Source organism: Ruminococcus flavefaciens, from assembly GCF_900116855.1.
GTDB classification, from domain to species: domain Bacteria; phylum Bacillota; class Clostridia; order Oscillospirales; family Ruminococcaceae; genus Ruminococcus; species Ruminococcus flavefaciens_R.
The window spans coordinates 1-230,686 of the sequence record NZ_UETD01000003.1 but is presented as its reverse complement, the minus strand read 5'-3'; the positions used below and the strand labels follow the sequence as shown (position 1 = coordinate 230,686).

Here is a 230,686-nt window from a genome sequence, read left to right as displayed (position 1 = left end):
CGTTGAATACGATATTGCTTACAGCAGGGCTTCTTCCGATCACTTCCGTTATATTCAGTGCCTGATCTACAATAGTAATACTTGTGACTCCCGGATTGACCCCAAGAATGGTTCTTTCAAATACAGACCATACGCCGTTTGGATTGAGATCTGCGCCAAGTATTGAATAAACATCTCCTGACGAACGCATTGCAAAAGACGACGACGAGCTGTTCCACGCAAGTATGGATGCAGGGTCGTTCGAATTCCATTTCGGCATCGTTATACCGCTTCTTTCAAGAACAGTTTCCATAGTCGTTCTGGTAGTACCTGTCATGTTGCCAAGATTCTCTGCACCCGCCGCAGCCTTATCAGCTCCACCTGTACCGAGTCCAGACCAGAAAGTTGACGTTCCGGGCTCAACAAGCAATGCATAATCATCAACATTACTGATGGCAGTTCTGAAACCGCTGTTTGTAAGCCACGTCTTGCCGTAATTAAATAGCTGCTGATTGGTTATTCCCTTTAATCCGCTGTATATGGAGCCTGCACCATAAAACAAGTTAGAAACAGTGCTTATCACATTAAGAACTTTCTGAGCTTTTTTCCAGTTTCCGCTGAGAGGTGACCATGTATCAGCAATATTAAACGCACCTGAAGCAACAGCAGATACTATAGCTATAGCTGCAACTGTCATGCTTGCAACTGTCGCTATGGTTGCTGCCGTGCCTGCCGAAACTCCCAGCCATGTCAGGGCTGCCGTGAGCATAGGCACAAGAGCTGCTCCGCCTGTAAAGACAACAGCAAGGACTGCAAGGACAACTCCGACCACGATAACCACCGTGATCACGATCTGCTGCCAGTGGTCTGCACACCATTCGCCTATGGTAGCGAGAGCATCTGTAAAAGCATCCCACGCAAAAGCCAGTACTTCAAACCCGAACTCCAGTACGCCTGCGATGGTTCCTACGACATCGCCCACCACATCAAGTATCGCATCACCAAGTGATTCTTCGGGGCGGAGATATGAGTATGTATCGTAAAAATCCTCCTGCTGAGTTGTAATAGCCTCCGCAGCATCCTCATCTATGGAAATGACGGTATCTATGAACTCCTCGGTATCATCGGCGATATCCTCGAAGGTATCCGCTTTCATCTCCTGAGTGTCCGAGGAAGCTCTGAGAGAGCTGATGATGTCGTCAAGGTTGCAGATACTGCTGTCGATAGCAACAACGCTGATCCTGAGGGTATCCACATTTTCCCTGAAAGCGTCCACAGCGGTCCTGACGCTGCGAAGCCCGGCCGGCATCTGGTTTATCCTGTCTGCATACAATGTGATCGTAGCCATGCTTTATCACTCCTTACATAGTTTATGATAAGTTGCGCCAATAGTCTACTTGTTCATCATCTCACTGACACCTGTTATACGGTAGTCTCTGAGATCGATCCCGTTTATATCATCGGCTGCCGAAACAGCCATGAGTTTCTTGTCGTCATCATATTTCAGTGCCAGCACATAGTCGGTATGTGAAAAGCTCACATAGGCATATGCGATATATCTGTCACTGCTGTTATCCACCCACATTTTGTTGAAGGACCTGTTATGAGTGTCGTCTACAAAATCCGTAAGGCACTTCAGCTGGTACTCGTCCGCTTCTTCAAGCAATTCAGCGGAGAAAATATCGGTGGTATCGTCTTTAACGCCTTTGTAATAGAAAAGCGTCTGTAAGGTATCGTCAAGGAATTCTCTGTCGGGATAGGCAACACCTGCTATATTATAGAAGTTGGTGTCGTCAGCCTCGTTCATATCGAAAAACTCAAGGCTGTATACTCCCTCCATGGACGGGTCAGCCTCATTTTTCAGACATTGCGTCCATTTCACAAGATAGGAGTTGTCCCCCGATTCAAATTTACAGTGTGCATTGATGGTGTGAAAGGACTCGCCCTTCTTGAACTGGGTATAGCTTGATATATTGTCGTCTGTTCTGGTCGCCCTGCCGTCTTTGTAGGCACTCAGAACATACTCTATACCCTTATCTATATCGGCAGCGTCCTTCAGAGCCGCTTCCGAAAAGCAGCTTTTCAGAAGCTCGCCATCCTTTTTCTCGATAGCTTCAAAGAATTTGTTCTCAAAATCCCTTGCAGCATCTTTTTCCATTTTTACACTGTTGTTAAGTATCGACAGCTTTGAACATGAGAATGTGCTGAGCATAACTGCCGACAAGCATATAAGGAAAAATCTTTTCATTTATATCAGTAAACAAGATTAGCTGTCTGAGTTTCGGTATTTATAGTCCATGTAGCGGTTGTGCTCTCATTATTGAGAGGGTTAATGTAAGTATCAACCACCACTACATTATTACCGCCCGAGTATACGACATTTCCGTGGGTGCTCAGGTCATCATAGAAGCTGTCAAACATTGCATCGCCGTTATACATAGTTGAAAAATTGATAGTTGTTGAAGAAGTCAGATTTACCGCCTGAACATTCTGAGTATTGCTGTCAAATCCGTCCACCCACCACTGAGCGCCGTTTTCCCATAAAGCAGAGTCACCATAGGGAGAATAATCAAAAAGGTTCTTGCCGTTATAATCAAGAGACAAGCTCATATCGCAGGCATAGTCGGTAGCGGAGGTATAATGGAAACCGTCACCCGTAGCCTGATAGATACCCGTCTCGGTACCGGCGCCAAGGTTCATGTAATCGCCCTTCCACGACCATACTGTAAAGGTCTCTCCGTTTTCCAGAGTAAACTCCATTCTATAAACGCCGATACTGTTTCCGTTGGCATTTATAGCGCTGTAAAATACATTATCGTAGCCGACATTATATCCCATAGGTCCCCACGACTGCCACCAATCCTGTCTGATGTGGTAGATGCCGTCGCCGTCGGGATCGACAGCTCCGATAAGACCAACGATAAATTCAGCTCCGGGCAGCTTCTCTGTCGTCCATATCTTTCCTATCTCCAGAGCAGGACCGAGCAGCGTTATGACCTTATCAACGACCCATCCGAACTCCTCGGTAGCTATAAGCTGTCCCAGCTTGCTGATGAAGCGTGTTGCAAAGTCCTCGAACCGGTCATAGAGATAATCGCCCAGATAATGCAGGGGCGTATTATTGTATATGTATGAAGCCAGATCTCCGAGAGGAGAAAGCACATTGTCATAAATAAATCCTGCGGCATCTCCGAGGAAAGAGAAGAATTCGCCTATCCACGGGTGATCGTTGAGAAAATCCTCTGCATAGCCTATGATCTGCTCACCGTAGTCCACAAGCTCATGCAGGAAATCTGCTACCTCTTCCCTATGAGCCCTGATCCACTCGGTCGCGGACATACAGAGCCCCGCAATATAATCCCATGCATCGGAAAGCAGATCGGTAAAGAAGTCACCGATAGCATCCAGCCATGATTCGTCCTCGGGTCTGAGGTAGTCATACAGCGAATAGAAGTCCTCCTCAGCCGTAGCGATCAGCTCAGAGACCTCTTCGTCTATCTCAGCGACCTCATCAATAAACTCCTCGGCAGCATCCTGAATATCGTCCAGAAACTCCTCGATCGCCTCCTGAGTATCCGAAGAAGACCTGAGACTGCTGATGATATCCTCCAGATCGCATATGCTGCTGTCAATGCCGAGTGCTCCCTGCCTTAACAGATCGATACCTCCGTTAAAGGAACTGACAGTATTTCTCAGCGTGCCGAACACAGAAGGGATAAGATTAACTCGTGATGCATACAGTGTTATCGTTGCCATGGGATGCCTCCTTTAAGCAGTTCTTAGTCTTCTGCGTCCATCCTGCGTCTGTAATACTCCATATCCATAGAGGCACTGCTTTTTGTGCTGCGCCATGCGTCAGCATTTGCACGGGTTATGCGGATAGCCTGCTCAATGTCGGAAATACGGGTCTCAGTAGCCCTTATTTCAGCCTCGAGCTCAGTGATCCTCGTGTCAACAGCAGACTTTTTTGTCCTGAATGTTGACATAGCTTCAGTTAGGGTATTCCGAGTAGTAGTCATCTCATCGCTGAAAACATCATTGATGTTTACAGAAGACGAATCAGGAGCGTCTGCCATCTGCGTAAAGCTTGTTGAAGCCTCATCCATGTTCGTTGAAACGGAGTTGAGGCTGCTGGTAAGATCTGTCTCCTGAGCAATAACATTTGCAAGGTCTTCGGAAGCGTCCCTGTGTCTGACAAGATCGGCGTTCAGGCTGTTAAGGTAATCAATAGCCTCATTCTTTTCACCGATGAGTTCATTGACACGATTCTCGCAGTTGTTTATCTCCGAGCAAGCATTGTTATAGCGGCTCCTCGCCTGGTTGTAATAGTATTCATTGTCCATGCCCTTACCTCCCTATAATGGTATATATTCAGCGTATGTCCGCGTCGGGACTCCGCTTACGATCATATCTGCGCGTTTTCTGCCGATACAAGGTGAGATCCGCAGCCTTTTCCGCACATTATATTATTATACATGGTATATTTTACCATAAATATTGCTATTAGTCAAGACAAAAATTATAAATTCTCCAGTCATTTATTGCTCATTTTTGTTTTAAATCTACTATTTCCCAAAACAGCGTATTAAACTTCAAAAATATTTTTTGTTAACTAATTATAACATAATAAATAAAAGGAAGAAAGCATGTCGCAGACAAACAGGAAATATCGCTGCTGTAACAAATATCGACACTGTTTGCAGTTGACAAACGTCTGCAAACAGTGTATAATATTATTCGGAGCATTTCGGCTCCCCACCTCACTCCCTCATTGTATGGGGGCGTAAAGGTTTCGACGGGGGTCTCGAAGTGTGATAAGCGAGCGGAGAATGGCGTGATCTCCATAACCTGCGCCACGTTTAAATATAAACGCAAGAAATAACATTACAGTTTCTAGAAATAGCGAACTGGTAGCTGCTTAAGTCAGCTTCTGTCCACCGAGGGAGTACCGCGGCTCTCGCTTGGGCATCGATTAGCGGTGAACGACTGACGGAAGTGTCCGTGTCCGCCGGTTGTATACGGACTACCTGCACCCGCAGCCCGTTTATCGGCGGCTCGTACAGGGAATCATAATAGGTAAAATACGCTCGTAGAAAGTTGCATGAACGGACTTTCGGACAGGGGTTCAATTCCCCTCGCCTCCACCAGAATCAAGGCTCGCAAAAGGCTTAGAATAGCCATTTTGTGAGCTCGTTCTTTTTAAAAAGTGCTCTCAACCACTTATTGACCACTTATTTTTTTATTTAACAATATCAGGCGCTCCGCAGAGTTTTGACTCTGCGGAGTATTTTTATGCCATAGTCTGCTCCATATTTTCTTCTTCAAGCTCGTCCTCATCTTCCTCAATGTCGGGTTCAGCCTCCTTTGCGGACTTAGGTTCAGCGTTATTCCCCTCTCGGGTAAATCTCAGTGCATTGGTTATGGCATCGCAGTTTCTCGCTCTCGCCTCCTGGAACATATGGGAGTACAGGTTCAAGGTCGTTCCTACGATGCTGTGTCCCATATCTGCCGACACGGCTACTACGTCTATGCCCTCGTAGATGAGGAGCGATGCGTGAAGGTGACGCAGTGAATGTATGCCACGGAAGGGTATGTCAATCTTCTCGCAGTAGCTTTTCAGATACTTGTACGGCATTTCGGGATACATCGGTGACCCGTTCCACTTGGTGAACAGCCTGTCGTTATCCTCCCACTTCGTTCCAAGCCGACGAGCTTCTTTTCTCTGCTCCTTGCGGTATTTCTTCAGCATATCCATTACGTCCTCGGGAAACTTTGCCACTCGCTGAGACTTCTTCGTTTTCGTAGTATCGGTGTAGATACCCTTCGCAGGTGTGTAATGAGAAGTTCTGCGGACTCTTATGGTGTTGTAGTCAAAGTCGATGTCCTTCCACTCCAGTCCCAGCATTTCGCTTCTTCGGAAGCCGCTGTATATCGCCAGCGTTATGTAGACCTGAAACCACATTGGCTCATATGCCAGATCTTCAAACAGCTTCTTCACTTCGTCAAGGGTGTATATCTCCTTTTCCTTCTGCTCCAGTTTGGGTATCACAACTCTGCTGCACGGATTGTCCGTCAGCATTCCCATACGGATAGCGTAGCTGAATATGTCGCTGATGAAGCTCAGGTGATGTATAGCCGTCTTTCGTGACAGCGGCTTGCCTGTGACCATGTGCCTGCCGTTCACGATAAGGTCGGTGATGAACATTTGTATGTCTCTGGACGTTATCTTGTCCATACGCTTGTGTCCGATGGCAGCGTAGATACGCTTGGTGACCTGCCGCATTTTTGAAAATGTGGTCGGTCTCAGGTTGACCTTTGCGTACTCATCGAACCACTGCTCGGCGAAGGTCTCGAACTTGACCGCCGATGTTATCTGACCTTTCTTGCACTCCTCCTCGAACAGCACCGCCTGTTTGTTGACCTCTTTGTCAATCTGACGAGGTGTCATGCCGGGTTCAGGATAGTAGCTTTTGTATTGATTATGCTGCCTTCCGTAAATATCATAGCCGCATGATACTTTTATCTCGAATGAACCATTCGGTCTTTTTCTTATAGTCGCCATATAATTTCCCTCCTTCATAAATATTGCGCGTTTTTGCCAACGACATCATACCACAACTCGGTGCGGAAGTCCAGAAAAAACGCGCCATTTCCACTATTTTTTTACGCAGTCTCCCCGCGCAGATATTTCAGGAATAATTCCTTGTTGATAAGATATTTATTGCCAGCCATGATGTGCGGCACCTGACCGCACAGGCACATCTGGCGGACTCTGTATTCGGTCAGCCCCTCTACAAGAGCTGCCGCCTGCTTTATTGTAAGCATTACGATTTTAGTCTCTGTTTTGTTTTCAGCCATTCGATCATACTCCTTCTCATTGTCTTTATCTCGTTTCCTATGTGATTTGAATTGTTCACTTTTATCATTCCTTTACTTAGATTTAAAGGGTACGGCTCTGTCCGTACCCTTTCCGTTTAATTGTTATGTTGTTATTTCAGGTTCTCGCTCCTGCCGAACATCACATCAATAATCAATTCGGCGCAGTCACGGAAACCTTGTATGTAGCTTTCCGCTGCCATTGTTTCGGACAGCATTCCCTGCATATCCGTTATGTCGTTCAGCAGCTTTTTATCGTCAGCCGACAGCCTTTTCTCCAGTGTGTCGCACATTTCAAGCAGCTCCAGACTTCGCTTTGCATAGTCGGAGTTCTTCCTCACATCATGCTGACACGGTATGACGTTCCCGTAGTATAAATCTTGCAACTTCATCGCCGCGGTCACCTCCTGACCAACAATCATACCACAGCTTGCTGTCGAAATCCATTCACCAGACTGGACGAATGTTGGCTGTTGATACCGAGCAGAAGCACTACAAAACAATCAGCTTTTATTCTTCCTCACTGCGCTGATATCTGACAGCACTCTCAAAGTTTATGATACCGTTGATGCGGCGCACCTCGTCTGTGACCATTTCACGGAGCTTGAAAAGTGTGCTTTCTTCGATATCATTTATCGCCGCAAGTATATGCGACTGCGCACCGACTTCAACTGCAAGCTTGAATATCGCACGAGACAACCTCTGCTCAGTCCCCATGATATATCCCTCAACGATATGCGCTATCTGCGGCGCAAGGTACTCGATGAGCTCAGGCTTGTTCTGCATAAGGTGAGCGCAGTAGAAGCGGATAGCTTTCTCCATGAACTCAGTTTTTGTGCTGCAATTATCCGACTTATATATGCTCTCCACCGTTTTCATAGTCTCGGGATAAATGTACAGCGGAAAGCGTATTTTCGGAGCGTAGACTCCATCATAATTTGCCGAAACATCGGCACTTTTCTTACTTTTTTCATTTTTTGACATCAGCATTTTCCTCCCTTTTTGATTTTGACTCCAATTCGGTAAACTCACAACCTGCGGAATATCGGCGGGCACTGCCCGTCCGATGTGGAACGGCGGGCGCTTTGACGCCAGCCTTTATCCTGCAACCCAAAAATCTCAGCGATTTCAGCTGTTTTTGGATTCTTCCATATCAGGAAACATCTTCGACTTATCCAGCACCGCAACGCTCATCTGACGGTCATTGGTGACACGGACAGTTGTTGTGTTGCGCTTACCTTTCACGACCATTATACCGTCATCGACCAGCTGCTGTATCAAACTGTTTTTGCCAATGGAGAAGCTCTCGCCCATTTCCTTCGACAGCTTCACCACTTCCGACAGCGCCGCATTCATGATGAGGTAGTAGAAGTTGTCATCATCGAAGCCGATGAAGCCCTTGCGGTTCATATCGCAGTCGTTTCCGATGAAATTGACACTGCACCTGCCGCTGTCGAGCAGACTTTTCAGCTTGTCGCAGAACTGATACGAATAGTTTTCGTTCTCGACTATGCTGTTGTTTCGCACAGAGCTTGTAACTATTATGTTCCGGAAAGAGCTCTTGTAGTTCTCCATGTCCTGCACACCTATTTCTTCTTTTGAATTCAGGAACGCAAGCAGAAAGTCGAAGCCTATCATCAGATGCGCGAGAGTATCGGGAACTCTTGTATGGAAGTTTTCACACCTTGCAGACAACTCCGCTGTTACTTTGGCGCGGTATTTTTTGAATGTATCTGACAAGCCCTGCACGAAAGTATTTTCATCGCAGAGATATGTTTCGCGCAGCCAGTCAACGTAGTTGTGCATTATCGACGCAAGCACTCCGTCCGCTGCAAGCTGCTGATACTCAGTCATCAATGCAAGATCTATGTCGTCAGATTTCATTTCGACAATGAAGTAGCGCGCGAGACCGCTCTGCGATATCTCGGGAACGTACTCCGCAGTGACAAGACACATACCCGTCGGCGGACGCGACGGCTGCAATTCTATTTTACTGTTGAGACGCGCACGACCAATGCGGTCACCGTAGAAACGCGCAAGATTTTGTGCAGTGCTTTTCATTTCCGAGTCGCCGTACACACCATTTGGGTGCAGGTCGTCGACGCAGGTGAGAACGTCCTTCAGCGAATTGATGTTGCTGAGAATACTGTTCGCCGTATCATGAAACGACATCGGCAGAGTGCTGGCTGTGAAGCTGCCAAAGAACGAACACATCAGCGCCGCAGTCGTTGATTTGCGCGTACCTGTTTTGCCGACCAGTGCAGTTATGAACTTCGGTTCGCAGCTCGCCGCTTTCAGGAAGTGTTCCAGCGGAGACAGAAACGTTACCGCCAACAGCGGAAGCATAACTCTCTGCGGCAGCAGACCGTTTTCAAGCAGAGCTGTGAGATAGAACAGCTTGTCCAAACTGGCAGGTGTACTCCAATGATAAGCGTTCAGCTTGCCTTGCAGCTCCACTGTGAACTGACTATCCGCAGACGGCATCAGGAACTCATACCTCTCATTGATTCGCCGCCAGCCGGTCTGACTGTACACAGTCCTGAACTCAACAGCTGTTTTCGTACTCATAATTGCATGACGTATCTTGCCGAGCGTATTGTTTGCAGGCGAATATGAACCCAGCGAGCCCCATTTCTCGATGAGCCATTTCATGCTGCTCATCTCGTCTGCGGCGACAGTTACCGTCGGCATTGTCGTTCCGTTGGAATGTACTGCTCCGACCTCGAACGCTTTGCGGCACTCACTTCCGTCATCGAAAGTTATCTCCGATTTCAGCACAGGAACGTAGTCGCACAGTCTGACTATCGTGACCTTTCCCTTCCGCTCGACCGTTTCGTAAAGGCAGCCGTCCTTAACGCAGTACGGCTCGTTGTAAATGTTGTTGTCGTAGTTTTCGGTCATCCTATCATCCTTTCTTTTCAAACTCACTTTATTTGCCCTCAATTTCGCTCCGAGAGCTCGTGTGGTGTAGTTATCCCTCCTTTCTCCGCAGGGCGGCACAAACCGCGCACAAATGCGCGACACGCCGACCTGCCACTCTGATTTTACTAACAAACTACCAAACACTGCCAAAGCACCTGATACAGAGCTTTTCCGGCGTTAGCAATTTACTATCGCAGAACTAACAACTACCGATTTTGCTATCGGCAGAAGTAAAGATATATCGGCATTTAGACGCTCTTGGTAGCAAGTTAGCAATTTGTTTGAATGAGCCATTGCATGATATTTAGTTGTCAAGGTACTAAATCGAAACATAAAACGCCGCAGATGAATAAATAACTGCGGCGTTCATAAAAAAGCCTCCATATATATACCGATGGGAAACGAAAAAAACGAAGATTGCAACGATCGGGAAGCAAATATTTGTATAGTTGCACAAGCGATGAAAGAAGAAACGTACATTCGATTAGTAATTTTTACCAGTAAAGAAAAATCCCCACAGCAATACTGTGGGGAGATGTTTACGCCGCCGGATCTTTATTGGAAGAACCATTTGGGATAGCGGCCTCAGGCGATTCTTTTTGCATAAAGATGATCTTACACTGTTCAAACAATGCCAATATCCGTTTATAGTTGTAGCTGACTAATCCCGGATAACCGAAAGCTTTAGCTTCTTCATAGAGCGAGATATATTCATCACGAAGCTTGTCCAATGCTCGTCGGCGCAGATCCTGCACTGCTCTCACAGTTGTACCCATTCTTTCTGCGATTTCATATGTATCAAGTCTACTCTTGAAGGAGCAGTAGAGAGCGCTGTACTGCTTCTCTGTTAGAACTTCCATCGCTTCCCTGAGAACTGGATCGTCAAATAGATCATCAAATCCGTTTGTGACTTTCCTTTCAGCGCTGAGTACAACAGAAGGTGTGTCCTGGAAGCGTTGCTTTCTCGCTTCCGCACTTTCCCACTCGTTGTATTCTTCAAGACTGCAAGCCTTTCTGTTCTCATAATATCGCCTGTCAGAATTCAGTTGGTCTCGCTCGACCTTCTTCCATTCCTCAGACTCATAAAACGATGTCGCCTGTTCGTATGCTTCCTGACCATATGCCTCCTTATAGTTCTGTATCGGCGTATCCAACTCAAGAACGCTCGTATCGTTTTGCCTATGATGTCCATTCACTCTCTTCATGCGTTTCCCTTTCTGGCGGAAGGCTTACTACGTATGTATAGAATGAACGTTCTTGTTTGGTTAATGATATTTTAGCACACATTTGTTCGATTGTCAATATAAAATCGAAAATTTGTTCTTTTAGTAGAAATAATAAATGCCTCAAACAAATTCTGATGAATCACTATCTGTTTGTATTGCTCTCGGAAGCCGCTACATAAAAAGGTTATCATATTGTTATTTCAGATTTGTGATCTCATGCGCAATAATTGGTGAGTATCCTAAAATTTAGGACTATGCAGTCACATGATAAAAATTGATTTTACCATGAATTTTCGGCTATAGTTAGCTAAATATAATTGGTTTAGATATTTTAACAACAAATCCAGTTTTGCAATAGGAATAATATATGATTATATAAATCTTGTCTAAAAATTAATTGCTAAAAAGAATTTATGATTTACTTATTGTAATAATTAAACTCCGTAATACAAAACAGATAATTGCACAAATAATAATATATAAATCAGGAAGAAAAATAAGCTTTCATTTGTCAATAGCAAACAATATTGACTTCCATATATTGACATAAATAATAAAAATATGATATAATTTTACATATTAAAAAACATAATCTGTTTGTTACACCCAGTTGACTTTCGGACAGAGAACAATGCGCAAAAAATGCCTTGTCTTCTGTGTATAGAAAAATGCGAAAGCGGCTGCTGTAGTTGATTCGGAGACAATAAAACAATCAGCTAAAATCGAACTTATTTATGGAGTTCCGATCCGTGGGTATGGGGCTACCAACGGGATAAAATCGGTATCTCGAACGCATAAACAGGTTCGGTCAATGTTTTTTAAGGGGTGTTTATATGAGTACTATGCTTATTTCAGGAACAAGACAGTATAGAATGGCTTTATCTGAAAATATAGTAAAAGGCTTTGGATATAGGGGTAACTGCGCTTATACGGGCAAGTTCTATTCTTAAGCCGGAATAGTGATTATATGCAGGCTTTTTTGTGCCTGCTTTTGCTTTTTACACGATATAGTCGTTTCATACAATATTGAAATATTTGGCTGGTTGATATAAACTGCTACATTTATGGCAGCTGATATGAGCTTGCTAAATCCACAGTGTGTAGGGGGCATACTGTGGATTATAAAAACCTAATTAAAAAGAATTTCATTGACCAAAAGAATTTTTGGTCTTTATTAGTCTTATTATTAATCCGCTTTTACATTTATTAATCTTTTTAGGGGGAGTGTTTATGAAGAACTTGCTTATCATCGGTGCCGGACAGTATGGTATGGTCGCCAGAGAAATTGCTGAATCCATGAAGTGCTTTGAGCGTATTGATTTTGTCGATGATGTATATCCGTCTGCTGTTGGAAAGATTTGTGATATTGATAAGTTGATTCATGAATACGATTCTGCGGCTGTTGCGATTGGTAATTCAGATCTTCGGCTAACGCTTATAAAAAGATTATGTGAGATTGGCTATGAGGTACCGACTCTCATCCATGAAAAAGCATATGTCAGCCCTTCAGCAAAGATTGGTATAGGTTGCTTCATAGAGCCTATGACTGTGGTTCACACGAATGTAACTGTTGAGACTGGATGCATTCTGTCAGCAGGTGTTATTCTTAATCACAATAGTGTTGTTCATGAAGGCTGTCATATCAATTGCGGTTCGGTTGTCAAGGCAAGAGCCGAGATTAAGGCAGGAACACGTACAGGCTACAATGAAGTATGTGATACTGAGAAGGTGGAACATGTTAAACAGCATGATAAATTGCCTGTTGCTGTGTGAATAGACAAGGCTGTAAAAGGATTTGCGTAGAACATGGTATTGATATAGCAAGGTTATTGAATCAAAAATACTTAGGGTGAGGTAAGAAATCGTGAAAGAGCAGACTAAGAAAAATATTAAAACAGCATCTACATTAACAGGTTTGGCTTTAGGCGCTACATATCTTGTTATGCGCCATATTGCCAAGAAACAGTATCCTAAATCTGTTTATGCTGATAAGCCAGAAGAGCAGAATCCTGTTGAAGGCAAAAAAGTTGTGTTCGTCGAGGATATAAATGATCCTGTGAACGCAGATGGAAAGCAGGGACATCTTGAAGCTGTGGAGAACAGCACACATATCCCGACTTTCTATGAGAGTTATATCAAGCGAGGAATTGATATCGCCCTTTCGTTCTGCGGACTTGTAGTCCTGTCACCCGTGTATGCAGCTACCGCCCTGGCTATCAAAAAAGACGATCCGGGTCCGGTATTCTTTAAGCAAAAGCGAGTAGCTCAGAACAAAGGCTATTTTGAACTTGTGAAATTCAGGAGCATGAGCGTGAATACACCGAAAGATGTACCGACGCATATGCTTCAGAACGGTGGTATCACAAAGGTAGGAGCATTTATCAGAAAGACCAGCATCGATGAGCTTCCTCAGCTCTGGAACATATTCCGCGGAAATATGAGCATTATCGGTCCAAGACCTGCTCTATGGAATCAGGACTACCTGACAGCTGAGAGAGACAAGTACGGTGCTAACGATGTTAAGCCCGGTCTTACAGGACTGGCTCAGATCAGCGGACGTGATGAGCTGGAGATACCTGAAAAAGCTAAGCTTGATGGTGTGTATGCAAAGGAACTTAGTAAAAGCAGTTTTGCAGGATTCCGTATGGACATGAAAATGTTCTTTGGTTCTATATTCTCTGTTCTTAAGCATGAGGGTATTGTAGAAGGCGGAACTGGAGCAATGGCAAAGGAGTTTGCAAAGGCTAAAAGCTTAGTTGCATCAGAATCTAATACATTAACACCATTAGATGGAACATCTGTGTTAATGTCTGTATATTATAAAGAGAATCCTGAATTCTTGGATTTGGCCTTAAAAAGTATTCTTGTAGAGCAGAGTGTTAAACCAGATGAATTTGTTCTTGTTTGCGATGGCCCATTGACTGATGAATTAGATGAAGTTATAGCAAAATATGAAGATGAGTTTAAAGACATTCTTATGATTTATCGCACTGAGGAAAATCAGGGGCTTGGTAAAGCCTTAAACTACGGTCTTAGCAAATGTTCACATGAGGTTATAATTCGAGCTGATAGTGATGATATTTGTACTCCTGATAGGATTAAGCAACAGTTTGAATATTTGAATGAACACTCTGAAATCGCGATTGTTAGTTCATACATTGATGAATTTGATGTGGATTGGAATAATCCCAAGAACAAAAAGGAATTGCCGCTTGTTCATGAAGAACTATCACAGATGGCAAAATTCAGAAATCCTATCAACCACATGGCTGTTGCGTTTAGAAAAAGTGTAATTGAGAATATTGGTTCATATCGACATATTCCGTATATTGAGGATTATGAATTGTGGGTTAGAGCAATTATTAATGGCTACAAGCTAGCAAATATAGATAAGGTTCTAGTTCATGCAAGAGTTGGAAATGGAATGGTTAAACGAAGAGGAAATCGTCAATATATCCAAAGTTGGAAAGAGCTAAGTAAATATATGCTTGCTAACAAGATGATAAATCATTTTGAGTATTTAAGAAATATGAGCGCTATAAGAGCTTTTGTTTATACCCCTGGGAACATAAAAGAATTACTTTATAAGTTGATTTTAAGGAGATAGTATAATGGATAAAATCAAAAGATTCATTGAATGTCTTTTACCCATCACAGCATGTAATCTAAAATGTAGCTATTGTTATGTAATTCAAAGAGATAACAGAACGAATAAAATGGCAGAGATGAAATATACCCCTGAACAGATTGGCTTGGCAACAAAAAAAGATCGTTGGGGTGGCTGTTGCTACTTTAGTATATGTGGCGCAGGCGAAACCACTATACAAAAGAATATTGATGAGATAGCTTATAATATTCTTAAGAATGGGCACTATGTAAATATTACGACTAATGGAACGGTAACTAAGCAGCTTGAAAAGATTTTATCAACTTGTAAAGAATATGTTACCCATTTGCATTTTTGTTTTTCATTCCACTATATTGAACTTATGAATCATAATCTTGTTGATGTTTTTTTCAAGAATTTTAGACTCATTAAAAATTCTGGTGCTTCCATAATGATTCAATTTAATATGTGTGATGAGTATTTGCCATATTTAAATGAGATGAAAGATTTATGCATAAGAGAAACTGGGGCTGCGCCTCAGATAGCTGCAACAAGAGAAGAAGAAAAGAACCTTGAAAAGATCAAATTGTTAACTAACTATACAAAAGAAGAGTATATCGGTTTTGGTAAGCCTTTTGATTCTCCTTTATTTTATTATACAATGAAAAATTTTAATGTTAAGCGGAAAGAGTTCTGTTATGCAGGCGATTGGGCGATGAATCTAAATCTAGGAACTGGCGTAATGAGAAGATGTTACTGTTCATATATACGTCAGGATGTGTTTAAGAAGCCAAGCGAGAAAATAAGATTTCTAGCAATTGGTCATGCATGTGGATCACCATTCTGCATGAATTCAAGCCACTTTATGTCTTTAGGTGTGATACCTGAGGTAGAATCTCCATCTTATGCAGCATTAAGAAATCGAAATGAGGGAGAGTGGTATTCTGATGAAATGAATGAGTTTTTGTCGTCAAAATTATACGACTCAAATGAAGAATACAGTTTCCCAAAAAAGATTCTTTGCGATTGTGTCGGAATTGCCGACACTTTCGTTAGAAAGACGTATTCTATATATAGAAAGATAAAGGGATAAAATGTTTAACATACGTGATTTAAAGAAGTGCCTTTCAATTAACATGTATGGAGTATTAAGAGATCTAAATAAATATATTCATCAAAAGCCGTGGCCAGGTGGTATATCATCAAAAAAACACTTTTGGTTTATAGATGCACCAGAATATGGTAATCTTGGTGATCAAGCAATTGCATATGCTACAACATGTTTTTTGACTGAGAATTTTGCAGACTTTGATGTTATAGAGATTCAACAATCAAGAACAGCTCAATACATTAATTGGCTTAAAAAGAATATTAAGCCGGATGATATCATAGTACTTCAAGGTGGAGGAAACTTTGGAAATCTATATCCACCATATGAGGCAGTTAGAAGAAAAATCATCAAAACATTTAGCGGAAATAAAATCATTATTTTCCCTCAATCTATATACTATACGAATGATAGAAAAGGAAAGCGCGAATTAAGAATTGCTCAGAAGATTTATGCTAGTGATAATTTAATCATTTTTGCGAGAGATAAAAAGTCTTATTCAGATTTCAGTGTTCTTTTCCCCAAAGCGCAAATTGGAATATGTCCAGATATAGTTTTTTATTTATATGGAAGAATACTGAATGATAAAAAAAATGGACTTGGACTATGTTTCAGAAATGATAGCGAAAAAACTATATTTACTGAGAGCGAAAGCGGATTTATAGAAGAAAGTAAAAAGAAATATGATAAAATTCGTTTGCTTGACACAATATGTAAGGATAACTTCATTGTTGGTGATAAAAGAGAACAGTTGGTTTGTAGTAAAATACGTGAATTTGCAGAAAATGAATTGGTCTTAACTGATCGACTACATGGGATGATTTTCTCTTTTATTTCTAAAACATCTTGTGTATATTTCCCTAGTAAAACGGGAAAAACCGAATTCTTATATGACAGTTGGCTTTCTGAAAGTCGTATGATTGCAGATCACGAAAACTATAATCATGAATTCGAAATTGAAGAGTATAAATTTGATTTCTCTGAACTAATTAAAGCAATTATGGGGGATTAAACATTTATGAAAATTGCAATTCTTTTACTTTGTCATAAAAATCCAGATCAAATCAATTTGTTCATAAAGCAAATGAGAAATAAATCAATTGACATTTTCGTACATGTTGACAAGAAGTCAAATATCGTTGAAAACATAGTGAAAGCAGATAATGTCTACATATTACCAGAAGAAAAGAGAGTAGATGTTGCTTGGGCTTCTATATCCCAAATAGAGGCAACACATAATCTAATTATATCAGCTAGAAGCATAAACAATTATGACTATTACTGGTTATGCAGTGGACAAGATTTTCCATTAAAGAGTTGCCAAGATATCCTTGCTTTCTTATCTACAAACAAGAATTTGAATTATTTGAATTTCTTTACATCAAGACAAAATGGTCTTGATAAAGATAATAATTATGATAAAAGAAATTCTATATTCTACTTTGATTTTTTGATGGGTAGGGAAAAATGGAAGAGAATCTTCAGAAGGTGCTATGTTGCTTTAACTGGAGGGTACAACTACACCTTTCCTTGGTTGAAAAGAAAATATAAGGGGTTTAAATTCTATTTTGGGTCTCAATGGTGGTGTATCAATAAGGATACTATGAATTGGATTATTGAATATGAAAAGAATAATAATGATTATTTTACTTACTATTCCCATTGTTCAACACCAGATGAGTCTTACTATCACACGCTTGTTATGAATTCACCTTACGCCAAGGACTGCACTGATTATTTACATTGTATAGTATGGCCTGAAGGAAGCCCAAGCCCTAAGATTCTTACAATAGATGACAAGGCTCTTCTGTTCAACACCTCATATCTTATGGCACGAAAATTTGATATTAATATTGATTCAGAGATTGTAAGAGTTCTTTCAGATAGAATTAAGGAATGTTGAGATATGTATTATAAGTATAAAGTTTTTTGTCCGTATTTCGGAAGGTTACCCTCAAATTTTAATTTGTGGCTTGCATCATGTAGTTATAATAGTAATTTTCAATTTATTGTTATTACAGACGATGATTATAAAAAATATAGTATCCCTAATAATGTTTTGATGATAAAAATGGACTTTGTTTCTTTCAAGAAAACTGTTCAACAAAAATTTGATTTCAAAATCTCTTTAGAAACACCTTATAAACTATGCGACTTTAAACCAACGTATGGATATGTATTTGAATCTTATTTGGATGATTGTATCTATTGGGGGTATTGCGACATGGATTTGGTATTTGGAGATTTAGAAAAATTTATGCCTCAAACTACCTATGATAAAATCTCTCATCTTGGACATTTATGTTTATACAGAAATAATTCTGCCATGCGTGAGTGTTTCAAATTGAATAGCAATTCAAAAGTTAGTTATGTAGATATTCTTTCGAATCCAATGCATTTTGGTTTTGATGAGATAGGAGATTACGGTATAAATAATGTCCTCATTAAAAACGAATATAAAATATATGACTATGAATTATATGTTGCTGACATAAGCTGTGCAAGAGATGGCATGGTACTTGCTGTATATAGAGATGATAGTTTTTCTCCCTTATGGGGGACTAGAATCTTTGCATTTGAGAATGGAAAAGTCTATTCTTATGATTTAGATAATAAGATAACTAAGAAAGAATACGCATATGTTCATCTCCAAAAAAGGAAGATGTCTAATAATGTTATAAATGTGGGAGATAAGTTCCTGATATTACCTTGCCAATACTGCGAATATCAGGATGTGACCAAAGAACTTATAATTAACAGTCAGGACAAACATCTTATACCACTAAAAATGTTTCGTGTTAAATTTACAGCCCTTATTAAAAGGTATAAAAGAAAGCAGGTTCTTTTGGCATTGACTAGGAAAAGGAACAAAAGAAATGAGAGATAAGGCTATTTACGCTAAGTATTCTATAATTTTCACCTTGTGGTTTCTTGCGAATACAGTGTCTTCACCAATAGGATGGATCGCTTTAGTCCTGTCTGCTACATTTATCATTTTTGAAAAAGATTTTGGTATTGTAAGATGGATATTCTTTGTTCTGCCTAATATTAGAATTTTAGATGTGATAGGTTTTACCTCAGGAATTAATCTGTTACTAATTGTTTGTTCTCTCAAACTAATATTTACATATACTACGCCAGCTGGGCATACTACAATTAAAACAGACTTCGAAAAAAAAAATCTAACATCTGCCATTTTAGTATTTGTAATTGAACTGTCGCATTCATTTCTTCCAACTACAACAGTGTTCGGAACAGTGTTTAATTCAACTAATATAGTTTTAGATATTCTTGCAGGTTTTTCTATACTGAGTCTTAATTGGGATCTTGATAAATTTAGAAAGATAATTACTTCGTTTTATCTTGGCGTTTTTTCATCTGTAATCATTTTTTTGATTGCAAATCCAAATGCTGTTCGTTCAATTATGATTTCCGCCTATCGTTTAGGGGCATATGGAACAGATCCTAACTATTTAAGTGTTTATGTAATCCTATCTATGGCTGGCATTCTATTCATATCGATTTATGATAAAATAAGGATATATGAGCTTATTAGTTTGGTGTTATTGTTTGTAGTTGGTTTGTTAACTGCAAGCAAAATGTGCATGATTTGTATGGTTTCAGTTATGACTATTTATGTTGTAATCTCTATTTTAAATGGGAACTGGAAACAATTTGGAAGAGTCGTCCTTGGACTTATTCCAGTTGTAATAATTGGATTAGTTTCTTTTAAGGATTCTCTCTTAATTATCTGGAATAAAATAGCTGATAGATTTGATAATACTTCATTGACTTCGGGACGAAATACTCTATTTGATTTCTATTTAGAGCATATTGGAGATAACCTTACCTCATTATTATTTGGAAGAGGCATTGGGTATTTTTCATATTATCAACCCTTGGGTGCTGAATACATAGCACACAACACATATTTAGACTTTTTGCTTAGTTGGGGTATTGTGGGGTGCTTTGTTTTTGTTATTGCGATGTTGGGGATCTATAAAGAAAAAATAGATGTTAGGAGTAGAAATCCGATAGACTTTTTACCGATTTTGATATTATCTGTAATGCTTTTATCATTAAGCTGTATGTCATCGGATATGTTTTGGTTTATTTTGCCGTATTGTTTTATTCCAATGACATTGCAGCATGAATCTACTACCTTAAGAAATGGAGGTACAACTTTTGAAAACAAAAGTAGATAAAAAACGAAGTATTGTTTTTTCTTCACTTATAGTTACAATTGCAACCTTTTCTATTAAGGCGTTAGGTCTTATCAAGCAATCCGTGCTTGCCTCTATATGTGGGGCAAGCACTCAAACAGATGCTTTTTTTGTGGCAACTGGCATTATTGGGCAATTAGCCGTTGTATTATTCTCAGCTATTTCAATTACTTTGTTATCGATGTATTCGAGAGAAAGGGTAAAAAATGGCGATATTCAAGCAAATTGTTTGCTCACAAGTACAATAGCGGTTTTTCTTCCGATTTCTTTTTTGCTAACTTTTTTGTTCTTTGTTTTTGCAAGACCTATTGCAATAATTATGGCACCGTCGTATAGTGAAAACCAATTATCTTGCTTGATTCATTATCTCAGAATAATGTCTATCGCATATGTTCCTTGGTGTATTTACTTAACATTAAATGTGTCATTAGAGGCAAATAATAGCTTTCTACCAGGCAAAGGTCAGGGTTTGTTTCAAAATGTATTCCTAATTGTTGGTGCTATTTTATTGTATCATAAATATGGGATGGATGTTCTGGTATATGCATTTCTTTTATCGGGAGTTGCACAGTGTGTACTAGTGGCAATCTGTGGAAAAAAATATTTCAAACCACATATTAGTAAAGAAAAAATTCAAGTTGTCATAAAGGAATTGCTACCATTAGCAATTCCTTTGATGTTGGGAAATGCAATTTATGAGGTTAATGATATCGTAGACAAGCAAATTTCACTGGCGCTAGGATCGGGGATGGCCTCTTTATTAACATATGGTTCAACATTAAATGAAATTGTTACTGGTGTCATTGTTGCCTCAGTAGCTACAGTATTATTTGCTAATTATGCTAATTGGGCTGCAAATAATGAAATTGATAAAATTATTACTAATCTGAAATCTTCTATAAATAATCTACTTCTACTGATTACTCCAATTATGATAATGTGTATCGTTGCTGGGGATCAGATTGTAGGGATATTATATGGTAGAGGAAATTTTGGAGAATATGAAATCAAGGTTACATACTATGTAGTTATAGGATACGCCTTAGGCTTTATATTTCAGTCAATTCGTGCTATTTTAGTAAAAGTCTATTATGCTTTTCAAGATACTAGGACTCCAATGATAAATGGAATGATAGCTGTATTTGTCAATATTGTGTTAAGTATCATACTCTCCAAATATATTGGTGTTATGGGAATTGCTTTAGCTACAAGTATTGGAATGTTTATTGTGACTATTGCTTTAGCGATTGGAATAAAAAAACATCTGTCAAATTTTTATTTCCATGAATGTTTATCGGAGTGTTTTAAGGATTTGTTCTCTGGTGTAGTTGCGGCAATATTGCTTTATTTCATAAAAAACTTTATTAATATCAATACTGTGATAGATTTTATAATCGAAGGAAGCGCCTGTATTGTTATTTATATTAGCATATTGATATTACTCAAGTCTAAGAGTTTAAAAAGTGCTAGCCAACTACTAAAAAGAGGAAAATGAATATTGTTTTAAGCATTAAAGCGATGATATTTGATTAAATGATTCTAAAATAAAAAAGGAGGCGTGACAGTGAGAATATTATTTACGGTTGGTACGTTTTACCCTAGAAAAGACGGTGTTCAAGCTGTTACTGAATATTTAACCACTGGGTTAGTTGAAAAGGGCCATGAGGTAATAGTAGTTACTTCATCCGTGGAAAATGAACCGAATGAAGAAATCTACAAAGGTATAAAAATTATTCGAGTAAATATTCATACCAAATTTGCATTATACTTCGGAAACAAGAAAAAATATCAAAACCAGATTTTGAATATTGTAAATGATTGTGATGCAATGGTAAATGTTTGTACTCAAAACGCACTAACTGATTATCTATATCCAATTTTGAATAAGATTAAATGCCGCAAGATACTTCATATGCATGGAATCTATGACTTTAAGTGGCATAAAACTGACTTTTCTTCTATTAAAGCATTTGCTTACAAAGTTTGGAGAAACATACGATGGAAGTGGCTCTATGCTTCAAGAAACTTTAGTAAATATGACAGGATACTCCAACTTCATAGATTTGATAATGGATTTAGTTTCTTTTCTAAAAAGTATCATATCACTAGTTGCATTTTGGAGAATGCAGCAGAAGAACAGTTTGGGTTAAATAACCCAAGAAAGAACAGTGAAAAGTATTGCATCTGTGTGGCTAATTATACAGATCGAAAAAATCAAGAATTTGTTTTGAGAGCATATTATAAAGCCAATGTTTCCAATCTAGGAATGGTATTTATAGGCAGTAGAGAAAATGAATATCTTAATTATCTTAAAGAAATATGCAAAAAGCTCGAACAAAAACACGGCCACAAAGATGTTGAATTTTTAACCGGTGTGCCACGAGAAGAAGTAATAGCTTATGTTAGGGATTCATATATATATCTTTTAGGCAGTACCTGGGAAGCGTTTTCGATATCATTGATTGAATCTATGGCCTCTAGTGTACCATTTATATCGACTGATGTTGGAATAGCAAAGTATTTACCAGGTGGAGTAGTTGTAAAAACGATCGAAGAAATGACCTACTGGATAGAAACCCTTGGAAATTCGAGTGAATTAAATTGTTTGCTTGGAAATATGGGACATCAATATTACATTGATAATTTAAGAATAAAGGATAAAGTTGATCAGCTAGAAGCTGTAATAATGGAGAAAAATGAATAAAAAAGAACTTAAAGAAATGCTTCGCAAAGACAAATGGAATAATATAGGGAATCGAAAACTATATCATTTGTTTTTTATTATCGCTACAAGACATGCTTCGTGGTTAAGATGGAAGTATATCAAATATATGAGGCTGTCATGTTATTACGAAGAGAAGTTTAGAAATAAGAAATTGATATATGCTTTTCCTATGTATATAAATATGCTGAAAATGAATAATTTAGGATATAAACTAAATTTTGAAATTGGTGGAAAGCATATTGGCGAGGGCTTGTCCTTATGTCATAACGGCCCTATTGTCATACATGGAGCTTCTATAATTGGAAAGAATTGTGTTTTACATGGAGATAATTGCATCGGTAACGATGGAATTTCGAATGATTGCCCTGTTTTAGGCGATAATGTTGATGTTGGTGTAGGTGCAAAGATAATTGGTAATGTAACAATAGCAAATGGAGTTAGAATTGGTGCTGGCGCAGTTGTTGTTAAAGATTTTACCGAAGAAAACATAACTATAGGCGGAATTCCAGCAAAAAGAATCAAATAGCTATCACATTTTATATGGAATCTTTTGAAAAAAGGTAGTTATATATTTGCAGAATTATTTCAATATAAAGTAATTACTTATCTCATCACAGCACAACTCTGAGCCGAATCCATACGAAACAGTGGGCGAAAAACACGCACCGGAGCTGCATATTAAATGACAATTCGTATATTGAATTCGCTTTTAATGCAATATATACAAAGGATACTCCGTCGGGACCCTACCACTTATTCGGTACTAACTTATTTGTCTTTTTACGTAGAATAGAGCTATTCCAACCACTTGTTTACCACTTATTTGTACCAAAAGCTGCCAAAAATCACTTGAAGCTGCTAAAAGCGGAATCGTAAAATACCGCGAAATACAGCCATTTTCGCAACTTAGCAAAAACCACTAAAAGTGCTTCTACTTTTTCAATTCCCCTCGTCTCAAAATCAGGGCTAACAAATGGCTTAAAATAGGCATTTGTGGGCTCGCTTTTTTGACAAAAAACTGTCAACCACTTATTTTTTTATTTAACAATTAAATTGCTCCGCAGAGTTTGTTTCTCTGCGGTGATTTTTTTGCCATTTTTAGCTCTGCACTTTCTTCTTTCATCACCTCTTTATCTTGTCAAGGAGCTATATTTATTGCATACCCCACACAAGACCAGTGCGCTATCCCCCGCCGCAGAATTACATTTCACGCAAAAAAATGTCATTTCACGCAAATACGTTGATTTCAGCCTGTGAGATATGATAAAATATATATGCTGCAATGCAGCGTATACGCAATACCTCTACTTATTCACAGTAACATCTTCACTTTATTCTTTCTACTGTTTTTAGCATTCATTCCGCTCTTTCATCTTCACGGTATTGTCTATTTTTTTATCCGAAAGGCGGCAGACTTAAACTACCATTCTTTGCTGCAAAAAACATAATAAAAAGATATCCGTATTTTACGCAGCATAAAACAGCATGATATCGGGAAATCGGAGAAAAAATGTTTAAGAAACTATTATCAGCAGTACTTTCAGCAGCAACCGCAGTAAGCTTTATCCCGCAGATACCTGCAAAGGCAGAGGAAGCAGTTCACTATCCTTATGTTATGTTTGCAGGCTCAGCTGAGGATGGAGCTATTACCATCAACTCAAACAATGTCTGCATCAACGGCAGTATCGCTACAAACGGAACTATATCCACAACGGCTCAGAACTTTAACGTAAACGGTTCAAGAACCGAAAATGCTCAGGAAACTATGAAGTTCTTCTTCGATAAGATCGACAGCAGATACTTTACTTCTCATGTTGACACCTATTTTGAGGACTTTTTTCTTGAGGACACAAACATCAATGTAAACATACCTATAGAGGCAGAAGGTGATATAGGTCTTACAGGAAATATCAATATCACCAGCGGCATTAAGGCACTTAATGATGTTGTTCTCAGCGGAAACGTAGAGGACTCTCAGGACTCTGTTATTTGTGCTGAAACAGGTGATATTATAATAGATACGGACAACGTCAATCTTAACGGACTTGTCTATGCACCAAACGGCTGTGTAAATATCACTGCACATAATCTGAATATCAACAGTGTTATTATCATTGCCGATACTATAACTATAACCTGTCCCAATCTCAATGCAAATTATAACTCTCAGATGGCAGAGTTCATCGGCAATGGATCTGAGCCGATAAACAACGATGATATTGAGATAGCGGCTTACGGTGAGTACGACGAGGAAACAGAAGCTTTCAATGTATACTGGAACACAACAGTGCCAGACGGGAGCTTTGATATACAGGCGTCAGACGACGGCGAGAACTACACTTCAATAGGAACTGTAAATAACACTGACTCCTTTGAAATTTCATTCACTGAGCCCTTTGAAAAGAAGTACATAAAAGTCATTGAAACTGCAAACAGCGGCGAGATCGCAGAGTCGGTTCCCTTTGTTGTTATAAGCACTGAGGACGGCTATGATATTGAAGTTCTTGACAGTGATGAAGACGGACTTCCCGACATATATGAACTGAAGATAGGTACCGATCCCTACGATCAGGATACAGACGACGACGGTCTGACTGATTATCAGGAATATGTCTACACTCAGACTGATCCTCTTGTTTATGATTCAGTAACAGAGGGAGTTTCCGACGCTGACATTGATACCGACGAGGACGGCCTCAGCAATATAGATGAGTTCACAAGGGAAACCTATCCGTGGACTCCCGATACAGATCAGGACGGTCTCAGCGACTATGACGAGATCTATGTATACGGAACAGATCCGCTTGTAGCTGATAGTGACGAGGACGGTGTTGATGACGGTTCAGAGGTAAAGTTGGGACTTGACCCCAATGATCCTGCAACAAACGGTGTGCCCGACGGAGAATACATTATCCCTCAGACCATAGCTGCCGATAGCAGTATCCTTTCAACTGTCAATACAGCTGAAAGTCCTTATGAACTCTCAATCGACATAAAGACCAACGGAGACGCAGAAAAGGAACTCACTGTTGACGAAAGCGGCTATTCCGCTGCTATAGAGAATGACGCTATGTTAGGAGCAAGTTTCGATGTGGAGATAACAGATACTTGCAATCCTGAGGAAATAGTGTTAAAATATGACATAAAGGAAGGAAATACCGAAAACACTCTGGATAAGTTCTCAAGCCTTGAGGAGTTTCAGGGCATAAAGCGTCTCAACGTGTTCAGATTTGATGAAGATGAGAGAATGCTTCTTCCCGTCGAGACCAAATTCGATGTTGAGAACAGCAAGCTCTGTGCAGCAGTAAATGAAACAGGCACATACTGCCTCATGGATATGGAGATATGGCTTGATAACCTTGATGTGGAAATACCTGATGAGAATATATCTTCAAGTGTTCCGTCGCCAAAAGCCGCTCCAAAAGCGCTTACAGCTGCTACAACAAAATGGGAACCGGAATATGTAAATGCGCCAATAGACCTTGTATTTATCTTGCAAACTGCAGGTTATAATGAATATGGATTCAATCAGGAAAAATCCTTGATATCCATGTTAAGCATGTATGTCTTTAATAACTACAAAAATGTTAATGCATATATAATAACCTATGACAAATCAGCGAGTGATACAAGATACTCTGACATCAATGGAAGAAAGCTTAACAACTTTTATAAGGTTGATCAAGCATTAGATCATATCAAATATAATGATGGTGTTACTGATTACTGTGACAGAAGTGTTGCATTCAGATGCTTAGCCAACGATATCCCCATTAGAGCCAATTCTGACGTTTACATTTATCAGTTTGTAAACGGATCGACTGATGGTAAATCTTCTTATGATAACTTAGATATTATCCAAAAGGTAAAAGCCGGTAAATACAAGGCATATTCAGAGATCTTTACAAATGGGTGGCATTATGAATATAGTGATCGTCAAGCTAATGTAAAAAACGGGATAAACAATAATAATGATCTGTTTATTGAGCTAAGAGATGCAACATTACCTGTACTAAAAGATCATTTTGGCAGTAAACTCTCCGCACCGCGTCCTGTATATGATATTATCGTTCCGACAAAATGGAAGAAAATATCGCTTACAGGCGAGCTTATTCCTAATGGTACAACAAACTCTGATACTGATTCTTTTACTGACTGGGAGGAAGTCGATACTTCAAAAATAAAGGTTGATCCTGACGGCAGTATAGAACTTCCTGTCTTCAATCTGGAAGATATATTGTATTATTCCAATAGATATAATGATAAGGTTTATCAGTTTTTACTTAATTACCTATATCCAAAGTATTATCTTCCTATACTATCTGATCCAACTGATGAGGATACGGATGATGACGGGCTGAATGATGATGTTGACCCTGAGCCGCTAAAAAAAGCATATTTAAAATCATTTGGTACTGAAGAATACAAAAAGGAGATTGAGGAAAAGGCTGCAAAAGGAAAATTTGTTCAGGATTGGTATATGACAGCAAATGATCTTATGGCGAGAAATTATTACAATTTCTTTAACGATAAAAATGAAGAAATAGTACCTGCACATATTGTTGCTAAGACCGCATTAGATATAATGATGAAGGATGTAAATGATTGCGAGAAGTATCTTTTCTTAGTTTCAGACGAGAATTGGCTGAGATTTTGCGAGTTTTTCAATGAATGTGTTCAAACATATGGAAGTGTTGACGAAGAACTGCACTATTTCAGGCTAAAGCTTAATCGTGCTCCCGAAACTTTAGAAGAAATGATAAAGCTTATAAATTCTACATCAAACATTGACGATAAGTGGATAATGTGTAGTCCTTTCAAAGGACGTTTTCATATGTTTGGTGAGACCGGTGCATATAACATAAAATTCATATCATCAAATAATACAGATAACATATATGAAGCGGTTTATGATAAGGATGGAAATATTATAACTGAAATCAATGATTACGGTAAAAATATGGGCACATACAACTATGCTAGTTCATCAAAACACCCTAAAAAGCATACTGATTATGATGTTAAAACATACGAAAGAATGATGAACACGTTTAATGATTTAAAGAATAATACTCAAGGAAATGCCAATGATAACGTCACATCAAGCAAAGATCCAGCTATGAAAAATGATAAAAATCAGATTGATTTTGATGCTAAAAAACACTACGAAGATATATGTAAAGCAATAGATATTGATTATTCAAGTTTAATAAAGTATAATTATTCTGATAAATGTTATTAATGAGGTAAAATATGAAGAAAAATAAAAAAACGCTCATGCTTAATGTAAGTATAATTATTTTTACAATCATCTATGTTATTGGAAATATTGAAACAATTCTGATATACTCATATTGGAACAATAAAGACAATGCTAATCATCTGTGGTTGAAATATCGAGAATTACTATCTTCAATGTTCGGCAGAGAAAAAGGGATAGATGTTTTTTACGCTATAAACGGTGTATCATGGTGGTTTGTTGAAAATCATAAAAATGTTATATTCTTTATAATTATCACTATTATGATGACCATTTCAATCATCATAGAAAAGAAAGAAAAAAGGTTGAGAAAAATCCTTTTAGTTTATTTTATTATAAGCTTTTTTATAATGGCTTTTATCGCTTTTCTTGCATCGCCAAGGTTCGCCGATTACTATTTTTAAAAAATCTTGATAGGGGCAGTCTCAAAACTGCCCTTATATTGTAGCTAAGGACTATCAAAATATAATTCAGAACGGCGATTATAACTTCCTTGTAAACGATTTTGCTCCAAGATACTATTTGCCTATACTCTCCGATCCTACAATGGATAACTCTGACGGAGATGCATTAGATGATAGCTGGGATCCAGAACCGTTATACCATGCTCCTGATCCATTAAGTTACTCTAATATATTGTCAGTAGAAATCAAATATATTCCTCTACAAGAAGTTAAATCATTCACTGGAAAAATCGGACGAAAACTTGCAAAAAAATGGGATTGCGATGTTTATGTAAGTATTTTAAAATCTTGTGACTGTGATGATGATATTTTTCTCTTGACTAACGAAAATAAAAGTTTAAACGAAGTTTTTGCTATATCTGATGAACTAAAAAAGAAACTAAATAATGGTGAAAAAGAATACTCAAATTCATTTGGACACGTTCCAAATGAAGAAGCTGCTCATACTGGCAAATTAGAAACAGATCAACTTGTTCCTGAGTTCTTCGAAAAAGATAGTAGTTATTATTATGGTTGCTGGTATCATAATTATTGTCAGGAAATGGCAATGTATAATGATTATGTACAACAAATCGGTACTAATTGGAGCAGAGTAATGCAAGCTATCATTATCTATAATATTGCAACTTCTGCTTTACAAAATGCAGTTCTTTCATCAGCCAATAATACATATACCGTATCAAAAGCAGATTACGCTAATGGTGCTAAAGCAGCTAAGACACAATTATCATATAGTCGTGTAAGTAAACAGGCTGCTGAACATTCGTCTTTAGGAGAATTTACATATAATCCTAAAACGGGAGCGGTTTCCAGAATGAAAGGTGGAGGACATGGACAAGCAAATATTGACTTTTTAGAAAAAAATGGATTTGATTATAATATAGAAAAAACATATTCAAATGGAGTAAGGGTTGGCAATGTTCCGGCACATAAAATTGTAGCAAAAAGAACAGGAACCAATCAATCATGGTTTCCTGAAACTTGGACAGAGCAAGATATTATAAATGCGGGAGAATATGTTGGTAATTTAAGCGGTAATACCAATGTTGCAGATGGCGTAATAGTATATGGTGAATATAATGGCGTAAGAGTTGGTGTTATACGTACAGGTGGTAGTATAAGTACAGTTTTCCCAGATTCTGTTAGACAACCATAAATCTAAATGTATGAATAGGAGAAGTAGAATGATATCATCATTAAAAAAAGATATGGATTCAGTTATAAAAATAAGAGAAAGCAAAGATATTAATGACTTTTATGGAATTAATGAATGTTGGAATGAAATGATAGAGTTGCTTTCTGATAATATAAATGAAACCATAGCCTATTTAAACAATTGCTCTGAAAAAGAAATATATTACATCAGTGAAGTTTTTGAGGATATTGCTGAAAGAACTAATAGTAAGGAGTATATTAAATGTTTAAGAGCAATTGATAGTAAATATCCAAGATTAAATTTAAAACAAGATATAGATGTTGCTGAAGAATATATCATTGATTAAATTTATAGCATTAACTAAGTATCATTAATAAGGGCAGTCTCAAAACTGCCCTTATAATGTAGACAGTGCAGGAATACGGCGCAGTTGACGAAGAATTGCACTATTTCAGACTAAAGCTTAATCGCACGCCTTCAAGTTTTGCAGAGCTTGTTAAAAATAAAGATAATTGGTATTTATATGATAAAAAACATACTCAATATCATATGAACAACAGCAATAATGATATAAATAATGTTTCTATATACATTAGTAAAAATGATTATTATCCGAGTTATTCCACATATTGGAATGAATATAATATGAAATTTGTTGACAAGTATGGAATGAACGAAGTTGTGGTTACGCCAAACAAAGATCTCAGCGGAATGAGCAATGATGAAATTTATGATTATCTAACAGATGCAACTCATTGGCAAATATTAACAGATGATTATAAAAAAGCACAAAACGATCAAAATTTTAAGTATGATCCAGTTAACGTAGGAACATATAATTACTCTGCATATGATTTTGATTATATAAACCTTGATGGAACTCCAAAGAAAACATCATCTTTAAGTCACGACAAATATGATGTACAGCCTTATTTAAAGGATGGAGAAAACTATGGTAATGTACCAGGTTTGATTTATGGAAATTCTAAAAAGCAACGCGATAAAAACGAAGACTATTACTATGATAACGCTAATAAAGCAGTTTTCTCGGATTATTGGAATATAGGAGATAAATTCAGATGAAAAAAAGTAATAAAAAGCTTATATTTGTGGTTATATCAGTTCTTTACTTTATTTTTATATTATTGTGCTTCCCTACATATTCGCAAACTAAATTCATGTCGTTGGATGGGAATAAAAATGATTTTTGGATAAATATGCGAGAAAGAGTAATATCTCATGACTTGCTTTTTAATCTGCATAAAGCTTTAAGACATAAAATACCGGAATGGACAATGCCGATAGCAGTAATAGTAAACGGAATCAATATGTTTTTCGGATTTAAACAGTTCAAAAAGAAATGGTGGTATTACGTAATACTGCTGATAAGTATTCTTATATCAGTAATGCTTATCGACTGCTGGTGGATGTTGTATACTGCGGAATAAGCTATTATTATATTGAGTTTTCTTTTAATGCAAAATAAACAAAAGAAGCTCCATCGGGATCTGACCACTTATTTTGAGCGGCTGTATTCAGTTTTTTACGTAGGATAGAGCCATTCCAACCACTTGTTCACCACTTATTTGTACCAAAAGCTGCCAAAAAACACTTGAAGCTGTTAAAAGCAAAATCGTAAAATACCGCGAAATACAGCCATTTTCGCGTTTTAGCAAAAATCACTAAAAGTGCTTCTGCTTTTTCAATTCCCCTCGTCTCAGAATCAGGGCTCACAAATGGCTTATAATAGGCGTTTGTGGGCTCGCTTTTTTGACATAGAACTGTCAGCCACTTATTTTTTTAACAATAAAATCGTTCCGCAGAGTTTGTTTCTCTGCGGTGATTTTTTTGCCATTTTTAGCTCTGCACTTTCTTCTTTCGTCACCTCTTTAGCAAGGCTCTTGCATTTCTCATTGACAACAACACCATCGACTAGTTTGTCTTCGCCATACTCAAAGTTGTATTTGTCTCTAAGGGCCATGAGAATATCGTAGAACGCTTTTTCTTCAATTGTCAGCCCCATCTTACGGAAGCTATCACGGTCAGCCTGCATTTCCTTTAGTATTCTGAGAGCCTGCTCCGTAGCATTTCTGATAATCTCATCAGATGCATCTTCCTGCGTTGCACCTGCTTCTTCAGCGGTAAGATGCTTTCTGCGCTCGTGATAGATACGGATAGTCTCTTCCAATAGTTCCTGGTATTATTTTGCAGCGACCTGATTGGTTTTCATGTACTCCGTAATTTGTTTGCGAAGCATTTTTATCAAGAGTTCAAGTTTAGATGCAGGCATCTTAACATCAGAAAGCTTCTCAAAATATTCAAGGCTGAAGATATCTTCCTCCTCTCCCTCTTCAAGAATGCTCTCTACTTGATTATATCTTAGGGCTTCCTCTACCATTTGAGCAACTTTGCGATTCATTGTTTCGGTATCAACTTCGCTTGTTCCACTCATTTTGCGAACAAATCCTGCAATTGCCATGAAGCACTGTGCAAGCGCCGATTCTTCTTCGGTTAGATTTCCTGATGGCTGACAGATATCGTATGCATTTCGCATACGCTTCACAGTTTTAAGTAAATATGTCTTAAAGGAAACCTTGTTTGTTTTCCTTTTGCCCTCAATGTTCAGTTCCTGAGTAGAACGGAAAACATACTCAGCTGCTTTTGCAAGCAAAAGGTAGCGTTCAAACGGATTAGCTTCCGGATTCATAAACGGAGCTAGATCGTAGTTTTTGAAAAGGTCACGCAATACCGCTAGATGCTCATGGAAGATAGAAGTAGCCTGCTCAATATCATCGACATTAGGAGCGACAGAGGTATTTCCGCCGTATACTTTCAAAGCCTGGCGCATATTATCTCTGATACCAATATAATCGATAATCAAGCCGAAATCTTTTCCGGCATACCTTCTGTTCACTCTGCTACCGAAATAACTGTCCTCTGACAAAGTTGTGACCCTTGATAAGGTCTGAGAAGATTTGCTTTATACTATCAATAAACATAATGCCCACTTACTACGGATTCAAATGGCATAGATATTTTGCCGATTGAAAGTATAGTTTGTGGGCATCGTTTTTGTAATGCTAATCGTGAAAAAATATGTAGATGCTTAGACTACGGATAGGATACAAACAAATAAAAGGTCAACCACCGGAAAAATGCGCAGAATTGCGACATTTTCGGCAGTTGACCTTATTTTTTGTTATGGGTGGAGCGAGATCGACCGTTAAGCTATCGGACGCCCACGCTGCTTGAGTTGTTGCACTTTCAAATAATAGCAGAGCTTTTATTTGTATCGTGCAACCGTCTTTTATTTGATAGTGCTGAAAGTGCAGAAAGCGCCGTAGATACGATGAAAAGTACAGATTAGTTTCGCCACGGGAATGGGCGGATTTTGAACACTTTCAAATGATTGCTGGGGCTTTCGTTTTGTGGGTGCAACCCCTGTATGAGCATTTTATTCTGTTGTGTTACCAGAATCATCTGTGTCCGCTATCAGTGAACGAATCATCTCACTCACTGTACTGAAGCCCCGTTCTTCCGCTTTCTTCTCAAAAAGCTCCCGCTCCTCAGCGGTCACTCTTGCACGGATGACAAGATCCTTGTTCACCTTCTTTTTCTTAGTATTGGCAGTGTGATTGGTTTGATTACCATTCTTGGCCAAGATGATCGACCTCCTTTCTGGCTTGAGACAGTATTTCATACCCGTTATATGCTGTACTTTTCAAACATGGAATCCGAGACAGCAATGTCGGGGCCTTTTACCTTCTTTTGCAGCAGATCCCAGTTTGGCTTGCGTGATGATGTATTATGTGCATCAGATCCAAACGCAAAATGTGTATGCTCTGCCATGACCTTTTTGGCGAATCTCTTTTCCTTCCAGCTTGCAAAAGCTTCATTGTTGATCTGATAGATCGCATTGCAGTGCAGGACGGTTTCCAGCTCTTCCTTGCTGTAATACGGAAGGTAGCGGTGAACGTGTGCCAGCATGACTTTCAGCTTGAATTCTGCTGCGATATTGTAGATCTCCTCACTCATCCATTTTTCGTATGGACGGTACGGAAGTTCTAACAGGATGATCCTTGTCCCCTGTATTGCCAATTTTTCAATGTCCGGTAATTCGGAAATGCCGTGTTCAATGGCGATCTCTGCGCCAAGATGAATGTCGGTGACAGCCGTCTGTCCCTGTATCTGCTCAAATGCAGCCTGCCGCTTTTTCAGATACTCAGTGACAGACTTCTCCCTGTGTGCATAGAAATGCGGTGTGGCGCAGATTCGCTGCACGCCCTGTTTTTTCATCGTCTCCGCCATTTGCAGAGAGGTCTTTACGCTGTCCGAGCCGTCATCGATTCCGGGTAGTATGTGACAGTGATATTCTGTTAATAAAGACATATCTGTCAGTCCTTACCTTGCGTTTCTGCCTTCGCTTCTACTGTATCCAGTTCAGGCTTTGCACCGTAATATCCGTAGTACTTTCCTTTGCCATATTTTGAGTAATAGCCTGCATGCTTCGACTTCACGCCGTTCAGGATAAAGCCGAGCAGATTCATATTAGCCAATTCCACTCGTTTGAATACGTTGTCAACGTCCTCATCCGTTGTTCTGCCATATCGCACGACCAGAACAATTCCGGAAACACTCTTTGCAAGCTCCATCGCATCCGTCACGACATTGACCGGCGGGGTGTCGATCAGAATTGCGTCGTATTTCTCGCTCAGTTCATTCAGCATCTGCTCCATCATCTCAGATGCAAGCAGTTCAGAAGGATTCGGCGGGATCGGTCCTGCGGTCATAACATCAAGGTTTTCCATAACATTTTTCTGGATACACTCGTCAGGTGTGTGCATTTTTGATACCGCAGTAGAAAGACCTTTCTTGTTTACCAGCTCAAAAATTTTGTGCTGTACAGATTTACGCATATCTGCATCGATCAGCAGAACATGACTGCCGCTCTGTGCGATCGCAATGGCGATATTTGCAGAAGTCGTGGATTTTCCCTCTCCGGGATTCGCAGAGGATACCACAAAGGTCTTTTTTTCAACTGTAGACAGTGCAAATGACAGATTTGTTCTGATAGATTTATAGCTTTCTATGATATAGAAGGGCGCATCCTTGTCAGTTAGCTTTAGATGCACATCATCAGCATCCCTTTTCTTTTTACTGTCGCCGAAAGCCTGAATATCTCCAATGATCGCCTTGTTGTACTTCTTGCCAAGGGCATCCGTATCCTTGATCGTGTTGTCGAAGAAGTCGATCAGGAATATGATAAGTACGATCAGCATAAAACCGGCAACTGCGCCGATCATTGTGTTTTTCATAATGTTCGGTGCAACAGGGGTGTTGTAGACCTTTGCGGTGTCTATCGTATTGATCGAGCCGACACCAACTGCCTCCTCCACATATTGTGGTGCGACCTGTGTCAGATCGTTGCAGATCGCAGCAGCGACCTCAGCATTCTTTGCCGTAGCATTCACTTTGACAGCAGAGGTATCGGTCACAGACGAGATCGCAAGACAGGAACGTATCGAAGCCGGTGTGATCTTCCCACTGTCATTGATGGTGAAATTTTGCGAAAGCACGTTTTCCTCAAACTGCTTTGACAGCTTTTCTGCAACAGCGTTCATGACAGCATCGTCCTTCAGCACTTCCATATAGGTATTCACAAGCTGCTTGGAATTGCTGATGTTATTCGCACTGTTTGCATTCTCAGTGATGCCGGTATAGCTCTGCACATACATGGTGATATGCGATGAATACTGCAGCGGCAGTAAAAACTTGGAAATACCGAATGCTGCACCGGCACCCAAAACTGTGATGACAATGATCAGCCAGATATGAGATAAGAGCAGCCTGATGATATCTTTTATGGAGTAACTTTGATTCATGCTTCTTTATTCCTTTCATAGTATATCAATAATACAAATTGATCTTACACCGTGCCGATGAAGATCAGCTCGTTTTTCGTTTTCTGCAAGCCTTCTTCATTCATCAGCAGTTCTTCTTTGATCTTCTGATTGTTGTAATTTGTACCGATACGAGGATCCAGACCCCCCCTCAATGATCTTAGCAGTATCAAGCCCTTTCATTTCTGCATAAGTATCCAGTTCATTGAAATATACCACTCGTAAGGCAAGGTATGTATTAGCAAACAGTTTAACTGCTTCTGCCTCTGTAGATCCCATAAATAGGGTTGGAATGTTCTCCTTGATCGCACCTTGCTGCAGCAGTTCTGCAAAGGTATGTGCGGCATTTACAAGTCGCTCGTCTTCCATAACTGTTCCAACAATGATACGGCTCGGATAGAGATTGTCATAAAGTGCCTTGCTTTCACGGAGAAATTCTGGGCTGAACATGATGTTCCTGCTGCCGGTCTTTGTTCTAATTGACTCTGTATACCCCACCGGAATAGTGGATTTGATAACCATGATAGCGTTCGGATTACACTTCATAACAAGGTCGATCACGGCTTCAACTGCACTTGTGTCAAAAAAGTTTTTCTTGCTGTCATAGTTGGTCGGTGCTGCTATCACAACAAACTCTGCATCTGTGTATGCCGCCTCAGCATCAAGTGTAGCTGTCAAATCAAGCTCTTTTTCAGCAAGGTTTTTTTCTATGTAATCGTCCTGAATCGGAGATTTTCTGTTGTTGATAAGATCAACCTTTTCTGGAATGATATCAACGGCTATAACGGTGTTTTACTGTGCAAGTAATACAGCAAGTGACAAGCCGACACAGCCGGTTCCTGCTACTGCTATTTTCATTTTGTGTCTTCTCCGTAATATTCTTTATACCGCTCGGCACATTTCTTTAGCTACATAAGTGTATAATAATTAATAGTGCGATTTCCTTCACAACAGTGTCATCGCATCTATGTGCATAATTATAGCACTTTTTATACAATATGTCAAGATGTAGCCACGATTCGTCGGTGGAATATAACAAAATCAGCAGTTTGACGAACGAGTGCAAGTTATATCATATTGATTTGGAGGAATTGTAAACATGATTACAAATGTTTATCAAAGGAAAGATGGCCGTTTTGAAGGGCGGATCACTGTTTGCAGAATTGGCGGTAAAAGGCAGTATAAAGCTTTCTTTGGCAGAACTCCTGACGATGTCATCACAAAAATGACTGATTACAGGGAAAGAATAGTAGAAACGGCAGCCGTATGCAAGACATTTTCAGAGGTTTTTGATGAATGGTTTCAGTCCATCTCGATCCGAGTCAAGGACTCAACACTGGCAAATTATGTCCTCAAAGCGGAGAAACATATACTTCCTGTATTCGCAAACGATGATATTACAGGCATTAAACAAAGCAATATATATCAATTTATCAGAAAGAAGCAGGACAGCGGCTTATCAAACCGCTATATTTCGGATATTCTGGTGCTTATGAAATCGGTATTCAAGTATGCCGTTCGCACTTACCGCATTTTTAATCCGATGGAGGGGCTTGTGATGCCGAAAAAGGAGAAAACAGAGATTCGGCTGCTCACAGAAGCAGAGGAAAAACGGCTGATGCAGATCGTAATGACGGATCAGAACCTTACAACACTCGGAATCGCACTTGCAAAGATGACTGGACTTCGTATCGGTGAGCTTTGTGCCCTGAAGTGGGCTGACATTGATCTCGAAAAACGGATTCTGACCGTCAGCAAAACGCTTCAACGAATCCAGATCAAGGGAGGCAGTACCAAGACAAAGCTCATACTCACAGAACCAAAAAGCGAAACCTCCAAGCGTAGTATATTATAGCTATGAAGAACTGAAATCTGCAATAGAACGATACATAAAGTATTACAATGAGCACAGAATCAAAGAGAAACTATGATGAATGAGTCCCGTACAATACAGGCTCAGTCTCTTGCATGCATAAAAAACAGCGTAGCAGCTAATTAACTGCTACGCTTACATAGTCTAACTTTTTGGGGTCACATCATATTTTTGACGGTCTCCTTTTTGCTTTATTCCATTTTCATTCCGTAGCTCTCAGCTACATCTTCTTCAACATCACCCTCGGTGGAGGAGATGTCATAGCTTTGTGTATGGCTCATCGCCATGCTTTCAACAGCTTCTATCCTGTTTCTGACCTCGGCAGCTATAGTCTTCGCACGTTCGGTATCAATATACTGAGCCGCCTTATCATCGCTGAACACTTCAAGTATCTCATCTTCGATGCCGTCAAGCTTTGAAGCCTCGAACCATTCAAGGGAGGATACAAGTTTTAACTGTTCGCCGTGTGTTTTTTTGAACGGCTTACAATTAACGCCATTGATTGGTATTCGTGAAGTTAACCTATCATACCAGAGTGACGTTCCGCTGTCGAATATGGGAGCAGCACCAATCCATTCAAGAGTGTTAGCATCTCGCAGAAGTCCGAAGTTATTGAAGTGCCTGTCCTCGTTTGCTATGATATAGTCGAGAACTATCATCTTGTCAAGGGAAGAAACTATATCTATCCCGAGTTCCCGACAGATATTAACGTAGTGAAGGTATTCACTTTCATGATTTGCTTTTGTTCTCAATTGGAGGACTCTCCATGCACTGATGAGTTCAGTATCCTTCGTTACAAAATCCTCGCACACACTGTACGGCTCATCGTTTATCCACGTTATCGAATATGGCACATGATCTATCCCGAGTCTTTCCATTATCTTTGAAGCAATTACTTCATTGAAGGTCTGCTGACTATATGGATTTGAGCCTGATTTCAAAAGACAACGTTTGCCGTCAATGATCTTCCAGCGTTTTTTCAGATTACCGTCTGACGTATTATCCGGTGAACATAAATCGAAACCTGAGTTTTTACCGTTTGTACCAAACAAAAGGTCGCCGATATCCTCTGAAAAATCGTTATCAAAGAAGTTTACGTCTTCCCACAACATATTGCTTTCATACGGCCTTATCCAGTAATGATCCGATAAGCTGAGTCCGAGACATTTGGTGAGGAGCAGATTAGAGCTTGCGATACCAAGTGTATCAAGCAAATCTGATAGTCCCATTCTGCTCGCCGGTATAGAACGTCCAGTCCACCACTGATTGAATGCAAACCTGTCAATAGTCTCATTTTGGCGCTGCATACGAACAACTCCCACAGGAAGATGCTCTTCAGATATGATACCCCTGATTTTGGATATTCCACCAAGAGTTTCATCGATATCAATGTCAGCAACCGCTATATTCTTATGCATAAGAGTATATCTCAACGTTCTCACCTCGCTCGCTTTTTCAATTATACCATACATCCGATACAAAATCAAGCATTATCTTCCGCCGGCTGAACCAAGCATCATAGCCTTATATTTCGGTGATTTCGCCATATGAAGCAGTGAAAAAAACGCACCAGAGCTACACTACAAATTACAGTTCGTATATTGAGTTTTGCTTTTAATGCAAAATATACAAAAGGAGCTCCGTCGGGATATGACCACTTTTTTTGAGCGACTGTATTCAGTTTTTTTCGTAAGAGCGTAGAGGAAGTCGCTGATGAAATAGCGAACACCTACGCCGAGGAAGTGCAGGCGGTTATGATTACAAAAATATATGAAATATCAGTAATAAATACTCATTCTGCATTATCTTCAATATACTTTACAGCCCAATCAAGTTCATAATCCTGCTTGTCGCGGAATATCTTCATAGCCGCGTCATGGTCGAATGGGATATGTACTTCAACAGGGTTGCGGCTTTCACGGTCTGATCCGGTGTCGATGTTAGGCTCGCCGTTTTCGTTCAGGACCAGACCTGTTGGATAATAAACTGTCACAATGCCGCCTGACAAAGTACTTATACCTCCCGTTTCCTGATTGCAGCCGCACGGATCGGTAATACCTGCGACTGTAACATTCGGCAGCTTTGAAAGATACAGCGACAAGCCGTCACCTGCACTGCAGCATTCATAATTGGTCAGTGCAACTACTTTAAGGTCTGCAAATTCGCCCGTTCCGTGTATTTTATGATCGGATACGCAGATGTACTTTCCATCTTTTCGTATTCCCAGTCCCTGACCGTACCAGTCCTTGTCCGTCAGCAGATCACACAGCGCTATGGCTATTTCGTCGAAGCCGCCCTCATTGTTACGCAGGTCAATAACAAGATATTCCATTCCCTGTGTTCTCAGATCATTCAGCTTTTCACGGAACATATCCCTTGCATACTTCTGATCACCTGTCAGATAGCCGACATAGTCCTGAAATGATGACCCCATTGTTTCCGCTGTCACTTTGAGATAACCACACTTATCATCGAGCATTTTGGTGCTGAAGTTTTCCTCTAACAGTTTATCATAATCGATCGGCAGTTCAAGACCTCTGAAAGCAGCCATTGCCTCCATCTTTGTTTTCACGCCGCCCTTGTCATGCACAGTGACCGTCTGCTCATTGCCGTTTTCGTCTATGAAAGACACTTCAAGCGTATCGCCGCCCGCAAGGTCAAGGTTCATCACATCAAGCATTTCTTCATTCGCTTTGACGGGTGTACCGAGGTCGGGAACATCTTCCTCGGCTGCCTGCAAAACGGGCTTGCCGTTCCATTTTGTGATAACAGTTCCGTCCTCTATGCCGAGGGCGTTTGCTGTTTCATCGGTGCATACGGCTATGACCTCGCCGCTGTCCAGCTTAACTGTAGCAAAGCCGTAATCGTGAGGAGTAATGACCGACTTGTAATCCTCGTCATCAAAATCGGCTTCGGCCCCGATATGTCCGTCATGCATTTCAGTGCAGAACATCATTACTGCATCAGCAAACTTGCCGGGACTTTTTTCCTTTTCGGCTTCCTCGACCATCGGCATATACTTTGCTTCAAGCGTCGAAAAATCAACTTCCTTCCACTCTTTAAGGACATAGTGTTCGTCCATATCCATCACAAGTGAATGAAAAGACTCGGTATAGCTTTCCCTTGAATGATTGAAAATATTGGGCGAGATCGCACAGAAATAAAAACCGCAAAGGCAGGACAAAATGCCCGTCAGCACAGCGGTTATACGGTAGCCTATCCTGCGCTTTGCAAACAGCATGGGTATCAGGGCAAGCACTGCGATGATATACATCACAAAGAACCCGCCGAGAAATATTATCGGTGCGCCGACAACATATATGAAAGCATGAACACCGCAAATCACCAGCGGCACAAGACAAAACAGCCGCCATAATTGCAGCTTCTTCAAGTCATCCTTCCATATGTGATGAAGTACCGCAAGGATCAGCATAGTGAGCAGTACAGCCGCACACCATACGATATGGGTTACATTAACCGTGGCAAGAATATGGCGGAGTGTATCAAAAACATTTTTCATAAGATACTGCCTCAGATGTTTTTTATTTTAGCAGGCAAATCAGGTTTCTGCCCACCACTATCAGTAATTATACATTATCACCGCCAATAAGTCAATCACATATCAACAGAAAGAAAAATATTTTTACATCAGAAAGGATACAATAATATGAGCAAAATATGTTATATCCGTGTTTCTACGGAACATCAGGAAACAGCTCCGGGAGCGCAAAACTCTCAGAGCTGTTTTATTACATATATATCCGAAACAATACAGCCGTACTTAACGGTACGTTTCTGACGTCTTTATTTTTCGTATGCCGAAGCAAAGTCAAAATGAACAGAGCTCCAGTCAAACTCCTCGAAGGAATCGACCTTCTTGTAGTATGCAGAGGTAATTGTTCCGTCTTCTTCCGCAGACTGAACAAGTATCCTTCCATCATCTGTCATTTGCAGCAGCATTTGCTTTGGAGGAGGCCCCTGCACTGCGGCGGCTTCACTTGCGCCGCCGGCTGCCTGCACACTCTTGGGAGGTCCCACAGGAATAGTCACAGCGGCGTTCAGGGCACCGTTTTCAAAGGTATATGTCATAGGAAGCTCAGTCTCATCAGCCCGGGAACCGCTCTGACCTGCTGCGTCCGCAGCCTGTGGAGCACCGCCCTGAGGTCCATCGCTTATGACAATGGGGTCAATGTTTACGAAGTTTCCGCTGCCTTCCTCAGCTATCACAAGATGACCTGTCGCAGACACAGGAACACCGCAGATGCTGTCATAGGCGATGTTGTCCTTTGCCATGACATCGGCTTGCCATAATCCAATGAAGTCCGCTTCAGCTGCGGCTGTGGGTGTGCATTCGGGCATATCCACATAATGAAGGTATTTGGATTCATCATATTCAGCGTCAAGATCGAATTCCACCTCCGGCGGGCCTTCCTGCGGAGGGACGTTGTTTTCCGTAGTGATTTCGGCAGCCTCGGTCACAGCAGGTATATCTTTAGTTGGAACGCTATTCTTTTTGGAGTCCGAGCAGCCGTATGCGCTGATCGCTATCATTAATGCCGCAACGCCGATACTTATTTTTTTATTCATTGTTCTTACCTCCTTATTCAGCATCCGGATTTATTGCTTGCTGAGCATCAGCCGCTGTTTCGGGAACTGCCTCAGCCGGAGGTCCGCCCTGTACACCGGCAGGAGGTCCGCCCTGTACAGTAAACATACTTGCAGTTCCGTATTTGCGGTGCATGATCTTCACCGCATCTTTACGGCAGGAGGGATACTGTATCAGAATCGGCACCTTGTCGAACATTGAAACAGGGTTTCTGAAATAGGTAAGGATAAGCTTGGCAAAATGCCCGGCGCTCCTGTCGGGGTCTTTGCCGAGATAGGCTTTTATCAGGGGATTCAGCACCTGTGATTGAGGACAGCCTATGATATTGGTCGCGGAAGCCATTTTGTAAAGCTCAAGTCCCTCGGGCTCTATGAGCGTATCAGGATGTTCCTTCTGTCCCTCCCATGTAGAGGGAGTTTCACCGCTTACCTGTTTCCTGTATGACTCAAAACGATACTTCATATACAGATCCATGTTTTTCATGGCATCATCAAACTGCTCCTCGGTATAGAATGTCAGCCCCTTCTTCACATAAGGAGTTATAATGCTCTCCGCCTGAGAGGTCAGTTCCTTATACTGCTCCTCAAGGTCTGTAAGCTCCCCGCATATCTCATGATACTGCTCCAGATATTCCTCGCTGCTTATCCATTTGTGCAGCATAGGCAGCAGCTCGGTTCCTCCGACACGGTTCGGATTATCGATAGGCATATTGATAAGGTCTTTTTCAGCGGGCATGACATTGTCAAGACCGGTAGTCGATGTGTCGAGAGCAATATCTCCGAAAACGTCCCTTATGACCACTCTTGTGTCCATTCCGCCGAAGGATTCATTGTAATCCCACGGTATATAGGAAAGAACACCGTTGTTCTCACAAAGATAGAAGTTCCAGGCGCGTGCCTTGCCCACGATGCTGTCATAGTTGTTCATAAAGCTGTGAACAGCCCAGTACCTCATGAGCTGATCAGTGTCAAGAACTGATAGACTTTCCTTCTCTGTACCGTTGTTCAGCTTGTCAAGACAGTCTATCATGACCGCCTTGTCCTCATCTGTGCATTCCAGTTCATCGGAATCCCATATATTCTGATAGGAAGCAGGCTTGTCGTCTATCCAGCGGCAGCAGGCTGCGTCCTTCAGCTCCTCGGGATGCATCTTTGCAGAGATCTCGTTCCAGGGCTCTACACGGTCGGTCTTGTCGAGATCGGCATATTTGTTGCCAGAAAACACCTGCAGCACTGCTTCAAAGTCAGACTGCTTTGTCGCTGCTTCTGATTCAGGCTTGTAAAGGTCAACCTCTGCGTCACCGTAATTTCTGAACGCAAAGCTCTTGTCAACGTCCTCCACCGCCAGGTACAGTGCAAAATCCTCACCGTTTTTCTGCACGACGGTATAGCTGGAAAGCGGTGATTTAACGCCCATATCGTTCATCATCTTATATGCGATATAGTCCTTCATGCAGGTAACATCTGCCGCAAAATTGTTGAGCGACAGCTTATCAAGTCCGTGATAGGTTGTATTCTCGTCATTCTTGCTGAAGTTTATGCGCAGGCCGACACGTCCGCTGGTACGGTCTTTTCTGCCCCTTGCAAAGCTAAGTGAAGAGTGTCCCTTGGCTTTCAGCGCAACGTTTTTGAAAAGCTCTCCGTCGATCTCAACATCACATTCCGCATATTCCTTGCTCTCGGAGTTGGCTTCGTCGATCTTCTTCCACTCCTCGTCCGTAATTATGATATTGACAGTATGTACTCTGGTATCATCAAACAACGGAGCATTCACATAATCGCCGGATATGGCTGGTTCATACTCAGCAGCCGCAGTGATAAGAGAACTGCCTGATTCCTGCGTTCCCGCGTACAAACTGCCTCCTGTACCGAAGCAGGTAATTATAGCTGTCGTAAAAGCAGCGACCTTTTTCCTCATAAACCTTGTCCTTTCTCAAATTGAAAATACGACCTCAAAATCTCTGTCCTGGCGCGTTCCACCGCATTTGACAGCAAAAAGGATAAACTCCCCGGGCTGTGATATATCGCCGCCGGAGTATCATTGCCGGATTTTCCGGAGGGGGCACATCTTCGATTTGATTAGATGTTTTTTATTTTGATATAATGGTATTATATCACAAAGGAAAATAAAATGCAATAGTGTACGTTCAGTAATAAAGAAAACATCGATATAAAAAAGAAATGGTGGTATTACGTAATACTGCTTGTAAGTATTTTGATGTCATTAATGCTTATTGATTGCTGGCGAATGTTGTATACTTCGGAATAAGCTATTATTATATCGAGTTAGCTATTAATGCAAAATCAACAAAGGAAGCTCCGTCGGGATATGGCCACTTATTTTGAGCAGTTTTATTCAGTTTTTGACGTAGAATAGAGCTATTCCAACCACTTGTTTACCACTTATTTGTACCAAACGCTGCCAAAAACCACTTGGAGCTGCTAAAAGCAAAATCGTAAAATACCGCGAAATACAGCCATTTTCGCATCTTAGCAAAAATAACTGAAAGTGCTTCTACTTTTTCAATCCCCCTCGTCCCCACCAATCAAAAATGCGTAACCGCAAAGGTTGCGAAAATCCCTAAATACCATGTAATAACGGTATTTAGGGATTTTGTTTTATATTGGTATCTTGAAAAAGTTTGCGGGATCAACGTGCAAATGAACGTGACCTACCTTAAATGATACCTATTCTCAGGAGCAAACTTTCTCTTGAAATTGATGGCGAAATGGCGGAGACGGGTTATGGTGTCGGCGAGGGGATTTGAAAAACCCCTGACCCCCACACTGCCAGAATAGAATGATTTAATTTCATTATGTTGCTCACAGTTCACAAGTCCCGATATTTAGCCATTTTCAAATAGTAGTCGTTCCATGGTTTGTTTCAAATACATATCAAATTTTAATGCAATAACGGAAATATAACGGAAACGTTTTACTCAAACAAAACACCTAAATTTGCATATTCTTTCAATACTATAGCACATATCAAAAACTATTTCAAGACATTAATCTTAACCGCCCGTGAAGGGCGATCATCATATTACGACATTTTCTTAATTCTTTTTCATATATTCTACCATTGACAGGATATCTTCTTTTGTAGTTGATACATACGCATAGTACGCAAGTATATTGGATGCATCAACTGCGTTTATTTTTCCATCATGATCAACATCCGTAGCAAGCTTCTGCTCCTCAGTATATCCACCTTCCTGATTTGTAGATATGCGGGCATAATATGCAAGAACACTTGAAGCGTCGATCGCATTGATCTTTCCGTCATTATTCACATCTCCAAGTGTATAGGTTACAGGTTTTACTGGAGCTGTTGTCGTTGTTGTGGACAGAGTTGTATCAGTGTTCGTATTCATAACAGTTGATGTCGTAGTCGTAGTTGTAGTTGATGTCGAAGTAGTGGTCGTGGTTGATGTTGTAGTAGTCGTTGTTACAGTAGTATTAGGTTTTGGCGCTTTCGGATTTTTAGTAAAATATCCTGGTTTACCATTTCTGTCTACGCAGGCATATTCTGAATAGTATATTCTGTCATTATATTTGGTTCCATTGCCACCTACAATACTTTTTGAATCGATGAACATATATATGTCATCCTCGTTGTATTCAAAATCATTATTTGCATAGATAGTCGTTAATACGGGACAGGATCTGAACATACTGAACGCAGTGCAGTCTGCTGATTTCACGAAATTTGAGATATCTACTGTCTTTAATGATTTACATTCTCTGCACATATCCTGCATAAGCTTAACTTTTGATGTATCGAAGCGTGAAAGGTCAAGAGTTGTCAGTGATGAACACTGATAAAACATTGCTGTCATTGTCTTAACATTTGATGTGATAAAATTTGAAAGGTCGACAGATGTCAAAGCGATACAGTTATTAAACATATTTCCCAGGGATGTGACTTTTGAAGTGTCAAAACTTGAAACATTCACTGATCTCAACGCTGTACAGCCAAGAAACATTTCAGACATATCTGTTACATTTGAAGTATTAAAGCCCGAAAGATCAATAGTAGTAAGAGAAGAGCAATTTCTGAACATTGCGTTCATTTGTTTTGCATTGTCAGTATTGAAGTTTGAAAGATCGAGTTCCTTCAATGATTTACATCCCATGAACATTCTTCCAAAGTCCTCAACTCGTGAAGTATCAAAGCCTGAAAGATCAATATCTGTCAGTGCAGGACAATTTGCGAACATTTGTCCCATATCTTCTATATTTGACGTATCGCAGCCTGTCATGTCAATTTTTTTCAGAGCATCGCAGCCGTAAAACATACCTCCTGCAGAACGAACATTTGAAGTATCGATACCTGATAAGTCAATATCAACCAATGAACTGCAGCTGCCGAACATTCCTCCTATATCCGTTACATTAGACGTATCAAAGTTTTTAATATCTATTGACCTGAGTGCCGAACAGGATGAAAACATTCCGTCCATATTTGTGGTTTTTGATGTATTGAACTTTGATACATCAATAGATGTTAAAGTTTTACACCCGGCGAACATATTATTCATTTTAATAACATTTGATGTATCTAATCCTGTTACATCAAGAGATTCCAGAGCAGAGCACCATGCAAATGTTTTATACATACTGGTGACGTTTGATGTATTAAAGTTGGAAATATCGAGCTTTTTCAGAGATGGGCAGTTAAAAAACATAGAGTCCATATTAGTTACCTGGCTGCTGTCAGCATTTTTCAGGTTTATTTCAGTTGCTTTGAATTCACTGAATAATCCGCTGCAGTATGCAGGGAGAATTGTTCCCTCTTTTGCTATTACGGTCTTGACTTGTTCGTTTCCTTTGTATTTCTGCACTTCATTAAGTTTAACATTACCTGATAAATAAAGAGTACCGGTTACCGCATCAAAAGAAACTGTTGCTTCAGATTGATTGTCTTCTGCAACAACATTAAATGGTTTGATAGAATGATTTAATGCCGGTATAGCACTGCATGGCAGAGTAACAGCTATGAGATATGAAATTATCTTTTTAAAATCCATAATATATTTTCTCCTATTCGATATCTAAGAATTTCTCTATAACGACCATTATCTTCTCAAGGCGTTTACCGCCTATACCTTTGATCTTAACTAAGCTCTGCCTTAAGAGCAGAAAAATCAATGGTTTTTCCCTGTTCTCCGAGCAGCTCATCCCCGTACTGGAGAATGAACTTTGTAAGCTCCTCGCGGTTCATTTTCTTGATTTTTCGGTAAGTGTCTCTATCAATAATCTCTTTCTGTCCCGTATATAACTCTTTTTTCGTTTCTTGTAACCTATTATACCATATCGCCTCTACAAAGTAAATACGTGAAAAAGAAATGCTCAATTAGCAATACTCCCTATATGTATCCTTGACTTTGGGCGATAGTGCAGTGTATAATATGGATAATAAGCAGGTTAATATGATAAACACGGGATTTATCAGCTCTCTGCTAAAGAAAGGATGCGGTAGTGACTATGATCGAGATTTCCTATCTACAGATGTTTATTTTTATAACTCTCATTTGGATACTTGTGCGATTCATAATTGCGATCAGATTCAAGAAGTTTTCGGTAAAACGCGAACTTCAGATGCTTCTTGTATACATATGCCTTGTAGTTATTGCAAGATTTGTATACTTCCCGTTACATTTTGTTGACGGGAAAATAGGTACTCTAACGATTGGATTTTCAACTACATTGTCTGACATGATAAGTTTAATCCCGTTCTTTTTTCTCTTTGACAGATATGATGGATGGCTTATCAATATTATCGGGAACATAGCAATGTTTATACCTGTAGGAATAGTATGGCCTATCTGTTTTAGAAAGCTTGATAATATCAAAAAAACTGTGTTTGCCGGTATTTGTTTTATTATCTTTATTGAGCTTTCCCAGTTGTTATGTACAGAAAGGCATACAGATATTGATGACGTGATACTAAATACAAGCGGTGTTTTGATCGGAGCGTGTATTTTATTTGCTATACGAAAAAGTCGTAATGATGTGTCTTAGTGTAAAATATCTGAATGCCGCCCTGATGGGCGGTCTTAATGGATATATCATTGATTATTTTAAGGATTACATTTTTGACAGGGAGTATAGCCTGCATTTATTAATTCATTCCGTGAGCCATTAAAATACCATTTATTACTTTCGCTCATTCTCTTTACTGATGCACAGGAAGCATAATGGAAGACATGAGAATTTGTATTAGCAACGTATTGTGTAGCAGGCTGGATATAAGCGGTAGTAACTACAGTTTTTGTTGTTGTAGTTTTGGTTGTAGTTTTTATGGCAGTAGTAATATGACATATATAATTATATGAAAAATGATACGGATAGTCCCCGTGAGGGGACTTCTTCGTTCATATTTGTATTCTTGACTTTGGGCGACAGTGCAGTGTATAATATGGATAGGGCAGGCGTGACAACCTGCTCCTTTTTTATAGGCTCTCAGAACGTCCACAATGCATTTTATGAGCCTTTAGCAGTCAGAGTGTAATTATGCCCCATACCCTTAAAATGAATTGTAGGGACTCTCAGCAAGTAATATAAAGGCGTTAACAGATGCTGGAGTTAATTCATTAGCACACTTTGATAAAAGAAAAGAGCCTGCAGTTATAGCAAACTCTTTTTGGCTTTATAATTCACTTACTTTTTCCTTATCCGTCGAATACTTTATCTTGATATATGTTTTCCAAGTATAAGGAAGGTTATTAGGAGTATAACCGATATTTATTCTCCAGAATTTGCCTTTATATCTATACCAAAGCGTTTTACCGCATCTTACGCATTTAATGGGCATTTTGTAAATATCACACTGATTTTCTGTATGTTCATATTTCCATTTGGGCTTATATCTGTCATTTGAGAGTGCTGAACTATCTACTACGTGATTACAAGCTGCATGAGCTGACAAAGTTGTCACTGACTTTGGATTTACAGTTTTTGCAATAGCTGTTCCAAAACCGAGAATTGTGAATGCCATAGCAACTGCTGCGATCTTTTTGATTGTGTTCTTTTTTTATCAATTCCTTTACCAAAAATTTAAGGCGAATATCGCCCTATGCGTACATGATAACAGAATTTACATTATTTGTCAAGCATTTATACCATCAGGAGTATGCTCGCTTCCTTTTATCATACTCCTGATTTCTTTACTGCTTTCCCTTAGCTTAATGACATTACCCGAAACGGGAGAGTCTTTTTATAGCAATAAATGGTCAGAATCCGCTACTTTAAGGGCTTTGGCAGTCCAAAGCATTTTTGCATTTATGCACTGTATAACGCTTAATCGTACAAATTATGAATTGAATAAAATATATAGCAATAAATGAATAGACGCAGACAGTTTGTGGTAGTATAATTTAACCATAAGATTACGCAGATAATCTTAAATTACAAAAAAGGATTTGAAAAAAAATGAAAAACACAGTAAAAAAGATTGCAGGCTTTGCTATGGCATTTACTCTCCTCGGAACCGGAACAGTCGTAACAAAAAAAATCTCACCTGAATCAGATAACACTATCGTTGCAAGTGCAATAACCTCGATCGGAACAGGCAGTCAGATCGGACAGATAAGCAATAAAAACGGTGGCATTCAGGGCATGGGTATGTACAATAACGTATTCTATTTTGTTACCCAAAAGAATAACAGCAATTGCAAGCTGTACAGAATGAATATGAATGGAAATACAAGTGAAATCAGCTTGTCAAAGTCAGACAGTCAGCTGATCGGACACGGAAATGATCTTTGCGTTGCAAAATGCAATGGCAAATTATGTTTATTTGTTGTTGATGGACAGAATAATAAAAACATACTTCTGAAGTATGAGTTGAACAGCGCTCAGACCAAAGCTACACTTGCTGCAAAATATCAGCTTGATAAGAATGTTTCTGCGGTTACTCTGGTAAATCCTGATGGAAATAACAATTTAAAGTTTATTTTCAGAAATGAAAGAAACATTTTTACTGCTGAGATCGGCAGAAATGAATCGTCCGGTAAGAAAAAAACTACCAATTCCGGTAATATACAGCTTGAAAGGGGCGCTGCAGTTTCTCAGGGAATATGCTATTATAAAGACCTTCTTATAGTTCTGTATACAGATAGCAATTATAAATATAATTACATACAGGTATACCGTATGAATAGTAACCTTAAGATCGACGGTTATCTGCTGGACTCATTCAAGATAGGTAAGAACTCTAAATTTGAAATAGAAAGCATTGATTATTCAAACGGCAATAACTGGTATTACAACACAAATGAAAACGGTTATTGCAGGTTATATCTCAATACCTCCTTGGGTAATGCAATCAATAGGATTGTCGAGGCAAGGTATTATGAGATGAGCAGGCGCTGATTATCTTACAGTAAAAAGAAAACACGGCTGTATTATCCGATACTGCCGCAGGTATAACGGTTTTTTATGTGTTCAACTTCTATGAAGACGAAAGAGTGAATATAATTCAGTGACTTGAGATCGCAGAAGCGGAAGGAGTTACTGTTATGAAAAGAGTTCACAGAAATATCGTCAGCGGAGCATTACTGTGCGGCTGTGCGCTGTTTACACTGTACGGAGCGTCCCGTGTGGCAGAAAAAAGCGAAAAGGGAGCCCTGCCCGTATCACTTTCGGGAGAGGGTGATGAGCTGCCCGTCATCGTCCTCGATGCAGGTCACGGCGGATCAACTTAAACTTAGTTCATATAAATGACATCGCTCCCCGGGTAGGGGAGCGATATTGTGCTTATATTTATCAGTCTGCGAGTATTTTCATGCGGAACTCTATAACATCAAAAACATCAGCGTTTCCGTCACCGTTAAGGTCAGCGGACTTGAACTGCTTTTCATTGAATGTATAAGTACCGAGGATATATCTGTTCATGAGAACGAGATCACCTACATTGAACTGTCCATCACCGTTGAGGTCACCGTTTTTATACATCTCAGCATCGTCTATGACCTCGAACTTCAAGCCGTACATCTGAGCATAAGCCTCAGCTGTAGAGCCCTTGTAGCCATGGATAACAGTATCTTTCAGTATTCTGCCATTATACTCTTCAAGCTCTTTTGCATACGTTCTTGCATCCGAATACTGTTTGTGATAGCTTACCTCCTGAAGTCCTACAAGACCACTGCTCCATTCATAATGCTTTGCACGAATAGTCTGATCGCCTGCGCATATCTCACATTCAGGATCATAGATATAGATATCTTTAAGGTAGACTGCGTTCTTAAAAGCATCATAGTCAAGTACATGAGAGTAAACGTCAGCTCTTAAAAGATTTGTGCTGTAATCAGCGATCATTTCCCAGCTCATTTTTGTTACACTGTTCGGAATTGTCACATTGCCTGTTGCACCAAAGCTTGCAACGCCGACAGTGCCTTCCTTTATTGCGATATCTCCTTTATAATAGGCAGTTGAGCTTTTTTCAGTACCAACGAACCAGCCGTCCAGATATCCCAGACCATTTTCATATTTAACTATAGAAGTTCCTGTGAACGCATCACAGCCCACATATTTAACGCTTTCAGGGATAGTTACATTTTTAAGAGCAGTACATTCAGAGAATGCGTTATCGCTTAAAATATCAAGATTTTCGGAAAGATTTACTGTTTCCAGTTTTCTTGATGCACTGAAAGCACATCTGCCGATGACCTCAACACTGTCGGGAAGCTCGATACTCTCAACATTATCAAGGCTGAAAAATGCAAAATTGTCGATGGTCTTCACACCGTCGGGAACAACGATCTTCTTGCCTGCATATCTTGACGGAACCCTTATAAGCTTCGTCATATCCTTGCTGTATATAATGCCGTCAACTGATGTAAGATAAGGGTTATCCTTGTCCACATCATAATAAGCCGCACCGTCCTCAGCGGAGTCTACATAGATTATGTAGTCCTCGACAGTTGCAGGGATATGTATTATATCAGATTTGCTCTGAACCACACCTAAAGACTTTACAGGAACATTATTAACAGACTCGGGTATGGTGATCTCTTTCGGCACTGCATTTTTGTCTGCAACTCTGTTTGCGGATATCCTTGCTTTAGCAAATTCACTGTTGTATATCCAGTAAACAATGCCGTTTTCCATATCCTCAACTATCTCAGGACCTACACCTGTAACAGGATGTGGGATAGCTTCAAAGCATCTTCTGTACTTGAGCGCATACTCCTCAGCTGTTGAGCCTGCCTGACCCACGATAAGGGTATCATATTTTGCAGGGTTGCCTATTTTTATAGGTGCGCTGTATCTTACGGAAATTTCTTCGGTTTTTTCATTTATAGCATCTATGCTGTTTTTAATTCTTTCCTTTTCTTCTTCGCTGAGATTGTCAACATCTTCCTGTGTTGTATGTCCTTCTACAGGAAGGATATTGCCTTCTTCATCTATCTCAAACAGCTTTGTATTTATTACCTTTGTACTGGTGTGAGAACCTGTACTTGAAGAAGTCACTTTTGAGTGCTTTAAGACATATTCTGTCTCTTTTACCGCTTCAGGCTCTGATTCTTTTACCTCTTTCCAGTATGATGGGATAGATGTTGCACTGTCTGCTATCCTGCAATCAGGGTCGATTATATTTACTTCCTTTAAACCAAAGCATACAAGACATCTGTCAGGTATTGCGTCATTACAGAAAGTTATACTCTCAAGCGGAACATTGATACCGAAAACAAGGTATGAGCTAAGATGCTTTACAGTGCTTGGCACAGTCACTACTTTGAGCTTTGTCGTTGAAGTGAAAAGTCCCATTATAGTACCAACTGTACCATAACGGATATCACCGCGCTCAATATCCTTATCTGAGCCTACTGCCCAGTTATCAACATAATATATGCCGTCCTCGGTCTTGATACAGCCTGCATCATTGAAAGCACCATCATTCATACTCTCAACAGACTCAGGTATATCAATATCGCTCAGTGAAGTACAGCCTGCAAAGGTCTGTGCTTTTATCTCTTTTATACCATTCGGAAGTGCGATATCACTAAGAGCGCTGCAGCCCCAGAATGCAAATGCGCCTATTTCCTTTATATTATCATTAAGAACGACCTTTTTAAGGTTTTTACAGCATACAAACGCGCAATCGCCTATTTTTTCTGCTTCATCTGCTATCTTTACTTCTGTTGCACTGTTTGATGGTGGAAAAGCAACAACTGTTTTCATATCCTTGCTGTAAAGTATACCGTCAACGACAGTAAACGACTTGTTATCCTCTGTAACAGCTATTTCCTCGATAGTCTGCTCTGCCGCATCATACCAGTCAATAACGCTTACATTCTTGCCGAGACTCAGCTTTTTGATATTTTTGCAGTCTCTGAATGCACCCCATTCTATACCTACAACAGGAGTATTTTGGATAGTATCGGGAACTGTGAATTCTTCGATGTCATGATTATCGACATAATGAACAGCTGCATATCCGCCTTTAAAGATATTATAGGTAACGCCGTCTTCCGTCTCGCTGTACATAGCACTGTTGAAATTGTATTCCACAGCAGCTTCTGTCTCTGAAACTGTTTCAGCAGCCGCATTGAACGGCACAGCTAAAACAGAACTTGTGATGACAGTAAGCGCAGCAAGAATTGAAATAACCCTCTTGATTTTCATGATTATTTACCTCCTATATCAAAAATATATACAGTATATATACTAAAATATATTATATCAGTTGTGTTCTTGTATGTCAATATTTTGCGCTTTGAAATCTGCATAAAGTTTCACAGCAATAAACACGGTTAGGTGTGGGTAACAAACAAACGCCCGGCTTATGCCGGGCGTTTGTTTATTTGAGTTTCTTCATATATTCTTCCATCGACATAGGAGTTTCTTTTGTAGTCGATACATATGCGTAGTACGAAAGAATATTGGAAGCATCTACTGCATTAATTAATCCATCATGATTTACATCTGCCGCAATCTTCTGTTCCTCATCGTATCCGCCATCCTGATTTGTTGAGATCATAGCATAATATGCAAGAACTGATGAAGCGTCAACAGCATTAATATACTCATCAGAGTTAACGTCTCCAAGCTGAGCTAATGTTTTGAATGTATAGTTATACTTCTGAGCATATTTCTCAGCCGTAGAACCTTTATATCCCTTAATTACTCCACTGAACTTATCGTTTTCATTGGTAAAGGTATTGGCTCTGTCATATATTTTAGCGTCAGGATTTAGGATAAACACCTCAGAAAGAGCAGTACACTTGATAAAAGCCTGCATACCGATACTCTCCACGGAGCTTGGTATAGTTACAGATTTCAATTGCTCACACCCATTGAATGCATTATGACCTATCTCGGTCACGGTTTCGGGAATGGTCAGCGAGGTTATCTCTGAACAGCCCCATGCTGCCTGATCGCATATTTTATTCACGGTCGATGGGATAACAACGTCTCCCGAAAGCTTATAGAACACATTAATGAGCAAACCGTTTATTATTACGAACGGAGTATCAATGCTTCTCTGAGCTTCAAACCATGGCGTCCCAGAAAACGCTAGCGCACTTATATTCGTCACGGATGCGGGTATAGTAACATTGCTAAGCTTTTTACAGCTCGAAAAAGCACTCGTACCAATATTGGTTACTCCGTTCGGAATGACTACTGATTCAAGTGATTTGCAGCTCGAAAACGAATATGCGCTAATAGTCTTCAGCGTATCCGGAAGCGATAATGAGGTAAGGTTATTGCAGTTATCAAACATACCCATACCTATACTTGTAACTCCAGTACCGATAATAACATTCTTTATCTCGTCACTGTATTCCTTCCATGGGCACGGATTTGAATCTAAATCTTCATTCATATCTCCTGTACCACTTACGGTCAGAGTACCGCTGCTGTCAAGCTTCCATGTTAAATTCTTTCCGCAAGTTCCGCTGTTAACTTCTGATGCTGCCTCTGCTGATAAGACAGTAGATGTACCAACCGGACTAATGGCTATTCCAAATGGAATCACAGCACATAGCAGAGTTGCTATTATTCTTTTACATTGCATGATATACCCCCTATTCAACATCTAAGAATTTCTCTATAACATTATCCATAATTCTGTCAACCATTACATATGATTCACCGGATTCTGTATCAACTATCATTATATCAAGTAATCCGGCAGCAGCTTTTACTTTACCCTTATTATATTTGGACGTGTTATACTTGACACTTACGTTTTTTGATAGCATATGTATGCGGTTGACGCTTACTTTTCTCAATAACAAAGTGCTCTCCGTAATATATACAGAGAGTACTTATCAGTGTTATGAAATCAGTGCATTCTTAAATAATCTCTTTCAAAGCGGCGTGCTTGATCGGATCTTTATCAGCAGTATGTCACGCGGCCAAATATATCAACCAGCTTATATCCGTAAACCTGTCCGCAAACAGAGCATTTTCTGTCATATCTTATCCAAAACAAGGAACAGCCGGTAAACTCATAAATCATATGTTCCCCGCAATGATGGGGCGAATAGCCCGGATTCTGGTTGATCGTTGCTGCTGAAGCAATCAAAGTGGTGGTTTTGTCTTTTGCTGAACCCAATGCAAAAACGTTTCCTGTGATGACGAGTGTGAGTGCTATTGTAATGGCAGAAAGCTTTTTAACGAACTTTTTCATAAATCCACCTCTAATACTTTATTTTTGTCAGCCTATTCAACATCATTTTATGTTGAATTGTTCTTATTATACCATTTGATTCACGATATGTCAATATATTTATATATCATTTGTTGACAAACGGCAATCGCACAATCAGGCAGGACGGAAATCAGTGCGCTGTGCACGGTTTCTGTGCTGCTTTCAACTAATCAGATGCAGCGTAACCAACCTCTGAACGGCAGCGGATGACGATTCGGAGATATGCCCTGGGCAATCCGTTCTGAAACGGCAGTTTCTGACACAGTAACCCCAATGTTAACATCAAGGATCGCTGGGCAGAGTTCGGCGATCCTTCTTGTATTAAAACCGTATTATATTTGACGCTTACGTTTTTCGGGGCATAATGCCCCGATTCGCTTCTTTTTATTTATAAAAAAACTGACTGATGTCAGCTGTTTAAGCCTTCATCAGTCAGTTAGCAGGTTATTTCTTTTTCATATATTCTTCCATTGACATTGGAGTTTCTTTTGTAGTAGATATATACGCATAGTACGCAAGAATGTTTGATGCATCTACAGCATTTATCGATCCGTCATGAGTTACATCAGCTGCAAGCTTCTGCTCCTCGGTATATCCGCCTTCCTGATTAGTGGATATGCGGGCATAATATGCAAGAACATCTGAAGCGTCGACCGCATTGATCTTTCCGTCATTATTCACATCTCCGAGAGTATAATCTGGTTGAGTTACTGGCGATGTAGTTGTTGAAGTAGTTTCATTTATGTCTGTAACAGTTGTTGTGGTGGTTTTGTCATTGGAAGTAGTCGTTGTAGTGGTAGTTGATGATGTTGTAGTGGTAGTCGTTGATGTTGTCGCTGGCTTGTTTGTAGTTGTAGTTGTGGTTGTTGTAGTTGAAGTTGTCGATGTTGTGGTAGTCTTGTTTGTAGTGGTAGTTGTTGTAGTTGAAGTGGTCGATGTTGTAGTCGGTTTGTTTGTAGTGGTCGTTGTCGTAGTTGAAGTGGTTGACGTTGTAGTTGACTTATTTGTCGTGGTCGTTGTTGTAGTTGAAGTTGTCGATGTTGTGGTAGTCTTGTTTGTAGTGGTAGTTGTTGTAGTTGAAGTTGTCGATGTTGTAGTCGGTTTGTTTGTAGTGGTTGTTGTCGTAGTTGAAGTGGTCGATGTGGTAGTCTTGTTTGTAGTGGTAGTCGTCGTAGTTGAAGTGGTCGATGTTGTAGTCGGTTTGTTTGTAGTGGTCGTTGTCGTAGTTGAAGTGGTCGATGTTGTAGTCGGCTTGTTTGTAGTGGTAGTCGTCGTAGTTGAAGTGGTCGACGTTGTCGTTGGCTTGTTTGTAGTTGTCGTAGTTGAAGTGGTCGATGTTGTGGTAGTCTTGTTTGTAGTGATCGTTGTGGTAGTTGAAGTCGTTGATGTTGTAGTCGCAATATGCTCGGCAATTGTGATCTTACCTGACTTGACAGTCGCCGGTACAGATGCCTCTGCAAAGTTTTCTACCTGCAGGTTGCCAAGCATGATCTCATATACTCCTGCTGCAGCACTTTCATTCACCGTAAATACCAGTGTGAACATGTCGCCGGTCTCAGCATAATTCTTCGCTGCGGTAAAATTTCCGAATGCAATACGATACCAGCCGCTGTTATTGATCGCCGCAGAACCGGCATTTGGTACTTTGTCGGCATACACGATCTTCGAGAGCGTCAGTACTTCGGGATCCCATGTCAGATCAGCAAAGCCAACGATATACCCCGGATTCTGAACCGCCTTGACAGGTACACTGACTTCAGTATCCTCGCCGAGTGCTGCTTCTGCGCTGCCGATTTCCATAGTCAGTGCTGCAGGATTTACCGCGTCGCCGGTGAGTGAGACAACACCTGCTGTCTGAGTTACATCGATACGCTTGATGTCCTTATCGATAACATCTGCCTGATCGAGGAAGATCATATAATCACCTGCGCCTGCGCTTGCAGCGACTTCAAAAGTCAGCGTGAAGAAAGTACCGGTGCCGATGAAATTCTCCGTCGCGTAGTCATCGCCGAAGGACAGGCAATAACTGCCGTCGCTGACGATCTCCGCAGAGCCGTTGTCGGGAGCGCGTTCAGCACTGAACTCCACATTTGTGAGCGTCAGCGCATCACTGTCCCAGTTTACATTGATGACACCCGAGCCGTAGCCGGGATTTGTTTTAGCGGTGACAGGCACCTTGACCGTTTCACCGGCTTTTGCTTCGGCGGTGGCGCGCCCGATCTCAAAATCGAGCGCCGCTGCCGCGTGGACCCGCTGCGGCAGGCAGCAGAACACAAGTGCTGCTGCCGTGAAAAGGGCTGTAATTCTTTGTATTCTCATAGTTCGCCTCACTTATAAATGACTTTAATACCCGATGAAGCAAGTGCGGTATTCAGCGCGTCGGTCAGACTGATAGCCTGCGCTTTTGTGAGCCCTTCCTTGATGACTGACGGAGCGGAATTGAGCATCGTCTTCGCTTCTGCGAGAGAGGGCACGGGTTCGCCGCAATCCTCCAATGCCGTCCTCAGCGCCTTGACGGAATCAAGCTCACGCTCGGTGTCATAGCTTTCGAGGATCACCGTCCATGTCTTTACTTTCTCAGCGCCGTCTAATGACACATCGACCTCAAGGCCGAGCTTTTTCAGCTTTTCGGCGGCGATGAGTGCGCTGTATGAATCCATGCCGGTTCTGAGCTTATAGGGCAGCGCTTTTTTGGCGTCTTCAAGGGAGAAATCGTCCAGATCGAGGATCTGTGCGATCGGGTCCGCGCCATCGGAAGCGCTGGCTTTGTAGGTACCCATGCCGTTCAGCGTGACCGTACAGCCGATGTCGAGCGGCGTGCTGTGGTAATACTCCTTTTTGCCGTCCGCATATTCGCGTACGCAGTAAATATGACCTCCGGTTCTTGAGAATAGCCTATCAAACAAGCCGTCCCAATTATAACAGCGCGTCCATTCGCAGACATCACCGCCTTCGAGTTTGATAGGCAGCATTGCATGAATCTCTTCTGCGGAGAGATCCTTGAATAAACCACGATTTTTGTTGTAGGTCACAATGTTGTTCGGGTCGCCGTTCTCAGCCTGTTCGAGGTCTATATCGTCAATAATGACCATGAAGCTTTCGGGGTTTCTGACCGTGACCGGGTGATCCGCATAGGCATAGAGGTAACGCACCTTTTCGGTATACCACGGCTCATATAATGGCTCACAGAATTCACCCCACCAATAGGGACGAGCGCCATAATACAGATATGAGGTGCTTTGCCCACCTTCTTTCGCACCTCGGTATGCAAGACCACCCTCTGATCCAAACCAATTACGCTTATCGTGCGGCAACTGACAGGAGGGCTCGTGCATATTGTACAGATAGAGATTCAGGGACACTGCGGGCAGATAAGTTCCGTCCTTTTGGCAGATTTCATAGGGGTCGCTGCCGGCGTAGTCGCGTGGATACATACTGCAGTTGGTTGCGGTGCCGTCTGCATCTTCCAGCTCCTTCCAACGGTATCCGGGGTATTGTTGATAGGCACGTGTATTGTTGTATTCTTCAACAGACGGAGCAGTATAGGGCAAGATCGTCTTGACTTCAGCAAATCCGGACGGTTTGCTCTCCGCATCAAGCTTCAGATAGCCGCACTCCCACATTATATCTCTGTCGCCAACGATCTCCCCCGTATAATTTGCATCGACGACCGGAGCAGTCGGAACATCTGCGAGCGGATTCAGCGGCAGTTCGGCACCGCTGACCGGTTCTTCCGGCAGCTCCTTAAAAGTCGGTGCTTTGCAGCCCCAGAGCGCCAGTTCCTTCGCACCATCGCGATACCAGTAATACGCATAGTTTGTGATACCGCCCACTTTACCTCTAGATACATGTCCGCCAGCCGGTCCACCGCCGCCGATTGTTAATCTCGATTCCGACATAAACATTTCATGACTGAAATCCCAAGGGTTGCCAAAGACAGCAGTTTTTGAATTTCCGTTCCGGTCGGTGACGATACAGCGCACATAACCGTAGCAGTGGACAATATCCTCATTCTCCTTCATCGGGAAGCGGAGATGCTCCGTACCGAGACCGAGAGCGCCGGATTTCTCCGAAATCGACACAAAGCCCTTGCCGGCAAGTGCCTGATCGAAGGTCGGAGAAAGCTGCCAGTCAAAGAACAGCGGTCCTTCACCGGTTGCATCCACATAGAGGTCAAGGTAGTCGCCGTAAAGTCCGCTTGCAGCATAGGGCGCGCAGACAGGCGTATTGTAATCATAATACGAAATCATATAGACATCACCCGGAATCTGAACGCCTGCCTCAAGTTCTTCCTGTGTATAACGAACAAAGTTTATCGGGACTATTATGCCTTGATCTGCCCAGTCTGTATAGTAACCGACAGGATATCGCATATGTTCCACTTTATGGTGAGTAAAGTCGATCGTCAGTCCGTAGTTTGCGTCCTCGTCCGGGTCAAGGTAAATATCGCTGACCGTCAGCTCACCCTTGCCGTACCAGCGCACCACATTGGAGGTCAGCTCATAGCCGTCAAAATCGGTAATGACACAGCGGTACTTTCCGACGCTCGTTGCGCCGTAGCCCGCACCGTAGCTCTCGCGCTGAACGCGCCATTCGCCAAGCACTTCTTTCTCCCAGTGATAAGTGAGATTTGTACCGCCCGCTACTTCCACATGGAAGGTGTCGGCGCCGTCGACCGGCTGCGTCTTGATGATCGGGTGGATCGAGCATTTTGCCGTTTGTGAGTTGATGACAGCACCGTCATCATCGGTGATAATACAGCGGTAGTTGCCGCCCTTTTCGGGGACATATTCCGCCTTTGTCGCCCCTGAGATGTCCTCACCGTTGTACGACCACTGGTAGGTGTAGGGAGCTGTGCCGCCTGCCGCCTTGACGGAAAGCTTTGCGTCCTCGCCGTAGTCGATCGAAAACGGCTCCGGTTGTGCGTCAATGCGCAGAGGGTCCTCCTCGGCAAGGGATATGGGCTTGATGTACTTGTCGTAGCCGTCCCAGCCTACGAGATAGCGCAAGAGGATCGTGACGTCCTCTTTTTTGATCTCGCCGTCCTGATTGAGGTCGGCAGCGTCCTTGTCGATCGTGATACCGTCCCATTTAGCGACATAGCGAGAGAGCGCCACACCGTCCGATATATTCACGGTACCGTCGGCGTTGACGTCTCCCAGCGTCTTGACCTTTGCTGCTGATGCCGGCATTGAGAATTGCAGCATCGCAGGAAGCATCAACACGGCTGAGAGAATTGCAGATAGTCGTTTGTGTTTCATATACAGCACCTCCTGAATTTTATGTAAATATTTTGATCTTAATCTTTTCCTTGACCGTATATTTTACCATTTTAATTATACCAGTTAAGCGCTGTTTTGTCAATGATGATGGTTAGGATCCGTCATCTTGTTAAGGATGAATACTATGTAGTACACTTGACTGCATATGATGTGTCCGGAACAACAATGGGAATTTACACGAAACAGCATGAGATCTATGGAGCATAAAATAGAGCTTACATATTTAATGCAGGTGGGAATATAAGTACTCCACTGCCTTCTCGAATACCATATTAGTCAGTGCTTTCTCAGCTATGGAACCGGGATCTCCGTCGGGACGTATCCATCCCTTTACGTCTTCCTTTTTTCTTTTTGTGAGGAACGCGGTCAGCATTTCGTCGCGTATATGTGCATTTCGTCGCGTATATGTGCATTTCGTCCTGAAAAAACGACCTTCTGTCGAAAAGTGTTGATTTCAGATTTTCAATGTGCTAATATAAAGTTGCACTGAAAAAGTACAACGTCGACGTTACAAACGAGCAAACAAACTATCAATAAAACTGAAAAAAAACATGGAGGGAATCACTATGAAAAAAATTACAAAAGCTATCGCAGCTTTATCAGCTGCCGCAATGATACCGTTATCTTCAGGCATGACCGCATTTGCTTATAAAGTCGATGAAACAAATTACAGCGACTACTATAAGAATGACAATACCTATCATTTCGATTATGACACCAGAAAAGATACACCAAACGGTCCATCAAACGGTTCATCGGGATATGCGTGGAAAGAGGGATATTATCAGGAGAAAATGCCTGTACTTACAAAGGATTTCTTTGACACACAAACGACTATCCCGCTGTCTCTGCCGAATGTGGACGGTTATGCCAACACCGGTGCCAACCATGTTCTCGGTCTTCTTTCAAAGAGTGCAGCAATATCCCCTGCAATAGCAGATACAAAGAAATATGTGGATAAGTTATATTTCAAAAAGGCTAAGTGCGGAATAATGCTTGAATATCATAACAACTCATGGGATGATATTTTTGTGGAAGATGAAGAAACTGATCCTTACCTTTCATGGGATGATATTATTGAGGAAGATGAAAATGAAAAAGATGGATTTGATCCTTTATATGACTATTGTCTCAAAATGATCAATGAGCAATCTATAAAAGACAATGTGCTTAAAAATTTCTCTATGGGTACCTATAAGCTTGACAGCACAAAGATGTACATCACAGGCGATATATACCTGAAGAATTACTACATAGCAGGTATGTACCTCAGTAGTAACGACGGCTCAGCTTCCTTTGATACTCCTGTCCTTGAAAGAAATCCCGATGGCATCGGTTTCCGTACAAGGATAAGATTCCGTGCTGAAAATCCTTACTATGACAGGTATGTTTCATTCGGATACGCGCCGGGAAAGAGAAGCTTCAACATTTTAAACAATGTAAATATCAACTACGTCTGCGGCGGGATCAAAACACTGGAGACTAAAATGTTTGCAAGAAGCGTGACTTTGGATCTGGACAAGACTGTTGATCACAGAAACTTCTACACCTGCATTATCACTGGCTCTTCTCCATATCATATAACCCTTCTGGAGGGAAATACAAAGAAGGATTTCCTGAATAATAAATTCTTTGCTGCTAAGTTAGACGGAAATGTACTCAACATCTGCCTCGGAAATAAAAACACAGGTATTTCTGCACCGGGCTGGACTTCCAGCAGCAAAAACCAGCAGCTTGATGCAATGCTGAAGTGCGGTTATGGATATACACTGAAAAGAAGTACATGGGTATCAGATCAGCTTGATCAGGTTGTAAAGGTACGCTTCTACCGTGATGCCAATACATCATCTATGGGTACATTATTAGCTGAGTACAGTCCCGATCAGGTAAAAGAGCTGCTCAAATCGGGAAAGTATTGATTCTCTGAGCTTTGAGAATGTGTTTTCATATTGATTTATAATCGTCATAGCCCCCGCATTTGCGTAATGTCATTAAGCTAAGAAAAAGTAAAATAGTCACAGGAATCAGAAACGAACCTGTGACTATTTTATGTATATAAGGCAAATATCCAAAAAGTATTGATAAAAAGCCAAAAATCTGCGACTACGCCAATTTGATTTATCCTAACTATAATCCATGCAATTGTATTGATCGTGATATTACTGGACATGACGGGGGGGCTTTATATCTCCCCAGAATATTGATGAATATTTGCAAAGATTCTCCCCTATTCAATTAAGAGATACTGCTAAAACTATAGACCTCAAAATGTCTTGCATCAACAGTGATCATTCCGTTACATTCAGCAAGGACTTTTTGTCCTTATAAGGGCAAAATAAGGACACTTTTCTGTTTGGTTACATAAACAAGCGTTCCTCTTTGTTAGAGAAACGCCTATTTATAGCGATTTGTTAAGGGAGACGAATGAATATCGTGATTTCCTTTGCGTTAATCCGGTAGGTGCGTTAATAACGCCGGACAGTATAACACATTACTTCATAAAACTCCTCGACGAAAACGAGCTTCCGCACATAAGATTCCACGAACTCAGGCACTCCTGTATCAGTCTCCTCGCCAATAATACCGCGTTCTCGGTAAAGCAGGTACAGGACTACGCGGGTCACAGCGACTTCCTCACGACAAGTAAGATATATATTCACGCTATCCAGTCCGCGGACGAGATCGCATCAAACGCCCTTGAGGATAAACTCAAGCTAGAAAAGCGCAAGGATAATGCAGACTAATGAATTGAGGCTCTCCGTCACGGAGAGCCTTATTTTTTATTATGTGATTGCTTCAGCATTTGCCGTTACAATATGCGTTTCTTGATACACGTAACGGAAATCTTAACGGAAATATTGTGTTTTCTGCCGCTTGCAGCATAATGATCTAAAAATAAAGCCTATGTTTTTGGCTAAACATAGGCTTTTTTCGTTGGTGGAGCATAGGAGATTCGAAAAAATCCCGAGCCTTTCAGCAACTTTTAGTAAAATGCGGAAATGGCTGTAAATCGTGGATTTTTGAAGCTTCATTTATAGTAACTTCAAGCAATTTCAGGCGATTTTTAGTACAAATAAGTGCCAAACAAGTGCCGAAAGTGGCGCATTTTCCTTCAAAAAAAACTAAACATAATAAAGGCAGATATAATGATTTATTCCATTTATACGCCTTTATAAATGAAGAAGCTTGATGAATAAATGAATCATTAATACCATGGAACCCATTTTCCATTTTTAGTTTCTCCATTTACTCTCTCCTCTTGAACGCTTTTATTCACTGGTTTTATGGCATGATAATTTGTAGGAGGATAACAATATTCTGATGAGAAAGATTTAAACTCTAAACTTGTATCATCTACACTACTACCAATATAATCAGTAGTTAATGGACTCAATGGAATACTACTCCAAACATAAATCACATTCGAAATTAATATATCACTTATCTTCTCACATAATTGATCTAATCCATCAGCAGTGATATCCTTTCGCTCACAAACTGAATATAAACTAGGCAAAGATGTTAATCCGTTGGAATTAATCGTTGTAGCTCCTAACATAGCCAAGGCTTCACTTGTTTTTATCATTCCATTTGAATCAGGATAAGGAACTTTAGAAAAATCATATGATTTTGGAAGACTTCTAATAAAATCATAATAGTTAATTTTATCTTTTTCCGCTGCTGGAATCATTGAGCCGGAATAACTTATTCTTTGACTACCCAGGAAATCGTTGTATATTTTTTCACATGCACAACTTATAAACAACTTAGAAGAAGTTCTTGAATAGACATTAAAATCAAATTTCTTACAAGCAGTTTTCAAATTATCAACAGCTGTTTTATATTTGAAGTTTTCTCTTGAAAGAATAATACTTAAATCAATATTCTCATCTTTTAATTCTTCTAAATTCTCAACTGTAGGCTTTGGAATAGCAACTTTATACTGTATTCTATCTGTTAAAGAATAATCAGAATTTGAAATAACAAATGCATATCTATGAGGAGTATTATCATTAAAAATATGTTCGTTTACGATTCGATTATAAATAACATCAATACCGCCGTCAATAGGATTCATAGATTTTGCATTAGGAATTTCAAGATTAGCTAATGCAGTATAAACTTGTTCTATATCCCGCATTGCTGATGTTCCTATCCTCTGGGCTCTTGGAACATCATTTGTATCCCAATAATAGCCATAAATGTATACAGATGTTTGTTTTGTAATGGAAAATAATATATCACATATTGAAATAATACTATAACACGTTTCGTCTAAAGAAGATATTGAACTTGATGATAAATCCACTGCAAAAATCACCTGACAGTCTGCTGATTTGTCAGACTTAACAACATTGCTTTCGTTCATTCTTTTTATATATTTGTTTATGTCACATACACAATATGTTCCTAATTCGTTATCTTTGGTATATATTGTTTTGCCGTTATAATACGTTTTTAAAGGAAGAAGATACTGCTCATCAGAATAATACTTAAAAAGCATATAATCTTCGATATTATTATTCCCAAGCAAATTGTCATTAAGCGTATAATTAATGGTAGCAGAATTAACCCTTAAATTTTTATTATAAGAAATGTCAATAGGTTCACACGCAAGAAAACTGTTATCTATAACATCACAATAAGAACTATCATCAACTATTACGTTATTCTCCGCATATCCTGCAGCTTCAACAGTTACGCTAATATCATATGAAGCTTCTTTTTTATTAAAATCGGTTAAAGCTGAACTATCTGCTGAAACTTCCTGTTCTTTTATAATATCTCCATCTTTTGTCTGTCCATCAGAAGAAATTTTTAATGGATCCAGTTTAAGCAATACTTCATCACCATCTGAAATCGTATCTGAATCAGAGTCATAATTTATAGGGTCAGTATTATATGTAATTACTTCATCTATATCTGATATACCGTCATAATCGGTATCTTCGTTTAATGGATCAGTTTTCAGCTTTTCTTCTTCAGTATTGGAAAGGCCATCACCGTCAGAATCAAATTCACCGTCTGAAGTATTTGTTCCATTTGAGTATTTATCAAATGGTGAAGTTTTAGTTTTATTTAATTCTTGATAGTCTGATAAACCGTCATTATCGGTGTCAGTAGAATCAGGATCTGTACCAATTTCGATTATTTCAGAAAAATCACTGAGTCCATCTCCGTCTGTATCCTCATTATAATATGCATCAAATACAGTTCTGTCACCAAGTATATATCTTTTGAGCAACGTTGCATCATCAGCATTTATTTTTTCGTCACAATTAAGATCACATATTTTAGTATAATTACCATTGATGATTTTTTTATTAAGTGCAATTAAGTCGTATGAGTCAATTACTTTATCGCCGTTAACATCGCCGTATATAGTATAGTCTGTCCTATATGTATAGGCTTTTGTTTTAGATGGCTGAACAAACGGAACAGATGTAATTAATAATGCTGCAGCGATAGATGCATAACCTATTTTTAGAGCTTTTGTTTTCATTAAATACAACCTCTTTTTTCAAATATATATAAATAATATCATAATTTTAGCGATTTTGTCAATTGTTATAGCCTACATATTTAAACGTTATATATTATAGTCTAATTGCTGCTCTATACAAATAATGATAAAAATATGATATATTCCAAATCGTTTATTGACAAGTTTAATCGCATATATTATAATATAAATTGTATATGTGTAATCTTTTAAAATTATATATTATAAAGGAGAAAGCAATGAAAACAATATTTAAAGCTTCATTACTGGCAGTAGCAACTTCATTAATGCTAACAGCAAATTATACATCTGCATTTGCTGCTCATAGTTCAAATTCAAGCGCTTATTATGACGTAAAAAAAGCAGGTGACTATGTTCTTGCTTTTTGTGGAGCAAACGAAGCTGGGTATACTATGCCCAAAACAAGAGATTGTAAAATCAATGAAGTTTTTTGTAAAATGGGGGCCGATTGTACAAATTATGTATCTCAAGCTTTGTATTATGGTGGATATAAAATGGAAGGATCACCAAGTATTACTTTTAGGATCAAAAATCGTATTTGGGGGAGTAATTGCGGTTATTATGATGATGATGAGTGGTTTTATTATAAATTAAAGGATAATTTTGATGTTTCACACGATACTTGGTCATCGACTTGGTCAAGAGTTGAAGGAAAAAAAGAAGCCGGTTTGTATAATTATTTAACACGAAAAAGCTGGTTTAACGACCCATTATGTTCCTGTGATTCAAATTTAGAATATTGCGATGATTTTGCAAAAAAATATAACGTTAAGCGTGGCGATATAATACAAATTGACTTCTCAAGTGATGGTTCATATGATCATTCAACATTTGTATGGTGTACTGAGCCTGAAATCAGATTATGTTATCATTCTAATTATGTTTGGGCAAAAAAGCTAAGTGAAATAGAAAAAAGTTTAAACAATGGTGCTCAAAAGCCTAGTTATCGTGTAATACATACAACAGATCATGCTAAAACAACTTCAAGAATATGGTGAGATATGGAATTGTTTAAAAAAATCACAAGATATTTCCTTATAGCTTTAATTGTAGTAGGTATTATCTATTACGGATTTAGATTATATCAATCAAAGAATCATCCGTTTACGGCAAAACTGAACTGCTGTTCAACAACAACTCATTCTGGTCCGATACCATGGGAAGAATATTTCAAAGATACAATTAAAATTGTTCAAAGCCAAGGAACTGGCTATCAAATTATAGGAGATATTCAAAATTTACCGTCAGATAATGCTGATGATTATATAAGTGTGGCATTTCTTTGTGATATACATAATAATACATTTGACAACGATGCAACAGTAATGGAAACAATGGTGGATTCAGTTCCAGACAACAGTTTATTTTTATTTGCCAATTCTTTGGATCCGGTTTTAATTGAATCAAAGGGAAATCAGCAACATTCATGTGTTATTTATATCTACAAGAAAAGCTATACCGAAGAAGAAATAGCGGAAATGCTGCGTAATGTCTCAATTAGCGTGATATGTAATGCAAATGGCAAACAATATAGAGTGAATGTCGAAGGCATGGAAATAATAAAAAATAGTGATGTAAAATTTTAACATTGTGTCTCTACGAGGTAAAAAATGATTACGGCAAAGAATATAACAAAAATCTACGGTGCAGGCAAAACAGCCTGCACCGCTCTTAATGATGTTAGCCTGACGATAGGTAATACTGATATTATTGCGATAACAGGTCAGTCGGGCTCGGGAAAAAGCACACTCATTAATGTACTTTCAACACTTGATACTCCTACTGATGGAACAGTTATATACAACAAAAAAGATATAACCAGGCTTTCAGAAAATCAGAGAGCTGAATTCAGACTTAAGAATTTCAGCTTTGTTTTTCAGGATTTCTATCTTGTTTCTACTCTGAATGTTCATGAGAATATAATACTTCCGGTTCAGTATAAGGAAAAGGGCTATGATAAAGAGCTTTTTGAAAAGATAGTTACAGAATGCGGAATCAAGGATAAGCTTCTGAATTATCCTCACGAGCTTTCGGGCGGCGAGCAGCAGCGAGTAGCAATCTGTCGTGCGTTGCTTATTAAGCCGAAGGTGATTTTTGCAGACGAGCCTACAGGGAATCTCGACTCATTCAACTCGGGCAAGGTGTTTGAATTGCTAATTTCATATGCAAAAAGCAATTCATGCTGCCTGATTTATGTCACACATGAGGAAAAATATGCGCTTCTTGCTGATCGCCGTATAATAGTATCCGACGGGAAATGCGAAGAAATAACGGTGAACGAAAAATGAGTGATAAACTGCTTGTTAACAGCTTGAAAAAGCCAAAAAAATATTATTTTATCCTATATTTACTTGTAGTTGTTTCCGTTTTCTTTTTTTGTTCAGTAACTTTGTTTTATGAGACAATGCTGGATATGAAATACGGCGATAATAAGTACGGATTTCAGCATTGTACAATATATGATACATCGGAGGAGATAATTAGTAAGCTCTCTACTGAGATTGGAGTAACCAAAACAATAGAATTTGAAAGAAATACTGTAGAACTTCCAGGGGATAGACCATGCTATATTGATGCTGTTCCGCAGGAGTACTTCAGCTTCACGGAATATAACTTATTAAGTGGTACTTTCCCTAAGAATGCTGATGAGATATGCTGTGAATCATCGTTTCTGTTTGAACTTGGCATTCCTTTTGATGAGTTTATTGGCAGCAAAATAGAACTTGGCGAAAAGGAATATACAGTAACAGGCACATTTACCGCAAACAGACTCTGGTCAACATTCGGTTTTAATGAAATACATTGTTTTACGGCTCAGCCAAAAGAGATAAACTCAATAGCATTCTCGACGACCAATATAAAAAGATGTCAGAGTTTAATGAACGTGTATGAAAACAAATGCAGAAACGTTCAGTATAATATGAACAAATGGGCAATATCCATGAATAAGAGCGAAATGCGAATGATGTACAGACCTATTATGCTTCTTATGCTTGCAATGATAATTGCCGCTTTTTCACATTTCATTTCTGTAATTATAATGCATCACAAGCGCAATATCGGGATTGAAAGGTTAATGGGAATATCTCTGAAAGCGATAAGGAATAGTTTGTTTATATGTGTTTTGAGGGTAATAGCTCTTGCTGTTATTTCGGGAGCGGTTCTGACTCTGTCGTTTATGCCCGTAATAAATAGACTTTATGAGTATACCTACAATACTGATGTCAACGATTTTATGAAGAGCAATGGCATACTTATAATATTATGTCTTGCGCTTGCTATAGCCATTATATATGATGCTGTAACTTTAACAGTTTTAATGATACGGATAAAAAGATCCGATATTAATACAGTTAAGAATGTTCACGCCATAAAAGTTAGAAAGCGTGAAACAAAAGAGAAAATATCGAATTATTATATCGTAAAGCGTCACATTAAAGCCTCATGGATATCAAATATTCTCACCTTTATCGTTATCTGTTTTCTGGTTTGTTCTTTTCCTGTCATGACACTGTACTTCAAGTCTGTTACAAAGGATATGGACAATTTTGAGGGCTTTGATTACGTTGCCGATATTGATACGAGTCTCACATTTGGAAGTATCTACAACGATGCCGAAGACTATATGCAGACTATATCTGATCCGAAGATAGAAGGCTGTACGGCTGTCCCTTTTTACAGCGCACAGTGCAGATTTGCCGTTCCGAAGGAGCTTATTACAAAGGACTATATCGATCTTTTATCGAAAAATTCAGATTTGCAATACGATCTTAACAACAATTTCAAAGATAGTGTTGAGATTCCATTTATTATAGTTGGCATAAATGAAAAACAGCAGAAGCAAATGGGAATTGAACTCGAAAATGCGCAGGCTATCGCTTACAGAAATATAATCAATTACAACAATAAGCATACGGTAGGAATTAAAATGGAGTATTTCTCAAAGATACAGATAGATGAAGAGTATACTTTGGAGATAATAGGTGTCCAAAATAATTATAATGGACTTATTCCAACCTCCGCGACGGCTACAGTGTTGCTGGTAAATTTTGAGACATATGAAGAACTATTCGGTAGCGGCTATGCTCCTTCAAGAATATTCTACAATGTCACAAAGGAGGCTGAGGACAAACTTACAAGCTTGTTTACGGGAAAAAGCTACATAAACCTCATCAATGTAAATGAAGCCTACAGAAACAACAGGCAGATAAAAGTAATGAACATTATTTATTGCTTTATTCTTATTTTTACTTTTATTTTTGTGGTCATGAACTGTTTTGTTATAGCGTATTTGAATGTGCATAACAATACAAAGGAGTACGCTATAATGTCAGCTCTAGGAATAAGCAGAAGGAATATTTCTGTAATGATAGCTTATCAGCTTTGCACCGTAATCTTGATTTCACTTGTTGTTTCGGATATAATAGCATTGATTTGTTCTGATCATTACATGAACAGCTTGAATACATATTCAAAAACAATCCTGACAATGCCGTTTGTAGAAATTATGCTGACCAATGTTGTTATCGTTTTTGTCTGTGTGGTTGCATTTTTTTTATTTATTAAGAAGTTTTGGAAATTCGTTGCTAAAGAACGTATGAGTGAAATAAATAAAGTTTAATGGAATAAAGTTGGACGTTGTTTTCAAGTGGCGTCCTCACTTTATAATTTATCAAGACTTGACAAGCACAAAACAATATGTTAGAATAAAATCAGTAAGTAATATAAACATATATCAATACAATTACGAGAGGGTCGTATGGAACAATTATTAGTAAGCCACTGGCATAAGAATACAAGATACGAGATACAGAGCATAGACGGCACAGAGTACATTGTTCCATGCGAGTACGGTTCGGTGTACGATCCGATAAACAGCGAAAATGAAATGATGACCGACGCACTAAATCTTGGCAAGTACCTGACTGAGAACGACCTCGTTCAGAACGAAATGGTGCTGGACTTCGTTCACAAATACGGTTTGCTCGGTATTATGCCTGATATTGCAGGCTCGGATATAGGTAAAAGCGAGCGTGTCATCGTTCGTGACAATATCTTCACTGACAGCGGTATCGTTGATGTGAACGAGTTCGCAAAGGTCTTCTTCCCTTGTGATAACATCGACATAATGGCTAAATCAAACCAAAAGGGCAAGCTGAGACTGTATTATCGCAGTCCGATATACTCGACAATGTTCCTACGGAAGTATAAGTACTGCGAGCCGCTTGAGTGGGTGAAGAAGTACTTCAAGTATCTGTACAGCTTCACGATAGGCAAAGAATCAAAACTGACGAAGTTCATGCCTCCTCGCCTAACATACAAGATAGATGACAGGAACGGTCTGAACCTACTGTGCGAGTATGATTCGCTCAAAGCGATGATAGACCTCGCATTCGCAAAAGCAGTGACAGACGATAAGAAGCCGCTCCGTACCTGCAAACACTGCGGAAAGCTGTTCTATGCCACCGACATACGCAGCGAGTTCTGTTCTGCAAGATGCCGAAATCAATACAACGTATACAAATCAAGAGCAAAGCATTGACGCTTTGCTCTTTTTGTTTCAAAATAAAAATGGAGGCCTTGACAAATAAAAATAGTGTGTTATAATATAAACGAGAAAGAGTAATAGCATATATCCGATATGCAATTACAAATAAACATGATGATGAGCAGAGCTTGATTATCAGCGCTGCTCATTCTTCTGAAAGCTGTGTAATATGATATTAGATGTAATATATTACACAATCAATTATACGGAGAGGTGACCTAAAATGAACAATTAAAAACTAAACAGCAACTTGAAAATTGAATATGGGATCAGGAGTTACGTTGTTTCCGATGGTGGGGCGGTGAGCCGTACCAGCCCAGAGATGCGCGATGACGCAAAAGCCGAGCGATAACATCTCTGGTTTCACATAGCGCAGATGTGAAGTAAGCGATGAAAGTCGGGAACGGATACTTACACTCAGCCACAGTCCGAGCGTGATAAAACCGTCGCAGGCAATGGGAGTGTGCCAGGGCAGCCGAGCATTTAGGTTGTCTATGAGTCCGATGTGCAGTCGGGCGGCTCCTGATTCGTCAGGCATAGTGCGGCGGATACTGCTGTTCAAAACAGTGTGTCTGCTATGCTGGGACGTACTATGTCCTGATGCGTTCGTGATCTGCAGCCTTAAATAATAGTCAAAAACATACCAAAATGCAATAAGAATACTGCTCCCACATTTTTACTTGTGGAGAGTAAAAATCCGCGCGACACAGCCCACACAAATAGTTCGCGCGAGCAGTTGCCCGTAACGAAAAAAGCTGTTGGCTGTGTTCGGGAATCTTATGGGAAAGGAGGAATGCTATGAGTAATATGTTACAAACGAAAACTGCAGAAGAAATACTGACAACAGTATTCAAGCCGAAGGAGTTCATCATTGACGGACTGCTTACACAGGGACTGTATGTCCTTGCAGGTGCACAGAAGGTAGGCAAGTCATGGCTGGCAATGGATATCTGTCTCAGCATTGCAACAGGAGTTTCTGTACTCGGACGTGGTACTATTCAAGGAACTGCTTTGTATCTTTGTCTCGAGGATAACTATCAGCGACTACAGCGCAGATTGTTTAAGATGAATGCCGAACCGATTGAGAATCTGCACTTTGCACTTGCTGCTGACAAAATCGGTGCAGGTCTCGAAGAACAGATAGAAGCATTCAAGAAAGATCACGATGACTTAAAGATAGTTGTGATTGACGTTATGCAAATGGTGCGCAGCAATGTTGAGTCGAGTTATGGTTCTGATTATGCAGAACTGATCGCACTCAAACAAGTCACATACCGCTTAGGTATATGCATACTGATGATACATCATATGCGAAAAGCTAAGGACGATAATCCGTTCAATATGATGACAGGCAGTACAGGTATTGGCGGTGCAACTGACGGCAACTTTGCGCTCAAGGAAACAAAGTGCGGCTCAGGAAAAGCTATTATGTATTGTCAAGGCCGTGACATTGAATACACTGAACTGCGAATGCATTTCGATACCGATGTCATGCGCTGGATAGTTGAGAACGAGCCTGCGACACAGAAGAGCCGCGACAATATTGTTCTCTCTGCTGTTTATCTTTTCATTAAGGAGCGAATCCACTTTGAAGGTACTGCAACTGAGTTAGTTGCTGAACTCAAATCAGTTACCGATGAAGTTATTTATCCGAACAGAGTAACGCGCGACTTGGTTCAAAATGGTTATGAACTCAGCAAGTACGGAATTGATTTCAGGTACGAAAGAGTTCACAAAGGTCGTGTAATCATTCTTCACTACAACGGCGAGCGTGACAGTAGTGACGGTAGAAATGTTACCGTCACGCAGGCACTGCCTGACAGCTCACAAAGCTCTATATAGCTTCATCTGCGGAACGTGTCAGTAGGTTTTCGTGTCGGTAGTTTTACTGTCACGGCAGAGTTACTGTCACGCACAAGAACACCCGTTTTTGCCGCAGCAGTCCAAATCGGGTAGTTATCCCACCTGCCGCCATAGAAGCGATTGTGGCGCAACATGAAGCGAGTGTGGCGGAATTGGCATAAGGAGAAAACTACCGCTGACGGAGCAGTACAGGCGACGGAGGTATGAAATGCCAGCATCGCATTCGGCAGTCCGCCGAACGCTTGCTGGTCGGGGCGAACCCCGAACCCCCTGCGGCGAGGTGCCGCGCCCAATTGCGCCTCCGCATAGTCCAAACGGTCAGGAAGCACCAATGTCGGCGCGACGAAACACAACACAAAACGGAAGCAAAGGAGGTCGAAATATGCGAAAAAGGAACAGAACAATCACTATCCGCTGTACCGATGACGAGTATGAGCGGATACACAGTAAGGCTCAGCGGCACAAGCTGTCTCTCAGCGACTTCGTTCTTAGGTCGGCAATGGACAAGAAGATTATCGTAGCTGACGGACTGGACGAGGTTGCAAAACAGCAGAAAGCAATCGGACGGAACCTTAATCAGATAGCAATGCTGGCACATGAAGGGCGGCTCCACTCTGTCAGACTGGACGAGCTTGTGGAGCAGCACAGGGCAGTGACAGCGGCAGTCTGTGAGATAGCAAAGGTGGTGAAGTGATGCCCATAATCCATTTTATCAACAACAAAACTCAGACCGCTGGCGGAATGAGGAACGTCCTCAACTACGTCAGCAGAAAGGAAAAGACGGTCTCAGAGGACAAACGTTTTGTGACTGGAGTCAACTGCTCGCCCGAGACTGCTCTCGAAGAAATGACTGCAACCAAGAACCTGTATCACAAGCCTAACGGACGGCTGTACTATCATCTGGTGCAGAGCTTCCCCAGCGGCTACAAAATTGAGCCTGAGCTTGCTCACAAGATTGTGGTGGAGCTTGCAGAGAAAGCCTTCGGGAAGTATGAGTGTGTAGTTGCAACTCACATTGACAGAGAGCATATCCACTCACACTTCGTGTTCAACTCGGTCAGCTTTGGGGACGGAAAGAAGTATCATTCCAACAAGGAGAGCATTGAGCAGCTGATGAATCTCAGCGATGAGATCTGTCAGAGGTACGGAGTTCATGTGCTTGATACTCCCAAGAAGAAAATGAACAGGGACTACCTCTCCGACAGCGAGTACAGGTCAGCCAAGCGTGGCGAGAGCTTCAAGTGGGAGCTGATGAATGTCATAAACCAAGTGATGAAACAGGCGAAGTCAAAGAAGCAATTCTGTTTCATGATGAAACAGCAGGGCTACGGTGTCAGGTGGGAGGACAACCGCAAATACATCACCTACACTTGCCCCAATGGCAGAAAGTGCCGTGACAACAAGCTTCATGGCGACAAGTATAGAAAGGAGAATATGGAGTATGAATTCAAAGCAAGAAGAATTACAGCAGATGTACGACAAGGAATTGTCGGCAGCGGCGGACACTCAGCCGACAGTGGTAGTGCTCGATTCCAACTGGAGAGCGCTGATAGAATTGAACAAGCTGATGTCGCAGGAGCAGCTGGAAATACTCACCAGACTCTCGGTACTGGCGACGAAAGCGGATACAGAACAGGTGCTGAAAACAGTACGCTCCGAGCAGAGAGATACCATAGCGACCTGTCGGGAGCTGCTGAATCAGGCAGCGGAACTGTCAGAAACAGCAACGGCTCAACTGGAGAAAGCGACAGCGAATCTGTCCTCACAGGCTGGGAAGCTGAACGTGGAATATGGCTTGAAACTGAAAGAGCTCGACGAATACAAGCACAGGCTCAGATTGAAAGCAGCCAAGTGGATAGTGATTTCGCAGTCAGTATTGATAGCGTTGTCGGCGGCGTTACAGCTGTGGCTTCGATAATTGAGGACGAACCTGTCGATGATACTGAGTACGCTCGGGAACACATTGACAGCAAAGCTCTCGCCGAGGAGCGAGAGTGCAAGGAAGCTCTTGGAATACACATGGGATAGTCCTGTGAGGTGTGCTTTGTTTCAACAGCCGGTTTTCGTCAGGTCTGGTGAATGGATTTCGGCTGGAAGCTGTGGTATGATAGTTGGTCAGGAGGTGACCGCGGCGATGAAGTTGCAGGATCTATACTACGGAAACGTCATACCGTGTCAGCACGACGTGAGGCAGGAATCAGACTACACAAAACGAAGTCTGGAGCTCCTCGAGATGTGCAACACACTGGAGAAAAGACTGTCGGCTGACGATAAGAAGCTGCTGAACGAGATAACGGATATGCAGGGAATGCTGTCCGAGACAATGGTAGCGGAGAGCTACATACATGGCTTCCGTGACTGTGCAGAACTGATAATTGATGTGCTGTTCGGCGGAAGCGAGAACCTGAAATAAAATCATAACAATCAAAATGGAAAGGGTACGGACAGAGCCGTACCCTTAGATTTTTAGTAAAGGAAAGATGAAAATGAACATTTTAATTCACACAGGAAACAGAAATAAGACAAATAGAAGGAGTATGATCGAATGGCTGAAAACAAAACAGAAACCAAAATCGTAATGCTTACCATAAAGGAGGCGGCAGCTCTTGTAGAAGGGCTGACCGAATACAGAGTCCGTCAGATGTGCATCAATGACCAAGTACCGCACATCATGGCAGGGAAAAAGTATCTCATCAACAAGGAGCTTTTTCTGAGATACCTCCGTGGAGAAACAGCGTGAGCGATTTTATCAGTAAAGGAGATTTTTAACACGAACGGCGCATTTCTGATAGACATTTCCGCAGACCTGTGGTATAATGTCGGTGGAGGAAATGCGCCATAGTTTTGAAACGGAGGTTTTTAAATATATGGCGACAATCAGAAAGCGTTCCGAGGGAACGTACCAGATAAGAGTGTCATGCGGCTATGGTGTAGACGGCAAGCAGCGAAATCAGTTCAAGAGCTACAAGCCTGAGCCGGGTATGACACCGAAGCAAATTGAAAAGGAACTCACTCGTCAGGCTGTCCTGTTCGAGGAAGAGTGCAAGAGGGGACAGATAACATCGGCTGTCAAGTTCGAGAGATTCGCAGAGCAGTGGTTTGAGGAATATGCTAAAGTCAACCTCAGACCGACCTCATACGCACGAATGAAACAGCTCACCAAGCGTGTCTATCCTGCCATAGGGCACAAGCGACTCGACAAGATAACGGCACGTGATATTCAGAAGTTCGTGACCGATATGCTTGTCAACGGCAAGAATATGAACACAGGTAAGCCGCTGTCGAGGAAAACGGCAGTGCATCACCTGAGCTTTATCAGTGACGTATTCAGCTATGCTATACGCATGGGAATGCTGACGGACAACCCTTGCAGACGAGTATATGTGCCGAAACAGGAACAGGACGAGAAACAGATCTACACCATAGATGAGGTTAAAAAGCTGTTCCGCAATCTGCCGGATGAGCCTTTAAACTATCAGGTGTATCTTACGCTTGCAATTTATAGCGGATTCCGAAGAAGCGAAATGCTTGGTCTGTAATGGAAGGATATTGACTTCGACTACAACACCATTAAAATAAGACGCACCTCGCAGTACACAGCTGAAAAGGGGATCTATACCGATACTACCAAGACAAAAAAGTCTCAGCGCATTTCCAAATTTCCGGAAACTGTAATGGAGCTGCTGAAAAGATTTCAACAGGAGCAGTCAAAAGAAGCGGAGAGACTTGGTAGCAAGTGGGAGGATCACGACAGGCTGTTCACCAAATGGAACGGAGCTCCGATGCATCCGCAAACGCCTTATAAGTGGCTGAGAGATTATTGCGAGAAGATCAATATTCCCTTCCGAGGGCTACACACTCTGCGACACTTACACGCTTCGCTGCTTATCTATGAGGGAATGGACGTAGTGGCAGTATCAGCTGACATGGGACACAGCGTCGTAGGAACGACTTTGAACCTGTATTCCCATATGTTTCAGGAAGCAAGAGCACGCAACTGCGAGGCGATCACAAACGCCCTGCGCTTCACAAACGAAGCTTCGACAGAAGAAAACAAAAGCACAGAAGCTGAAGCGACGTGCTCAGATGAAGATGAGGACGAGCAGGAGGAAGAAAACTTAGGACTGACAATTGGCTAAAAATAGGTCCGCAGGGCGAACGCTCTGCGGACAGAATAGAAATGGTTAAATTGAAAAACAAGTGGTTGATAAGTGGTTACGAACATTTTTAAAAAAAACGAAGCTCAGAAACGACCGAATATAGCCGTTTCCGAGCCTTAAAAATGGTGGAGCATAGGGGATTCGAACCCCTGACCCCCACACTGCCAGACTTTTTCAATGACGTCCCACAAACAGCGCAGCGCCCGAGAAAACCTCAATAGATAGTCGTTTGCCGCTTTCGCTGCACCTGAGATAGTTCAAGAAAAACTGTCTTAAATGTCGTAATAGTGTCGTAGTAATTACTTGATTGCATCTCGGATTTTATCAATGTCGGGGTGCGCATATCTCTTACGGAGCATCTTAAGGTCCGCCCAGCCCATGACCGAAGCAACAGCAAACAGATTGACATCTGAGTTTACCCAGAGCGACGTCCGAGTGTGCCTCAGCTCATGAGGATTAAGCGCAGGAATGTCAATGCCATAGCTTGCGTAGTAGCTTCTCATGTCCTGCATAAAAGTCTTATAGTGCCTCTCGTGCCATGTACTCGGTATGCACACTCTCCCCTTCTGACTACAGATAACATACTCAGCTTTCGGAAAACTTACCCGCTGCTGCTCAAGTAGTTTGATGGTAGCATCTGAGATTGGGATAACCCTCTGCCGGAACTCGTTCTTAGGAGCACCAATGACGAGCTCCGTCTTCCCCGTGTCAGGATCCTTGGCCTCTACGACACCCTGATTGATTTCAAGCACTGCTTTCTCCACGTCCACATCTGCCCAGCGCAAACCGAGAAGCTCGCTGCGTGATATGCCATAGGCGAGCATGAGATGCACCGCAAGGCCGTACCGGTGGTATGGACAGTATTCCAGTACAAGCCAGGTCTCCTCATCACTGTATGTCCTCTTAGGAGACTTCTGCGAGCTCTGCAGCTTAATACCCACGCAAGGGTTACGGCTTATAAATCCATTCTGGTACGCATTGTTAAAGATCTGATTGAGGCAGATGTAATGCTTTCTCACTGTCTCATCGGAGAAGCTATGCTCCTGCTTCACCTTTTTAAGGTAAAGCTCGATATCGTTCTTGCGGATATCTGATATACGCTTGCTGCCGAAGTAAGGTATGATGTATTTAGTCGCAGGCGTATAGTATGTAAAGTTGTAGGTACTGTTTTTAATAGTCCCCTTCTTGAGCTCCAGGAACTCATTTGCTATCTTAGTAAAAAAGGGAGCTGCGTTATAGGTCTCCCCCGTCACCTCCTGTAGAGCCTGGTTGATTTTGTACTGCTCTGCCTTAGCTCTCGCGTCGGCCTTACTCACGGTACTATAGAAGCTCTTACGAATGAGCTTGCCGCTAAAGTCCTTACCGATCGTGACCTTAACCTCATACAATCCGTCAGCTCTGTTCGGAGCGTCTTTTTTCGGTCTGCCCATGTAATCGCCCCTCTCATCGGCCTCTGCCTTTACGGCAGGGGCTTATTTTTTATACCTTTCGATCTCTGCGAGCTCCTCTATGCGCTCAACTGCTTTTCTTTTCCCTATATCATTAAGTTTACAATATGCAGTATATATCTTTGCAAAATCCCTACTTGTGCTATCAATTTTAGTTTTTCCTATTCCAGGACTTCCAAAATAATGATAAAAGATATGTTCATCGTCTTTGGTAGAGTCATAATATTTTTTCATTACATCAGAACTGCCAGACATCTCTGTATAGGTATTTTTCAAAAAAGGAACGTCAAAAGAAGATTTGTAGCTTTCAAGAATGGTGCTCCACCCATTTTGTACATCGCCTTGCTTTTCGGCTACGGGAGGCGCGATAGTTCTTACTGATGAGGTTCCCTCGTTATCAGCATCTACCGCTTTAACCGCATTGTAAATCTTTTTTGCATCGCCACCAAAATGTTCTATGATATCGAGTGGCGCATTTTTTACCTCGTCTGAGTTTTCATAATCTATCGGATCATCTGTCCACCCCATTAAGAACGCAGGTGTTGTGTGAAAGAACTCCGATATTTCAGTTAAATATTTATTGTATGATTTGCTTTTTCCATTTTTCCACGTTGAGTAAACGCTTTTTTCAATTCCGAGATAGTCAGTTAGCTCTTTTTGTGTGCGATCCTGCGCCATAAGTAAGTACTGTATTCTGTCAAATGTGCCCATAAAACTCACCGCCTTTTTGTAATCTCTGACAAAAGTTTATGTTTTGCCAATTTTTGTATTGACAGTTGAGGAAATGAGAACTATAATAGATACAGAAGTTGTCAAAACCACAACTAATTGTCAAAAGCTAAACCGTATTTCCCTAAAGGTTTGGCTTTTATAAACTTGCTCACTATTATAGTATCAGTTTTGTCAACTCTTGTCAATGGTATTTTCAATTTTTTGTGGGAGGTGAATGTTTTTGTTCGATAATTTTAGGCACATTGCTAAGGTAATGGCTAAAGAGAAAAACCTAACTTACGCACAGATTGCCAGTATGTCCGGGCTCGAGGAAAGCACTATAAAGTGCTTTATGTGCGGAGCCAATGATAGCCGCCGCGTTGCCGAGAAGATTGCTGACGCCCTTGGTGTGTCGCTGATTTACAGCAATGGCCGCTATGAACTCACTAATAAGGAAGACACAAGTGCATAAAGAAAACAAAAAAGTGTGAAAGGAGCAATCGCTATGACAGGAACGGATAAGATCAAAGAGTTTATCGCACAGGATACTGAAAAGCTTGCCGAGATTGTCGAGGCTCACCCCTTCCAGATACCCGTCAAGGTACTGGCGGAGTGGTGGCACTGCTCCGAGGACAGCGTCCGTAATGCGATCACGCAGCACGGCTACCTGGGCATCGCTCAGAGGCAGCCGGGTAAGGTCAACGCAGGCTTTGTAATACCGACAGGGCACTTTGTCCGTTGGTGGTGCTGCCAGTTCGGCGTGCAGTAAGGAGGCAAATCATGGACAAGATAAATCTATTCGGGGGGATACTTCTCATTATCCTCTCTTGCGTTGAGCTGTACTGCCTGCACAGACTTCGCGTTGAGCTGCGGAGAAAGTCTCAGGAGAAATCGGAGGCAAGGAGAGAGGCACTTAGGCCACCGGCATACAAAAAGGTTCGGGATAGCTGGGCTATCTACCGCAACCGCCGCAGCCTGTGGGCATCAATAAAAAAGTAAAGGAGTACATGAGCATGGGCAAGCATAAAGCAATTTCTGAAAACGAGCAGTCTATCATCGTCAAGAACATACTTGGCGCCAAGGACAAGCGCAAGCAGGTGGAGATAGAAGCCGATCTGCATGAGTCGTCCATAGGCATCATCAAGGATATCCTCAAGGAGCACGGCGTCAATCTGAGGATCCTCAACGGTGGCAGCCACAAGAAGAAGCGCCTTGAGGATGAGCTGATAGACGAAGCTCCAAAGGAGCAGGCTATAATCAACGAAGCCGTTGAGGCCGTCAAGGACTTCGATGCCGCTCTCAGCAAAGGAGAACAAATCGAGGAGCAGGAGCACAGCAAAACAGCAAACATCTCACAGGAGGAGAAGCAGCAGATATTTGAGGCTTCCTTAGCCGCGCAGAGAGAAAAGAAGCAGAACGAGCCTGAGCCGATCATAATAGGCAGCGCACCTAAACAGATCTGCTCTGAAGATGATGTCCTCGACGGCATTCGCAAAAAGGTCGCAAGGCTGATAAAGCAGCGCCGTGAGCTCAAGGCTCAGCTCGATGCTAAAGACCAGGAGCTTGCAAAGTATGTCGAGTTCTTTAGCGCAGAGATGCTGCAGATAGATGCTTTAAGAAAGGACGGTGGCATAAGTGGATAAAGTACATGAGCAGAAGTTTAACTTCGTCCGCCATGAGCTGCTTCAGCTCCTCAGGGCGATCGACAGAGATATCTTAAAGGCTGAGTATGAGATACTCGATGACGAGATCGAGATTGTAACAGTATACTGGTTGACCTCAGAAGGTTACTCGTCTGACCGCAAGATCAATGTCACAGGCGACAGCTTGTCTGCCCTGGCGCGCGACGTGCTGAAAAGAATTTGAGGAGGTGATTGAGTTGAAAGCGATACGGGTAGACAGATCGGGCCTCAGCGAAATCGACATTGCAAATACACTTGATGCGCTGCAGGCGGCCGTTCTCGGATACATAGAAGTAGTTACATTGGTACCGGGGCAGGCAGCTATGGTCGTTAACGAGGAAGGCAGGCTGCATCAGATGCCGCCGAACATCTTAGCCTCTGCGATCGCAGGCGTTAAGATCATGGGGCCTGCAATAGTCGTCGGCGTGGACGATGACGAGTTCACCGACGTGCCCGCGGAAGTAGCACGGCACATCATGGCAAGGTTCGGAGGTTAAAAATGAAAAGAGGTATAACAGTAGAGTTTGACTACAATGACGACGGGTATTGGGTAGAGAAAAAGCGTGGCACCCTTACAATTGAGGAGATAGCACAGGCAATAAATGAGTATCATGGCGAGGACAGATACTTTTTTATGATTGATACTAATGCTCCCGAAGGTTGGTATGATAATTATAATCTCAATGGTGATTACGAGCCAAAAGGCGACTGCGTAAAGGTGTACAGCTTCGACGCTATAAAGAGGTTGACAGGTGCTACAAAATAAAGAAAAAAAGCTCCCCTAAGGGAGCATGAATAAGATACAAATATGTATAACGACATCTATATTATACATCATGAAAGGAAAAATGTCAAATGTTAGAGATAAAGGTAAAAGAAAAAACGGCTGAGGTAAGTGCCTCAGGCCCCCCCCTTGAGCTATCCGCAGAGGCGATGCTTGCCATTGACTCTCTTATAAACATTGTCGGCCGCTGCCTGTGTGTCCCCTATCAGGTGGCGCGTGATATGACGATCAGGGTATGTGATGCAAGACACAGTAAGAAGGAGGATCCAGAATGATAACATTAACTGACATCGACGGCGTAAACTTCGAGCTCGACATCGACATAATAAAGGAGATGCACGACAGAGGAAGTTACCGTGAAATAACCTGCCACATTGTCGGCTTACTCCGTGTAAAGGATACGATCCCGGAGATCATGGCCAAGATACGTAGGGTGAAGCTAAATGGGCGCTCATCCTAAGCACTGCCCTTACTGCGGCAGCATTGAAATCATAGGTGACACCTGCAAATGGTGTACAAATATAATCAATACGGAGGTAAATAATTATGAACGAGAAGACATTCGAGATGACTATCCAGGTAACAACAGAGTCGGCGAAAAAGGTGATCGCTCTCTTATCCAACGAGTACCCTTATAAGGTAGAGGCACCTGCTCCTGCGGCTATGCCCGCCGTGCAGACCGCTGTGCAGCAGTTCGGTGGATCTCCTTACAACAACGCACCTGCTCCTGTTCCTGCTGCTCCTCAGGCTCCTGTGTATACCGGAGCACCTGCGTATACAGCGCAGCCCATGCCGCAGCAGCCTCCTCAGGTGCAGCCTCAGACACAGGCTCCGCCCCAGGTAACAGGAGCTCCGACATCGGCTCCGATGTATTCTATAGCTCAGCTGCAGGCCGCTTGCGGTCCGCTCGCTGACTCTGGCAAGCTCGCAGATCTCCAGAAGCTCATTGCTTCCTTCGGTGTCAGCTCACTTGCAGAGCTCCCCCAGGCAAGATACGGTGAGTTCGCTAACGGTCTGCGCTCTCTCGGAGGTGTACTGTAATGCCAGGAACGCACGCGCTCCTTTCTGCAAGCTCTTCGGCAAGGTGGCTTAACTGTCCACCTTCCGCTAAGCTCAATGCAGGAGCAGATGACAAGGAGAGCAGCTATGCAGCTGAGGGCACACTCGCCCATGCAATGTGTGAGATCAAGCTCAGAGGCTACATATCTGCCATACCTAAGCGGTCTATCACCGCTAAGCTCAAGAAGCTCAAGAGTGATCCGCTGTATCAGCCCGAAATGGACGGATACACCGAGGAGTATCTCGACTACATAAAGAAGATCGCTACAAGTTTCAACGGGCCGCCTACAATCAGAGCCGAGGAGCAGGTCGACTATAGCACATTCGCCCCTGAGGGCTCCGGCACGGCCGACTGTCTGATACTATTCGGCGATGAGCTTCATGTAATCGACTTTAAGTACGGCAAGGGCGTACTTGTCTCACCTGAGGACAACCCTCAGCTCAAACTTTACGCCCTCGGAGCTATCAGCAAGTTCGGCCTCATATACAGCTTCAATAAGGTAACGCTGCATATCGTACAGCCGAGACTTAGCAATATTGACGACTGGTCGATAAGCACCGCCGATCTCCTCGCATGGGGCTTCTCTATACAGCCCACAGCTCAGCTCGCGTTCAACGGCCAGGGAGAGTTCAAGAGCGGTGAGCACTGCAGGTTCTGCAAGGTCGCAGCGACTTGCAAGAAGCGTGCTGCGGACAACCTTGCGCTTGCACAGTATGAGTTCAGAAAGCCCGACAACGATCCGACCGCTACGGATCCTATGCTTAACGATACAGAGCTCGCGGAAGCTCTCACAAAGGGAGCGCAGCTCGTAGCATGGTACGAGGACCTCAAGGAGTATGCACTCGCCAAGATCCTCGACGGCGGTGAGCTCAGCGGTTGGAAGGCAGTCGAGGGCAGAGGCACAAGAGCCTTTATCAATCCTGACGACGTGCCGAAGCGTCTTGAGTCTATCGGACAGAGCAGCGACCTCGCCTATGAGCGTAAGGTTCTCTCGCCTGCAGCACTTGAGAAGTTGCTCGGCAAGAAGGTATTCACGGACAGCTTCTCGGATCTCGTCGAGAAGTCCAAGGGCAAGCCTGCGCTTGCGCCGATCTCAGACAAAAGAGCTACATACGTCCAGGGGACGTCCGCAGCGGAAGACTTTAAGTAATCAAGGAGGACTATCAATATGTCAAACACTATCGTAACAGGAGAAGTACGCCTCTCCTATGTAAACGTATTCGAGCCCAGAGCTAACCAGAACGGTGGGGATCCTAAGTATCAGGTAACTGTTCTGCTTCCTAAGAGTGACACTGTAACAAAGGCAAACATCGACAGAGAGATCCAGGCAGAGCTTCAGAACGGCGTAGCAACAAAGTTCGGCGGTCAGATGCCTGCAATGCCTGCTATCCCTATCCACGACGGTGACGGCAGACGCCCTAACGGTGAGCCGTTTGGCGAAGAATGCCGCGGCTGCTGGGTATTCACAGCAAGCTCTAAGCAGCGCCCGGAAGTCGTTGATGAAAACTGCCAGCCTATTCTTTCGGCGACCTCTGTCTACAGCGGCTGCTATGGCAGAGTATCAATAAGGTTCTTCGCCTATAATCAGGCCGGCAAAAAGGGCATCGGCTGCGGTCTTGGGAACGTGCAGAAGCTGCGCGACGGCGAGCCTCTCGGCGGCGGTTCTACAGCGGCACAGGACTTCGGCAACGCCTCTGCCCCTGCTTTTACACCTATACAGCCTGCTAATTATCAGCAGCCTCAGCAGTACGGAGCACCTGCTCAGCAGCCTGTATATGCGCAGCAGCCTTACTCAGCACCTGTGCAGCAGCCTGCTCCCTATCAGCAGCAGCCGCAGCAGTCACAGCAGCTTTACGGAGCTGCTACATGGGAGCCTCAGTCTCAGCCTGCCCCGGCTCAGGGCTTCCCTGGCGGACCGCTTCCGTTCTGATGACTAATCTATCTATCGACATCGAGACTTATTCTGACGTCGACCTGAAGAAATCGGGACTGTACAAATATGTGCAGTCCCCTCAGTTTCAAATACTGCTTTTTGCCTATCGTGTTGATGACGAGCCCGTACAGATAGTTGACCTTACAGCCAGTGAGCGCATCCCTTTTGATATAGAGATTGCCATGCTTGACCCTAATGTTACGAAACGGGCATACAACGCAGCGTTTGAGTGGTACTGTCTGTCGAAGCACCTCAAGCTGCCTCAGGAGACTCAGAATGAATGGTTGCAGCAGTGGCGTTGCACAATGCTTCATGGCCTCTACCTCGGTTATCCCAGTGGGCTTGCCGCTATAGGTGAGGCATTGAAGCTTCCGCAGGATAAAAAGAAAATGGGCGTGGGGCAATCGCTCATCCGCTACTTCTGCAAGCCTTGTAAACCTACTAAGGCCAACGGCGGCCGCACTCGTAACCTGCCGCAGCATGAGCCCGAGAAGTGGAAGATCTTCAAGGACTACTGTATGCAGGACGTCTATTCAGAAAACAGTATATGGCGTATACTGTCAGCCTTCCCCGTCAGTGATGATGTACAGAGGCAATGGGAACTTGATATGAGGATCAACGCTTACGGCGTTAATCTTGACAGGGATCTCATCGAGGGCGCTCTCCACTGCAACGCTTGTATTACTGATGAGCTTATGGCCGAAGCTACAAAGCTTACGGGTCTCAGAAATCCAAAGTCGGTATCTCAGCTTAAGAAGTGGCTTACTAAGGAGCTGTCTGAGGACATCGACACACTTAGTAAAGCTAAAGTCGCAGAATTACTTGACCGTGACTTACCAAGCTCTGACGTGAACCGAGTGCTTGAGATCAGACGCGAGCTCGGTAAGTCTTCAGTAAGTAAATATGAGGCTATGGAAACGTGCATTTGCAGTGACGGAAGGGCGCGGGGTCTCCTCCAGTTCTACGGTGGTAATCGCACCGGGCGCTGGGCAGGGCGGCTCATACAGGTTCAGAACCTTCCTCGAAACTATATGGATACCTTAGATACGGCCAGGGACCTTGTAAAAAATAAGAATACGGCCGCAATAAAGCTCATTTATGGTAATGTGCCTGATACACTGTCACAGCTGATCAGAACAGCATTCATCCCGTCTGAGGGCAACAAATTCGTTGTGGCGGACTTCTCAGCCATTGAGGCAAGAGTTATAGCATGGCTCGCAGGAGAGCAATGGAGACTTGAGGTATTTAACACTCACGGTAAGATCTATGAGGCTTCTGCATCAAGTATGTTCGGCGTCCCTATCGAGAAGATCAAGAAGGGCAACCCTGAGTATTCGCTCCGCGCTAAGGGTAAAGTCGCCGAGCTCGCTCTCGGCTACCAGGGCAGCGCGGGTGCTCTTATTAACATGGGCGCACTTGATATGGGGCTCTCTGAGGACGAGCTTCCCGATATCGTACAGCGTTGGCGTAAGGCTAATCCGAGAATAAGAGATCTCTGGTACACCTGCGAGAATGCTGCGCTTGAGGTAATGGCAACAGGTCAGAGAGTCGGCATTAATCAGAACATCATATTTGCAAGAGAATATGACTGCGGTGCAGGGCTTGACTTTTTTACAGTGCAGCTCCCGAGTGGCCGCAAGCTCTTTTATCCTCACCCTTTCCTTGCTGAGAATGACCTCGGTAAACAGGCGCTGCACTACTACGGCGTCAATCAGAAAACGGGCAAATGGGGCGTCATTGCTACCTACGGCGGTAAACTCACAGAGAATATAGTGCAGGCGGTAGCCCGAGACTGTCTTGCTGTAACTCTTGAAAGGCTCGATGCAGCAGGATTGCAAGTAGTTATGCACATACACGACGAGGCGGTCATAGACTGCGGCCGAGACCAGGTAAGCGTCGACGCTGCGTGTGACCTTATGGGCACCCCGATACCGTGGGCACCGGGGCTCCCACTCAAGGCAGCAGGCTTTGAGAGCAACTACTACATGAAAGACTAACCTCTAAGGGAGGCAGAAAAATGCAATACGATAGAAAAATAGTAATAACAACGGGCGTGAGCCGTAAGGCGTCAACGTGGAAGGCACAGGCGCTTTTATGGTCCGAGCTGGTAACAAAGCTCGCGTCGCCCGTTAGAGGCACGGAAACGCTAAAACATTACCTGCAGCTCCCGAAGGCAAAGCAGGACGAGCTTAAGGACGTCGGCGGCTTTGTGGGCGGTACATTCAACGGTGAGAAAAGAAAAGCGGACAAAGTGACAGGCCGCGATCTGATTACACTTGATATGGACAGTATACCCGCGGAACAGACTAACACTGTTCTGCAGAGGATCTCATCGCTAAACTGTGGATACTGTGTGTACTCTACGCGAAAGCATGAGCCCGCACGTCCGAGGCTCAGAGGCGTTTTCCCTCTTGACAGGAGCTGCACCCCAGATGAGTATGAGCCGATCGCAAGGAAGCTCGCTGAGCTGATAGGCATTGATCTCTGCGATCCGACCACCTTCCAGGCTTCACGCCTGATGTACTGGCCGTCAGCTTCGTCCGATAGCCAGTATGTATACGCATGGGAGGATAAGCCGTTTCTGTCAGTTGATGGTATGTTGGCACTCTATGGAGACTGGCATGATATAGCACAGTGGCCTGATGTGCCTAACGCGCCTCAGCTGCGTAAGAAGCTCGCAGCGAAGCAGGGAGATCCTACTGAGAAAGCGGGTATCGTCGGAGCGTTCTGCCGCATCTATGACATATATGCAGCTATGGACAAGTTCCTTCCCGGGGTCTATACAGAAACCGCTCAGAGCGACCGATACACCTATGCAGGCGGCTCTACCACAGGCGGTGCGGTTATTTACGACGACGGCAAGTTCTTATACAGTAATCACGCTACGGATCCCGCAGGTGGAAAACTCTGCAATGCGTTCGACCTCGTAAGGCTTCATAAGTTTTCCGACACGGATGCGGAGGCGAAGGAAGGCACTCCAACAGTTAAGCTGCCGAGCTACGCTGCTATGTGCGAGCTCGCGGCATCCGACAACGCAGTAACAACCCTTCTGACAAAGGAGCGCAGGGGCAAGGCAGCAGCTGAGTTCTCTATGCCCCTGCCTGAGACCGCAGCTCAGACTGCGGCCGACACTAATGTCGATGACAACTGGGAGTCAAAGCTCGTAGTTACATCAACGGGCTTGCTGCAGAAGACTATTGATAACGTACTCATTATACTTGAAAATGATCCACTTCTGAAGAATAAGTTTGCGTTCGATGATTTTTCTAACCGCGTGCTTATCAAGGACGCCGTACCGTGGGATCTCAGACAGAAGCAGCGTGACTGGTCAGACAACGACGATGCCGGCATAAGACACTATCTCGAAAGAGCTTACGGTATAACAGGTATCAACAAAATAACAGATGCCTGCACTCTCTGCTTCCGCAGACATAGCTTCAATGCTGTGCAGGACTGGCTCAGATCTCTCCCACCGTGGGACAGCATACCAAGGCTCGATACCATTTTTATTGATTACCTGGGCGCCGCGGATACTCCGTACACCAGGGCTGTAGCAAGGAAGTCCTTTACTGCTGCCGTGGCCAGAGCTATGATCCCCGGCGTAAAGTATGACACCATGCCTATCCTATCAGGACCTCAGGGCATAGGTAAATCGACACTGCTCAAGATAATGGCGGGCAACTGGTTCAACGACAGCCTCGACAGCTTCGACGGTAAGGAAGCCTGCGAGATGATACAGGGCAGCTGGATCATAGAGCTCGGTGAGCTCAACGGCCTCAGTAAGTCCGAGAGCGGCCAGGTCAAGCAGTTCTTAAGCAAGGCAGATGATATTTATAGAGAACCATACGGCAGGCGCACAGGACGTTATCCGAGGCGCTGTGTGTTCTTCGGCACCTCTAATGAGAAAGAGTACCTCAAGGACAGCACCGGCGGTCGTCGCTTCTGGCCGATAGATTGCATGGCCAAAGCTCCTACGAAATCTGTGTTCACAGAGCTTGAGCTCGAAGCACCTCAGATCTGGGCGGAAGCCTATGTCAGATGGCAGGTCGGGGAAAAGCTTTACCTTGAGGGCGCAGCTGCGGCCGCTGCCTTAGTGGAGCAGGAGTCCCACAGAGAAGCAAATGCAAAGGAAGGTATCGTCCGCGAATTCATTGAAAGGAAGATACCGGCAGACTGGAGTAAACGCAGTATATCAGAACGTAAAGTATACTGGTCAAATGAGTTTGGCCGCAAAGATGACAAAAACCTTATCGAGCGTACAAGAGTATGCGCGCTTGAAATATGGGTTGAGTGCTTCGGCGGCGACGTAAAGTACATGAAGAAATCAGACGCCCGTGAGCTAAACGACATACTATCAAGAATGGAAGGCTGGAAGAGAGCTGAGAAGACACAATGGTTTAGTGGCTATGGGGCTCAGAGAGGTTACGAAAAGGCCTAACATTCTACTCTAACATTCTCAAAAAAGCCGCGGAGAATGTTAGGTTTTTACTAAAAATGCTAACATTCGGAATGTTAGGAATGTTAGGTTTTTGTTAGGGCGCAAAGTTAAGAATATCGAGTTAAACGGCATAATCTAACATTCTAACATTCTTATATATATAAGTATTAAAAGATAGAGTATATAGGGGTATAGTAACCCTATAAACCCTATAATACGATATACTGTATTACGCGTTATAAGGAGGCTAAAAAAATGGAGAAAATGAGCTGCACAAAGTGGTTGTGCGATTTTCTCGAAAAGACAGGAAGATTGCAACCAAGAAGGACGATAAGAGCTGAAGCCTTAAAAGCAGGCTTCGGACAAAACGAGTTAAAGGCTGCGAGAAAAAACCTCGGCATCATACTGGAGCCAAAATTTATGGTAAACGAGGCAACAGGAGAACTTGAAGATTACTGGAGGGCGCCATAATGGAAAGCGAAAAAGTCACTGAGGCTTACCTCAGGGATGAAATAAAGAAGCTGGGGGGAAAGGCGTATAAGTTTGTCTCGCCCGGCGAGACAGGAGTGCCGGACAGGCTTTGCATTCTCCCAGGAGGGAAAGTATTCTTTGTAGAGACGAAATCCGAAGGAAAGAAAAGCACGCCGAAGCAGCGGCAGCAGCAGAAACGAATGAGAGACCTTGGCTGCCGTGTCTACTCTGACGTGGACACAAAAGCAAAGGTCAGGGAGGTGATAAGAGATGCAATTCACGCCACATAACTATCAGACCTACTGCATCAACAGGATCATCACAGATCCTGCGGTGGGGCTGCTGCTGGATATGGGCTTGGGCAAGACTGTAATAACACTAACGGCCATTAACGACCTGAAGTATAATCGCTTCATGATAAACCGGGCTTTAGTCATCGCGCCTAAGAAGGTCGCAGAAGCAACATGGAGCAGCGAAGCTCAGAAGTGGGATCACCTCAAGCACCTGAGGATCTCAAAGGTTCTCGGTACAGCTGCGCAGAGGATCAGAGCTGTGAACACGCCTGCGGACATCTATGTTATCAACCGTGAGAATGTGCAATGGCTTGTAGATCACTACAGAAATGACTGGAAGTTCGACATGGTTGTCGCCGATGAGCTGAGCAGTTTCAAGAACCCGCAGGCTAAAAGGTTCAAGTGTCTCACCTGGGTAAGACCTCACATCAGCAAGTTTGTCGGGCTCACCGGCACGCCTGCTCCTAACGGCCTTATGGATCTCTGGGCGCAGATCTATCTGCTTGACAGCGGAGAACGTCTCGGCAAGAGTATCACGGCATACCGCAGAGCTTACTTCAACGAGAATACCCACGGCGGCAACTTCTCCACCTTCGATGAGCGCCCGGGAGCTGAGCAGCTGATAAAGCAGAAGATCTCAGATATATGCGTGAGCATGAAGGCCGAGGACTATATCGAGCTTCCTGAGAGACAGGACATCATCGTCCCAGTAGAGTTGGATCCGAAGGCGAGGAAGCTGTACGACCAGTTCGAGCATGATATGTTCCTTGAAGTCGACGAGGAGACTCTTGACGCAGGCACTGCAGCAGTCCTGACGAATAAGCTGCTGCAAATGGCAGGCGGAGCTGCGTACCCCCCTGCCGGTACGCCGGTGGAAGTACACAGCTGCAAGACCGAAGCATTCATGGAGCTCATCGAAGCAGCCCAGGGGCAGCCCGTACTGGTATTCTACAACTTCAGACATGAGCTGCAGCGTATATCGCAGCTGCTGCAGAAGGCAAAAGTAAACTTCGGCGAGCTTAAGACGCCCGAGGACATAGACCGTTGGAACCGACGCGAGCTGAGTGTGCTGCTTGCGCACCCTGCATCGGCTGCATACGGACTTAACCTTCAGGCAGGCGGCAGCCACATCATCTGGTTCGGTCTTAACTGGTCCCTGGAGCTTTACCAGCAGGCAAATGCGAGACTGTACAGGCAAGGACAACGGGACAGGGTCATCATACATCACCTTATCGTCAAGGACAGTGCAGACGAGATGGTAATGGCTTCCCTGCAAGACAAGGACGCGACGCAGGAAAGTCTGCTGGCGGCGCTTAAGGCAAGGATCAAGGGAGTGAAGGGAAAATGATTGTAGAAATGATTATGGGCGAGGATAGGAGCCTGACTATGGATACAGACAAGTTCCTCAATAAAGCCCGTATCACAGTTCGTGAGGTAAGGATCCTCGCAAAACTTGCCACTGCGTCAGATCTGATCTACGGCACCAATGCCGTGGAAGTGTGGAAGTCCGCAATCGGTGAGCGCGTCGAGCTATGTGTCTACGGAATGAAGCAGCAGGATGCACTCAGGCACACAGCGCTTGAGCGCGGAGATCAGAAGGCGCATAAAGCCGCTATCGGCAAAATGAAAAAGGTCGACAGTAAACGGCGTAAATACATGGAGTTTATTACGATTTTTGAGGAGGGCAAATAATGAGCGATACTGACGTGCTGCACATGGCGGCAATGGAAAAAGAGAACATGGAGCTGTGGAAGCTCCTACAGGAGACGCGTCCTGTTCTGAGGGCGGCGTTCTTCGCGAACTATAAGGATCAGAACAAGGCAAACGAGCTGTACGACAAGATCGTAAAGAAGGTCGGAAAGGAGTAGAAGATGAATACGGATGATCTTATTAAGGCTCTCAGTCCAATAACATTTTGCCCGCCTACGTTCTTTTATTGCCCTGTATGCGGTAAAATAGTAGCTTGTAAAATGGAAATTATAGCATTTGATATGATACTGCGAGGTGAGTATTGATGATCTTAGTTATAGCATCGGCCGCGGCGGCCCTGGCAATCTACCTTATGGGAATGCACATCGGCAGAAAGCAGGCGGAGCAGCACTTCCTGGAGATGAGAGGCGAAATGGGGCTTACCCGGGAGGACAATGAGGATGTTTATTAAGGGAAGATGGTTTACAGAGCCGGAGATAATTGCTTATGTCAATGAGCTTGAAGCAAGCAGAGCTGAGTCGATAAAGCTTCTTGGAAGTGCAATGAATGACGTGCAGCGCCTCGGGTATGGAGACTGTGTGAGCTGCAGATATGCAGGCCAGTGCAGTGAGGGCGAGTGCAGATATGAATGGCGCCATCAGGCAGAGGCTGAGAAACTTATCGGCAAGGAGGCGAAAGTATGCCGGGGATAATAGTCCCGATAATCATAACATTAGTGTCGGCGGCAGTTATCGTACACTGCGCTGGCAACAAGGGGTACGTCTCAGACGAGGAATGGAGGAAAGATGAGATGACAGATAAACAAAGAGTTACCGCAAAATGGCTGAACAGAGCTTTTGAAGCAAACATAAAACTGAAAGCATTAAGAGCGTACAGGCATTCCATAGCAGGATCCGTAGGGCTTAAAGGCGTAAAATACGGCGGCAGCACCGGCGGCGAAAGTAATGAAAATGCAATGGAGCTCGCACTTGCCGAATACTGCGATGAGCTTGCTGATATAGACAAGGAGATCAATGCGCAGGTACTTAGGGTCCGCGAGCTTGACGAAGAAATAAGGGGTGGTATTAGGAGACTTCATGACAGCAGGCTTGAGTCAATATTGATCTATCGTCACCTCGCCTGTATTGAACCGGGCAAAGCAGCGAAGGCGATCGGGTACTCATCAAGGCACGAAAGACGACTTTACAGTGAGGCACTCGAAAAGATGTCCGCCTATGTCCGCTGATGTCCGCTTTTTCCTATTGACGTCCGCTGTCAAGTATGCTATACTGTATTCGTAGAAGTTTGCAAAAAGGCGATCACTGTACGCATTTTTCATGTCTTGTCTTTCAATGGTTCCGTGATCGCGGGGCCCCTTCTATAGGAAATGGCTTTATGTTTTCCAAATCGTCCCGAATGCTGTTGTCTCCGGCATTCGGGCGCCCCTTCTCTGATACGACGGCAAAGTTAATGTCGTCAGGGTCAACAGCAGGTTCGAGTCCTGCATCAGAGGCCAAGACCTCTTTGGTCGAACAAACCACCGTTCAAAGAACAAAAATACCGTCTCAACTGAGGCGGTATTTTTGTTATACAGAAGGGAGGCGATGAGATGAAACTCACAGAAAAACAGAAGAGGTTCTGCGAGGAGTACCTCGTCGACCTCAACGCAACGCAGGCGGCAGCAAGAGCCGGATACAAAGACCCGAACATAGGCCGCCAGCTTATTACGAAAAATAACGTTTCGCAATATATCGAGAAATTACGCAAAGAGCAGGCAAAACGCACGGGAATATCTGCGGACAAAGTTATTAATGAACTGGCCGCAATAGCGTTCTCAGATCGCACGGAGCTCGCGAAAGTGGACGACTACGGCGTCGTTAGGCTTACTCCCACTGATAGGCTCAGCACCGAAGCAAAAAAGACTATATCGGGTATTAAAGAGGGCAAATACGGTACCGAGGTCAGCTCCTACGATAAGCTCAGAGCACTTGAATTGCTTGGTAAGCATTTCGGGCTGTTCACCGAGCAGATGACAGCTGCAGGTGAGCAGGAGCTTCCTAAGCTATTCAAGGCTCTTGAGGAAGGCGACGACGAAAGCATAGAGCCTGAGCCAGAGGAGAGCAGCGAATGACATTTGAGAAGCTTTCTAAGAAGCAGCGTAAAATATTCAAATGGCCGTATAAGTCAGACAGCTATGCTTTAATCTGCGACGGATCCGTCCGTTCCGGAAAGACTGCTGCGATGACGTGCAGCTTCGTCCACTGGGCGATGAAATGCTTCACCGATATGAATTTCGGCATCTGTGGAAATACTGTACAGGCGGCAGAGAGGAATATTGTCAATACTATTCAGCAAATGACTGACGTTACATATTACTACCACGTTAAGTACAATAGCAGCAAGCACATTCTTGTTGTATCAGGCGGCGGCCATGCTAACTATTTCTACATATTCGGAGGAAAGGACGAGGGCAGCTACAAGCTGATCCAGGGTCTCACTCTCGCAGGCGTATTATTTGATGAAGTAGCTCTGCAACCTGAGAGCTTTGTTGATCAGGCTATCGCAAGAACATTGTCGGTAAGCGATGCAAGAATCTGGTTCAACTGCAATCCCGACGGTCCTGAGCACTGGTTTAATACGCAGTGGATACGTAAGGCTGCTGAAAAGCACGCCGAACGCGTCCACTTTACCATGGAAGATAACCCTATTATGTCGCCAGAGAAGATAGAACGCACGAAGTCTCTTTTCTCCGGCGTTTTTTATGACCGATATGTTCTCGGCAAATGGGCTGTTGCAGAAGGACTCATTTACCCTATGTTTGACCGCAGTAAGCACCTCGGTGCCCTACCAGAAGATGCCGAAGGCGATTACTATATAAGCATCGACTACGGTACGGTCAATCCTACGTCAATGGGCTTGTGGCATCTCGGCTATAACAATCACGCTTACCGTGTCAAAGAGTATTACTACGACGCGCGCAAGGTCGGCGTGTCCAGGACAGACGAGGAGCACTATGCTGAGCTTGAAAAGCTCGCTGGGGATCTCGATATCGTTTATGTCATTGTGGATCCTTCGGCTGCGAGCTTTATTGAGTGCATACGGCGGCATGGTAAGTTTAGAGTGCGCAAGGCAGACAACTCTGTTCTTGATGGCATTCGCGACACTTCGACGCTACTGCAGTTGGGGTACCTGCATTTTTCACCTGACTGCGCCGACACCATAAGAGAGTTTAGTCTCTATTGTTGGGACACTCAGGGAGCGGCAAAAAAGGGACCTGACGCCCCGGTTAAGCAATTCGACCACGCCATGGATGACATGAGATACTTTGTCGAAACAAGCATGAAACGAGCTCTTAGGGAGCTCAGAAGTGAGGGATAATATGATAGACGCTACGCAAATTGCTGCTGCGATAGGCGCTCCCTGCATCATAAGCGCCAAAATGGCGGAGGCAATGACGTCCTGGGAGAACCTTTTCAAAAACACGGCTTCGTGGCAGAAAATTCGTGTGAAACCGCTTAGACTTCCGTCTATAGTCTCCAAGGAGATTAAGCGACTGACACTTAAGGAGTTTGCCTCAGAGGTAAACGACCCTGAGCTGAACGCTGCATGGCAGAGGATGCTGCCGTCTCTGCGGCGAAAGCTTGATTATGGCCTCGCAGTCGGCGGCCTGCTCCTAAAGCCATACTGGACAGGAGCTCCAAAGGTAGATATAGTCCTCCAGAACCAGTACCTTCCGATATCATTCTCAGATGATGTATGCACCTCTGTTGCCTGCCCTGAGACCGTGGTAATCGGCAAGATAAGTTATACACGAGTAGAGGTGCATGAGTATAATGCCGGGGCGCAGCAGCATTCGATTAGAAATTTATGCTTCCGCTCAGATAACCCTGCGTTTCTTGGACGCGAGTGTAAGCTCTCTGAGGTCCCCGCATGGACTGACATCCTCCCGCGCAAGGTGTTCGACGGCGTTACGCAGCCGCTGTTCTCTATCTTCCAGGTGCCGGACGCCAATAACGTGGATCCTGACTCCGCACTTGGTATATCAGTATACGCGGATGCTGTAGACCTCATACGCGATGCAGATGAGCACTGGGAACGTATTCTTTGGGAGCTGGAGTCCTCTGAGCGCGCGATCGACGCCTCTCTTGATTTCTTCCGTATGAGAGACGGCAAGCCTATTCTTCCGCGTGGCCGTGAGCGTATGTTCCATACATACGAGAACACGGGCAATGGCAAAGACCTTTTCAATACATTCTCTCCGGAAATACGCGATACCTCTTACTTTCATGCATTCAATCAGATCCTTCGCCGCATTGAAAATAACTGCGGACTGGCTTATGGCACGTTATCAGAAGTAGAGGACGTCGAGAAGACCGCAGAGGAGATAAAGGCGTCAAAGCAGCGCAGTTATGACCGAGTTCACGATATACAGGAGGGCCTGCGGCCTGCTCTTGGCGGAGCTGCCTATGGGCTGTCATACCTGCGGAACTACTACGAGAACCGCGGCGCGTCTGATGTCGAGGTTACAAGCACATTCGGCGATGGCGTCCTTGAAGATGTCGATAAGGAGTTCGCTCGTAGGATGCAAATGGTATCGGCAGGTATGCTGACAAAGGAGCAGTTCGTCATGTGGTACTTCTCCTGTGATGAGGAGGCTGCCGCGGAGCTCATGCCTAAAGCGGAGGCGCTTTTCGGTAACACCTCGCCAACAATAGGAGGCGGAAATGCTAACCCCCTCGGAGTATGACCACCTTTGCGATCAGCTAATGGTGATCTACAATGACCTTGAGAACTCGATCATAAATGATATGGTGCGGCGCATAATCCGATTGGGCCGCGTAAGCGAAGCTACCGCTTGGCAGGCAAAGCAGCTCCAAGAGTCAGGAATGTTATTTGATGATATACTCGCCGAGATAGCAAAGCGCTCAGACGCAACCGAAAACCAGGTCAGAGCACTTTTCCAGGATGCGGGTATTCAGTCTATACAGAATGACAATTTCTTTTACGAGCAAGCAGGCCTCGGAAGTATTACCAAGCTCTCCCCTGCTGCTGCACAGGTCCTCGAAGCGGGCTATGCAAAGTGCGCAGGCGAGCTGAAGAACCTCACACTTACAACAGCGATAGCGACGCAGCAGCTGTACGTCACGGCCTGTGACAGCGCCTATATGCAAGTGAGCTCAGGGGCTATGGACTACGGCACTGCTATCCGTCGTGCTGTTCAAGCTGCTGCCGACGGCGGTGCTTATGTTTGGTATCCTTCGGGGCATAAGGACAAGCTTGATGTGGCCATACGGCGCTCTGTTCTCACGGGCGTCGGCCAGACAGTGCGGCAACTCTCAGTTACTAATGCCTCTGATATGGGCGCAGATCTTATGGAGATAACAGCTCATGCAGGAGCACGCCCAAAGCACGCAGAGTGGCAGGGCAAACTTGTCAGTCTGTCCGGAAAGAATGCAGGCAGGTATATTGACGGTGCAAAAGTTTACTCGCTTAAGGAGATTGGCTACGGATCCGGCGACGGCTTCGGTGGCTGGAACTGCAGGCATGACTGGTTTCCGTTCTTTGAAGGCATAAGTACAAGGGCCTACTCCGATGAACGGCTTAGTGAGCTCAACGCTAAGAATATCGAGTACGATGGGCAGATGTACACTGAATACGAGATGGACCAGATGCAGCGCGCTCTTGAGCGTGATATAAGAGACAAGAAGCGAAGCGTCTCTGCTGCTAATGCAGGGCTGGCTTCAGCTACGAACGAGGATGTAAAAAAGCAAATGCAGGGTATGTTCGACACTGAGTCTGTAAAGCTAAAGGAAGCAGAAAAGTGCCTCAAGAACTTCCTTGAGGAGACAGGACAGCTTCCCGACGGTACCCGGGTATGGGTGAACGGCTTTGACAAGAGCCTGAGCCAAAAAGCAGTATGGGCAAACAAAAACCTCTTGAAAAAATTAGACAAAAATGATATAATAAATATAGGCAATATACAGCGTAAGTACAATGAATACATACAAAAATATCCCGACAGCGATTTCAATTATTTCATGGTTACATATAAGCTCAAGGAAGCAGGCTTTAAAAAAACTGGTATAGCTTTGCCCGCTAAACCTAAAAACGCCCTCCTTGAGAACGACCCCACGCCTGGTAATATCGAGCCGGGTCATATCTTCAAGCGTATGAAAGAACGCAATATAACAGAGGCCGACTTAAAGTCTTTTATGGATGAGGCCAACGTTATGTTCGTTCAGTGGAATGGTCAGCGTCAGACCTTTAGATCAGAAAAAGGAGCAGTGACGATAACCAGATATGAAGACAAATGGTACTACAAGACAGCATGGTCGAAAGAAAACTTTGACGACGAGGAAAAAACTATTCGAGAGGTGATAAAAAGGTATGTCGAACCCTGATACTAATGCTTTGGTAGCTGCCAGAGTATGCCCGATATTCGGAAAGGCAATAGGCTGTGAGCTTTGTTATGAGACAACGCAGGTTGGCGACGGTATTCTTAAGATTGACTCCGTACCTGAGCTCAACGGCCTTAATATTAATGCCGAAAAGGCTAAGGAACAGTGCAGCCGCTGCGAGTACTCCTCAATGTGGGAAGATGATTTTTAAACCGCCCGTAACAAGGCGGTTTTCTTATAGCCTAAAGGAGGTGGTCCCGTGCCGACTAAGGAAGAAATAGACGATCTGAGAATTGAAAAGCTGCTGTTCGACCTCAACGACTATGATATGCTTGAGACGGTACGCGATCACCTCAGGGATCTCCAGAAGATGAAAAAGTACACGAGTGCAGCTAATCAGATGGCGATCTTTCATATCAATGAAGCTATACGCTATATGGAAGGCCGCCCTCAGAAAGAGCTTCAGAGGTAACGTGCGTATTTGCACAAAAGATGCACGAAAGGTGGTGGTATAGTGGAGCACGCTGACAGAATAGAGATCACCTTCAAAAACGGTGATACGATCTCCTACGGTAAAGGAGAGTGGGACGACTATGGTTACGATGGCAGAGCCATCATGGTAAAGCAGAAGGGCGCCTGGGTCGGCATTTATAACTGGGATGACGTATTCTGCGTAGAACTTAAAGAGAAATAAGCATTTGCTAAGGACATGAATGTCCCTCGCAAGTGCTATTTTTATACCTAAAAAGGTGGTGATAAGAATGGAGCTTAAAGAAACGATAGAGCTCATGCAGTCCGACGACTACAAGGATCGCTTCAAGGCCGAATACTACCAGGTTAAAACGAGACTTGAAAAGCTGGAAGCCATGCTCGACAAATGGGATAAGGGAGAACTGGACTTCACGCCGACTTGTCCGAGAATGATCTATGACGGGCAGGTACAGGCTATGTCAGACTACTGCTCCGCTCTGATAGCACGAGCTGCTATGGAGCATATCGTAATTGAATAATGTTTACAAGCATTTGCAATCAGTTTGAAACTAAGTTGCAAGTGCTATTTTTATACTCTTAAACAAGGAGGGCGAATCATGCTCAATAAGAAATTTCTCGAAGATCTCGGCATAACCGATGAAAAGGCGGTCAAGTCGATAATCGACACCTACAATGCCGACATCAAAACCGAAAAGGACAGCACTGCTGCTATTCAGAAGTCACTCGACGAGGCTAACACCACGATCCAGTCTTTCAAGGATATGGACATCGAGGGCATAAAGAAGTCCGCCGATGACTGGAAGGCAAAGGCAGAAGCTGCCGAACAGGAACGCGCTGCATTTGAGCACCGCACAAAACTCGCGCAGTATGTCAAGGGACTCCATCTGAAGAACGATGTGTACGAGGCGCACGTCACAAAGCTGCTGGAGGATAAGCAGCTGAAGTTCGACGGCGACAAGCTCATCGGTGGAGATGACATTGTCCAGGCATTCCGCGAGAGCCACGCCGACGCTTTCGCTCCTAACCCCCAGGAGAAAGCTGCGGCCCCTACATCAGGCAACACGCCTCAGGCCATGAGTGCTGTTGAAAAAGCGTTTTACGCTAAAAACCCTAATCTTATACCTAAGAACTAAAGGAGGAAAAGAATTATGGCACATGAATTACAGGCACGCTACTCTGATCTTGTTCTTGCAAAGCTCAGAAATGAACTCGTTCTTTCCGACGGCTTTGTCTTCAACAACGACTATGAGGGCGATCCGACTTCGGGCTCTGTAAAGATTCCCGTGCGCGATACTGAGGTAGCTGTATCTGACTATGATAAGGCTAATGGTATCGCTCCCACAAATGGCTCTACGAGCTACACTGACCTTGTTATCAACAAGGACAAGGCCGTCAACGAAGTTATCGACGGCTACGACGCAGACTCTGTCCCCGACAATATCGTAGCTGACAGACTCGACAGCGCGGGCTACAGCCTCGCTTCTCAGATCGACACGGACGGCGGCACTGTACTGCTCGCAGGATCCACAGCCACAAATGTCGCGCAGATCACAAAAACAAATATCTACGAGACCATCGTTGATATTCGCAAGATCATGTCGAAGGCTAAGATCCCCGACGACGGCAAAAGGTATCTGCTTGTTACCCCTGATACTATGGCACTTATCCTTAAGAGCCCTGAGTTCATCAGCGCATCATCTCTCGGAGACGATGTAAAGGTAACTGGCATCGTAGGTAAAATCGCGGGCTTCCTCGTCAAGGAGTGGAACGATGACACAGCAAATCTTGCCATGCTCGCAGGGCACCCAAGATTCGCAACCAGAGCACATGAGTGGCAGGTTCCTATCAAGATCCAGGACCTCTCTGGCTCAGGTAATTACATCGGCGCGTCCGCTGTGCAGGGCCGTAGAGTTTATGGCCACAAGGTTCTCCGCAGCGTTGCTATTCGTGCGGTATATGCCCCCGGCTCCCTTACTGCTTCCCTTGCAAAGGCTACAGGCGAAGGCTCAACCGGCAAGACGGTTGCAACAGTTACAGCAGGCAATACGGGTACAACTTACGCGTATAAGAAGAACCCCTCTGAGAGAGCGTCCTTCGATATGACAAGTTCTGCCTACGCTGGAACTTCACTCACATCAGGCACAACAGCAATCGAGGTTTCTGCAGGTGATGTCATTGAGATCGTAAACCTCAGCTCGGGCAAGGTTAAGGCTGTAACTTACCTTACTGTTACAGCGGATGATATCGCGTAAGAGGTGATACTATGACGATCTTCGCTGATTACGCATACTACTCGGGTACTTACGGCGGAGACCTGATTCCCGAGGAGAAGTACCCTTCTGTCGCGTCCAAAGCAACTGACCGTATCAATGCGGCCACCTTCGGAAGGATAGAGAAAGGCGTCCCTACGGAGCACGAGGAGGTGGTTAAGCGCTGCTGCTGCGAGCTTGCAGAACAAATTTATCCGATCACGCTGGAAGCTGCTTTCACATCCGCAAGCGGAAACAGCAGCAGCGGCATAATCGCTTCCGAAACCAATAGTAAATACAGTGTATCGTACAGGTCCAGTTCAGAAGTTCTGGGCGCTCAGCTCAAGGGCGCCACCGCAGGACTTGACGACGTATGTTCGGCCATAATACTAAGGCATTTAGGCCGCACAGGACTTCTTTTTCGGGGAGTTGATCCATAATGATGACAAACAGAGAAGGATGCACCATTTACGAAAAAATAGTTGATCCACAAACAAGATCAGCAGCGTATGTAAGACATAGAGTTGGAGCACTTTTTGTGGAGGACGAAAGAGGAATAGGCACCGGAGCCGATAGGGCGTCGTCCGATGAAGTCTTCCTGTCAATACCCGCTGCGTCATCGTCGTACCTTCCAAAGAAGGATGACCGTGTAGCATTATATATTACCGACGCGGCAGAGCCGCCAAAGGACGCCCTCACCATAACATACATTGGTGACTTCCGACACGGATCCGCAGCTGTTCAGCACATCGAGGTGACAGCCAGATGATTAATTTTGTTGGCCTTAAGCTCAATGCTAACTTTGATGTAGAGCGCAAAAAATATTTTGCCGAAGCCCAGAAGACTATTGATAGCGAAGTGCTTAGGCTCTCAGACCCCTATGTCCCCTTCAGAACAGGCATGATGAAGAAAAGCGGTATCTCAGGCACTAAAATAGGCTCCGGCGTTATAGAGTATACAGCTCCATACGCTAAAGAGCAGTATTATGTGAATCGCGGCCTCGGTAAAGAGGGTATGAACCGCAAGAAGGGAACAAAAGGGCTCAGGGGTCCATTTTTCTTTGAGCGCATGAAAGCTGACCATAAGGAAGAAATACTGAAAAGGGTGAGCAGAAAAATATGAAACGACCTTTAATTGAATGCCTCAGGGACTATATTCTTGGCTTTCCGGAGCTTAAGGACGGCTGCCTGTGTAATGTTGACTACCTGGGCGATCAGTCCATTGAGTATGATATTGAGGCTGTTCCGTGCGATCCCGTTTATAAGCGCTACATTGACGGAGACTGTTTGAAGCAGTTTCTGTTCTTGTTTGCAAGCAGGGAGGATTACAATGCACAGGTCGCTACCTGCATTGAAAACCTCCATTTTTACGAAAAATTTGAAGACTGGATTGAGGACAATAACTCTAACGGCAACCTTCCCGCTCTTGATGGACGGGTGCCCGTAAGTATCGAAGTCCTTACCCGGGGATACCCATTATCAGCAGAGGCTGATACAGCAAGATACCAGATCCAGCTCCGATTAATTTACGAGGAGGAATAAAATAATGTCAGATGTAAAAATCGTACAGCGCCATAAGATCGTTGCATTCTACGGCGTAACAGAAACGAGTGGCTCCACGACAACTACGACATTCTACAGAATGAAGAAGTTTACGCAGCTCGCCAAGTCTCAGAACCCTATCGAGTATGGCAGGCAGTATGTGGACGAGCCTTTCGGCGTAACTGATGTAATGGGATACAATCCCAGCATCGCATACGCCTTTGACAAGCACAGAAATCTGCCTGTCCAGGAAGACATCATCAAGATCACAAATGATGAGCTGCTTGGTGACGATGCAGTAAGACCTATCATCATAGTGGACACTGAGACTAACGACGCATGGAAGCGCGACTTTGCTGTTATTCCTAATTCAGAGGGCGATAACATCAACGTCTACACTTACAGCGGCAACTTCCGCTGCAAGGGCGAGCTCATCAAGGGCACTGCTGCAACAGCCGACGACTTCCAGACAGTCACATTCACTGAAGCGTCCAATTAGGTAGCCGGAGCTGAGGAAGTCGGCTCCGAAGAACAGAACGAACCCGAGGAGCAGGCTGAGGAAGAACCCGAAGACGAGCCTCAGGGAGAAGAATAATAATGGAGGAATGAGCCTATGAGCCAGAAAAAATGGCAAATCAACGGTAAAGAATTCGAGCTCGATCTTACCGACGCCGATGCAGTTGAACGTTATGAAAACGCTTTTGAGGATATGACTGACGCGGAAAAGCTGATACCGAAAGACGGTAAAGCTTCCGAAAGGATCCGCGCTTGCTGTAGCCTGTTTGAAAAGCTTTTTGACACTATCTTTGGTGAGGGCACGTCAGAGCAGATATTTGAAGGTGTACCGACCAGCATCTCAGCATACGAGGAGATATACCTCAGCTTCCTTGATTTTGCCCAGGCACAATTCGAGGCGGACGCCAAGCAGAGATCTGCTCGCCTCGCCAAGTACACCCCTAACCGAAAGCAGCGTCGCGCAAAGAAGAAATGATTAACGCGTTATATGAGCCATTCCCTGAGAGCGTCGAGGTCGAGGGCAAAGCCTGCCCGATCCTTACCGACTTTAGGGACTGGCTCCGTTTTGCGGACTTGATGCGTGACCAGGACGTCGATAGATATAACAAAGTTTATATGCTGGCGAATTGGTTTGAGGTACGCCCCAAGAAAATAACCGATGAAACTGTGAGCGCTCTCTTTGACTTTTACAGCGCTAAGCAGCTTGAGCCTGATGCCTGCGATGATGACGACGCAGACGCAGATGTCGAAGACTCAATAACAAGACCGCCTGTTCTCGACTGGCGGATAGACTCACGGTACATTCTCGGGGATTTCCGCCGATACTACGGAATTGATCTCATCGGCATTGACTATCTGCATTGGTGGGAATTCCGCTGCCTTTTCGCAGCGCTTCCGGACGACTCTCAGAGTCAAAAACGCATGGCGTACCGCGCCATTGATCTTGGCAGTATCAAGGACGACAAAGAACGCGCACGTATCGCGCGGATCCAACGCAGTATTGCTATTCCTTTTTATGGCTGCGAAGACGATATGATAAGCGCTGCTTTCGGAGGTCTTATATTATGAAGGTACCACACCATATTATGGAGAACCTGAAGCTTCCGCCACTGCAGCGTATGTGGGCGCACTGTCCTCACTGCGGTGCAAAAACGGTATTGTTTGATAATACCGCAAATTGCAGCAGCGTGTATTTAAAATGCACTCGCGGCTGCAAGAAGGAATTTGAACTCAAAATAGTAAACGGAAAACAAGTGCAATGAGCCATTGAGCCGCACGATCCACTTTAAGGAGGGATTGTTGTGGCTTTCGATGGCACTCTAAAATTCGATACTGAAATTGATGACAGCGGTTTTAGCACAGGCTTAGAAAAGATAGGTAGCTTTGCCAAAAAGGGCATGGCCCTTGTCACAGGAGCTGTCACAGCAGCCTCGGGCGCAATGGTTGCGCTCGGTAAGAGTGCACTTGACGCTTATGCGGACTACGAGCAGTTGACAGGCGGTGTTTCAACACTTTTCGGCACTCAGGACAGAAGCCTTGAGGAATATGCTGCAAGTGTAGGAAAGTCTGTTGACGCAGCTCGGAGTGAATATGATAAACTTCTGCAGGCTCAGTCTGATGTCCTTGACAATGCCGCTAAGGCATTCAAGACAGCAGGCCTCTCGCAGAATGAATACATGGAGACGGTTACATCGTTCTCCGCAGCTCTCATTGCTTCCCTGGGCGGTGATACTCTTAAAGCGGCAGAGGTTGCCGATAAGGCTATCGTCGATATGGCGGACAACGCCAACAAAATGGGAAGCTCAATGGAGAGCATTCAGAACGCATATCAGGGCTTTGCCAAGCAGAATTATACGATGCTTGACAACCTTAAGCTCGGATACGGCGGTACCAAGTCGGAAATGGAGCGCCTGCTCGCAGACGCAGAAGCCATATCCGGAATGCACTATGACATAGAAAGTTATGCGGACGTTGTCGAGGCTATCCATGTTATCCAGGACGAAATGGGTATCACCGGCACGACTGCTAAAGAAGCAGCTGAAACTATAAGCGGATCCGTTGCGTCCATGAAATCAGCATGGAGCAACCTTGTTGTCGGCATTGCTGATGATGAACAGGACTTTGAGAAGCTCACAACAGATTTTGTTGAGAGTGCGGCAACAGCTGCTGAAAATATACTTCCCCGGGTAGAGACTATCCTCGGGGGCATGGGTAAGCTTGTAACATCTATGAGTGGCGTCATTGCAGATGCACTTGTAGGCTTTACTGAATATATCCCAGACCTCATCGAAGCTGGTGTGTCCCTTGTAGATGCACTTGTGCAGGGACTGGTCGACAATGCTCCTGCACTTGCTGATGCGGCACTCGATGCAGGTATGCAGCTCCTTGAGGGCTTCCTCACCATAGGACCAAAGCTGCTTGATCTCGGTGCACAGCTCCTTACCACTTTACTGAACGGCATATCGTCCCACATCGGCGATATTGCTGATATGGCAAATAACTTTGTCACAAACCTTGCTGATACAATAACAGCAAATGCACCTGCGCTTGCAATGGCAGCAGCGGAAGCAATACAGACACTTGCTGCCACAATAGGAGACAGCCTGCCTACACTGATACAGGCAGCTCTCGATATTATCGCATCAATTGCAAAGGCAATAGTAGCCGCTGCACCTACAATATGCAAGGCGCTCATAGATCTTATCCCGGTGCTGATAGATACAATTATCAGCTCTATACCGCAGATACTTGAGTGCATTACCGACATATTCATTGCGATTGTCGAAGCTCTTCCAGAGCTTATAGAGCTGCTTATTGAGAACCTTCCGACTATAATAGTTGCTATTGTTGAAGCTCTGATCGAGGCTATTCCTCAGATACTGGAAGCCGCAGGGCGAATGTTCATGGCAATTGTCGAGGCACTGCCGCAGATAGTTGTTGCACTTGTGACAGGACTCGGGGAGCTCCTCAGTAAAATAGGAGAGTTTCTGAAGGACGCACTGCTCGCAGTCGTGCAGTGGGCGTTGGAGATGCGAGAAAAGGCGCGTCAGACCGCAAAGGATTTCCTTGACGGTATTGTTGAGTTCTTCAAGGACCTGCCTCACAAGATCGGTGAGTTTATCGGTGAGGCAATCGGTAAAATTGTTTCCTGGGCTCTGGAGATGCGGGAAAAGGCACGCCAGACTGCGAAGGACTTCCTTGATAATATCGTTACATTCTTCAAGGAGCTCCCCGGTAAGATATGGGACAACCTGACCGCTGCTATCAAGCACGTTATTTCCTGGGGCCTCGAACTGCGTGAAAAGGCGAAAAATGCCGCGTCGGATATGTTCCATAATATCGTCGATACGATCAAGGAACTTCCTGGCAAGATGCTTGAGACAGGTAAGAACATCGTCGAGGGTATCTGGAACGGTATCAAGAACATGGGTCAGTGGATCAAGGATAAGATCTTCGGCTTTGCTGACGGCATTATCGACGGCTTCAAGTCCGCCTTTGGTATCAACTCCCCTTCGCGCGTAATGCGTGACAGCGTCGGCAAGTACCTTGCAGAGGGTGTCGGCGTTGGCTTCATGGACGAGCTGCCGACCATAGCTGAGGACGCAAGAGAGGCTCTTACGAATCTTGACCTCGGCGCTCCTAAGGTTGGCATCGACGTCATTGATCCTTCCGCAGAACTGCCTGAGTTTCCAGAGCTTGAGGTATCGGTACCCGACATCGAACCAGTTGAGCTCGATGTGATCGTGCCCGACATTAGCCTTCCTGAGCTTGCTGTTGATATTCCTGACACGGAGCTTCCAGAGCTGCAGGTCGAGGTCGCCGACATCGACTTACCTGAGCTTGAGGTTGACGTTCCTGAGATAGACTTGCCTGAGCTACAGGTTGAGGTACCAGAGATCGAGCTCCCGAAGCTTGAGATTGATATACCCGATATACCTAAACCTGATAAACCAGACGCGCCTGCTCCGAACCTCGATACGGATCCACCTAAGAGCTCAGCACTGCAGCCGATAGTCACGAACGACGCTCTGACAGCTATGACAGCGCAGCAGATACTTATTGACAGGTCAGACGCAGCACCGAGTGCTACATCGGACATCATTAATAACCAGTATACTTACAACAATACAGTGAATAACAGCAATCAGCAGAGCTCAGAGCCGCAGTTAAGGTCTCTCACAGCTCAGTTTATAGTCGGTGAGGAGATCGTCGCTGAAGGCGTGCTCGACCTTGTCGACGAGGCTATCGACGAGAGACAGGGGCTCCGCGTTCAGATGAAGAAGAGAGGTGTGACGACGTGAAAAGAAAAGGTTTTACTGTGAACGGTAAGCATACGTACTATGCTTATGGTTTGCAAATGCTCAAGCGCAACATCGGCTCCGCGCCAAAGGACGAACACCTTGAGCGCGTCCCCTTTAGCAATGTTACATATAATTTCGACTCGCTATTTGGTAAAAAAAGCTATGGGGAGCGCAAGCTCTCCTATGAGCTTGAGTTCATAGAACGTCACATCGAGCGTGCTGAGGACAAAGTAATAAGCCTGATCAACTGGCTTCACTGGGACGGCAGCCTCGACCTGTATGATGACTACTATCCGAATTATCATTTCAGCGTCCGAGAGCCAGACGTTGACTGCTCTGAGAAGCACGGAGTATATACGTTGAAAGTCTCGTTCAAAGCTGCGCCAGAGATACTTCCAAATCCTAATAAGATGAAGTATAGCGCGGCTAATGTCACTATCCCCGACGTTAATAGCGACGGTAAGGTCAACGCCATAGACTCATCTGCTATCCTTGCCGCTTACGCTGCATTGTCAGCCACGCCGCCTCTGGATACAGGGCTCACCCCTGCTCAGCTCCACGCTGCGGACGCAAACATGGACGGCAAGATAGACTCTATTGACGCATCTATGGTACTCAATTTCTACACAAAGCTATCACAGACCAGTAGCCCATACGACGGCATGAGCATCGAAGCTGCGTGGGCTGCTTACCTTAATGACTACTTCCACACGGGAGGTGAAGTTTACTAATGTATACAATATCAGCGATTAACGGCAGCAGTACATCTGTTATCCACGCGAACGACCCCGACAGCACGAATAGACTGAGTGCAGGCAAGTTTGCAGACGAGGTCAACGCGATCCCTGGGTTCAGCTTCAACATTCCTGCGTTCAATCCTGCTTATAACGAGCTGCACGACCGCACAACTATCATATCTATACATAATGACAAGACCGGTGAGGTCGACTTCGAGGGACCTCTTATCCATAGCAAAGAAGATGTTACATCAGCAGGCAAGGTATACAAGTCATGCAGCTGCGAGGGCTATCTAACCTATCTAAATGACAGTATTCAGCCCTATCATCATTATGAGAGCTCAACGGTAACTGAGTTCCTCACGGCTCTGCTCGACTACCACAACAGCGTAACGCCTACGGAGAAGCATATTACCCTCGGTTCCTGCGACTTTTCAGGCGATAACACCAACAGCAAGACAACCTCCTACAGAAATACCCTCGAAGAGATAAAGGTAAACCTCATCGAGCGTATCGGCGGAGAGATAAGGATACGCAAGGTGAACGGAGCTCTCGTTCTTGACTTCCTGCACCAGTACGGCGTAAAGTCGGATACAACGGTGGAGCTTGCAAAAAATATTTATTCCCTCAGCGTTGACACTGACTCGTCGAATATCATCACAAGGCTCGTCCCTCTGGGAGCACAGCTCAACGATGAAACCTCGGAACGGCTTACGATCTCAGAGGTCAACGATGGACTTCCGTACATCGACGACGCTGCTGCCATAGCAAAGTACGGCATCATAATGGGTACTGTTACCTTCGATGATATCACAGTTGCATCAAACCTTAAGCAGCGCGGACAGGAGTACCTCACGAATAATAACAGAGTCAAGAAAGGCTATGCTGCACAGGTGCTTGATCTGTCTCTCCTTAATGAGCAGCTTGACTCTCAGCTCTGCATCAGAGCGGGCAATACTTATCACTTCAAACATAATATCATCGGGCTCGACGAGGATCTCAGGGTGATGAAGTGCTCCGTTGATATATTTAAGCCGTACAAACCTGAGGTCCAGATTGGTGACAAGGCGGAGAGCATTACCTCTATCGCTACCAGAACGGCAAGCCTCATCGAATACGAGCTGCCGAAGCAGCGTATTGATATACTCGCCTCTGCAAAAGCAACTGCCACAGCACTTATCGAGGCAGGTATTAACGGTTATGTCGTTGTAAACGGAAACGAGATCCTTATAATGGACACACCGAACAAGGAAACGGCAACCAAGGTCTGGCGTTGGAATTCGGGAGGCTTCGGATACAGTAACAATGGCTATAGCGGCCCTTACAGTGTTGCGATGACAATGGACGGTGCTATCGTTGCTGACTTCATAACAGCTGGCGTCCTGAGAGGTATTGAGATCACGAACGGCAACGGCTTCCACGTTGATCCAAACGGCATTGTTACGGCTAAGGCTATTGATATCAACAATGGTAATGGGGCTTTTCATGTTTTTCCGAATGGAGCTGTAACGGCTACAGCTATAAATATCAATAATGGCAATGGAGTGTTCTACGTCGCCCCGGACGGCACTGTAAGAGCCTCGGCCATCAACATCACAGGCGGCAGCATAAACATTGAGACCAACTCTGAGTCTTTTGATGTCATATCGCTAAGCCACCACTCTGATCAGTACAATACGGACTGGGTACATACGATATCACCACTTGAGTGGAAGCTTGAGAACACCGACATAGACTGTAAGGTAGTCGCTCAGGCAGGAGCAATTAACTTCTACAGTGGCAGCACAATAACAGCAGAGATACAGAGCAATACAGGCGATGTGCTCTGTCATGACGTGAAGATGGGCAACAGCCAGGGTGGCTTTGGCTCTCTCAGAGCTGAGCTTGACGGTATATGGGCTGTAATAATGGGCAATTAAGGAGGTCACTATGCAGTCAATAAAGTTTTATGATGAGCTCCCCGATATGGAGTTTACCGCAGGCGATACCCTCAAAACATTCGTTGTTGAAGCAAACATGGATCTGCGTGGTACTCGAATGTTCGTTATCCTTGCGAGGAAAACAAATCCCGTAGAGGAAGTGCTATCCGTAGAATGCACTCTCGTAAATGACAGAACGTATAAGGTGCAGCTGACAAGTGCGCATACCAAAGGCCTCAGCGAGGGCTTATACGAAATGCACTTCTCATTGAGAGCCCCCGATGGCATAAACCATTATGACAAGCTTAGGGGCGATGTGTATGTTCACGCAGCAGGAGGTGATGCTAATGGCTAAGTTCATACAGGTCGTCTCTGCTGTTGCTGCAGGCATCGCAGGCTTCATCTGGGGTGACTTCAATGGATTATTCTACGCGCTGATAGCCTTCATGGTATTCGACTACATAACAGGCGTTCTCGTCGCAATCAGCAAGAAAAAACTTTCCTCAGCTGTAGGCTTTAAGGGCATAGCAAAGAAGGTCTTCATACTTATTCTGGTAGCAGTAGGGCACATCCTCGGTGTGTACGTTTTCGGCAGCGGTGATGTCTGCCGCGATACTGTTATCGGCTTCTATCTTGCTAATGAAGGCATCAGCATATTAGAGAACGCTGCGGAGCTCGGACTCCCACTCCCCAAAAAGCTGAAAGCTATTCTTGCGCAGCTCCGCAGCAAGAACGATGACGATGATGATAACAAGGAGGATAAAGAATAATGGGTACAGCTTTCGGATTTCATGTTGAGGATGATCTTACCCTCAGCGGTCTCAATCAGCCCCTTGGCGACACGGTGCTCGTCCGTCGATGGGAGGTAATCAAAGAGGTTAATGGCATAAAACACGTTTATGCCGAACTGATTGTAAACGACTCGAATGACTTACCTAATGCCGACAGCTTCTCAGGTTACCATTTGTATATGGGCTCTCTCGCTGTTATGGTAAAAAACGGGTCCGCTGTTCGCATGGACAAGGACGGCTCGTGGCATCAGCAGGTCTCGTATAGCATTTAATAATGGGACGTAAGAAAAGAGTAGACTGCGAAGCCTACTATGTCGGTCTTGAGGATGAGTCTATAATCGCTTTGACCTGCGGAAACGACTTAGCGGAGAGAGGGAAAGCGATGAAAAAACTCCTTCGTCGTGTGATCGACGGAGAACTAACGAACAGTCAGAAAAGGGTCATCTATCTTTACTACTACAAAAAGATGACCTATGAGGAGATCGGAGCGTACTTAGGCACCTCTCACCAGGCTGTTTATGGAACGATCAAACGGGCTGAAGCCCGGATTAAAAAAGTCATGCGTTACTGGCTTTAAAAAAAAGGAGGAATATCAATGGGAAATCTATCACCGCATTTTGACGATTACGAATTTGCCTGCTCCTGCTGCGGCAAGAGCATTAAAATGTCTGATCTGCTCATCGAGCGCCTTGAAAAAATGCACACACTTATGGCTGCGAAAGCAATCTATGTCAACAGCGGCTATCGCTGCAAGGATAATCCCTGGGGCAGCCCGACAGACACACATCGCAAAGGCATGGCTGCGGATATCAGAGTTCAGCGTAAGGACGGCAGCTGGTATACCGCTGAGGACATTGCCGAAGCTGCTGAGCGCGTAGGCTTTAAAGGCATCGGCATGATGGAGGATCTGAGTGGGGCAAATCCTGCAGCTTGTCATGTAGACACCAGAGGCGACGAGCCGTATATATACGACTGGTGGCATGGCGACGAGTCCAGGGGCATAGACTGGACCAAGGACTCAAAGCACACTTTCATTCGTGGTACAGTATTCGAGGGCGAAGCTGACCCGATAGGGACCATAAATAAGAAAGAGCATCGTCTCAGAGTCTTCATAGATGATACACTTATAGATGATCATAAGTTCAGTGGACTCCTCGGTGACTAAAGGAGCAGGCCATGATTACAATGCTTAAAGAGAAATTCCTTGGCTCCGACTCTGGCATCTCCGTTATTCTTGCCGAGCTTGCAGTTGACACAAAAGAAGATCTCCCCGCTGCGGACGGGATCGACGGAAGGATCCTTTCCGATGCTTCACTTGCTTGGGAGATCTCTACGGGAGAGTTCTGGGGCCTTGACGGAGAAGGAAAGTGGGTAAACCAAACTACTGCAGAAGTATACGACCCTGCTCCTGAAGAAGGAACAACTGAATAACATATTTTGAAAAAGCTCTGAAGCAAATCGCTTCAGAGCTTTTTTACTTAGCAAAATATACCTTGTTACACTTTACTATTTAAAAATGTAAAGATTTGTATAATAAGATTAAGGTAAAAGCATATCTCATAATACTTTCACGACTCTAAAAACGGTACAAGTGTCGTAGTAAGTGTCGTAGTGCTTTATGCAGCAAAAACGGCTGTACTCCGATTTCTCGAAATACAGCCATTTGTCCTGGTGGAGCATAGGGGATTCGAACCCCTGACCCCCACACTGCCAGTGTGATGCGCTCCCAGCTGCGCTAATGCCCCGAACAGTATGTATTATACCATATTACTGTTCGATTGTCAAGCGGAAACGCAATATTTTCTCAATAATAGAGCGCATATCCGTCGGCGGAGGACTCCTTTACGGCGGCTATCTGCTTTGTGATGATATCAGGATCGTTTATCCACTCCAGCTCCGCAGCCGCTCCTGCCCACTTATCCTCCCTGCCGAGCTTATAGGGAGCGAGACCTATCACCAGTGAGACCTCGCTGCCCTGCGCCAGTTCTTCCCACTGATCAAGGACAGTCAGAAAGGGACTGCTCTCATTATTGAAGCCGAAGTAGATCTGCGGAACTATATAATCGCAGAAGCCTTCCTCCCCTGCCCAGCGCCTGACATCGGCGAACTGGCTGTTATAGTCCGAGTCGATGTTCCCCTGCGGACTTATTCCGAAAAGAAGCTCTCTGTCGAAGCTTTTCACCGTATCATACAGCACCTTTACGAAGCGGCTGACATTATCTCGCCGCCAGTCTGCAAGGTCGGGCTCTCCGCTGAGCTCAAAGGCTTCCCTGTCGAACTCCTCATCCGTGGTGGGATAGAAATAGTCATCTATATGGAGCCCGTCCACGTCGTATTTCCCGAGTATTTCAGCTGCGGTCTCCCTGAGGAGCTCCACGGTTTCGGGATAGGCAGGGTCGAGATACCAGCGCCCGTTCACCAGCTTCACAAAGGGCTCTCCTGCGGCTATCCACTTTTTTATTATGTAGTCCTCGGGCAGAGCGCGGAGCTGCTCGTCGGTCTGGAGCCTGAGAGGATTTATCCAGCCATGTACGGATATCCCCCGTTTATGCGCCTCCTCAACAACTATCGCAAGAGGATCGTAGTTACCATCGAGGAACTCTCCCCTCGGATAGATATCGGAGCTGTAATAGGCATCTCCCATTGGATGGGCGTGGAAGTAAACTGTATTCACGCTTTCCGCGGCAGCATCATCCAGTAACTCCCCCACCTCTTTGCGGAACTGCTCCTCGCTGCGTCCCTGCATATACTCGGGAAATCTCACATAAGGCAGCCACATCCCCACCTGCTCTTTATAGTTAAGGGGCACATATTTCTGCTGCACCTCCTGCGGCACCGACTCGCTAACCTGAGCGGTACTGCTGCTCCGGACAGGCAGCTCTGCCGAACAGCCCGTAATGAAAAAAGCAGCTGCAAGTGCAGCTGCAATGATCTTTCTCATACATCTCACCTCACTGCATTATATGCAGCGACAGGACATGGTATGCTGTTATCTTAAACTCACCATGAAAGCCGACTATCCTCAAGCACAGCATTGGTGAGCTGACAGTAGGTGAAACCGTTCTCCTTGTAGTAGTTGAAAACGCCGTTAACGGTTATCTCCGTATCGACAGCAGGATAGTCCTTGGGGTAGGTGTAGTCGCCGTCCAGCACGAACTCAATGCCCTGTGAGCAGCAGGCAGTTGCATCACTGATGAGCACAGCAAAATACTCATTGCCCGTTCCCTCATCCTTGAAGTAGGAAAAGGGTCCCCTTGCCCTGACAGTCTTGCCCACATAGTCATCGGGATTATACACCATATCGTAGACCTCTGCGTAGACCATGGAAGCACTGAGCTCCGTCAGGTCAACGTCAAAGCCGTTTGCGCCCTTGAACTTCTCCTCCTTGGGAACTATACCCCCGAATGGAACAGTAGTCTCGGAAGCTGCCTCGGACTCAGCAGCAGACGCGGCAGTTGACCGGGCATTATCTCCGGAAACAGGCTTGACATCACCACATGAACAAAGACATATAGCTGCTGCGGATAAAACTGAAAATAACTCTATTACTCTCATGGCTATCCCTCCGTTTCTTTGGCTCAGCCGAGGTATTCAGCCAGAACATCGCAGTTCTGCTGCATAAGTGAAAGGTATGTCACACCGCTGTTGACGTCGTTCATTGAGACTGACTGAATGGAGTTGAGCTCCGCAACAGTGCAGTCCTTTCTGTCAGAATTTCTTATTACAGCCTCCGCAATTGACTTGTCGGAATTTTCTATGGTGAAGATGGTATCACATTCCAGCTCGTTGAGCTTGTCCGAAAGGAAGCTGATAGTGCTGAAGCTTGCCTCGCTCTCGGCGGAGCAGCCAACAAAAGCCGCATAGTAGTCCAGACCGTAGTCATCAAAGAGGTATCGGAACGGGAAACGGTCGCCGAATATAAGGGTCTTGTTCTCGGCATTTTCGGTGACAGCACGGAAGCTCTCGTCCATGTCGTCCAGCTTCTTAGTATAGTCGGCGAGGGAACTGCTGTAATCCGCAGCATTATCGGGGTCAGCCTTTGAAAGTGCCTCTGAAATTGCGCTGCATACGACCTTTGCGTTTTTCAGTGACAGCCAGACGTGCTCGTCATATTCAACCTCGTCATCGCCGTCCTCCTCTTCCTCGGCTTCCATGCCCTCCTTTATTTCCTCCTCTTTCGCTGAGTCGCCAAGGAGCTCCATAAGGTCGATGACCTGCATATCCTTGTTCACAGCCTCATCGAGGGCATCATCCACCCATTTGTCCGACTCGCCGCCAACGTGTATGAATATATCGCAGGAAGAAATGCTCATGATATCGCTTGCAGTGGGCTGATAGTTATGCAGGTCGGTGCCGCTGCTCAGCAGATAGGTCACATTTGCCTCATCGGCATGGTCGCCCATTACCTGTTTTACCCAGTCGTACTCGGGGAAGATAGTGCAGACAACGCTGAGCTTGCCCGAGGTCTTTGCTCCGCCCGTTACCGCAGCCGTATCAGACTCTCTTGAAGCGCCGCAGCCCGTAAGACCTGCCGCAGCTACAGCCATTGCCAGTGAAATAATACCTGTTTTTCTGATAAACATAAAAAGAACCTCCGTAATGAATAATGCTTTCTGTGCAGCACAATAAAGGAGCCAAGCTCCTGCTGCAAATGGATACAAAAAGCCTGTATTCAGTCCAGAAGTTCTACTTTTAAAGATATAAGAGTGCTGCCATTCAGGCACTTTACGGCAGCTGCCGCAAGTATGACAAACAGCACCATAACAGCTGCCGCAAATACGATGGCAGGCAGAGAAGCCCCGAGGGTATTGAGTGAATCGCGGCACTGTTCAAGCTCCATGCAAACAGCGCAGTCCTCATCTGTACAGTGATGATGACCGTGAACAGCTATAAACACAGAGGAGCAGAAAATGACCAGCACCAAAAGCACAGCTGCCAGAGCTGCCGAGATACGTTTCATAATGCTCGTCATAGTCAGTCTCCTCCTTTCAATTTGAGAATGGATTTCAATTTGCTTTATTATTATAACACAGCTTTCCGAAAAAATCAACACCGAAGGCAAAAAAATTTGAAATGGCAGTTCTGCTGCCTGTGAGGACTTATGCACGAAAGCGCTATTTTTCGTAGAATACAAGGGTCATTCTCTCATTAATGATTTGGGTGCCGCCTGTTCTGCGGAAGCCCATTTTCTCATACAGGCGGCAGTTGCCCTCCTCCTGCAAAATGGTGTCGAGAGCCCAGTTATCCGCGCCGTGAAGCTTCTCCGCAGCCCTTATGGCAGCCTTTGCGAAGCCTTTACCGCGGTGCTCCTTCATGATGAATATGGGAGAGATACGCTTGGGACTGCCGTCCTTCATGTCCACAACCCTGACGGCGCCCACAGCGGTATCTCCGTCCATTATAAAATAGTAATATGTGAAGGGCTGCTCCAGACGCTCCATGATTCTGCTCATGGGCTCATTGGCGGGACTTATATCGTAGTCCCGATACTTTTCGAGAAGGTCGGAGAATGCCTCCACCTGCATTCTCCAGAGCTTTTCACATTCGTTTTTATCTATAAGTCTGAGTATATTTTTCATAATTAAGTTTATAGTTGAGAGTTTAGAGTTGAAAGTTGCGGTGCAGCCGAAGGCGACATTATTTAAATAACGTGAGCGAACACATTAACTCTAAACTCTCAACTTTCAACTCTTAACTTAAATACAATGCCCCTGAGCGCTTGACACGTTCAGGGGCAAAACTTCTATACAGGTATCTTTCTTACCCTCAGGAGCTTTTCAGCGTTATATCTGATTTGCCATAGGAGCTGCTGTGTTGTGCTCGCCGTAGCCCTCGTTCTTAACGACCTCGACGTTTCTGTAGCACTCCATACCTGTACCTGCAGGGATGAGCTTACCGATGATAACGTTCTCCTTGAGTCCGAGGAGGCTGTCCTTCTTACCGCTGATAGCAGCATCTGTGAGAGCCTTTGTGGTCTCCTGGAATGAAGCGGCAGACATAAAGCTGTCCGAATTGGATGAAGCCTTTGTGATACCCTGGAGCACGGGGCTGATCTGAACCAGCTGTACATCGTACTCGCCAGCATCTATGCGCTTCTGGAGGTCCTCATTGATCTCGTCGATCTTCTTGCTGTCAACAAGAGTACCGGGAAGGAGATAGCTGCTGCCCGATTCCTCTACCTTGACCTTTCTGAGCATCTGACGAACGATTACCTCGATGTGCTTATCGTTGATATCAACACCCTGTAAACGGTAAACCTTCTGAACTTCATTGATGATGTAGTTCTGAACAGCCTGAGTACCGAGGATATTGAGTATATCGGCAGGATAGACGTTACCTTCTGTGAGACGGGTTCCCTTTTCGATCTGCTCGTTCTCCTGAACTCTGATCTTGAGGTTATAGGGGATCATGTAGTTCTCAGCTTCGCCTGTCTCGTCGTTGGTAACGATGATATTTCTTGTGGTCTTTACTTCCTCGATGTGGATCTTACCCGAGATCCTTGAAAGGATAGCTGCGCCCTTGGGACGTCTGCTCTCGAAAAGTTCCTCAACACGGGGAAGACCCTGTGTGATATCTTCTGCATCGGCAGAAGCAACACCGCCGGTATGGAAGGTTCTCATGGTAAGCTGTGTACCGGGCTCACCGATGGACTGTGCAGCGATTACGCCGACAGCTTCACCCACGGAAACGATATTGTTGAATGCAAGGTTTGCACCATAGCACTTAGCGCATACGCCTGTTCTTGACTTACAGGTGAGGACGGAGCGTATCTTGATCCTCTCAACGCCTGCGTCGATGATCTTCTTTGCGTCTGCGTCATTGATGAGCTTATTGCGTGAAACGATGAGCTCGCCCGACTCGTCGCGGAGGTCCTCAGCGAGGAATCTGCCCACGAGACGCTCGTCGAAGGGCTCAACCACTTCGTTGCCGTTCTTGATCTCGAATACCTCGATACCCTCTGTTGTGCCGCAGTCGTCCTCACGGATGATAACGTCCTGAGAAACGTCAACGAGACGACGGGTAAGGTAACCCGAGTCAGCGGTACGGAGAGCGGTATCGGCAAGTCCCTTTCTCGCACCACGGGATGCGATGAAGTACTCCAGGATGTTAAGACCTTCACGGTAGTTAGCTCTGATCGGGATCTCGATAACGGTACCTGAGGTATTGGCGATAAGTCCACGCATACCTGCAAGCTGTCTGATCTGTGAGATAGAACCACGGGCACCGGAGTCAGCCATCATCCAGATAGGATTGTATCTGTCGAAGTTCTCCTTCAGCTTCTTGGTAACCTCATCAGTGGTATCGGTCCAGAGAGCGATGATCTTCTTGGTCTTTTCCTGCTCGGAGATGTAGCCGTACTCATACTCCGCAGTGATCTGAGCAACTTCCTCGTCAGCGTGAGCCAGTATCTCCTTCTTCTGGGGAGGTATAGTAGCGTCGCAGACTGCAACGGTAAGAGCTGCTCTTGTTGAATATTTGTATCCGAGAGCCTTGATACGGTCAAGAACTTCGGAGGTAGTAGTTGTGCCGTGTATCTTTATGCAGCGCTCGATGATGTCAGAGAGCTGCTTCTTGCCGACGAGGAATGCGACCTCAAGGTCGAACTGCTTGTCGGAGTTGGTTCTGTCAACATAGCCGAGGTTCTGGGGGATATTCTCGTTGAAGATGAGTCTTCCCACAGTGGCGTCGATGATCTTTGATACCTTCTTGTCGCCGATATCCTTGGTGATCTTTACCTTGATATTGGCGTGGAGAGATACATCGTGCTCGTTATAAGCCATGAGAGCCTCGTTAACGTCGCGGAATACCTTGCCCTCGCCGGGTTCGCCGGGCTTATCCATTGTCAGATAGTAAGAACCGAGTACCATATCCTGTGAAGGAACAGCAACAGGCTTACCGTCCGAAGGCTTCAGCAGGTTATTGGCAGCCAGCATGAGGAATCTTGCCTCAGCCTGAGCCTCTGCGGAAAGAGGAAGGTGTACAGCCATCTGGTCACCGTCGAAGTCAGCGTTGAACGCAGAGCATACGAGGGGGTGGAGCTTGATAGCACGACCCTCAACGAGGATAGGCTCGAATGCCTGGATACCCAGACGGTGGAGCGTAGGAGCACGGTTCAGCATAACGGGGTGATCCTTGATAACGTCCTCGAGAGCGTCCCAAACCTTATTGTCGGCACGGTCGATGAGCTTTCTTGCGCTCTTTATGTTAGCGATAGCCTTCTTGTCAACAAGTCTCTTGAGTACGAAGGGCTTGAACAGCTCCAGAGCCATCTCCTTAGGAAGACCGCACTGGTACATCTTCAGCTCAGGTCCTACGACGATAACCGAACGTCCGGAGTAGTCAACACGCTTACCGAGAAGGTTCTGACGGAAACGTCCCTGCTTACCCTTGAGCATATCGGAAAGTGACTTGAGGGCACGGTTGCTGGGACCTGTAACAGGTCTGCCGTGTCTGCCGTTGTCTATGAGAGCGTCAACAGCTTCCTGAAGCATACGCTTCTCGTTTCTCACGATGATGTCGGGGGCGTCAAGCTCCAGCATTCTCTTGAGACGGTTGTTTCTGTTGATAACTCTTCTGTAGAGATCGTTAAGATCGGAAGTTGCGTAACGTCCGCCGTCCAGCATGATCATAGGACGGATATCGGGGGGGATAACGGGAACAACGCTGAGTATCATCCACTCGGGCTTGTTGCCGGAGAGGCGGAATGCCTCGATGATCTGGAGTCTCTTGAGGAGCTTTACCTTCTTCTGACCGCTGGGAAGTCCCACCAGCTCAGCCTTCAGGTCGTCGGCAACGATCTCAAGGTTGTTTCTCCAGTCGATATCCTCCAGCTCTCTGAACTTCTGGCACTCCTCGCACTCACACTCTGTGGGCTTGTTGAAGCACTCGATCTTCTTGCCGCCGAGGGATATCTTGCCCATTTCGATGAGTCTCTGCTTGTGAGTATCGTATCTCTCGGGATCGTACTCGTTGAGGAGCTTTCTGATAGCCTCAGCGCCCATCTCAGCCTTGAAGTCGTCGCCGTACTTTTCGAGGTATGACATATACTCCTTCTCGGAGAGGAGCTGCTTCTTGAGGAGCTCGGTGTTGCCGGGGTCTGTTACGATATACTTTGTGAAGTAGAGAACCTCCTCCAGTCTCTTCTGGGAAACCTCGAGCACCTGACCAATTCTGGAAGGTGTGCCCTTGAAGTACCAGATATGCGAAACGGGAGCAGCCAGCTCGATGTGGCCCATTCTCTCTCTTCTTACTCTTGCCCTTGTGACCTCAACGCCGCAGCGGTCACATATCTTGCCCTTGAAGCGTATCTTCTTGAACTTTCCGCAGTGACACTCCCAGTCCTTTGTAGGTCCGAATATCCTTTCGCAGAAAAGACCGTCGCGCTCGGGCTTCTGAGTTCTGTAATTTATAGTCTCGGGTCTTTCAACTGCGCCGTGAGACCAGCTTCTGATCTGCTCAGGCGAAGCAAGACCGATCTTTATTGATTCAAAAGTTGTAAATTCCATGCTACCTCCTGCAAATTTACATTTGAAGCGATGCACAGCCCCGCGGGGCTGCACGCCGCGTATTCATATTTCCGAATTATTAGTCCTCGTCGGAGGAATCGTCGATATCGAAGCTGTCGAAGAGATCTCCGTCCTCATCATCGTCACCGAATCCGAAGTCGTCCTCGTCCTCGCCCTCATCGAAGCTGAACTCATCGTCCTTATCAACGCTGCCGAACTCGTCGTCGCCCTCGCCGTCTTCACCTTCAAATCCGAAGCCGCTGTCGCCCAGATCGCTGTCTGAGTAGCTTGTGCTGTCGTCGGTGTCCTCATCGTTGAAGGACTCGCGTGAAGGCATCGGATCGTCATCGTCGAAGTTCTGGGTGAGGTCGATCTCCTCCTGATTCTCGTCAAGCACCTTGACGTCGAGACAGAGTGACTGCATCTCCTTGATGAGTACCTTGAAGGACTCGGGGATACCCGGAGTAGGAACATTCTGACCCTTTACGATAGCCTCATAGGTGTTTACACGTCCGATGGTATCGTCGGACTTGACGGTCAGTATCTCCTGAAGGGTATAAGCTGCGCCGTAAGCCTCGAGAGCCCAAACTTCCATCTCTCCGAAACGCTGTCCGCCGAACTGAGCCTTACCGCCCAGAGGCTGCTGAGTAACGAGAGCGTAGGGACCTACAGAACGTGCGTGGATCTTATCGTCAACGAGGTGGTGGAGCTTGAGGTAGTACATATAGCCCACCGTTACGCGGTTATCGAACTTTTCACCTGTACGTCCGTCATAGAGAGTGAACTTACAATCCTCTGTGAATTCGAGGGCGTTGGGGTTGATGACCTTATCCATAGCCTTGAGCTCGAACATATCGTCCTTATGCTCCTGAGCGTGTTCGTTAGCCATCTTGAAGCACTCACGGATATCTCCTTCGTGTGCGCCGTCGAATACAGGGGTCATTATATGCCAGCCAAGTGCCTTACAAGCCATACCAAGGTGGACTTCAAGCACCTGTCCGATATTCATTCGTGAAGGAACGCCCAGAGGGTTCAGCACGATGTCGAGAGGAGTACCGTCGGGAAGGAACGGCATATCCTCCTCGGGAAGGATACGTGAAACGACACCCTTGTTACCGTGACGGCCTGCCATCTTATCGCCGACTGTGATCTTACGCTTCTGAGCGATGTAGCAGACAACGCGCATATTTACGCCTGCCGAGAGCTCGTCGCAGTTCTCGCGTGTGAACACCTTGACGTCAACGATGACACCTGACTCACCGTGAGGTACCTTGAGTGAGTTGTCGCGGACTTCTCTTGCCTTCTCACCGAAGATAGCGCGGAGGAGTCTCTCCTCTGCGGTAAGCTCTGTCTCACCCTTGGGTGTTACCTTACCAACGAGGATATCGCCGGAATTTACCTCGGAACCTATGCGGATGATACCGTTCTCATCGAGGTTTGCGAGAGCGTCGTCACCCACATTTGGGATATCTCTTGTGATCTCCTCGGGTCCCAGCTTGGTATCGCGGCACTCGATCTCGTATTCTTCTATATGAACTGATGTGAATACATCTTCTCTTACAAGGCGCTCGTTAAGGAGAACGGCGTCCTCGTAGTTGTAACCCTCCCATGTCATGAAGCCGATGAGAGCGTTCTTACCGAGGGATATCTCTCCGTCGGCAGTTGCGGGACCGTCAGCGAGGACCTGTCCCTTCTTGACCTCCTCGCCTGCAGCGACGATAGGTCTCTGGTTCACGCAGGTACCCTGGTTGGAGCGCTTGAACTTGATAAGCTCATACTTGTGCTCAATACCGTCTGTATCAACGAGGGTGATCCTGTCAGCGTCAACATATGTGATCTTTCCGTCATAGTCGGAAACAATGCACACGCCCGAGTCAACGGCAGCCTTGTACTCCATACCTGTGCCGACGAAAGGTCTCTCGGTCTTGAGGAGCGGAACAGCCTGTCTCTGCATGTTTGATCCCATGAGGGCACGGTTAGCGTCATCGTTTTCGAGGAAGGGGATCATTGAAGTAGCTACTGAAACGACCATCTTAGGAGATACGTCCATGTAGTCTACCTTTTCGCGCTCACACTCGAGGATCTGGTCGCGGTGACGTGCGTTTACACGGGGTCTTGCCAGCTTTCCGTCCTCTGTGAGTGGCTCGTTAGCCTGAGCAACAACGAAGTTATCCTCCATGTCGGCAGTCATATAAACTACCTCGCCTGTAACGACGCCTGTAGCCTTGTCTACCTTTCTGTAGGGAGCCTCGATGAAGCCGTACTCGTTTATCCTTGCGAAAGTAGCCAGATAGGAGATAAGTCCGATGTTAGGACCTTCAGGGGTCTCGATAGGACACATTCTTCCGTAGTGGCTGTAGTGAACGTCACGGACCTCAAATCCTGCACGGTCTCTTGAAAGACCTCCGGGACCGAGGGCAGAAAGACGTCTCTTATGAGTAAGCTCGGCAAGAGGGTTGTTCTGGTCCATGAACTGTGACAGAGGCGAAGAACAGAAGAACTCCTTCATAGCCGAAGAAATAGGTCTTATGTTGATAAGAGTCTGGGGAGTAAGGGTATTCACGTCCTGAGTCTGGAGGTTCATTCTCTCACGGATACCGCGCTCCATTCTTGTGTAGCCGATGCGGAACTGGTTCTGGAGGAGCTCGCCCACGCTGCGGATACGTCTGTTTCCGAGGTGGTCGATATCGTCAACAGTACCTACGCCCTCGCAGAGGTTGAGGAAGTAGCTGATGGAAGCTCTGATGTCATCGAGAGTGATGTACTTGGGTGACAGCTCGTCAGCCTTCTTCTTGACAGTCTCCTCAAGCTCGTCAGCGTCTGCTGCGTTGTCGAGGATGTCCTTGAGTACGTTGAATGAGACCTTCTCGTTGATGCCATACTTCTCGGCGTCGAAGTCAACGTAGCCCTTGATGTCGACCATACCGTTACCGATGACCTTTACGGTCTTCTCTACCATACGGATATTGGTCTCGCCGCGCTCGTCGGTGTAGTACTCCTTTGCCTCAACGGTAACGAAAGCGCTGTAAACGCCTGCCTGCTCGATCTCGCAAGCCTTGTCGTAGGTGAGGGTCTCGCCTGCATCAGCGAGTATCTCGCCTGTCATCTCGTTGATGATAGGCTGAGCAAGAGTTCTTCCTGCCAGACGTGAAGCTATACCCAGCTTCTTGTTGTACTTATAGCGTCCGAAGCGGCAGAGGTCATATCTCTTTGCCTCAAAGAAGAGGTTGTTGAGGTGGCTGACAGCGCTCTCCACCGTGGGAGGCTCGCCGGGACGGAGCTTCTTGTAAACGTCGATGAGGGCGTCGGAGCGGTTCTTGGTCTGATCCTTCTGGAGGATAGTCTGTCTGAGGCGCTCGTCGTCGCCGTAGATCTCCATGATCTCCTCATCTGTACCCTCCTCGCCGAGAGCTCTGATGAAGGTGGTCAGCGGGATCTTTCTGTTTTTATCTATACGGACGTAAACAACGTCGTTTGAATCCTGCTCATATTCCAGCCACGCACCGCGGTTAGGGATTATCTGTGAGCTGAAAAGGTCTTTACCCGTCTTGTCCTTGGTGAAGGAGTAGTAAACACCGGGGGAACGGACGAGCTGTGATACGATAACACGCTCGGCACCGTTTATAACGAAGGTACCGCTGTCGGTCATGAGGGGGAAGTCACCCATATAGATCTCGCTCTCGCTGACAGCACCTGTCTCCTTGTTGGCAAGGGTAGCTGTAGCTCTCATAGCGACCTGATAGGTAGCTCCTCTGGATTTACATTCTGCAAGAGAATACTTGGGAGTATCGTCGAATCTGTAGTCCTTGAAGTTGAGGACGAGATTGCCGTTGTAATCGGTGATGGCGGTCATCTCGCGGAATACCTCGCGAAGACCTTCCTCCTTGAACCACTTATACGAGTTCTTCTGCACCTCGATAAGGTTCGGCATCTCCAGAGGCTCGGTAATCTTACCGAAGCTCATTCTGACATTCTTTCCCAGCTGCTTAGGTGTAACATTCACCATAGGCGGAACCTCCTTGTATTTTATTGCTGTCCTCCCTGCGCACACAGTTTCGGGATAGACAGAACTGTTTGATGTTATCGTATCATCTGAAAAAATTTTGCAGAAACTATTGACAAGCCTGTGCAATGTATGCTATAATATCTTGCAAAATAGCGATACTATTCCATATTGATACATTATAACATTATAATACAGATTTTGTCCCATGTCAAGGGACTCGGGAAAGATTTATCAAAAGCGCCTGTTTTTCAAAAAATTGGGTGCTTTTTTTGTTCATTTTTAGTATTTCGTCATAATAGCACAAAAATGCCGCGTGAGACTCCGTAAAAGTCCTCCGCGGCATTTCTCTATTCACTTTTCACTGCTCTCTACCCACTAATAGAGATCATATCAAGCCACGCGCTCGACAGTGTATCCCATTTCCTCAAGGAGGTCGTCAACGCCCTTTTTGCCTGCAAAATGAGCAGCTCCTACCATAAAGAAGTAGTTCTTACCCTCTTTCAGGAACTCGTCAGCCTTTTCAGCCATGCCCTTGTTTCGATCATAGAGTATTACCTCCAGATAGTCCGCATAGTCGTCCTCAAGGTCCGATGGGATATCATTCTCAACGTCAGCTTCATCAAGGGAGTCTATCTCCCCCGACGCCCAGAGGTCGTACTGACGTGCAAAGCTCTCGGTGTAGGAAGCCATATCCTCTGTGCTGTCGATGAGCTGGCTTATCATGAAGTCGCAGAGCTCGTCCGAGGGGGCGTTCATAGCAGCCGTCTGCACATCAAGGGACTCCACGTTGACTATCTCCTTGCCGTCCCTCTGCGCAAGGGACAGGAACACCGAGTCAACTCCCTGCTCGTTGAGATTTTTCATCTTCATCATTGCGGCGGTCTCTATCTCCACCTCCCAGAAGCCGACGTTGTAGCTGTCCATCATCTGGTTATAGAACATATTCTCCCCCATGAATTTCTTTGCCTTTTCATAGGTCTCCTCGGAGAGATGGTCCTTTACGGTAGTGCCGTCGGTATAGATGAGCTTGCTGTAAAAGTCCTGTATCTGCGTAAAATCGGACATCATGCTGCTGATATCGTACTCGACGGCGATGCCGTCGCAGCTTTCGTAAACGTCCATGATATAGTCGGGCAGCGGATAGGTATAGCCCGTCACCATGTGCATAGTTCCCAGCATATAAATGGAGTTCCCCGTTTTTTCGTCGGTGACCTTCCACATTGCGGGAGCCGTCTCCTTGACGGTGACGTAGCTGTTTAGGTCGTTATTAAGGTCCGAGGTCTCCTCGGGAGCCGCCTCAGATGCAGCCTCAGCGGTATTCTCCTCGGTCTGCACCTCCGAGGACACTTCGGCTCTGCTCTTTCCGCCGCTGTTCCTCTTAGTGCATGAAAAGGCGCTCAATGTGCATAATGCCGCCAGTAAAGCGGCGGCAGTACGTTTAATTTTCATAAGGGCTCCTCTCACTTTTCAAAGCTCTTGTCGATAAGGTCGTAGTGTATGTCGATAGCCTTGAAGCAGAAATCCACATCGCCCGTGATGATGCCCTGCACCATCTTCTCATGAGCATCCTGAAGCTTTACTCTCACATCGTGGTCTGCTGTAATGAGGAAATCGTCTATCCAGCGCATATAGACCTCCGAGACAGCTTCCATGAAAGTTATCCAGAAGCTGTTCTCCGTGGCATAGATAAGTGCGTAATGGAAGTCTCTGTCGGCAATGGTGCGTTCCTCCGTCCCCTCCGACTCCTTGAGCCTGTTGAGGGCTGAGACTATCTTCAGTTTATTCTCCGAGCTGCAGCCCCTTGCGATAAGATAGCTGCACACGGTCTTTTCCATACTTCTTCTGAAGGAGCATATCTCCTCCTTTGATGTCCTGTTCATAAGGAGCATAATGTCCATCGCCTTAGCGATAGACTCGGATATATTGTCGGTAAGGTAATTCCCGGAGCCCTGCTTTCCGTTGACAATGCCCAGTATTTCAAGTCCCCTCAGTGCTTCGCGAACGGTATTTCGGCTTATTCCCAGCTTTTCGGAGATACTGCGTTCTGTAGGGAGCTTGTCGCCAACCTGAAGCATCCCGCTCCTTATAAGGTCAAGTATATAGTCTATTGTCTTGCGGTATTCACTGTTCCCCATAACATCCTCCTGCAAATCATTTATATAAAAATTATATCATAACTTTTCCTGCAAGTCAATGAAGAAACGGTGAAAACCGTCCTCCTTTGCAGAAAGCCCCCGCCGTTTCAACAGCAGGGGCAAGTGCTTATTTCTTGCTCTTTTTCTTTGCTTTTTTCTTTGTGTCGTCAGACTTTTTTTCAGGCTTCTTATCGTTCTTTGCGCTTTCGTACTCCGCCATAGCCTCGGCGAGCACCTTCCTGCACTCGGGGAGCTTCTCCTTCTCGTCGTCAGGAAGCTGGGGGTACTCGGGCTTGCAGGCTTTGAGCGCGTCAAGGAGTATCTCCGTCACGAGGTATCTGGTGTACCACCTCTGGTCGCCGGGAAGAACGTACCACGGGCTGTTCTTGGTGGAGGTCTTGTTTATGACATCATTGAAGCATTTGAGGTAAGCGTCATACTTGTCCCTTACCTTCAGGTCGTCCGCGCGGAACTTCCAGTTCTTTTCGGGGAGCTCTATGCGCTCAAGAAGCTGTCCTGTCTGCTCCTCCTTGGAAACATGGAGAAAAATCTTCACCATGCGGTAGCTGTTCTCATAGAGATACTCCTCGAAATTATTGACCTGTTCGTATCTCTTGGCGAAGAACTTCTTCTTTGTATCGTCAAGGACTCTCTCCGACATATGGTAGCCCTGCCAGATATCCTCAGCCTGAACGGTTACAAGGTCCTCATAGTGGCTCCTGTTGAACACAGCTATCTCGCCTCTGCGGGGAACGTTCTGATGTATCCTCCACAGGTAGTCGTGAGCCAGCTCCTCCGATGTGGGCGCCTTATAATAGTGCACCTTCACTCCCTGAGGGTTTATGCCGCTGAAAACGTACTTGATAGTCGAGTCCTTGCCCGATGCGTCCAGAGCTTGTATCACCACGATAAGTCCCTCTCTTGCGTCCGCATAGAACTTATCCTGAAGTGCGATGAGCTCCTGTTTGTTCTCCTCGTACTTTCTGATTATCTCCTCTTTGTCCACGCCGTCAGCCTTGCTGTTGGTGGGAAGCTTTCTGATATCGACCTTTTTCCCCTCGGGAATGATGTATTTGTCAGCCTTCATTTGGATATTACCTCCGTTCATTTTATGGTTAATGGTGTATTACTCGGGTACTACGGGTGCTACGGTCATCATGCTGTATACCATCACCGAATACAGGGCGGTCTGACGTGCTGCCATGAGCGCAGCTCTTTCCGCAGCTCCTATAACGTTCTCGTCGCTGGCATAGGCAGTGGTCAGCAGCATGAATGCATGGCTCACAGGCTCGCCGCTGCCAAATTCCGACAAGTCCCATACCGCCTTGTGCTGAGTGAGAAACGCCTCTACGTCGCTGATATCGCCTATTATCTCCGTGTTGTCATAGCCTGTGATGGACAGAGCAGCCAGCATTGCCAGCTCATAATGCTTGCCGTACTTCTTTCCTTTTTTCAGCATTGCCCCGTAGAGCTCGCTGAACTTTGCACACTTGTCCTCGGGAGCCCCCTTTGCCATCGCCAGAACATGGGACACCGTCTGTATGCTGTTGTTGTCGGCACTGTGCTTCAGAAGCTTGTAGCTCGCCTCCATATCGGCGATGAGCTCATCGTCGGACTTGTCAGAGAAAGCCAGCATCACCGCAAAGGCAACGTCCTCCTTGGTGGTGAGGATTCGGTGCTCCTTTTTCATGCGGTCGTATATCTGCCTGCCGCGCTTTATGTGCTCCTCATATCTGTCCTCGGGGAGCAGTCTCGCAAGGAGTATGGACAGCAGGGCAAGATGCTCGGAATTGGTGAAGTATTTCCTGAGCTGCTCATAGCAGGTCATATAGCGCTCCATTTCGCCCTTGGGGTCGTCGCTGACCGACAGCCATGAGGCTATCAGCGGACGCACCGTGCTTCGGAAGCTGGAGAGCATTTTCGGATTATCCTTGATGATGTTCATGCTGTTCTTGAATTTACCTAAGTCGAACTCCGCGTCCGCCGCGCAGAAAACGTTGGCGCATACGGGGTAGAGTATATCCCTTTCCAGAGGGTAAAGGTCGGTAAAGAGCCCCAGATTGAGCAGGTATTTGTCGCACAGGGTCTCAAGAAGCTCCTTCATGACGCACCTCCTATTCATGTTCTGTACCTATATATCGGACCTTGCGGACTTCCGCACCGCAGGTCCTGTCAGAATGCCGCTGTTGATCTTATCTGTATCACATTGCTCCTCGTCAGTTATTATTACCATTATAACACATATAATTTTTAATTTCAATCAATTTTTTGTGAAATTATTGTTTTTTTCGCACAAATAGTTTATAATAATAGCATTAATAACCGTATAGCGCCATAAAAGATGCGAGCCGAACTGAGTTGAAAGCGGAGAGTTGAGAGTTAATGTGTCGGCTGCGCCGACGATCCATTATCAATAGCCGCCGCTTAAATAACTCTCAACTTTAAACTCTAAACTCTCAACTGAAAAGCGGCGTTCCCTGACCAAGAAAGGATAATGACATGATAAAGCATGAATTTCCCATACTGGACCACGACTCAAATACAAACGAGCTTTTTAAGCCGAGGATATGCACAGAGCTTCCCGAAAAGGCGGTATTCGGTCTGCTGGGCGACTGCATAGACAGTTACGCGCGGGACTTCGGCGGCAGAGTTGCCGAGGTCTTCCCCACCATCACAAAAGACTACCCTATTTACATAATCGAGCACAACGGCGAGGAGATATGCCTGTTTCAAGCGCCTATGGGAGCTCCTGCGGCTGTGCAGAACTTTGAGATACTCCTCAACTGCGGCGTAAAGCACATCATCTCCGCAGGCTCCTGCGGAGTTCTCCGTGAAATGCCCGAAAATCGCTTCATGGTGCCTGTCAGGGCGCTCCGTGACGAGGGCTGCTCCTATCACTATCTGCCGCCGTCAAGGTTCGTAGAGCTTGATATGCCCATGACAGAGCACATCTGCCGCTGTCTCGGTGAAATGTCCATCCCCTACGAGAGGTGTACCACATGGACGACCGACGCATTTTTCCGCGAGACTCCCGACATGGTGGAATACCGCCGCAGCGAGGGCTGTACCGCCGTGGATATGGAGTGCTCTGCCCTTGCCGCCTGTGCCAAGCTCCGCGGAGCCGACTTCGGTATGCTTTTCTTCACAGCCGATACCCTTGCGGATATGGACAATTACGACAGGCGGGATTTCGGAGAGGCATCCCGCGCTCCTGCCCTTCGCCTCTGTCTTGACATCATCACAAGAAAGATGAGCTGAAAGCAGCGATCTCAGCCGACGATATATATTCAAGAAAGGAAAAGATATGTACGAAGTAATCGAGATAAATGACATTTCGGCGGAGGAGCTCCGCCCCTATACCGACACCTCCGAGACCGCCCTGCTCCGCTGGAAAGGCACTGACAACGGTATTTTCATAGCCGAGAGCCCCAAGGTCATAAATACTGCCTTAGAGTCGGGGTATACCCCGATTTCCATGCTCGTGGAGCGTAAATATATAAGTAAACAGACGGAATTGCTCCAACGCTGTGGAGATATCCCTGTATTCACCGCCGACAAGCAGCTCCTGACAGAGCTGACAGGCTACAAACTCACACAGGGCGCCCTATGTGCTATGCGCCGCCGACCCGTACCGCCGCCCGAGGCCATCCTCAGCGGTGCCGAGCGCATAGCTGTTCTGGAGGATATCACCAACCAGACCAACATCGGCGCCATTTTCCGCTCCGCAGCCGCCCTCGGTTTTGACGCCGTGGCACTTACCCCCTCATGCAGCGATCCTCTCTTCCGCCGCTCTGTCCGTGTCAGCATGGGCACTGTCTTTCAGCTCCCGTGGACATATATGCGCTCCGGCTCCCCCGACTATGTCAGCCATCTCAGGGAGCTGGGCTTCGTTACGGCTGCAATGGCTCTGCGTAAGGACACCGTCAGTATCCGTGACCCAAGGCTGACCTCCGCAGAAAAGCTGGCGGTCATTCTCGGCACCGAAGGAGACGGTCTCAAGGACTCCACCATAGACGCCTGCGACCATACTATAAAAATACCCATGGCTCATGGTGTGGACTCGTTAAATGTGGCTGCGGCAAGTGCTGTCGCATTCTGGCAATTGACCAAATATTGCGACAATTAACAATTTAGAAAAATTTTCGGCACAAATTATCCAAAAAAGTATTGAATTTCTCGAAAATATATGGTATAATCATTGTGACAATATACCGAGCGGAGAATTTACGTCAGTTTTTACAAAAAAGGAGGAATTCATATGCTAATCAAACGCTTGCTGGCTGCCACCGCAGCCGCAGCCATGGCATTCACTTCCCTCAGAATGCCAAGTTTCTTCGCAGCCGCGGACGATGAACAAGAGGAATATCTCTGCCGCGACCTGAGCGATCTCACAGGCGACCAACACTACATCGACACCTACAACACCGTAACCTCGGAACACTTCCAGATCATATGGGGTGACGACGACCAGACAGGAATCATCAACGACGAATTCCTGCAGGTCAATCTTGATGCCCTCGAACAATACAGAGAATTATTCACCACCGAACTCTGCATGAAAGACTCCTCTCAATCTATCTTTGAACCTGACGGACAAAAATACAAAACAAACGTGTTTCTCACTCAGACAGGCCTCCCCGATTTTGAAACAGGCTGGGCTTACACAAGCTATGAGCCCTTTTCGGGATTTGCCTACATATTCATATCACCTGCCGCTATGGTCCAGCTCGACGGCACCAACTGCGGTTCACTCGCCCACGAGTACGGCCACGTTCTCACCTACCATCAGAAGGCGTGGAGCAATCAGAACATCACCGACCCGTGGTGGGAGACTGTGGCAAACTGGTTCAAGGAGCAGTACTTCAGTACCCTTGAAACTCCTACCACCCATTTCTTCCTGCCCTATCTCAGGAATATGAACCTGACTATCCCTCACGGCAGAAACAACTACGATTCGTGGATCTTCCTTCAGTACCTCACAGAAAATCCCGACGGCTATGATGCTTTCGGCAAGGATTTCGTAATGAGGATGCAGAGTGAAGCCCTCCCCGACGAGTATCCCTTTGACACTATCCAGCGTCTCTCGGGCTGCGATATGAAATCGGTCATCGGCAACTTCGCCAAGAGAATGGCTGCCCTCGATTTCGAGCACAGAGACCTCTATGAGCAGAGCCTTGATATCGCTCTTACAGACCCGTTCGTATGGCAGCTCATATACACCCAGCCCATCCCCTCTCCCGACAATCCGGGAAGCTATATAGTCCCTGCCGAGAAGGCTCCCATGCAGACAGGCATGAACGTTATCCCACTCAATACGGGCAGCGGCTCGGTAACAGTTTCCCTCAAGGGCATCTCCGATGCTGAGGGTGCCGACTGGAGAGCCTGTATCGTCGCCGTGGAAGACGACGGCTCTGTATATTACTCACCCCTATTCGGTCAGGAGACCATGACCCTGTACCTCTACGGTCACGAAAAGGCGCTGTACCTCACAGTTGCCGCAACTCCCGACAGGATAATCCCCAACAATGCCTACCTCAAGGCTGAGCAGGGAGACGAGTACTCCTACACAGGCGCAGATTACAAGCGCCGCTATCCATACGAGATAACGATCTACGGAACAACTCCAATGGAACGCAGCATCACCGAAGGCGTTGAGGGTCATCCCCACTCCTACGGCGGCGGATTTGTAGCCGATACTGCCTATGTTGAAGACACAGTATACGTCGAAAAGGGCGCAATGGTCCTCGGCAACTCACAGGTGACCGATAACGCTGTCATAACAGGCAATGCGATCGTTAACAACGCCATCGTCTCCGACAACGCAAGAATAACAGACGGTGCCTGCGTACACGGATACTGGTGGGCTCAGCCAACTGTCAGCGGCAATGCAAAGGTCGGCGAAAGAGCGGTAGTCACCGCAGGAGCTTCTGTCTCAGGCAACGCCCGTATCATGGGAAATGCATACCTTCTTGACAACTACTCGGCAACGGACGACGCCACCATAAAGGGCACCGCTTACTGCTACGGCGACGGTGTCGCTTCTGGGCAGGCTATCCTTGACGGAGAATTCTACAATAACTGCAACATATCACAGGGTACAGCCTTCGGCTGGCTCGAAACAGACGCCTATAACTCATCCCTGCCCTACACGGACGGTCTCTTTGCAGGCTATGAGTTTTCCAACAGCAGCAACATCTTCGCGTATGATACCTACGGCGCAACAAACGGTATTATGAGAAATGCTCCACTCTGGGAGGAGGAGCGCACCAGCGCAGGCGGAGTCATCACATTCAACGGCGCAGATCAGTACATCATCTGCGACAGGACTCTCGTTGACTATAAGGATATGGAGATATCCACCGCAGTTCTCTGGCGAGGCGGCGATACCGAGCAGAGGATATTCGAGTTCGGCGACAATGAGATACTGAGCCTTACACCTTCAAACTACAAAGGCAAGGCAGAACTCAGAGTCGGCGGCACCATAGTCACCGCAGACACCGAGCTCCCTGTGGGAGAATGGGCGGTCATCCGCGTGATAATCTGCGGAAACGTGGCAAAGCTAATGATAAACGGCAGACTTGCAGGTCAGTCCATGATATATACTCTCCCCGAGGACACCATTAGCAGGACCAGTCACTACTATATCGCAAGAGGCGGTGAAGGCGGCTTCTTCAACGGCTCAATGGACTACTTCCGGGTATACTTCAAGGAATCCGAGGAGCCTGCATACTACTACACCCAGAATGAGGCAATAGAGGAGGATATCCTCTACGGTGACGCAAACTGCGACGGCATAGTCGATACCAAGGACTTCGACCTTATCGTTAATGCTATCATCATGCCGACGTCCTACGGCGTAAACGGCACCTCAGACCTGAGAATAACCTTCCAGGGCATACGCAATGCGGACGTTTATGACAGGGGCAACGGTATCACCACCAATGACGCACTTGCAATAAGAAGATATCTCAACGGAACAACAAAGTCTCTCCCCGAGTGCTGATACAAAAACAAAAGGCTGCAAGACATAAGGGCGGTACTCTTATAGAAGTTTTACAAGTGATATTGAGGAAAACCCTTTTGAAAAAGGGTTCTTCCTCAAACTCCTTTCCTAAAACTTTCAGCATTAAATTTAGCCCCGTCAGGGCGCTCTCAGTTTTATTACTGATTTTCACATCTTGTGTGGAGCGCCCTGTCGGGGCTAAATTCAGTTATAAAGTCTTTGGAAAAAGGGGGCTTGGGGGTGACTCCCCACAGTGTGGGGAGCTGTCACGCAGTGACAGAGGGGACCGCCTCCGTCAGAGGAAGAACCTTTCCTCAGAAAGGTTTTTTCCCCCAATAATTACATATGAACTTCCATATAAGTACTACTCTTATACCTTGCAGCCTTTCTTTATCTGAATATTATCTCTGCCGTGAATCGCTTGTCCTTACAGCTTACTTTCAGCCCGAAGCCGTTGCGCTCCGCAGCCGCGGAAGCTATAGCAAGTCCGAGACCGCTGCTGCTCTTGTCGCTGCGAGCCTTGTCCCCCTTGACAAAGGGCATGGTAAGGTCTTTCGTGTCCACATTCTCCGCCACATCATTGACCACAGCCAGCCGCTTTTTGTCGGCTGTTATTTTTATTGTGCCGTCGTCACGGGTGTACTTCACCGCGTTGGAGATAAGGTTCTCCGCAGCGGAGGTGAGAGTGTCCTCGTCGGCAGTTATCTCACCGCCGCCCGTTACGGTAAGCTCTATGCCCCGCTCCTCCAGAGCCGCTTTGTATTTCTCTGCCAGCTTCTCCGCAAGAGCCTTTATATCAACTTTCACTTTGTTCAGTTCCTTTGTCTGCTCGGTCTCGCTGAGACGGAGAGTTTTCGCGATGATACTGTCCGTATACGCCACGTTGTCCATAATGGAGGCAAGGTAGCGGAGCTCCTTCTCGCCGCCGCCCTCTTTGCGCATCTCAATGAGGTTCTCGGCATAGCCGCCTATGACCGCAAGAGGCGTTTTCAGGTCGTGGGCAAGATTGTTGGTCAGTGCGCGCTGGTAGTCCTCAAAGGCGTACTGAGCCTTGTTCTTCACGTTCTTGCGCCATGCGTAGAGCAGTGCTATAAGTGTTGCCAGTGCCGCAAAGCAAAGCACCCACTTCCAGAACAGCTTAACAATCTGAGGTTCTTTTGTATTTACAGCCATGCTTACATGCAAGGTATATTCCTTTCCACCAATTATGACGTTTTTATTTCCGTCACAAATGTAGATATCATCGTTATAATGATATCCGCCTACAGCCGATTCGTCTCTTCTGAACAAATGATCCTTGATGAATTCTTTTTCGCCCAATTCTCCCTGAAAGCCAAAAATCGCATATATGGGATAATCCGATTTAATTCCCTGATTTACTTCGATCAGTTCATAATCATCATCGTCAATGGTAATACTGATTTTCTTCGACATAACTTTTTTTTCATCTTTTATGTCATATATATTGTCAATTGAATATACAGTCATGTATCCCTCATGCGGAATGAAAGTACGCTTCTTCTTATTCACATACGCACTGGTCATACTCATCTCGACCCAGTTCTTCTTGTCATTTACAAGTATGTAATTATTATAGGTCTTGTACAGCTCAGTGACCTCAGGTATTTTTATCCAATCGTTTTCGCATACATAAAAGCCGTTATCTTTATCTTCCTTGCCGAAAGAAAACATCGACATCAGTCTCTGTTGATTTGACGCCACAACATTGTTATCCTCATCGATTATCTCTGCAACACAGTGACAATCAGGAGAATAGAGTGGTGTGATCTGGATATTCTGTCCGTTATGAGTCCCGAGAGGATCGTCTATTACAATATCATAATAAGTATACAGCGCCAAACAATTACTGAGCTCCTGCATACAGAGTTCTCCTTTATACTGCTTCTGAGTCCTCATAACGTACCCTTGTATATTGGATATATTATCTCTCAGCTGTACCGAACACTGTTCTCTTATGGTATTATCAAGATAATTGCTTACAAAAATCCCGAAACAAATGGACAGTACCGCAGAAACGCACAGAGCTTTAAGCAGTATTATCAGGAACTTCTCACGTTTTTTTCTGTATTTTTTTTTTTTTTCATTTTGCTCACTCCTTTGTCAGCTTATACCCCCGTCCCACAAGTGTCTTTATCTGGCTGCCTGCACTGCCGAGGGCTTTTCTCAGCTTTTTTATATGATTGTCCACCACTCTGTCGCTGCCGAAATAATCATAGCCCCAGACCCTGTCCAGCAGGGTATCGCGGCTCACCGCCCAGTTCTCATGCTCCAGCAGATAGCGGAGTATGGCGAATTCCTTGGGCGGCAGCTCCACCTCATTCCCGCAGGCAAAGCAGCGGAGTGTCCTTGTGTCAAGACTGATACCGCCGCAGGTCAGCAGCTTTTTCTCCTCCGCGCCCCCTGCCCTGCGCACCAATGCCTCGCACTTGCTGTAAAGCACCGACAGCAGAAAGGGCTTGACGATATAGTCGTCGCAGCCAAGGTCGTAGCCGCTGAGGATGTCCTCCTCCCTGCCCCTCGCGGTGATGAATATGACGGGGATATCGCTCCTCATGCGGAGCTGTCTGCACAGGGTAAAGCCGTCCGTATCGGGCAGCATTATATCCAGCAGCACCAGCTGAAAGTCCCCGATGCCGCCGCGGATAAGGTCGAAGGCTTCACCGCCGTCATTGATCGAGGTCACCGCAGTTCCCTTTGTCTCAAAATAATTGCGTATCATCTCGCAGATCTCGGTATCGTCTTCTATAAGCAGTATTTTTTCCATAAGATGCGCGCTCCTTACTTCTATCTGTATTATAAAGCCGTGATGTGTCCTTTTTATATCCTTTTGCAGTCTTTTCCGTGCCCTTTTCACATACATTATATATGCAACTGACCATATTGTCAAATCGGGCGGCAGCTTTCGCAGGATAAAGAGCAATAAACGACTAAAAAGGTGTGTTTATCGGCAATTTTTGTCTTGTAATCGGCATGGGATTATTATATAATAAGGTCAGAAAGCAATGAGGCTGTCTGGTTTTCCATGAATGTTACAGGACATTTTTCACTCCTCAGACAGCCGAAGCGGCGCATATACGGAGCCGCATATCACACAGGCTCCGCAGCTACGACCGCAGTTACAGCACTGCTTTCTTCTTAAAACTCGCTTGACCCCCACCTCTCTGAATAATAGATAAGAAAGGCCCCCTTATGACCGAGGGGTCTTTCTTATTTCAGCTTTTTTCGTTGGTCGAACTGTTATGATAAATCATAATTTAGCGCATACGCGAAAAATTGGAAATGTAGGGGACGGCGTCCTCGACGTCCCACGAAATTTGTATTGTAGGGGCGGATATCATCCGCCGTTAAGGGACGCCCTCACTTGCAGGGCGTCCCCTCTCAAAAAACAGTCCACCGGACTGTTTTTTGATTCACCCCTTGCGGAGCGCTTTGTTTTATTTCGTCGCCTTAAAAGCTGAAAGCGACGACCAGAGGCGCTGCCTCTGGACTCTGCCAAAGGAACACAGTCCCTTTGGAATCCCTTACAGGCGTTCAGCAAAGTTATTACGCTAAATTCCGATTCAGCTTTGTGACACACAGTGACAAAACTAAACTGACTAAGCACTAACAACTAAAAAACCCCGAAGCAAAAGCTTCGGGGGTTTTATCATTTAAGAAATCCGTTGATTATCTGTTCCTCGGCTTCCGCTTCGGTAAGACCCAGCGTCATGAGCTTGATGAGCTGCTCGCCTGCTATCTTGCCGATGGCTGCCTCGTGAACCAATGCCGCATCGATATTGTTTGCCTCCAGTGATGGCACCGCAAGGATACGGCCGTTGTCCATGATGATGGAGTCACACTCCGTATGACCGCTGCAGGCTGCGCTTCCCACAACGCAGAGGTCAAGCTTCTGGTAGGAATCATCACGGGCTACCGAACGGGAAACTACGTCTGCGCTGGAGCCGTCGCCGTTGAGGTCCACCTTATAGATACTGTATGCCTGCTGCTGACCGTGGGTCATGAGCCTTTCATGTACGACCAGCTTCGCATCAGCCTTCAGGTCAGCGATAGTCGATCTCTTTGTGGAGTCAACGCCCTTTATCTGCACCATTTCCATCTCCATGGTGCTGCCCTCGTCCATGTGTACCTCTGTGACAGGGTTGAGGATACGCTTGCCGCTGCCGTCGCCTGAGCCGTAGTGCTTCTCAACGTAGCGTACTCTTGAGTTCTTTCCGATGTAGAAACGGTGGATACCGTCGTGCTCGGAGTCCTGAGCGCCGCAGTTGTCGATACCGCAGCCTGCTACGATTAGCACATCGCAGTCCTCACCGATGTAGAAGTCATTGTAGACGTCCTCCTTGAGACCGCTCTGGCTGAGAACTACGGGGATATGCACACTCTCGTTTTTTGTGCCTGCCTTTATTCGTATATCTATGCCGCTGACATCGGTCTTTGACTGTATATCGATATTCGCGGTAGTATTTCTGCTTATGGATTCGCCGTTTGCGCGGAGGTTATAGGCTCCCTCGGGTATATTGTGGAGGTCGGCTACCTCCTTGAAAAGTCTTTTCTGAACTGCGTCCATCTCAACCATAGTGCCGCCTCCTTACGCCATTTTATGGCAGATATTAACTGCGCTTTCCGTGCCTGTGATCTCGGGGAGTATCTCGTCCCTGCTGCCCTTCTTGGCGATCCTGCCGTCGGCAATGACAATGATCTCGTCGGCGATATTGATGATACGCTCCTGATGGGAGATGACCACAATGGACCTGCCCTTGCACTCGCTGCGCATTTTCTCGAATATACGGATAAGATTGTTGAAGCTCCACAGGTCGATACCTGCCTCAGGCTCGTCAAAAATTGCCAGCTTCACGTTCCTTGCCAGTACAGTAGCTATCTCGATACGCTTCAGCTCACCGCCCGAGAGCGATGCATTTATCTCACGGTCGATGTAGTCCTTGGCGCAGAGTCCTACCTCAGAGAGGTATTCGCAGGCTTCCGACACTGACAGGTTCTTGCCTGCGGCTATTCTGAGAAGGTCCACAACAGTCATGCCCTTGAAACGGACAGGCTGCTGGAACGCAAAACCGATACCCATTTTAGCGCGCTCGGTGATATTCTTGTCGGTGATATCCTCGCCGTCAAAAATAAAGCTTCCTGCGGTATTCTTCTCGATACCTGCGATGAGCTTGGCAAGGGTGGACTTTCCGCCGCCGTTGGGTCCTGTTATGACAATGAATTTATCGTCCTCAACGGTGAGGCTGATATCGCGGATTATCTCGACATTTTTTCCGTCGCTCTCCGCGCTGAATGATATATTCTTTAATTCAAGCATTATTGATCCCCTTTCGTGTGATCCATAGCTGTCTGACATTGTTATTACATTATCAATTATAACACGTTGTCCTCGCAAAATCAACAATGTTATCCTGTTGTTGCACATAAGAAACTTCTATCAAAGCCACAAAAGGCTGTATATAGGCAAACTACGGTTATCAAACACTAACAAATATGCTCGATATAAACAAAAATGAGCGGTATTGCCGCTCATGATTATCTGTATTCTTATTCATTCACAGACAAGTGGTCTCTCGGTGATACCCACCGCAACGCCCTGAGTGTTTGTGCCGATATGGCTGGCAATGGAACAGGCAAGGGGACGATATGTCACCTTGTATCCCGGGAACTCGTTCTTCACCTTCTCCACCCACTGTCTTGCAGTTTCGGGGGACTCCATAGTGCCTGCCGCGCCAATGCTGAGGTGCTCCTTGGCGATACCTGCGTACTTTCCGCTGAGGTCCTTGTGGACAGCCTCGAACATCTTCTGCTCAGCAGCCGCCATACCTCTTGCCTTGGCATAGGCATCAAGCTTGCCGCCCTGAATCTTCAGGATAGGCTTGAGATTGAGCACTGTTGCGATAGCCGCACCCGCGGAGGTTATGCGTCCTGTCTTGGTTATGCGCTTGAGGCTGTGAAGTGTGATATATATATCGTTATCGTATGCGCTCTTTTCAAGGGCAGCTCTTATCTCCTCGGCGTTTTTACCGTTTTCAGCCATGAACTTCGCATCGTAAACGGAGTCCAGCAGGGTTATGGAGATACGGTGATTATCGATAACAACAACCTTTCCGTCATAATCCATCGCCAGAGCCTTTGCTGTATTGCATGAGCCGCTGAGACCGCTGGACATGGGGATATACACCAGCTCGTCATAGCCGTCTGCGAATATCTTCTCCCACATTTCTGTCAGTGCCCCGGGTGAGGGCTGTGACGAAACAATGTCCTTGTTCTCGTTAAGTGCCTTGTAGATATCGTCATTTGTGAGTGTAAGCTCCTCCATGTAGTCTTTTCCGTCGATGACCACAGGCATAGGCAACACATATATGCCGTTGCTGCTTCCTTCCGTCAGTGTAATACCGCTGTTGGTATCGGTCATTACCGCAGTTTTCATTAATATTCCTCGTTTCAAATCAGCTTTCCGACTGCTCCCCCAAAAGGAGCATTTCTCCCAAATGTGATTATACCATTATACAGTTTTTTTGTCAATAGACAGCCGTGAACTTACCCTGACCGATATAAAACGGATATACATAAGAAGTTTTGCCCCCGAACGTTTTTCAGCGCTCAGGGGCATTTGTTTATCCGGGGAAATCATAATTTAGCGCGTAGTCGCTAAGTTGATAGTTGAAAGTTGAGAGTTGAGAGTTAATGTGTTCGCTTCGCTCACATTATTTAAATATTGTCGCCGCAGGCGACTCCACAACTTTCAACTCTAAACTCTCAACTCTAAACTCAAATCATAATTTAGCTCCGCAAAATTATGATTTGAGTCGTTAGCCCATAGCCATTAGCCGTTAGCCTGATGTAGGGGCGGCGTTCCACCGCCCGATAATAAAGCGGCGAAGCCGCTTCCTAATGGCTAAAAGCTAAAGGCTAAGGGCTTCGGAATTTAACACCTTCGGTGTTAAATTCCGATTTGGTTCATTATAGTCCCGGTGATTTTTTCGGTTCATGATGCTTTTTTCAGTTTGCTGCCTTTCCGAAGAAGCTGTCAATGAGCTCCACCAGCTCGGGATTGAAACCGTTATACAGCTCCTTGTCAATGGACTCATAAAAGCGGATAAGCTCCTCCTCGGGAACTTTGTTGTTGTATTTCTCGTTTATCTCGTCCTGAAGCGGAATCAGTATCATCTTCTTGTACTCCGTGTACTCGGGAGTGTTGAAGTATGAGTTGTGACCGTTGCGGTCCTCCTCGGAGAAAACCTTGTACTCCACATTGGAATTGGTTATCTCGTCCTTGTGAGAGATTATGGAAGCTCCGTCATAGGCGATGACATCGTCATTGTCGCCATGGATAACGAGAACAGGTATGCCCGACTTGTTTATGCCGTCAACTGCCGAAAGTGAGGCGTTCTTTCCGAAGGTCGCCTTGTTGTACGCCCACACAAAGGGATAGATGAGCTTTGACTTGCCGCCGAACATTCCGTCGCAGGTCTCGGCAAGCTCCTCAAAGGGCGTATTATAGCCGGACATGGTAACACAGCCCTTGATATCGTGGTCGAAGTTCAGCACCGCCGCCGCTGCATAGCCTCCCCAGCTGTGTCCGAGGACAAATGTGTCGAGACTGTTCAGACGGGAGTCTCCCTCCGCAAAGGTAAGAGCGCTGTCAAGATCAAGTGCGGACTGTGCCAGACCTACCGTACCCTCGCCCTCGCTGTAGCCGCTGCCCGTACAGTCATAGGCAAACACGCGCCAGCCCCTGTCAACCAGACGGGTTATAAGTCCGAGGTAAAACTCATGACCGCTGCCGATTCCGTGGGCGAAAACTATGAGTCCCCTGTCATTGCCGGCGCCGTAGATAAAGCCCTTGAGTGTGTTGTCCCCCGACTTGAAGCTGACTTCCTGACGGGGGTATTCAGGCTCATAGTGGTCGTAGAACCATGTGGCAGTGAACCTCCTGTCGGGGTACTCTCCCCTGCCGAAGTTCTTGTCCATTTCCTTTTTTGTTATGACAAATCCTGTGATACAGCCTGCGATGAGCAGCAGCACCAGTATTGCTGCGGATATTTTAATCACTTTTTTCTTCATTTGTCCCCCTCTGATTCCCTTAGTTTTTTTATCTGTACAAACCATTCCCTCAGCTTTTCATCCTCGGGTCGCTGCTGAAGCTGATAGGCGAGCCTGCCCATAAGTCCGTTTATGTAGCGGAGCGGAGCATCGCTGCTGCCGCGCTGTGAAAGGTGTTCTCTGACGCCGTATTTCAGACAGTAATAGACCTCCTGACGCAGCTCACGCCGCTTTTCTCTGGGAAGATCGGCTTTTTCGTTGACCACAAGTCCCGTAACGGTCTGGCGCTGTGAGCTGCCTGCAAAGACGGTCTTTTCCCTGTTGAGGGTAAAGCCCATAGCATAGAGCGTTCTTCCGACCTTACCCACAAGGCGGCTGCCCAGCAGGTCATCACGGCTGCCCGAAAATGTCATATCGTCACAGTAACGGGAATAGGTGATATTTCTCTCCGCGCACCACGCGCCTATGTGCTCATCGAAATGCTTCATGACAAGATTGGCGATATACGGCGATGTTGGAGCGCCCTGCGGCAGGACTCCTCTGTGTACGCAGAGATGTGTCAGCAGAGAGGTCGCCCTCGGACTGAGTCTGAACTGCTTCATCACCATGTACACCGCGTCATCGTTGATACTGTCGAAAAAACCCGATATATCAAGCTTTATTATGAATTCCTTTCCCGTGTGGAGAAGTGCGTTGTCACGCACCGAGGTCCCCTTTCTGTACGCCGTCGCGTACTCCGATACGGGCAGCTTGCTGAGACAGCGGTCAAGTATGCGGCGCTGCACCAGCTTCAGAAAGCCGTTGGGAACGGTCAGGACGCGCTTTTTCTTCGTCCTTCCCGTATATATCACAGACTGATGATAGTTTGAGTAACTGCCGCCGCGCTTTTGCCGCGGCACACGGTCGCTGCTGAGCATATAGAGCTTCCTCACAGGCACTCCCAGCACCTCGGAGATAAGCATAACATCAACGTCTGTCATCAGTCATCACCTCTTTTACAGCAGCAGGCTGCGGCACAAAACATTCATATGTTTCGGAGACGAATCTTATTATTAACGGAGTTAATTGGAATTCGTCGGAGAAACTTGTGATAAAGTCCGTGGTTTTAAATGATTTCCGCGGCGACTCGCCGCAGTCGCACATCATGCGTTACGCTGCCGCAGCCCGTCTGCTTTTTGTATAACTCATGTCAGCTCAACAACTAAAAATCGGCTTTATATAGCTATATAAAGCCATTTTTAGTTGTCAAAGCGCAAGAAAAAATGATAAATGATATTGTTTTTTTTCTTGCGCTTTGTTTTGCCCTTCAGGGCAAAATGAGCTTGACATCAATTAATGTGACGCGCAAATTCCCCATATTAACAGGAATTTGCGCTTCCCGAACAAAGTTCGGGACAATAACCGCCTGACGGCGGTTATTGAGAATACATTAATTATAGCACTTTGCGTAGAGTATTGCAAGAGGTGAAAAAAAGTTGTATCATAGGTGTGAGGTCAGGAGCTTCTCCGTCGTGTAAGGAGTGAAGGACAGTGAAGATCCTTCGGAAAGGAGTGTCTCAATGGACAACGGTGCAAGTAGCTACCGCCGTTTCCGCGATGAAGGCGACATGGAAGGTCTCGCCGAGATAATCAGGGACTACAAGGACGGTCTTATCTTCTATCTGTGCAGTATCCTCGGGAATATCCACACCGCCGAGGACATTGCCGAGGACACCTTCGTGCTTCTCGGCACAAAAAAGCCCCGTGACAAGGGCAAGGGGCAGTTCCGCACATGGCTGTATACCATCGGTCGGAACCTCGCCATAGACCACCTGCGCAAATGCAGAAGACGGGGCGAGGTCTCCGCGGAGGACGCTCCCGAGGTCGTAAGCGACGAGGAGGGGCTGGAGGAAGCCTATATCCGCGAGGAGAGAAAAATAATCCTCCACCGCGCAATGCGCAGACTGAAGCCCGAATACAGACAAGTGCTGTGGCTGATATACTTCGAGGAGTTCAGCACCAAAGAAGCAGCCGCAGTCATGAAGAAAAGCGTCCACAACACCGAGACTCTGGCATACCGTGCCAGAATGTCACTTCGCAAACAGCTTGAAATGGAGGGCTTTGACTATGAAAACCTATGATGAGATGAAAGAGAATGTCTTCCGCCGCATTGAAGATATAGAGGCGGAGAAAAAGCGCAAAAGGAAGATATATACAAGGACAGCAGCGGCAGTTGCTCCCCTGTGCGCCGCAGGTGCGGCTGTGTTCACACTCTGGAGCGGCGGAGCCTTCGGGAAGGGTACAGACTCTGAAGGAGTGAAGTCCTTTAACGCCATTGCAGGAGTGGAAAGCTTCGGCTCAAGCTATGCAGCAAGCTTTTCAGAAACCAGTACGGTCGTAGATACAAAGGTCGCTGTATCAAGGACAGACAGTCCCGAGAACACGACCACAGAAAAGGCAGAAGCGACTTCCGTACATGAGGTGCAGCCCGATACAGAGGAGCAGTTCGCTGAGGAGGAAAAGACCACGGCTGAAAGCACCACTGCTGCAAGGGCGACAACTGCGGAGAGAAACGCAGTTACCAACAGTAACGATGTCCCAACCGCAACAACAGCCGTGGAAACACCCACAGCGCCCCCTGCAAACCTCTGGTGTATCTTTGTCAGCAGCATAAGCTATAACGGCACCGACTACCGCGACAGCACCGTGAATATTTCCTCCTTTACACAGGACAGATATATCGGCAAAGTAAGCGACTTCGCAGGCAGCTACGGAGACACAGGGAACTACCGTATCAACCCCGGTGACAGCGTCTATACGGTCAAGGAGACTCCCGACCTGCTGCTTGTAGTAAAAGCGGACAGCAGCTCCGTCTACGGCAGCGTGATACCAATGTGCAGCAGCAGCTTTTCGGGCGACAGCTACGGCTACGGCAGCCTTGTGCCAAATCTCCAATTTCCCGACAGCGGCGATGAGCCTGCGGTCATTAACTAAAAGAAAAGGGCAGTCCACAAGGACTGCCTTTTTATTTTAAGTTTGAATTTACAAATAGCTTAATATGGTCATCAATATATTTCTTTTGCTTTTGATTCAGCAATTTATAACTGTTAAGTAACTCAATATTGTCTGTAGGAGCAGGAGTCCCCATAAGGATATAATCGGTGGAGATCTCAAGTATCTCTGATAATTGAAGAAGTATCTCAAAGCTCATGCCTGCGTGACCGTTTTCGATACGGCTATAGTGATTTTGTGAGATGTCAAGCTTTTCGTAAACGTATTGCTGAGTATAACCTAATGAAAGACGTTGATTCTGTATGCGCTGACCGATTGCAAGCAAGTCGATTTTCATCATTATATCACCCTCCTACATAATAAATTATACATAATATATCATATCAATTTAATTATTTATAAGATTATATATTTGTTATAATATTATGTATTAGGCAATATAAATAAATTCAATTCTCCTGTTTTGTACTTTCATACATTTATTATTAAGAGATTGTAAAGCTTAATCCTTTTATATTGATTTGAAATTTCAATAATGATAGTATTAGTAAGAAGGAGGGATTGTATGTCAAACAACAATATTTCAAATTTTCCAAATGCAAACAACAGTTCCACTAAACCTAATGGTTGTGCTGTAGTCATAATAGCAATTATACTATTATTGATTCTATTTGGTTGCTACTCCACGTTATCAGAAAAAAAATCACATAAAAGTAAATGTTATTGGTGTGGAATGGAAGAAAGCTGTCATATGTATGATTTACAATATATAGACGGTTATAATCCAAATGGCAGTTTTAAATTTGAACATAAAATTGTTTTTATGAGTAGTAAATGTGCTGATGACGCCAGAAAAAGCGGGAAATACACTAATGTAACAGAATGTTAAAAAAGGCAGTCCCTAAGGACTGCCCTTTATTTTTATATTCGGTAATGAATTACTTCATAGCCTCTTCAACAGCAACTGCGCAAGCAACTGTTGCACCAACCATCGGGTTGTTGCCCATACCGATAAGACCCATCATCTCAACGTGAGCAGGAACTGAAGATGAACCTGCGAACTGAGCGTCAGAGTGCATACGTCCCATAGTATCTGTCATACCGTAGGAAGCAGGGCCTGCAGCCATGTTGTCGGGGTGGAGAGTACGTCCTGTACCGCCGCCTGAAGCAACTGAGAAGTACTTCTTGCCTGCGTCTGTACGCTCCTTCTTATATGTACCTGCAACGGGGTGCTGGAAACGTGTGGGGTTAGTGGAGTTACCTGTGATGGAAACGTCAACGTTTTCCTTCCACATGATAGCAACGCCTTCTCTTACGTCGTTAGCGCCGTAGCAGTTGACCTTCGCACGGAGACCGTCTGAGTATGCCTTGCGGAATACTTCCTTGACCTCGCCTGTAGCGTAGTCCATCTCTGTCTCAATGTATGTAAAGCCGTTGATACGAGCAATGATCTGAGCAGCGTCCTTGCCGAGACCGTTGAGGATAACGCGGAGGGGCTTCTGACGAACCTTGTTAGCCTTCTCAGCGATACCGATAGCACCCTCAGCAGCAGCGAATGACTCGTGACCTGCGAGGAATGCGAAACACTCTGTATCTTCCTCAAGGAGCATCTTGCCGAGGTTACCGTGACCGAGACCAACCTTACGCTGATCAGCAACAGAACCGGGGATGCAGAAAGCCTGGAGGCCTTCACCGATAGCTGCAGCAGCGTCAGCAGCTCTTGTGCAGCCCTTCTTTATAGCGATAGCGCAGCCTACTGTGTAAGCCCACTTTGCATTTTCAAAACAGATAGGCTGGATGCCCTCAACGAGCTTATAGATATCCAGACCCTTTGCCTTACATACGTCAGCGCACTCCTCGATGGAGCTGATGCCGTAGTTCTTGAGAACGTCGAGGATCTGCTTCTCACGTCTCTCATATGATTCAAATAAAGCCATTTTACAAGTCCTCCTTATTCTTTTCTGGGATCAACGATCTTAACTGCGTCAGCAACTCTGCCGTACTGGCCCTGAGCCTTTTCAAATGCAGTATTTGCATCATCGCCTGCCTTGATGAAGTCCATCATCTTACCGAAGTTGATGAACTTGTAGCCGATGATCTCGTCGTCCTCATTAAGAGCGAGACCTGTGATGTAGCCGTCTGTGAGCTCCAGGTAGCGGGGACCCTTCTTTAGAGTACCGTATGTAGTACCGATCTGTGAACGGAGGCCCTTACCGAGGTCCTCAAGACCAGCACCTACAACGAGACCGCCCTCAGAGAATGCAGACTGTGAACGTCCGTAAACGATCTGGAGGAAGAGCTCTCTCATAGCTGTGTTGATAGCGTCACAAACGAGGTCAGTGTTAAGAGCCTCGAGTATAGTTCTGCCGGGAAGGATCTCAGCAGCCATAGCTGCGGAATGAGTCATGCCCGAGCAGCCGATAGTCTCAACAAGTGCCTCCTGGATAACGCCTTCCTTGACGTTGAGTGTGAGCTTGCAGGTACCCTGCTGAGGTGCACACCAGCCGATTCCGTGTGTAAAGCCTGAAATATCCTTTATCTCCTTAGCCTTGACCCACTTAGCCTCCTCGGGTATCGGAGCAGCGCCGTGAGCAACGCCCTGTGCGATAGGGCACATTGTTTCAACTTCGTGCGAATAAATCATTATAAATACTCCTTTCGGTTTTTAGGCAGCCGGATAATCTGCCCTGCATACAAGATTTATTATACAACATTTCCCCTTCTTAATCAAGAAAAAACGATAAAAATACGAGCTACAATTGTTATCAGACACTAACATTTATTTTTTGCTTTTGTGCTGTAAATGTTGATTTTCAGCGTGATTTGTTATATAATAATTCTGACCGAACACTATAAAGTCGATGCGGAAATGCAGGCTTTTCACCTGTTTCTGCATAGGGGACAGGCTGTCATGCTGCCTTGCTGATATGATTTGTTTTCCCCAACAGACTTATATTCAAGGAGTTGTTGAAATGTCATCGGATCACGCTGAAAAAGCCTGTCAGCTCTTCGCGGGAGGGCTTAACTGTTCCCAGTCTGTTTTCGCCGCATTTTCCGACATTACCGGCATGGACTGCGACCTTGCGCTGCGCCTTTCGTCCTCTTTCGGAGGAGGTATGGGACGCATGAGGGAGGTCTGCGGCACCTGCTCTGCAATGTTCATGATCGCAGGTATTCTCTACGGCCTCGGCGAGAGCTACACCCATGAGGAAAAGACCGAGCACTACAAGCGGATACAGGAGCTTGCCGCTCTTTTCAAAGAAAAGCATGACACGATCATCTGCCGTGAGCTTCTCAAAGGGCTGAAGGTGACAAGCACCCCCGAGCCGGAAAAGCGGACCGAGCAGTACTACAAGGTGCGCCCCTGCATAAAGTTCGTGCGCACTGCGGCTGAGATACTCGACAGGTATATCGCCGAAAACCCACCCTCACAAAAATAACAGTATATTTTCTGATCCCGTTATGCAAATTTTACATTTTGTTTATTGCAATCTGCGCGGATATGTTATATAATATATTAGTATAGATCTGAACCTCTCATCACATCACCCGAAGGGAAGTGATAGTTTTTATGAGTTCGGGCAGAAGCTCTGAAATAGTACGCGAATTTGTCGCAAATAACCGAAAGCTGTTTGAAGAGACCAATGAAAAATTCATCTACGCAATCGGTTTTGCACTCTGCCTTCTCGCTCATTCGACCTATCTTATAATGTTCCTTGTACTCAAAGTCAGGGAAATGATGTATTTCAATATATTCAGCGTGGTATTCTATCTCACACTCGTTATACTCGTCCTCACCCTGAGGAAAGGTCACAGTATCCTTCTTTACACCGCCGCGTCTGAGGTCATAATCCATGCCGCTCTGGCAACCTACCTCATGGGATGGGATGCGGATTTCGGCATATTCCTTCTCATACTTATACCCATTATCTTTCTAATGATGAAGGGAAGACTTCTTGTGCCGTACATTTTCACGGCAGTCTCAATGGGACTTTTCCTGTGGCTGAGGGTAAGAAGAAACCGCCATGCAGACCTGAAATACGTCTTTACGGATAATAAGATCATAAACGCATTGTACATACTCAACGCGGTCATCGGCATCCTTTTCCTTGTATACACCCTTACGGTGTATATGCTCAACCGCGTGGATATGGAATACAGACTCACTGCGCAGAGCGAGGAGTTCAAGAAAGCAGCTTCCATTGATCCGCTGACCCAGCTCTTCAACCGCCGCGCAATGAACGAGAAGATAAGGGAGATACGACGCAACAGCGCTACTCCCAGAAGCCGATACGTCATCGGTATCGGAGACATCGACAACTTCAAGAAGATCAACGACACCTATGGACATGACACAGGCGATAAGGTACTGGTTTATGTGGCAAACCTTTTCATAAGCATGATACCCGACGGCGGCTATGCTGCAAGATGGGGCGGTGAGGAATTCCTCTTCGTACTGCCCGAATCCCAGATAGTTGACGGTCTGGACTTCACCGACCAGATGCACAAGTCTCTCAGGGCTCACACCTTCGAGATAGACGACTGCCTTTTCGGAGTGACCATGACCTTCGGCGTCAGCGAGGGTATCCCCACCGACAAGATAGACACCGTTATCACTCATGCCGACAAGAGGCTCTACAAGGGCAAGAACAACGGCAAGAACCATACGGAATATACAGACTGAAAAAGCTCCCGAATATGCTTCGGGAGCTTTTATTTGTTAGTGCATGGTCCGATCATTTACGCCCTTGCGTGTTGCAAAGCTAAATCGGAATTTATATTTGTAGGGGACGCCGCCCTCGGCGTCCCGCGAAATTTATTACACGCCCAACGGGACGCCGAGGGCGGCGTCCCCTACATTAGCTAACGGCTAAGGGCTAACGGCTCAAATCATAGTTTTGCTCCGCAAAATTATGATTTATCTCAGCAGATAAATAACACAATGCCCCGAGCACTTTTCAGCGCTCAGGGGCATTGGCACCTGTCAGACAGGTGCCTTTTTGAGAGAGGGTATTATTTCAGTCATGAAAGACTGTCGATTATGTGAAGGAGGAACTCCTGAATGCGGAGGGCATCTCCCGAGGTAAGTCCCTTGGTGGTCTTGTCAACGTCGCCGTTGATCCTGCCCTGCTCTGTAATAGTGTACTTGTTGGGATTTGCAAGGCTCTGCATGATAAGTATAGCGTCTGCCAGCTCAACTGTACCGTCGCAGTTAGCATCGCCGTAAGCTGTGTCCTTGTCACCGCCTGTTGTGGTAACAGTTGTAGTCGTTGTTGATGTAACAGTGGTCGTGGTAGTAGTTGTTGTCTCCTTGGGAGCCTCGCCCTGAGGATACTCATATACCACCTGAATGTTGTTGTACTTCAGCTCAACGTGGTCTTCCTTTTCGGAAGCGTCCCACCACTGCTGGAGCTCTACCTTTCCCTCGATTATGGTAGCTTCAAGGTCTTCCTTTACCTTTTCTTCACCCTCACCTGTCTCCTTGGTGAAGATACCGTCGAACTTTACTGTTGCTGTGGAGTTGCTTCCCAGTGAAAGTGAATAGCTCTTGTATGTCCAGAAGCCTGTGCCGTCCTTAGCCTTTACGTTCATGCATACTGCACAGCCTGCTGTGCCCCAGCTTGAACCTGCGGGAGATGTAACAGAGCCGTTGATGATGATCTTTGAAAGGTGCTCAGCGTCCTCGATGGGAACTACCACGAAGCCCTTGTCGTTGGTAATGGACTCGATATCAGTGATCTCAACAGTCTTTACCTCGGGCTTGCTCTCTGAATAGGTCTTGAGACCGTCAAATGCGTCTGCCTTGTCGGAAACTACTACCATAGCTGCTGAGAAAGCAGGAAGCTCTGCCTTCACCTTGTTGTCCTCAACGTCCTTGATGATGTCGATGAGTCTTATCTCCTCTGTATCGCCGTATACAGCGTAAACTGCTGCTGACTTATAAGTCTTGTCAGCGTTCTTGAGGTCGATGACAGCATTCTCGCTGCTGTTCAGGTCCTTGTTTGTGATCATTACAGTGACCTCAGAGTCATCATCTGCATCCACAGCTGCATATGTGCTCGACTTTGAAACGTCCTCGGTGGAAGCAGGGATGAGTGTATCGCCGAAGCTGCCGCCCTTGCCGTCGTAGTTTGTGTAGAGGTCTATGCCCGAAAGGATGTAAGGCTCGCCGCCCCAGAGAGTTGCGAAGTAAACGCCCTGATCCGCATAGCAGCCCAGTGCCTCAGCCTGCGCGATAGTGCCGGAAGCATTGTCGCCGCCGCCGAAGTTGTACTCGGAGATACCCAGCTTTGTTCCGGGGTAATATGTGTCGATGGACTTCTGTATAGTGGGAAGTATCGGCACGTTCTCCATGCACCACTGTCCTATCCAGCTGTTCTCCGAGAAGCCTTTCTCATAGAGAGTGCGGACGGACTGTAATCTGTCCTCGATGCCGTTTCTTGCGGACTCGGAATAATAGTGTATATCCAGAACGTCGAGGAGTCTTGTGCCGCTCTCCTCGGAAGCCTTGTGCATCTGGTCCAGATAGCAGTCAAGGTACCAGTGGTAGTTGTTTTCGCTCTTAATCTTCTCCCACTCGTCGTGCTGCTCGTCATCGTCGAGGTGGTCGAATGCAGTATAGCCGTAGAGTGCGGGACCGAATACCTCAGCCTTGGGGTCAAGCTTCTTGACAGCCTTTGCCATCTCGATGGACTTGCTGCCCAGCTCCTCGATGGTAACAGGCTCGGGATGCATCCTGCTGTGGGTATCGTTCCAGAGAACAGGCTCATTGTCAAGGCTGTAGCCCTGTATGCCTGTTGCAGACTGTGAGTCGCCCAGCTTGTTGATGATGTAGTTCACATACTCGTCCATGTAGACAACTCCGTCATCGAGGTCGGGAGTATCCGCGAACGGAGCGTTCTTTGTGAGGACCACCTTGTTCCAGCGCTTTGAGGGAGCCTTCTCCTCCTCGGTTACTGTGCCGTCCTTATCTGCCGAAACATAGCCTGCAAGCTGTAATGTGGTGAGCTTGTAGTTCACGTTGTACTTGGCTGCCTGCTTTGAGAGCACCTGTACGCAGTCCGCAGGGTCGCTGGAGTCCGAAAGGTTATTGTCGGAGCTGTGCTTCCAGTCCGAGCCGGCGTTTGAGGCGTTTGTCTCCCAGTTGTAGGCGGTCATACGGTTTCCGCCCTGACGTACAGCTGTTGCGGTAACGTCCTTCAGGTCGGCGGTGTACTGGTTCACGCCATAGATAAGAGGAGATATCTCCTTGCGCTCGCCCTTCAGGTCAACTGTCACGTTCATGTCGTAGCCGCCTGCCGCATTGGCGGTATTTCTCGGGATACCGTTCAAGGGCGCGGTCATTGTGCAGCCCGAAACTACGCAGGCTGCGATGAATGCTGCTGTCTTTTTCATGTTTTTTCCTCCGTTTTTTCCGCCGTAATGCCGACGGCGGATATTTCAACAGCCTTGGCTGCTGTTTTCACAGTTCATTTTCTCCCCACCACGGCACCTGAGGCACCACCTCGTCCTGAGCGCCGTTCTCACGCCTGAATGCGCCCTGCATCCAGAGCTCCACATTGGGGTCCATATACTGGAGATAGTTGGTTATGGTCTTTGCCAGCACCAGTATAAAGGTAAGGGGTATCTGATGTGTATAGCCGTAGAGTATCACAGATTTATCGGCGATATCGGCTGAAACTCGCCACACAAGTCCGAACCTGTCCATCCTGTCGATGATATGCTGTACCTTTCCGAGGTCAATGCCCAGCCTCTCCGATATCATCTCCACCGAGAACATCTTGTTTCTCACGCTGGCACCAAGGTAGCTGATAATGCTGATGGCGTCGGCGTCCGCAAGAGTGTTGAACAGTCTTATCATGTTGGTGGTATCGCCGAAATAGGAATTCACGCCGTTCTCGGGTATCTCCAGAAAGCAGAAGTACCTCAGGTCGGGGCTTATCCTCGAAAGCGCCAGCTCCCTGTCGGTCTTGAGCCCTGCGTAGGTCTCATGCTCATAGCTGTCGTGGAGCCTTCCCACGGAATCGCTGTTGGGGTTGCAGGCGCAGAGCGCGCTGTACATTATCCGCATGAACTTTTCCGAGCGCTCCTCGGGAGATGCTGCCCTGAGCTCGTCATTTACCAGCTGCTCGATATCTCTTTCTCTGTCCACCACGTCCACTCCGAAAAGCGAATCAAGGGATGTATCCAGCTCCATTGCCAGCTTGGGAAGGAGCTCGCAGTCGGGATAGCTTGTGTTCTCCCACTTGGAAACAGCCTGCGGTGAGACATTGAGTCTGGCGGCGAGCTGCTCCTGAGTAAGACCCAGAGCCTTGCGCCTTTTGACGAGATTTGTTCTGAAAACGCTTTTTCTGTCCATGCTGCACCCCACATTCTCTGTTTGCTTTACATTTACATTGTATCACAACCCAAGGTAGAGTTCAAGCGAATTATTATAGACTTTTTGCAACCATTGGTTGAACTGATTAAAAAAAGAGCCATAAAGGAAGATTTTCCTCTATGGCTCGGTGAAGATCACTCTACATTTTTCAGTGCAAGCACCTTGGGTATGTGTTTTATTCTTGTGAAGTCTATAATGCTTATGATGAGATAAGCTATGAATACCATCAGGAACTCCTTGACAAAGCCCGAGAAGGGTATTATAAACTCGAAATAGCCGCCCATACTCATGAGCATCACCTTCCATGCCGCCTTCATTGCGTTATAGCCGATGAAGATAGCAAGGAACTCCGTTATGAACACCACTATCGCCGTGGTAACAAGGTACAGCGAAGCTATCTCGCTGTTTTCGTAGCCCAGTATCTTTACCATGGATATAGAGCGCTCGTTCTTCTCAATGATTATCTTTGTCAGCAGATAGAGTATTATGGCTGCAACTATCACGCACACATACTGGAAATAGACCATATAGTCGCCCATTGAGTGGTCCAGCTGATTAGCTACCTTCAGCAGATCGTCGGCAGTTATGGTCTTGGCGATGTACTTCTCGTCGATATCATCTATGTGACTGTCGGAGAGATAGCCCGTGAAGCTTCCCTCGTCCCTGTCAAATATCTTATTGAAGCGCTCCCCCGACATATACACCGCAACTCCCGAGGAATTGTCGTATATATCATAGACCTTCCATGTGTAATCCACGTTCTCGAATTTCTCCTCGAGAGTTATCTCATCGCCCTTTTCGATGCCGAACTTGTCGGCGTATGCCTTGGAGATATACACCTCGTCATCGGCAGAGCTGTTGAAGAAATCATCGTCCAGACTGAAATAACGGCTTCCCATTTCAACGCCGTAAACCGATACTTCCTCCTTGTAGTCGTCGGACTTGCGCTCCAGTGAAGCCATTGAGAACTGCTCGGCTCCCTCGGCGGAGGTCTTTATGATATTGCCGTCCTCGTCCTCGGTCGAGGTGAGTATCACCTGCTCCTTTGCCACCATCATATTGGGCATTTCTTTCTTGTAATAGTCCAGTGTTTCTGGCATTCCCACAGCCATCGACAGCAGCAGCATTATGAAGCATACTCCCACGAACATCATTATGTAGTTGGGGATATTCTGGAGGAATACGCGCATACGGAAGCGTGCGAAGAACTTCCATTTAGGCAGCCTTATGGCTTTCTTTCTGCGTGTTTTCTTCAGGTCGTGGCGCAGGAAGCGCAGAGGTGACAGCTTCAGCTTTCTTGTGATGACAAAGAGGTTTATAACGATCATTATGATGACAGGCACCACTGTAGTCTTTACAAATGCATCGGGAGTCCATACAGTCTCGTATGTGGGAAGGCTGTAGCTGTTGTAATACATGGCAACGATAACGTTCTTCATGCAGGTATATCCGAGGATATTTCCCACTATCGCCGCACCTGCTATGACAAGGACAGGTGCGCTCATGTAATAGCGTACCAGCTCTCCCTTGGTGAAGCCCGACGCACGGAGAGTTCCGATGACGGAGGACTCCTTTTCCAGTGAGGTGTTGATCGTGACCGCGCAGATGAATGCCAGAACCGCCACAAGTATGTACAGCAGCACTCCGCCCATGGACTTATCAGAGCCCATATCGTCAGTAGCAAAGTTTATGGCGTTATTCGCATATGCAGGCACGAAGTCCTTTATCTCGGTCTCCTTGTCCGCAGCAGCTGTCTGTGTTATCAGGGACTTGAGGAAATTATCCGAGAGCTTCTTCTCCTCGAATTTGTCCTCGGGCTGCTTTTCGTAAACATACGAATACACATAGCGCAGAGCTCCTCCCACACGCTCAAAGCCCTCGTCTGTGGTCATACCCACATCAAAGGTGATGGCATCGAACATCGTATCGGTGTTGTTCTCATAAAGGGTTATATAGTCCGTGAATGAGCAGAGTCCCGACACAGTGAAATCAGCCTTGCCCACATAGATGGTATCCCCCACCTTTATGCCCGTATTGTCGGCGTGCATACGGTCTATCATTATCTCATGGTCATTCTGCGGAGCCTTGCCCTTGAGTATGTCATATCTGTTGACGTCAGTTCTCTCGGCAAAAACTCTTATCTTGCCGTCAGGATCAACGGCGGCATCGGACTTTCTCTCCTCCTGCTCCTTGCAGAAAAGCTCGTAGACCTTTACGGGAACGGGATCAGTCTTTTCGTCCAGCTTGTACCTTTCGGAAAGCTCATCGTACTTGTCATCGATAGTCTTGTCTATCTCTTTTTTAGCCTCGTCCATAGCATCGGAGAGGGCGTCCTTGTACTCATGGGAGTCAAAGGCTTTTTCAAGAGCCTCCTCCACAGCTTTGTCGTAGTTCTCGGACATAGCCGCATCAAAGGCTTCATCAATGGCTTCCTGACGCTGAGCGTCATCTGCTTTTACGCCCATAGCCTCGGCAGCCTTCAGCTGCTCGTCAACGGCTGCGGTAACGCTGTCAAGTATGCCGCTTTCCACCTGCTCGCGGACGTTTTTCTCCAGCTCCTCCTCCACTGCCCCGGTGACTTCGTCCCCGGCTTCGGCATAGGCTTTTTCTTTCAGTGCAGCCGCAACGTCTGCGGTTTCGCCTGTCTCAATGGCGGATATGAGCTCGCTGTCAGCCTTCGCAGACAGCTCAAAGTGACCGCTCTCACGGCTGAATTTCTCCGCATTCTTATCAAGCGAAGTCATCATGCTGTTGTTTGCGACGTACATTCCCGACACGAAGCCTATGGTAACTACCAGCATGGCAAATATCATCAGATAGCGCTTCCACTCTCTGCGAAGGTCTCTCAGGACACGCTTTCTGAGCGGATTTTTCGGGCGCTTGCCGAATGAGATATTGTTTCCTTCCATCTCAGTGCCTCCTTACCATTCAAGCTCGGAAGCTGTTATCTTATTGGTGTTGAGGTCATCGTGCCTTATCTTGCCGTCACGGAGCTTTATCACATGGTCCGCCATCTGCTTTATGGCTTCATTGTGAGTTACCATGATGACTGTGTTGCCGTACTTCCGGTTGACCTCCTCAATAAGCCTGAGTATCTCCTTTGAGGTGGTATAGTCAAGAGCTCCCGTAGGCTCGTCACAGAGCAGTATATCGGGATTTTTAACGATAGCTCTTCCTATGGATACTCTCTGCTGCTGTCCGCCCGAGAGCTGGTTGGGCAGCTTGTGGCGGTGCTCATACAAGCCCAGTATTTTCAGCAGCTCATCGATGTCAAGAGGCTCGTCGGAGAGATAGGCTCCCGTCTCGATATTCTCCTTGACATTGAGGTCGGGTATGAGGTTGTACATCTGGAAAACGTATCCGAGATGCTTTCTTCTGTATCGGGTAAGCCCCTTTTCGTCCATATCCTCCAGCTTGTCGCCGTTGATGATTATTTCTCCCGAATCGGCATTGTCAATGCCGCCGAGGATGTTCAGAAGCGTGGATTTTCCCGAGCCCGAAGGTCCGAGAAGCACACAGAACTCGCCCTTGCCCACTGTGAAATCCAGCCCCTTGAGGACGTCCTGCTTTGTGTCACCGCTTCCGAAGCTCTTTTTGAGTCCTTTTACGTTAAGAAACTTCTTTTCTGCTTCACTCATGATGTTTTTCCCCCTGATCTCTATTTGGTTAGGTATTTCTAACCCTATATAATATTCTATCATTGTTGCACTCAGAAAATCAAGAACGTTTCACACAAATACATCAAACATTCTTGCGTATAACTTTGTACTGATTTACTGTATTGTTCTCTTGCCCTTAAAAGTCTCTGTTAACACGAGTATACGACACGGGACTATCAGCGGTTTAGCGTTGGATAACAGGGTTATGCAAAACTAACAATAAGCGTTGACATGATACCTCAACAAACTATATTTAACGACAAAAATACTATGGGCTTATTGACTTTTACTGTTAGCCGTGCTAAACTTTTATATGGTTAGCATGAGCTTACATTATTAAATGTATCCTCAGCATTCTTTAATGAAAGGGAGTATGGTTTATGATGCCGCTTAGTCTGGCAGATCAGGGGATCGAGCACACGATCGTGAAGATCGGCGGGAACGCTGAGGTAAAGAAGCACCTTGCGGACCTCGGCTTCACTGTTGGCGGACAGGTAACACTCGTTAATCTGCTCGGTGAAAATGTCATCGTCAACATAAGAGGCGCCCGTGTGGCTCTCGGCGCTGATATGGCAAAAAAGATAATGGTGTAATGGAGGGAAAAAGATGAAGACACTCAGAGATGTATCGATCGGAGAGACCGCAAAAGTCGTAAAGCTTCACGGTGAGGGCGCTGTAAAGCGCAGGATCATGGATATGGGCATTACAAAGGGCGTTGAGGTCTTTGTGAGAAAAGTCGCACCCCTCGGCGATCCCGTCGAGATCAAGGTCCGCGGCTATGAGCTTTCGATCCGTAAGGCTGATGCCGAACTCATCGAGGTAAAGTAAAGGGACAGTAAGTTCCTTTGATTTTTTAATATTGGTTAGAAAAATCTAACTTATGAAAGGAAGTTTTTTATGGCACTGCGAATAGCTCTTGCAGGCAACCCAAACTGTGGTAAGACCACCCTGTTCAACGCGCTGACAGGTTCAAATCAGTTCGTTGGTAACTGGCCGGGTGTTACCGTTGAAAAGAAGGAAGGAAAGCTGAAAAAGCATGATGACGTCATCATCACCGACCTTCCCGGTATATACTCATTATCACCATACACTCTCGAAGAAGTCGTTGCAAGAAATTACCTTATCGGCGAACGTCCCGATGCTATACTCAATATAATTGACGGTACAAACCTTGAAAGAAACCTCTATCTTACAACTCAGCTCACAGAGCTGGGAATCCCCGTTGTCATCGCCATCAACATGATGGACGTTGTAAAGAAGAACGGCGACAAGATCAACATCAGCGAGCTCTCCAAGAAGCTGGGCTGCAAGATCGTTGAGATATCCGCTCTCAAGGGCACAGGCATTACAGAGGCTGCTGAGGCAGCTATCGACGCCGCAAAGAATGTAAAGACCATTCCTCAGCACACATTCTCTGGCCCCGTTGAACACGCCCTCGCTCACATCGAGGAAGCTGTGGTACACGATATGCCCGAGGAGCAGCAGCGCTGGTACGCAATAAAGGTTTTCGAGCGTGACGACAAGGTACTGGAGTCCCTCGGACTCTCGGAGGATAAGTTCAAGCACATCGAGCAGGATATAGCTGCTGCGGAGAAGGAGCTTGATGACGATGCCGAGAGCATCATCACAAACGAGCGCTATGAGTACATAGCTTCCATAATCAAGTCAAGCTACAAGAAGAAGGACGCTAAGGCACTGTCCGTTTCGGACAAGATCGACAAGGTGGTAACAAACCGCTGGCTGGGACTTCCTATCTTCGCTATCATCATGATCATCGTTTACTACGTTTCCGTTACCACAGTAGGTACATGGGTAACAGACTGGACCAATGACGGACTCTTCGGAGACGGCTTCCACCTGTTCGGCATGAGCGGTGATTACGACGATGAAACAGACAAATGGGCAAACGAATTCGTATTCACAGACGGCGTAAAGGCTGTTGTTGACGAAGCTGCTGCCGACTCCGACATAAAGGGCGCAGACGAGCTTCAGGGCGCTATCGAGGACGGTGACTTTGGCGCTTTCGAGGAGGCTTACGGAAGCTACGTTGACGAGTTCTACAAGAACGAGGAGACAGGCGGCAAGGTCTACGATATCGACGCTGCTCTGGGCGAGGCTCTCGACGAGGAGGGCGAGTTCACAGCTCCCGATCCTGCCGACTACGGCACATGGGTACCCGGTGTTCCCGTGCTTGTTGAAAAGGGTCTGGACGCTATCCACTGCGGCGACTGGCTCAAGAGCCTTATCCTTGACGGTATCGTAGCAGGTGTGGGCGCAGTTCTCGGATTTGTTCCCCAGATGCTGGTACTCTTCATCTTCCTTGCTATCCTTGAATCCTGCGGATACATGGCAAGAGTTGCATTCATCATGGACAAGATCTTCCGCCGCTTCGGTCTTTCGGGCAAGTCCTTTATCCCGATCCTCATCGGTACAGGCTGCGGCGTTCCCGGTATCATGGCATCGCGTACCATCGAAAACGAGCGCGACCGCCGTATGACCATCATGACTACCACATTCATCCCCTGCGGAGCAAAGCTCCCCATCATCTCCATGATCGCAGTTGCACTGTTCGGCGGTGCATGGTGGGTAGGCCCCAGCGCTTACTTCCTCGGTATGGCTGCTATCATCATCTCGGGTATCATGCTCAAGAAGACAAAGATGTTCGCAGGCGATCCCGCTCCCTTCGTTATGGAGCTTCCTGCATACCACGTTCCTACCGTAAGCAACGTTCTCCGCTCAATGTGGGAGCGCGGCTGGTCCTTCATCAAGAAGGCAGGAACCATAATCCTTCTTTCATCCATCGTTATCTGGGCAGGTTCCGTACACGGCTGGCCCGAGGGCGGTGCATTCGCATTCGATCCCGATATGGAGCTTGCTGATTCTATCCTCGGTCACATCGGTGACGCTGTCAAGTGGATATTCGCACCTCTGGGCTTTGACGACGCAGCTGCAACAGTTGCTACCGTTATGGGTCTCGTTGCAAAGGAAGAGGTTGTCGGAGTATTCGGCGTTCTCGACTTCGAGGGACTTTCAAAGCTGGCAGGCTACTCATTCCTCGCATTCAACCTCCTCTGTGCACCTTGCTTCGCAGCTATCGGTGCTATGAAGAGAGAGATGAACAGCCCCAAGTGGACACTGTTCGCAGTTGGTTATCAGTGCGTATTTGCTTATGCAGTATCGCTCATCATCTATCAGCTGGGCTGCCTGTTCACAGGAAATGTTCACGTTATCGGACTCATCTTTGCAATAGCTCTTATCGCATTCATGATCTATATGCTGGTTCGTCCTTATAAGGAAGCAACAAAGCTTGAGAAGAAAGTAAGAGTCTCCAAGAGCAAGGCATAATAAAACCAATCCCCCGTCCTCTGACGGGGGAAACTTACAGGAGGGATCAATATGATCGGATGGCTTTCGGCAAACCTCGGAACTATAATAGTTTCAGTCATACTCATTGCTGTTGTGGGTCTTATCATTTATAAAATGATAAAGGATAAGAAAGAGGGCAGGTCATCCTGCAGCCACGGCTGCCAGAACTGTGCCATGAAAGGCACCTGCCACAGGAAGTGACACACAGCTCCCTTCCATAAATACAGACATCTTCACAAAATGCCTTAATATGAAAAGCCCATGTCTTGATGACATGGGCTTTTTGCTGTATCGTCTTATTTTCTTGCCTGTGAAAGTGCATCCTTTACTGCGGCGATAGCGCCCTCAGCGCTTCGTGTAGCTCCGCAGCTTGCATCAACATCGGCGCTCTGTGCCGACATTATCCTTCCGGGGATAGCCTTTTCAGCCATTACGCACCAGTCAGCGTCATCGTCGGGGAAGCTGAGACTGATGGCGGTTATAACGTCATTCTCGATGGTAACATCAGCGTAAACTGTTCCCTCATAGTCCTTGCCCTCATCGGCAGGAGAGGTTCCCGTTCCTGTGAAGGTACCGTTGTTGTAGATATACTGCACCTCGGGCTCGGCAGCAGCCTGCTGCTGTTCCTCCTGAGGAGCCTCCTCTTCCTGCGAGCTGTTTCCGCTGTCCTCCACAGACTCATTCTCGCTTTCCTTATCCTTGTCTTTATCCTTGTCTTTGTCCTTATCCTTATCATCGGACTTCTTGTCCGCTGTGGTAGTCTCGGTCGTGTTCTTGCCGTCCTTAGCCTTGGTAGTCTTTGCAGCGGTCGTGCCGCCCTTTTCCTCATCCTCAGCCGCAGCTGTTGTGGTCTCGGCTGAATCATCACTTTCAGCCTTTGTAGCCTCCTCAGTGAGGACTGCCTTCTTGCTGCTGTTGCCTGTGCGCTTGGGAGCTGCATCCTTGCCGGGCTGCATGAACATCACAGCGCCTCCCGTAAGAAGTACCACTGCCGCTGTACATACGGCATTGAGAGCTCCGCTCTTTGCAGGCTTTTTGGACTTCACATACCACTTTCTGATACGGAACACCGCATACCCGAAGAAAACTGCCGAATAGAGAAGAATGCTCAGTATCACATCTGCTCCGCCGCGCTTTACCTTGGGGAGATATATCACCATGATGTGTACATAGATAAGTACATAGAAAACATATGCCGCACGCTGGATATTCTTCCATGTCTTTGGCTTTATCTTCTTTCTGATGGTCTTGAACGAGATCACCGTGAGGGGGATCATGATGAGCATGAGCACAAGACATACTACACAGGTGGTGATGAACTCCGTGCTGGGAGAGATATTGTACTTGCTGAATGTGGATATCCTGTCAAGGTACGACAGTGTGTATGTAACTGCATGGGAAAGGGTTATAAGAGCCGCAAAAATGGAAAGCTCGCCGCGTATAGGCATTATCTTCTTTATGGCGGCTGAGCCGTTGGGAAGTGCGGCTGCCCATGCTACTGCGCACCACAGCGCACAGGCAAGGGCTCCCTTGTTGAATATTCCCAGAACGTAGGTGCTGAACCACTCGGGGAGCTTTATCTCGGACTGTCCCGCAGCAAATGCAGCAGCACTGAGTACAGCGGCTGCGATATAACATACAGTGGGCTTCTTTTTCAGTAAGTCTGCGCCGAACCATACGAACGCCGCAGTCAGAATAAGGGATATAAGAAATATCATATTTGCTCCTGTCCGAAGGCTATTGCCTTCTACATAAAATTATCCCTGCAATATACTCCCCCGCGTCTTTGCGGGAGAGTATTTCAGGGAATGTGAAAGGAATGGAGAGTTATTCTGTTGTCATTACTTTCTGCGCTTGCTGAATGCTATTGCGCAAACTCCTGCAGCTGCAAGTGCAGCGATAGGCATTGCTGCTGAGGTATCTCCTGTCTTAGGGCTGTCTGATTTGCTTGTCGTCTTTGATGCTGACTTTGATCCCGACTTAGAAGCTGTTGTGGTTGTAACAGCTGACTTGTTTGTTGTAGATGTTGTGGAAGTAGTCACGGGATTTGTGTCGATCTCAAAGTTATAGGGCTCGCTGTAGCCTGTTGCTGTGACTGAGATGCTGTACTTGCCGGCTCCTGCGAATACGTTTGTGTCGCCCGACTTAGCGTCCATCTTGATCTCGCCTGTCTCAGCATCGATGATGGTAACTCCGCGGCGTCCTGTTCTGTAAGTATTCTCACCGACATTTACAGATGTGATGTTCTTCAGGAAGTTTGCTGCATCATCAGCTGTGAAGCCGTCTGCTGCCACAAGCTTGCCGTCTGCATACTTAACGGGGATATCGCTTGTTGTGAGCTGGAAGCTGCCGCTGACGTCGGAATACTTGCCGTTTGAATCAGAAACTGTCAGTGTATAGCTGCCGGGCTTGGCATTTGTATAGCTGATAGTGTTGCCCGAAACTGTAAAGCCCTCTGCAACTGAAGCTGTCTGAGCATAGTCAGAAGGGAATACTGAATTATCGAATGTAGTTGAACCGCTGCCTGCCTTGCCGTTCTCAACGGAAACAGAGTCTGCGACCTTTACGGGGAGATATACGTTCTGACCCGAAACAGTGCTGTAACCGCCCAGAGTGATGAATGTTACCTCTGTGATAGTCTGACCCTGTGAGCTCTTGTAGTGCTCAGAGGAAAGAACGTTGCCGTGGCTCTCCTTCTCCTTTACGCCTGCACCCCATGAGATAGCGCCGTTGCGCCAGATGTTCTCAAGAGCACGCATACCGTAGGAAGTGCCCTCAGATGTCTTTACGATAACGCCGTAGATATCAGCATTCTGAGGTATCTCGCTTACACTGATCTGATAGTCGCCGTAGTTTGATCTTGTGGAGACCTTCACCTCGCCGCCGAGAGTCTCCTCACCGTCACTGTCCACCAGCTTGCCGAATGAAGCCTTGCCGCCTTCAACTGTAACGGGCTTGTATGCTGCGGGCTTTGTGTCGAGAGCTGTGAAGTTGTACTTATCTGTCAATGAATCAAGGTCAGCCTGTGAGATGCATACGGGATAAACAACGCCGAGTATCTTTCCAGCGCCGTCATTGTATGTACCTGCACAGAGTCCGCCGTTCTTCCATGAGCCGTCTTCCTGTACGGAACCTGTGTCTGTCATGTTCCACTTGTTTGCTGTTGCTGAAGAAACTGCGTCTACTGCTACGCTGTTGTTGAGCTCTGCTGCATAAAAATCAGCATAGGGGATCTGCATTGTGCCGTAAACTTCATCGTCAGCTGCGCTTACTGCGCTCGGGATAACGGAAGCAGCTGCCAGAAGAGCTGCACTGAGAATCGATAATGATTTCTTCATTGTTCTAATTCAACCTCTTTACAATTATTTATATTTTTCTTATGCTAACTTAGCTGCGATCTCTTTGATCTTAGCGAGATCGTCATCTGAGGGAGCCTCGTTGACAATGATGCCCTCGCCGTTTACCAGCTCAGCACCTGCTGCCTTTACTCTCTCCTCCCAGTTACGCATCCATTCGCCGTCGCCCCAGCCGTAGGAACCGAAAAGAAGTACCTTCTTGCCGCTGAGTGAACCTTCTGCTGCTGTGAAGAAGGGCTCGAACTCGTCCTCCTCAAGTACCTCTGCGCCCATAGCGGGACAGCCGAAAGCGATAGCGTCATAGTCTGCAACATTGCCGCTGAACTCGGAAACGCTGAAGAGCTCTGCATTAGCGCCTTCTGCTGCTGCCTTAGCCATAGCCTCTGTGTTGCCTGTGCCGCTCCAATAGATAACTGCTGTTTTCATGATAATTCCTCCTTGGATATTTTAAGAGCCTGAAACATATCAAGTCCCTTGTTTAATCTATCGCACAGAATATCTCTGCATCGACCGTAAATATTGAATGTACGCCGTGCCGCCTCCACGTTGCCGTAGACCTTCCAGCACCCGCACAGCAGGCAGTTCCTGCCCTGATTTTCTATAAATCCCCTGATATCCTCTATGGGATAGCCGAGAAATGCGCCTATCTCATGAGGAAAGCTGCCGCAGCTCATACGGGCTGTCAGCAGTGAGAGCTTCTCCTCGAAGCTCATATCCGCAGTATAGCCGTGATCTGAAAGGAAATTTCCAACATCTGCCCTGCTCAGCCATGCGCTCAGCAGCTTTTCATGATAGACATATACCAGTGTGCGCTCCCTGCATCTGCACAGTATCTTCATCCTGACACCGTGTGCCGCAGCGCTTTCCGCGCAGGACTCCACATAGCTCCTCACAGTCCTCTCGGACTGACTCACGGAAACAAGATTTGCACACTTCACGCCGAGAAGCGTCGGCGCTGTATGTAAAGCGAGAGTATTCTCGAATTCATGCTTTTCACATTCGGACATAGCTTCCTCCCCATATATGCTATCCCTGTCCCGGACTGCCCTGAGGCAGCTCGGAACGCCGCTTGTGCGGCAGGATAGTCAGTAGTCTTTTTCTGCCTTCTGCACCGGCAGAATGACTACGCGTAATTGGTAAGCAGCTGTTTCAGCGCGCTCACACTGGAACTGTGAATGTGCTCCACAGGGATCCCGTGCTTTTCCGAGCGCTTTTTAACGCCGCTGAGCATTTTGTGAGAACAGGTACCTGTGAACACTACCATCAGATCGGGAAAGCCGATCTTGTTCTCAAAATCCGCAGGCATCTGAGTGAAAACCTTGGATTTAATGTGGAACGATTTGCAGATATCCTGATACCTTGTCGCCATACGGTCATTGCCGCCTACGATCACAATACTCATGGGTCCCTCCTTGTCATGGAATGTGTTATATAAATCTAACAGTACTTGATAAAATATACGGAGCAGAACTCCGCATAGCTTTATATAATAGGTTAGGGGTTTCTAACCGTATTGAATTATATCATTGACTTTAACATTTGTCAAGGAACATTATGCTCCAATCTGTTAGTTTTGTAAAACATACTTATAGCACCCGTTGACAGCCCATTGAAACTGTATCTTTTGCACAGTTTTTTACTGCCCCTTTTGTACATCGGTTGCCCCTGTGCAATGCTAAAAATACGGTATAAGTATTATTTATATGCCGATATATCGTAAAACAATAGCCTATGTGCGAAATAAGTTCAGTCATCTTGCACCATAAAAAAGCAGTCCCCTGTGTCATGTTGTATTATGTCCCCGTAGTCATATGATAATACACAGCAGCCCCAATTTGTTAGTTTTGGTTAACACTGTTTCAAGCACTTGCAGGTGCGGCTTTGTCATTTGTTTCTACAATTTTATTGCTGCTGACAGAAAGAGATGTGATTATTCACAAAAATCCCGAAAGCAGGGTTACTTCATTGACAAATGCACAAAATAATGGTAAGATTAAATCGTTAGCAGCCGCTAACGCGAATAAATCATTGCAGGCTCCTTTCGTTCTGTGCTTCCGGATAAAGTGCATATTCAAGAGCCTGCACGGATCACTGCGTGTACTACCACGCTGATAAATAAACGCCGTTTTCTTAATTGCGGCAGATCGGAGAATTATTATGACATATCTTGAAATTGAAAAAGTCATCGGCAGAGAGATCATGGACTCAAGAGGCAATCCCACAGTTGAGGCTGAGGTTTATCTTGTAGACGGTACAGTTGCAAGAGGTACTGCTCCCAGCGGCGCTTCAACAGGTGAATTCGAGGCTCTCGAGCTCCGCGACGGCGACAAGAGCCGCTATCTGGGCAAGGGCGTTCAGAAGGCTGTTGACAATATCAATAATGTTATCAACGATATCCTCGTGGGCATGGACGCTTCCGACATCTACGCCATCGACAAGGCTATGATCGAGGCTGACGGCACCAAGGACAAGTCAAAGCTCGGCGCTAACGCTATTCTGGCAGTTTCCATCGCAACAGCAAGAGCTGCTGCTGAGGCTCTCGGTATCCCGCTGTACAGATTCCTCGGCGGCATTCAGGGCACAAAGCTCCCCGTTCCTATGATGAACATTCTCAACGGCGGTGCTCACGCTGACAGCGCAGTTGATACACAGGAATTCATGATCATGCCTGTAGGCGCTCCCTCATTCAAGGAAGCCCTCAGATGGTGTGCTGAGGTGTTCCACACTCTCAAGAAGCTCATCAAGGACATGGGCGACGTTACAGCCGTAGGTGACGAGGGCGGCTTCGCTCCCAACAAGCTCACCAGCGACGAGGAGGCTATCGAGAAGATACTCGAGGCTATCAAGGCAGCAGGCTTCGAGCCCGGCAAGGACTTCATGATCGCCATGGACGCTGCTTCCTCAGAGTGGAAGAGCGAAAAGGGCAAGGGCTTCTACAAGCAGCCCAAGAGCGGCAAGGAGTTCACATCCGATGAGCTTATCGCTCACTGGGAGTCTCTCGTAGACAAGTACCCCATCATCTCCATCGAGGACGGTCTCGACGAGGAGGACTGGGAAGGCTGGCAGAGAATGACTGCCAAGATCGGCAGCAAGGTACAGCTGGTCGGCGACGATCTCTTTGTTACAAACACAGAGCGTCTCTCAAAGGGTATCTCCCTCGGTGCAGGCAACTCCATCCTCATCAAGCTCAACCAGATCGGTTCTGTTTCCGAGACTCTCGAGGCTATCAAGATGGCTCACAAGGCAGGCTACACAGCTATCTCATCACACAGATCGGGTGAGACAGCAGATACAACTATCGCAGACCTTGCAGTAGCTCTCAATACCTGCCAGATCAAGACAGGCGCTCCCTCAAGATCAGAGCGTGTTGCAAAGTACAATCAGCTTCTCCGCATCGAGGAAGAGCTTGGAGCATCTGCCGTATATCCCGGAATGGCAGCTTTCAACGTAAAAAAGTAAATTCATGATACACCTCCCCTAAAGGAAATGAGCCCGAGGCAGCGCCTAACTGCTTCGGGCTCGTTTTATATGTATGCTTATTTGCTTTCCTCTGTATCAAGGTCGGTCATGCTTTTCAGTCCTATGGCAAGAGTGGAGGCATTGTGCAGCAGGGCAGATACCGCAGGCGGCAGTATGCCCAGCGCTCCCAGAACTATCAGCCCCGCGTTGAAGCTTATTATAGTACGGTAGTTCCAGCCTATGCGCTTCATAAGAGCGTCGCTGAACCGTTTCAGCTCCACAAGGGAGTAAAGGTCCTCTGCGGAAATGGTGATATCCGCTATCTCACGGGCTATGGCAGCTCCCGTGCTTATGGCTATGCCTGCATCGGCTTCGCTGAGTGCAGGTGAATCGTTTACGCCGTCACCAATCATGATGACCTTTCTGCCTGCCTCATGCTCGCTGCGTATGAAGGCTGCCTTGTCCTCGGGAAGCACCTCGGAGTGGTACTCATCCACGCCCACTTTTTCCGCAACAGCCTTGGCGGTGCGCTCGTTGTCGCCCGTCATCATCACTACCCTTGATATGCCTGCTCTGTGAAGCTGCTCCACTACCTCGGAAGCCTCCTCGCGTAGAGGGTCCTCTATGCAGATGACCGCCGCTATCTCCCCTGCTATGGCAAGGTAAAGGTGTGAATACTGCTTGGGCAGGTGCCTGAACACTCTCTCATCGGGGATAAGGCACCTCTCGTCCTCAACTACGAAATGATAGCTGCCGATGAGGACTCTCTCGCCGTCAACAGAACTTGATATGCCGTGCGCCACAACGTATTCCACCTTGGAATGGCGCTCCTCGTGGAGAAGCCCCCGCTTCTCTGCCTCCTCCACTACGGCATTGGCGATGGAGTGCGGATAGTGCTCCTCAAGACAGGCTGCAAGCCTCAGCATCTCAGCCTCATCTCTGCCGCCGAAGGTTATGACCTCAGCCACCCTCGGCGAGGAGTAGGTAAGAGTTCCCGTCTTGTCAAAAACTATGGTATCCGCCTCGGAGACAGCTTCGAGGAAGCGTCCGCCCTTGACGGTAATGCCTGCCCTGCTGCACTCCCTCATGGCGGAGAGTACGGATATGGGCATTGCCAGCTTCAGAGCGCAGGAGAAGTCCACCATGAGTATGGATACCGCCCTTGTGATGTTTCTCGTCAGCAGCCATGTGAGGATAGTTCCTCCAAGGCTCCACGGCACCAGCTTGTCCGCAAGATGGGCAGCCTTGTTCTCTGCCGAGGACTTCAGCTTCTCCGACTCCTCTATCATCTTCACGATACGGTCATAGCGGCCGCCCCCTGCGGTGCTCTCAACACATAGGGTACACTCGCCGTCCTCAACAACTGTTCCCGCATAGACGTATGAGCCCTCGCTCTTGTGGACGGGTACGGACTCGCCGGTCATTGATGACTGGTTCACCATTGCGTCGCCTGCGGTGACCTTTCCGTCAAGGGGTATCATGGAGCCTGTGCGGACTACGACCATATCTCCCCTGCGGACCTCAGACACGGGCACAAGCACCTCCTGTCCCTCTGCGGTCCTGAGCCATACCTGCTCGACTCCCAGCGACATTGTCCGCGCGAGGTCGTCCACGGAGCGCTTATGCGTCCACTCGTCGAGGATATCTCCCACCTTCAGCAGGAACATTACCGAGCCTGCGGTGTTGTAGTCACCTCTCAGCAGTGAAACTCCTATTGCCGTGGCGTCAAGGACAGCCACCTCTATCTTTCCGTGAAGCAGGCATTTTATGCCTCTTGATATGTACTTTACAGCTCTTATGATGGATATTATCCTCCTTATGGGGGCAGGCAGCAGCAGCTTGTGTATGAACCGCCGTGTTACTGCCGAGACAAGCTTCTCCTCATATTCGCGGTTGAGCTCCCTGCCCGTATGCTCGGGGACCATTTCCGCAGCCCTTTCGTCATCAAGAGACAGCTCCGAGAGAGCCTTTACAACAGCTGCTCTTGGGCACTCATAGGATATAATGATATCGCAGGTCCTGTCAAAGACCTTGACGTCCCTTACGCCGCTTACGGCAGCAAGGCTGTATTCAGCGATATCCGCCTGTCTCAGCGTCATTCTCCGCCGACAGATATGCACCCTGATACGTCCCTTTGATTCATGCAGTACAGTGCATTTCATTACTTTTCCTCCCGTCCTTATACAGAAACAGACCGCCTTGGCGGTCTGTCATTCCTTACAGCTCACTTGCTGCGTCCCCGATGTTCTTTTCAGCTTCTTCGCAAGCGTCCTCAATGAGGGCTGCTTCCTCCTCCGCAGCGCGTTTTTCGTTTATTTCCTTTGCGTCTGCAAGGATATCGTCGCAGTTCTCACGGACTGTGGTAACAGTTTCCATTACGCTTTCCTTTGCACGAAGAACAGCCGCAGTTGCGTTGGTGTAGCACTTCTTGGCATCCTTGCTGGATAATATCTTCACACCTGCCGTGCCAAAGAGCACTCCGCCTGCAAACAGACCGAGCTTTGACCATGATATACCTGCCATCAATATCACCTCGAATTATAGTAATCGGCAAGGACTTTTCCGTCCCTCCATGATTTAATTCTACAACATCGGAGGACTGTCTTTCCGCTCCGAACAGTTAAAAAAGTTATACCGCCCTATCCGCGGATATCCCCTGTTATACGGGCTGTTCAGCCTTCCTCACCGCAAAATGCTCCATTCGGACACCCTTGTATTTTCTGTAATCACGGGGACTTCTCCCCATAACGTCACGGAACGCCTTTGCGAACTTGCTGCCGTTGTCGTAGCCGCAGTCCACAGCTATATCAAGTATGTTCCTGTCGGTAGTCCTCAGCAGCTCCGCCGCCGTGTACATCTTCTGCCGCCTCATATAGGCGTACAGCGAGCAGCCGTAGACCATGCGGAAGCAGGACTTCAGCTTGGTCTGTGAGACCCTTGTCATCTTCGCAAGCTGCGCTATGGTGTAGTGCTCGTTCATATTGTCTATGGCAAAGCGGCATACCCTTTCCGCCAGCTCTGCCTGCTCATCGGTGAGCCTGTGCTCCTTTGCCTGAGATGTACCCATATCAAGCTCCCCGAGAGCCATGAGGAGCTCTATGACCTTTATCCGCATAAGCCCTGCGGAAGCCTTTTCGCGGCACTCCCACAGCTCACGGAAGATATGCTCTGCACTGTCACGGAGGGCACTTATATAGAGCTCCTGTCCCAGTCTTTCCGACAGCAGTCTCGGCACCTCCTCGGCACCGTCAAACAGTTCCGAAAAGCCCTCAAACTCTGTGTCCATGTCCACCAGCAGTGTAACTCCGCTGTACTGACCCGTGGGGTAGGCTGCTCCCTCGTCACCTGCACTGCACCTGCGTATGATGTACCCGCCCTCGGCAAGATAATAGCAGTGCCGTGACCTGCGGTATTCGCTCCTGCCGCCGCAGCAGAAGCTGACCTCGAGAACATCACCTGTCACCGCCTGAGAAGCCTCTCCGCCGACAGTGAAAATATCATTATAAATGAGCCTGACTCCCGAAAACAATTTGTAAACGGTCAATGCTTCCACCTCTTGTCTGTGTATCTGAGTCTCATATTCATTTTTTGCCGATGAGGAGCTTTGAGCCGCTGAGTCCGAGAGTTGCCGCTTCAAAGCCTGACATGAATGTGCCGTCGGTGGTGTCTATGAGCTCAACGTACTCATAGCCCTTGCTGCGGAGCTCCTCTGCAAATCCCTCCATATCGCCGTATCTGGACTTTGACATGATATCGTGTATGGCAAAGGTGCCGCCCTTTTTCAGTACACGCAGAGTCTCCCTGAGAAGCTGCTGCTTGTCTGCACCCGTGATGTTGTGGTAGACATAGTTGCTTGTCACCGAGTCGAAGTACTCGTCGGGGAAGTCCAGCGAGGTGGCGTCACCGTTATAGAATTCCGTATTTTTCACGCACTCCGCGTCGGAGTTTTCCTCACAGAGCTGCTTGCTGAATGAAGCATACTCCTTGCCCCAGCGGTCAATGCCTATCATCTTTCCCTGTGGATTTCGCTTGGCGCAGGCAATGGTAAGGGCTCCGCTTCCGCAGCCCACATCAAGTCCCACACCTTCATCGGGCAGGTCTATGTACTTTGCGGTGCCCTCAACTATCTGCTTCGACAGCTTTCTTGTGCCGTTATACGAGAATTTCCCGTGAGCGTAAATGCTCCACGCAGCCATGGCTCCGCATACGGCAGTACCTGCACCCAGAGCTCCCGTCAGTACGGTCTTAGCCGTGGGAGACAGCCTGTCCCCGAAAACAACAGCCGCCGCAGTCCCTGCCGCCAGCACGGCTGTACTCGCAGTAAGAGCGGTAATCATTCCATTGGGCACCCAGTTTTTGTATTCAGCTTCCATCTCTGTTCCTCCGTTTATAGGTTTTGCATAAATTTATGGCAACAAAACATATTTGTATTAGCTAACTTAGTTAGATAAAGCAAACACAATAATATTATATCACGTTATCCCCCACAATTCAAGTAGTAAGCCAAGGAAAACAGCTTTTCCCTCAGTTCCTGCCACGGGCAAGGGATAAACCGTACACATTCACTCTTCCTTCCCTTCACCCTTCGTCTGTCCCTTCGTTCGTTCCTTGTGGTCACACATTAAACTATTAAAGTACATTGCTCCGTATCAAATCAAGAGACGAAGGAAAGAACGGACGGAACATTGATAACAGTATTCCATCTTTCTTTGTTTCTTCCTTATGGTCACACTGTAAACTGCTAAAGTACATTGTGCCCTATCGCACCCAAGGGGCAAGGGAAGGAAGAGAGAAAGAAAGAAAGAAAGAATAACTGTCAGTACATGATGAGCAGGTCTGCAACGTTCCATGTCATGGCGGCAATTAATATGTACAACAGCACCTTTGTGAAAGGCACCTCGCCGCCGCGGAAATACAGCACACCAAAGAGTATGAGCACTCCGAACAGCACCAGTCCCCCCATAGAGCTGAACAGCTTCGCAGCCTTTTTCTGTGCAGGAGTCTGCTCGGGGAGCCTTGACGCCTGCCTGATATCATCGGGGTAGTCGTGGAGCATCTCGTGGGGAAACTTCACCACGATAATGTAAATATATATCATCCAGAGCAGCGACCATACAAGTCCTGCCGCAAGTGCGCCTGCTACCATAAAGACCTCCAATTTGTTATTATGTGCTAACAAAAGTATACCACATATCTTCGGAAATATCAAGAGCTGCGGATAAAAATGCCGCTGCATCTATTGTCAACCGATATTCGCAAAGAGGTTGACAAAGCTGAAAAACAGTGCTATAATAGGCATAACATCAAAGATAAAGAGGTGCATCATGAAAACCAAAGACCTTATACTCATATCCCTGTTCACGGCTCTGACCGCCGTAGGCGCATTCATACGCATACCCGTTCCCGTCTGTCCATTCACATTGCAGCTCCTTTTCACCACCCTTGCAGGAGTGCTCCTCGGCGCGAAAAAGGGGGCTGTGTCCGTGCTCATATACGTTCTTCTCGGACTTGCGGGACTTCCCATATTCACAGGAGGAGGCGGTATCAGCTACGTCCTCCAGCCCACATTCGGCTACCTTATCGGCTTTATTGTTGGAGCCTTCGTCACGGGAGCCGTTGCACACAGCAGCCATCCCTCAATGAAACGCCTGCTGACGGGCTGCTTTCTTGGACTTGCCATAGTCTACGCCCTCGGTATGCTGTACTACTGGCTCATAAGCCGCTTCTGGCTGGGCGACCCCATCGGCATTGCTCCCCTTTTCCTCTACTGCTTCGTACTGGCAGTTCCCGGGGACATCTGCCTTTGCATACTTGCCTCAATACTGGGGAAAAAGCTTCTCCCCGTCATCAATAAACAAAGCGTAAGGAGCGTGTAAACATGGACTTTCTCAGACTTGCAGACGAAATAATCAGCGGCAGACGCCTCGGCAGAGAGGACGATACCGACAGCTTCATCACCGCAGACCTTGATGAGCTTCTCAAGGGTGCAGACCGTATCCGAAAGGCTCTCTGCGGCGACCATATCGACCTTTGCAGCATCATCAACGGCAGGAGCGGCAGATGCTCGGAAAACTGCAAATTCTGCGCCCAGTCCGCCCACAACTGCACGGGCGTTGACGAGTACGGCTTTCTCGATGAGGAGACTATTCTGGACGAGTGCCGCCACAACGCCGAAAAGGGCGTCCACCGCTTCTCCATAGTCACCGCAGGCAGGACTCTCAGCGGAGCGGACTTCGACAGGGCGGTCTCCGCCTACAGCCGCATGAACGAAAGCGTTGACATTGAGCTGTGCGGCTCCCACGGGCTTCTGACAGAGGAGCAGTTCCGCAGACTGAAAGAGGCAGGCGTTAAGCGCTATCACTGCAACATCGAGACATCGCGCCGCAACTTCCCCAACATCTGCACCACCCACAGCTTCGACGAGAAGACAGCCTGCATAAAACGTGCTCAGGCAGCAGGGCTTCAGGTCTGTTCGGGAGGTATAATCGGCATGGGCGAAACATGGGAGGACAGAGTGGATATGGCTCTGACCCTTGCGGAGCTTGGTGTGGACTCGGTGCCCATAAACTCCCTTATCCCCATCAAGGGCACTCCTCTTGAGGAGCTGACACCCATCTCCGAGGAGGATATCCTCAGGACAGTGGCGATATTCAGATACATACTCCCCACAGCTGATATAAGGCTGGCAGCAGGCAGGAACCTCATGGAGGGCTGCGGCAGGAAAGCCTTTCTCTCGGGAGCAAATTCAACTATCACAGGCGATATGCTCACCACCTCGGGCAACGGCATCGCAGACGATACCGCCATGTTCAGGGGCATGGGCTTTGACATCGGAAGGAGACAGAAATGAGCAGAGGAATTTTTGTGACAGGTACGGGTACGGACATCGGAAAGACCTATATTACGGGACTTATATTGAAAAAGCTCCGTGAAGCAGGACTGTCGGCAGCTTACTTCAAGGCGGCTGTCAGCGGAAACGAAAGGAGCGCTGACGGCGCTCTCATTGCAGGAGACCCCCTCCATGTAAAGACAGTTTCGGGCATTGAGCAGCCCTTGGAGGAGATGTGTCCCTACGTCTACGAAAACGCGGTATCACCTCATCTTGCCGCAAGGATAGAGGGCTCCCCCGTGGAGCCTGACGTCATAAAGAGCCGTTTTGCCGACCTTTGCAGCCGATACGACTTCGTCACCATGGAGGGCAGCGGCGGCATTATCTGTCCCATACGCTGGGACGGTCAGAAGATACTCCTTGAGGACATCATCAAGGCTCTGGGACTGGACTGCATTATCGTTGCGGACGCAGGTCTGGGTACCATCAACAGCGTTGTCCTCACCTGCGAATACATGAAAAACCGCGGCATTGCCGTAAAGGGCATCATCTTCAACAACCGGCAGGGCGGTGTCATGGAGGAGGATAACCGCAGTATGTGTCAGGAGCTCACAGGTGTCCCCGTTATAGCCTGTGTGGAGCGAGGCGCCGCCGACCTTGATATAAGCGCCGATGAACTCATAAAGCTTTACGGAGGTGTGTGACATGATATGGTATCCCTACGCTCAGATGAAGACCCTTGACCCGCCAATAAAGCTCTCTCACGCCAAGGGAGTCCACCTCTACACCGAGGACGGTCTTGACCTTATCGACTCCGTTTCCTCGTGGTGGAGCGTTATCCACGGCTATAACCACCCCGAGATGAATGCAGCTATCAGCGGTCAGCTGGAAAAGTTCGCCCATGTCATGCTGGGCGGTATCACTCACGAGCCTGTGCAGCGGCTCTCCGCCAAGCTGGAGGAATGGCTGCCTGCTGACCTTAACTACTGCTTCTTCTCCGACTCGGGAAGCGTGGCGGTGGAGGTGGCTCTGAAAATGGCTCTCCAGTTCAACACCAACCGCGGTTCAAAGCGCGACACAGTCCTCGCCCTTGAACACGCCTATCACGGCGACACATTCAAGGCTATGGAGGTGGGTGACGATGAGGACTATCACTTCGCCTTCGGAAGCTCCAACGAGAAGAAAAAGGGAGTTATCCATATCCCCACGGAGCTGCCCGCTCTGGAAAAGGCTTTCGCGGACTATGGCGAAAGGCTGACCTGCTTCATCGTGGAGCCACTTTTGCAGGGTGCAGGCGGCATGAGGATGTACGATGTGTCATTCCTCAAAAGAGCCCGTCAGCTCTGTGACGAGTACGATGTGCTGCTCATCTTCGACGAGGTGGCAACAGGCTTCGGACGCACCGGCAACCGCTTCGTGGCAGACCTTGTAACTCCCGATATACTGGTGCTGGGAAAGGCACTCACGGGCGGCTATATCGGTCATGCTGTCACTGTTGCCAATACAAGGGTGTGGGAGGGCTTTTACAGTGACGACCCCACTCACGCTCTCATGCACGGTCCCACATTCATGGGAAACGCTCTCGCCTGCTGTGCGGCTCTCAAGTCCATAGAGCTCTTTGAAAAGGGAGACTATATGGCGAAGATACACCGTATCGAGGAGATAACACGCCGCGAGATGGAAGGCTTCTCCGACCCGAGGGTGAAGGAGGTACGCATAATGGGGGGCTGCGTCTGCATTGAGGTGTACAACGGCGCAGATATAGAGGGCTTCCGCAGATTTGCCCGTGAAAGAGGAGTTTTCAGCAGGACCTTCCTGAAATATATGTACGCCATGGTTCCCTACGTCATTGAGGAGTGGGAGCTGGTAAAGATACTCTCCGTCATGAAAGAGTGGTTCGCAAGATAAACGAAAAGACCCGTAAACGGCTGATTACCGCTTACGGGTCATATTATTCTCAACCAAAGAAATGATCCTCCAGCATAAGGCAGAGACAGTGGTAAACAGGGAGATGAAGCTCCTGTATCATGTATGTCTCGGTCTGGGGCACCTTTATGCACACATCGGAAAGCGCCGCCAGACGGCTGTCCTTTGCACCTGTGAGACCTATTACCCTCATGCCCTTTGCCTTGGCAACAGTGGCTGCGTAGAGCACGTTTTTGCTGTTTCCCGAGGTGGATATGCCCAGCAGCACGTCATTCTCGCTGCCGTAGCCGTTTACCTGCTGTGCAAAGCAGAGCAGGGGCTCACAGTCGTTCATGTAGGCAGTGGTCAGTGCAGGATGCCCGTCAAGAGCTATGGCAGGCAGTGCGCCCTGCAAATTCTCAGCCAGTACTGCTCCCAGCTCGGGGTCGGCTGCGGTGAGCTTGTCCGCGAATGCTTTGTCCACCTTTCTCGGCAGCTTGAAGCCCTTCATAAGCTCCCCTGCGATGTGCTCTGCGTCTGCGGCAGAACCGCCGTTTCCGCATATAAGGAGCTTTCCGCCCCTGCTGTAGCTGTCCTCCATAAGGGAGTAAGCCTCTATTATACTGTCCTTTGCGCTTTCAAGGGAGGGATATCTCTCCACAAGAAGCTCTATGTGCTTCATAAGCTTTTCGTCCATTACTTTTCTCCTTCTTCCTCAGCGAACCTCTCCGCAAACGCGAGAAGGCTGTCCACGGTCATATCCTGTCCGAAGTCTCCCTCACCGATGAGAGCTGTGCGGCAGCCTGCCGCCTTGCCTGCGAGGATATCGTTCTCGCCGTCGCCCACCATCCATGAACGGGAAAGGTCTATATTCAGCTCCTCAGCCGCTTTCAGCAGCATACCTGCCTTGGGCTTGCGGCATTCGCAGTCGAATTTCAGCTCTGGTATCTCTCCCTCATAGCCCTTGTGGGGGTGGTGGGGACAGAAGTAAATGCCGTCCAGATAAGCGCCCTCCTGACCGAGGAGAGTCTCCATCTTGTTGTGTATCTCCGACAGTTCCCCGAAGGTCACCTCGCCCCGTGCGATAACAGGCTGATTGGTGGCAACTATTGCAAGGCTTCCCGAACCGTTTATGAGCTTCACAGCCTGTGCAGCCCCCTCCTCCAGCTCGAAGTCGTCTATATCACGGAGAAATCCTACATATTTGTTGATAGTGCCGTCACGGTCGAGGAATACCGCTCTCTGCCTGTGTTTCAGGTTACGGGCAGTCACCCTGCCTGCGGCGAAATCCGCACATACTGCCTCATAGCGGTCGGGAGTCCCCATGTCCTTGACGTACTCGGGACTGTCATAGCAGAACATCTTTCCGCTTCCGCAGAGGGGCTTGAGTATCTGCCTGTCAAGGTCAGCCTTTACGGTCTTGCCGTCCCTTTCGCAGCCAACCTCATCGGCGCTTATGCCGCACATATCCAGCACCTTTGGCGACAGCACATGAAGTCCCGCATTGACTCTGTTCCTGTACCACTGAGGACGGACGTCCTCCTTGGTGAGCCAGCGCTCCACCGCACCGTTATCGTCCGCGATGAGTACGCCGCTGTCATAGGGATGGCTGTTGGGGTGGGTAAAGAGGGTTACAAGTCCGCCCTTTTCCCTGTGGTAAGCCACAAAACGGTTGAAGTCGATATCGAACACCGCGTCAGCATTGAGCAGGAGAAAGTCCTCCGTGAGCTCGCTGCGGAGCTTCAGCAGCGCACCTGCATTGCCAAGGGGCTGCTCCTCGATATAATAGCTTATATTCACGCCGAAGCCGCTTCCGTCACCGAAGTAGTTCATGATGTGCTCGGCAAGATGTGACACCGTAATAATGATGTCGGTGAAGCCCTGCTCCCTGAGGCACTCTATCTCGTGCTCCAGCACGGGCTTGCCCTGAATGCGTATCATGGGCTTTGGTATATCTGAGGCGACTGAGCTTATTCTCGTACCCTTGCCGCCTGCCATAATAACTGTTTTCATATCACTCATCCACCCTCGGCTCATAGGTCTCGGGGGTGTAGTATATCACCTGAGTACCGCTGTTTTCAAACTCAAAGGGAATGTACATCAGGTCCTTCATAGCCTCCCTTACTCTCCTGTGGTCCTCGGGACGCACATAGAATACAAGGAAGCCGCCTCCGCCCGCTCCGAGGAGCTTTCCGCCGAGAGCTCCTGCCGCAGTACCCCTCTCATAGAGGGCGTCGATACTGTCTGTGCTGACTGCAGAGCCTGTCTGGCGCTTCAGCTTCCATGTGTGGTCGAGGAGCCTGCCGAAGTCGTCAAGGTCTGCATTGCGGTCGGTGAGGACCTTCTCTGCATCGTCAACAAGTCGGTACATCTCCATGAGCTGAGCAGTCTTGTCGGCAGCTCCAAGATTGTTTGCCTGCTGGACTGCCGCGGAAAAACGGGTAAATCCCGTGAAGAACATCATGAGGTTGTCGTTGAGCTGCTTCTTCCTCTCGGGACTTATGATAACGGGGAGCACCTCATAGCCGTCGGCGTTGAAGTTTATCCTGTTGAAGCCGCCAAAGGACGCAGCTATCTGGTCCTGCCAGCCCCCTGCCTCGTCACAGAGAACTCTTTCAAGGTGGATAGCCTCGTCAGCAAGCTTTCTCTTGTCGGCATATCTGCCCTTGAGGGCATAGAAAGCGTTGAGCATACCAACTGCGAAAGATGAGCTGGTGCCAAGACCCGACCTTGCAGGAAGGTCAGCCTCATAGGTAAGTCTTATCTCGTGCATATCAAGCATCTTCATGGCATTCCTGATAGCAGGGTGAGCGATGGAATCAACGTCTGTAACACGCTCTGTGGTGGAGTATGAAAGCTCCGTGCTGTAATCGAAAAAGCGAGGGAGATGTCTCACGTTGACATAGCAGTACTTATCGAAAGTTGTGGAAAGAACAGCTCCGCCGTGCTCTCTGAAGAAGCTCTCCATATCTGTTCCGCCGCCGAAAAACGACATACGGAATGGTGTTTTTGTAATGATCAATCCTATTGCCTCCAGTCTGACAGGTGCGGCATGGACAGCCGCTTATCTTATCCCCCGAGGTGTCGGAGGAGGATATATCTTTATATTTGCGTAAACACAAATTATTATAACATATAATGACGATAAATGCAACAGGCGCGGAGAAAAACTGCCGTTTTATGATACTTCACCGCGAAACAGCCTGCGGGGGCTCCCCGCTTATAACATAAAAGTCTGATAATAGCAAGGGGCGCGGAGAAAAAGCTCCTCTTCAATTGCGCTTCTCCGCGAAAAGGGCGGTGTTAAGGCTGCCTAATCATAACAGGTTGCAATTATACCGGCACTGTGTTATAATGGTTGTATCTTTTACTTCGAGGTGCTTACAATGAAAAAAGCTACGCAAATGATCTCCGCTGCCCTTGCAGCTCTTGTTTTATGCAGCTGTTCGGCATCAAAGAAACCCGATACCAATAATAAAACATCAGCAGGCTCTCTGCCTGTTCTCTCTATCGAGACGGTCAGCAAGGAAAGCAACGTCTTGGACTTCGTTAACGAGCCCGTTGCAAAGCACGTTTCCGAGCTCATAGCCTCATGGACTCCAAACTATAAAATGCCTCCCGAGCCCTATTATGAGGACTGTCTTATAACTCTGAAGGACACCGACGGCAGTACCGTTCTTGACTCATCGGAGGCAAGGGTCAAGGTCCGCGGAAACTGGACAACCACCTATGACAAAAAGCCTCTCAGGCTGAAATTCACCGAAAAACAAAGCCTTCTCGGTCTCAACGACGGTGCCGAGCAGCGCAACTGGCTGCTGCTTGCCGAATACAAGGACGGCTCCATGCTCAGGAACAGGGCTGCTCTCTATGCCTCACGGGAGATAATGAAGGAGGACGGGCTTTTCGCTGCGGACTCACAGCTTGTTTCTGTGGAGATAAACGGCGAATACTACGGCGTATACCTGCTCTCTGATATGCAGCAGGTAAGCTCCCACAGAGTCAATATCACCGAGCCCGAAACTGGCTACACAGGTACGGATATCGGCTATTTCATGGAGTATGACGGCTATTTCTACAACGAGGACGAGCTCCACGGCTTTCCTCTTGACTTTGCGGACAACGCTCCCCTCACGCCCTTTGACGGCGAGGGCGGCGGCGGAAGGACTATTGATCCCCTGCCCAAGGACGAATACGACCCCAAGCCCTATATGGGTATGACTATCAAGAGCACTGTCAACTCCGCAGAGCAGCACGATTTCATCGAGAACTACGTCAATAACGTGTACAAGATAATGTACGAGGCTGCATACAATGACAAGGCTTATGTCTTTGACAGCAGCTTCAAGTCCCTCTCTCTTGCAAGCAATATAACTCCTCAGCAGGCAGTTGAGAACGTGGTGGACGTTGACTCGCTGGCGGATATGTACATCATCAGCGAGCTGACCTGCGACGCGGATATCTACTGGTCAAGCTTCTACATGGACGCCGACTTCGGTGCAGAGGGAAGCAAAAAGCTCCGTTTTGAAGCTCCGTGGGACTTCGATTCCGCCATGGGCAACAAGAACAGATGCATAGACGGAACAGGCTTCTATGCCGCAAATATAGTTCCCGATGTAGACGGCGGTCCCGAGGAGAACGGCGCGTACTACACCATAAATCCGTGGCTGGCTGTCATCGCGGGTGAGGACTGGTATCAGGACATCGTTAAGGAAAAATGGACAAAAGCCTATGACAGCGGCGTTTTCGAGCGCACCTGCCAGCTAATCACCGATGAGAGCGGCAAGTATCAGGGCGACTTCACCAAGAACTACGACAAGTGGAACAATATCATCAATAACGAGATCTTCGCCGCAGAGCTCTCTGCTCCTGCAAAGGAATGTACCAACGAGGCGGAGGCTGCTGCCTTCCTCCACGACTGGCTTGAAAAGAGAGTGGACTTCCTCAATAGTCAGTGGCACAGCTGAACGCTGCCATAACAAAAACAAGCTGCCGAGTCCATAAGGGCTACACTCATATAGAATGTTATAGCAAATTATCGGGGAAAAACCTTTCTGAGGAAAGGTTCTTTCCCCCATACCCCCTTTTCCAAAGACTTTTGGCTGGTTTTTCTATGGACAAGGCACTTTAAATGTGATAAAATGGCATATATTATCAATCGCCTTGTCCATAGAAAAACTAAAACAGAGCCTGCGAAAAAAGAATTGAGGGAAGCACTTTTACAAAAGGGCTTCCCTCAATATCACGCGTAAAACTTCCGTAAGAGCACCGCCCTCAAAGGCTCGGCAGTTTTATTTATCGGCGCCTTTCGGAATACCCGATGGCGCGGTATAGGATTTATCTATAACAAACAGGCTTGCAAAAGCTGAGGTTTTATGTTATACTTAGTATATCAATAGGATTTATATGTAATCAAAGGAGATGATATGTATGAAAATATCCACAAAAGTCGAGTGCGGTATTATCGCCCTCGTTGATATCGCCGTAAACTCCGCAAAGGGAGAAGTCGTCAAGGTCGCTGCCATTTCCGAGAGGAACAACATCTCGGCAAAATACCTCGAACAGATACTCCCTCACCTCAGGCAGAGCCATATCATCAACAGTGTCAAGGGCGCAAGCGGCGGATATGTTCTTGCACGTCCCTCCGCAGAGATAACTCTCAGGGAGATAGTGGACGCTCTCGATAATACCATTCTCGCCCACAGCCTGTTCAGCGAGAAGCTGGACTCCGCCGCAAATACAGCGATATCCCTGTGCCTGTGGGAGCCTGTCACCCACTATTTGCAGGACTTCTCCGCAAAGCTGACACTGAGAGAGATAACGGACAAGTTCAGCGAGCTTATCACCGCAGAAGCCGAAACACCGATGTACTACATCTGAACACAAAAAACAGCACCTTTGTCAGCTTCGCCGCTGATACAATAAATCTGCCCCTGAGCGCCTTATCGCGTTCAGGGGCATTGTGTTTATTGGGCTGAGCAAGTTCATAGCCGAAAGCTCTAAGCTAAATGATATCGAAGCTGTAGCCGCCCTGCACGGGGATATTCTCGGAGTCAATACTCTCAACGCTGCCCCAGCTGTGATCCTCAAGAGCCTGCACAAGAGCCTCTATGTCCTGCACCTGCCCCTCTGCTTCCATCTCAACGGAGCCGTCGTCCAGATTTCTCACCCAGCCTGTTACGCCGAAGCGCCTTGCGGTATGGGCTGCCTTCCAGCGGAAGCCGACTCCCTGCACATAGCCGTGAAAAATCATGTGTCTGCGGATATCTGCCATATTACTGTTCCTCTCTGTACGATTATGTTCAGCGTAATGCCTCAAGGCAGCCGTTTACCGTGACCGTATTCAGCGCGGAAACGCCGCCTGCTCCGCAGACCGAAAGATAGTGCTCATGGTCAAAGCGGATATTGGTGAAGGTCAGACTGTCATCGGCGTCGGTACATATAGGGGCTCTGTCCGCATAGACCGTGAAGGAGTCCAGCGGAGTGCTGAGTCCGGTGCCGAGATACTTGATATAGCTCTCTTTCAGAGTCCACAGCCTTATGAACCTCTCGTCCGCGCCCTCATCATCTGCAAAAACATAGTCCTGCTCCGACTGAGTGAAGCAGCCCTCTGCGATTGAGGAGCTGCCGCTTTTTATGACCTCCACATCTGCTCCCACCTGTGAGGAGCCGTATGCCGTCACCACCCACTTCCCCGAGTGCGAGGCACTGAAAAAGAAGTCCTCGGCGCCTTGTATATAGGGCTTTCCGTATTTTCCCAGCAAGGGCTCTCCCGTAAAGCGTATGCCCCTGCCCGTGAAAAGGCTGTACCTCATGAGAAGCTCCGCACAGAGACAGCGCTTTCTGTCCTCGGGAAACATGAATTTGTCCGCACGTCTGCGCCTGCCCTCGGAAGCCTGTGCATAGAGCGCATCCCAGTCCTGTCCCTCATCGGTGATATTGATGCAGTTTACAATGAACATTTATGCAGTTCCTTTCATATATTGTCCTTTGCGGAGCCTGCTCTCCCCAGCAGCTCCGCTCTGTACTCCTCCAAGGGGAGCGAGGGAAAACGTGCAGCCTCGCGCTCGATCATCTCCATGTACTTCATATCGCCTGTGCAGGACAGGATATACAGCATAGTGTCGGTACACTCCTCGTCATATGTGCCGATAAAGGGAAGTATGGGAGAAAAGTCCAGACAGTCGGCAACACTATGGTAATTCACCAGTGTCAGCAGCGCATTCATCATGGACTCCACCAGCTTGCGCTGATCGCACAGCTGCTTGTTTTTCTTTGCATTGGCAGGATCGCTGTTGAAGCCCAGCTCCGCGATCAGGCTGTTTCCCACCTCTCTCAGGGTCTCCCTGCTCCAGCTTACGGACTCGAGATAATCCGCAAGATAATCAAACATCTGCTCAAAACCTATCTTCATTTTTCCCATAGACACTCTCCTTTGTATCAGTCCTGCCCTTATCCTGCATAGGTCACATAGTCGGAGTTGTAGTACTCCCTGCTGTTTGCAGGCACAAGACCGCTGCCGTAGTCCACCTTATTGTTCTTTACGGTGAAATCGCTGAACCAGCCGTCCACCACATACATCCGCCGTGAGGTGTTCTCCGCGCCGTAGGGCTGATCCATATATACCGTGTTGTTCTCAAAGACGTGGTGAAGTCCCCAGCCCTCAGCCTGCTCGTGTATCTCAAATGCAGCAGCTATCTTGGGATTGCCGTTCCTGTAGCCCACATTGTCATGTACATAACAGTCGTTGCCCTTCAGATCTATGAAGCTGCCTGCGTAGTTCTCTCCCGTCATGCCGTCACCGTAGAATGTACAGCCGCTGATCTCCGTATCCGTGGTGTACTCCTTGACGTCAATATGCTCAGCGGCTACATTTTTAAAGGTGCAGCCGATTATCCTGTTGTGGTCGCATTTATAGTCAAAGCCCGTGGTGGACTTGGCGCTGCCCACATAGACGCCCTCGCCGTAGCCGGGGGAAACAAGTCCCGTATCGTGGATATAGGTGTCTTTTACGGTGCAGTAAGAGCTTCCGTCGCGTATGGCAACAGCCTCTGCGCCCAGCTTGTAAAGCTCACAGTTCTGTATTACAGTGTGATCGGAGTGATCAAGGACTATGCCCTTCTGACAGTTGGTACACACCAGACCGTCCAGAACCCACCAGTCCCCCATGATGTGGAGAACATAGCCATGCTCTGTATCCTGTCCCGCAAGCACGGGAGGATCACTCGGGTCAAGGGCACAAAGGGTAATGGGGGCGTCCGCAGTTCCGTCCGCCTCCGAGGCTATGGTCTTTGCGGTGCAGTCATATGTACCCGATGCCACCTTTATAACATCCGCAGGAGCAGCATTGCGTACCGCCTCATATAGCTCCGCGGTATTGGTAACTGTTACGATATGCTTCTTGGGTGAAGCTGCTGTGAGAGCCTGCTTCATCAGCACAAGGTCGAATACATCAAGAGCTCCGTCCTCATCGAAATCTCCTGCCTGCCAGTCAGCAAGAGCGGTCTCCTTTTTCAGCAGCCAGCTCTGAAGTGCAGTCACGTCTGCCACAGAGAACTCTCCGTCGCCGTTGACATCACCCCTGACTGCGGAAGCACTGCCGTAAAGAGTGCGGTCGATGACCCTGAGCAGGGAGCTCTCGCCCCTTGCGTCCTGAGTCAGCTCCCATATCATGATACCACCGTAGTTTTTAGCCAGCTCCGCCTTTTTCTTCATTGTCTCAGCGCCGTTGTAGGCATAGCCATTGTAGCTGTCACGGGAATAGTTATCGGCGTCGTCCTTTAACAGGTCGGCAAAGGAGCGGTAGGAATTCCAGTCCAGATCGCCCTCTGAGGTGTAGCCCCTGCCGTAAAATGGCACTCCCAGCACCAGCTTATCCGAGGGTATCTTCTTCACCGTGGAGAAGTAGTCCAGACATTTTACGGAATAATCATAGGCAGCGTGGGAATGGCTGTCCTCGTCGTTGTCATAAGCCATGACGTTGACGAAATCAAAAAGGGCAAAGGTCTCGGGCGACACCTTTTCGGCTACCCACTGTGCTGTAGCGGTGGACATCTCCATGTCCCTCTCGTCGCATAGCTCCCTGAGCCGGATACACCAGTCACCGTAGTAGTCCCATATCCTGTCATATGAGCCCAGCTCTATATCAAGGTCTATGCCGTCAAGGTCGTACCTCTCGCAGTAGGACATGATGTTATCGCTGAACTGCTCCATTTTTGCGGGCTCATCTATGAACCTGAGATAGTTGTCACAGCCGCCTCCGCCGCCGAGAGCAGCAAATACCTCAGTACCCTTTTCGTGGGCGGAGCTGACTATGCTTTCCAGCTCCCTGTCGGGGATATTGCAGTAAAGCCTGCCGCTGTCGTCGGGATTGCAGAAGGCGATGTTTATGTGTGTAAGGTCTGCGGGGTCAAGCTCGCTGTAAGCCTGATAGCTCCAGTCGGGAAGATATCCCACCACACGGTAAGGCTTTTTCTCCTGCGAACCGTGAACGCTCAGGGGAAGCACAAAGGCTGCTGCCGTAAATACTGCCGTTATCTTTCCTGCTCTCATTTTATCAGCTCCTTATGATCAATTGACATTATGGGTCGGACCGCCGTCATCTCATCATCAGAAAGGCAAGGTCCTGTTTCCCTCTGTCTCCGCGTCTGTAGGAGTAGAAGTCGGTGCAGTGGCAGGTGCATTCGCCCCACTGTGATATATTCTCAGGGGCAATGCCAAGCTCCAGCCCCTTGTATCTCAGCGCCTGAAAAAGGCTCAGAAAGAACCGTCCCTCACTAATAGTGAAAATGCAGCTCAGCTCCTCTGCCGAAAAGCTCTCTGCAAACTCGCTGTATACCTCCTCGCCCACCTCATAGCAGCTGCCGCATATGTGGTGTCCGACAGTCATGGTGATGTGCGCCTTTGAAGCTCCCAGCGACTCCATACAGCCGATACCGTTTCTGAGAAGCTCCCCTGCCGCAGCCTGCCTTCCGCAGTGCAGCAGCCCGATGACACCTGCTTTCCTGTCCGCAAGATATACGGGAGCGCAGTCCGCGGCAATGACCGTCAGAGCCAGTCCCCTGTGAGCGGTGACAAGACCGTCAGTCCTTGTTAGCTCATTGTCCTTGATTATACCGCTGCCGCCGTGACGGGGCACCACAATGGCTGCTCTCTGCCCGTTTGCCTGATAGGGACGGACCATTTTCTCAGGCGTTGTCCCCAGTGCGGCGCTGAGCTCCGCATAGTCACTTGTAGGCGGCATATCCGCGCTTTCTCTCGTCCATATGCCCTCCCTGCCCGAGGTAAATCCCCCTACGGCAAAGCTGTCGTCCATCAGTATATCCGTTCTCATAGCTCCTCCGAAACTCCTTGTTCTGTTAAGAGGATTATACCACAATAACTGCAATAAAGCAAGGGACTAAGTGTTACAAAGAACTTAGCCCTTAGCCGTCCCTGAATAAACGCCATTTAACAGCGGACGCGCAATGCGCGTCCCTACAATATGCTAAAGGCTTCAAAATTTAATGGATAAACCGATAAATACCGATTTATATTTGAACACATTATGGTGTTATGCTAAAAACAGAAACGCCATAGTCTTTCCGACTGCACATCAGAAATACTATGGCTAATACTTTTATATGGCCGCCGTCCTTATCTCTCCACGTTATTTTATAACGGCGAATGCCTGCTTCAGCGTTGATGCAGGTATTATCTCTATATCGTATTCCTTCGGGTCAACTGCCGACATGGACTGCTTCGGCATCACGCAGGTCTTAAATCCCATACGTTCAGCCTCTCTTATACGCTGAGCTATATGTGAAACAGAGCGTATCTCACCGCCGAGACCTATCTCTCCGAAGGCGATGAGTTCCTCGTCTATCTGCTTATCCATGATCCCCGAGTAAAGCGCCATTGCCACGGGAAGGTCTCCCGCAGGCTCGTCCAGACGGAATCCGCCGACGATGTTTAGGTAAACGTCAAGAGTTCCCATATATACCCCCAGACGCTTTTCCAGCACGGCAATGATGATATTGAGCCTGTTGAAGTCAAAGCCCGTTGCCATTCGTCTCGGAGCGGCATAGCCGGTCTTTGAAGCAAGAGCCTGCACCTCTGCGAGAATGGGTCTGCTGCCCTCCATAACACAGGCAACACAGGTACCCGACACGTTATGGGGACGCCCCTCAAGGAGCATCTGTGACGGGTTCGCCACCTCGCGGAGTCCCTTGTCCAGCATCTCAAAAACGCCTATCTCGTTGGTGGAGCCGAAACGGTTCTTCACCGCGCGGAGTATGCGGTAGCTCTGATGGCGCTCTCCCTCAAAATACAGCACCGCGTCAACGATGTGCTCCATCACCTTTGGTCCTGCGATGGCGCCGTCCTTATTGACATGCCCCACTATGATAATGGGTATCTCCTGATTTTTCGCGGTGTGCATGAACAGGTTCGTACACTCTCTGACCTGCGTGAGACTTCCGGGACTGGAGGTTATCCTGCCTATGCTCATGGTCTGGATAGAGTCGATTATCGCGATATCGGGAGCGCTTGACGCTATGGTACGGGCAACAGCCTCTGCGTCCGTAGCGGTAAGGATATAAAGGTTCTCGGTATCAACGCCGAGGCGCTGTGCGCGGAGCTTTATCTGTCTCGCGGACTCCTCTCCCGAAACGTACAGTACCGAGTGGTCCTCGCCGAGGAACTGGCATATCTGGAGAAGAATGGTACTCTTTCCTATACCCGGTTCACCGCCGAGAAGAACAAGAGAGCCTTTCACAAGACCTCCGCCGAGGACTCTGTTCAGCTCTCCGATACCTGTGTCATAGCGGACGTCGCTATCGGCGCCTATATCCTCAAGCTCAAGGATACTGTCGGAAAGATCGGGGGCAGCCTCCTGTGAAGCCGCTGCCCGACCGCCTGCGGGAGAGATATCGGCGATATCCTCCTCGAAGCTGTTCCATGCGCCGCAGGAAGGGCATTTGCCGTTCCATTTGGTGCTTTCGTATCCGCACTGATTGCAGGTGTAGATATATTTTGATTTAGCCATAGATCACCTCATGCGATAAAGGCGTTCTCGATATTCTCGGCTGTAAGGTCATACTTTCTTCCGCAGCGCATAATGCTGTCTGATGGCTGGAAGCCGTCTATTTCCGCTCCTGCGATCGACCAGCACTGGATCGAGCCGTAGTAGTCGGCAGCATAGAATATCTTTGAGCTGATATCGAACTGGATTCCGCCGTCTGCGTCAGAGGCTATTGAGAGTTCCTTTACTCCGTCGGTATCAAGATAGAGTATGCGTGTATCCGAATCGTTGAGGAGACCTGTGGAAACTACCACCTCGGGAAGCTCGTTCAGGTCAAGGTCAACTACCTCGAATGCTGCGTCCTTCAGCTCTCCGCTTCCCATTATCTCATTGAGCTTATCCTTGTAGAGCTGCTTCTGCTCGTCGGTGAGCACCTCATTCCAGCACGCATCACGGCGGATAGCATAGTTTACGGCATTTGTGCCTACGGAGAACTTTCTTCCCACCTTAACGGTGAATTCCTGATAAGGGATAAGAGCCTCCTGATACTTTGAAAGGGTAACGTCCTCGCCGTTTATCTCATAGCGGATAACAGCTCCGGAGGAAGCGCTTCCCGCATTGTTGTAGAAGCTTACATCGGTGACGAAGCCGCCGTCCTGATAGGTCTGATACTCGCCCATGCTGAAGCCCGTACCCTCGTAAACATAGCCGATGGCATTTGCGGAGGGGATGTAGTCGATGGTGCCGTAGGAGCCCGAATTTGCAATAAGGTCGGCTCTGCTTCCGATGAGTTTGTACACCTCGCACTTTGAGGCGACATCGTCGGAGGGCGAGATAATGAGCTCGGGCACGTTGTCCCCTGTCAGGTCGCGTATCTCAAACATTGACGTATCGGTATATCTGTCGGAATTCTTGAACGCCATGATGATGGTCTCGAAGGGCTCCTGCCAGTCGAATGTTACGTTCTGGGGAGCTGTCTTGGGCGCAAGAGGGTCTGTCTCAGAGCTTTCGGTCTGTTTCTTGCTGCTGCAGCCTGCAAGTGCAGCAAGAGTAACGGCTGCGGTCATAGCGGATAATATCTTGGCAATTTTCATTGTTGTGTCCTCCCGAATATCTATATATGATTATTTTACCACTTTTGACGAACCCTGTCAATTAATATATTATTACAGTTCAAATAAAAAAATTATGTAATATCACTTAATAGCGTTTACAGCTCCAGCTTCCAGAAGTACTTTCTTGCTGACTGCGGAAAGTCCTCCATGACTCCGTGCTCGGGGTCGTAGAATGTACCCTCACAGTACAGCGACCAGTGCCAGCACCGCGGAGTTTCAAGGCTCAGCAGGCACAGCGGCGGAAGCTCATCCTTTGTCTGCACCTGTTTTCTCTCGTCGGATATGGAGACTCCGTGTGCGCGGAAGGTGTGCTTCATCTCCCTGAGGTCGGTCTCGCGGTCATTGTCAAGGAAGCCGCAGATGTATTCGGGAGTTTTCCCAAGCACCATCGCCAGCACCGCCTGACCGCACTGTAAGTCGGTGGGCTCGTGGATGTATTCGATGTTCATTGTATCACCTCGTATCTATATTTTACACCATATCCGCCCGTAAAGCAACTGCAAAAAGCGGTGTGCAGGATATCTGTACACCGCTCCGGTTATTTCTTTCCCGTTTTCAGCCTGAGCCACCGCGGAAGCGCCCTCACTTTCAGTATGAATGCCCTGACAGGAAAAAGTCCGCACCAGAGATGAACATAGGCTTTGTACCGCTTATCGGTCACAGACATCTCTTTGCCGTCCCTCACCACTGCCGTGAGGACTCCGATTATATGGCGGTCGGTAATTCCGTACTCCTTTGTCCAGCGGTTGTCTCCGCAGATAACATAGTCGCTGTCACGGACTTTCAGTATGCGGTGAAGGACGTACTGCCCGCTGTCGCGCTTATAAAGCGGCACATCGTACTTTTTGAGCCGTCCCTGCGGCTTTTCTATTATGAGCAGGTCCCTGCCCTGTCTGATGAGGGGGCGCATACTGTCCCCCACATTTGTGTATACGAGCCTGCCGTTTTTCTCTATTTCTTCTTCAAAGGTCGTCATATCTTCCTCCGCATTATGCTTTGTACTAATATTATGCCATGATACACTGTGTTTGTCAAGGAAAAACCTCCGTAAAATCGGCTTTTTTCTATTGCAATAAGCCATATGCTGTGATATAATGAGGGTACGGAACTTTGTTCGGAAACACAGGCAAAAATCAATTATTCGTCAGCGGTCAAACTCAACGAACGGAAGGTGAAAATTATGAATATCGGAAAAACTATCGCTGCGCTCACAGCAGCCGCAATCATCCCTCTCTCCTCAGCTTTACCTGCATCATCAGCAGACATTGTCGTCACGCCCTCTGCAAATGACGTCTATGTGCCTGACTGGGTGCCCGACGACCTTGAGTCTGCCATCAAATTCCACAATACCTACGGCGCCGTACACATTCAGGGCGACTATGTCTGCATCGTATTCCCCGAGGATATCATGACGGGTCCCGCAAGCGCCATAGGTCAGGAGCGTTACAGTTTCGAGGTCACAGGAAATGCGATGACAGAGGTCAAGCACAAAAAGATAATAGGCAAGCAATCAAAGGATCTCACTGTGGCAGTCTATTGTTCACAGCGCCCCGGAAGCTTTGATATCTCTGTTATCGACACATGGATGCAGGATACGCAGCCGGACCTCGGTATCACCAATGAAGCTGCACACTACTCCTTCTCCGTGGACAACTATCTGAATATTACCGAGACAGATATTTTAAGCTGGCTCCCAGACAGTCCTGCGGAGTTCAGCGAATACGTCGAAAAGAACGGTCCGATCTCGGCAAAGGACACCCTTGTCCTGTTCTGCCTTTCACAAAACAGCGGCACCGCCTATGAATGGTCACGGTTCCAGAAGAGCGGCGACTGCCTTGCACTCAAAAAAGTATTAAATGCAAGCGAGATCGAGGATACGGTGCGCGACGGAGGCATCCAGAACTCAGTCTATATCTTTGAGGGCGTCAAGGACGGCTACGACAGAATAACATTCGGATACGCTCCCGTTTACAGCTCGTCAGAGCCCGAGAAGACCATCACCGCGGACTGTCTGGTCATGGATAACGCGCAAAATGTGCTGCTCCCCGATGATGTCAGGATCACTGTTCTGGACTATGACAGCGGCGAGCCCATTGACGTAACAAAGAACAAGGGCTTTGCCGTAAAGCAGATAGTCAACACTCCCGGAGTAAGTCCCACGATAGCTGATATAACTTCAAATCCCTGCATACTCCGCAATATGGAGCACCCTATCGACGAGTCCACATACCTCGCTATGCCCTATGGCTTCAAAGCGCCCACTATCCCCGACACGATCCTTGTTTCCGACGATCATGTGGAAGTCACGAAATATGAGAACGGCGCTGAGAGCATCGTATACAAGGTCATTGCCGATCCCTCGGGAGATGTGAACGGCGACGGAACTCTGTCCCTTGCCGATCTGGTGCTAATGCAGAAATGGCTGCTCTTCGACTCTGATACAGTGCTGGCAGACTGGTCAGCAGGCGACTACACAAAGGACGGCATCATCGACGTTTTCGACCTTGTACTCATGAGAAAGGCTGTAATAAACAAGCCTGTGGCTCCCGTAGCGCTGGAGCTTACCGAAGCAGGCGGATTTATAGGCACATACAATAAATGGAAGGTATATCATGAGGATGGGGAATATAAACTCGCCGCTCCTAAGCGCGGCGGACTCGTCCGCAATGATGAGACTGTGGTATACGATATAACCAAGGAGGAATATCTCAGCATAATGTCCGTGGACTACGCAGAGATCATCGCCAATGAGCCATCCCCATTTGAACACCAGATGGCAGACAGCTTCTCATATAATTACAAGATAACCTACGCTAACGGCGAAACTGCCGAAGTATTGCGCTTCAGAAGCGATGTTATGTCTGATATCAAAGAAATAGCCCGACATTATCAGAATACTGATCAGACAGAATCATGGGGAGCACAAGAATGAGCAGCAGATCATACTCTGATATAATGGAGAACCACCGGAAAGGAACATAGCAATGTCGCTTAAGACAATGATATTCAGAATGATGTGCAGGCACAGCGATAACGCCCGTGACAAGGGGCTGACAGTTCCCGAGGGAGTGGAGTGCTTCTGCGATATCAGGTACGGCAAGGACAAAAAGTACGGATTGCTCGATATTTACCGTCCGAAGAACATAACGGGACCGCTGCCGACCATTGTCAGCTTTCACGGCGGCGGCTGGATATACGGCACCAAAGAGACCTATCGTTTCTACTGTATGTCGCTGGCTGAGCAGGGCTTTGCCGTTGTCGATCCCAGCTATCGCCTTGCGCCGAAGCATCGCTTTCCTGCGGCTTTTGAAGACATCAATGAGGTGTTCCGCTTTGTGCTGAAAAACGCCGACAAATACGGCTTTGACACCGACGCGCTGTTCGGTGTGGGCGACTCCTCGGGAGCCACGGGTATGGCGGCATATGCGGCTGTACTCACCTGCCCCGAACTTGCAGGGAACTTTCCCGTAAAACCTCCCAAGGGACTGAGACTGAGAGCACTGGGGCTCAACTGCGGCACCTATACCGCAAAAGGCAGGGCGGATTTCTACATCAACACTCTGCCGAAGAATAACGCCGACAAGGTGCTGGAGCTGCTCCACACCACAGATCATATCACCGCAGACTATCCGCCCTGCTTTCTCATGACAGCCGTCGATGACTTCATGAAGGATCAGCAGAAGCCCATGGAGGACGCTCTGAAAGCAAAGGGCGTGAGATATGTCTCGAAGATATACGGCGATGAAAATAACAGGCTGGGGCACGTTTTCCACTGCAATGTCAGGGACAAAAACGCAGCAGCAGCCAACTCGGAGCAGCTGGATCTCTTCCGCAGCTTCCTCAGATAAACAAAAAAAGGCGGCAAAGCCGCCTTTTTTATTTACGTTCTATGTCAGCTGCCGTCAGATGTTAACGGCTGTTTTTTCCTGAGAATATGCGGGAAGTGATTCAAGGAAGATGATGTCTCCGCGCTCCGAAGCCTTCTTCTCTGCAAGCACAGCCACCTTTCCTGCAACAGTTCCGCCTGCCTTTTCAACAAGAGCTTCCAGTGCCTTGGGAGACTCGCCGGTACTGATAACATCATCGGCAATGAGGACCCTCTTTCCGTTGAGAGCCTGAAAATCTTCCTTTTCAAGGTAGAGCTCCTGATCGTTCATGCCCGATGTAACTGTCACGCCGATAGAATCAGACATATACATTTTCAGCGATTTGCAGGCAACGAAATAGCCCTTGCCGCTCTGACGCGCCATCTCGTACGCAAGAGGTATACTCTTTGTCTCGGACGTAAGGATAACATCAAATTCGGGAGCTCCTGTCAGGAGACGTCTTGCGCTCTCAATGGTGAGCTCCACATCTCCGAACATTGTAGTTGCTGCAATATCGGCTCTTTCAACGCCGGAGCACTTCTCCAGCCTCTTCTTGAGCTCGTCCACCTTCTTAATGTAATACTCCGAAGCTGAAGCATTTTTCATGGCGAGATTTCTCCTGCGTACCTCCTTTGAATTTCTCAAAGGCTCGGGAGACTGCTCAAGGAACTCATAGCCGTTTTCTTGGACGATCTTTACTATATCACGTTCCATTTTTACAGGTATGCCCAGCTCAATGCATTTGTCGATGATGTCCTTTATCCAGCTGAACTGCAGCGGTGCAGCATCCTTGCCTATCTCACCGCCGATGATGACCCATGAATTGTCTCTGCCGAAGGTCTCAACGAATTCGTCCAGATGAACGGGCTCAATATGCTCCAGAACGGGCTGATATACAATACAGCCTGTTATGCGGTGATTTCCCGCTCTCCTGATAAGGTCTGCGATACGTCCCGTACACTCGTTCCTGTCAACAGTACATGAAATGATAACGTTGCGGATATCTGTGCCGTTTGGTATTGAATCGAGCCTTATGCCCTTGGGACATTTGGTGATGAGCTGGAAGGTGTCGGGACATCTGCCCTTTCTGCGCTTTATAGCATTGGCTGCCACGATCTGCTGAAGGACATTTTCCTGCCATTCGGGTCTCCAGCAGCCGAAGTCTGACATATATGTAAGGAACCAGTCAATGGGGTTCTCACTTTCAATATTGAACAGCTCTGGGATATCATTTCCCTCTGCGTCCTTTGTTATCTTGTAGGGACCGCGGAAAACAGGCTTTTTGAAGTTTTCGGTGATCTCAAAATGCTCTACCACGTTCTTGGTGAAGCAATAGCTGCATCCCACAGGACATCCGACAACAGGTGAAAAGACCTTTGTGTTCAGATGTGTGTCGTAGTTGATGTCGCTCAGTATGCGCTTCAGCGCAAGCTGATGACCGTCATAGTATGCATGGAGCTTAAAGATCTGATCGAGAAAGCTCTGATTAAGATTCTTATACTCCTCCAATTCCTCTCTTACAGGGTGGACTTTAAGCTTCAGCTTCATAAAGTCAAATCCCCTGAAATTACAGATAAGTGTGTTCAAAAGCCTGTTTACTATCTCAGGCTTCTCGAGCATTGTAATAATGCCCGCCGACGGTGCGTCGGTGTAATAGTCTTCTATTCTCAGCATATCTCTCTTTGCCTTTCAGATTTCTTTTTCTCGTTTGCCTGAAAGCGGCATTTGTAGTTCAGCGCAGTCCATACAACGGAAAAAGCAGTCATAAAACATTGTTTATGTGTTTCTGTGTTTTTGAATGAAGATATCGATTGTTATAGTCCTAATATCGGTCGTATAGTGCTGAATTTAAACTGAAAGACTTATTTTGAATATAATAGAGAATGCCTCCGGTATCGGAAGCCTGATGCTGAGAATAGTGATATATACCGATAAAAAACCATAACATGATAAGCAGCAGTGCGACTGAATGCCATACTGCGACTTTTCCGATGTAAATTGATAATGCCTGCGCTGTATCATGTTTTCTCTTTTTATAGTATACCATAAATCGGCAGAAATCGTCAAGTAATTTCCCACACCTGCACAAAAATATTTAACACGATTTTAAACAATATTTGTGCAAATAGTCCAACAGCACATTGATTATTTCCCCTTTCGGAGAAAAAACGCTGACCATTTTGAGAAAAGCTCAGCTCTCCCCTGTCAGCTTATATTTATCAAGTGTCGGTTTTCTTATCCCCGTAAAGCAGCTCATACTGCCTGCGCACACGCTCTGCCGCCTGTGAACGCAGCTGCGGCGGTCCAAGTATCTCTATGACGGGTCCGAAGCTGAGAAGCCTTATGAGCAGCTCTGTCTCGTCCTGTGTATCGTACCACAGCTCCACAGTATACTCCCCTGTTTCAAGGTCTCTCACCGTATGCTTCTCATAGGAAGCGAACTCCAGCATGAAGCGCTCAACGCCGTTCCGCGCGTCAGTTACTCTTATGACCGCAGGCGAGCTGCACTTGCGGCTCAGGAAATACTCGTCCATGGATACGGGAGTGCGGAAGCACCTCCCCGTATCGGTTATACTTCTTATGCGTCCGATGTTTATTATGCCGCTGCCCTGTATCTTGTCATTTCTGAGCAGATAGCAGTATACGCGGAACTTGTCGTTCTTTGGCGAGTACTCCAGCTTCAGCAGCACGAACTTTCCGCTCATGCGCCTGCCCCGTCCCGAAACGAATTCAACACAGACTATCCGCCTTTTCCGCACAGCCTCCAGCGCAGCGCGGAAATTCCTGATATACTCCTCGCTGTAGAAGTCGTCGCTGTCCTTGAAACGGTCCGTGATGCCGAACTGCTCCCTGCGGTAAAGCGGAGGAATATCCCCAAGCCTTTTTTCAAGGGCAGCAAGGTTCTCATCGTCCATGAACAGCCTTATCCTCGGGTCCGAGAGCTTTGATTTCAGCCACATCTTCTGGAGCTTCGTCAGCACCTTAACCGGTGCTTTTTTTGTTATTCTCCCGAGAGTTCCGTCGGGCATACGGCTGAAAAGTCCCCAGCTTTCCTCACCGGGCAGCAGCTTCTGCGGCAGGAACAGCACCGAGTCACGGAAGCCCTCACGCTGAACTGTTTCGCGGACGTTCTTTTCATCCGTGATCTCATTTTCAAGGAGCTTCGCCGCGATACGGAAATATGTACCGTATATCTCACTGAATATGTTCATCTTCATCACCGCCGTACATTCTGTTCATTCTTGCGATATCGCTGTAAAACCGCTGGCGGACACTGTCTGCGCCGCCCTCTATGCTGACTATCCTGCCGATAAATGTCTTTGCCCAGTGCATGATCTCGTTGGGGTCAAACACATCGGCTGTAAGGGTATACAGATCATCACCTGTTTTTTCAACGGTGCAGCAGCGCTTTTCGCGCTCAAGCCGCTCGATTATATATGGCTCTCGCTTTTCGTCCGCAAAAAAGGTTATCCTCATGGGAGTAACAGTGCCCGTATCTCGCCTCATACCGAAGGAAACACCGAAAACACGGTGCTTGTTGCGGTCGTAGCTCTCCTTTATCTCGTCGTACTCCTCGCAGATGTCTCCCGCTTTCACGTTTTTCATGTAGTCAAGCCTGAATGCGGAAAATCTCCTCAGTGCAGGTATATATGCCGCAAGATAGCGTCTTCCCGTCTGTACGGATACAAGTATCTGCATGGGCACGGTCTGGTTTTGCCTGCCCAGCTCATCGGGAGTCTTTTTGCGCCTGCCAGAAAATGTGCTGAAAGAGATATACCGTTTCCCGTTCAATGCCTCCAGTATATCGGGGACCAGTACGTCCTCAAGAGTATGTATCATGTAGTTGTGCTTTATGAAGAACAGTTCATTCTTCAGCCCCAGCATTTTCAGTATGCTGTTGCCGATAATGCCGAAGTGAGGAGTTTCGGAGAAAAATTCCAGCGCATCGGCAAGTCCTGCGATATCCCTTACATAATCGTCAGCTCTGTCCGCCGACAGCGAGTAGTAAAGAGTCTTGCCCTGCTTCTCCGCGATCACTATGCCCTCATCGGCGTACTCCCTCAGCTTGTTGCGGACGGTCTGTTCGTCAAAAAGCTGACCGTAACCGTCATTGAGTACGTCAACTATCTCCCTTAGAGTGCGGCTGCTGCCATCCTCCAGAATGTCCATGATAAGGAAGTGCAGCCGTATGTCATTATCAGTGAAGCTCTTTGAGTAATAGGCGTTATACAGCGGATTTTCGGGGATATGTCCGCTGTCCACGGAAATTGAGACGCTTCTGCCGCGGACTGAGTCGTCATAGCGCATGGAGTCCCCCATCCAGCTCTCTACGCGGCGCTTTTCGTCACCGTAGGTGCGGACGCTCTTACGGTCAAAGTCACTTCTCACCTTGCAGCCGTATATGAAAAAGTCCCGAACATAATCGCGGGTCTTGTCGAAATTCTTGATAAGCTCTGAAAATCCTGCCATATTTTCCCACTCCTTTCTTATCTATATATTAACAGAAAAAACTCCCCTTTGCAAGACGGAAAGGAGTGTGTGCAGAAATTTTTATATGATTATTTCCGTTTCCTGTGGTATACTGGAGTCAAGCTAAAGGAAAGAAGTGAAGAAAATGTTCGTACATTACATGAAGAATGAAAAAATGCTCCCCATAAAGATATGGCAGTCTGATGCAGAGGCTGTGGGCGAGAAGTGTCTCGCCCAGGCGGAGCACCTTGCGAAGCTCCCCTTCGCACATAAGTGGATAGCACTTATGCCCGACACCCACGCAGGAAAGGGTATGCCCATAGGCGGCGTCATCGCCTGCGAGAATGTGGTCATCCCCAATGCGGTGGGAGTTGATATCGGCTGCGGAATGGCATACGTCCAGACCGATATCCCCGTATCCCTGCTCCGTGAGACAATGACGGGCAGCGGCAGCCTCGTGCAGACTATCTGCGGCGATATCCTCAGAAATATCCCCACAGGCTTTGCACACTACAAGACAGCTCAGCACTCTGAGGTGCTGGACCGCGCCAAGGCTGAAATGAGCCGCTTTGAAGCCGATAAGGAGCTCATTCCCCAGATTGAGGAGGGCTACTTTCAGGCAGGCACTCTCGGCGGCGGAAACCACTTCATCGAGATCCAGCAGGACGATGACGGGATGTGCGGTATCATGCTCCACTCGGGAAGCCGTCACTTCGGAAATATCGTGGGACAGTACTTCAATAAGATAGCCCATGAGCTCAACGACAGATGGTTCTCACAGGTTCCGTCGGAATGGAACCTGCCCTTCCTCCCTGCCGATACCGACGAGGGAAAGCGCTATCTGGCATGGATGCAGCTGTGCATGGACTTCGCCTATGAGAACCGCGCAATAATGCTCTCAAAGGTAAAGGATATATTCGCAAAGCACATCACCAAGCACACAGGCATCGTTCCCGAATTTTCGGGGGAGATAAACTGCCACCACAACTATGCCGCTCTGGAGAACCACTTCGGCAGGAATGTGTGGGTACACAGAAAGGGCGCTATACGCGCCCGTGAGGGAGAAATGGGCATAATCCCCGGAGCTATGGGCTCATACAGCTACATAGTCCGCGGAAAGGGCAACCCCGACAGCTTCATGTCCTCGTCCCACGGCGCAGGCAGAGCTTACTCCCGTACAGCAGCAATGGACACATTCTCCGTAGAGTCCGTAATGGTGGACTTAAAGGAGCAGAATGTGGTCCTCGCAAAGAACAACAAGTCCGATGTGGCTGAGGAGTCACGTTTCGCATACAAGGACATCGGCGATGTCATGGCAAACCAGACCGACCTTACCGAGCCAGTCAAGAGACTGTTCACGGTAGGCGTCATCAAGGGCTGATAAAAGCGGCGGGAGCTTGCCTTCTGCCGCAGTAAAAAAGGATATAAAGGCACTTACAGCAATAGTTTTTTATCATGAAAAGATAAACGAAGTGCCTTGCAAAGACGCACACAGCAGCTGTTTTTTTCACTGTCAATGAAAAAGAATGCGTCTTGTTTTCAGCCGTCCACGGCTCTCACAGCAATCGTTTAAGGGCCGCAGAGAGCTTTCCCTCGGGTCAAAGCGCTGCGTAAAAAGACGAGCCGTGACGGGCGGCGAATGTTTTATTTTACACTAAGTCAGCAACAGCATAAAAAATTGGCAAATGCAGGTTCAAATCCTGCCCTGCGGAAACGTATGGTATAAAATGCTGACTTGAAAACTACCGTTGCATTTCGATCACCGTAAGCGAATTTTTACAATAAGTGAGCGAGCTTGCGGGCGTCAACGTGGAAGCCCGCGGGGGCTCCCCGCTGAAAGGAGAATAACTATGCTGAATTTTCTGAAGAAGGAAGCAAATAACACATACACAGAGAACGGCGCTATGGCTTACCGTTCAACGGAGTCCTTCTGTCTGGATATGTTCTTCAAGGCAGGCGCCATGAGAAACGCCTCCGCCGAGGAGATAGAGGCAGTGGTGGACCGCGCTTACGCAGAGGACCCCGACAAGACTATGAAGATAGTTTTCTTCGCCCGTGACGCAAGAGGCGGTCTGGGCGAGAGACGATTCTTCCGCACAGCTATATCCGCACTGGTAAAGACAGCTCCCGAGGCTGTCAGAAAGAATATACACCTGTTCTCGGAGTACGGCAGATTTGACGACCTGTGCGTACTGCTGGGAACTCCTCTGGAGAGAGATGCCGCTGAGGTCATAAGAACTCAGCTCAACGCAGATATGGCTGCCATGAACAGAAAGAGACAGGCTTCTCTGCTGGCTAAGTGGCTGCCCTCGGTGAACACCTCCTCAAAGGAGACAAGGAACAATGGCAGACGAATGGCTGCACTGCTGGGTATGTCCGAGGCGGAATACAGAAAGACTCTGTCCGCTCTGAGAAGATACACCGACATCATCGAGAACCGTCTGCGCGAGAGAGACTACACCTTCGACTATGAGGTACAGCCCTCATGTGCCATGTTCAAGTACAGAGGTGCGTTCATACGCAACGACAATGTGCGCTACACCGAATACCTGAACAAGGTACACAGCGGCGAGGCAAATCTCAATGCAGGCAGACTGTACCCCTATGACATCATAAGAGCTGCACTCGCGGGAAATATCTCCGATACAGAGCGTATGTCACTGGACGCAGCATGGAAGTGCCTGCCCGACCTGACAGCTTCAAGGCGCGAGAACGCCATAGCAGTAGTGGACGGCTCGGGCTCCATGACCTGCACCTGCGGAGGCATACGTCCCATAGATGCGGCACTGTCGCTGGGAATATACTTCGCGGAGCACAACACAGGTGCATTCGCCAACCACTTCATAACCTTCTCCGAGAACCCCCGTCTGGTGGAGATAAAGGGCGAGGACATCGTTGAAAAGGCGCAGTACTGCCGAACTTTCAACGAGATAGCAAACACTGATCTGGAGGCAGTTTTCAAGCTGATACTGAAGACGGCGATAAACAACCGTGTTCGTCAGTCAGAGCTGCCCAAGAAGATATACATAATCTCGGATATGCAGTTCGACTACTGCGTAACGGGCGGAAACAACGAGGTACTGTTCCGCGCCGTAAGAAAGCTGTACAGCAATTACGGCTACAAGCTGTCCGATGTGGTATTCTGGAACGTGAACAGCCGCTCCGACGCAATGCCCGTTACCCGCTCCGAGACAGGAGCAGCACTGGTATCGGGATATACTCCCTCGGTGTTCGACATGGTCATTGGCGGAGATATCTCCCCCGAGGCTGTGATGAACAAGGTGCTCTCATCACAGAGATATGCAGCGGTAAGAGCTGCATGAGCATACACATAAAACGATCCCCGAAGCGTCACACTGACAGCTTCGGGGATCTATTCTTATTCAGTTATTTTTGCTTTTATGGACTCAGCTGAGCTCGGTGCCGCCCCACTCCACAACTGTAAAGCCCTTTCTCTCAAAGGTCTCAAGCTGCTGAGGCTCGATGTCCACGGAATCTTCAAGAGGCTTATATGCCATGAATACGCGGAGCATACTGTCGGGCGCAGGAGTTATGTCAAGCTTTGCGGTGTCGGTATATGCCTTGCCTTGGAAAGTGATGAGATTGTACGCATTGTGCTCCATTCTGGGCAGCCAGTATACGATGAATTCGTTCATCTCATCCTCGGTAAGTCCCATATATGTCAGCTTTTCCTTCAGGAAGTTCTCGGTATCCTCTCCAGCCACACAGAATCCCTTTGACAGGTCAAACTTAGTGGTGCAGTCCACGCTGTCCCAGAAAAGGTATCTGTGGTGAGTGCCGTCAGCCTTGTTAAGGAGCGAGCCGTCGGGATAGGCGGTAACGTCCCAGCCGCCGTTATATCTGGGGTATGTTGTTGAGAGTCTGGACTCGGTAAGCTCAAGTTCAACATGAACATCGGTCTCCTCCTCGGGATAGAGATAAATAACGGGCTTATCTATCAGTTCATATTTAAATTCGATATTCCTCTCGCCGTCACAGTTAACTCTTATCCAGCCTCTTTCATTCTCTGTTATCTCAGCATATACCCAATCGGGAGAATTCGGATCATAGCCGTACTCCGTGAGATTGGTACCCTTAGGAACAGTCTTCAATACCTCATACTCGGTCCCGGGGCCTGCATACAGTTTTCTGTCAGGTCCTGTTATAATTAACTCACCATGGGTAGTAGAGAGCTTTTCCGGCCATACGGGCATAGAAAGACTTTTCAGCAGCGCTCGTCTCATAGCAGGGAGGTCGAGAGAATTTATGCAGTTATCGCGGCAGTAATCTGCGGCTTCCCAATTTTTGAGCTCTGCATCAGAAGCTCCTGTGAGCCATCTCTGCACCAGTATCAGATCGGAAACAGCAAGCCTTCTGTCACCGTTCACATCGCCATATGGTCTCCATTTCAGCTTGCAGGTGACCTCTCTGTATTCCGGTGTTTCCAATGTAGGCTCAATATCATTAATTTCATACGCACCCGCAGGTGAATCGTATTCAAAGGCATAGCTCCAGTTCTCCGAATAGGCATTTTCATCATCTACTATACATGGATTAGTTGCAATATCAAATATCCTGCTTGTTGCAGGTACGCCTTTCGTGGTGGCAAGAAGATATATATTGCGGCTGTCATCATCGGGAATATCTATGAGCTCTCCCGTGTCCGCATCAATGAAAGAGAACTGTGTATTGATCTTTCTGTAGGGAGACCAGTTGAGCACAACAGAACAGTTGTCCTTTATCTCGAATTTTCCTGTTGTGGATACAACAGGCTCGGTATCCGAGAATGTCCTGCCTCTCCTCCACTCAACATCTGCCATGCCGTCAGCCACAGGCTTATAGACAAAAACCGAGGAGATAGGTGTGTCGTCAACGGGCTGAAGCTCAAAGAGGGCGCACTGTGACTCCATGAACTCCTCTATCCTGCCCTCGCCGCTCTGCTCCATTCTCACGGAAGCACCTGCGCTGGGGTTGTAGTTGGTCCAGTATGCGACATAGCCATCGTGAACCGAGACCTCACCGTATTTCATGACAAAATCATTGTACTCGGGAACACTGTCGGGGAGCCAGCTGTAAATGTCGGTCTCAACAGTATTTCCGTCCTTGTTTTCAAAGCTGAATTTCTTTGTGGTGACGTATTCACCGTCGTCATTCTTTTTATTCTTGTTCTGCCATAAGACTGTCAGGTCCTCGCCCGGCATCACACGGAACATCTCCACCTCAAAGGCATCCCGTGTCTTGCAGTCCTGCCAGTGCTCAAAGAAGCTGTAATCGTGGGAATACAGACCTATGCTGTCACAGTACTCATTATAAGCATTTACCGCGTCGATGTCATCTGGATCGGGCTTCTGCGGTATCTCAAGCTCAAAGAACTGCTGACCTGCGCTTGCGGGAGTATTTATATCCGCCATGCTGCCCGAGATGCCGAACTTATAGTCGTTCTTCATGAAGTGTGGAACGATCCTCATCATGCAGATATAATTATCAGCCACATAGCATTTTCCGTGCTCATTATAAAGCTTCATTGCTTCTGCGAAGTTTGTGGGCGTCCAGTCGGGAAGTGTGCCTATGATGGACTCGCGGTCGTTCTCGGCGGCAGCTGCCATCAGCTGCACAGGTGCCGCAGATGCCATCATAAGAGCTGCTGTCATCAGTGATATCAGTGTTTTTTTCATGTCAATTCCTCCATTCTGTTTGAGATAAAAAATGCACGATTGTTTATATGCCTATTATATACACGTATTGCGTAAAAGTCAAGCTATATCGCTCAATAGTTCCCCAATACCTTGCAGTACTCCCTGCAGGCGGTGCGATAGCACTGATATGCCTGATAAAGTACAACGTCCTCATCGGGGTCAAGGTCGGGATCGGTTATCCATTTCGATCGCTTCCATTCATAGTTGGTCGCTTCATCATTAACGGTAACGGTCTTTCCGGAGGTAAGATAAAACGTCAGCTTTGACCGCGTCCATGTTTCCTCATCATCCTGCATGTACTTGTACAGCAGCGAGCCCGATCTCTCTTTGCGCTCGCGGTAGCTTCTTGTGCATTCATAGTGGGAATACTTTGCGTCCTCTATCTCTGCATAGTAAAGCTTCCTGTGTCTGTGCAGGGTCTTTATCACCACATGGTCATCATTTATGATGAGCCTTGCACCGTATATCCTTTCGGCTATGTACAGAAAGATGAATACCACCTCGGCTATTCCGCAGACTGCTGTCAGACGTATCAGTACCAGCGTGGGGAATACAAATGTAACGTCCAGCCCCACGATAAGGAATATCGCCAGAGCCGCTATGATGACTATCCACGGAAGGACTATCCCCCATCGGTACAGAGATGATATATGTTTTATCCTGAACTTCATTACAGTCACCTCACTCAACAGTCAACTGTTCCGATCTTTCGGTTTACTTATCCTGTTCTGCATTTGAATAACGCTTTTTGAGCTGTTGGTTCATTACAGAAGCGTGCTTTTTGTCCACAAGATAGTGAACAGAGCAGGTGAACAGATATATGCACACCACCGCAAGGAAGGTAAGCAGCACCGACAGCGGCGTTATGCTGCACCAGCCGAATGCCTTCAGCATCAGCAGCGTTGCTCCGAATATCACAAGAAAATGGATGCCCCACAGTATCAGCGACAGTCTGACGCTTTTGGTGTCAAAGCAGAGCAGTACTGCCGAGGGGAGAGCGGTTATAAAGCCGCTTAGCAGTATCTCCCACAGGATAATGCTGTTCATCTGCTGTCCCGTCGCTGTCAGGAATATAGCAGCTGCGATCAGTACAGCCGTGGTTATGTCCACAAAATAATGCAATAATGATACAAAGAATTCCTTTACCATCATTCGACCTCCTCAATGCCGAGCTTGACCTTCAGGCTGTGTACATACTGCCTTGAGATCACTACCTTTTCGCCGTTTTTAAGATGAGCCTCCAGCTTGCCGCTGAAAAGCGGTGAAAGGTAATCTATTTTCTCCATGTTGACTATCATGGACTTTGAACATCGTACAAAATCCATAGGTGCGAAAAGCTCCTCCAGCTCATAGAGCTTGTACTTGACCTCATAGACGTCGGAACGGTAATATGCGAAAACGCGGTTCTCATTCGACTCAAAATAGTATACGTCCTGATAGTTCAGCCGCACTATCTTATCGTCCATATAGCCTGTCAGCTCTGTATTCGCAGTCTGATATGAAAGCAGCATGGAGATGAGTCTCTGATCGGGTGACGCGCACCTTACGATCACAACATCTTCATCGCCCGCCTGAGGGGATTCGATTATAATTCTCATGATCTGCCTCCGCTTTTGTAGTTTGGTTATTACGGTGTCATATGCTGAGTGTGCCGCCGTGCCGCAGCTTGTATACAGGTGCACGGTCTTTCATGTATCTCTCAAAATCCGAGGTATCTATGTTTTTGCTGAATGGTGGAAAGGTATCGTCAAAGTGCGTCAGCAGGACCGCTTTCGGCTTCAGCCTGCCATATATGTCCGCTGCGATATCACACAGCCTGTCCGACCCCTGATAAGGGAAAAACGCCAGATCAGCGCCCTTGGGATAATCCGTATCCTCCGCCAGTGCAAGGCTTCCCAGTATGAGTATGCGCCTGCCGCCGATTTCTATGAGATAGCACAGGGTCTCCTTCTTTTCAAGGCAGGAAGTGAACTTTCTGACCTTTCCCACAAGGTCCCTGCGGTTCTGTATCACCCGCCTGCTGCACAGCGTCCTCACGCAGTCGCAGGCGTTCATGCGTATGTGTTTGCCCTGATAGGCTGTTATCCTGAAGTTCCCCACCGAAAACACCGAGCCTGCCCTTATAAGGCGGAGATTTTTCTTGGGGACGCCCTTTTTCAGCAGCGACTGATAGGGCGCACGTGTGCAGCAGACCGCCGTGTCCTTATGTGCTATCTCGGCGATACTGCCGATATGGTCATAGTGTCCGTGTGAGACAAGTATATTACGGCAGCCGTCAAATGCGTCCGCCGCCACCTTTATCCTGCTGTCAGGGAACGGAAAAAACGGGTCTATAAGGAGCTGAGAACTGCCGCTGGCGATCCGAACGGAAGCTGTGCCGTACCATGTGATCTCTATTCTGTTTTCATCCACGCATGATCAGCTCCTTCGCTGTATGTTCACTTCATTGTAACATATCCCGTGATAATATTCAATGGCAGAGCGAAAAAATAAAAGCAGATCCGCTCCCCGGCTGCCGCAAGCGAACACAGCCTGTTCGTATCATATATATGATAACACAGATAAGAATTGACTGTCAATGCAACTTACCCCCCGAAAAACGCAACTTACCTCGCGGATATGCATCTTACCGAAAAACTGTTGACACACCGGTGATATGGCTGTATAATCATAAAAAACCAAAGGAGGCGTCTGTCATGACATTCAGGATAAGGCACGAGACAAAAACCGTTCTGTTCATAGCTCTTGCAGCTATGCTGCTATTCTTTTTATTTATGTTCCTTTCAGTTATTTCACTGTTCCTGATTTTCGTTTCTACGGTCTTTATGGCAGCCGCACTGGTCTGCGCTCTGCTGTACTTCATCGAACAGGCTGTGGGGACCTCAATTATCATAGAGGACAGCGATATTACCGTAAAGCGCCTCCGGAAAAAGAATACCATAGCTCTCAGCGATATCATCGACGTCCGCATCGAACCATACAAGCGATATCGTCACCCCTCCCGCGGCGCAACATACACGGAGTTTCGTATGCGTATGACCATTGACGTTGAAAACGGCGATGCAATAGTGCTTACCGACAAGGCAACGGTAGCGGATAATGCCGCAGGTTTTCTGACGGGAAGGCACAAAAGGCTCCCCGATGAGGACGTTCCACTGTACCAAGCCTATCAGGTGATACGATCAAAGCTATACTGAGCCTTACACGAAGAAAAGGACTTCAGATCACGCAGGGTCTGAAGTCCTTTTCGTTTTACATTATATTTCGGGGAGAGAGGTCATCTTGCCAAGCAGGTAATTCTGTATCGCAAGGGCATCATTGGAGGTCATTCCGTCGCCGCCGCCCGAGCAGTCTGCATTTATCCTGCCCTGAGCTGTCAGGTGAAGCTCCTCTGTGCCGTCTACACCGAATCTGTCGGGATTTGAAAGCGCCTGCATAATGAGTATGGCGTCGGCAAGGTCTACTGTACCGTCACAGTTGGTATCACCATATACCGTGCTGCCGCTCTGCACTGTAACAGACTCGGCAAACCAGTTCTGTCCGCCGCTGCCGTTAATGGTCTGCTCGAATACGTTGCCGTCACTGCCGCTGACGGTGACACAGGAGCGGTCCCCCGATATCTTTGCAGCTATCTTATAGGAACCGTCACCGTTAGCCACGAACCTGAACTGCTGGTTATCGCCGTTATTAAGGGTATAGAGCTCGATATTCGTACCGTCCTCGGTCTTTTTTGCGTGAACGTCCATCGCGTAGTCCGTTCCCTCATCCAGCAGGGATACAAGGCAGAAGTAACCGTTTCCTGCGGATACAGCCCTGAACCTGCTCTGCTGTCCTTTAGCCGCGGACTGGGAGATATTGGCGTTCTTTTCCGCATTGCCGCCATCAACTCCGAGATAAAGTCCGCTGTCCGCATTGCGGAAGGCGTATATCTCTCCGTCCTTTATCTCCGCGGCAGGCTTTCCCGTTACAACAGGCTCCGCACTCACGGTCTGAGTTGTAGTCACGGGCTGAGTTGTAGTCACAGGCTCGGTCACGATGGGCTCAACGGGAATATCCGTCCTGTCGGGAGTATTGTTCAGCAGCACCTTGGGTCTTGCAGGAAGGGGAGCATCGCTTCCGAGGTAATAGCTCACATGGGGAGGCTGATTGTATGCGGACTGCTGACAGCAGTTCTGTGCGCGGTACTGCATATCGTGCATGAGAGTAGTCAGGCGCACCTTTGTAGTATCTGTGGTACACCAGATACGGAGCTTGCTGTTGTCGTCCGTTCTCATGATGAGCTCCTCACGCCAGTCGCCGAAAAGGTCAGCCGTCATGCAGGGCACCGACTTTGAGCTGTTGTTGGAGCCGCAGCCGTTTGCCGTAAATATGCGGTCTATCTTGTTTGCTCCCGTCATCTTTGATATCTTGTTCCCGTCAAGTATCTCGCGCTCAAGGTCGCCGTCCCAGTAGATGAAGAAGTTCTGTGCAGGCTTGGTGCCGCCTATCTTCTTTCCTGCCGAGTCATATACGTTACCGTCGGCAGCTCCCCAGAACTCAGCGCCCTTATTGCCTGCCCAGATATTGTCGGCTGCACAGCGCCCCGTGTCCTTGGTGAAGCTGATATGGAATACCCTCTTGCCTGTTTTTGCGTCATAGCAGGTCTCGCCGTAGGGCTTGTCCTCATGGCACTGCCATACCTCAAGTCCCTCGCGGTCGGGGATAAGGTCACCGACGTGCATAGCGTCACCGTGCAGGTCTCCCGATGTCCAGAGGAGCTTTCCGTTATCGTCGATGCAGCTTGCTCCCGTGAATATCTCCTGCTTACCGTCATTGTCACAGTCGGCTGCCATTACATTATGGTTGCCGCAGCCCCAGCCTGCAGCGGACTTGTTGTTTCCGGTATCGAATACCCACCTTTTCACCAGTTTCTTGTCCCTGACGTCTATTGCGGACCATGTAAGTCTGGTATAGTATCCTCTGCCGTATATGGCAGAGGGGTGGACTCCGTCAAGATAGGCGATACCGCTGTTCATGCGGTCAACGCGGTTGCCGTAGTTGTCGCCCCAGTCGCTCACCTTGCCTCTGGGTACGGGAAAATCTATGGTATCCAGCGCTGCGCCTGTCTTTCCGTCAAAGAGAGTCATATACTCTGGACCGCTGAGGATATATCCCTTTCCGTTGCGGTAATCCTTGCTGCCGTCGCCTATGACCTTTCCCCTGCCGTCGGTGGTCCCGTCAGCGGTCTTTGTGATGAGCTCAGCCTTTCCGTCGCAGTCAAAGTCCGCAACGCACATCTGTGTATAGTGCTGACCTGCTCTGATATTCTTTCCCAAGTTTATACGCCAGAGCTTTTTTCCCTCAAGGGTGTAGCAGTCAATGAGAACATCGTCGGTCTTTCCCTCCTGAGAGTTGTCCTTGGAGTTGGACGGGTCCCACTTCAGGAATATCTCATACTGTCCGTCGCCGTCCACATCTCCCACAACACAGTCATTGGGCGAATACTGACTTCCGGGGCGGTCAAGCTTTATGTCGAAGTAGTTGGTGCCCGAGTTGAACCTGCACTTCTCCGAGGAGGTCACCTTTCCGCCCTCCACACAGTCAACACGGTACTGCGAACCCGTTCCGCCGCCGTTGTCCTGATAGCTTGTGGCATCGCCCTTTTTGCTTGTGTAGATAAGCTTGTCATCACGGTAGAGCCTGAACTCGGCATCGTCTGCATCATCGGCGTTCCAGCGCCAGCTCACGAACATTCCGCTGCCGCTCCTGACAGCATAGATGCCCCTGTCGAGGTACTCCATTACCGCCTTCCCGTTGCCTCCCACGCCGTATGCAGCATCAGCTGCCACAGGTACTCCGAGAGAATTTACTGCCGAAGCCGCCATTGTCAGGGCTGCAGCCGCTGCTGTCAGCCTTTTTGAGTGTTTCATAATGCTCATCCTCCTTGATAATTTTAATATTCCCCTGGATCACGGTCTGTTCCGATAACAATATCATAACATCAGACCGCGGATAAGACAATGAACATTTTCAGCATAAAATTGTGTTTTTCAATCATTTTTATTTGACAATCCAAAAGCTTTAACGTATAATTATAATAAGAAAACTACTGTGGAAAGGAGGAGCATCATGCGTATAAATATGATAGGCTGGCACTGGACCCATCCTGCCGATTTCAATATTGAACGTCCCAACGGAGTACACGGTATGCAGCTCATACTTGTACGGTCAAAAGCCCGTATCATCATGGGCGAGACGGAATACAACGCGGAATCAAATACTGCCTTCCTTACTTCAAGCTGCTTTCCCCATTCGCTCCACGGTGCCGGTGAGGAATACGCTGACGACTGGATAAGATTTGAGCTGGAGGAAGGCGATAAGGACTTTCTGGACAGCCTCGGCATGGAGTTCAATGTGCCGGTAAAGCTTCCCACGGACTCCGTCTCGGAGCTTATAAGGATATGCAGAGACATCTATGAGTCGGATGATACCGAAAAAGAAGCGGTCATACGCTGCCTGATGACCGCTATAATGCTTCAGATAAAAAGCGCCTATTCTCCGAAACACAGAGTACAGACCCACTACGACAGCGAGCTTGACTCCGTGCGCCAGCAGATATACGACTCTCCGTCATATGACTGGACTATTCCTGCTATCGCTGAAAAGCTCAATCTCTCCGTCGCCCATTTCCAGAGACTGTATAAGCAGCGCTACGGCGTTTCCTGCACCAAGGATATACTGACCAGCCGCATGGAGCTGGCAAAGCAGCTGCTGAGCAAAAACGACCTCTCTGCCGTGGAGATATCCGAAAAGTGCGGATATACCGATTATTCTCACTTCTCGCGGGTGTTTCTGAAATATGCCTGTGTCTCCCCTGCTAAATACAGAAAAGACCACCTTAAAAACTAACGGGATGAATATACAAAAAGCTCCTTACTCTGAGGGCGGCACTAATATAGCAGCTTATATGTAATTATTGGGGGAAAAACCTTTCTGAGGAAAAGTTCTTCCTCTGACGGAGGCGGTCCCCTCTGTCACTGCGTGACATCTCCCCACACTGTGGGGAGTCACCCCATACCCCCTTTTCCAAAGACTTTATAACTGAATTTAGCCCCTACAGGGCGCTCCACACAAGATGTGAAAATCAGTAATAATACTGAGAGCGCCCTGTTGGGGCTAAATTTAATGCTGAAAGTTTTAGGAAAGGAGTTTGAGGAAGAGCCCTTTTTCAAAAGGGTTTTCCTCAATATCACTTGTAAAACTTCTATAAGAGTACCGCCCTTAATGTAAGGAGCTTTTAATGCTATTAATACTTTGAGCAGCCTGAGAGCTTCCACTCGCCGTCAACATTCTTCACGTTTATATAAAACGCATCTTCATGGGAAGGTGTTACGCGAATAGTAAAGTCCTCCTCTGTCTCGTCGAGGGTCTCATAATCCGACACAGCTCCCAGCGCCTTGTCAAATGGTCTTTCCACATCAAGCGCATAGAGCTTGCCGTCCTCCTCGATATAACGTGCTGCACCGTCAACGTACAGATCCTTTTCATAATGTGCAAGCAGCTCATCACAGCAGTTATCGCTTATATAGTTCATGATATCGCTCACCGAGCTGTATTTGTCCGATATGACCTCTTTGTAGGTCAGCTCATTGCCTGACTCGTTCTTTACGAGCGGTTCGTCGGAATAACCAAGAGTATTGCCGTAAACTACCGCCTCGATCTCAAAGAACGACTTCAGTGCATCAGCAGACAGTGACAGATAATCGGTTTCGTGCCATGCAGAATTATCTGCGGTAGCCCACAGTATCCTCCATCTGTTATCGTAAAGCACACATCTTATACTCATGCTTTCAGTAAAGCCCTCGGGATAACGCTCCCTGACAATACGGATATCGAAGCTTGTTTCATCAGCGTTCTCAATAACAGGTTCGCTGATGTAGGTATACTTAACGTTGGTGTTTGCTCTTTCATAGCACAGAACGCCGTCTGCCTCAATGAACTTCTGACCGTATCCCTCCCAAAGAGAGCTGTTGATCGATAAATAATCCTCGGTAAAATAATCGTCAAAGTAGTCCTTAACATCAGATAAGCTTCCGAAGCGCTGATCGGTTACTCTGTAATAATCCCGCTTCACTCCGCCCTCATTCGTAGTTAACCTGAGGTCCGACTCATCCACCTCAACACCGGGGCCTGTGTAAGCCATATCGAATTCCTCGAGCTTGAAAAGAAGTGAGCTTACTATGACATTGTTCGCAGCCTCATCGAGGAGATAATCCACAGAATACTCCTCTATCTTCCAGCTGCCGCCCTCAAGTATCAGTTTACCGTCCAGTCTGCACGGGTATTCACACATATACGCAGGAACCGAAAATCCGATAGCTTTATCATAGATGCCGTACGCTCCTATATCGGAGTATACCGCCTCGATATCCTCGGCGCTGCTGCCTATGCTGTAACTCCTCGCACGCTCCTCAGCGGCATCATCCTTATTAAAATACAGGCCGCCGTCTGACTCCATAAAAAGCGGATTCCCTGAGTTACCGTAAATCTCCATAGCATAACGGTAATCAAACATCTGCTCTGAAGAATAATTTCTGAAGTATCCCACAACATCGTCAACTGTTGAAAAACGCTCATCGGTAACTCGGTAATACGAATAATCGGGACTGATCTCATCGCTTGTCAGCCTGTCACTTTCGTCTACCTCGACTCCGCCGCCGTCGGTGATAAGCTCAAGCTCGTTCAGACCGCCGATCAGATCCTTCAGTATCACGTCAAGTTTATCCGTATCCTCCGATGTTATCTCATCGGCAGGTATAGTTATCTCTGACACGGGATCGTCAACGGCAGGCTTTTTGCCTCTGCTGAGGTAAACCGCCGTGCCTGCAAGACCTGCAACAAGAGCGGCACAGGCAGCTATGGAAACAAATCTGTGCCATTTCGGACGGCTGTAACGTTCAACTCCGCTGACCTGCTCCTCTGTATCGGCGGCTTTTGTCCGCTCATTCAGCTTATCCCTGCTCATTCTGAGCATTCTGTCTTTTTCATCCCTTGTCAGCACCGGTACTTTCGCAAGGAGATCTATGTTCTTATCGTCTGCATTTTCAAGTATCTCAAATTCTCTTTTCTCTTTCATAGCACGCATCTCCTTGCTTATAGTGTGATACCGACAGCTGACAGTGAGGTCTTCAGCTTATCGAGAGCTCTTGCCGCACGCATTCTGACCGCTGAGGCTTTCATGGACAGAAGCTCAGCTATCTCCCCCGATGTGCGGTCGTAGTAGTATTTCTGTAAAATTATGGTGGAATCGGGTTCACCGAGCTCATTTATCGTGCGGAGCAGCAGTGTTCTCGTCTCCTGCTTGTCGTGGTCGGCTTCGATATCCGAGTCTGAGCTGACTGCTGCAAGATAATCGTCAGACTCTCCCGAGAAGTGTCCCGACCTTGCAGTGAGACTGTGATAGGCATTGATGGCTCTGCGCTTTGCAACTGTTCCCACATAGCCCTTCATATCGCCGTTATAGCTGCTGTTCAGGTCATAGCCGAAAAAAATGTCAGCAAAGATATCGCTCACACATTCCTCTATATCTTCACGGGAAGCAGTGCTCCTGAGCTTGTTGAAAACGATAGCGTAAACGTAATCGCAGTAGTTCTCAAACAAAGCGTTGTACGCTTTATCCGCAGATTGCCTGTGCAGCGCACAGTATTCATTTCCTGTCATGGCTTTCCTCCTGATGTGATCAAAGTGATCTGTTGGGATAAATACTTTCATAAACAACATTCAAGTCACAGTCGCCGTGTGTCACATTCTCCGAAAAAAATTTTTCAGCTCACCCGTTCACAAAGCCGGCTGAAAAACGATGATATTGAGTATTTTTCGTTCATCATACTGTTCTGATCTATGGATAACGCTGTAAAAAATTACCGAGCCCACTGTTTAAGGCTCGGTAATCTGTTTTTTGCGGTTATTTAAGCAATATCTGTCTCGGGACCGCTTGTGGTGATAACGTCCTCTGACTCGAACTCGATGATCTCCATCTCGGGAGCTGTATATTTTTCCATTGCTATTCTCCTTTAGTATTATTAAACTTATGCGTTCTTGTACCGGTAAGCGGCATATGCATAATTTGCCACAGCCTCTGCCATACGCCTGTTCTTGACGTCTGCATTGCTGTTAGAGAGCATACGGTAAGCCCATACAAGAGGACAGAACTGATAGGTCTTGCCACCTGCCTTAATGGTCTGGTCTTTGCCAAGCTCAAGGGGTGAAAGGTCCTTTATCTCGAAATATGACGGATAATCCGCACCGCCCTTTGTACCTGCAACGGACGTGAGCTTTCCTGTCAGATCATTTGTACCTGCTGCCATGCCCTTTACATAGACACGGACTGCCATCTTGCTGTCGAGGATCAGTGTGAACTTAGCGTCCTCGTTATCATGCCTATAAAGGGGATTTGAGGTATAATACTGACTTGTATTCTGCACTGTATACAGATCGTCGATGTTCTTCTGGCTCTTGACTACCGCACCTGCAGTATCAAGGCTGCTGAGATCGTTTGAAGCGCCGTTGAAATAGTTCTCAGCCGCATAGCCATAGGTAAGTGCTGAAGAATACATATTCAGCTCTGCATCGGAAGCGCCCTCGGCACTGCGTGTCTCTTCCAGCTCTTTCAGGTATGAGCGGATGTCATACTTTACCGTATCTATGAGCACATCGCCCTTGTAGAGCTCAGCAGTAATGAGCTCCTGCATATTGTTTGCAGTAAGGCTTGCGGTTGCACAGTATACTGTCTCGCCGCCCACAGTCTTGGCAGTAAGGGGAAGCGTCTTTCCGTCCTCTGCACACTCGCCTGAGAGCTTGATGCTGTAATTGTCCTTATTCTCGGCTGTTGCAGCACCTACCACGAAGTTAAGTCCCAGATCATCGCTGAGGGAGAGAGAAACACCGTTTATCTCCGCATCGGCTGTCTCTGTGTCGATGAAATTCCCAACGTACATGGTCGAATACTCCGCTGCGTAGGATTCTGCCTCGCCTCTGATGAGCACATTGCGGCAATTGGCAAATGCAGAGAAACTGATGGATATTACGCTTTCGGGAATATTTACCATTTTAAGACCCGTACAGTTCATGAACGCATACATGCCTATGCTCTCTGTTCCGTCGGGAATAGTGAGCTTTGTCAAAGACGTACAGGCAGCAAATGCTCGTACCTCTATCTCCTTGACATTGTCGGGAATGTTTACATATTTCAATGCAGAACAGCCAACGAACATTGAGTTGCTGATTTTGGTAAGACTCTTGGGAAGCTTTACATATTCCAGCTTATCACAGGTGAAAAATGCACTTCCGCCAATGCTCTCAACGCTGTCCGGAATGGTCACTCTGGTAAGACGGCTGCATTCCCTGAAGGCATCAGGACCGATACTTTCAACTCCGTCATTTATAGTGATATCCTTCAGCGAAGAACAAGAGGTAAAAGCACTTGCACCGATGCTCTTTACGCTTCCCGGAACATAAACTCCGGTTAATGTGCGGCAGTTCGCGAATGCCATATCACCGATGCATACAACACTTTCGGGAATGGTGACGCTGCCTGTGCAGGCTGTTCCGTCAATAACGATATCATTTACGATAACAAGCGGATCTTCCGCCTTTTTTGCATTCAGCCATGCTGTATCACGGAAAGCACTTTCGCCTATAGTAGTAACGCTTGCGGGGATAGTAACATCAGCCAGCTGAGCACAGCTTGAAAAGGCGTTGCCGCCGATGGACTCCACGCCGTCAGGAATAGTGATCTCAGTTATTCCGCAGCTTCCGAAAGCAGTACTGCCTATTTTTTTAAGCCCTGACGGCAGAACCACATCTGCAAGTGCAGTACAGCCGTTGAATGCGCTGTCTCCGATCTCTGTGACAGTATCGGGCAGAGTCACCTTTGTGATGCTCTCAATCTGTGCGAAAGCCCACGTACCTATCACCGTTACAGTCTTGCCGTCCAGTGTTTCGGGGACCTCCACCTCGCTGCCTGAGCCTGTCCACTTTGTGATAGTAACGGTGGAGCCGTCCTCATTTACCGTAAAATTGTAATCCTCTTCTATGCTGCCCTCGGCATGAGCAGTTAAAGCTGATGATTCAAATGACTTTATGACTGCTGCCGCAGGAGAAGCTCCCGCAACTATAAGCAGTGCAAGAAGTCCTGATGCTGTCTTTTTCCAGAAGTTTTTCATCTTTTTCCCTCCATATACACTTTATTGTCCCATCGGGACACAGTGAACCAATATATGTTATTTTATCATAAGAGCGAAGCGTTATGATAAAATTGCCCGATCTGCAGGGAGCAGATCTCTGATCTGCGTATCTGCAAGGGCAATAAAATACAATGAACGTTTTGCGTTTATTATATCATAAAAGCGAAGCGTTATGATATAATTGCCCGATCTGCAGGGAGCAGATCTCTGATCTGCGTATCTGCAAGGGCATTAAAATAAAATATAATGAACGTTTTGCGTTCATTATATCATATTTTCAACAAAAAGTCAACTATTTCAGTATAAAAGACAATGAAAAATATATCGCTCGCTGTCATGCTCCTTTCATTTTCCATACGGAACTAATGCCTGCTGTGTGCTTTTCAATGGAACACAAAAGAAACAGCCTCTTAACAGCGAATTGAAAAAAGCCCGGCTGCAATGTTTCACATTCCGTGAAAGCACAGCGGTCGAGCCTGAAGCTTAATATGACATAAGCGGGGAGCCCCCGCAGGCTGTTTCGCGGCAATGCTTTACAAAAAAAGCACTTTATCTCCGCGCATCTTACTATTTTAGCACTTATATGATATAACGAATGCAAAACGGAGCTGTTACTCTTCGGCAGTAAGTGTATCTATCTGGTGAAGCAGATACATCTGTATACGAAGTGCATCATTTGAAGTAATGCCCTTTACCGCAGGATCAACGTCTCCGTTTACAGTGCCCTGTTCTGTTATATGCATACCTGCGCTGCCTTCAACACCGTATTTATCGGGATTTGCGATAGCCTGCATGATGAGTATGGCGTCTGCCAGCTCTACCGTGCCGTCGCAGTTCGCATCACCTTTCTTTGTTGTTTTGCTGAGCTTTATCTCAAAATTCTGATGTTCGCCGTATTTTGCAAAGGAAAGGGGCTCTTTTTTACCGTAGGTGTAGTTCTCGGGAAGGTCGGTCACTGTAAATCTGTAATCTGCATCGGTAAATCTGAGATAGTCAAACTTCATTACTGATGTTTCGGCGGTATTCCAGCCGATCTGTCCCCTGCCATAGGGTATATCCATAACCACGTTTACGCCTTCAATGGGTTCTCCTGTTTCGTCATCAACGACGGTAATATCAGCTGAACAAGAATTTTTAAAAGTTGGAACGTATTCTGCATAGAATTTTATTTCGTCCTCGCATACACCGTTCTTAACTGTGAATTTGAAGCCGTTTTTATAGTTTTCAACGTTCTGTTCAAAATACCCTTTAAGGCTCGGATCGCTGTTAACAAGTACAGCTTCGATTTCGGTACCGGGTCTTATTATTCTGTATAATGAGCTTGTAACTGTTTTTAGCAGATATTCTCCATCAGGCAGGCAAATATGGTTATTTGTAAAAGGATATCTGTATCCCTGCATATCAACGACCATAATTCCGCCCCATCCTGAAGTGGTCGTAGACACATTTCCGTATTCACCTGTATCGTGAACTGTACGTTGTATCTTAATGCTCCTCATAGATGTGGGGAATATGAACTGAACGACCTTATCGCTGTCACCGCCCTTGGAAAAAGCAAGTTTCATATCGTCATATCTGTAATAATCATTTGATTCGCCTGAAATAGCAACATAGTAATCTGCACTCTCATCAAATTCGATATCATTGATGGTTTTTACCGGTTCTTCTTCAGCATTCCAGCTCATAAGTGTGGTTTTTGTGGATTTTACCTTTTTATACAGAGTCGCTGTTACACCCTGTGCAGGCTTGCCGTCATTGTCCATGACTCCCACGGTAACAGCACAGTGCGCGTCATCAACGGGCACAGGAGCTTCATCGGGAAGCACTATCTTTGGTACGTCGAGGTTGGTTTTGCGCTTTGCTTTTATGACAACGTCCTTATGCTCTCCAAGCCTTGAAAAAGAGAATGAAACCGACGGTATATAATAGGTCTCGGAAGTATTGAGCGGAGTAACAGTATAATTCTTACCCAGACATAATAATTTATCAAGCGACATTGGATTGGTGTCAGAGCTATCCCAGGTTATATAGCCATCTTCAAACAGTCTTTCGTTTGTAAGTTCAAGTTTTATGCCGTCTACAGGTTCTCCTGTTTCACTGTCTACAACAGATATATCAGCAGTACATACTTCTTTTTCCTCAGGGATATTTTCAAGATAGAAATTCAGCAGAGTATCGGTCGTGCCGTTTTTCACATCAAACTCAAATCCCTTGGAAAAATCTCTGTTAAAATAATCCGTATTTATTCTTTTATCATACCAGCTTTTAGAATTAATGATAGCGGCAGCTGCTTCTGTATTATACTGAACAAACCTGAATGCTTTATCCGGGATAACATAGGCTGTATAATGACCGTCAGGGACCGTGATACCGCCAAGTCCGCAATATCTGGCCCCGTTTTCATCAACGATATATTTCTCAATGATACCGTCTTCAAGCAAATCTGTCATAAACATCAAGTTGTCACTGAAGAAAAAAGGTGTGGCAGATATTTCGACGTTGTTGTACAAACCGGTTTTTTCGGTCTCTGCGCGTTCCGCACTTCTGCCGCAAAGAACTATGTTGTCCGTATCGCCTTTTTTATCAAACATGACCGTGATCTTTTTCGGCAGCCCATACCCCTCGGGCAGATCGGAAAAGACTATCTTATAGCTGAATTCTTCGCTGTATTCAAGATCACTCAGTTCCTTCACGCCGTCTTGCGTCAGCTCCCACTGTTCAATGACAGTCTCCTCGTCACCTACCCTTACAAGCTGCGCTTTTATGTGCGCTCCGTCGGGGATAGGGTCCGCCAGTTCCGACATAGATACTATTGCCGAACAGGTCTCAGTGTCAGCATCAGAGACAGCTTCGATTTCCGCCGCGGCTGTAAATGTGGATATACCGCCGTTATATATGGAACAGCTTCCTATAACAGCGATCGCGGATAATACTGCAAGAGCTTTTTTGAATAACATAAATAATCCTCCTATCATTTATAAGAATCATATGTCCTTATGTGTTTATTATATATCTCAAAAACAAGTTTGTCAATCATTTATCAAGCATGATTATATATATCCGTTTATATTGCTTCAGCAGTGTCATGTTTTCGTGTTTTGCCTCTATCGGCACAGCAGCAGGCTGAATGAAAACGATTTTCATGTGCAGTCCACTTTAGCTATTATTATATATAATGCTATGCATTATTGGAAAATACAGTCAGACCGAGGGGCTATATTGCTGCCGATTGACTTTTTTCTCCTGCAGTGCTATAATTTGATGTTGGAGAAGCGAGAGCTTCTTATAGCACAAGGAGGAACAACAATATGAAAAAGAAAATGACATTATTTGCTTTATGCTTTATGTGTGTCAGCCTGATGGCTTGCGGCACTCAAACTACAAATACCAGTGTAAAGCAAACCGAAACAAGCACTACAACTGCGGCTGAACAGACAAGCAAGCCCACAGAAGCCGCTCAGCAGGAAACTACCGAAGCTGCCACACAGGAACAAACTGAGACTGTTCAGACCGAAATGCCCGAGGAGACCTCAGCTGAACAGAGAGAGAGCGTTTCCGAAGCCATTTCAGAAGATCAGGCATTGGATGCGATCAAGAATTATTGCTTCACCAATAACCCAGAATTAAAAAATATGGCTTCTTCGGACGAATATACTATTTACTGGAACGTTACATCAAATACTGCCAATGAAATAGTTGTTCTGTACAGATCATATACAGGTGCGGAAACACGCTATTATATCGACCCTGTTTCGGGAGAAACATATTCTACTGAGCTGGTTCCCGGAATAATAGACGAGGAACAGCGCACTGAAGAAAGCTTTAATGTAAAAGACTACATGGCGGAATAATATATTCAATGCTGTCAAGAAACTAAGTTTTGATAAAAAATGTCCTCAGAAACACTCTGAGGACTTTTTTCGTAGAAGTAAATCCGTGAAAGCACATCGAAAAGTCCCTATCGTCTTGCAGAATTGTTCAGCGTACACTGCGTAAAGCGGTAATAGTATCCCTCACTGTGCTTTGTTTCGTAAAATCGAAGTCCCACGGAACTCCTTTATACCCGGGCTGCTTTTCGTGCCATTCAGCTCTCTTTGCATTCTTTTTCCGCCGCTCTGCCAAGCACTTCTTCTTTTGACCCCACAAGGCTCTGCTTCAGCTTTGCTGCCCTGACTACAGCCTTAGTCAGGCTGTACAGAGGATTTTTCAGTCCGTCGGGCGCCTTTACCACCTTGTCACGCTTATCAAATCTCACTCTCATTACCTCCGTTTTCCGCATATCTCTCCGGAACATTTGTCATATCTTTAGTTAGCGATTACTAACTATATTATATCACATCCTGTCGGATTTGGCAAGGTATTTCCTTAAATAATGCCCGATCAAAAAAATGCCCCCGAAGGGGCATAATATCACCAAACTCATATTTTCAGGCTCGGTGATCCTCTTTTTACGTTAAGTGAAGCTGTCTTAAACACCTTTACTCCTGCGGAAACGCTGACGGTACTCCGACAGAGTCATTCCCTCATTGACCTTGAACTGCTTGGCAAAATGGGCGTAGGAAGCATATCCGCAGAGCTCAGCTATATGCGACATGGTAAGGTCTGTACTGCTGATGAGCTCCTTTGCCTTCTGAAGCCTGAAATCGATCAGCTCCTCAACAATGCTTTTTCCGAAATATTTTTTATACATCCTCTGGAGGTAGCTCCTGCTCACATGAGTGTGTCCGCAAAGCTCCTGTACGCTCCAGTCGGCTTCGGGATGCTGCTGCATCTCCTCACGGAGCTGTCCGAGCTGTTGGTACAGCTGCGGATTTTCCACATCCTTTGCACTGACCTCTGTCTGAGCTCTGAGCACAGACCTCTCCTCAAGCTGATCCAGCGCAAGGCAGAGATAACCGATAAGCGTGCAATATTCAGGCTGATAGCAGCAGGCAAGTCTTCCGAAGGACAGTGCGGCAAATCCGAACTGCCGTTCATTCATGTGAAGCGGCGAAAGGAAATACGCAGATGGGTGATCGGGCGACTCCGTAAGGCAGGAGATAATGTCCCCCTGCTTCATGGGGCGCTCTGAAATGCCGCTGCTCCTGCCTGCCCTGTCAGTCCACAGAACCTGACAGCAGTCCTTGTGCGCCGAAAGCTGGGATTGAGGGGACAGTGACTTCAGACAGCGGTCTGTGAGAAACACGCGGAAATCCGACCAGTGACAAACCAGATATATCCTGCTTGCCAGCATATACAGCAGGTCATACAGCGACTCTGAGTGTATGAGCTCGAACAGCACCTCACTGTGATAGAACCACTCTTTGTAACGTAATATGAGCCTCTTTTCCCTGCGGCTTTTCTCGGTAGTGCTCTGTACGGGCACGCAGCCGCAGCTCCGTCCTATCTGGATACGGCTGTGTCCTGACGATATCCTGCGGCAGTTTCTGCCCGTCATTATACTGTAAAGCCGCCTGAAAGCATCTGCTCCCAGCTGAAAACAGCTTTTCGGGAAGCTTGTGATACTCACATCGCTTCTGGCATGATCCAGATAGCCGTCAAAGCCTGTGACGGCTATATCCTCGGGAACGCTTATGCCTGCCTTTTCAAGTGCCGCGATCAGTGTATCTGCCATTATATCGTTGGCGCATACCACTGCCTCGGGCATGGTGAGCTCACCGCTGATAATGCGCTGTGCGAACTGAACAGGAGCATTCCGCCAGAAATCTCCGTATGCATAATAGCTCTCGTCATAAGGCAGCCCATGTCTCTGCATAACATGGAAATAGGTCTCAAGGCGCTCCTCCGCCTGAGGAGTCCCCTTTGTACCCGTAAGGCAGTATATCTTTCTGCACCCGTGGACTTGTATCATGTGCTCAATAAGCAGCGCAAAGGCATCGGGATCGTGGGAAACAGTGTTCTCAAAGAAGGGATGCTCCCCCGCATCAAGGAGCATAACAGGCTTTCCCGTGCGTTTCAGAAGCGAATCGAGCCTTTTCTGTATGCCTTTGGTGAAGAAAGCGTTCTGGTCATACAGAAACCCGTCAAGCTCGGAGCTATCTATAAGGCGGAATATTTCCGCTTCATGTTCAACATGAGGAGACACAGGCTCCTGAAAATTATTTCTTGTGGCAAGCACCATAACATTGCAGTCTGCAAGCTCGCTCTGCGCGATGATGCCGCGGATTATCTCAGAGGTGTATTCACGGTAGCATTCCGCTGTGACAACCCCCACTGTAAGCCTTTTTTTCATAGATAATCACCCCTACTTTAATTATATCATATTGTGAACAAAAATGCAAGACTTTATGACATATGATCGTTTCCTTCTATGTTGGATTATCTTTGGATCCAAGACAATAGAATCTTGCTTCCAAAGCCCGGATGGAGTATACTGTTATAAAGGGACTTTTTTCGCCGCAGAACGTTGTTTTCTCGGGTCAGGAGCAGCCTTTGCAGCGCAGAGTCCGAAGGGGAAATGTTCACGCTCGTATGCGTAAAGAAAAATACTTATCCTATACGGAAAGGACAGAGAAAAATGAAAAAAAGAACGGCAGGATTACTTAGTCTGTTCATGATACCGACCATGCTTTACAACAGCACAGGCATCATGAACTCTCACCCCAAAGGCTTACTGAACGAGCTCAGGGCGGAAGCAGCGGATATCAGCGGCAGAGTGCTGTATGTTGCGGAAAACGGCAATGATTTCAGCGGAAACGGCTCCTCGAACGCGCCTTACAGGTCCATCAAAAAGGCAGCCGACGAAGCTACCGCAGGAACTACCGTACTCATACGTCCCGGCACCTATATCGAGGAGGATATAAGACCCAAGGAATCGGGCAGAGAGGACGCCATGATCGTCTTCCGTCCCGAAAACAGCTCCGATATAGGCAAGGTCATCATCAAGCACAAGGACGTCTTTGACGGCTCCTCTGTTACGCCGCAGGTAAGGGCGCAGTGGCTTCAGGACACGGGCTGGAGCGAGAACGATGTAAAGCACTATGACAACGCAGGCATCGAATACTCCATAGCAGGCAGAAAAAACCAGCTTACCGACGTTTTCAACCTTTTCGGCCGTGACTACGTCAAGATCGAGGGCTTCGTCTTTGAGGACTACAAATACGCCCGAAGCACCATCAACATCATGGGCAGGGGGAACGTGGTGCTGAACAATCAGTTCAAGAACATCGGCTGCGTTTACAATGCTCCGTGGACATGGTCCAATCAGGGAGTTTACCGCCCCGATGTTACCATTCCCGTGGCAGGTCCCGACAATGTCATCCGCAACAACTACTTCCAGAGCGTCTACGGCGAGACTCTTTGCTACGATAATCACTCACAGAACTGCATAATCTCCGAGAACACATTCATCGGCGGCATAGGCAAGAACGCAGGCGCAGGCGGCGCGGAGTCCTCCACCTTAGGCGGCAGAGCCGACGGCAACAGGAACAATGCCTTTGCTTTCAACTACTCCGGCGGCTCCGTTAACGGCGGTACCATCTGGCTGGATATAAGTGTAAGAGACTTCACCGCTGTCAGAAATGTTTCCTACAATACCGCCTACTTCATGTTCAACGAGTCCGAATGTACGCGAAACTGGGCTTATGAGAACATCGTATACAACAGACCTCTCGACGGAAACGGACGTATGCCCATGGATACGGAGCACTTCATGAACTTCCCTGCACAGCGCATAGAATCGGGACTGTTCTCCGCTTTCTGGGATACGGGCTCCACATGGGATGCAAGGTGGATAAACAACGTCACCTACAACCTGAAAAACGGCATTTCTCTTGACAGGTCGTGGAATAACGAGGTAAGAAACAACATCGCCTACGAGGACGAAAACAGTATGTACGGCAGCAATGATACCGTGGGACTTCTGGTAAAGGAGACCTCCGTAAACGGCTTCCATGCATGGCACGGCATAGACCTCAAAGGCGGCGGTTCAAATGTGTTCCGCAATAACCTCTGGTACTCCGCAAGGAAGCCCGCCTATGTGCGTTATATGGACCCGTCACAGCCAAGTATCACCGTTGACGCCTTCAACGCGCAGATAGGTTCCAAGACCGAGCTTGCCAAGGACCCCATGTTTGCCGACCCTGCCGCAGGTGACTTCAGCCTCAGGGAAGGCAGCCCTGCTATCGGCTCAGGCGACAACGGAGTGAACAGGGGCGCTTATGCGGTCTATCCCAAGATCGAAGTGGGCTATAACGACAGCCTCGGTCTTACAGAAGATGTGAACGCAGGCTTTGCAAAACTGAACACCTCCGCCAAGGCAGGAGATACCATAGAGCTTGAAGTGAAGCTCAGCAAGCCCGCAGCAGGTCCCCTGACCTTCAAGGTAACTCCCGTTGCAGGCGATGCTCAGCCCGACAAGGACTACAGCTTCATAGACGATCCCACCGTTTCATTCGGCGCAGGCGATACAAGCAAAACAGTCCGTGTGAAGATAATTGAGGGCTACGATCTGGATCAGCTTCTGGTGTTCCGTCTTGAGCCTGTGGGAAGTACTCCCCTTGAGGCAGTGGGCGCAAGAGATATGCACCTTGTAAGGATAGACAGAGCCGAAAAACGAGTTCTGGTCATCAATAATGTGGGCGACTCCATGGGAACGTCCATCGTTGAGTATCATACTCCCGGCGAGCTTGTTACAATAGACGCAAAATCAAGAGCAGGCTACACATTCGACGGCTGGCAGCCCGGTATCGACGCTATGGAGGTAACTCCCGTAAGTGCAGACGGCACACGCGCCACATTCATCATGCCCGATTACAACCAGAGGATACAGGCAAAATGGAAGCTCAACGGCTCCCGCGTCAATGTGGCAGGCATCCGTCTGAACAAGGAGTCCCTTGCGCTGAATGCAGGCGACACCGCGAAGATACAAGCAGATGTTTTCCCTGATAACGCAACGGATAAGGTAGTTCTCTGGACTTCATCAAATCCTCTGGTGGCTTCCGTTGACAGCAAGGGCAATGTTACGGGAATGTCCGAGGGTACAGCTGAGATAATCGCAAGAACTCTCGAGGCAAGCGACAAGCAGTTCACGGCAAGATGCAAGGTCAGCGTAACAGGCACTATCGCTCCATCAGGAGACGCCATCGAAGCTGAGGACTACAATCATCAGTCAGGTATCGACATCGAGAACTGCAGCGAGGGCGGAAGCGATGTTGCCTATATCGAAAACGGCGACTACATCGGCTTTGACGGCATAAATTTCGGCAGAGGCGCAGAATCACTGAACTTCCGCGTTGCTTCAAACGGAAGCAGCGGCGCTATCGAAGTACGACTCGGCTCTCCCGACGGAAAGCTCATAGGCACCATGGACGTCAGTGATACAGGCGGCTGGCAGAAGTGGTCCACCCAGATATGCAGGATAGAAAAGACCACAGGCGTGAATGATGTGTACTTCGTATTCAAGGGCGGAGAAGGCTATCTGTTCAATCTGGATAAGTTCAGCGTCAATTATCCCTACGAAAATGACGACCTCGCAGGAGACTGCAATCTTGACGGAGAAGTCACTGTTGCCGACCTCGTAATGCTTCAGAAATGGCTGCTGCACAAGAGCACAGAGCTTACCTGCTGGCGCCACGCAGACCTGTGCAGGGACAATATCATAGATGTATTCGACATGGTGCTTCTCAGGCAGAAGCTTCTGGGCAAATGAATCTATGATTCTTCAAAAACGAAGCGGCTAAAAGATCAGTACTCAGAGAGATAAAAGCACAGTTGATGTATATTTGATATACAGACCGCATTTTCAGAATATAAAAAAATAACTGCTCGCAAGATGATACATTATCAGTCTTGCGAGCAGTTGCTTATATTCTGTAAAAGTATGTATTCAGGCAAAAAAGGCACTATGTTCTGCGGTATGCAGATAACAGAAAAGCCTGACAATTGCCCCTCTGACAGATCATTTCATTTGTCCGATCAAAACAGAGCTGTTTTTCAGGTACATCTGAGGCATTCTCATCAATTCCTCCGAAGGCTCATCTCCTCTTGCGGCTGCTTTCTGCCTTTCTATGACAGATACGCTTTTATTCTTTCTTCTTTCGGTTATTGTCGGGAGCCCTTCAAGGTGCAGTAATGTCATTTTATACGGCATAAGCCTTGCTTCCCTGTCCTTTCTGGCATCCTCCGCATTGTCCAGCCAACGGACATTGGGATTGGGAAGGAGCGTATCATAACAGCCTATTCCCTTGAAATAACTGTAATCACCGGGGCAGCGGTTCTTCACACTTGCTGCTATTTTTGAAAAACCGTGTCTGATACCTTCCTTTAAAAATCCGTTTTGCGGCATAATATCGGAATTATATGCGATAGTCATTTTGTCGCACATTTCCTTTATTTTATCATTATTTTCAATTTCCCATACATCACTGAGATAAGAGCAGTTGAGCCCGTCAAAAGCTTCGCACTGTATCTTGAATCCCGTAATATCTTCTCTCTCTGTTTTTTTGTCAGGGATAAAGAAATATGATTTTATCACTTCGTCCTCGATGCCCGAACGTCCTAAGCTTGCGTGTCTTTCAAGGAAGGTCTTGTAACAGTTTCCGAGGGTCGAATAGTGCAATTCTCCGAAGTAAACTATCATATCCGTATCCAGATATAGATCCTCAAAGGTTTTTTCCCAGTCATCGTTATAGATACATATTCTGTTGCTGAAGCAGCTCTGACATCCAGTACACTGATGTATAACCTTATCTCTCAGCGTTATTACATCGGTGTCAAAACCGCTGGCTTCAAATCTCTGCTTTGCCGCTTTTATAGCGGAGTCTATTTTGTCTATCCCTTTTTCGCAAGTATCCAGCAGAACCACTCTGCCCCGTGTTTTAGCCTGAGGCAGGCTCGAACTATTATAGTATCCGGCTGTTGCTCTTATATATCTGAACCAGCAAAACAGCTCCTCTCTGCCGACAGGAGAAAGTATCTCCGAGCTTTCCAGACTGAGGCTGTTGATATATCTCAGACCGTTTCTCTTTGCCCATGTCTCGAATCTGTTGTGCGCCAGTGTATCGCCGACCATTCCCGAAGTTGATATAAAGGTTATGGGCTTATCCTTTATCAGATCATAATGATCATCGGAAAGCACATCAAGCAGCTTCCCCATACTGCTGTGTACATCAAAATGGAACACCGCACCTGACATTATTATCAGATCGGCATTTTTTACTGCGTCTTCAATTTTTTCGGTAACTGTTCCGCTGAATGCAGGAAGGATCCCGAACTCATCAGCGTTCAGCTTTTCCTGAAACCATTTCTGCAAAAGCAACACTGCCTGCAGTGTAATGGATTGTTCGTTTTTCGGCGAACAGTTAAGTACACATATCTTCATAAAACCTCTCACTTTCCTGACTGAATTATTTCTGTGACTTTCCGGCAGGTCATAAAAAAGCTGCTGCTCTGTTATGATTCGCCTCATCCGATCAGATCATTCCATAAAAAGTATACTGCACTAAGGCACAAAAAAACCGATGTTCAAATAATAATTCAAACATCGGCGTATCAGTTGTTGTGCCGGATATTCACAGGGATACTCCCGCTGATCTTCATTTCAGCAGCAGTTTCCTTTGCAATGATCGTTTTCTCCCTTATGTGAACATATGCATATACATTCTTTATGTGTGGAATGATTTGGCTCGATACGGATGTTTCCGAGTATGTTATTGATTTGTAAAGCGGAGTCTTTCTTTCTTGTGATCTCATATCATTTTGTACTTTGCTGATCCTATGAGCACCGGTTCAGATACTTCTGTTATATGGCGCTTACCCGATCAACACACAGTAATTAATTTTACTACGTTTTATTTCGGTTGTCAAGGTGAATTCCCATATAATTGCAGTAACATCTCATATATATTATATAATAATATCTCACCGCTGACGTTGTGTTTTATACTTATGAATTCGCGCTGCTTGCGGCTGCTGATGCAGCGATGGCGGCACACATTGCAGCTTCCTGTGCGGCGATCATTGCCAGTGCAGAAGCGGAAACTGCCGCCTGAGCATTATCGCTTTCTCCGTAAAGATCGGCGGTTAGCATAGCTGCGTGCATGAGTCTTGTTTTCTTGTCGAGACTTAATGCTCCGTAGCCCTTCTGACCGCTGAGCAGGCTGTCGATGGCGATCATGCTGTCAACAAGCTCTTTTTCATCTGCATCTATTATCGATACCGCAGCAAGCGTTGACAGCTCGAAGTGCTTGCCGAACTTGCGTCCTGCTTTCTTTAAGGCATCGAACATTCTGATCATTCTGTCTACCTTTTCCTCGGGAGCTCCGTTTGTCATGGAAAGTATGTGTGAAACTGTCTGAACAGAGTCCTTGTCATAGAACTTTTCCCTGAGGAGCTCATAGCACTTCTCAGCGTCATCAATAAGCTCGCTGTCGCTCTTTTCCGAAAATGCCATAAAACCTGCCATTATGCTGTCCTCTTTTGACGTAAGTATAGGGTGCTCCTTCTTCATCTTATCATATACAGTGCGTCCTCTTGCTGCAATATGTCCTGCCTCTTCGATCGTGGTCTTTTCAGCAAGGAGAGTTGCGAGGAGAGCAAGGTATTCCGATCTTCTGAAGTGCTCCTTGAGAATGCCGTACATTGCCATTACCTTCTCAAACTGAGCGTCAGGATCATCAGCTATGCAGAGCTTTGCTGCAAAAGGAACCATTACATTTCCTTTCAGATAAGAACCGAAGCCTGCATTCTTCTTTATGAGCTTCTTGCATTCGCGGAGCTTATCGGCGTCCGCTTTAACTCCTGCGGCACAGAATACATTTGCAGCCACAGGGTAAATATATGAGCTTTCAAGCTTTATTGCCTTTTTGACAGTGTCTCTGTTCTCTATGAAGTCCTGTGTGAGCTGGTTTATCATTTCTTTCATGGTTATTACTCCTTTTAATTTATTAGCTTTCCGCTTCTGTAACCATAGTATACCACACATTTATCAGCCTGTCCCCCTTTTAATATTACGGAACATTACAATTATGAAATATGCCGTTTTCTGTCTTCCGCAATGCCACTCCATGCAGCATAAGCGGGCGTGCTGCCTGTAACAGCAATTTCAGAGATATAAGAAGCACCTGTCTATTTGGACAAGTGCTTTATGTGTTAAGCTGATCATGTTTGTTACAGTCTCAATTCTCATCTCTCATTATCTTCAACATATGATATTCAGAACAGATCCAGCATACTGTCGAGATATATCTCTTCACGGACAGTAAGCCGGTATTCCGGTTTTGTAAGATAATAAAGCAGAAATTCCAGATTGACAGCACTTCCGAGTCCTCTGCCTTCTATTTTGAAATTAGAAAAGCCGAGGGGCAGATAAGTGCTGATGATGTCATCTGTACTGATAAATGCCGGATTTTTCATCGCCTTTGAAAAACGGTATCCCTCTCCTGCATCGGGTGCAGTACAGATGTGCTCGGGACAGTTTTCTCCGAGATTTTTCCTACTTACATTTTCATAGCAGGCTTTTCTGTCTTTGCAGTAAAACGAGCAGCATTCATTGCACAGAAATTCGACTTTATCCTTCCGGACCTGCGAGAGTGTATCAAGTTTATCAAACAGCTTATTCAGCCTGAAATCAGGAACAACATATTTAAAATCACTTCGTTCTGTTTCCTTTAAAAACTGGTCGAAATCAGTCCGGACCTTTGTAGTCGAGGAAACGAAATAAAGGTCGGGATAACTATTCTTAATATATTCAAGCAAAAGATCAGAGTGGATCACCACACCGTTCTGTACACCTTTGCTTCCGGCGAAAAGTTCACACAGGGCATTGCATTTTCTGTCGGAGAGATGTTCAGGTTTTATAAGCGAATTGCTGAAAGTTAGCCTTGAAGGAATACCGTATCCACTCATAAGCGCCAGAACATCTTCAGCTTCACATTCGCCGAATCCCACGCGTCCGCCGCCCCAGATACAGTCGGCAGGAGCACCATAGACAGAGGCTATTTCGCACCAGTCGTAGAAATATTCCCGATGCTCACGGTACAGCGGCAGAAACACACTGTACAGATCATAGAACTCAAACAGCCCCGGAAGATGAAAATAAGCTTTTTTCTTTGCAATGTTTTCCATATGTGATCATACCATTTCCTTTTATTTTATGTCATCAAACCGCATATACCCACCGCACTTCAAGACACTTTAAACAGTTTTTTGATTGCCTTTATACAAATCTGAATTTACATTCGTAATCAATCTAATCTCCATTCATCATAATGCTCACTTACCCTTGATGAATGGAGATGAGACTTGAAAAGATAAAACCATCCGGGCTGAAACGGCTGCGATCTTAACAAATCAAAATCAATTATATCCATGAACATATTATCATCATTACTCCATTCATAATTAAAATAAGCATCAGGATATTTTTTCAAATACTCTGCAACAATTATAAGTATCATATCAGAATTCATGCTTTCGATTCCATGTCTCTCATCATCCCAGACAAAATCAAAAAATACTTCACGGTAATAATCATTTCCATTGATTGTAAAAATAGGATGATCTCCCTGATCCACCCATACTCTAACACCTTTGCCATCACAGCCTTTAGGTTTCATATAAATTGCATTGTCTTTTTCTACATCAGTATCATATCCAAGAGAACTAATAATTTCAAGAAATTCTTCTACACGTTCATATTCAGTCAATTCCGTCCTATGATTTCTGAGTATTTGAGCTGTTGATGCCATTTATCATTATCCCTTCTGTATTAATAAACATTATAAACCGTTCGTAATCTGTGCTGTCATCTTAATATTCCAATTATAACACACCTAAAATGCATTTACAATATCTATTAGAAGTAAAAAGCAAACAACAGTAAAATCATAAAAAAATGCCACCCCTCTGTGCGCTGTCCTTAACGTAACTTTATAAAAACGCAAGTAAACCGAGTGGTTATGAGCCACTCGGTTTCTCTTTTAGCAGGCTTCCTTAGCATTTTCTGCGGATTCACATATGCACTCATCTCTAATTTTCAGAAATATCGAGTACGATTAAGTATTCCTTTCGTTTTTTCATATAAATTGGTTAAATGCTTCCTTCGCCCACTTAGCAAGCTCCGTTATGTCATTTCACTCCCTCCGTGTGGAGGGAGACATGTGAACATTGTCGGAAATCGGACGGTGCGTATAGGTATTTCAATCCACTCCCTCCGTGCGGAGGGAGACCGCAAACATTGATTTTTGATAAATGACCGTAATAATAATTTCAATCCACTCCCTCCGTGCGGAGGGAGACA

General features: G+C 46.5%; 204 protein-coding genes, 1 tRNA gene, 1 other RNA gene and 3 pseudogenes (1 of these 209 cut by a window edge). 110 read left to right on the top strand and 99 right to left on the bottom strand.

Annotation, left to right across the window (positions count from 1 at the left end):
* The 4 genes in view from DSZ37_RS03470 to DSZ37_RS03455 are tightly spaced (at most 45 nt apart) and all read right to left on the bottom strand, a layout consistent with a single transcriptional unit that may run on beyond the window.
* A protein-coding gene (locus DSZ37_RS03470; protein ID WP_109725570.1) for a hypothetical protein crosses the window boundary here: on the bottom strand, positions 1 to 1,327 show its 5' portion. 62 nt of this gene lie to the left of the window's left edge; the window shows 1,327 of its 1,389 coding nt (coding positions 1-1,327); its start codon is at positions 1,325 to 1,327; its stop codon lies off the left edge, out of view.
* 45 nt (positions 1,328 to 1,372) lie between these two features.
* On the bottom strand, positions 1,373 to 2,227 hold the full coding sequence (locus DSZ37_RS03465; protein ID WP_109725569.1) for a DUF5104 domain-containing protein: 855 nt from the start codon (positions 2,225 to 2,227) through the stop codon (positions 1,373 to 1,375).
* 5 nt (positions 2,228 to 2,232) lie between these two features.
* A complete protein-coding gene (locus tag DSZ37_RS03460; RefSeq protein WP_109725568.1) occupies positions 2,233 to 3,735 on the bottom strand; it encodes a hypothetical protein in 1,503 nt (500 codons plus the stop codon).
* Positions 3,736 to 3,758: 23 nt separating this feature from the next.
* Positions 3,759 to 4,322, bottom strand: a complete 564-nt coding sequence (locus DSZ37_RS03455; protein ID WP_109725567.1) for a hypothetical protein — start codon at positions 4,320 to 4,322, stop codon at positions 3,759 to 3,761.
* A gap of 434 nt (positions 4,323 to 4,756) precedes the next feature.
* Between DSZ37_RS03455 and ssrA the strand changes: the two genes are divergently transcribed.
* Positions 4,757 to 5,126, top strand: a transfer-messenger RNA (tmRNA) gene (gene ssrA / locus DSZ37_RS03450).
* Positions 5,127 to 5,269: 143 nt separating this feature from the next.
* Here the strand turns inward: ssrA and DSZ37_RS03445 are convergent.
* The 6 genes from DSZ37_RS03445 to DSZ37_RS03420 form a co-directional block, all read right to left on the bottom strand.
* Positions 5,270 to 6,541 (bottom strand): tyrosine-type recombinase/integrase, encoded by a 1,272-nt coding sequence (locus tag DSZ37_RS03445; RefSeq protein ID WP_109725566.1) that lies wholly within the window; start codon positions 6,539 to 6,541, stop codon positions 5,270 to 5,272.
* A 101-nt stretch (positions 6,542 to 6,642) separates the two neighbouring features.
* A complete protein-coding gene (locus DSZ37_RS03440) occupies positions 6,643 to 6,837 on the bottom strand; it encodes a DNA-binding protein (RefSeq protein WP_109725565.1) in 195 nt (64 codons plus the stop codon).
* 131 nt (positions 6,838 to 6,968) lie between these two features.
* Positions 6,969 to 7,247 carry a DUF6809 family protein gene (locus tag DSZ37_RS03435; protein ID WP_109725564.1) on the bottom strand — a complete coding sequence of 93 codons (279 nt, stop codon included), beginning with the start codon at positions 7,245 to 7,247 and terminating at the stop codon, positions 6,969 to 6,971.
* 118 nt (positions 7,248 to 7,365) lie between these two features.
* Entirely contained in the window at positions 7,366 to 7,839 is a 474-nt protein-coding gene (locus DSZ37_RS03430) for a hypothetical protein (RefSeq protein WP_109725563.1), read from the bottom strand.
* Between the two features lie 144 nt (positions 7,840 to 7,983).
* Positions 7,984 to 9,756: a hypothetical protein gene (locus tag DSZ37_RS03425; RefSeq protein ID WP_109725562.1), complete on the bottom strand. Its 1,773-nt coding sequence runs from the start codon at positions 9,754 to 9,756 to the stop codon at positions 7,984 to 7,986.
* Between the two features lie 560 nt (positions 9,757 to 10,316).
* Positions 10,317 to 10,982: a sigma factor-like helix-turn-helix DNA-binding protein gene (locus DSZ37_RS03420; protein WP_109725561.1), complete on the bottom strand. Its 666-nt coding sequence runs from the start codon at positions 10,980 to 10,982 to the stop codon at positions 10,317 to 10,319.
* 1,251 nt (positions 10,983 to 12,233) lie between these two features.
* On the opposite strand from DSZ37_RS03420, the gene DSZ37_RS03415 reads away from it, so the two are divergent.
* The 15 genes from DSZ37_RS03415 to DSZ37_RS03345 all read left to right on the top strand — a co-directional run bounded on the left by DSZ37_RS03415 (position 12,234) and on the right by DSZ37_RS03345 (position 30,629).
* A complete protein-coding gene (locus DSZ37_RS03415) occupies positions 12,234 to 12,776 on the top strand; it encodes a PglB (RefSeq protein WP_109725560.1) in 543 nt (180 codons plus the stop codon).
* Positions 12,777 to 12,867: 91 nt separating this feature from the next.
* Positions 12,868 to 14,610, top strand: coding sequence for a sugar transferase (locus tag DSZ37_RS18100; RefSeq protein ID WP_109725559.1), 1,743 nt, complete (start codon positions 12,868 to 12,870; stop codon positions 14,608 to 14,610).
* A 4-nt stretch (positions 14,611 to 14,614) separates the two neighbouring features.
* The gene (locus DSZ37_RS03405; protein ID WP_109725558.1) at positions 14,615 to 15,703 is read left to right on the top strand and encodes a radical SAM protein; all 1,089 of its coding nucleotides are present in this window, start codon (positions 14,615 to 14,617) and stop codon (positions 15,701 to 15,703) included.
* 43 nt (positions 15,704 to 15,746) lie between these two features.
* A complete protein-coding gene (locus tag DSZ37_RS03400; protein ID WP_207655903.1) occupies positions 15,747 to 16,730 on the top strand; it encodes a polysaccharide pyruvyl transferase family protein in 984 nt (327 codons plus the stop codon).
* A gap of 6 nt (positions 16,731 to 16,736) precedes the next feature.
* The gene (locus DSZ37_RS03395) at positions 16,737 to 17,621 is read left to right on the top strand and encodes a beta-1,6-N-acetylglucosaminyltransferase (protein WP_109725556.1); all 885 of its coding nucleotides are present in this window, start codon (positions 16,737 to 16,739) and stop codon (positions 17,619 to 17,621) included.
* Positions 17,622 to 17,624: 3 nt separating this feature from the next.
* On the top strand, positions 17,625 to 18,605 hold the full coding sequence (locus DSZ37_RS03390) for a DUF6625 family protein (RefSeq protein WP_109725555.1): 981 nt from the start codon (positions 17,625 to 17,627) through the stop codon (positions 18,603 to 18,605).
* The gene (locus tag DSZ37_RS03385; protein WP_109725554.1) at positions 18,595 to 19,923 is read left to right on the top strand and encodes an O-antigen ligase family protein; all 1,329 of its coding nucleotides are present in this window, start codon (positions 18,595 to 18,597) and stop codon (positions 19,921 to 19,923) included. Before DSZ37_RS03390 ends, DSZ37_RS03385 begins: the two co-directional genes overlap by 11 nt.
* On the top strand, positions 19,904 to 21,436 hold the full coding sequence (gene murJ, locus DSZ37_RS03380) for a murein biosynthesis integral membrane protein MurJ (protein ID WP_181380224.1): 1,533 nt from the start codon (positions 19,904 to 19,906) through the stop codon (positions 21,434 to 21,436). The genes DSZ37_RS03385 and murJ overlap by 20 nt, the downstream gene beginning before the upstream one ends.
* A gap of 69 nt (positions 21,437 to 21,505) precedes the next feature.
* Complete coding sequence (locus DSZ37_RS03375; protein WP_181380223.1) at positions 21,506 to 22,645, top strand: glycosyltransferase family 4 protein; 1,140 nt, start codon at positions 21,506 to 21,508, stop codon at positions 22,643 to 22,645.
* Positions 22,638 to 23,192, top strand: coding sequence for a poly-gamma-glutamate biosynthesis protein (locus tag DSZ37_RS03370; protein WP_242978555.1), 555 nt, complete (start codon positions 22,638 to 22,640; stop codon positions 23,190 to 23,192). The genes DSZ37_RS03375 and DSZ37_RS03370 overlap by 8 nt, the downstream gene beginning before the upstream one ends.
* Before the next feature lie 984 nt (positions 23,193 to 24,176).
* Complete coding sequence (locus DSZ37_RS03365; RefSeq protein WP_109725551.1) at positions 24,177 to 27,908, top strand: hypothetical protein; 3,732 nt, start codon at positions 24,177 to 24,179, stop codon at positions 27,906 to 27,908.
* Positions 27,909 to 27,919: 11 nt separating this feature from the next.
* Positions 27,920 to 28,330, top strand: a complete 411-nt coding sequence (locus DSZ37_RS03360; protein ID WP_109725550.1) for a hypothetical protein — start codon at positions 27,920 to 27,922, stop codon at positions 28,328 to 28,330.
* Between the two features lie 142 nt (positions 28,331 to 28,472).
* Positions 28,473 to 29,546 carry an EndoU domain-containing protein gene (locus tag DSZ37_RS17930; protein ID WP_242978554.1) on the top strand — a complete coding sequence of 358 codons (1,074 nt, stop codon included), beginning with the start codon at positions 28,473 to 28,475 and terminating at the stop codon, positions 29,544 to 29,546.
* 28 nt (positions 29,547 to 29,574) lie between these two features.
* A complete protein-coding gene (locus DSZ37_RS03350; protein ID WP_109725549.1) occupies positions 29,575 to 29,892 on the top strand; it encodes a hypothetical protein in 318 nt (105 codons plus the stop codon).
* Between the two features lie 65 nt (positions 29,893 to 29,957).
* A complete protein-coding gene (locus DSZ37_RS03345; RefSeq protein ID WP_146198151.1) occupies positions 29,958 to 30,629 on the top strand; it encodes a hypothetical protein in 672 nt (223 codons plus the stop codon).
* Positions 30,630 to 31,338: 709 nt separating this feature from the next.
* On the opposite strand, the pseudogene DSZ37_RS03335 reads toward DSZ37_RS03345, so the two are convergent.
* The 5 genes and pseudogenes from DSZ37_RS03335 to DSZ37_RS03315 form a co-directional block, all read right to left on the bottom strand.
* Positions 31,339 to 32,394 (bottom strand): annotated as a pseudogene (locus tag DSZ37_RS03335) (type I restriction enzyme endonuclease domain-containing protein).
* A gap of 606 nt (positions 32,395 to 33,000) precedes the next feature.
* The gene (locus DSZ37_RS03330; RefSeq protein WP_109725546.1) at positions 33,001 to 33,207 is read right to left on the bottom strand and encodes a hypothetical protein; all 207 of its coding nucleotides are present in this window, start codon (positions 33,205 to 33,207) and stop codon (positions 33,001 to 33,003) included.
* Between the two features lie 44 nt (positions 33,208 to 33,251).
* Positions 33,252 to 33,935: a CpsB/CapC family capsule biosynthesis tyrosine phosphatase gene (locus tag DSZ37_RS03325; RefSeq protein ID WP_109725545.1), complete on the bottom strand. Its 684-nt coding sequence runs from the start codon at positions 33,933 to 33,935 to the stop codon at positions 33,252 to 33,254.
* Between the two features lie 5 nt (positions 33,936 to 33,940).
* Positions 33,941 to 35,428 (bottom strand): polysaccharide biosynthesis tyrosine autokinase, encoded by a 1,488-nt coding sequence (locus tag DSZ37_RS03320; protein ID WP_109725544.1) that lies wholly within the window; start codon positions 35,426 to 35,428, stop codon positions 33,941 to 33,943.
* Between the two features lie 128 nt (positions 35,429 to 35,556).
* Positions 35,557 to 36,304 (bottom strand): annotated as a pseudogene (locus tag DSZ37_RS03315) (nucleotide sugar dehydrogenase); the annotation flags it as partial.
* Positions 36,305 to 36,545: 241 nt separating this feature from the next.
* Here DSZ37_RS03315 and DSZ37_RS03310 point away from each other — a divergent pair.
* Both DSZ37_RS03310 and DSZ37_RS03305 read left to right on the top strand, forming a co-directional pair.
* Positions 36,546 to 37,301, top strand: a complete 756-nt coding sequence (locus tag DSZ37_RS03310) for a tyrosine-type recombinase/integrase (RefSeq protein ID WP_109725543.1) — start codon at positions 36,546 to 36,548, stop codon at positions 37,299 to 37,301.
* Positions 37,302 to 37,311: 10 nt separating this feature from the next.
* Entirely contained in the window at positions 37,312 to 37,377 is a 66-nt protein-coding gene (locus tag DSZ37_RS03305) for an IS3 family transposase (protein ID WP_109725670.1), read from the top strand.
* Positions 37,378 to 37,510: 133 nt separating this feature from the next.
* Here DSZ37_RS03305 and DSZ37_RS03300 read toward each other — a convergent pair whose 3' ends face one another.
* From DSZ37_RS03300 to DSZ37_RS17925, 6 genes are all read right to left on the bottom strand, one after another.
* On the bottom strand, positions 37,511 to 38,737 hold the full coding sequence (locus DSZ37_RS03300; protein ID WP_181380222.1) for a HipA domain-containing protein: 1,227 nt from the start codon (positions 38,735 to 38,737) through the stop codon (positions 37,511 to 37,513).
* Positions 38,738 to 39,111: 374 nt separating this feature from the next.
* Positions 39,112 to 40,839 (bottom strand): S41 family peptidase, encoded by a 1,728-nt coding sequence (locus DSZ37_RS03295; RefSeq protein WP_109725542.1) that lies wholly within the window; start codon positions 40,837 to 40,839, stop codon positions 39,112 to 39,114.
* Positions 40,840 to 41,123: 284 nt separating this feature from the next.
* Positions 41,124 to 41,906 carry a hypothetical protein gene (locus tag DSZ37_RS03290; RefSeq protein ID WP_109725541.1) on the bottom strand — a complete coding sequence of 261 codons (783 nt, stop codon included), beginning with the start codon at positions 41,904 to 41,906 and terminating at the stop codon, positions 41,124 to 41,126.
* 13 nt (positions 41,907 to 41,919) lie between these two features.
* Positions 41,920 to 43,842 carry a CotH kinase family protein gene (locus DSZ37_RS03285; protein WP_109725540.1) on the bottom strand — a complete coding sequence of 641 codons (1,923 nt, stop codon included), beginning with the start codon at positions 43,840 to 43,842 and terminating at the stop codon, positions 41,920 to 41,922.
* 1,138 nt (positions 43,843 to 44,980) lie between these two features.
* Positions 44,981 to 46,954 (bottom strand): BspA family leucine-rich repeat surface protein, encoded by a 1,974-nt coding sequence (locus tag DSZ37_RS03280; RefSeq protein WP_109725539.1) that lies wholly within the window; start codon positions 46,952 to 46,954, stop codon positions 44,981 to 44,983.
* Between the two features lie 86 nt (positions 46,955 to 47,040).
* On the bottom strand, positions 47,041 to 47,280 hold the full coding sequence (locus tag DSZ37_RS17925) for a hypothetical protein (protein WP_242978553.1): 240 nt from the start codon (positions 47,278 to 47,280) through the stop codon (positions 47,041 to 47,043).
* 131 nt (positions 47,281 to 47,411) lie between these two features.
* Between DSZ37_RS17925 and DSZ37_RS03270 the strand changes: the two genes are divergently transcribed.
* Positions 47,412 to 47,948 carry a VanZ family protein gene (locus tag DSZ37_RS03270; RefSeq protein WP_109725538.1) on the top strand — a complete coding sequence of 179 codons (537 nt, stop codon included), beginning with the start codon at positions 47,412 to 47,414 and terminating at the stop codon, positions 47,946 to 47,948.
* Between the two features lie 628 nt (positions 47,949 to 48,576).
* Here the strand turns inward: DSZ37_RS03270 and DSZ37_RS17475 are convergent.
* The gene (locus DSZ37_RS17475; protein ID WP_146198150.1) at positions 48,577 to 48,924 is read right to left on the bottom strand and encodes a hypothetical protein; all 348 of its coding nucleotides are present in this window, start codon (positions 48,922 to 48,924) and stop codon (positions 48,577 to 48,579) included.
* A gap of 434 nt (positions 48,925 to 49,358) precedes the next feature.
* Here DSZ37_RS17475 and DSZ37_RS03265 point away from each other — a divergent pair, with 434 nt between their 5' ends.
* Positions 49,359 to 50,300 (top strand): hypothetical protein, encoded by a 942-nt coding sequence (locus DSZ37_RS03265; protein ID WP_109725537.1) that lies wholly within the window; start codon positions 49,359 to 49,361, stop codon positions 50,298 to 50,300.
* Between the two features lie 146 nt (positions 50,301 to 50,446).
* Positions 50,447 to 50,632, top strand: coding sequence for a hypothetical protein (locus DSZ37_RS03260; protein ID WP_181380221.1), 186 nt, complete (start codon positions 50,447 to 50,449; stop codon positions 50,630 to 50,632).
* 61 nt (positions 50,633 to 50,693) lie between these two features.
* Here DSZ37_RS03260 and DSZ37_RS03255 read toward each other — a convergent pair whose 3' ends face one another.
* From DSZ37_RS03255 to DSZ37_RS03220, 5 genes are all read right to left on the bottom strand, one after another.
* Positions 50,694 to 53,555, bottom strand: coding sequence for a leucine-rich repeat protein (locus DSZ37_RS03255; protein WP_109725536.1), 2,862 nt, complete (start codon positions 53,553 to 53,555; stop codon positions 50,694 to 50,696).
* Positions 53,556 to 53,730: 175 nt separating this feature from the next.
* A complete protein-coding gene (locus tag DSZ37_RS03250; RefSeq protein WP_181380220.1) occupies positions 53,731 to 54,948 on the bottom strand; it encodes a leucine-rich repeat protein in 1,218 nt (405 codons plus the stop codon).
* 324 nt (positions 54,949 to 55,272) lie between these two features.
* Entirely contained in the window at positions 55,273 to 55,566 is a 294-nt protein-coding gene (locus DSZ37_RS03240; protein ID WP_109725534.1) for a hypothetical protein, read from the bottom strand.
* A gap of 465 nt (positions 55,567 to 56,031) precedes the next feature.
* Positions 56,032 to 57,906, bottom strand: a complete 1,875-nt coding sequence (locus DSZ37_RS17575; RefSeq protein ID WP_181380219.1) for a cohesin domain-containing protein — start codon at positions 57,904 to 57,906, stop codon at positions 56,032 to 56,034.
* 8 nt (positions 57,907 to 57,914) lie between these two features.
* The gene (locus DSZ37_RS03220; protein WP_109725533.1) at positions 57,915 to 60,848 is read right to left on the bottom strand and encodes a dockerin type I domain-containing protein; all 2,934 of its coding nucleotides are present in this window, start codon (positions 60,846 to 60,848) and stop codon (positions 57,915 to 57,917) included.
* A 587-nt stretch (positions 60,849 to 61,435) separates the two neighbouring features.
* On the opposite strand from DSZ37_RS03220, the gene DSZ37_RS03215 reads away from it, so the two are divergent.
* Positions 61,436 to 62,788 (top strand): hypothetical protein, encoded by a 1,353-nt coding sequence (locus tag DSZ37_RS03215; protein WP_109725532.1) that lies wholly within the window; start codon positions 61,436 to 61,438, stop codon positions 62,786 to 62,788.
* A gap of 489 nt (positions 62,789 to 63,277) precedes the next feature.
* A complete protein-coding gene (locus DSZ37_RS18200) occupies positions 63,278 to 63,613 on the top strand; it encodes a tyrosine-type recombinase/integrase (RefSeq protein ID WP_181380218.1) in 336 nt (111 codons plus the stop codon).
* Between the two features lie 229 nt (positions 63,614 to 63,842).
* Here the strand turns inward: DSZ37_RS18200 and DSZ37_RS03205 are convergent, their stop codons facing one another.
* Positions 63,843 to 64,115 carry a hypothetical protein gene (locus tag DSZ37_RS03205; protein WP_109725530.1) on the bottom strand — a complete coding sequence of 91 codons (273 nt, stop codon included), beginning with the start codon at positions 64,113 to 64,115 and terminating at the stop codon, positions 63,843 to 63,845.
* A complete protein-coding gene (locus DSZ37_RS03200) occupies positions 64,075 to 66,372 on the bottom strand; it encodes a dockerin type I repeat-containing protein (protein WP_109725529.1) in 2,298 nt (765 codons plus the stop codon). The genes DSZ37_RS03205 and DSZ37_RS03200 overlap by 41 nt, the downstream gene beginning before the upstream one ends.
* Before the next feature lie 239 nt (positions 66,373 to 66,611).
* Here DSZ37_RS03200 and DSZ37_RS03195 point away from each other — a divergent pair, with 239 nt between their 5' ends.
* The 12 genes from DSZ37_RS03195 to DSZ37_RS18150 all read left to right on the top strand — a co-directional run bounded on the left by DSZ37_RS03195 (position 66,612) and on the right by DSZ37_RS18150 (position 77,943).
* Positions 66,612 to 67,391 carry an amidase domain-containing protein gene (locus DSZ37_RS03195; protein WP_181380217.1) on the top strand — a complete coding sequence of 260 codons (780 nt, stop codon included), beginning with the start codon at positions 66,612 to 66,614 and terminating at the stop codon, positions 67,389 to 67,391.
* A gap of 9 nt (positions 67,392 to 67,400) precedes the next feature.
* Complete coding sequence (locus DSZ37_RS03190) at positions 67,401 to 67,979, top strand: hypothetical protein (protein WP_146198149.1); 579 nt, start codon at positions 67,401 to 67,403, stop codon at positions 67,977 to 67,979.
* A gap of 24 nt (positions 67,980 to 68,003) precedes the next feature.
* Complete coding sequence (locus tag DSZ37_RS03185) at positions 68,004 to 68,681, top strand: ABC transporter ATP-binding protein (RefSeq protein WP_109725526.1); 678 nt, start codon at positions 68,004 to 68,006, stop codon at positions 68,679 to 68,681.
* Entirely contained in the window at positions 68,678 to 71,014 is a 2,337-nt protein-coding gene (locus DSZ37_RS03180) for an FtsX-like permease family protein (RefSeq protein ID WP_181380216.1), read from the top strand. The genes DSZ37_RS03185 and DSZ37_RS03180 overlap by 4 nt, the downstream gene beginning before the upstream one ends.
* Positions 71,015 to 71,152: 138 nt before the next feature.
* Positions 71,153 to 71,935: a hypothetical protein gene (locus tag DSZ37_RS03175; RefSeq protein WP_109725524.1), complete on the top strand. Its 783-nt coding sequence runs from the start codon at positions 71,153 to 71,155 to the stop codon at positions 71,933 to 71,935.
* 804 nt (positions 71,936 to 72,739) lie between these two features.
* On the top strand, positions 72,740 to 73,783 hold the full coding sequence (locus tag DSZ37_RS03170) for an AAA family ATPase (RefSeq protein ID WP_109725523.1): 1,044 nt from the start codon (positions 72,740 to 72,742) through the stop codon (positions 73,781 to 73,783).
* A 403-nt stretch (positions 73,784 to 74,186) separates the two neighbouring features.
* Positions 74,187 to 74,498, top strand: coding sequence for a plasmid mobilization protein (locus DSZ37_RS03160; RefSeq protein ID WP_109725521.1), 312 nt, complete (start codon positions 74,187 to 74,189; stop codon positions 74,496 to 74,498).
* The gene (locus tag DSZ37_RS03155; protein ID WP_109725520.1) at positions 74,498 to 75,832 is read left to right on the top strand and encodes a relaxase/mobilization nuclease domain-containing protein; all 1,335 of its coding nucleotides are present in this window, start codon (positions 74,498 to 74,500) and stop codon (positions 75,830 to 75,832) included. Before DSZ37_RS03160 ends, DSZ37_RS03155 begins: the two co-directional genes overlap by 1 nt.
* A 76-nt stretch (positions 75,833 to 75,908) precedes the next feature.
* A complete protein-coding gene (locus DSZ37_RS03150) occupies positions 75,909 to 76,217 on the top strand; it encodes a DUF6809 family protein (protein ID WP_242978552.1) in 309 nt (102 codons plus the stop codon).
* A 132-nt stretch (positions 76,218 to 76,349) separates the two neighbouring features.
* The gene (locus DSZ37_RS03145; RefSeq protein ID WP_072301224.1) at positions 76,350 to 76,544 is read left to right on the top strand and encodes a helix-turn-helix domain-containing protein; all 195 of its coding nucleotides are present in this window, start codon (positions 76,350 to 76,352) and stop codon (positions 76,542 to 76,544) included.
* Positions 76,545 to 76,671: 127 nt separating this feature from the next.
* Positions 76,672 to 77,343 carry a site-specific integrase gene (locus DSZ37_RS18155; RefSeq protein WP_347504369.1) on the top strand — a complete coding sequence of 224 codons (672 nt, stop codon included), beginning with the start codon at positions 76,672 to 76,674 and terminating at the stop codon, positions 77,341 to 77,343.
* Between the two features lie 9 nt (positions 77,344 to 77,352).
* Entirely contained in the window at positions 77,353 to 77,943 is a 591-nt protein-coding gene (locus DSZ37_RS18150; RefSeq protein WP_347504395.1) for a site-specific integrase, read from the top strand.
* Between the two features lie 320 nt (positions 77,944 to 78,263).
* Here DSZ37_RS18150 and DSZ37_RS03135 read toward each other — a convergent pair whose 3' ends face one another.
* A complete protein-coding gene (locus DSZ37_RS03135) occupies positions 78,264 to 79,394 on the bottom strand; it encodes a tyrosine-type recombinase/integrase (RefSeq protein WP_109725518.1) in 1,131 nt (376 codons plus the stop codon).
* A 42-nt stretch (positions 79,395 to 79,436) separates the two neighbouring features.
* The gene (locus tag DSZ37_RS03130) at positions 79,437 to 80,123 is read right to left on the bottom strand and encodes a helix-turn-helix domain-containing protein (protein WP_109725517.1); all 687 of its coding nucleotides are present in this window, start codon (positions 80,121 to 80,123) and stop codon (positions 79,437 to 79,439) included.
* Between the two features lie 241 nt (positions 80,124 to 80,364).
* On the opposite strand from DSZ37_RS03130, the gene DSZ37_RS03125 reads away from it, so the two are divergent.
* From DSZ37_RS03125 to DSZ37_RS02895, 48 genes are all read left to right on the top strand, one after another.
* Positions 80,365 to 80,595, top strand: coding sequence for a helix-turn-helix domain-containing protein (locus DSZ37_RS03125; protein WP_146198148.1), 231 nt, complete (start codon positions 80,365 to 80,367; stop codon positions 80,593 to 80,595).
* A 15-nt stretch (positions 80,596 to 80,610) separates the two neighbouring features.
* Positions 80,611 to 80,892 carry a hypothetical protein gene (locus DSZ37_RS03120; protein WP_146198147.1) on the top strand — a complete coding sequence of 94 codons (282 nt, stop codon included), beginning with the start codon at positions 80,611 to 80,613 and terminating at the stop codon, positions 80,890 to 80,892.
* 11 nt (positions 80,893 to 80,903) lie between these two features.
* A complete protein-coding gene (locus DSZ37_RS03115) occupies positions 80,904 to 81,122 on the top strand; it encodes a hypothetical protein (protein WP_109725514.1) in 219 nt (72 codons plus the stop codon).
* Between the two features lie 14 nt (positions 81,123 to 81,136).
* Positions 81,137 to 81,766 (top strand): hypothetical protein, encoded by a 630-nt coding sequence (locus DSZ37_RS03110; protein ID WP_109725513.1) that lies wholly within the window; start codon positions 81,137 to 81,139, stop codon positions 81,764 to 81,766.
* Positions 81,759 to 81,989 (top strand): hypothetical protein, encoded by a 231-nt coding sequence (locus DSZ37_RS03105; protein WP_109725512.1) that lies wholly within the window; start codon positions 81,759 to 81,761, stop codon positions 81,987 to 81,989. Before DSZ37_RS03110 ends, DSZ37_RS03105 begins: the two co-directional genes overlap by 8 nt.
* Before the next feature lie 13 nt (positions 81,990 to 82,002).
* On the top strand, positions 82,003 to 82,302 hold the full coding sequence (locus tag DSZ37_RS03100) for a DUF3846 domain-containing protein (protein WP_109725511.1): 300 nt from the start codon (positions 82,003 to 82,005) through the stop codon (positions 82,300 to 82,302).
* Between the two features lie 2 nt (positions 82,303 to 82,304).
* Entirely contained in the window at positions 82,305 to 82,571 is a 267-nt protein-coding gene (locus DSZ37_RS03095) for a hypothetical protein (RefSeq protein WP_109725510.1), read from the top strand.
* A gap of 89 nt (positions 82,572 to 82,660) precedes the next feature.
* The gene (locus DSZ37_RS03090) at positions 82,661 to 82,864 is read left to right on the top strand and encodes a hypothetical protein (RefSeq protein WP_109725509.1); all 204 of its coding nucleotides are present in this window, start codon (positions 82,661 to 82,663) and stop codon (positions 82,862 to 82,864) included.
* Positions 82,861 to 83,049, top strand: coding sequence for a hypothetical protein (locus DSZ37_RS03085; protein ID WP_109725508.1), 189 nt, complete (start codon positions 82,861 to 82,863; stop codon positions 83,047 to 83,049). Before DSZ37_RS03090 ends, DSZ37_RS03085 begins: the two co-directional genes overlap by 4 nt.
* 86 nt (positions 83,050 to 83,135) lie before the next feature.
* Positions 83,136 to 83,630, top strand: coding sequence for a hypothetical protein (locus tag DSZ37_RS03080; RefSeq protein ID WP_109725507.1), 495 nt, complete (start codon positions 83,136 to 83,138; stop codon positions 83,628 to 83,630).
* Positions 83,630 to 84,799 carry a DUF2800 domain-containing protein gene (locus DSZ37_RS03075; RefSeq protein ID WP_109725506.1) on the top strand — a complete coding sequence of 390 codons (1,170 nt, stop codon included), beginning with the start codon at positions 83,630 to 83,632 and terminating at the stop codon, positions 84,797 to 84,799. The genes DSZ37_RS03080 and DSZ37_RS03075 overlap by 1 nt, the downstream gene beginning before the upstream one ends.
* Positions 84,800 to 84,817: 18 nt before the next feature.
* Positions 84,818 to 85,579, top strand: a complete 762-nt coding sequence (locus DSZ37_RS03070) for a DUF2815 family protein (RefSeq protein ID WP_109725505.1) — start codon at positions 84,818 to 84,820, stop codon at positions 85,577 to 85,579.
* Positions 85,579 to 87,579, top strand: a complete 2,001-nt coding sequence (locus DSZ37_RS03065) for a DNA polymerase (RefSeq protein WP_109725504.1) — start codon at positions 85,579 to 85,581, stop codon at positions 87,577 to 87,579. Before DSZ37_RS03070 ends, DSZ37_RS03065 begins: the two co-directional genes overlap by 1 nt.
* Positions 87,580 to 87,599: 20 nt before the next feature.
* On the top strand, positions 87,600 to 90,020 hold the full coding sequence (locus tag DSZ37_RS03060; protein ID WP_109725503.1) for a virulence-associated E family protein: 2,421 nt from the start codon (positions 87,600 to 87,602) through the stop codon (positions 90,018 to 90,020).
* A gap of 255 nt (positions 90,021 to 90,275) precedes the next feature.
* Positions 90,276 to 90,491 (top strand): hypothetical protein, encoded by a 216-nt coding sequence (locus DSZ37_RS03055; RefSeq protein ID WP_109725502.1) that lies wholly within the window; start codon positions 90,276 to 90,278, stop codon positions 90,489 to 90,491.
* Positions 90,491 to 90,781, top strand: coding sequence for a VRR-NUC domain-containing protein (locus tag DSZ37_RS03050; protein ID WP_109725501.1), 291 nt, complete (start codon positions 90,491 to 90,493; stop codon positions 90,779 to 90,781). Before DSZ37_RS03055 ends, DSZ37_RS03050 begins: the two co-directional genes overlap by 1 nt.
* Complete coding sequence (locus DSZ37_RS03045) at positions 90,762 to 92,132, top strand: SNF2-related protein (protein ID WP_109725500.1); 1,371 nt, start codon at positions 90,762 to 90,764, stop codon at positions 92,130 to 92,132. Before DSZ37_RS03050 ends, DSZ37_RS03045 begins: the two co-directional genes overlap by 20 nt.
* On the top strand, positions 92,129 to 92,476 hold the full coding sequence (locus DSZ37_RS03040) for a hypothetical protein (protein WP_109725499.1): 348 nt from the start codon (positions 92,129 to 92,131) through the stop codon (positions 92,474 to 92,476). The genes DSZ37_RS03045 and DSZ37_RS03040 overlap by 4 nt, the downstream gene beginning before the upstream one ends.
* Positions 92,476 to 92,652, top strand: coding sequence for a hypothetical protein (locus DSZ37_RS17570; protein WP_181380215.1), 177 nt, complete (start codon positions 92,476 to 92,478; stop codon positions 92,650 to 92,652). The genes DSZ37_RS03040 and DSZ37_RS17570 overlap by 1 nt, the downstream gene beginning before the upstream one ends.
* A 146-nt stretch (positions 92,653 to 92,798) precedes the next feature.
* The gene (locus DSZ37_RS17565; protein WP_181380214.1) at positions 92,799 to 92,945 is read left to right on the top strand and encodes a hypothetical protein; all 147 of its coding nucleotides are present in this window, start codon (positions 92,799 to 92,801) and stop codon (positions 92,943 to 92,945) included.
* On the top strand, positions 92,935 to 93,186 hold the full coding sequence (locus DSZ37_RS03035) for a hypothetical protein (RefSeq protein WP_109725498.1): 252 nt from the start codon (positions 92,935 to 92,937) through the stop codon (positions 93,184 to 93,186). Before DSZ37_RS17565 ends, DSZ37_RS03035 begins: the two co-directional genes overlap by 11 nt.
* Positions 93,174 to 93,719 (top strand): hypothetical protein, encoded by a 546-nt coding sequence (locus DSZ37_RS03030; RefSeq protein ID WP_109725497.1) that lies wholly within the window; start codon positions 93,174 to 93,176, stop codon positions 93,717 to 93,719. Before DSZ37_RS03035 ends, DSZ37_RS03030 begins: the two co-directional genes overlap by 13 nt.
* A gap of 363 nt (positions 93,720 to 94,082) precedes the next feature.
* Entirely contained in the window at positions 94,083 to 94,604 is a 522-nt protein-coding gene (locus DSZ37_RS03025; protein ID WP_109725496.1) for a terminase small subunit, read from the top strand.
* A complete protein-coding gene (locus DSZ37_RS03020; protein WP_109725495.1) occupies positions 94,601 to 95,851 on the top strand; it encodes a PBSX family phage terminase large subunit in 1,251 nt (416 codons plus the stop codon). Before DSZ37_RS03025 ends, DSZ37_RS03020 begins: the two co-directional genes overlap by 4 nt.
* Positions 95,841 to 97,220 (top strand): hypothetical protein, encoded by a 1,380-nt coding sequence (locus DSZ37_RS03015; RefSeq protein WP_146198146.1) that lies wholly within the window; start codon positions 95,841 to 95,843, stop codon positions 97,218 to 97,220. The genes DSZ37_RS03020 and DSZ37_RS03015 overlap by 11 nt, the downstream gene beginning before the upstream one ends.
* Positions 97,198 to 98,874: a phage minor capsid protein gene (locus DSZ37_RS03010; protein WP_109725493.1), complete on the top strand. Its 1,677-nt coding sequence runs from the start codon at positions 97,198 to 97,200 to the stop codon at positions 98,872 to 98,874. The genes DSZ37_RS03015 and DSZ37_RS03010 overlap by 23 nt, the downstream gene beginning before the upstream one ends.
* Entirely contained in the window at positions 98,861 to 99,082 is a 222-nt protein-coding gene (locus DSZ37_RS03005; protein ID WP_109725492.1) for a hypothetical protein, read from the top strand. Before DSZ37_RS03010 ends, DSZ37_RS03005 begins: the two co-directional genes overlap by 14 nt.
* Positions 99,083 to 99,130: 48 nt before the next feature.
* Complete coding sequence (locus tag DSZ37_RS03000) at positions 99,131 to 99,343, top strand: hypothetical protein (protein ID WP_109725491.1); 213 nt, start codon at positions 99,131 to 99,133, stop codon at positions 99,341 to 99,343.
* A 42-nt stretch (positions 99,344 to 99,385) separates the two neighbouring features.
* Entirely contained in the window at positions 99,386 to 99,565 is a 180-nt protein-coding gene (locus DSZ37_RS02995; RefSeq protein WP_109725490.1) for a hypothetical protein, read from the top strand.
* Between the two features lie 67 nt (positions 99,566 to 99,632).
* Positions 99,633 to 99,881 carry a crAss001_48 related protein gene (locus DSZ37_RS02990; RefSeq protein WP_109725489.1) on the top strand — a complete coding sequence of 83 codons (249 nt, stop codon included), beginning with the start codon at positions 99,633 to 99,635 and terminating at the stop codon, positions 99,879 to 99,881.
* A 78-nt stretch (positions 99,882 to 99,959) separates the two neighbouring features.
* On the top strand, positions 99,960 to 100,496 hold the full coding sequence (locus tag DSZ37_RS02985; RefSeq protein ID WP_109725488.1) for a phage scaffolding protein: 537 nt from the start codon (positions 99,960 to 99,962) through the stop codon (positions 100,494 to 100,496).
* Positions 100,497 to 100,511: 15 nt separating this feature from the next.
* The gene (locus DSZ37_RS02980; RefSeq protein ID WP_109725487.1) at positions 100,512 to 101,615 is read left to right on the top strand and encodes a hypothetical protein; all 1,104 of its coding nucleotides are present in this window, start codon (positions 100,512 to 100,514) and stop codon (positions 101,613 to 101,615) included.
* An 11-nt stretch (positions 101,616 to 101,626) separates the two neighbouring features.
* The gene (locus DSZ37_RS02975; protein ID WP_109725486.1) at positions 101,627 to 102,052 is read left to right on the top strand and encodes a hypothetical protein; all 426 of its coding nucleotides are present in this window, start codon (positions 101,627 to 101,629) and stop codon (positions 102,050 to 102,052) included.
* Complete coding sequence (locus tag DSZ37_RS02970) at positions 102,052 to 102,381, top strand: hypothetical protein (RefSeq protein WP_109725485.1); 330 nt, start codon at positions 102,052 to 102,054, stop codon at positions 102,379 to 102,381. Before DSZ37_RS02975 ends, DSZ37_RS02970 begins: the two co-directional genes overlap by 1 nt.
* Complete coding sequence (locus DSZ37_RS02965; protein WP_109725484.1) at positions 102,378 to 102,734, top strand: minor capsid protein; 357 nt, start codon at positions 102,378 to 102,380, stop codon at positions 102,732 to 102,734. The genes DSZ37_RS02970 and DSZ37_RS02965 overlap by 4 nt, the downstream gene beginning before the upstream one ends.
* Positions 102,731 to 103,153: a hypothetical protein gene (locus DSZ37_RS02960; RefSeq protein WP_109725483.1), complete on the top strand. Its 423-nt coding sequence runs from the start codon at positions 102,731 to 102,733 to the stop codon at positions 103,151 to 103,153. The genes DSZ37_RS02965 and DSZ37_RS02960 overlap by 4 nt, the downstream gene beginning before the upstream one ends.
* Before the next feature lie 4 nt (positions 103,154 to 103,157).
* Complete coding sequence (locus DSZ37_RS02955) at positions 103,158 to 103,652, top strand: hypothetical protein (protein WP_109725482.1); 495 nt, start codon at positions 103,158 to 103,160, stop codon at positions 103,650 to 103,652.
* Between the two features lie 114 nt (positions 103,653 to 103,766).
* On the top strand, positions 103,767 to 104,144 hold the full coding sequence (locus DSZ37_RS02950) for a DUF6673 family protein (RefSeq protein WP_109725481.1): 378 nt from the start codon (positions 103,767 to 103,769) through the stop codon (positions 104,142 to 104,144).
* Positions 104,141 to 104,737, top strand: a complete 597-nt coding sequence (locus DSZ37_RS02945) for a Gp15 family bacteriophage protein (RefSeq protein WP_109725480.1) — start codon at positions 104,141 to 104,143, stop codon at positions 104,735 to 104,737. Before DSZ37_RS02950 ends, DSZ37_RS02945 begins: the two co-directional genes overlap by 4 nt.
* A 233-nt stretch (positions 104,738 to 104,970) precedes the next feature.
* Entirely contained in the window at positions 104,971 to 107,970 is a 3,000-nt protein-coding gene (locus DSZ37_RS02935) for a phage tail protein (protein WP_109725478.1), read from the top strand.
* Positions 107,967 to 108,701, top strand: coding sequence for a dockerin type I domain-containing protein (locus DSZ37_RS02930; RefSeq protein WP_109725477.1), 735 nt, complete (start codon positions 107,967 to 107,969; stop codon positions 108,699 to 108,701). The genes DSZ37_RS02935 and DSZ37_RS02930 overlap by 4 nt, the downstream gene beginning before the upstream one ends.
* Positions 108,701 to 110,626 carry a phage tail spike protein gene (locus tag DSZ37_RS02925; RefSeq protein WP_109725476.1) on the top strand — a complete coding sequence of 642 codons (1,926 nt, stop codon included), beginning with the start codon at positions 108,701 to 108,703 and terminating at the stop codon, positions 110,624 to 110,626. The genes DSZ37_RS02930 and DSZ37_RS02925 overlap by 1 nt, the downstream gene beginning before the upstream one ends.
* A 10-nt stretch (positions 110,627 to 110,636) precedes the next feature.
* Entirely contained in the window at positions 110,637 to 110,981 is a 345-nt protein-coding gene (locus DSZ37_RS02920) for a hypothetical protein (protein WP_109725475.1), read from the top strand.
* Complete coding sequence (locus DSZ37_RS02915; RefSeq protein WP_109725474.1) at positions 110,974 to 111,396, top strand: phage holin family protein; 423 nt, start codon at positions 110,974 to 110,976, stop codon at positions 111,394 to 111,396. The genes DSZ37_RS02920 and DSZ37_RS02915 overlap by 8 nt, the downstream gene beginning before the upstream one ends.
* Positions 111,396 to 111,689, top strand: a complete 294-nt coding sequence (locus DSZ37_RS02910) for a hypothetical protein (RefSeq protein ID WP_109725473.1) — start codon at positions 111,396 to 111,398, stop codon at positions 111,687 to 111,689. Before DSZ37_RS02915 ends, DSZ37_RS02910 begins: the two co-directional genes overlap by 1 nt.
* 2 nt (positions 111,690 to 111,691) lie before the next feature.
* On the top strand, positions 111,692 to 111,994 hold the full coding sequence (locus DSZ37_RS02905) for a sigma factor-like helix-turn-helix DNA-binding protein (RefSeq protein ID WP_109725472.1): 303 nt from the start codon (positions 111,692 to 111,694) through the stop codon (positions 111,992 to 111,994).
* Between the two features lie 18 nt (positions 111,995 to 112,012).
* Positions 112,013 to 112,582 carry a D-Ala-D-Ala carboxypeptidase family metallohydrolase gene (locus DSZ37_RS02900; protein WP_109725471.1) on the top strand — a complete coding sequence of 190 codons (570 nt, stop codon included), beginning with the start codon at positions 112,013 to 112,015 and terminating at the stop codon, positions 112,580 to 112,582.
* Between the two features lie 11 nt (positions 112,583 to 112,593).
* A complete protein-coding gene (locus DSZ37_RS02895) occupies positions 112,594 to 112,848 on the top strand; it encodes a hypothetical protein (RefSeq protein ID WP_109725470.1) in 255 nt (84 codons plus the stop codon).
* A gap of 238 nt (positions 112,849 to 113,086) precedes the next feature.
* On the opposite strand, the gene DSZ37_RS02890 is transcribed toward DSZ37_RS02895, so the two are convergent.
* The 13 genes and pseudogenes from DSZ37_RS02890 to DSZ37_RS02835 form a co-directional block, all read right to left on the bottom strand.
* Positions 113,087 to 113,162: transfer RNA gene (locus DSZ37_RS02890), tRNA-Ala, on the bottom strand.
* Between the two features lie 59 nt (positions 113,163 to 113,221).
* Positions 113,222 to 114,358 carry a glycoside hydrolase family 10 protein gene (locus tag DSZ37_RS02885; protein ID WP_109725469.1) on the bottom strand — a complete coding sequence of 379 codons (1,137 nt, stop codon included), beginning with the start codon at positions 114,356 to 114,358 and terminating at the stop codon, positions 113,222 to 113,224.
* A 59-nt stretch (positions 114,359 to 114,417) separates the two neighbouring features.
* Entirely contained in the window at positions 114,418 to 114,972 is a 555-nt protein-coding gene (locus DSZ37_RS02880; protein ID WP_109725468.1) for a hypothetical protein, read from the bottom strand.
* Positions 114,973 to 114,995: 23 nt separating this feature from the next.
* Positions 114,996 to 116,000: a metal ABC transporter substrate-binding protein gene (locus DSZ37_RS02875; RefSeq protein ID WP_109725467.1), complete on the bottom strand. Its 1,005-nt coding sequence runs from the start codon at positions 115,998 to 116,000 to the stop codon at positions 114,996 to 114,998.
* Between the two features lie 89 nt (positions 116,001 to 116,089).
* Positions 116,090 to 116,389 (bottom strand): hypothetical protein, encoded by a 300-nt coding sequence (locus DSZ37_RS02870; protein ID WP_109725466.1) that lies wholly within the window; start codon positions 116,387 to 116,389, stop codon positions 116,090 to 116,092.
* 142 nt (positions 116,390 to 116,531) lie between these two features.
* Positions 116,532 to 116,996, bottom strand: coding sequence for a GNAT family N-acetyltransferase (locus tag DSZ37_RS02865; protein ID WP_109725465.1), 465 nt, complete (start codon positions 116,994 to 116,996; stop codon positions 116,532 to 116,534).
* Positions 116,997 to 117,160: 164 nt separating this feature from the next.
* Entirely contained in the window at positions 117,161 to 117,373 is a 213-nt protein-coding gene (locus DSZ37_RS18195) for a hypothetical protein (RefSeq protein WP_366558620.1), read from the bottom strand.
* Positions 117,282 to 120,923: pseudogene (rpoC, locus tag DSZ37_RS02860) on the bottom strand (DNA-directed RNA polymerase subunit beta'); the annotation flags it as partial. The pseudogene rpoC and the gene DSZ37_RS18195, both read right to left, overlap by 92 nt.
* 79 nt (positions 120,924 to 121,002) lie before the next feature.
* Positions 121,003 to 124,929, bottom strand: coding sequence for a DNA-directed RNA polymerase subunit beta (rpoB, locus tag DSZ37_RS02855; RefSeq protein WP_109725463.1), 3,927 nt, complete (start codon positions 124,927 to 124,929; stop codon positions 121,003 to 121,005).
* Between the two features lie 390 nt (positions 124,930 to 125,319).
* Positions 125,320 to 126,378, bottom strand: coding sequence for a TraB/GumN family protein (locus tag DSZ37_RS02850; protein WP_109725462.1), 1,059 nt, complete (start codon positions 126,376 to 126,378; stop codon positions 125,320 to 125,322).
* An 11-nt stretch (positions 126,379 to 126,389) separates the two neighbouring features.
* Positions 126,390 to 127,064, bottom strand: a complete 675-nt coding sequence (locus DSZ37_RS02845) for a FadR/GntR family transcriptional regulator (RefSeq protein WP_109725461.1) — start codon at positions 127,062 to 127,064, stop codon at positions 126,390 to 126,392.
* 127 nt (positions 127,065 to 127,191) lie between these two features.
* Complete coding sequence (locus DSZ37_RS02840; RefSeq protein ID WP_109725460.1) at positions 127,192 to 128,151, bottom strand: PPK2 family polyphosphate kinase; 960 nt, start codon at positions 128,149 to 128,151, stop codon at positions 127,192 to 127,194.
* A 39-nt stretch (positions 128,152 to 128,190) separates the two neighbouring features.
* Positions 128,191 to 129,168 (bottom strand): DUF4003 family protein, encoded by a 978-nt coding sequence (locus DSZ37_RS02835; RefSeq protein WP_173544728.1) that lies wholly within the window; start codon positions 129,166 to 129,168, stop codon positions 128,191 to 128,193.
* Positions 129,169 to 129,563: 395 nt separating this feature from the next.
* On the opposite strand from DSZ37_RS02835, the gene DSZ37_RS02830 reads away from it, so the two are divergent.
* The 3 genes from DSZ37_RS02830 to DSZ37_RS02820 all read left to right on the top strand — a co-directional run bounded on the left by DSZ37_RS02830 (position 129,564) and on the right by DSZ37_RS02820 (position 134,067).
* The gene (locus tag DSZ37_RS02830; protein WP_109725458.1) at positions 129,564 to 130,322 is read left to right on the top strand and encodes a nucleoside phosphorylase; all 759 of its coding nucleotides are present in this window, start codon (positions 129,564 to 129,566) and stop codon (positions 130,320 to 130,322) included.
* A 46-nt stretch (positions 130,323 to 130,368) separates the two neighbouring features.
* Entirely contained in the window at positions 130,369 to 131,190 is an 822-nt protein-coding gene (locus DSZ37_RS02825; protein ID WP_109725457.1) for a TrmH family RNA methyltransferase, read from the top strand.
* Positions 131,191 to 131,322: 132 nt separating this feature from the next.
* A complete protein-coding gene (locus DSZ37_RS02820) occupies positions 131,323 to 134,067 on the top strand; it encodes a DUF6055 domain-containing protein (RefSeq protein ID WP_109725456.1) in 2,745 nt (914 codons plus the stop codon).
* A gap of 390 nt (positions 134,068 to 134,457) precedes the next feature.
* Here the strand turns inward: DSZ37_RS02820 and DSZ37_RS02815 are convergent, their stop codons facing one another.
* The 7 genes from DSZ37_RS02815 to DSZ37_RS02785 form a co-directional block, all read right to left on the bottom strand.
* Positions 134,458 to 135,948, bottom strand: coding sequence for a sensor histidine kinase (locus tag DSZ37_RS02815; protein WP_181380213.1), 1,491 nt, complete (start codon positions 135,946 to 135,948; stop codon positions 134,458 to 134,460).
* A gap of 229 nt (positions 135,949 to 136,177) precedes the next feature.
* On the bottom strand, positions 136,178 to 136,852 hold the full coding sequence (locus tag DSZ37_RS02810) for a response regulator transcription factor (protein ID WP_109725454.1): 675 nt from the start codon (positions 136,850 to 136,852) through the stop codon (positions 136,178 to 136,180).
* A gap of 882 nt (positions 136,853 to 137,734) precedes the next feature.
* Positions 137,735 to 138,661 (bottom strand): SufB/SufD family protein, encoded by a 927-nt coding sequence (locus DSZ37_RS02805; RefSeq protein ID WP_109725453.1) that lies wholly within the window; start codon positions 138,659 to 138,661, stop codon positions 137,735 to 137,737.
* Between the two features lie 12 nt (positions 138,662 to 138,673).
* On the bottom strand, positions 138,674 to 139,402 hold the full coding sequence (locus tag DSZ37_RS02800; RefSeq protein ID WP_109725452.1) for an ABC transporter ATP-binding protein: 729 nt from the start codon (positions 139,400 to 139,402) through the stop codon (positions 138,674 to 138,676).
* A 234-nt stretch (positions 139,403 to 139,636) separates the two neighbouring features.
* The gene (locus DSZ37_RS02795; RefSeq protein ID WP_109725451.1) at positions 139,637 to 140,518 is read right to left on the bottom strand and encodes a DegV family protein; all 882 of its coding nucleotides are present in this window, start codon (positions 140,516 to 140,518) and stop codon (positions 139,637 to 139,639) included.
* 572 nt (positions 140,519 to 141,090) lie between these two features.
* Positions 141,091 to 142,155 (bottom strand): alpha/beta hydrolase, encoded by a 1,065-nt coding sequence (locus DSZ37_RS02790; RefSeq protein WP_109725450.1) that lies wholly within the window; start codon positions 142,153 to 142,155, stop codon positions 141,091 to 141,093.
* Positions 142,152 to 143,114, bottom strand: coding sequence for a reverse transcriptase family protein (locus DSZ37_RS02785; protein WP_109725449.1), 963 nt, complete (start codon positions 143,112 to 143,114; stop codon positions 142,152 to 142,154). The genes DSZ37_RS02790 and DSZ37_RS02785 overlap by 4 nt, the downstream gene beginning before the upstream one ends.
* A 579-nt stretch (positions 143,115 to 143,693) precedes the next feature.
* On the opposite strand from DSZ37_RS02785, the gene DSZ37_RS02780 reads away from it, so the two are divergent.
* Complete coding sequence (locus tag DSZ37_RS02780; protein ID WP_109725448.1) at positions 143,694 to 144,254, top strand: RNA polymerase sigma factor; 561 nt, start codon at positions 143,694 to 143,696, stop codon at positions 144,252 to 144,254.
* Positions 144,241 to 145,107 carry a hypothetical protein gene (locus DSZ37_RS02775; RefSeq protein ID WP_109725447.1) on the top strand — a complete coding sequence of 289 codons (867 nt, stop codon included), beginning with the start codon at positions 144,241 to 144,243 and terminating at the stop codon, positions 145,105 to 145,107. The genes DSZ37_RS02780 and DSZ37_RS02775 overlap by 14 nt, the downstream gene beginning before the upstream one ends.
* 31 nt (positions 145,108 to 145,138) lie before the next feature.
* Here DSZ37_RS02775 and DSZ37_RS02770 read toward each other — a convergent pair whose 3' ends face one another.
* Positions 145,139 to 145,465 carry a helix-turn-helix domain-containing protein gene (locus tag DSZ37_RS02770; RefSeq protein WP_109725446.1) on the bottom strand — a complete coding sequence of 109 codons (327 nt, stop codon included), beginning with the start codon at positions 145,463 to 145,465 and terminating at the stop codon, positions 145,139 to 145,141.
* A gap of 225 nt (positions 145,466 to 145,690) precedes the next feature.
* Between DSZ37_RS02770 and DSZ37_RS02765 the strand changes: the two genes are divergently transcribed.
* A complete protein-coding gene (locus tag DSZ37_RS02765) occupies positions 145,691 to 146,014 on the top strand; it encodes a hypothetical protein (protein ID WP_109725445.1) in 324 nt (107 codons plus the stop codon).
* Between the two features lie 49 nt (positions 146,015 to 146,063).
* Here the strand turns inward: DSZ37_RS02765 and DSZ37_RS02760 are convergent, their stop codons facing one another.
* Together DSZ37_RS02760 and DSZ37_RS02755 are read right to left on the bottom strand one after the other, a co-directional pair.
* Entirely contained in the window at positions 146,064 to 147,062 is a 999-nt protein-coding gene (locus tag DSZ37_RS02760; protein WP_109725444.1) for a GGGtGRT protein, read from the bottom strand.
* Positions 147,063 to 147,076: 14 nt separating this feature from the next.
* A complete protein-coding gene (locus tag DSZ37_RS02755) occupies positions 147,077 to 147,769 on the bottom strand; it encodes an iron-sulfur cluster assembly scaffold protein (protein WP_109725443.1) in 693 nt (230 codons plus the stop codon).
* 328 nt (positions 147,770 to 148,097) lie between these two features.
* Here DSZ37_RS02755 and DSZ37_RS02750 point away from each other — a divergent pair, with 328 nt between their 5' ends.
* Together DSZ37_RS02750 and DSZ37_RS02745 are read left to right on the top strand one after the other, a co-directional pair.
* On the top strand, positions 148,098 to 148,565 hold the full coding sequence (locus DSZ37_RS02750) for a C-GCAxxG-C-C family protein (protein WP_109725442.1): 468 nt from the start codon (positions 148,098 to 148,100) through the stop codon (positions 148,563 to 148,565).
* 131 nt (positions 148,566 to 148,696) lie between these two features.
* The gene (locus tag DSZ37_RS02745; protein ID WP_109725441.1) at positions 148,697 to 149,809 is read left to right on the top strand and encodes a GGDEF domain-containing protein; all 1,113 of its coding nucleotides are present in this window, start codon (positions 148,697 to 148,699) and stop codon (positions 149,807 to 149,809) included.
* Between the two features lie 338 nt (positions 149,810 to 150,147).
* On the opposite strand, the gene DSZ37_RS02740 is transcribed toward DSZ37_RS02745, so the two are convergent.
* The 4 genes from DSZ37_RS02740 to DSZ37_RS02725 form a co-directional block, all read right to left on the bottom strand.
* A complete protein-coding gene (locus DSZ37_RS02740; protein WP_109725440.1) occupies positions 150,148 to 152,520 on the bottom strand; it encodes a glycoside hydrolase family 44 protein in 2,373 nt (790 codons plus the stop codon).
* A 67-nt stretch (positions 152,521 to 152,587) separates the two neighbouring features.
* On the bottom strand, positions 152,588 to 153,484 hold the full coding sequence (locus tag DSZ37_RS02735; RefSeq protein ID WP_109725439.1) for a helix-turn-helix domain-containing protein: 897 nt from the start codon (positions 153,482 to 153,484) through the stop codon (positions 152,588 to 152,590).
* Positions 153,485 to 153,639: 155 nt separating this feature from the next.
* Entirely contained in the window at positions 153,640 to 156,414 is a 2,775-nt protein-coding gene (locus DSZ37_RS02730; protein WP_109725438.1) for an FtsX-like permease family protein, read from the bottom strand.
* Positions 156,415 to 156,426: 12 nt separating this feature from the next.
* Positions 156,427 to 157,143: an ABC transporter ATP-binding protein gene (locus DSZ37_RS02725; RefSeq protein ID WP_109725437.1), complete on the bottom strand. Its 717-nt coding sequence runs from the start codon at positions 157,141 to 157,143 to the stop codon at positions 156,427 to 156,429.
* Between the two features lie 401 nt (positions 157,144 to 157,544).
* Here DSZ37_RS02725 and DSZ37_RS02720 point away from each other — a divergent pair, with 401 nt between their 5' ends.
* The 4 genes from DSZ37_RS02720 to DSZ37_RS02705 all read left to right on the top strand — a co-directional run bounded on the left by DSZ37_RS02720 (position 157,545) and on the right by DSZ37_RS02705 (position 160,731).
* Positions 157,545 to 157,757, top strand: a complete 213-nt coding sequence (locus tag DSZ37_RS02720; RefSeq protein WP_109725436.1) for a FeoA family protein — start codon at positions 157,545 to 157,547, stop codon at positions 157,755 to 157,757.
* A gap of 13 nt (positions 157,758 to 157,770) precedes the next feature.
* Positions 157,771 to 157,992 carry a FeoA family protein gene (locus DSZ37_RS02715; RefSeq protein WP_028519842.1) on the top strand — a complete coding sequence of 74 codons (222 nt, stop codon included), beginning with the start codon at positions 157,771 to 157,773 and terminating at the stop codon, positions 157,990 to 157,992.
* Positions 157,993 to 158,061: 69 nt separating this feature from the next.
* Entirely contained in the window at positions 158,062 to 160,509 is a 2,448-nt protein-coding gene (feoB, locus tag DSZ37_RS02710) for a ferrous iron transporter B (protein ID WP_109725435.1), read from the top strand.
* 51 nt (positions 160,510 to 160,560) lie between these two features.
* A complete protein-coding gene (locus tag DSZ37_RS02705; RefSeq protein WP_109725434.1) occupies positions 160,561 to 160,731 on the top strand; it encodes a FeoB-associated Cys-rich membrane protein in 171 nt (56 codons plus the stop codon).
* Positions 160,732 to 160,826: 95 nt separating this feature from the next.
* On the opposite strand, the gene DSZ37_RS02700 is transcribed toward DSZ37_RS02705, so the two are convergent.
* The 5 genes from DSZ37_RS02700 to DSZ37_RS02680 all read right to left on the bottom strand — a co-directional run bounded on the left by DSZ37_RS02700 (position 160,827) and on the right by DSZ37_RS02680 (position 165,288).
* Positions 160,827 to 162,248 carry a ferric reductase-like transmembrane domain-containing protein gene (locus tag DSZ37_RS02700; protein WP_109725433.1) on the bottom strand — a complete coding sequence of 474 codons (1,422 nt, stop codon included), beginning with the start codon at positions 162,246 to 162,248 and terminating at the stop codon, positions 160,827 to 160,829.
* A gap of 123 nt (positions 162,249 to 162,371) precedes the next feature.
* Positions 162,372 to 163,868 carry a hemoblobin-interacting domain-containing protein gene (locus tag DSZ37_RS02695; RefSeq protein WP_109725432.1) on the bottom strand — a complete coding sequence of 499 codons (1,497 nt, stop codon included), beginning with the start codon at positions 163,866 to 163,868 and terminating at the stop codon, positions 162,372 to 162,374.
* A gap of 39 nt (positions 163,869 to 163,907) precedes the next feature.
* Positions 163,908 to 164,312: a flavodoxin gene (locus tag DSZ37_RS02690; protein WP_173369297.1), complete on the bottom strand. Its 405-nt coding sequence runs from the start codon at positions 164,310 to 164,312 to the stop codon at positions 163,908 to 163,910.
* Positions 164,309 to 164,893, bottom strand: a complete 585-nt coding sequence (locus tag DSZ37_RS02685) for a DUF3793 family protein (RefSeq protein ID WP_109725430.1) — start codon at positions 164,891 to 164,893, stop codon at positions 164,309 to 164,311. The genes DSZ37_RS02690 and DSZ37_RS02685 overlap by 4 nt, the downstream gene beginning before the upstream one ends.
* A gap of 116 nt (positions 164,894 to 165,009) precedes the next feature.
* Complete coding sequence (locus DSZ37_RS02680) at positions 165,010 to 165,288, bottom strand: DUF2325 domain-containing protein (RefSeq protein WP_028519836.1); 279 nt, start codon at positions 165,286 to 165,288, stop codon at positions 165,010 to 165,012.
* Between the two features lie 755 nt (positions 165,289 to 166,043).
* Between DSZ37_RS02680 and eno the strand changes: the two genes are divergently transcribed.
* Positions 166,044 to 167,345 carry a phosphopyruvate hydratase gene (gene eno / locus DSZ37_RS02675; protein WP_109725429.1) on the top strand — a complete coding sequence of 434 codons (1,302 nt, stop codon included), beginning with the start codon at positions 166,044 to 166,046 and terminating at the stop codon, positions 167,343 to 167,345.
* Positions 167,346 to 167,422: 77 nt separating this feature from the next.
* On the opposite strand, the gene DSZ37_RS02670 is transcribed toward eno, so the two are convergent.
* From DSZ37_RS02670 to DSZ37_RS02650, 5 genes are all read right to left on the bottom strand, one after another.
* The gene (locus tag DSZ37_RS02670; RefSeq protein WP_109725428.1) at positions 167,423 to 169,507 is read right to left on the bottom strand and encodes a heavy metal translocating P-type ATPase; all 2,085 of its coding nucleotides are present in this window, start codon (positions 169,505 to 169,507) and stop codon (positions 167,423 to 167,425) included.
* A gap of 55 nt (positions 169,508 to 169,562) precedes the next feature.
* On the bottom strand, positions 169,563 to 169,868 hold the full coding sequence (locus DSZ37_RS02665) for a DUF6110 family protein (RefSeq protein WP_109725427.1): 306 nt from the start codon (positions 169,866 to 169,868) through the stop codon (positions 169,563 to 169,565).
* A 136-nt stretch (positions 169,869 to 170,004) separates the two neighbouring features.
* Complete coding sequence (locus DSZ37_RS02660; protein ID WP_109725426.1) at positions 170,005 to 170,889, bottom strand: helix-turn-helix transcriptional regulator; 885 nt, start codon at positions 170,887 to 170,889, stop codon at positions 170,005 to 170,007.
* Between the two features lie 37 nt (positions 170,890 to 170,926).
* Positions 170,927 to 171,718, bottom strand: a complete 792-nt coding sequence (locus tag DSZ37_RS02655) for a class I SAM-dependent methyltransferase (RefSeq protein WP_109725425.1) — start codon at positions 171,716 to 171,718, stop codon at positions 170,927 to 170,929.
* 443 nt (positions 171,719 to 172,161) lie between these two features.
* Entirely contained in the window at positions 172,162 to 172,491 is a 330-nt protein-coding gene (locus tag DSZ37_RS02650; protein ID WP_109725424.1) for a hypothetical protein, read from the bottom strand.
* 178 nt (positions 172,492 to 172,669) lie between these two features.
* On the opposite strand from DSZ37_RS02650, the gene DSZ37_RS02645 reads away from it, so the two are divergent.
* From DSZ37_RS02645 to bioA, 4 genes are read left to right on the top strand one after another with little or no spacing between them, the layout of a single operon-like run.
* Positions 172,670 to 173,221, top strand: a complete 552-nt coding sequence (locus DSZ37_RS02645) for a biotin transporter BioY (RefSeq protein WP_109725668.1) — start codon at positions 172,670 to 172,672, stop codon at positions 173,219 to 173,221.
* 2 nt (positions 173,222 to 173,223) lie between these two features.
* On the top strand, positions 173,224 to 174,195 hold the full coding sequence (gene bioB / locus DSZ37_RS02640) for a biotin synthase BioB (RefSeq protein ID WP_109725423.1): 972 nt from the start codon (positions 173,224 to 173,226) through the stop codon (positions 174,193 to 174,195).
* The gene (gene bioD / locus DSZ37_RS02635; RefSeq protein WP_109725422.1) at positions 174,192 to 174,878 is read left to right on the top strand and encodes a dethiobiotin synthase; all 687 of its coding nucleotides are present in this window, start codon (positions 174,192 to 174,194) and stop codon (positions 174,876 to 174,878) included. The genes bioB and bioD overlap by 4 nt, the downstream gene beginning before the upstream one ends.
* A 1-nt stretch (position 174,879) precedes the next feature.
* Positions 174,880 to 176,082, top strand: coding sequence for an adenosylmethionine--8-amino-7-oxononanoate transaminase (gene bioA, locus DSZ37_RS02630; protein ID WP_109725421.1), 1,203 nt, complete (start codon positions 174,880 to 174,882; stop codon positions 176,080 to 176,082).
* 49 nt (positions 176,083 to 176,131) lie between these two features.
* Here bioA and DSZ37_RS02625 read toward each other — a convergent pair whose 3' ends face one another.
* The 3 genes from DSZ37_RS02625 to DSZ37_RS02615 are packed head-to-tail and all read right to left on the bottom strand — an operon-like array spanning position 176,132 to position 179,101.
* Complete coding sequence (locus DSZ37_RS02625) at positions 176,132 to 176,776, bottom strand: D-sedoheptulose-7-phosphate isomerase (protein ID WP_109725420.1); 645 nt, start codon at positions 176,774 to 176,776, stop codon at positions 176,132 to 176,134.
* A complete protein-coding gene (locus tag DSZ37_RS02620) occupies positions 176,776 to 178,092 on the bottom strand; it encodes an HAD-IIIA family hydrolase (protein WP_109725419.1) in 1,317 nt (438 codons plus the stop codon). Before DSZ37_RS02620 ends, DSZ37_RS02625 begins: the two co-directional genes overlap by 1 nt.
* Before the next feature lies 1 nt (position 178,093).
* Complete coding sequence (locus DSZ37_RS02615; protein ID WP_109725418.1) at positions 178,094 to 179,101, bottom strand: kinase; 1,008 nt, start codon at positions 179,099 to 179,101, stop codon at positions 178,094 to 178,096.
* A gap of 364 nt (positions 179,102 to 179,465) precedes the next feature.
* On the opposite strand from DSZ37_RS02615, the gene DSZ37_RS02610 reads away from it, so the two are divergent.
* On the top strand, positions 179,466 to 181,043 hold the full coding sequence (locus tag DSZ37_RS02610; protein WP_109725417.1) for a CotH kinase family protein: 1,578 nt from the start codon (positions 179,466 to 179,468) through the stop codon (positions 181,041 to 181,043).
* Positions 181,044 to 181,506: 463 nt separating this feature from the next.
* Complete coding sequence (locus DSZ37_RS02605; RefSeq protein ID WP_109725416.1) at positions 181,507 to 181,956, top strand: RrF2 family transcriptional regulator; 450 nt, start codon at positions 181,507 to 181,509, stop codon at positions 181,954 to 181,956.
* Between the two features lie 124 nt (positions 181,957 to 182,080).
* On the opposite strand, the gene DSZ37_RS02600 is transcribed toward DSZ37_RS02605, so the two are convergent.
* From DSZ37_RS02600 to DSZ37_RS02560, 9 genes are all read right to left on the bottom strand, one after another.
* Complete coding sequence (locus DSZ37_RS02600) at positions 182,081 to 182,350, bottom strand: acylphosphatase (RefSeq protein ID WP_109725415.1); 270 nt, start codon at positions 182,348 to 182,350, stop codon at positions 182,081 to 182,083.
* Positions 182,351 to 182,378: 28 nt separating this feature from the next.
* Positions 182,379 to 183,038, bottom strand: coding sequence for a 4'-phosphopantetheinyl transferase family protein (locus DSZ37_RS02595; RefSeq protein WP_109725414.1), 660 nt, complete (start codon positions 183,036 to 183,038; stop codon positions 182,379 to 182,381).
* Between the two features lie 14 nt (positions 183,039 to 183,052).
* Positions 183,053 to 183,499 carry a hypothetical protein gene (locus DSZ37_RS02590; protein WP_109725413.1) on the bottom strand — a complete coding sequence of 149 codons (447 nt, stop codon included), beginning with the start codon at positions 183,497 to 183,499 and terminating at the stop codon, positions 183,053 to 183,055.
* 29 nt (positions 183,500 to 183,528) lie between these two features.
* Positions 183,529 to 185,628 (bottom strand): glycosyl hydrolase family 18 protein, encoded by a 2,100-nt coding sequence (locus tag DSZ37_RS02585; protein WP_109725412.1) that lies wholly within the window; start codon positions 185,626 to 185,628, stop codon positions 183,529 to 183,531.
* A gap of 46 nt (positions 185,629 to 185,674) precedes the next feature.
* The gene (locus DSZ37_RS02580; protein ID WP_109725411.1) at positions 185,675 to 186,409 is read right to left on the bottom strand and encodes a polyphenol oxidase family protein; all 735 of its coding nucleotides are present in this window, start codon (positions 186,407 to 186,409) and stop codon (positions 185,675 to 185,677) included.
* Between the two features lie 315 nt (positions 186,410 to 186,724).
* Positions 186,725 to 188,101, bottom strand: a complete 1,377-nt coding sequence (gene radA / locus DSZ37_RS02575) for a DNA repair protein RadA (RefSeq protein ID WP_109725410.1) — start codon at positions 188,099 to 188,101, stop codon at positions 186,725 to 186,727.
* Between the two features lie 8 nt (positions 188,102 to 188,109).
* Positions 188,110 to 189,171 carry a hypothetical protein gene (locus DSZ37_RS02570; protein ID WP_109725409.1) on the bottom strand — a complete coding sequence of 354 codons (1,062 nt, stop codon included), beginning with the start codon at positions 189,169 to 189,171 and terminating at the stop codon, positions 188,110 to 188,112.
* 116 nt (positions 189,172 to 189,287) lie between these two features.
* Positions 189,288 to 189,641: a hypothetical protein gene (locus DSZ37_RS02565; RefSeq protein WP_109725408.1), complete on the bottom strand. Its 354-nt coding sequence runs from the start codon at positions 189,639 to 189,641 to the stop codon at positions 189,288 to 189,290.
* An 89-nt stretch (positions 189,642 to 189,730) separates the two neighbouring features.
* Complete coding sequence (locus DSZ37_RS02560) at positions 189,731 to 190,168, bottom strand: S24/S26 family peptidase (RefSeq protein WP_109725407.1); 438 nt, start codon at positions 190,166 to 190,168, stop codon at positions 189,731 to 189,733.
* Positions 190,169 to 190,372: 204 nt separating this feature from the next.
* On the opposite strand from DSZ37_RS02560, the gene DSZ37_RS02555 reads away from it, so the two are divergent.
* Positions 190,373 to 192,124: a dockerin type I repeat-containing protein gene (locus tag DSZ37_RS02555; protein WP_109725406.1), complete on the top strand. Its 1,752-nt coding sequence runs from the start codon at positions 190,373 to 190,375 to the stop codon at positions 192,122 to 192,124.
* Positions 192,125 to 192,176: 52 nt separating this feature from the next.
* The gene (locus DSZ37_RS02550; RefSeq protein ID WP_109725405.1) at positions 192,177 to 193,040 is read left to right on the top strand and encodes an alpha/beta hydrolase; all 864 of its coding nucleotides are present in this window, start codon (positions 192,177 to 192,179) and stop codon (positions 193,038 to 193,040) included.
* A 54-nt stretch (positions 193,041 to 193,094) separates the two neighbouring features.
* Here DSZ37_RS02550 and DSZ37_RS02545 read toward each other — a convergent pair whose 3' ends face one another.
* The 3 genes from DSZ37_RS02545 to DSZ37_RS02535 form a co-directional block, all read right to left on the bottom strand.
* Entirely contained in the window at positions 193,095 to 194,732 is a 1,638-nt protein-coding gene (locus DSZ37_RS02545; protein ID WP_109725404.1) for a DUF5131 family protein, read from the bottom strand.
* Positions 194,733 to 195,277: 545 nt separating this feature from the next.
* The gene (locus DSZ37_RS02540) at positions 195,278 to 196,270 is read right to left on the bottom strand and encodes a WYL domain-containing protein (protein ID WP_109725403.1); all 993 of its coding nucleotides are present in this window, start codon (positions 196,268 to 196,270) and stop codon (positions 195,278 to 195,280) included.
* Positions 196,254 to 197,528 carry a WYL domain-containing protein gene (locus DSZ37_RS02535; protein ID WP_109725402.1) on the bottom strand — a complete coding sequence of 425 codons (1,275 nt, stop codon included), beginning with the start codon at positions 197,526 to 197,528 and terminating at the stop codon, positions 196,254 to 196,256. Before DSZ37_RS02535 ends, DSZ37_RS02540 begins: the two co-directional genes overlap by 17 nt.
* Positions 197,529 to 197,673: 145 nt before the next feature.
* Here DSZ37_RS02535 and DSZ37_RS02530 point away from each other — a divergent pair, with 145 nt between their 5' ends.
* Together DSZ37_RS02530 and DSZ37_RS02525 are read left to right on the top strand one after the other, a co-directional pair.
* Positions 197,674 to 198,909 (top strand): RtcB family protein, encoded by a 1,236-nt coding sequence (locus tag DSZ37_RS02530; protein WP_109725401.1) that lies wholly within the window; start codon positions 197,674 to 197,676, stop codon positions 198,907 to 198,909.
* Positions 198,910 to 199,378: 469 nt separating this feature from the next.
* Positions 199,379 to 200,851, top strand: coding sequence for a DUF2828 family protein (locus DSZ37_RS02525; protein ID WP_109725400.1), 1,473 nt, complete (start codon positions 199,379 to 199,381; stop codon positions 200,849 to 200,851).
* An 84-nt stretch (positions 200,852 to 200,935) separates the two neighbouring features.
* Here the strand turns inward: DSZ37_RS02525 and DSZ37_RS02520 are convergent, their stop codons facing one another.
* The 5 genes from DSZ37_RS02520 to DSZ37_RS02500 form a co-directional block, all read right to left on the bottom strand.
* Positions 200,936 to 203,203 carry a dockerin type I domain-containing protein gene (locus tag DSZ37_RS02520; protein WP_109725399.1) on the bottom strand — a complete coding sequence of 756 codons (2,268 nt, stop codon included), beginning with the start codon at positions 203,201 to 203,203 and terminating at the stop codon, positions 200,936 to 200,938.
* A gap of 92 nt (positions 203,204 to 203,295) precedes the next feature.
* Positions 203,296 to 203,895 (bottom strand): hypothetical protein, encoded by a 600-nt coding sequence (locus DSZ37_RS02515; protein ID WP_109725398.1) that lies wholly within the window; start codon positions 203,893 to 203,895, stop codon positions 203,296 to 203,298.
* Positions 203,896 to 203,938: 43 nt separating this feature from the next.
* Positions 203,939 to 204,376 (bottom strand): DUF3021 family protein, encoded by a 438-nt coding sequence (locus DSZ37_RS02510; protein ID WP_242978551.1) that lies wholly within the window; start codon positions 204,374 to 204,376, stop codon positions 203,939 to 203,941.
* Entirely contained in the window at positions 204,373 to 204,822 is a 450-nt protein-coding gene (locus DSZ37_RS02505; protein WP_109725396.1) for a LytTR family DNA-binding domain-containing protein, read from the bottom strand. Before DSZ37_RS02505 ends, DSZ37_RS02510 begins: the two co-directional genes overlap by 4 nt.
* 37 nt (positions 204,823 to 204,859) lie before the next feature.
* The gene (locus DSZ37_RS02500; RefSeq protein WP_109725395.1) at positions 204,860 to 205,636 is read right to left on the bottom strand and encodes an MBL fold metallo-hydrolase; all 777 of its coding nucleotides are present in this window, start codon (positions 205,634 to 205,636) and stop codon (positions 204,860 to 204,862) included.
* Between the two features lie 284 nt (positions 205,637 to 205,920).
* On the opposite strand from DSZ37_RS02500, the gene DSZ37_RS02495 reads away from it, so the two are divergent.
* Entirely contained in the window at positions 205,921 to 206,421 is a 501-nt protein-coding gene (locus DSZ37_RS02495) for a hypothetical protein (protein ID WP_109725394.1), read from the top strand.
* Between the two features lie 60 nt (positions 206,422 to 206,481).
* On the opposite strand, the gene DSZ37_RS02490 is transcribed toward DSZ37_RS02495, so the two are convergent.
* Entirely contained in the window at positions 206,482 to 209,133 is a 2,652-nt protein-coding gene (locus tag DSZ37_RS02490; protein ID WP_431768063.1) for an RICIN domain-containing protein, read from the bottom strand.
* Positions 209,134 to 209,332: 199 nt separating this feature from the next.
* Here DSZ37_RS02490 and DSZ37_RS02485 point away from each other — a divergent pair, with 199 nt between their 5' ends.
* On the top strand, positions 209,333 to 210,112 hold the full coding sequence (locus DSZ37_RS02485) for an AraC family transcriptional regulator (protein ID WP_109725392.1): 780 nt from the start codon (positions 209,333 to 209,335) through the stop codon (positions 210,110 to 210,112).
* Between the two features lie 397 nt (positions 210,113 to 210,509).
* Here the strand turns inward: DSZ37_RS02485 and DSZ37_RS02480 are convergent, their stop codons facing one another.
* The 4 genes from DSZ37_RS02480 to DSZ37_RS02465 all read right to left on the bottom strand — a co-directional run bounded on the left by DSZ37_RS02480 (position 210,510) and on the right by DSZ37_RS02465 (position 218,405).
* The gene (locus DSZ37_RS02480) at positions 210,510 to 212,339 is read right to left on the bottom strand and encodes a hypothetical protein (RefSeq protein WP_109725391.1); all 1,830 of its coding nucleotides are present in this window, start codon (positions 212,337 to 212,339) and stop codon (positions 210,510 to 210,512) included.
* A 17-nt stretch (positions 212,340 to 212,356) separates the two neighbouring features.
* Entirely contained in the window at positions 212,357 to 212,923 is a 567-nt protein-coding gene (locus DSZ37_RS02475) for an RNA polymerase sigma factor (protein ID WP_181380212.1), read from the bottom strand.
* 368 nt (positions 212,924 to 213,291) lie between these two features.
* On the bottom strand, positions 213,292 to 215,427 hold the full coding sequence (locus tag DSZ37_RS02470; protein ID WP_109725389.1) for a leucine-rich repeat domain-containing protein: 2,136 nt from the start codon (positions 215,425 to 215,427) through the stop codon (positions 213,292 to 213,294).
* Positions 215,428 to 216,059: 632 nt separating this feature from the next.
* Positions 216,060 to 218,405, bottom strand: coding sequence for a dockerin type I repeat-containing protein (locus DSZ37_RS02465; RefSeq protein WP_109725388.1), 2,346 nt, complete (start codon positions 218,403 to 218,405; stop codon positions 216,060 to 216,062).
* 351 nt (positions 218,406 to 218,756) lie between these two features.
* Here DSZ37_RS02465 and DSZ37_RS02460 point away from each other — a divergent pair, with 351 nt between their 5' ends.
* A complete protein-coding gene (locus tag DSZ37_RS02460; RefSeq protein WP_109725387.1) occupies positions 218,757 to 219,299 on the top strand; it encodes a hypothetical protein in 543 nt (180 codons plus the stop codon).
* A 233-nt stretch (positions 219,300 to 219,532) separates the two neighbouring features.
* Here the strand turns inward: DSZ37_RS02460 and DSZ37_RS02455 are convergent, their stop codons facing one another.
* Together DSZ37_RS02455 and DSZ37_RS02450 are read right to left on the bottom strand one after the other, a co-directional pair.
* Entirely contained in the window at positions 219,533 to 219,703 is a 171-nt protein-coding gene (locus tag DSZ37_RS02455; RefSeq protein ID WP_181380211.1) for a hypothetical protein, read from the bottom strand.
* A 213-nt stretch (positions 219,704 to 219,916) separates the two neighbouring features.
* A complete protein-coding gene (locus tag DSZ37_RS02450) occupies positions 219,917 to 221,680 on the bottom strand; it encodes a substrate-binding domain-containing protein (protein WP_109725386.1) in 1,764 nt (587 codons plus the stop codon).
* Between the two features lie 285 nt (positions 221,681 to 221,965).
* Here DSZ37_RS02450 and DSZ37_RS02445 point away from each other — a divergent pair, with 285 nt between their 5' ends.
* Positions 221,966 to 225,097, top strand: a complete 3,132-nt coding sequence (locus tag DSZ37_RS02445; protein WP_181380210.1) for a carbohydrate-binding protein — start codon at positions 221,966 to 221,968, stop codon at positions 225,095 to 225,097.
* Positions 225,098 to 225,346: 249 nt separating this feature from the next.
* Here the strand turns inward: DSZ37_RS02445 and DSZ37_RS02440 are convergent, their stop codons facing one another.
* From DSZ37_RS02440 to DSZ37_RS02425, 4 genes are all read right to left on the bottom strand, one after another.
* Positions 225,347 to 226,768, bottom strand: coding sequence for an NAD(P)H-dependent oxidoreductase (locus tag DSZ37_RS02440; RefSeq protein ID WP_181380209.1), 1,422 nt, complete (start codon positions 226,766 to 226,768; stop codon positions 225,347 to 225,349).
* Between the two features lie 564 nt (positions 226,769 to 227,332).
* Complete coding sequence (locus DSZ37_RS02435) at positions 227,333 to 228,310, bottom strand: DUF4003 family protein (RefSeq protein ID WP_181380208.1); 978 nt, start codon at positions 228,308 to 228,310, stop codon at positions 227,333 to 227,335.
* A 290-nt stretch (positions 228,311 to 228,600) separates the two neighbouring features.
* Positions 228,601 to 229,512, bottom strand: coding sequence for a hypothetical protein (locus DSZ37_RS02430; protein WP_109725382.1), 912 nt, complete (start codon positions 229,510 to 229,512; stop codon positions 228,601 to 228,603).
* Between the two features lie 119 nt (positions 229,513 to 229,631).
* Positions 229,632 to 230,135, bottom strand: coding sequence for a hypothetical protein (locus DSZ37_RS02425; RefSeq protein ID WP_109725381.1), 504 nt, complete (start codon positions 230,133 to 230,135; stop codon positions 229,632 to 229,634).
* Between the last annotated feature and the right edge of the window lie 551 nt (positions 230,136 to 230,686).

Excerpts from the sequence above, each read along its gene's own strand:
- DSZ37_RS03465 (WP_109725569.1), bottom strand. The coding sequence starts at position 2,227 with ATGAAAAGATTTTTCCTTATATGCTTGTCGGCAGTTATGCTCAGCACA.
- DSZ37_RS03460 (WP_109725568.1), bottom strand. The coding sequence starts at position 3,735 with ATGGCAACGATAACACTGTATGCATCACGAGTTAATCTTATCCCTTCT.
- DSZ37_RS03455 (WP_109725567.1), bottom strand. The coding sequence starts at position 4,322 with ATGGACAATGAATACTATTACAACCAGGCGAGGAGCCGCTATAACAAT.
- DSZ37_RS03445 (WP_109725566.1), bottom strand. The coding sequence starts at position 6,541 with ATGGCGACTATAAGAAAAAGACCGAATGGTTCATTCGAGATAAAAGTA.
- DSZ37_RS03440 (WP_109725565.1), bottom strand. The coding sequence starts at position 6,837 with ATGGCTGAAAACAAAACAGAGACTAAAATCGTAATGCTTACAATAAAG.
- DSZ37_RS03435 (WP_109725564.1), bottom strand. The coding sequence starts at position 7,247 with ATGAAGTTGCAAGATTTATACTACGGGAACGTCATACCGTGTCAGCAT.
- DSZ37_RS03430 (WP_109725563.1), bottom strand. The coding sequence starts at position 7,839 with ATGTCAAAAAATGAAAAAAGTAAGAAAAGTGCCGATGTTTCGGCAAAT.
- DSZ37_RS03425 (WP_109725562.1), bottom strand. The coding sequence starts at position 9,756 with ATGACCGAAAACTACGACAACAACATTTACAACGAGCCGTACTGCGTT.
- DSZ37_RS03420 (WP_109725561.1), bottom strand. The coding sequence starts at position 10,982 with ATGAAGAGAGTGAATGGACATCATAGGCAAAACGATACGAGCGTTCTT.
- DSZ37_RS03415 (WP_109725560.1), top strand. The coding sequence starts at position 12,234 with ATGAAGAACTTGCTTATCATCGGTGCCGGACAGTATGGTATGGTCGCC.
- DSZ37_RS03405 (WP_109725558.1), top strand. The coding sequence starts at position 14,615 with ATGGATAAAATCAAAAGATTCATTGAATGTCTTTTACCCATCACAGCA.
- DSZ37_RS03400 (WP_207655903.1), top strand. The coding sequence starts at position 15,747 with ATGTATGGAGTATTAAGAGATCTAAATAAATATATTCATCAAAAGCCG.
- DSZ37_RS03395 (WP_109725556.1), top strand. The coding sequence starts at position 16,737 with ATGAAAATTGCAATTCTTTTACTTTGTCATAAAAATCCAGATCAAATC.
- DSZ37_RS03390 (WP_109725555.1), top strand. The coding sequence starts at position 17,625 with ATGTATTATAAGTATAAAGTTTTTTGTCCGTATTTCGGAAGGTTACCC.
- DSZ37_RS03385 (WP_109725554.1), top strand. The coding sequence starts at position 18,595 with ATGAGAGATAAGGCTATTTACGCTAAGTATTCTATAATTTTCACCTTG.
- DSZ37_RS03370 (WP_242978555.1), top strand. The coding sequence starts at position 22,638 with ATGAATAAAAAAGAACTTAAAGAAATGCTTCGCAAAGACAAATGGAAT.
- DSZ37_RS03365 (WP_109725551.1), top strand. The coding sequence starts at position 24,177 with ATGTTTAAGAAACTATTATCAGCAGTACTTTCAGCAGCAACCGCAGTA.
- DSZ37_RS03360 (WP_109725550.1), top strand. The coding sequence starts at position 27,920 with ATGAAGAAAAATAAAAAAACGCTCATGCTTAATGTAAGTATAATTATT.
- DSZ37_RS17930 (WP_242978554.1), top strand. The coding sequence starts at position 28,473 with ATGGATAACTCTGACGGAGATGCATTAGATGATAGCTGGGATCCAGAA.
- DSZ37_RS03350 (WP_109725549.1), top strand. The coding sequence starts at position 29,575 with ATGATATCATCATTAAAAAAAGATATGGATTCAGTTATAAAAATAAGA.
- DSZ37_RS03325 (WP_109725545.1), bottom strand. The coding sequence starts at position 33,935 with ATGTCTTTATTAACAGAATATCACTGTCACATACTACCCGGAATCGAT.
- DSZ37_RS03320 (WP_109725544.1), bottom strand. The coding sequence starts at position 35,428 with ATGAATCAAAGTTACTCCATAAAAGATATCATCAGGCTGCTCTTATCT.
- DSZ37_RS03310 (WP_109725543.1), top strand. The coding sequence starts at position 36,546 with ATGATTACAAATGTTTATCAAAGGAAAGATGGCCGTTTTGAAGGGCGG.
- DSZ37_RS03300 (WP_181380222.1), bottom strand. The coding sequence starts at position 38,737 with ATGCATAAGAATATAGCGGTTGCTGACATTGATATCGATGAAACTCTT.
- DSZ37_RS03295 (WP_109725542.1), bottom strand. The coding sequence starts at position 40,839 with ATGAAAAATGTTTTTGATACACTCCGCCATATTCTTGCCACGGTTAAT.
- DSZ37_RS03290 (WP_109725541.1), bottom strand. The coding sequence starts at position 41,906 with ATGAATAAAAAAATAAGTATCGGCGTTGCGGCATTAATGATAGCGATC.
- DSZ37_RS03285 (WP_109725540.1), bottom strand. The coding sequence starts at position 43,842 with ATGAGGAAAAAGGTCGCTGCTTTTACGACAGCTATAATTACCTGCTTC.
- DSZ37_RS03280 (WP_109725539.1), bottom strand. The coding sequence starts at position 46,954 with ATGGATTTTAAAAAGATAATTTCATATCTCATAGCTGTTACTCTGCCA.
- DSZ37_RS03270 (WP_109725538.1), top strand. The coding sequence starts at position 47,412 with ATGATCGAGATTTCCTATCTACAGATGTTTATTTTTATAACTCTCATT.
- DSZ37_RS17475 (WP_146198150.1), bottom strand. The coding sequence starts at position 48,924 with ATGGCATTCACAATTCTCGGTTTTGGAACAGCTATTGCAAAAACTGTA.
- DSZ37_RS03265 (WP_109725537.1), top strand. The coding sequence starts at position 49,359 with ATGAAAAACACAGTAAAAAAGATTGCAGGCTTTGCTATGGCATTTACT.
- DSZ37_RS03260 (WP_181380221.1), top strand. The coding sequence starts at position 50,447 with ATGAAAAGAGTTCACAGAAATATCGTCAGCGGAGCATTACTGTGCGGC.
- DSZ37_RS03255 (WP_109725536.1), bottom strand. The coding sequence starts at position 53,555 with ATGAAAATCAAGAGGGTTATTTCAATTCTTGCTGCGCTTACTGTCATC.
- DSZ37_RS03250 (WP_181380220.1), bottom strand. The coding sequence starts at position 54,948 with ATGCAATGTAAAAGAATAATAGCAACTCTGCTATGTGCTGTGATTCCA.
- DSZ37_RS03240 (WP_109725534.1), bottom strand. The coding sequence starts at position 55,566 with ATGAAAAAGTTCGTTAAAAAGCTTTCTGCCATTACAATAGCACTCACA.
- DSZ37_RS17575 (WP_181380219.1), bottom strand. The coding sequence starts at position 57,906 with ATGAGAATACAAAGAATTACAGCCCTTTTCACGGCAGCAGCACTTGTG.
- DSZ37_RS03220 (WP_109725533.1), bottom strand. The coding sequence starts at position 60,848 with ATGAAACACAAACGACTATCTGCAATTCTCTCAGCCGTGTTGATGCTT.
- DSZ37_RS03215 (WP_109725532.1), top strand. The coding sequence starts at position 61,436 with ATGAAAAAAATTACAAAAGCTATCGCAGCTTTATCAGCTGCCGCAATG.
- DSZ37_RS03205 (WP_109725530.1), bottom strand. The coding sequence starts at position 64,115 with ATGGAGAAACTAAAAATGGAAAATGGGTTCCATGGTATTAATGATTCA.
- DSZ37_RS03200 (WP_109725529.1), bottom strand. The coding sequence starts at position 66,372 with ATGAAAACAAAAGCTCTAAAAATAGGTTATGCATCTATCGCTGCAGCA.
- DSZ37_RS03195 (WP_181380217.1), top strand. The coding sequence starts at position 66,612 with ATGAAAACAATATTTAAAGCTTCATTACTGGCAGTAGCAACTTCATTA.
- DSZ37_RS03185 (WP_109725526.1), top strand. The coding sequence starts at position 68,004 with ATGATTACGGCAAAGAATATAACAAAAATCTACGGTGCAGGCAAAACA.
- DSZ37_RS03180 (WP_181380216.1), top strand. The coding sequence starts at position 68,678 with ATGAGTGATAAACTGCTTGTTAACAGCTTGAAAAAGCCAAAAAAATAT.
- DSZ37_RS03175 (WP_109725524.1), top strand. The coding sequence starts at position 71,153 with ATGGAACAATTATTAGTAAGCCACTGGCATAAGAATACAAGATACGAG.
- DSZ37_RS03170 (WP_109725523.1), top strand. The coding sequence starts at position 72,740 with ATGAGTAATATGTTACAAACGAAAACTGCAGAAGAAATACTGACAACA.
- DSZ37_RS03160 (WP_109725521.1), top strand. The coding sequence starts at position 74,187 with ATGCGAAAAAGGAACAGAACAATCACTATCCGCTGTACCGATGACGAG.
- DSZ37_RS03155 (WP_109725520.1), top strand. The coding sequence starts at position 74,498 with ATGCCCATAATCCATTTTATCAACAACAAAACTCAGACCGCTGGCGGA.
- DSZ37_RS03150 (WP_242978552.1), top strand. The coding sequence starts at position 75,909 with ATGATAGTTGGTCAGGAGGTGACCGCGGCGATGAAGTTGCAGGATCTA.
- DSZ37_RS03145 (WP_072301224.1), top strand. The coding sequence starts at position 76,350 with ATGGCTGAAAACAAAACAGAAACCAAAATCGTAATGCTTACCATAAAG.
- DSZ37_RS18155 (WP_347504369.1), top strand. The coding sequence starts at position 76,672 with ATGGCGACAATCAGAAAGCGTTCCGAGGGAACGTACCAGATAAGAGTG.
- DSZ37_RS03135 (WP_109725518.1), bottom strand. The coding sequence starts at position 79,394 with ATGGGCAGACCGAAAAAAGACGCTCCGAACAGAGCTGACGGATTGTAT.
- DSZ37_RS03130 (WP_109725517.1), bottom strand. The coding sequence starts at position 80,123 with ATGGGCACATTTGACAGAATACAGTACTTACTTATGGCGCAGGATCGC.
- DSZ37_RS03115 (WP_109725514.1), top strand. The coding sequence starts at position 80,904 with ATGGACAAGATAAATCTATTCGGGGGGATACTTCTCATTATCCTCTCT.
- DSZ37_RS03110 (WP_109725513.1), top strand. The coding sequence starts at position 81,137 with ATGGGCAAGCATAAAGCAATTTCTGAAAACGAGCAGTCTATCATCGTC.
- DSZ37_RS03095 (WP_109725510.1), top strand. The coding sequence starts at position 82,305 with ATGAAAAGAGGTATAACAGTAGAGTTTGACTACAATGACGACGGGTAT.
- DSZ37_RS03090 (WP_109725509.1), top strand. The coding sequence starts at position 82,661 with ATGTTAGAGATAAAGGTAAAAGAAAAAACGGCTGAGGTAAGTGCCTCA.
- DSZ37_RS03085 (WP_109725508.1), top strand. The coding sequence starts at position 82,861 with ATGATAACATTAACTGACATCGACGGCGTAAACTTCGAGCTCGACATC.
- DSZ37_RS03080 (WP_109725507.1), top strand. The coding sequence starts at position 83,136 with ATGAACGAGAAGACATTCGAGATGACTATCCAGGTAACAACAGAGTCG.
- DSZ37_RS03075 (WP_109725506.1), top strand. The coding sequence starts at position 83,630 with ATGCCAGGAACGCACGCGCTCCTTTCTGCAAGCTCTTCGGCAAGGTGG.
- DSZ37_RS03070 (WP_109725505.1), top strand. The coding sequence starts at position 84,818 with ATGTCAAACACTATCGTAACAGGAGAAGTACGCCTCTCCTATGTAAAC.
- DSZ37_RS03065 (WP_109725504.1), top strand. The coding sequence starts at position 85,579 with ATGACTAATCTATCTATCGACATCGAGACTTATTCTGACGTCGACCTG.
- DSZ37_RS03060 (WP_109725503.1), top strand. The coding sequence starts at position 87,600 with ATGCAATACGATAGAAAAATAGTAATAACAACGGGCGTGAGCCGTAAG.
- DSZ37_RS03055 (WP_109725502.1), top strand. The coding sequence starts at position 90,276 with ATGGAGAAAATGAGCTGCACAAAGTGGTTGTGCGATTTTCTCGAAAAG.
- DSZ37_RS03050 (WP_109725501.1), top strand. The coding sequence starts at position 90,491 with ATGGAAAGCGAAAAAGTCACTGAGGCTTACCTCAGGGATGAAATAAAG.
- DSZ37_RS03045 (WP_109725500.1), top strand. The coding sequence starts at position 90,762 with ATGCAATTCACGCCACATAACTATCAGACCTACTGCATCAACAGGATC.
- DSZ37_RS03040 (WP_109725499.1), top strand. The coding sequence starts at position 92,129 with ATGATTGTAGAAATGATTATGGGCGAGGATAGGAGCCTGACTATGGAT.
- DSZ37_RS17570 (WP_181380215.1), top strand. The coding sequence starts at position 92,476 with ATGAGCGATACTGACGTGCTGCACATGGCGGCAATGGAAAAAGAGAAC.
- DSZ37_RS17565 (WP_181380214.1), top strand. The coding sequence starts at position 92,799 with ATGATCTTAGTTATAGCATCGGCCGCGGCGGCCCTGGCAATCTACCTT.
- DSZ37_RS03035 (WP_109725498.1), top strand. The coding sequence starts at position 92,935 with ATGTTTATTAAGGGAAGATGGTTTACAGAGCCGGAGATAATTGCTTAT.
- DSZ37_RS03030 (WP_109725497.1), top strand. The coding sequence starts at position 93,174 with ATGCCGGGGATAATAGTCCCGATAATCATAACATTAGTGTCGGCGGCA.
- DSZ37_RS03025 (WP_109725496.1), top strand. The coding sequence starts at position 94,083 with ATGAAACTCACAGAAAAACAGAAGAGGTTCTGCGAGGAGTACCTCGTC.
- DSZ37_RS03020 (WP_109725495.1), top strand. The coding sequence starts at position 94,601 with ATGACATTTGAGAAGCTTTCTAAGAAGCAGCGTAAAATATTCAAATGG.
- DSZ37_RS03010 (WP_109725493.1), top strand. The coding sequence starts at position 97,198 with ATGCTAACCCCCTCGGAGTATGACCACCTTTGCGATCAGCTAATGGTG.
- DSZ37_RS03005 (WP_109725492.1), top strand. The coding sequence starts at position 98,861 with ATGTCGAACCCTGATACTAATGCTTTGGTAGCTGCCAGAGTATGCCCG.
- DSZ37_RS02990 (WP_109725489.1), top strand. The coding sequence starts at position 99,633 with ATGGAGCTTAAAGAAACGATAGAGCTCATGCAGTCCGACGACTACAAG.
- DSZ37_RS02985 (WP_109725488.1), top strand. The coding sequence starts at position 99,960 with ATGCTCAATAAGAAATTTCTCGAAGATCTCGGCATAACCGATGAAAAG.
- DSZ37_RS02980 (WP_109725487.1), top strand. The coding sequence starts at position 100,512 with ATGGCACATGAATTACAGGCACGCTACTCTGATCTTGTTCTTGCAAAG.
- DSZ37_RS02975 (WP_109725486.1), top strand. The coding sequence starts at position 101,627 with ATGACGATCTTCGCTGATTACGCATACTACTCGGGTACTTACGGCGGA.
- DSZ37_RS02970 (WP_109725485.1), top strand. The coding sequence starts at position 102,052 with ATGATGACAAACAGAGAAGGATGCACCATTTACGAAAAAATAGTTGAT.
- DSZ37_RS02965 (WP_109725484.1), top strand. The coding sequence starts at position 102,378 with ATGATTAATTTTGTTGGCCTTAAGCTCAATGCTAACTTTGATGTAGAG.
- DSZ37_RS02960 (WP_109725483.1), top strand. The coding sequence starts at position 102,731 with ATGAAACGACCTTTAATTGAATGCCTCAGGGACTATATTCTTGGCTTT.
- DSZ37_RS02955 (WP_109725482.1), top strand. The coding sequence starts at position 103,158 with ATGTCAGATGTAAAAATCGTACAGCGCCATAAGATCGTTGCATTCTAC.
- DSZ37_RS02950 (WP_109725481.1), top strand. The coding sequence starts at position 103,767 with ATGAGCCAGAAAAAATGGCAAATCAACGGTAAAGAATTCGAGCTCGAT.
- DSZ37_RS02945 (WP_109725480.1), top strand. The coding sequence starts at position 104,141 with ATGATTAACGCGTTATATGAGCCATTCCCTGAGAGCGTCGAGGTCGAG.
- DSZ37_RS02925 (WP_109725476.1), top strand. The coding sequence starts at position 108,701 with ATGTATACAATATCAGCGATTAACGGCAGCAGTACATCTGTTATCCAC.
- DSZ37_RS02920 (WP_109725475.1), top strand. The coding sequence starts at position 110,637 with ATGCAGTCAATAAAGTTTTATGATGAGCTCCCCGATATGGAGTTTACC.
- DSZ37_RS02915 (WP_109725474.1), top strand. The coding sequence starts at position 110,974 with ATGGCTAAGTTCATACAGGTCGTCTCTGCTGTTGCTGCAGGCATCGCA.
- DSZ37_RS02910 (WP_109725473.1), top strand. The coding sequence starts at position 111,396 with ATGGGTACAGCTTTCGGATTTCATGTTGAGGATGATCTTACCCTCAGC.
- DSZ37_RS02905 (WP_109725472.1), top strand. The coding sequence starts at position 111,692 with ATGGGACGTAAGAAAAGAGTAGACTGCGAAGCCTACTATGTCGGTCTT.
- DSZ37_RS02900 (WP_109725471.1), top strand. The coding sequence starts at position 112,013 with ATGGGAAATCTATCACCGCATTTTGACGATTACGAATTTGCCTGCTCC.
- DSZ37_RS02895 (WP_109725470.1), top strand. The coding sequence starts at position 112,594 with ATGATTACAATGCTTAAAGAGAAATTCCTTGGCTCCGACTCTGGCATC.
- DSZ37_RS02885 (WP_109725469.1), bottom strand. The coding sequence starts at position 114,358 with ATGAGAAAGATCATTGCAGCTGCACTTGCAGCTGCTTTTTTCATTACG.
- DSZ37_RS02880 (WP_109725468.1), bottom strand. The coding sequence starts at position 114,972 with ATGAGAGTAATAGAGTTATTTTCAGTTTTATCCGCAGCAGCTATATGT.
- DSZ37_RS02875 (WP_109725467.1), bottom strand. The coding sequence starts at position 116,000 with ATGTTTATCAGAAAAACAGGTATTATTTCACTGGCAATGGCTGTAGCT.
- DSZ37_RS02870 (WP_109725466.1), bottom strand. The coding sequence starts at position 116,389 with ATGACGAGCATTATGAAACGTATCTCGGCAGCTCTGGCAGCTGTGCTT.
- DSZ37_RS02865 (WP_109725465.1), bottom strand. The coding sequence starts at position 116,996 with ATGAAAAATATACTCAGACTTATAGATAAAAACGAATGTGAAAAGCTC.
- DSZ37_RS18195 (WP_366558620.1), bottom strand. The coding sequence starts at position 117,373 with ATGCTGCTATCAGCGGTAAGAAGGACAGCCTCCTCGGACTCAAGGAGA.
- rpoB (WP_109725463.1), bottom strand. The coding sequence starts at position 124,929 with ATGGTGAATGTTACACCTAAGCAGCTGGGAAAGAATGTCAGAATGAGC.
- DSZ37_RS02850 (WP_109725462.1), bottom strand. The coding sequence starts at position 126,378 with ATGAAAATTAAACGTACTGCCGCCGCTTTACTGGCGGCATTATGCACA.
- DSZ37_RS02845 (WP_109725461.1), bottom strand. The coding sequence starts at position 127,064 with ATGGGGAACAGTGAATACCGCAAGACAATAGACTATATACTTGACCTT.
- DSZ37_RS02840 (WP_109725460.1), bottom strand. The coding sequence starts at position 128,151 with ATGAAGGCTGACAAATACATCATTCCCGAGGGGAAAAAGGTCGATATC.
- DSZ37_RS02835 (WP_173544728.1), bottom strand. The coding sequence starts at position 129,168 with ATGAAGGAGCTTCTTGAGACCCTGTGCGACAAATACCTGCTCAATCTG.
- DSZ37_RS02830 (WP_109725458.1), top strand. The coding sequence starts at position 129,564 with ATGATAAAGCATGAATTTCCCATACTGGACCACGACTCAAATACAAAC.
- DSZ37_RS02825 (WP_109725457.1), top strand. The coding sequence starts at position 130,369 with ATGTACGAAGTAATCGAGATAAATGACATTTCGGCGGAGGAGCTCCGC.
- DSZ37_RS02820 (WP_109725456.1), top strand. The coding sequence starts at position 131,323 with ATGCTAATCAAACGCTTGCTGGCTGCCACCGCAGCCGCAGCCATGGCA.
- DSZ37_RS02815 (WP_181380213.1), bottom strand. The coding sequence starts at position 135,948 with ATGCAGGAGCTCAGTAATTGTTTGGCGCTGTATACTTATTATGATATT.
- DSZ37_RS02810 (WP_109725454.1), bottom strand. The coding sequence starts at position 136,852 with ATGGAAAAAATACTGCTTATAGAAGACGATACCGAGATCTGCGAGATG.
- DSZ37_RS02805 (WP_109725453.1), bottom strand. The coding sequence starts at position 138,661 with ATGGTTGAGATGGACGCAGTTCAGAAAAGACTTTTCAAGGAGGTAGCC.
- DSZ37_RS02800 (WP_109725452.1), bottom strand. The coding sequence starts at position 139,402 with ATGCTTGAATTAAAGAATATATCATTCAGCGCGGAGAGCGACGGAAAA.
- DSZ37_RS02795 (WP_109725451.1), bottom strand. The coding sequence starts at position 140,518 with ATGAAAACTGCGGTAATGACCGATACCAACAGCGGTATTACACTGACG.
- DSZ37_RS02790 (WP_109725450.1), bottom strand. The coding sequence starts at position 142,155 with ATGAAGAAAAAAGTGATTAAAATATCCGCAGCAATACTGGTGCTGCTG.
- DSZ37_RS02785 (WP_109725449.1), bottom strand. The coding sequence starts at position 143,114 with ATGACAGACGTTGATGTTATGCTTATCTCCGAGGTGCTGGGAGTGCCT.
- DSZ37_RS02780 (WP_109725448.1), top strand. The coding sequence starts at position 143,694 with ATGGACAACGGTGCAAGTAGCTACCGCCGTTTCCGCGATGAAGGCGAC.
- DSZ37_RS02775 (WP_109725447.1), top strand. The coding sequence starts at position 144,241 with ATGAAAACCTATGATGAGATGAAAGAGAATGTCTTCCGCCGCATTGAA.
- DSZ37_RS02770 (WP_109725446.1), bottom strand. The coding sequence starts at position 145,465 with ATGATGAAAATCGACTTGCTTGCAATCGGTCAGCGCATACAGAATCAA.
- DSZ37_RS02765 (WP_109725445.1), top strand. The coding sequence starts at position 145,691 with ATGTCAAACAACAATATTTCAAATTTTCCAAATGCAAACAACAGTTCC.
- DSZ37_RS02760 (WP_109725444.1), bottom strand. The coding sequence starts at position 147,062 with ATGGCTTTATTTGAATCATATGAGAGACGTGAGAAGCAGATCCTCGAC.
- DSZ37_RS02755 (WP_109725443.1), bottom strand. The coding sequence starts at position 147,769 with ATGATTTATTCGCACGAAGTTGAAACAATGTGCCCTATCGCACAGGGC.
- DSZ37_RS02750 (WP_109725442.1), top strand. The coding sequence starts at position 148,098 with ATGTCATCGGATCACGCTGAAAAAGCCTGTCAGCTCTTCGCGGGAGGG.
- DSZ37_RS02745 (WP_109725441.1), top strand. The coding sequence starts at position 148,697 with ATGAGTTCGGGCAGAAGCTCTGAAATAGTACGCGAATTTGTCGCAAAT.
- DSZ37_RS02740 (WP_109725440.1), bottom strand. The coding sequence starts at position 152,520 with ATGAAAAAGACAGCAGCATTCATCGCAGCCTGCGTAGTTTCGGGCTGC.
- DSZ37_RS02735 (WP_109725439.1), bottom strand. The coding sequence starts at position 153,484 with ATGGACAGAAAAAGCGTTTTCAGAACAAATCTCGTCAAAAGGCGCAAG.
- DSZ37_RS02730 (WP_109725438.1), bottom strand. The coding sequence starts at position 156,414 with ATGGAAGGAAACAATATCTCATTCGGCAAGCGCCCGAAAAATCCGCTC.
- DSZ37_RS02725 (WP_109725437.1), bottom strand. The coding sequence starts at position 157,143 with ATGAGTGAAGCAGAAAAGAAGTTTCTTAACGTAAAAGGACTCAAAAAG.
- DSZ37_RS02720 (WP_109725436.1), top strand. The coding sequence starts at position 157,545 with ATGATGCCGCTTAGTCTGGCAGATCAGGGGATCGAGCACACGATCGTG.
- DSZ37_RS02715 (WP_028519842.1), top strand. The coding sequence starts at position 157,771 with ATGAAGACACTCAGAGATGTATCGATCGGAGAGACCGCAAAAGTCGTA.
- feoB (WP_109725435.1), top strand. The coding sequence starts at position 158,062 with ATGGCACTGCGAATAGCTCTTGCAGGCAACCCAAACTGTGGTAAGACC.
- DSZ37_RS02705 (WP_109725434.1), top strand. The coding sequence starts at position 160,561 with ATGATCGGATGGCTTTCGGCAAACCTCGGAACTATAATAGTTTCAGTC.
- DSZ37_RS02700 (WP_109725433.1), bottom strand. The coding sequence starts at position 162,248 with ATGATATTTCTTATATCCCTTATTCTGACTGCGGCGTTCGTATGGTTC.
- DSZ37_RS02695 (WP_109725432.1), bottom strand. The coding sequence starts at position 163,868 with ATGAAGAAATCATTATCGATTCTCAGTGCAGCTCTTCTGGCAGCTGCT.
- DSZ37_RS02690 (WP_173369297.1), bottom strand. The coding sequence starts at position 164,312 with ATGAAAACAGCAGTTATCTATTGGAGCGGCACAGGCAACACAGAGGCT.
- DSZ37_RS02685 (WP_109725430.1), bottom strand. The coding sequence starts at position 164,893 with ATGTCCGAATGTGAAAAGCATGAATTCGAGAATACTCTCGCTTTACAT.
- DSZ37_RS02680 (WP_028519836.1), bottom strand. The coding sequence starts at position 165,288 with ATGAGTATTGTGATCGTAGGCGGCAATGACCGTATGGCGACAAGGTAT.
- eno (WP_109725429.1), top strand. The coding sequence starts at position 166,044 with ATGACATATCTTGAAATTGAAAAAGTCATCGGCAGAGAGATCATGGAC.
- DSZ37_RS02670 (WP_109725428.1), bottom strand. The coding sequence starts at position 169,507 with ATGAAATGCACTGTACTGCATGAATCAAAGGGACGTATCAGGGTGCAT.
- DSZ37_RS02665 (WP_109725427.1), bottom strand. The coding sequence starts at position 169,868 with ATGGCAGGTATATCATGGTCAAAGCTCGGTCTGTTTGCAGGCGGAGTG.
- DSZ37_RS02655 (WP_109725425.1), bottom strand. The coding sequence starts at position 171,718 with ATGGAAGCTGAATACAAAAACTGGGTGCCCAATGGAATGATTACCGCT.
- DSZ37_RS02650 (WP_109725424.1), bottom strand. The coding sequence starts at position 172,491 with ATGGTAGCAGGCGCACTTGCGGCAGGACTTGTATGGTCGCTGCTCTGG.
- DSZ37_RS02645 (WP_109725668.1), top strand. The coding sequence starts at position 172,670 with ATGAAAACCAAAGACCTTATACTCATATCCCTGTTCACGGCTCTGACC.
- bioB (WP_109725423.1), top strand. The coding sequence starts at position 173,224 with ATGGACTTTCTCAGACTTGCAGACGAAATAATCAGCGGCAGACGCCTC.
- bioD (WP_109725422.1), top strand. The coding sequence starts at position 174,192 with ATGAGCAGAGGAATTTTTGTGACAGGTACGGGTACGGACATCGGAAAG.
- bioA (WP_109725421.1), top strand. The coding sequence starts at position 174,880 with ATGATATGGTATCCCTACGCTCAGATGAAGACCCTTGACCCGCCAATA.
- DSZ37_RS02625 (WP_109725420.1), bottom strand. The coding sequence starts at position 176,776 with ATGGACGAAAAGCTTATGAAGCACATAGAGCTTCTTGTGGAGAGATAT.
- DSZ37_RS02620 (WP_109725419.1), bottom strand. The coding sequence starts at position 178,092 with ATGAAAACAGTTATTATGGCAGGCGGCAAGGGTACGAGAATAAGCTCA.
- DSZ37_RS02610 (WP_109725417.1), top strand. The coding sequence starts at position 179,466 with ATGAAAAAAGCTACGCAAATGATCTCCGCTGCCCTTGCAGCTCTTGTT.
- DSZ37_RS02605 (WP_109725416.1), top strand. The coding sequence starts at position 181,507 with ATGAAAATATCCACAAAAGTCGAGTGCGGTATTATCGCCCTCGTTGAT.
- DSZ37_RS02600 (WP_109725415.1), bottom strand. The coding sequence starts at position 182,350 with ATGGCAGATATCCGCAGACACATGATTTTTCACGGCTATGTGCAGGGA.
- DSZ37_RS02595 (WP_109725414.1), bottom strand. The coding sequence starts at position 183,038 with ATGTTCATTGTAAACTGCATCAATATCACCGATGAGGGACAGGACTGG.
- DSZ37_RS02590 (WP_109725413.1), bottom strand. The coding sequence starts at position 183,499 with ATGGGAAAAATGAAGATAGGTTTTGAGCAGATGTTTGATTATCTTGCG.
- DSZ37_RS02585 (WP_109725412.1), bottom strand. The coding sequence starts at position 185,628 with ATGAGAGCAGGAAAGATAACGGCAGTATTTACGGCAGCAGCCTTTGTG.
- DSZ37_RS02580 (WP_109725411.1), bottom strand. The coding sequence starts at position 186,409 with ATGAGAACGGATATACTGATGGACGACAGCTTTGCCGTAGGGGGATTT.
- radA (WP_109725410.1), bottom strand. The coding sequence starts at position 188,101 with ATGGCTAAATCAAAATATATCTACACCTGCAATCAGTGCGGATACGAA.
- DSZ37_RS02570 (WP_109725409.1), bottom strand. The coding sequence starts at position 189,171 with ATGAAAATTGCCAAGATATTATCCGCTATGACCGCAGCCGTTACTCTT.
- DSZ37_RS02565 (WP_109725408.1), bottom strand. The coding sequence starts at position 189,641 with ATGAACATCGAATACATCCACGAGCCCACCGACTTACAGTGCGGTCAG.
- DSZ37_RS02560 (WP_109725407.1), bottom strand. The coding sequence starts at position 190,168 with ATGACGACCTTTGAAGAAGAAATAGAGAAAAACGGCAGGCTCGTATAC.
- DSZ37_RS02555 (WP_109725406.1), top strand. The coding sequence starts at position 190,373 with ATGAATATCGGAAAAACTATCGCTGCGCTCACAGCAGCCGCAATCATC.
- DSZ37_RS02550 (WP_109725405.1), top strand. The coding sequence starts at position 192,177 with ATGTCGCTTAAGACAATGATATTCAGAATGATGTGCAGGCACAGCGAT.
- DSZ37_RS02545 (WP_109725404.1), bottom strand. The coding sequence starts at position 194,732 with ATGCTGAGAATAGAAGACTATTACACCGACGCACCGTCGGCGGGCATT.
- DSZ37_RS02540 (WP_109725403.1), bottom strand. The coding sequence starts at position 196,270 with ATGAACATATTCAGTGAGATATACGGTACATATTTCCGTATCGCGGCG.
- DSZ37_RS02535 (WP_109725402.1), bottom strand. The coding sequence starts at position 197,528 with ATGGCAGGATTTTCAGAGCTTATCAAGAATTTCGACAAGACCCGCGAT.
- DSZ37_RS02530 (WP_109725401.1), top strand. The coding sequence starts at position 197,674 with ATGTTCGTACATTACATGAAGAATGAAAAAATGCTCCCCATAAAGATA.
- DSZ37_RS02525 (WP_109725400.1), top strand. The coding sequence starts at position 199,379 with ATGCTGAATTTTCTGAAGAAGGAAGCAAATAACACATACACAGAGAAC.
- DSZ37_RS02520 (WP_109725399.1), bottom strand. The coding sequence starts at position 203,203 with ATGAAAAAAACACTGATATCACTGATGACAGCAGCTCTTATGATGGCA.
- DSZ37_RS02515 (WP_109725398.1), bottom strand. The coding sequence starts at position 203,895 with ATGAAGTTCAGGATAAAACATATATCATCTCTGTACCGATGGGGGATA.
- DSZ37_RS02510 (WP_242978551.1), bottom strand. The coding sequence starts at position 204,376 with ATGATGGTAAAGGAATTCTTTGTATCATTATTGCATTATTTTGTGGAC.
- DSZ37_RS02505 (WP_109725396.1), bottom strand. The coding sequence starts at position 204,822 with ATGAGAATTATAATCGAATCCCCTCAGGCGGGCGATGAAGATGTTGTG.
- DSZ37_RS02495 (WP_109725394.1), top strand. The coding sequence starts at position 205,921 with ATGACATTCAGGATAAGGCACGAGACAAAAACCGTTCTGTTCATAGCT.
- DSZ37_RS02490 (WP_431768063.1), bottom strand. The coding sequence starts at position 209,133 with ATGAAACACTCAAAAAGGCTGACAGCAGCGGCTGCAGCCCTGACAATG.
- DSZ37_RS02485 (WP_109725392.1), top strand. The coding sequence starts at position 209,333 with ATGCGTATAAATATGATAGGCTGGCACTGGACCCATCCTGCCGATTTC.
- DSZ37_RS02480 (WP_109725391.1), bottom strand. The coding sequence starts at position 212,339 with ATGAAAGAGAAAAGAGAATTTGAGATACTTGAAAATGCAGACGATAAG.
- DSZ37_RS02475 (WP_181380212.1), bottom strand. The coding sequence starts at position 212,923 with ATGACAGGAAATGAATACTGTGCGCTGCACAGGCAATCTGCGGATAAA.
- DSZ37_RS02470 (WP_109725389.1), bottom strand. The coding sequence starts at position 215,427 with ATGAAAAACTTCTGGAAAAAGACAGCATCAGGACTTCTTGCACTGCTT.
- DSZ37_RS02465 (WP_109725388.1), bottom strand. The coding sequence starts at position 218,405 with ATGTTATTCAAAAAAGCTCTTGCAGTATTATCCGCGATCGCTGTTATA.
- DSZ37_RS02460 (WP_109725387.1), top strand. The coding sequence starts at position 218,757 with ATGAAAAAGAAAATGACATTATTTGCTTTATGCTTTATGTGTGTCAGC.
- DSZ37_RS02450 (WP_109725386.1), bottom strand. The coding sequence starts at position 221,680 with ATGAAAAAAAGGCTTACAGTGGGGGTTGTCACAGCGGAATGCTACCGT.
- DSZ37_RS02445 (WP_181380210.1), top strand. The coding sequence starts at position 221,966 with ATGAAAAAAAGAACGGCAGGATTACTTAGTCTGTTCATGATACCGACC.
- DSZ37_RS02440 (WP_181380209.1), bottom strand. The coding sequence starts at position 226,768 with ATGAAGATATGTGTACTTAACTGTTCGCCGAAAAACGAACAATCCATT.
- DSZ37_RS02435 (WP_181380208.1), bottom strand. The coding sequence starts at position 228,310 with ATGAAAGAAATGATAAACCAGCTCACACAGGACTTCATAGAGAACAGA.
- DSZ37_RS02430 (WP_109725382.1), bottom strand. The coding sequence starts at position 229,512 with ATGGAAAACATTGCAAAGAAAAAAGCTTATTTTCATCTTCCGGGGCTG.
- DSZ37_RS02425 (WP_109725381.1), bottom strand. The coding sequence starts at position 230,135 with ATGGCATCAACAGCTCAAATACTCAGAAATCATAGGACGGAATTGACT.